The sequence below is a fragment of the Novosphingobium panipatense genome, from assembly GCF_900182875.1.
GTDB classification, from domain to species: domain Bacteria; phylum Pseudomonadota; class Alphaproteobacteria; order Sphingomonadales; family Sphingomonadaceae; genus Novosphingobium; species Novosphingobium panipatense.
In genome coordinates this window covers 1-223,811 of sequence record NZ_FXUI01000002.1, presented here as the reverse complement: position 1 = coordinate 223,811, position 223,811 = coordinate 1, and the positions used below count along the sequence as shown (strand labels likewise).

The following is a 223,811-nucleotide window of genomic DNA, read 5'->3' as shown; positions in this document are numbered from 1 at the left end:
CGCAGCGCCACAGCGCCTCTGGAGCGATCCACGCATCCACGACATCACCAGCTTCACGCCTGCGGCAGTGCTGATAGCGATCACGGACAGCGACCGACCGGGTATCCTGCTGCTGCACAGGCCATCCACGATGCGCGCACATCCCGGCCAGATCGCCTTCCCAGGTGGCCGCATCGATCCGGGGGAAAACGCCGTCGAGGCCGCTCTTCGAGAAGCCAACGAGGAGCTTGGCATCCGTGCGCAGGATGTCCGGGTGATCGGCACCAGCGACCTCTATCGTACCGGCAGCGGCTACGAGATCACTCCCGTTCTGGCGGTGGTGCCGGCCGACCTCCCGATCTATCCCAACCCGTCAGAAGTGGCCCAGTGGTTCGAAGCGCCAGCCGACTTCGTTCTCGACCCCGTGAATCAGGCCACGCGCACCATCGAGTATGAAGGGCGCCAGCACAGCTTCATTGAGATCATCTGGAACGATGGCCGGCAGGATCACGTGATCTGGGGCGTCACCGGAGCTATTCTCCATAACCTTGCGTACAGGCTTAAGTGGCACGAGCGCTGATCGCGCGCTCCTTGCCCTGCCGGACGCGATCCATTCCAAGGCACCGACCAATGACACGCCTAGAAGCTCCCTGGATGCACCGCGAGGACCTCGCCGCACTAATGCAAGCGCTGGGGCCCGACGCCGCTCGCTATGTCGGTGGGGCGGTGCGCGACACCCTACTGGGTCTTCCCGTCAAGGACATTGACGTTGCCACCACCCTTGTGCCTGCAGAAGTCATCAATCGCCTTGATGCTGCCGGAATCCGACATGTTCCCACCGGGATCGATCATGGCACCGTGACTGCCGTCTTGCCGGAAGGGCCGGTGGAGATCACGACCTTGCGGCAAGACGTCTCGACGGACGGACGCAGGGCGACGGTGGCCTTTACGAACGAATGGCGCGACGATGCCGCCCGCCGGGACTTCACGATCAACGCCCTTTTCGCCGACCCCGGGACTGGCGAAATCTTCGACTGGTTCAACGGCCTTGGCGACCTCAACATGCGTCTTGTCCGTTTCATAGGGGACGCCCGGCAGCGCATCCAGGAGGATCACCTGCGCATCCTGCGGTACTTCCGGTTCCAGGCCCGGTTCGGCTCCGTGCCTGCGGATGCCGAGGCGGAAAGCGCCTGCGCTGAACTGGCTGCCACGCTCAAGGGCTTGTCGCGCGAACGCGTGGGAATGGAGATGATGAACATCCTCGGCCTCGCCGATCCGGCGCCTACCTTGCGCCGCATGGCGGAGTTGGGTGTTCTCGCTGTTATCCTTCCCGAAGCGGACACGGTTGCGTTGAGCGCGCTGATTGCCGAAGAGGAGAAACAAGGAATCGCGCCCGACGCCATCCGGCACCTCGCCGCACTGCTGCCCTCGCAGGTCTCGCTCGCCGAGAACGTAGCGGCGCGCTTCCGCCTCTCCACGTCACAGAAAAAGCGGCTTTCCCTTGCCGCCGCGCGAAGCGCCTCTCCGGGTGATGCCCGGGCACTCGCGTATCGCCTGGGGCGAGAGCCGGCGATTGATCGCCTCCTGATCGCCGGTGCCGACGTTTCGCCGGTCACCGGATGGGACATTCCTCAGATGCCGCTGAAAGGCGGACAGATCGTTGCGCGCGGGGTCAGTGCCGGCCCGGCCGTCGCTCGTATCCTGCGCGAGGTGGAAGACAGATGGATCCTGGAAGGCTTCCCTCAAAGTTCTCGGGTGGAGGCGCTGCTGGACACCATCCTGTCGGAGCACGCCGAATGACCCGATCGCCTCCCGAGGGGGCATGCTCGATCGTGGTCCTCGACCTTAACTTAAAGCCGCGCTGGAGCACCTGTTCCGCGCTGGAAGGGCCTGTATGGACATCGCCCAGATCCTGAACTTCCTGGCAGGTCAGCCGCTTCTTGCCCTCGGCTTGGCAAGCATCTTCGTCAGCATCCTTGGCGGGTGGCTCCGCCGGCCCCTTCCGCTGCTGGGGGGATTTCTACGCGCGGTCGGCAACCTGGGGCTCTTCGGTGCGATGCTGCTGACGATCGCCCAGGTGACGCGGCTGACGACCGGCATGGATTTTTCGCTGCCGCAACTCGGCATCGAGCGGCAAACCGTCGAGGGCGGGGAGACGCGAGTACCCATGCAGCCCGACGGCCACTTCTGGATCAAGGCCACCGTGAACGGTGTGCAGCGCAACTTTCTGGTCGATACCGGCGCGACGCTCACCGCGATATCACCGGGAACGGCTCAGGAAGCTGGCCTTGAAGAGAACAATCTCAACCGTTCGGTTCTCATGCGCACAGCCAACGGCACAGTCGAAGCAAAGCTTGCCGTGATTGACGAACTGCGCATGGGCAATGTCGTCGCCCGGAAGGTGGACGCCGTCGTCGCCCCGGGCCTGGGCGACGCAAACGTGATTGGCATGAACCTGCTCTCACGCCTCGCGAGCTGGCGGGTCGAGGGCAGGACCCTGATCCTCGTCCCTCATCACCCGCAAGCTGTCGGCGAAGGCTGACCGGGTCAGCTCTGGAACTTGTTGTCGCGAGGGAAGCCAACCGGCGGAAGTCGGCCCGCCGCGCCGCGAGCCACCTTCCAGAGCTGCATGTCCTTTTCCGTCCGGGTACGGCCGCTTTCACCGCCCATGGTCCAGGACAAACCCTCCTCCAGCTTGAGCGTAATCGCATCCGCCATGCCGCCGTCCCGGTAGCGCTGCAACGTGACGCCCTGGCCTTTGCTCATGACAGGAAGCTCCTCGAGGCTGAAGATCACCAGCTTCCGGTTCTCACCCATAACCGCCACATGATCGTGTTCAGCGGGAATCTCGCGAACCACGGCAAGGCTGACGCCCGGCTTCGTGGACATGACGCTACGCCCCTTGCGCGTTTCCGCCAGCAGTTCGTCCGCTTCCGCCGCAAACCCGCGACCAATGCTCGAGACAAGCAGGAGCTGGGCTTTGGGCCTATACGGGAATGCCGCCACGACGTGGGCCTCGGCGTCGATGTCCACCATCGTGCGGATCGGCTCTCCGAACCCGCGGGCGCCAGGCAGCTTGTCCGCTCCGATCGTGTAGAAGCGCCCGTTGTCGAGCGCGATCAAGATCTTGTCGGTCGTCTGCGCGTGGAAGGCAAAGGCCGGGCCGTCGCCCTCCTTGAACTTGAAATCGCCATCGAGAGGCACATGCCCGCGCGCGGCCCTGATCCAGCCGCGTTGCGAGAGGATCACCGTGACGGGCTCCTTCTCGATCATGGCGTCGAGGCTGAACTCGACCGTCCTCGCCGCCTGTGCAATGGTCGTGCGGCGGCGTCCCAGCTCCGTATCCTCCGCGTAGTCCTTGCGCAGAGCGCCAAGATCGCGCTTGATACGAGTGCGCTGGCGAGCCGGGCTTTCCAACAGCTTCGACAAGTCGTCCTGCTCCTTCAGCAGGGCTTCGTGCTCACGGCGAAGTTCCATCTCCTCAAGGCGACGCAAGCTGCGCAGGCGCATGTTGAGGATCGCTTCAGCCTGCCGGTCAGTCAGTTCGAATTCCGCGATCATCACGGGCTTGGGCTCATCCTCGGTACGGATGATCTCGATGATGCGGTCCAGATTGAGGTACGCGATGATGTACCCGGCGACCAGTTCAAGCCTTGCGGCGATCTTGTCGAGCCGGTGACGGGTCCGTCGCAGCAGGATGTCGATCTGGCTGTACACCCACTCCGACAGCAACAGCTTGAGGCCGAGAACGCCCGGAGTTCGATGTGAATCCAGTACGTTCAGGTTCAGACTGAAGCGGGTTTCGAGCTCGGTCAGCTTATAAAGGCTTTGCTTCAGCAGTTCCGGATCGACGTTACGGCTCTTGGGCACGAGGACAATGCGGATCTCCTCGTCGCTTTCATCCCGAACATCTTCAAGGATCGGGAGCTTGCGATCGCCGATCAGCGCGGCGATCTGCTCGATCAGCTTGCCTTTGGGCAGCATGTAGGGAATTTCGCTGATAATCAGCTGCCATTGCCCTCCGCCGAGCTTCTCGACCCCGGTTTCCTCCCAGCTGCCATCGGGATGGCGGCCCGTGGAGAACCGGCCGCGGACACGGAATGCGCCCTTGCCGGTCTCGTAGGCGTGACTGATCGCTTCGGGGCTGTCCACGACCAGACCGCCCGTTGCGAAGTCCGGCCCCCTGAACACCTCCATGAGCTGGCTGTGCTCGGCCTGCGGATTGTCAATCAGCAACAAGGTGGCGTCGACTATCTCGGCAACATTGTGGCTGGGGATGGATGTTGCCATACCAACAGCGATACCCGTCGCACCATTGGCGAGCAGGTTGGGGAAGAGGCCCGGAAAAATTTCCGGCTCGGCCTCCTCGCCGTTGTAGGTCGGGATGAAGTCGACCGTGCCTTCATCCAGCCCGGCCATCAGCTGGATCGCGGTCTTGGTCAGGCGCGCTTCGGTGTAGCGGTAGGCCGCAGCGTTGTCGCCGTCGATGTTGCCGAAGTTGCCCTGGCCCTCAACCAGCGGGTACCGCAGCGAGAAGTCCTGCGCGAGACGCACCATCGCATCATAGACCGAAGCATCGCCATGCGGGTGATACTTACCGATGACGTCGCCCACCACGCGAGCGGACTTCTTGTAGGCGCTGGCAGGGTCAAGCTTGAGCTGGCGCATCGCCCAGAGAAGGCGCCGATGAACCGGCTTCAGGCCATCGCGAAGGTCGGGCAGAGACCGTGCCGTGATCGTGGACAGCGCATAAACCAGATAGCGCTCCGACAGCGCGGCATCGAACGGCGCGTCGATAATGGCGTCAAACGGATCGGCTTCTTCGTTGGTCGTGGTCACCATGGTCCGGAGACCCTAGCAGCGCCCTGTCCCCCGCCAAAGCACAATCCAGCCGTTTTCCATAGGTTGCCTTGCGCGCTGCGCCGGTCCCGCCGTGCGACAACGAGGCGGGAAGCGAGGAACTGCGCGGAGCCTCGCGGTCTTTCATGAACAGTATCACAGCGAACAGGAGGTCTGCATTGGCCCGCGTACTCATCATGGCCACGGACGGCTTCGAACAATCCGAACTCACCGGCCCCCGCGACGCGCTGAACGGAGCCGGCGTCGAAACAATCATCGCGAGCCCGGAAGGCGGCTCGATCAAGGGCTGGAAGGATGGAGACTGGGGCGAAAGCGTGTCGGTCGACCGCAGACTTGACGAGGTCGGCCCAGACGAGTTCGACGCGCTGGTCCTGCCGGGAGGCCAAATCAACCCGGACAAGCTGCGCATGAATGAAAGGGCTGTCGAAATCGTGCGCGCCTTCGCGGGAGCGAAAAAGCCCGTTGCGGCGATCTGCCACGGACCCTGGCTGCTTGCCGAGGCCGGTCTTGTCGAAGGTAAGACGGTGACCAGTTGGCCGTCCATCCGCACTGACCTGCGGAATGCAGGTGCTCAGGTCGTGGACAAGGAAGTCGTGGTGGACGGCAATCTCATCACCAGCCGCAACCCGGACGACATTCCGGCCTTTTCGAACGCCGTCATCGAGGCGGTCACCGGTCGAAAAGCGGCCTGAACCGGCGCGCCGGCGCGATCCTCGTCCCGCAGACCAGTAATATCACCCGATCTGCATATCGCGCGAGACACCCGGTATCCGGATAGCGATTCCGCTCAACGCGTCAGTGAGTTCGATCTGGCAGGAGAGCCGGCTGGTACGCGTCACTCCAGCGGCGAGGTCAAGCATGTCTTCCTCGTCGTCGGAGGCCGGCTCGAGCTTATCGAACCAGTCAGGCGAGACGATCACATGGCATGTGGAGCAGGCCATCTGGCCTTCGCATGTTCCTTCAAGAGGCATGCCTGCATCCTGCGCCACTTCCAGAAGGCGCGAGCCGGGTTCAGCTTGAGCCGTCACCCGGGAACCATCGGTATTCACAAACAGGACGTCAACCAAGTCACACTCCCTGCGCCGCAGCAGCGGCTTCTATTCTGGCGCAGGCATCCTCTATTTCCCGAATGTCACTATATCGTCCAAATCCGAGACGGATAGAGCTTTTGGCTTCGGCGTCCGTGAGGCCGATGGCGCGCAGCACGTGACTGGGCCGGCCGGATCCGCTGGCACAGGCCGATCCCGCAGAGAAGGCTACGTCCCGCAGATCCGACATCAGCCGCGCCACGTCGAGGCCGTCCAGTCGCAGATTGAGGTTGCCACGCCAGCGCTCCGTGGCCGACCCGTTGAGCGTCCAGCGGGCAAGGATTGCCCTGGCGCGCTGCCAGAGGCAATCCACATGCGCGGCGTCCTCGGCCATCCGCCTCTTCGCTAAGGCCGCTGCGGCGCCGAAACCTGCGCAGAGCATCGGGCTGAGGGTGCCCGAACGCAGCCCCCCCTCCTGCCCGCCGCCGCGGATCAGCGGGGCAAGATGAAGGCCCTGTCTGATCCACAAGGCTCCGATGCCCTTCGGTCCGTAGAGCTTGTGCGCACTGATGGCGATCAAGTCGGCATCGCGCGGCGCCGCCATCTTCCCCGCGCCTTGCACGGCATCGCACAGAAACAGGGCGCCGCCTGCTCGACACCGGGCCGCAACCTGCTCCACCGGCTGAATGGTGCCGATCTCGTTGTTGACCTGCATCACCGCAACAAGACCCGCTTCGGTTACGGCTAGCTGGTCTGGCGATATAACCCCATCGCGACCGACCGGTATAAAGGTACAGGGCGCTTCCAGCGATCGCGCGGTGTCCAGAATCGCCGCGTGCTCGACAGCGGAGGCGATCACGTGCCGGGCTCCGCTGCCCCGTATGGCGAGGTTGATTGCCTCCGTCGCGCCGGATGTGAAGATCACCGTGCCCCCGGGCGGCAACAGGGAAGCCACTTGCGCCCGGGCGACCTCCACGGCTGCGGCGGCCGCGCGGCCCGGGCGGTGGGAACTATGAGGATTGGCAAAGCCGGGAGCTTCGGGACCGCTCAGCCACGGCAGCATCGCATCCCGGGCTTCGGGAGCGAGCGGCGTAGTGGCCTGATAGTCGAGATAGATCATGCGTTCACGTCGACCCAGGCTGCCGCGAACGCGTCCAGATCAGCGGGTGACGTGTTCCACCCGATCGACACGCGCACCGCCCGGCGGGAGATGTCCGGATCCACGCCGAAGCCTTGCAGCACCCGGCTCTGCTTGAGCGTTCCGGATGAGCAGGCGCTTCCCGCGGAGATCGCAAAACCTCGCGCGTCCATCCGAATCAGCATCGCCGTGGCGGAAAGGCGCGGGGAAACCAGCGCGATGATGTGCGAGCAGGGCTTTCCCGGCTGAAGCACTTCCCCCCTCGCTTGAAGCTTGTGCCTGAACGCCTCTCTCTCGTCAGCGCTCGTACTCCAACTGGAAGGGCCTCCCTTTTCCAGAGCAGCCACGAAGGCGAGCGCGCCGGGGAGGTTCTCGGTCCCGGCGCGATAGCCTCGCTCCTGCCCGCCTGTGGGCTCCAGCATACCGAAATCCCGCACCAGCAGCGCACCAATGCCGACCGGTCCGCCGAGCTTGTGAGCGGAGAGAACAATCATGTCTGCCTCTGGCAGCGCATGTTTTCCCGCCGACTGGGAGCAATCCGCAAGGAACATCCCTCCGGCTTCGCGCACCCGCTGCGCAAGGGAAGCGTCTTGGGGCGAATGGAGGATCGTTCCCGTTTCCGAGTTGATCGACTGCACCGCCACCACTGCGCGCCCTTGTCGACCCAAGGCTTGCGCCAGCGCAGCCTCGTCGATGGCACCGTCGCTGACCAGAAGCCGCTCGGCATCCGGCGCGGCGCGGAGGACCGCGTCATGCTCCACGGACGAAACCACCCGTCGATCCACTCTTGCGTGACCGAGACCGATCGCCAGCGCCTCGGAGGCCCCTGACGTGAAAATGACCTCTCCTTCCCAGGACAGGGCTGCCTTAAAACGAGCCCGGGCGTCCTCAAGCGCGGCACGGGCCGCGCGTCCCGCCGCGTGAGGGCTGGAAGGGTTTGCCCAGATTGCTGCCCCTTCAAGCCAGGCGTCGCGTGCGGCGGGAAGCATCGGCGTCGTCGCCGCATGGTCGAGATAGATGTTAGGAACGGCCATTACCTGCGAAGTTGTCTTTGGGACTAAGATTTCTATATAGCGAACCGTCTCTTTTTCCACTCCCGCGACGGGTGGCGGCCTTTGCGCCGCTTCCGGACGGCGGGAGTTTCAACAGGTCAGGCCGCAAACAGACATGCCCGCAGTCATTTTTCCCGGTCCCGAAGGTCGTCTCGAAGGTCGTTTTCAGCCTGCAACGCGCCCGCGCGCACCGGTGGCAATGATCCTTCACCCGCACCCGCAAGCGGGCGGCACCATGAACGACCGCATCACGCAGCATCTGTACAAGACCTTCGTGAACCGCGGCTTCGCCACGCTGCGCTTCAACTTCCGCGGCGTGGGGCGTAGCCAGGGCAGCTTCGACAACGGCATCGGTGAACTCTCGGACGCTGCAGCCGCACTCGACTGGGTGCAGTCCATCCACCCCGAAGCGTCGACGACCTGGATCGCCGGCTACTCGTTCGGCGCGCTGATTGGCATGCAGTTGCTCATGCGCCGCCCCGAAATTCGCGGCTTCATTTCCGTGGCACCGCCGGCCAACATGTACGACTTCAGCTTCCTCGCCCCCTGCCCGGCATCCGGCATCATCATCCAGGGCACCGGCGATACCGTCGTGACGCCGAACGCCGTGCAAAAGCTGGTGGACAAGCTGCGGACGCAGAAGCACATCACCATCCATCACGACGAGATCCCCCGCGCCAATCACTTCTTCGAGCATGAAACGGATGACCTGATGCGCTCGGTCGACAATTACCTCGATATGCGGCTCGCACCGGACTGCCCGATCAAGTAATCCGGGCTGCACCTTTAAAATGCAGACAGGCGTCGGAGCTCACTCCGGCGCCTGTTTCTTTTTGACCTCGCCGGACAGAGTGGTGCCCTGCGGCGTCGGCAAGGTCCAGATGACCACGTTGGCAACCATGATTGCCGCCAGGATGAGCATCAGCACCGCCTGCCGCGTATACCCGCCACGCCGAAACAGCGCTATCGCTCCGAGCAGGAGGGCGACGACGGTGAGAACAAGAAGGGAGAGCGCGATGTCCATGCGCCATTCATTAGCGCAGCGTGCGACGGTTTGACAGGTGCGGACGCCAAGGCCATCGTCCGGCCATGATTGATACACCCTTCACCCTTTCGCGCCGCTCGGCTCTCAGCCTCCTTCTGGCTGGCACCGCCACCCTAGCCGCCCCTGTTCGCGCTCTTGCAGCCTCGCAGGAAGGCGGCGCTGCAGCGCTGCTTGACAAGATCGCCTGGGACATGCTCCAACATGTGCCGGAGAGCGCCACGGGCCTTGGCGTCGACGTCGGAGAACACGCCGCTCTTCGCGCCCGGCTTGAGGATCGCTCCAGGTCCGGTCGCGAGGCTTATGCCGCAACCCTGCGGCAGGCGCTGGCCAGCGTCGATGCTGTGGACGCCACGGGCCTGGATCACTCAACCCGAACAAGCCTGGCGGTGGTGAAGAGCGCGTTTGGTACAGCGCTGGAAGGGTTTGCCCTGCCGTACGGCGATGTCGCGGTGGGCGGTTGGCGCAACACGCCCTATGTCGTCATACAGAACGTGGGCGCCTACATCGACACGCCCCGCCTGCTCGATGCCGAGCACCCGGTCCGCAATCCCGGCGATGCCGACGCCTGGATCTCTCGGCTCAGCCAGTTTGCGCCACAACTGGAAGGCGAGCGCACCCGTGTGGAGGAAGCGGCCGCAAAGGGCCTTGTGCCACCGGACTTCCTTCTTGATCGCGCCATCGCCCAGATGACGAGCACGATCGCCGACGCCCGCAACGAAGGGGGCAGCCTCGTCACCTCCATCACGGGCAAGACGAAGGAAATGGGGAGCCGGTGGGCGGCGGACGCCAAGCGGATCGTGGCAGGCGACGTCGTCCCGGCGCTGGAGCGTCAACTCGCGGAATTGCAGCGGGAGAGATCGATGGCCCGCAGCGATCCCGGGATGCGTGAGAGGCCGCATGGCAGCGAGTTCTACGCATGGGCATTGCGCGCCAGCACCACCACGACGCTGTCGGCAGACGAGGTCCACCAGCGCGGACTTCAGGAACTCGCCGATCTTCATGCCCGTATGGAACCGATCCTCAGGTCACTGGGCTACACACAGGGTTCCGTTGGGGAGCGAATGGCCGCCCTCGGCGATGACAAGCGGTTCATGTTCGCGGAAGGGGATCCGGGGCGCGCTGAAATCTTCGCATTCATCCAGAAGCGCGTGGACTGGATCCGCCAGCAGATGCCGCGTGCTTTTCGCCAGGTCGTCCCCGGGAATCTGGAGGTCCGCCGCCTGCCGCTGTCGGAGGAACCCGGTGCGCCGACCGCCTATGGCGGCGCCGGATCCAAGGACGGGTCGATCCCGGGTAAGATGTGGATCAATCTTCGCTCCACCAGCCTTCACCGCACGTATGACCTGCCGACACTGGTTCACCATGAAGCTATTCCGGGTCACGTCTGGCAGGGCGAATACGCCAATCGCCTGCCGCTCATCCGCTCACTGCTCGCTTTCAACGCCTATTCCGAAGGCTGGGCGCTCTATGGGGAGCAGCTTGCCGACGAACTCGGTGCGTATGACGATGATCCCGTCGGCCGGCTCGGCTATCTCCAATCGCTCGCCTTCCGGGCCTGCCGCATGGTCGTTGACACCGGCCTTCACGCGAAAGGCTGGACGCGAGAGCAAGCCGTCCGCTTCTTCATGGAGAAGAACGGCAACAAGCAGGAGGAAGTCGTCAACGAGGTGGACCGCTACTGTTCCTGGCCGGGCCAGGCCTGCGGCTACAAGATGGGTCATTCCCAGATCGTGGCGCAAAGAACGCGCGCGATGCAGGCGCTGGGCAAATCCTACGACCTGCGCGACTACAATCAGGCTGTCGTCGATGGAGGCAACGTGCCGCTTGACGTGCTTGCCCGGAACGTGAGCGAATACATCGCCGCTCGGAAGGCATGAGCGTAACGGGCGCCCCGGACGGAGCCGGGGCGCCCGGGGCTCAGCTCTTTCCGGATAGCCCTCTGGCCATACCCGCAAGATCATCGATCACGCTGCCATCGCCGTCCTTATCGAAGAGGCGCGCCACCCGTGCAGGATCGGCGGCGACGGCAGCAGCGAACTGACCGAGCGATCCTTCGCCGCCGATCTGCGCAATGATCTCCTTCACGGTGTCGAGATCGAGACCACTGCGCTCCGCAGCCAGTTCAGCCGTATCTCCGTCCTGCTGATGCGCGATGCTCAAGGCAGCGATGGCCTTTTCCGCGACCCGGGGATCAAGCCCCATCTTGTTCGCCAAGTTGCCCACGTCTGAGTGATTGCTGACTTTTTCAAGAATACCGTCGAACAGTCCCATTCGCTTCACTCCGTTTGCAAGGCCATTATGCTCCCCCAAGCTCCTATTTGGGAAGGCGTGGCAGAGACGCCACGCGCCAGCATGAGGTCTTTATGAAAAAGGCCCCGGAACCGAGGTTCCGGAGCCTTTCGCATGATGCGATTGATCGCTTACGCTGCGACCGGAGCGGCCTTGCGAACGCCCTCGTCGACGTGCTCTTCGAACTGAGCGAAGTTGTCGATGAACTGCTTGACCAGGGTCTGTGCCGTCTTGTCGTACTCGGCTCCGTCGGCCCATGCGCCGCGCGGGTCCAGCAGCTTGCTGTCAACGCCCGGCACCGCGACGGGCACTTCGAAGCCAAAGTTCGGATCTTCCTTGAACTCGGCCGCATTCAGGCTGCCGTCAAGGGCGGCATTGAGCAGAGCGCGCGTCGCCTTGATCGGCATGCGCTTGATGCCTTCCATGGTGGCCATGCCGCCGGACCAGCCGGTGTTCACGAGCCAGCACTTCACGCCGCCCTTCGCGATCCGCTCCTTCAGGAGGTTGCCGTAGACCGAAGGGTGACGCGGCATGAAAGGTGCGCCGAAGCAAGTGGAGAAGGTCGCTTCCGGTTCGGTCACGCCAATTTCCGTACCTGCCACGCGAGCCGTGTAGCCCGAGAGGAAGTGGTACATCGCCTGATCGGGCGTAAGGCGGGCGATCGGAGGCAGCACGCCGTAGGCGTCGGCAGTGAGGAAGATGATGTTCTGCGGCACCGGCCCGAGGTTCTTCTCCGAGCAGTTCGGGATGAAGTCGATGGGATAGGAGCCGCGGCTATTTTCAGCCAGCGAGTTGTCATCGAGGTCGATCTTGCGGGTCACCGGATCGATGACCACGTTCTCCAGCACCGTGCCGAAACGCTTGGTGGTGGCGTAGATCTCCGGCTCGGCCTCTTCCGAGAGACGGATCATCTTCGCGTAGCAACCGCCTTCGAAGTTGAAGACTGCCGTGTCCGACCATCCATGCTCGTCGTCGCCGATCAGGGTTCGCGACGCATCGGCGGACAACGTGGTCTTGCCGGTGCCGGACAGGCCGAAGAACACGGCGGTGTCACCGTCCGGTCCGATATTGGCCGAACAGTGCATCGGCATCACGCCCTTGGCGGGAAGCAGATAGTTGAGGATGCCGAAGACTGACTTCTTCATCTCCCCGGCGTAGGCAGTACCGCCAATCAGGATCAGCTTCTCCGTGAAGTTGACCGCGATCACCGTTTCGCTGCGCGAACCGTGACGCGCCGGATCGGCACGGAAGCTCGGCAGGTCGATGATGGTGTATTCCGGTTCGAACCCGTCCAGCTCGTCGGCGGTCGGGCGGACCAGCAGCGTGCGGATGAACAGGTTGTGCCAGGCGAACTCGTTGATGACGCGAACGTTTACGCGGTGCTCAGGCTGTGAACCACCGAAGAGGTCCGCCACGTAGAGCTTGTCCTTGGTGCCAAGCGCCGCGAGGAAATCCTCCTTGAGGGCAGCGAAATGCTCCGGAGTCATCGGAACATTGGTCTTGCCCCACCACACGGTGTTCTCCGTTTCGGCATCCTTGACAATGAACTTGTCTTTTGCCGAACGTCCCGTGTGTTTGCCGGTGGCGACCACGAAGGGGCCGTCTGCCGAAAGCATGCCCTCCCCATTCTTCACGGCCTGCTCGACCAGGGGACCGGTGCCGAGGTTCGCGAAGATCTGCGCCTTCGTCTCTATGCCCTGTTTATCGAGCGGATAGCCAAGGGTGGTCAATGTCATCTCCTCCAAAAGATGGCGTTTCTGCGGATGTTCCGCGAACGCAAAGCCGATTCCTGCGCAAGAATCGTTCCGCCGATAGGCCGGGCTTTCTTTTCCGTCAAATCGACGACAAATGGAACATACAAGGGTTATACCTCTCCATAATTAATCCTCGCGGGGCTAGAATTGCCATGGCCGTGCAATACGGCTAGTCAAAAGCGCTCATGCAGGAAGAGAGCCTCGCCTCAGCAGCCATGGCCGACGCCGCCACTCAGAAGTACACGGCTGATGCCCGCCCGCAGACGATCGCCCTCGTCGATGACGATCGCAACATACTCGCAACCCTGTCGATCGGCCTCCACGCAGAAGGTTTCGCCACGCGTGTCTATGCCGATGGGGAGACGGCGCTGAAGGCATTGCTCGAAAATCCGCCCGATCTTGCCATCTTCGACATCAAGATGCCTCGCATGGATGGCCTCGAATTGTTGAAGGCTCTACGGGCGCAATCGAGGCTGCCGGTCATCTTCCTGACGTCCAAGGACGAAGAGCCGGATGAAGCGCTCGGCCTGGCGATGGGAGCAGACGATTACATTGCGAAGCCCTTCAGCCAACGCCTTCTGATTGCGCGAATCCGGGCCATTCTGCGGCGCAGCGAGCTTGCCAGGGCTCCCCTGGAAGACGCTGCCGCCCCCGACGTGCCGGATCCCATCGCACGTGGCCGGCTGACCCTGGATCCGGCCCGGCACCAGGTGTCCTGGGACGGCAAGGCCGTTTCCCTGACGGTGACCGAGTTCCTGATACTCGAAGCCCTCGCCGTCAGGCCGGGCGTGGTGAAAAGCCGCAACCAACTGATGGACGCGGCCTACAGTGAAGACGTCTATGTTGATGACCGCACCATCGACAGCCACATAAAGCGGCTGCGCCGGAAGTTCCGCGCCGTGGACGCCGAATTTTCCGCCATCGATACGCTGTACGGCGCGGGCTACTCATTTGCCGATGGATGAGCGGCCTTTCTCCGCTGGAAGGCTTCCCGTGCGACTGGCCATGCCCTGGCGGGTATCGCTCACCGTCCGAATCCTCGCGGTAAACATCATCGCCCTGGCTCTCCTGGCGGGCAGCCTCTTCTACATCGACAGCTATCGGAACGAACTGCTGGCGGAACGCTATCGCCTGGCTGAATCCGAAGTCGAGATAACGGCTATCGCCCTCGCCCATGAACCTCTGGCCGACCGCCTCGCCATGCTCGTTCGCATCGGCGCAGATCAGCGACTGCGACTGCGCCTTTTCGATCGCGACGGCAAACTGGTAGGCGACAGCTTCGCCCTGGCGGCCCCGTCCTATCGTCTTATCGACCCAGCCTCCGAGCCATGGCTGCAGGATGCGGCGAGACTACTTGATAGCGGCATGGACTTCCTGCTGGGCACCCCGCCCATTCCGGCCTATCGTGATCCCACAGACACCCGATCGAGGGCCTGGCCGGAAATCGCCGCCGCTCTTGAGCACCAACGAACCTGGATCAGCCACAAGGCCGCGCCCGACCGCACGCCAGTCATCATCGCCGCCACCCCTGTCGGAACGGAAGGCGAGGCACTGCTTGCCACCCGAAATGCCCGCGACATCACCGAGAATGTACGCATGGCCCGCCAGACCCTCGCCATCATCGTTGGCGGTGCCTTGGCGGTATCGATCCTGCTTTCGCTTTTCCTGGCCCGTACGATCGTCGAGCCCCTACGCAAACTCGTGCGGTCTGCCGTGCGCGTGCGGCTCGGCCGTGATCGCAGCGTGATCGTGCCGCGCCTTCCCGCCAGACGGGACGAAATCGGTCTGCTCGCCCGTGCAATCTCGGACATGAGTGGTGCCCTGCGACAGAGAATCGACGCGGTGGAGAGCTTCGCCGCCGACGTCGCTCACGAACTGAAAAACCCGCTCACCAGCCTGCGCAGCGCTCTGGAGACACTCGAGCGGGTGGAGGATCCGAACTTGCAGCAGCAGCTCGTCGGCATCGCGAAAGACGACGTACGGCGTATCGACTTCCTTGTCACCGAGATCGCGGATGCCAGCCGGATCGACGCCCAACTCAGTCGCACCACCTTCGAGCCCGTCGACATGGCGCGCCTCGTTCGCGCGCTCGTCGCGGAGCGGGAACAGCGGGGCGTCAACGGCACTTGCCCGATCACCATCGTGCAGGAGAACACGCGAACTCAAGGCGGCGCTTTGACCGTGCCCGGTGATGCGGCAAGGTTGGAGCGGGTGCTTCAGAACCTGCTCGACAACGCGGTCTCCTTCTCACCGCCGAAGGGACCGATCGAGATCACCCTTTCGCAAACCGACAAGCGCGTGAACATCGCCGTGGTCGATCATGGTCCCGGCATTCCCAGCGCCGCGAGGGAGCGCGTGTTCGAGCGCTTTCACTCGCTTCGCCCCTCCCGCGAGGAGTTCGGGACTCACAGCGGGCTCGGCCTCGCCATTGCACGTACGATAGTGGAGGCCCATTTCGGCCGACTGCAGGCCACCGACAGGCTTGATGGTGCCCCGGGCGCCCGCTTGCTCATCTCCCTTCCCCTGTGGGAGACGGCACCATGACGCCTTTTCCGAGGCAATCGACCTGCGTTGCGATAGCGGGGCGAGCGATCCTGATCGAAGGCCCGCCCGGCGTCGGCAAGTCGAGCCTGGCCCTTGCGCTGATGGACCGTGGTGCGCGCTTGATCGGCGACGACTCCGTACTGCTGGCGTGCAGCGAGGGAACGCTGGTGGCCAGTCCCCATCCTTCGACGAAGGGGCTGCTGGAGGTGCGCAACTTGGGCATCCTTCCCTTCCCTTGCCTGGACCAAGCTCCTGTCGCAATCGTCCTTGAGCTGCAGCCATCCGCTCCTCGCTATGTCGAGGGGCCGGGACGATCGGCCATTGCCGGTGTTTACCTGCCATTCCTCAGCCTGCACCCTGAGAGTCTCATCCTGCCGCTGAAGGCTGAACTGGCCCTGGCCCATTATGGCCTGCCGTTTCCGGAGAGAATGGCGAGCTAAGGCGTTGCCCCTCTTTCTTTTCCGCACGGCAAGGCGCAGATAGGACGGATGGGGAACGAAGCAGACGATCGGCGGGATAGGCAGCGGGTGCTGCTGGTCACCGGTATGTTGGGTGCCGGCAAGACGACTGCCTTGCGCGTGCTCGAGGATCTCGGCTGGGAGATCGTCGACAACTTCCCTATCCGCATGCTCGACGCCCTTGTCGAAGGCACCCCGGCAGGAGACAAGACTCCGCTCGCGATCGGGTTTGACTCGCGCACGCGCGGCTTCGATCCCGAGCGGATCATCGCTCAGGTAAAGGCTCTGGGCGACAGAAGCGGCATCGAACTGACGACGCTCTTCCTCGATTGCTCCAGCAAGGAACTGGAACGGCGCTACAATGAAACGCGCCGACGCCACGCCCTCGCCGCCGGAAGCCCGGTCGGCAGCGGCATTCGCGCCGAGCGCGAATTGCTTGCCCCATTGCGGCGCTGGGCGGACCTTTTGCTGGACACGACCGACTTCACGACGAACGATCTGCAGCGTGCCATGCGCGAACGCTTCGCGGACGGGACTTCGGATGCCCTCACGCTCACGGTATCCAGTTTCGGTTTCTCCCGCGGGATGCCGCCGATCGCCGATCTCGTGTTTGACATGCGTTTCCTCGACAATCCGCACTGGGATCCGGTGTTGCGTCCGCAAACAGGTCAGGACCCGGCCGTCGGCGCGTACATCCAGAAGGATCCCGCCTGGGACGAGGCCTACACGCGCATTCGCGATCTCCTCCTGATGCTGCTTCCTCGGTATCAGACGCAGGGCAAGGCCTATGTGCACGTCGCGTTTGGCTGTACCGGAGGGAGACACCGCTCCGTATTCACCGCTGAGCGGATTGCAGCGGCCTTGCGTCACGCAGGATTTTCGCCCACATTGCTGCATCGCAACCTGGGCTCGCGGGCGGCCGATCTTCTCGAAGGAGGTCTCCGGCGTGAGAAATAGAGAGACGATCCGGGGGCGATCGCAGGATTTTCGGAGCGCATTCCCGGCATGATCGGTATGATTCTGGTTACTCACGGCAATCTCGCCGAGGAGTTTGTACACGCGATGGAACACGTCGTCGGTGACCAAGCCGACGTGGAAACTGTATGCATTGGCCCGAACGACGATATGGAGCGCCGCCGCTCGGAAATTGCCGATGCCATCCTCAAGGTCGATAGCGGCGAAGGCGTCATCATCCTCACCGACCTGTTCGGCGGGACCCCGTCCAATCTTGCCATTTCGCTCATGCAGGCCGGCAAGGTCGAAGTGATTGCGGGCATCAATCTACCCATGTTGATTCGTCTGGCAAAAGCACGGGGCTGCATGCCGGTTCGCGAAGCGATCTCGGCGGCTCGCGATGCGGGCCGCAACTATATCACCGTGGCCAGTGAGTACCTGGGGCAGGATGCATGATTGACTGCCGGGAAGCGGTTCGTATCGTCAACAAGCGCGGCCTTCATGCCCGGGCGAGCGCGAAATTCGTGAGCCATGTCTCGGATCTGCCGGGGACCGTTTCCGTAACCGTCAGTAAGGATGGCATGTCCGCCGCCGGGGGATCCATCCTCGGCTTGATGATGCTCGGTGCGGCCAAAGGCGATACTATCGAGATCGCCTGCTCTGGCGATGGAGCCAATGACGCTCTTTCGACGTTGACCACCCTCGTGCGTGACGGCTTCGGCGAAGAGTGAACGGTTTTCCTTCACCGGACGGCTCGACGCGCCGCACGATCACCGGCTTCTCCAATCCCCTGGTCAAGTTTCTCCGTTCGCTGAGGGACAAGAAGCATCGTAAGCGGGAACGGCGCTTTCTGGCTGAAGGCCTGCGTCTGCTGACGGACGCGCGAGAGTGTGGCGTCGTTCCCGAAATGCTGGTCATGGCGATCGGCCGCGATCCTCATCCCCTGCTTGATGCTCTTGAGCAGGCCGTCGCAGCTGCCGGCGGCGAGATCGTGGAGATGGACGTGGATATCCTTGCCAAAGTGACGGGCAAGGACAATCCGCAGGCCGTCGCCGGCGTCTTCGCTGAGTTCGACACCCGGCTGTCCAACCTGGACCGGAGCGCCTCGCCGATCTGGCTTGTTGCACAAGCCCTGCGCGATCCGGGCAACCTCGGCACGATGTTGCGGACGGGGGATGCAGTCGGCGCCGGAGGTCTGATCCTCCTCGATGACTGCGCCGATCCCTTTTCGGTCGAGGCGGTACGCGCCAGCATGGGCGCGATCTTCACGCAGCGCCTGGCCGTGGCGCGATGGGACGAGTTCCAGGCTTGGCTACGGGAAGGCACAGGCCAGCTTGTTGCAGCGTCGCTGCGTGATCCTACGGATTACCGGCGGGCCCACTACACCGCGCCCTGCTTCCTCATGGTCGGGAACGAGTCACAGGGCTTGCCGAGCGCCTACGAAGAAGCCTGCGACCTTCGCGTCACGATACCGATGCTTGGCCGTGCCGACAGCCTCAATGCCGCCGTCGCAGGTGCAGTCCTTGCCTACGAGGCTCTGGCGCACTTGCGCCCAGCTTAGTCACGTTCATCCACCCCTCAGCCGGCGGCGTCTATGGGCGGGAAGTCATGCAACGACTCGCCCCTCTCCTCCTCTGGGCCCTGCTCGCAACTGGGTGCTCGGACACTGGCGAGCATTCCATCAGCAGCCATCGCGGCCCGGCGTCCGAATCCCTGGCGAGCGGAACCTGGCATTTTGTACGCATAGATGGGGAGCGTCCCGCCTCGAAGGCGGCGCGGCTTTCCTTCGAAGGGCCGGACATCGTGGTCCATGCGGGCTGCAATCGGTTCGAAGGGCCTTGGCGTCTGGAGCAGAATCGCCTGCTGGCCGGCCCGTTTGCACAAAGCGACGCGCCCTGTTCAAAGACTTCCTGGGAGCAGAGCAATGCGTTGGGCGCCCTGCTGGTCGCGGCACCCACAGTCACCGCAGAAGGTAGCCGGATCGTCCTCCGCTCCAGCGGACATACAGCTGAACTGGTGCGTGTCGACTGACCACACGATCAGCCGACATCTTCCGCCGTAACGCCTTCGATCTGCCGTGGTGCGTCCGCGAAACGCGGTGACACTTCGATCGAAGCGACATCATCCGAAATTGTACGCTTGCCGATCTTGATGTGCTTTTCACCGAGGCGTCGGCCGCGGCTCATCACGTTGGTTTCGTAGGTACGCGCGAAGTCGTTGAAGCTGTTGACCGCGCGACCGAGATGCACGCCCACCTTGCCAAGATCCTCCTGTGTCTTGGCAAGGCTGTCGTAGAGGTCCGAACCGAGCTTTCCGATCTCCCGCGCTTCCCGTGCCAACCCCTCCTGCTGCCAGACCTGCGCGATGGTTCGGGCGATCGCGACCAGGTTGGTTGGGCTGGCAAGAAGCACCTTGCGGTCGAATGCGAAGTCCCACAGCCCTGAATCGTGATCAAGGGCGGCGGCGATGAAATGTTCGCCGGGCACGAACATGATCACGTAATCCGGGGCATTCTCAAACTGACTCTGATAGCTCTTCGCGCCCAGAGCTTGAATGTGATTGCGCATTGATGTCGCATGCTGGGTCAGGAAAGCCGTGCGCGCAGCCTCGTCCTCGGCCTCGAACGCATCCTGGTAGGCGTTGAGCGACACCTTCGCGTCGATCACCAGTTGCTTGTTGCCCGGCACCCTGACGATGGCGTCCGGACGAAGGCGCCCCTCTTCGGTGTTGATCGATTGCTCCGTCTCGAAATCCGTGTGCTCAGTAAGTCCGCACTGTTCGAGCACGTTCTTCAGCTGCTGCTCACCCCACCGGCCGCGAGCCTTGGGAGCATTGCGCAAGGAATTGCCCAACCGCACCGCCTCGGCGCGCACCATCTCCTGGCCGACACGTAAAGCTTCGATCTGGCCGGTGAGTTGCCCGAAAGCGTCCACACGCTTCGCCTCAAGCGCCGAAACCTGTTCCTCATAGCTTTTCAGACGCTGCCCGACCGGTGCCAGAATAGCGCTAATGCGCTCCGCACTTGTCTTCTCGCTTTGCTCGAACCGTTCGCTGGCGCTCCGCAGGAAAGCCTCTTGCGCGCCTGCAAGCACCTTCGCGCCTGCATTTTCGAACTCCTTGCGCAGCCCTTCCTGTGCTTCCACCAAAAGACGCTTCTGCTCGTCGAAGTTTGCCGACTTTTCCCGAAGCGTGGCGAGTTCGTCCGACAGGGCCCGCTGTTCGCGCAGCAGGCCGTCAATGCGCCCCGCGTGCTCGACACGGGCCCTGTTCAGCAGGTCCGTAAGGTCGGTGCGAGTGCGCTCCACGGCGCAGGCGCCTTCGTGCCGCAGCCGTTCGGCCGCGGCTTCATGCTCGCGGCGAACGCGCTCCAGCGTCTGCTCCAAGGCGTCGATCCTGGCCGCACGCTCCCTCAGCGCCTCGACTTCGGCGAAGGCACGAAGATACTTCGCGTCACTTTCCCGTGCCTCCCGCTCTCGCAAAGCCGCCTGCGCTCGCCATTGTGCAGCAGGTCGGGCCCCGGCGAACCAGCCGCAGGCAAGGCCAATGACGAGCGCGAAAATCGAGATCAGAAGAGCGTCCATGATTCCAGCCTAGCCGGAACATTTCAAGAACGCCAGAGCGCCTTCGCGATGAGTCGCGAATTATTCGCGGGCTCAGGCCACCTTGCGCAGCTTTTCCAGCTTCTTCAGCGCCATCTGCCGCTTCAAACGCGAGAGATGATCGATGAACAGGATGCCTTCGAGATGATCCATCTCGTGCTGCAGACAGATCGCCAGCAGGCCTTCCATCTCTTCCTCGTGCGTCTTGCCGTCAAGATCCTGCCAGCGTGCGCGGATTCGCGTCGGGCGCTCCACATCGGCGTAGATCTCGGGGACGGACAGACAGCCCTCCTGGTAAACCGTATGGTCTTCCGAAGGATCCAGGATTTCCGGATTGATGAAGATCCGGGGCTCCTTCCGAGTCGGCCGATGGGTGTGGTGATGCCCACCATGCGCGGTGCAAACCTCCGGCTCGGCATCCTCATCCTCCGGCTGGAGGTCGATCACCAGCACGCGCAAAGGCACGCCGACCTGAATGGCAGCCAGGCCAATACCGGGAGCGTCGTACATCGTCTCGAACATGTCTCCGACGAGCGTCTTGAGCTCGTCGTCGAACTTTTCGACGGGAACGGAGACCTGCTTGAGGCGCGGGTCGGGAACTTCGAGGATTTCGCGAATAGCCATGGGCGCCAGATAATCCCGACCGCCCCTTTTCGCAAGGATGCGCCGGAAGGACTTATCGGATCATGCTACCGGCCGCCGCGCCCGGATGGCCTGGGCAAGGGTGCCTTCGTCAAGGTAATCCAGTTCACCTCCGACTGGCAGGCCGTGCGCGAGTTGAGTAACCCTTACCGGGAACCCTTCCAGGCGCTCGGCCAGGTAGTGGGCGGTCGTCTGGCCTTCCAGCGTGGCGTTCATGGCCAACAGCACTTCGTCGACTTTCCCCTGGCTCACTCGCGCGAGCAGTGTGTCGATCGCGAGATCCTCAGGGCGGATGCCATCCAGCGCCGAAAGCCGCCCACCAAGGACGTGGTACTTGCCCGTAAAAAGACGCGCCCTATCGAGCGCCCAAAGATCCGCCACCTCTTCGACCACGCAGATCGAGCGGGCGTCGCGGCGAACGTCCGCACAGATGCCGCAGGGATCCGTGGTATCCACATTGCCGCAGGTGCGGCATTCCACAAGCGCTTCGCGCACGGCGCCGAGCGCGTCCAGCAGTTGGACAAGGGCAGTTTCCCGCCGCTTGATAAGCCAAAGGACGGCGCGCCTCGCCGAGCGCGGGCCAAGGCCGGGCAGGCGTGACAGTGCGGCGGTCAGCGTCTCGATCTCTTGCGATGCCATGGTTCCGCAGATAGGGCCTGCGCCAGCCGTTAGAAACCCCGCTCACCTACACTTGCCTGGAGTTCCCCACATCATGCGCGTCATCTTCATGGGGACACCCGATTTCGCCGTGCCGGCACTCGTCGCACTGATCGAGGCAGGGCACCAAGTGGTGGCGGTCTACACCCAGCCACCCCGGCCGGGCGGCCGCCGCGGAAAGGAGCTGACACCCTCGGCCGTGCAGAGGGAGGCGGAAGCCCGTGGTATAGCCGTACGCCACCCCGTCTCGCTCAAACCGGCGGAGGAGCAGGCGGCCTTCAGCGCTCTTGAAGCGGATATCGCCGTCGTCGCCGCTTATGGCCTCATCCTGCCACAATCCGTCCTGAACGCGCCGCGCCTGGGCTGTCTGAACATTCACGCCTCGATCCTGCCCCGCTGGCGGGGCGCGGCGCCGATTCAGCGGGCGATCCTTGCCGGAGATCCTACGACGGGAATCACCATCATGCAGATGGAAGCGGGCCTGGACACCGGTCCGATGCTGGCTACCCTGCGGACCACGGTCGAGCGAAAAACGGCAGGCGAACTGACCGCTGAACTGGCGGAGAAAGGAGCCCAGCTGCTGATCGGCACCCTGCGCGATCTTGCCGTTCATCGACCGGTGGCGCAACCCGAAGACGGTGTCACCTACGCACGAAAGATCGACAAGGCCGAGGCGCGCCTGGACTTCGCGCAGCCTGCCGTGGCGGTGGAGCGTCAAGTCCGGGCCTTTGCTCCCGCCCCCGGGGCCTTCTTTGAAGTGGACGGTGAACGTTACAAAGTGTTGGCGGCCGACGTGACCGATCTCGAAGGTGAGCCTGGAAGCACGCTCGACGATCGGCTGACGGTCGGATGCGGCACGGGCGCCATACAGATCAGGCGCATCCAGCGCGCCGGCAAGCCTGCCATGGACGCGGCCGACCTTCTTCGTGGCAAGCCGATCCCCGCCGGCACGAAACTTGGTTGAACTCAGCGCTTCTGCGGCATTCTGCGCACCGGAGGCTGTTCCTCGCGCCAGCGGGAATGGCTTTCGCGCAGCACCGCAGCTGTCTTCTCCCACGCCGCCACCGGCTTGTCCCTGACCCGGATGTTGAAACGGTCAGTCCCACGAAACTCCAGCACCTCCGCGCCCTCAGGCCCGGCCGTATAGGAATAGGGCACCTCCGCAGCCACAAAGAAGCCATCGCCGGCACTCAGCGTTTCGGTGCCCATCCGGATTGAGCCTGCGACGATGTAGTAGAGACAGTCGCAATCGTGCGAATGCAGAGGCAGCGGAAAGCCGCTTTTCACCCAGAGCCGCGCAAGGCTCATGCCTTCGCGGCGATACGGCACGTCCGCGTACTCCCCCCGGACCTGCATGGCTTCGGCCAATTTCGGCTGTATCTGCATGAGGTTGGGAGTCTCTCCCTCATACGTCATGCAGCCGCATTCTTCGAGCGTCGGCGCGTCCGCTCCGCGGTAAATTGCGAATGGTGGGTCCTGGCTGTCGGTCATGTCAGATCCTTTCCCGTTCGCGCGATGGTGCCAGTGCGCCTTGCGCTCGCCAACCCTTCGAAGGCCTTTGCGTCCGGGCAAGCGTCCTGTATCGGCGTGGCGAAATGACCCGCTATGCGCTTACCATCGAATTTGACGGCGGCCCCTTCATGGGGCTGCAGCGTCAGGCTCACGGCCCCTCCATTCAGCAGGCCATCGAGGATGCGGCTTTCACCGTCACGGGGGAGCGTACCGTGATGCACGCCGCAGGCCGGACCGATGCAGGCGTTCACGGGCTGGGAATGCGAGCGCACCTCGACGTCACGAAGCCATTCGACGCGTTTCGACTGATGGAGGCGCTAAACGCACGGCTGCGTCCGGCACCGGTGGCGGTGCTGGCCTGCGACGTCGTGCCGGACGATTGGCACGCCCGCTTTTCCTGCACGGGTCGAGCTTATATCTATCGCATCGCCAATCGGCGTGCTCCGCTTACGCTGGAGCGGGGCAAGGCTTGGCAAGTCGCCAAGCCGCTGGACGCGCAGGCCATGCACCGGTCCGCGCAGGCGCTCGTCGGCCGCCACGACTTCACGACTTTCCGGTCCGTTCATTGCCAGTCAGCCTCGCCTCTGAAGACGCTGGATCGGCTCGCCGTCAGACGGGAGGGTGACATGGTGCTGATCGAAGCCGAAGCCCGCAGCTTCCTGCACCATCAGGTGCGTTCGATGGTCGGGTGCCTTGCGCTTGTCGGGATGGGCCGCTGGCGGGAGGAGCAGGTTGCCGAGGCACTTGCGGCAAGGGACCGGCAGACGCTTGGCTTGAACGCTCCACCTGACGGGCTGTACTTCGTCCGCGCGACCTATCCGGAAGACCGGCCCTGAAAAGGCGAAGCGCGCCCGTTCGGAAGACGGGCGCGCCTGCACGTTCCCGGAAGGTGCCGTCAGGCCTTAGCGACGACGCTTTCCGGCAGGTCCTGGCCGAACACGCGCTGGTAATATTCGGCGACCAGCATGCGCTCCGTCTCATCGCACTTGTTGAGGAACGAAAGCCGGAACGCGAAACCGACGTCGTTGAAGATCGCCGCATTCTGCGCCCAGGTGATGACGGTGCGGGGGCTCATGACCGTGGAGATGTCGCCCGTCATGAATCCCTGACGGGAGAAATCCGCCACCTTCACCATGTTGCTGATGACGTCGCGGCTGATCTGCGGCACCTTGGCCGCGACGATCCCGGTCTCGGTGTCAGCCGGCAGGTAGTTCAAGGCAACCACGAGATTCCAGCGGTCCATCTGGCCCTGGTTGATCTGCTGCGTGCCGTGGTAGAGCCCGGACGTATCGCCCAGGCCGACGGTGTTGGCCGTGGCGAACAGGCGGAAGTGCCTGTCCGGCCGGATAACGCGGTTCTGGTCCAGAAGCGTCAGCTTGCCTTCGGTTTCAAGGATTCGCTGGATCACGAACATGACGTCGGGACGGCCCGCGTCGTATTCGTCGAAGACGAGAGCGACCGGATGCTGAAGTGCCCAGGGAAGCAGGCCTTCCCGGAATTCCGTGACCTGCATTCCATTGCGCAGGACGATCGCATCGCGCCCGATCAGGTCGATGCGGCTGATGTGCGCATCGAGGTTGATGCGAATGCACGGCCATTTCAGGCGCGCGGCAACCTGTTCGATGTGCGTCGACTTACCCGTGCCGTGATAGCCCTGCACCATCACACGACGATTGTAAGCGAAACCCGCCAAGATCGCCAAAGTGGTGTCCGGATCGAAGACGTAGGTTTCATCAAGATCCGGCACGCGCTCGTCGGCGACGGAGAAGGCGGGCACCTTCATGTCGATGTCGATCCCGAACGTTTCTCGAACGTCGAGTTCAATGTCGGGAGCAGCCAGCACGGTGGCGTCGCGGTTCTCGGTCTTGTTCGTGGAGTCTGTCATCTCAAGGCAATCGCCTAAAGGACGTGACGCTGCATCGCAATAAGCTTTACGTCATCTCGGTTCATCCTGCCGGGCATCTGGCCGGAAGATCGAAAAGATCAACAAACCTTGTTGCCAGCGCCGGATCGCCTTCGATCTTAAGGGATTGTACGTCGGCCGGAGCACGCTTGCCGTAGAACAGCATCAGGAACGGCAAGCTCAAGGGCGCGGCGAAGCGCAGGTCAGCCGCCGGGTCACCATCGCCCGCGGGATCAATGCAGAGACCGGCTTCGTCCAGCCGGGCGACGAAGGATCTTTCACTCACCCGAAAAGCAACGGTCAGCCGCAGGTCACCGATCCGCTCCGGGTGAAGCAGCGCACGCAGAGAGAGCATGAGAGACACAGGGGTGAGCGGCAGGGTAGGGTTGTGCAACGGCGATTGCACGGACCACCGCAGCAGGGCCTGCATGGCGGGTTCCAGCGCTCGCCCCCACTCCGTCAGGCCATACACCTTTACTGAGGCCGGCGGCGCCAGGGTTTCGCGCCGGATAACACCATTGCGTTCCAGCGTCTGCAGACGTTCGGCAAGTGTCTTCGCGCTCAGGCCCGGCAGCTGCGTGCGGATCTCGGAAAACCGCTGCGGACCCAGCAGCAATTCGCGAACGATGAGGAACGACCACCGTTCGCCCACCAGTTCCATCGCAAAGGCGGCGCCGCAAGCGTCGCTGTACCAGCGTCCGTGAACCGGTTGCTCGTCTTGAGCCAGGGGGCTGCCGCAGGCGGGAGAGGAAACAGACTCACCCGAAATAGTTTCGTTTCGCAACTTCATGGTTGCTTTCAGTTACCGCACAGGTCCAGCATGACGCAAGCCACGAATCACATCATTCGAGGGAGACTGGACAATGACCCGCATGATCTTCGTGAATTTGCCTGTCGCGGACCTTGCAAAAGCCAGATCCTTCTACGCGGCGCTTGGCTTCGTGAACGAACCGCGATTCACGGATGAAACCGCCGCGTGCATGGTGTGGTCCGACACCATCTTCGTGATGATCCTCACTCATGAGAAATGGAAGACATTCACCGACCGGCCTATTGCGGCGCCAGACACCAGCGAAGTGATGCTCTGCCTCTCCTGCGACAGTCGGGAGGACGTCGACCGCCTCAGCAGCAAGGCGGGACAAGCGGGTGGTGTCTCGGACATCAACCCCTCCCAGGATCACGGCTTCATGGCCAGCCGGGCCTTCGCCGATCCGGACGGGCATGTCTGGGAAGTGATGTGGATGGACCCCGGCGCAGTGTCCGGAGACGTGGAAGCGCCCGCTTCAGCCTGAACCTTCAAGCAAGGAAAACCGATGCCCGAAAATCCCGCACCCTCGATCGAAATCACCGCGTTCGAATGGGTCCCCTCCTTCGCGCAGGGCCAGGTAAGGGATCTGCGCGCCCGCTGGGCATGCGAGGAGTTCGGCTTCCCCTACAAGGTTCGCCTCATCAGCGCGCTCGAACGGCCCGAATGGTACTACGACGATCAGCCGTGGGGGCAGGTTCCGTTTCTCCGTGACGGTGACGTCGATATCTTCGAAAGCGGTGCCATACTGCTTCACCTGGCAGAGAAGGCGCATGCCCTGCCCGCGCCCGGCACTCAGGAGCGCGGACGTATCCTGAGCTGGCTGTTTGCCGCCTTCAACTCCATTGAGCCCTTTCTCTTCGAGCTTGCCGCCGTCTCGATCTTTTCGCGCAACGAAGAGTGGGCGCCCTTGCGACGCCCTTCGCTGCTTGAGGCATGTCGCCTGCGACTGCAGCGGCTGGAGACTGCGCTTCGGGACAAGGAGTGGCTGGCTGGTGAGTTCTCCGTTGCCGACATCGCCATGGCGACGATCCTGCGATCGCTCGTGAAGGCCGGCGGCGATGATGATCTCCTGAAGAGTCACCCCACACTCTCATCCTATCTGGACCGTGCCACCAGCCGACCGGCCTTCGCCCGCGCGCTGGAAGCACAGCTTGCCCCTTTCGCGCAGCATGATCCGCGACAGAAGGATCCGGTATAGAGAACGACTGCAAGAGGAGCCTGAAAATGAACTACGTGGAAGGTTTCGTCCTCGCCGTTCCGAAGGCGAACAAGGACAAGTTCATCGCGCATGCACAGCAGGGCGATGCCGTCTTCATGGAGCACGGCGCGTTGCGCATCGTGGAATGCTGGCAGGACGATGTTCCGGAAGGCAAGCAGACCGATTTCTTCCGGTCCGTCGGTTGCAAGGACGACGAGGCCGTGGTCTTCTCGTGGATCGAATGGCCTGACAAGGCCACGCGCGACACGGGAATGGCCAGCGTGATGGATGCGGCAAAGATGGACCCGCGCCTCGATCCGAATACGAATCCGATGCCCTTCGACGGCGGGCGGATGATCTTCGGTGGCTTCACTCCTGTCGTGGAACTCGGAAGCTGACGAAGGGGAAGCATCGGAATGGCTGACTACACGTTCTTCACCAACCCGATGTCGCGTGGACAGATCGCACGCTGGGCCCTCCATGAGGCCGGCGCCGATTACGATCAGGTCCTGGTTGACTGGAAGAACAAGCCGGCCGCCCTGCTGAGCGCAAACGCCATGGCCAAGGTCCCGACGCTCGTCCACCACGCCGAGGATCGGGACAGGACCATCAGCGAAGCGGCCGCGATCTGCCTCTATCTTGCCGAAATGCACCCCGAGGCCAGGCTCCTGCCTAACGACGGGGAAATGGCCGACTACTACCGCTGGGTATTCTTCGCGGCGGGCCCCATCGAGCAGGCCATCACGTCCCGTGCCTTGAAATTTGAACCCGGTCCGGAACAGGAGATGATGGCCGGCTGGGGCAACTTCGACCGTGCAATAGGCGCCATCGAGGAGAAATTGGCCGAGGACGACTGGATTTGCGGCACCCGTTTCACCATGGGCGACGTTTACGTAGGCAGCCAGATCGACTGGGGGATGACCTTTGGCCTGATACCTCCTCTTCCCTCGCTCGTCGCCTATGCGGAGCGGTGCCAGCAGCGGCCGGCCTATCAGGCAGCCAAGGGGATCGACGCGCGCCTAATCGACGAGATGAAGAAGTAACGCACGCCCAATCGCGCCGGGCGCGGGCTCAGGCGGCGTTCACCACATTGCGGACGGCGCGCGGGCGGGTCTTGTCCCGGTACAACGCTGCGTCTGCAGAGCGGACGATATCGGCCAGCTCTGCGTCTTCCGTCACTTCGGCAACGCCGAGGCTGATGGATACGGGGGAGCCTGCGCCCGCCCGTTGAATACGGGAGGACGTTTCCACCGTCTTGCGCAAACCATCTCGCATCACTTGCGCACGCTCTTGATCGTAGCCGCGCAGCAGCAGCGCGAACTCATCACCTCCAAGGCGCCAGAACAGGTTCGGTTCGGGGAGCTGCTCTGCGATCACGTTCGCGATGGTCCTGAGCAGCTGATCGCCCGCATCGTGTCCCAGGCGGTCATTGACCTCCTTGAAATGGTCGAGGTCAAGAAGAACAAGGCTGGCGGGATCATGGCCTTTCGTATTGGAAAGAAATGCCGCCATCGCGGCTTCGAAGGCGCGGCGGCTTCCGATGCCTGTCAGGAAATCGGTGTAGGCGGCCTGCCTGTCCTCCAGACCACGACGCTCAAGCGTCGCGCCGAACACCAGGACGGCGAGCGCTGCAGCGAAGAGCACGATTTCCAGTGCAACAGCCGCTGCCCAATGGCCGATCGTCGCTTCCGTGCGCAAGAGGCCCAGCCCCAGAGCAGGGCCCAAGAAGCTGCGCACGAGGTAGAACAGCGCATGCGCGCCACACAGCCCGGCAGCGATGATGCGGCTGCGCTCTTCTCTTCGTGCGCCGCGCGCGAACTCGTAGGCGGTCGCGGCCGAATAGGCGCTGACGAGAAGCGAGCAGATCGAAACCCGGTCGTCAAAGCCCGGATCGAAGGTGAGGATCAGAAGCGGCCACACCATCAACCCACCCGCCACGGACCATCGCACCGGTCGCCGCCCCACCAATGCGCGCGCGCCGGCATGGCAGCAGGCGTAAGCGGTAAGGAACAGGGTGTTGGCCAGTATCCTGATGCCGCTGTCGCTTCCCGCCGGAACGACCATGAGGAAGAAACCGGAAGCACCGAGGAAGAAGGTCGTGACCCACCATCGCGCGCCGCTGCGCACCGAAAACCGCGCCAGCGTGATGAAGACAAGGCCGAACAACAGCAACGTGAGGAAGGCAATTGTCAGGAGGGTGGCGGAGTCGAATTTCATGCGGGCACCGAGCGGCTGTAGGCGCCCCACGTATAAGGACGGAGTTAACGCGGCGCTAAAGCCTTAATCTGCGGGGGCAATGTCGCACGGATGGCACCGCTCCCTCAATTTATCAGCTGATAGAAGGCCATTCAGGCGAAGGCTGTTGACTTGATCAACAGTTGATAAGCCTCGACGACACTCTGGAGCCGCGACGCGTAACTGTGATCGCCGCCGTTATGATCGGGATGGAACTGGCGCAGCAATCGGGTGTAGCGCAAACGCAGCGTCTTGCGATCCACGTCCGCAGCAAGGCCCAGCGCGTCCAGTGCTCGCCGCTCGTTCGGTGTGAAGCGCGCATTCTCAGGCCGCAGGTCAGCCTGACGGCGTTTCACATGCGCCCTGGCGCGGGCCTGTATCGCCTCGAGGGGATCGGCAAAGTCCGACCAGCGCGGGGAGTGGTCCACACCGGCATCGGGCCGGAACGCCCGCGTCTGCGTCTGCCAGCCGTGCAGGGGTGACTGCGCCCGAAGGATCTCTTCAGCGTCCATTCCGTCGAAGTAGTCGTAGCCGGAGTTGAATTCACGCACATGCTCAAGGCAGAACCAGCGGAAGTCCCCCGGCCCATCGAAACCTGAAGGCCGTCCACCCGGGGCCCGGAACTCCCCCGGCTCCCCGCATCCTGGCCAGGTGCATTCACGCCCTGTGGATTCGTACCGTCCATGAAATCTATGCTGTCTCACCATCTTTCAGATGGGGGATTGATCGCGTAAATGAAACCCCATGTCAGGACCTCTCGAACAGGAAATGCGGCAGTTGCTGACCGCCGCATTCGCTCCGACCGCGCTGGACGTGGTCAACGATTCCGCCTCCCACCGCGGCCATGCCGGTGACGATGGGAGCGGCGAATCGCACTTCACCATCATCATAGAAAGCGCGCAGTTCGCCGGGACGTCGCGACTTCAGCGCCAGCGCCTCGTCAATGCGGCACTCGGCGACATTCCCGGCAACCGCGTCCACGCCGTGGCGATCCGAGCCAGCGCGCCGGGCGAGTAGCGTTTCCACCGCCAAGCCCCTGCGCCTGTCCGCACTGCCGTGCGAGGCGAAGGGTGCTGGGTGAACTGATCGCATCATCACCGGTTGCCCTCAGGCGAATGCGCGCCTAAATGCGCGCACCATGCCGACACCCCTGACCTTCGCCGTGCCCAAAGGCCGAATCCTCGATGAGGCGCTGCCCCTCATGGCGCGCGCCGGTGTCATTCCCGAGGCGGAGTTTCACGACAAGAAGTCACGCGCTCTTTCGTTCGCGTGTGAAGGCAGCGACATGCGCCTCATCCGGGTCCGTGCCTTCGACGTGGCCACCTTCGTGGCTCACGGAGCGGCGCAGGTCGGCATTGTGGGATCGGACGTGGTGGAGGAATTCGCTTACCCGGATCTCTATGCGCCGGTGGATCTCGACATCGGTCACTGCCGCCTGTCCGTGGCCGAGCGCGAGGGCGAAACCGGCGGCGCCCTGCCGTCTCACTTGCGCATCGCCAGCAAGTACCCGAACCTGACCCGTCGCCATTTCGAGAAGCTCGGCGTGCAGGCGGAAGTCGTCAAGCTGAACGGCGCGATGGAACTGGCCCCGTCACTCGGCCTGTCGAGCCGGATCGTCGACCTTGTCTCCACCGGGCGCACGCTCAAGGAAAACGGCCTCGTGGAAACGAGCCGCATCCTCGACATTTCCGCACGGCTGATCGTCAACCGCGCCGCCCTCAAGACGGATGAGCGCGTCGGCGCTCTGGTGGAAGCCTTCCGCGCATTGGTTGCCCAGAAGGTCCCGGCAGAGGCAAGCGCCTGATGCTGCGTCTTTCCAGCAGGCAGCCCGGCTTTGCCGAGGCATTCGATCGTGTGGTCAGCGATCGCCGCGAAAGCGCCGTCGATGTAGCCGCAGACGTCGCGGCCATTCTCAAGGACGTGCGCCAGCGCGGCGACGCGGCTCTGACGGATTATACACGTCGCTTCGATGGCCATGACCTTGACAGGACCGGATGGCAGGTCAGCGCGGCAGACTGCAAGGCGGCCTTTGATACCCTGGAGCCCTCGTTGCGATCGGCGCTGGAGCTGGCTGCGGAGCGGATCCGCGCCTACCACGCTGCCCAGCTGCCCGAGAACCGGGACTATACCGACGCCCAGGGCGTCCGCCTTGGAGCGATCTGGAACGCGGTGGATGCAGCGGGCCTCTATGTGCCTGGCGGGCGTGCCGCCTATCCGTCTTCGCTGCTTATGAACGCTATCCCGGCAAAGGTGGCAGGCGTCCCGCGGCTCGTGGTCGTCACGCCTACGCCCGGTGGCGAGGTCAACCCGCTTGTCCTTGCCGCGGCTCACCTCGCGGGCGTTGATGAGGTCTGGCGTGTCGGCGGTGCCCACGCGGTCGCCGCCCTTGCCTACGGCACGGAACGCATCGCACCCGTCGACGTCGTCACTGGTCCCGGAAACGCCTGGGTCGCCGAAGCGAAGCGCCAACTCTACGGCGTCGTCGGCATCGACATGGTGGCAGGGCCGAGCGAGATCCTCGTCATAGCCGACGCCGCGAACGATCCCGTTCGGATCGCAGCCGATCTTCTCAGCCAGGCGGAACATGATCCGACCTCGCAGTCCATCCTCATCACGGACGATGCAGCCTTTGCCGACGACGTCGCGCGCGTGGTGGAGACGGAACTTTCGACACTCGCCACGCAGCGGACGGCGCGCGACAGCTGGTCGGTGAACGGCGTCATCATTGACGTGGACACGCTGGACGAGGCGCCCTCGCTTGCGAACGCCCTGGCGGCGGAACACGTAGAGATCGCTACCGATGATCCGGAAAGCCTGATGCGCCGCATCCGACACGCCGGTTCCATCTTCCTCGGCCGGATGACGCCCGAAGCCGTCGGCGACTATGTCGCTGGACCGAACCACGTACTCCCCACGGGACGCAGGGCGCGGTTCTCGTCGGGCCTGTCCGTTCTTGATTTCATGAAGCGCACCAGCTTCATCCAACTCGACCAGGCTGCGCTGGAGGCCATCGGCCCCGCTGCCGTCGCCCTCGCCAATGCGGAAGGGCTTCCCGCGCACGCACGCTCAATTTCCGTAAGGCTTTCCAGATGACCAATCCAAGCTCCAAGCAGAAGCGCGCCGCAGCGCGCCTCGCCGCCGTGCAGGCGCTCTACCAGTTCGACATGGAAGCGACACCGCTTCCTTCTCTTCTGGACGAATTTCACCGGCACCGGCTCGGGATGGAGATCGACGACGCTCAGTTCGCTCAGGCGGAGGTTGCCTTCTTCGACGACGTCGTGAAGGGCGTCATCGCGCGCCGCGACGAAATCGACGAACTGCTCGCCTCCAAGCTTACCGAAGGCTGGTCGCTCGCCCGCCTGGACAAGACGATGCTGCAGATCCTGCGCGCCGGAACCTACGAGCTCATGGCGCGCGCGGATGTGCCGACAGGCGCGGCGATCAGCGAATACCTCGACGTGGCGCACGCCTTCTTCGATGCCCGTGAAGCGAAATTTGCCAATGGCGTGCTCGATTCCGTCGCGAAGGTCGTCCGTTAAGGGCATGATCCCGGGATGACCGGCGAATCCGCCTTCATCCAGGCCCTGCGCGCCATCGCCACCGATCCGGCTGCTCGTCGCCTTGCCGACGATGCAGCCGTGCTGGCCATTGGCGATGCGTGCCTTGTGCTGACACTTGATACGGTGGTCGAGGGCGTCCACTATCTGGCTGACGATCCGCCGGCGGATGTCGCATGGAAGCTGGTGGCGGTCAACGTATCCGATCTTTCGGCCAAAGGAGCCACACCTGTAGGGTGCCTCTACTCCCATGCGCTCGGAAAGGACGACTGGGACCGAAGTTTTCTCGCAGGCCTTGATGAGGCTTGCCGCGCCTTCGCGATACCGCTGCTGGGAGGCGATACCGTCCGGATGCCCGATGGCTCCGCCCGAAGCTTCTCACTGACTGCGCTGGGCGCCGTGCCGAACGGCGTCACGGTGCCATCCCGCACGGCTGCGCGCCCGCGCGACGAGGTGTGGGTGAGCGGGCCCATCGGAGACGCGGGTCTGGGCCTGCAGGCTGCAATGGGCGCGCTGCAGGGGCCGCCGGACGCTCTGCTCGCGCTGGCGGAAAGCTACCGACGCCCTCGTCCCGACGCGCGGCTCGGGGCCGCGCTGGCGCCGCAGGTGAACGCCATGATGGACATTTCCGACGGTCTTCTTGTCGATGCACGGCGGATGGCGGAAGCAAGCGGGCTGGCGATCTCCGTCCGGATGGAAGCGGTTCCCCTGTCTCCTTCATACCTCGCCGTCGCGCAGGACACGGCGGCGACCCGCATGGCGGCGATGACCGCCGGCGACGATTACCAGCTGCTGTTCACGGCGCCTGCCGAACATGCGCGGCAGATCCAGGCAACTGGCGAGAGGCTCGGCCATCGTCTGACGAGGATTGGCACTGTAGAAACGGGCAGCGGGCTGGCGCTGACCTACCAAGGGAACGACGTACCGCTCCCGGAAAGACTCGGCTACGAGCACTGACACGCGGATGTCAGTGCAATCGTCACGGCTCCTTCTCTCTCGTTGTGCTCTACGCAACACTCTTGCTACTTCCGGGGCTTCACTATAGCCCTAGTTCCCGCGGACGGGAAAACCCGCCGATATCCTGAAAAATGGGAAGGGGACAGCTTCGTGAACTTGATCACGATTTCAATTGCCCTGGGTTTAGTGGCCATCATCTATGGCTTCGTGACCAGTCGTCAGGTGCTGAGTGCTCCCGCAGGCTCCGAAAAGATGCAGGAGATAGCCGCCGCGATACAGGAAGGCGCGCAAGCCTACCTAAAGCGGCAATATTCCACCATCGCCGTCGTCGGCGTGATCGTAGCGGCCATCATCGCGTTCGCTCTTGGCGCCGTGTCGGCCACGGGCTTCGCTATCGGTGCGGTCCTGTCGGGCGTCGCCGGGTTCATCGGGATGAACATATCGGTTCGATCGAACGTGCGCACGGCGGCGGCGGCGCAGACGGGGCTGCAGGCGGGTCTGACGCTCGCCTTTCGAGCGGGCGCCATCACCGGAATGCTGGTGGCGGGTCTCGCCCTTCTGGCGATTGCGGTCTTCTACTGGTACCTGACAGGGCCGGCCGGTCACTCTGTCGGCGGGGAAGACCGTACCGTGGTCGAAGCGCTGACGGCGCTGGCCTTCGGGGCCTCCCTCATTTCCATTTTCGCGCGGCTCGGCGGCGGCATCTTCACCAAGGCGGCGGACGTGGGGGCCGACCTGGTCGGGAAAGTCGAAGCCGGCATTCCCGAGGATGACCCCCGCAACCCTGCCGTCATCGCCGACAACGTGGGAGACAATGTGGGCGATTGTGCCGGCATGGCCGCAGACCTTTTCGAAACCTACGTGGTTACTGTTGGCGCCACGATGGTGCTGACGGCGCTGCTCCTCAGCGGCGCGGAAAACCTCGGCGCCATGATGGCCCTCCCCCTGCTGATCGGCGGCGTCTGCATCGTGACCTCCATCATCGGCACCTACTTCGTCCGCCTGGGCAGTTCGAAGAACATCATGGGCGCCATGTACAAGGGCTTCCTTGTGACGGCCCTGCTCTCGGTCCCGGCGATCTGGTGGGCCGTGAGCTATGCGCTTGGCGACATGAGCGCACCGATCGGGGCTGGCAATTTCAGCGGCACCACGCTGTTCTACTGCGCGCTGCTGGGCCTGGTCATCACCGGCCTCATCATATGGATTACCGAGTACTATACCGGCACCAGTTACCGCCCGGTCCGATCGATAGCGAAGGCTTCGGTCACGGGGCACGGCACCAACGTGATTCAGGGGCTGGCGATCAGCCTGGAAGCGACCGCCTTGCCGACGCTCGTCATCGTGGCCGGTATCGTCATCGCCTATCAGCTGGCCGGTCTTCTCGGCATCGCCTATGCCGCCACGGCAATGCTCGCCCTTGCCGGGATGGTGGTGGCGCTCGATGCCTACGGCCCCGTCACGGACAATGCCGGCGGCATCGCCGAGATGGCGGGTTTGGACGACGCCGTTCGCGAGAAGACCGACGCTCTCGATGCGGTTGGCAATACGACCAAGGCGGTCACCAAGGGGTATGCCATCGGCTCGGCGGGCCTTGCAGCGCTGGTGCTGTTCGCGGCCTACACCACCGACCTTCGGGAGTTCTTCCCCGGCCTCACCGTGAACTTCAGTCTCGAAAACCCCTACGTCATCGTCGGCCTGCTGCTCGGCGCCCTGCTGCCGTATCTTTTTGGCGCAATGGGCATGACCGCCGTCGGTCGCGCCGCCGGAGACGTGGTGGTCGACGTTCGCGAGCAGTTTCGGGAGAAACCCGGCATCATGACCTACGTCGAAAAGCCGGACTACGCACGCACGGTCGATCTCGTCACCAAGGCGGCAATCAAGGAGATGATCGTCCCCTCGCTTCTCCCGGTGCTGGCGCCGATCGCGGTCTACTTCGTCGTCGGCTGGGTGGCCGGCGCGGAGAACGGCTTCGCCGCGCTGGGCGCATTGCTCCTCGGCGTCATCGTCGGGGGGCTCTTCGTCGCGCTTTCGATGACCTCGGGCGGCGGTGCGTGGGATAACGCCAAGAAGTACATCGAAGACGGGAATCACGGCGGCAAAGGGTCCGAGGCCCACAAGGCCGCAGTGACCGGAGACACCGTGGGCGACCCTTACAAAGACACTGCAGGTCCGGCGGTGAACCCGATGATCAAGATCACCAACATCGTGGCCCTCCTGCTTCTGGCTGCCCTCGCCGGAGGATGAGATGCCCGCATCTCCGGGGGTGACCTCGGAGATGCCTCACCCCGTTATCCTTTTCTTGACCGGTCGGATCTAAGCCTCCGCCGGTGCACCGCACGCAGAGCAGGACGACGAGGGAAGTGGGCAGTAAGGTCAAAGCCGAGCACGACTGCGCGTCCAACGGCACAGGCCGAATGCACTGCGTCGAGTGGCGGGACATGGAAAAGTGCGCGGCCGAGTGGGACAGCCTTGCCGCCAGAGCGGCCGAGGCCAATCCCTTCTTCGAGAGCTGGTATCTTCTTGCCTCGCTGCGCCATTTGCCGCGCACGCGGATGGTGAAAATCCTCTGTTTCGAGCGTGACGGCGAACTGGCGGGATTGCTGCCGGTCGTCCGGTCGAGCCGCTACTATCGCTGGCCTCTGCCTCATATCTCCAGCTGGCTCCATGAGAACTGCTTCTGCGGCGTACCTCTCGTGGCGACGGGAGCCGAGCAGGCTTTCTGGCAGGCTCTGTTGCGCTGGACCGACCGGAATCCGGGCGGAGCGCTTTTCCTCCACATGCGTGGCATGGTTCTGGGCGGGCCTTTGCATGAGGCCCTTGGCGCCGTCGCAACCGAGACGCCCCGGCAGGTGGAGGTGGTCCATGCAGAGACGCGTGCGATGCTGGCGTCCACCCTATCGCCAGAAGCCTATCTGGAAACCTCCCTTTCCGGCAAGAAGCGCAAGGAACTGCGCAGGCAGACCTCAAGGCTCGCAGAGCAAGGCACGCTCCGGGTGGAGCGGCGCACGGATGCGGCGGACGTTGGGGAGTGGTGCACTCATTTCCTTCGGCTCGAGCGGTCGGGTTGGAAGGGGCGATCGGGCTCGGCACTCGCCTCCGCGGAATGCACCTCCGCGCTCTTTCGCGACAGCCTGGGCGCGGCCGCCGCGCGCGGGCGTTTGGAAAGGCTGTCCCTCACACTCGACGGCCGGCCGATCGCAATGCTGGCAACGTTTCTCACTCCGCCAGGCGCTTTCTCGTTCAAGACGGCGTTCGATGAAGACTTCTCCCGCTTCTCCCCCGGAGTGCTGCTGCAGCGAGAGAACCTGCAGATTCTCGCACGCCGAGACATAGAATGGAGCGACAGCTGTGCTGCGGCAAATCATCCCATGATCGATCGTCTCTGGCGGGAGCGGCGAAGGATCGGTTACGTGTCCATCGCGATCGGCAGTGCCCTGCGCCGCGCCGCCTTCCGGCGGTTGGTGCGCGCGGAAACGGGACGCAGCCCGGTGAAGGTCGTCTGATGCCACCACTCAGCGCTGAAAACGCCGCCGTCTTTCCGGTAGAAGAGCGGAAAACGTTCGCCGCCGGCTACCCGGAAAGGCCTCACAAGCTCCGCCACTGGCTCGGTTCGCATCCCCTTCTGGAACTTGAAGCCCTTGCACGGCTTGCGGAAGCCTTGCCCTCAGGTTCGGTCGAGTGGAACGCGAGCGATCAGCCGATCGGGGTTGACGGCAAGCCCGATCCCACAGGTATTCCAATAGGTGCGACGATCCGTCAAATTGACAGCGCAAGATCGTGGGCAGTCCTAAAGAACATCGAACAGGACTCCGCCTATGCCGAGCTTCTCGGGTCGCTTCTGGAGGAGCTTCGTCCCGTCATCGAGGCCCGGACGGGTCGGATGCTAAAGACGCAAGGGTTCGTATTCGTCACCAGTGCCGGCGGCGTCACCCCTTACCACTTCGATCCCGAGCACAATATCCTCATGCAGGTCCGGGGCTCAAAAACAATGACGCAGTTTCCGGCAGGAGCCAGCGTATTCGCACCTGATGAAGTGCATGAGGCATATCATACCGGTGGGGGGCGGGAGCTCCGGTGGCAGGATACCTTCCTCAGAAAGGGTCAGGAGTTCGAACTGACGGCTGGTGAAGCTGTCTACGTTCCGGTCATGGCGCCTCACTTCGTGCGGAACGGGCTGAAGCCTTCCATATCCCTCTCCATCACGTGGCGTTCCGAATGGAGTTTCGCAGAGGCGGATGCACGCGCCTTCAACAGAGTGCTTCGCCGGTTCGGAGCCGAACCCCGGCCGCCCGGGCGCTGGCCGGCCACCAATACGAGCAAGGCGTTTGCCTGGCGCGTGCTCCGCAAGCTGAACCTTGCTGATCGTTTGATCCGATAACTCTTAGCGGAACCACCGCGTTCCTTTTGCGATTAAGTCGCATTAGCTATGGCGTGAAAGGACCGCCGATGACTCGCGATCTGACAAAGACCCTTAGCTTCCTGGCGTTACACCTCATCGTGGGCTTCACCGTAGCTTACCTCATCACGGGCTCCGTCACCATGGCAGGAGGCATCGCTCTGATTGAACCGATGGTCAATGCCGTCGTGTTCTTCTTCCACGAACGCGCGTGGCGGCAAGACATGCCGCTGATCGACCTTCTCCTTCACCGGCACACGGCGACCACCTGACGATCACCACTGGGGGTCAAGGCCTGCGGGTTCCCTCGTTCCACATGGCGGGGCCCCCTTCGCCGCGATATTCCAGCACGGGACAGAAATCCTCCGGCTCGTTGACGAGATCGTCGAACAAGGCTCCGAAGTGAACCATCGCCCGCAGCAGTTCTCCTTCTGTCGCCTCATGCCGAACAGCCTTCTGCGCGATGCGGTGCCCTGTCGCGTAAAGGGTGCGCATCTCACCGCAAGGCGCTGACAGGTCCGGCCCGCGATCGGCTTCGACCACGGAATGGCCTCGCGCAGTGATTATTTCCGCCAGCAGCATATCGGCGCACTTCACGGCCCCCGCAGGATCCCTGTCGTAGCGAGCACGGATGTCCCGCCACGCCTGAACGAAGCGATCCCGGCGAAACGCCGTCAGCGGGCGGATATCCCGGTCTGCCGATGGCTTGCGACCACGAACAGGAGTACGCTCCTCCCCGGGCGCCGCCAAAGCGGCAGCCATCCACCTGTTATCCGGCCCGGCCTGCCGCCTCACAGAGTAGCGCGTCCGGAATGCGGCCACGGCGAGCCCCGCAAAAAGAGCAACAATCGCCACTCCAAGCACGATCTCGGTCGAACTAAGTGTTTGCACGGCGAGTCTCCCGGTGTGGCGCTTGCTTCCGAAAGATGAACCCGCGCAGTCCTGTATAGTTTCCCGCCTGCGTGGCCGATCAGCCGATCAGCCGCCGGGATGATAGAAGTCGTAGATCGCTTGCGCCACGGCGGCACTGACGCCGGGGGCACGCTGCAGGTCTTCGAGACTGGCTGCCCGCACCTTTCCGGCCGTGCCGAAATGCAGGAGCAAGGCGCGCTTCCGGGCCGGTCCGACGCCGGGGATCTCATCCAGCGGGCTCGCGGTGATGGCCCGGCTGCGCTTGGCCCGATGTGCGCCGATGGCGAACCGGTGAACTTCGTCCCGCAAGCGCTGGAGGTGAAACAGCACGGGTGAGTTCACCGGCAGCATCTTTTCGCGGCCGTCAGGGAAGTGGAACACCTCTCGTCCTTCACGTCCGTGATGCGGCCCCTTGGCGATGGCAATCAGGTTGAGGTCTTCAATGCCGAGTTCCTCCAGCGCTTCCCTTACGGAGCTCATCTGGCCCTTCCCGCCATCGATCAGCACCAGATCCGGCCATGTGCCGCTCTGCCGCTCCGGATCTTCCTCCTGAGCCCTTCCGAAGCGTCGCGTCATGACCTCGCGCATCATTGCATAGTCGTCGTCGGTCTGGGCGCTCTTGATGTTGAACTTCCGGTATTGGCTGGTGATGAACCCTTCGGGTCCCGCCACCACCATCGCGCCCAGGGCCTTCGTTCCAGAGATATGGCTGTTGTCGTAGATCTCGACCCGCTGCGGCAGTTCCGGGAGTTCGAGGAACTCGGCCATCTCCCGCCACACCTTTGCCTGTGTGCCCCGCTCCGCCAGGCGGCGGTCCAGCGCTTCCGAAGCGTTGCGAGCTGCCTGCGCGATCAGACGCTTGCGGCTTCCGCGCTGCGGGACGGATATGTCCACTTTGCCGCCGGCACCTTCGCGAAGCGCCTCGGAGATCAGTTCGGCCTCCGGCAATTCCCGATCGACCAGAATACAGCGAGCCGGCGGCACTTCCTCGTAGAACTGCGCGAGGAAGCTTTGCATGACTTCCTCTTCGCTCAAGCCTTCCGTATGCGTCGGGAAGAAGGCCCGATGGCCCCAGTTCTGTCCTCCACGGATGAAGAACGCCTGGACGCCGATCTGCCCGCCCTTGCTGGCCATCGCAAAGATGTCGGCGTTGTCCAGACCCTCCGCATTGATGGCCTGGCTTCCCTGGATGAAGGTCGCCGCGCGAAGGCGGTCGCGCAGCATGGCGGCCCTCTCGAAATCGAGGTTTGCCGCAGCCTCCGCCATCTGCCCTTCCATCTTACGCTGGACTGCGCTGGACTTGCCGCCAAGGAAATCCTTCGCCTCCTGCACGAGTTCCGCATAACCCGCCTCGTCGATACGTCCGACGCACGGGGCGGAGCAGCGCTTGATCTGATAGAGCAGACAGGGTCTGTCCCGCCGCGCGAAGAAGCTGTCGGTGCAGCTTCGGAGCAGAAACAGCTTCTGCAGCGCGTTGATCGTCGTGTTGACGGATCCGGCGCTGGCGAAGGGACCGTAGTAGTGGCCCTTCATCCGTCGGGCTCCGCGATGCTTCATGATGCGCGGAAACGAATGATCGGTGCGCAGGAGAATGAACGGAAACGATTTGTCGTCGCGAAGCAGCACGTTGTAGGCCGGGCGAAAGCGCTTGATCAGCTGCGCTTCGAGCAGCAAGGCCTCCGCTTCGGAATTGGTGGTGACGATGGTCATCGACCGCGTCTGGCTGACCATACGCTGCAGTCGGCTGGGCAAGCGTTCCCACTGCGTGTAATTGGCGACGCGGTTCTTGAGTGCACGCGCTTTTCCAACGTACAGCACATCGCCGCGCGCATCCTGCATGCGGTAGACGCCGGGCTTGGGGGGCAGTGTCCGAACGGTGTCGCGGATCACTTCAACGCCGGCCTGAAGGTCAGGCTGGTCTGATCCACGCACGATGGATGTCGCCCGCTCCTCGTTGAAGCGTTCGAGGCGGTTTGGTTGGTCGGGAGTGCCGGCAGGTGTTCGCGCCATGTTCGTGCAGATAGGGCATGGCGCGCCGGATCGGTAGACCCGATCCAGCGCTTTTCCTTAGAACATCTTGCGAAAATCGATGCCCACCACACGGCCCTGTGGTTCGCGGTAAGCCGGCTGGTAGGCGATCGGCACAAGGCCGTTCTGGTCCGTTACCCTCTGGCGCGAATCCAGCAGATTGTCGGCCGTCAGCGAAAGACGCGATCCTTTCAGGAAAGGAACCCGCTCGACGAGATCCTCATTGCGACCGAGGTCGGCGAAGATGCGTAGCGAGACATCGAACGTACTGCCGAACCGGAGGTCCTGACTACCGGGGGCGCCGGAGCCCAGCACCCTGGCAGGCGCTTCCCACTCCGCCTTGAGGCGCAGGCCGTAGCCGTTCTTGAACAGGCCGCCCTCGGCTTCGATGGCGTGGCGAGGCACGCCGCCCGCCGTTATGGAATCGCCGTCGAGCTGGTCGAGCACGGGTATTCCCGGAGCGATCCGAACCGTGTCGCTGAAGCGCCATGTGTGATAGATGGAGAGGTTCCAGCGACTGCCGCGCCCGCCGGGAGGGCCCATTCCCGGACCACCCGCGCTGCGTCCACCCGGTTCGTCCGAACGTCCGCCTTCAGGCCTGCCGCCCGGTTCCGCACCGGCCAGAGGTGGCGGTCCGCCGAACGCCTCCCGAGGAGCGCCGCTGCCGCTGCTGGAAGCGTCACCACCGCCCGGCGCCGCACCGCTGCTGCAGAACCGCTGCCGCAACTCCGAGAGCTTGGCAGGGTCCACCTTCCCGTCTTCGCCAAGCAGACGCTGACGCATCCGCTCCGGCAAGCTGGCGATGTCCGGCGGCCCACTGCCGCCGGAACACAGAGCGGTCCGCAAGCGCTCGAAGCGCTCCGTGTTCATCCGGCCTTCGCCAGGTGCGCCCGCTTCTCCGCCTGCGGCGCGTCCATCGGCCGAGCAGGCGCGCTGCTTGAACTGATCCAGCTTGGCCGGATCGATCCGGCCGTCGTCCCCCGACAACCGTGTACGAAGGCCCTCCGGCAGCGTGGCCGGATCGGGCGCGGCCGCCCCGGGCGCGCAGAGCTGTGCGCGGATTGCAGCAAAACGCGCAGGGTCGAAGCGCGATCGATCCGGCGCCGCTCCATCCGGCGTTTGACCATCGGGCGCCCGAGCTCCGGGCATCGGCCCGGCCGGACCCGTGACCGTCTGCGGCGGCGCATCCGCCATCCGTGCCCCCGAGCCACTGCTTCCGGCACGCGAACCCTGAGCTTCACCGGCCGAAGAGCCGCCGAGGCTGCCGGAGATGTTGAACCCCCAGCGCAGGGAGGACGTCTTGACCTCGTCGAAGGTCACGGCTCGCCGGTCAATGGCGATCAGGTTTCCTGCGGCGTCGCGTGTTACACGATCCGGGAAAGCCGCCTCGATAGCCGGGGTGAGCAGGGGAAACGCCTGGGTCACATCGCTCGACCGGTTGCGGAAGTATTCCACGATGAGGTTCGACCGCTCAAGGAACGGAAGCTTCCATTGTGCTGAGATCTTCCAGTCGCGCTGCGTTTCCTTGCGCAGATTTGGATTCCCGCCGGTGATGGTCGTGACCAGCGCGGTGCGCGAATTGGTGAAGTCGTAGACGGGCACATTGTAGGTTTCGATCAGCGGCGCGGCGAGTTGGTTCAGCTGGGGCGCCGCCTCATCGACGATGTAGCTGGCCTGGAGCATCAGGGTGTCCGTCGGGGACCAGGTAAGACCCGCACTCCAGTCCTTCAGCGTGCCGAAGTCGGAGAGATGATCAACCCCGCCGCTGAGGTTCAGCGTGATGTCCCCGACCGCTCCGAGGAAGTCTTCACCCTTGCTGGTAAGCGGGAGGGCCAGGTTGACGCCGCCCAGCAGGTCTCCCCGCTTCAGAGTCACGTCGTCCGCCGAGTTGCGGGTGTCGTCGCTCATCGACCGGTCGTAGTCGTACCCGGCCTTGACCGTCAGGTTCGCTTCACCGGCCGGAAGGCGGAACGGCATGCCCGAAAGCGTCACAAGGTTGCTCAAGGTGAGCTGGCGTGAGCGCGCGATGTCGACGTTGCTTCCGGTCACCGGCGGCAACGCTCCGGCTATATCGAGTTCCCCCGCTTCGGCAGCCGCCACCAGGCCGGACGTGTCGCGGCGCCGATCGACGCGGGTGTTGCTGTCGGTGTACGTGGCGTTGGACGTCGCGCTCATCTGCCAGTTGCCGATGAGCGTGCTGTAACCAAGGCCGCCCTCGAATGTGTCCGTCACGGAGCGGTTCGTCAGCGGATCGGGCAGCGTGCGCCGCAGGCTCTCGCCGTCATACTCCAGCGTGACAGTATCGAGGCCGGACAGGGAGGTCGTTTCCGAGCGGGTATAACCACCGGTTACGGTGATCGCACCGGCCAGCCCCTTTTCGCCCAGGCCCTGCGTCATGCTGCCTTCTAGGGTAAACTCGTGATCGCGCGCTGCAAGACTGCGGAAATCGGCCGGATCAGGATCACCCGCCACCTGGGACGTGCGGGATTCATCCTGGATGACGTCCCGCTCCGCTTCGGTGAGCATGCTGGTGTTGTCGATCTTGCCGTTGAAGTTGTAACGGCGCGGACCGGCAACCCGGAACAGCCCGCCCTCCAGTTCGTAGTTGTCGTAGCCGCCACGCGTCGGGAGGTTGTACTCGCCCGAAGTGGTGACAGCCGCGAACTGGTCCTTGAGGATGATGTTGACGACGCGCTGGTTCGCCGAATAGCCGAAACGCAGTGCCACTTCTTCGGGAAGCACTTCCACGCGGCGTATCGCCTCGGGCGGAATGCCGCGCATTTCGCGGAAGCTGGAGATGCGCTGCCCGTTGAGAAGCATCAGCGGCCGTCCGCTACCCCGCCCGCGACCGCTGCCCGTCTGCGGCGAAATCGCCTCCAGCAGTTCCTCGATCGAGGCAACGCCATAGGAGGCGATGTCGTCCTCGTCCAACACCTCGATCGGTTGCTGCGGCACGTCAATCTGCCCCGTGATCCGGGGAGAGGTAACGATAATCTCGTTCTCGTAGACCTCCAGGGGTTCATCGGCATCGGTGCTGCCCGTTATGGTAGGCGCACTGGCCGTTTGAGCCGAAGCGATCGTCGGCCAGGCAAGGCACGCGACCAGACTTAAAAGAGGTAGGGAACGCAAGTGCAATCTCCGCCAGGGTGCATCATGTAAGTACGTCAAATCTTCCCCGCGGCCGCGCTTTTGCATTTCGCACCGGGAGATCACAAGTCGCTGACGGGTATCATTTTGTCGCAAGCGCCTTGCGCCATCATGAACCCGCCGGCCATATGTCGGTGGTCGCTTCGATGCCGAAGAACCGTCCTGCGCGGCTCCCGTTCCGCCCTTACTTTGGTGCTGCCGGGCACCGACGGGCGAAAATCGGCTTTCCGGCTGGGGCAAATACGCTGCCAAGGCTTCCATTTTCGCGGAGTCGTGGCTATGTCGCGCCGCGATGACACACCAGAACAACGGATATTGATCGCCAATGGCGAAAGAAGAACTCCTGGAGATGCGCGGCCGTGTGGTCGAACTCCTCCCCAACGCCATGTTCCGCGTAGAGCTTGAGAACGGGCACGAAATCCTCGGCCATACGGCTGGCAAGATGCGCAAGAACCGCATCCGCGTGCTGGTAGGCGACGAGGTGCTGGTCGAACTGACCCCCTACGACCTTACCAAGGGGCGCATCACGTACCGCTTCATGCCCGGACGCGGCGGCCCCGGCCAGTTCGGATCCTGATCTGACCGCCGGAGATACGTCGGTGGATCCCTCTGGTCCCCGGCCCGTACCGCCCCGGTTGATCCTTGCTTCGGCAAGTCCGCGCCGTCGGGAACTGCTCGCTCGCCTGGGGTTGAGCGGCTTCACGATAGACGCTGCCGACATTGACGAGACGCCGCATACCCGCGAAATCCCGCGCGAATACGCGCGACGGATGGCGCGGGAAAAGGCCCTTGCCCTTTCGCGGACCGACGCCTTCGTGCTGGCGGGCGACACCGTCGTCGCATGCGGCCGCCGTATTTTGCCCAAGGCAGAGGACGAGCAGACCGCACGCGCCTGCCTCGAACTGTTGTCCGGGCAGCGGCATCGGGTTCTTTCGGCAGTAGCCCTTCGCGCTCCGGACGGCACCCTGCGCGAACGGCTCAGCGAAACGATCGTGCGCTTCAAACCGCTCTCCCATGAAGAGATCGAGGCATACGTGGCAGGCGGCGAATGGGAAGGAAAGGCTGGCGGCTACGCCATACAAGGCAGCGCGGAGGGACTGATTGCGTCCATATCCGGCAGCCACTCCGGTGTCGTGGGGCTGCCGCTGTTCGAAACCCGCGCACTTCTGCGCGCTGCAGGTTTCGACATTGGCTGAATGGCTGGTGGAAGAAGGGATCGGCGAGGACCGCGCGATCCTGGTAGAAAACGGCCGCGTAATCGCTGCACGGCTAGTCTGGCCTGGACGCCTTCAGGCCGGTGAAGTGGCCGACGCGGTCCTTCTTTCGCGTCGCGCTGGCTTTTCTCGAGGAACCGTCAGGTTCGATAGCGGCGAAGAGGCGCTGGTCGACGGCCTGCCGCCAGCTGCAAGCGAAGGCGCCCGGCAGCGCGTGGTCGTGACCCGTGCCGCGATGGCGGAAACAGGCCGCCTCAAGCTGGCGCAGGCGCGGATCAGTGATGATGCACCGCGCGCAGCTCCGGCTCTTGCGGCAGCCCTACGCTTCGAGGGCTACCCCGTACGGACAGTCCGTCGTTTCCCGAACGATCCGTGGCCCGACATCCTTGCCGATGCTTTCGACGGTGTCGTTCACTTCGAAGGGGGATCGCTGGTCGTCACGCCCACCCCGGCGATGACCCTCATCGACATAGACGGCGCGCTTCCGCCTCGCGCCCTCGCGCTCGCTGCGGTGCCTGCAATTGCCGAGGCCGTGGGCACGTTCGACCTCGCAGGATCCATAGGCATCGATTTTCCGTCGCTGGAACGCAAGGACGACCGGCGCACCGTCGACGAGGCCCTTGCGACCGCGCTCGACCACTGGCCGCACCAGCGTACGGCGATGAACGGGTTCGGTTTCGTTCAGCTCGTGGCCCGGCTTGAACGCCCTTCCATACCGCACCGGGTCCGTGCGGCGCCTGCGGCCGCCGCCGCCCGCCTGCTCCTCCGACAGGCAGAAGCGGTCACTGAGGCGGGAGCTCTTCTCCTGACCACCCACCCCGCCGTACGCACCGCCATGCAGGACGGATGGCTCGTTGAACTCGGGCGACGTTCGGGCAGGCAAATCCGGTGGCACGAAAACCGCGACCTTGCGCTTCTATCGGGATTCGCGCAGGCCGTGCCGCTATGACCCGCCCTGAACGCAAATGCCCGATCTGCGGCAATCCCCGTGACGCCGAATACACACCCTTCTGCTCGAAACGTTGCCGCGATCGCGATCTCCTGAACTGGCTGGACAACGGTTATGCCTTGCCCGGTCAGCCCTGCGATCCGGAGGACCTTCCAGAACCGCCGACAAACAATCCACAGGATGATTGAAGTTTATTGATCTTTTAGGGCTTGCCAAGAATCGCGGGGTTCGCCATAGGCCCGCCCACACCGCTCGCCGGTCTCTTCGAAGACCGCCGCCGATCGGATGCCCGAGTAGCTCAGTTGGTAGAGCATGCGACTGAAAATCGCAGTGTCGGTGGTTCGAATCCGCCCTCGGGCACCATTTTCCCTTTGGTGTCAGACCTGACAAGAATTGCCCGCTCGGCGGCACGAAGCGTCTTTGCACGGTGCGAACCGCGATCTGGTCGCAAATTGTCTCAGGAGCGAAATGGCGCTTGCGGGCGACCTGCTTTGCTGAATAGGACAAGGGCAAATTCCATTAAGGCATGCCACTTGATTAGCTTTTCTTCCCGAGCCCTCCACCGGTCCTCCGGTTGGCGCTGGGCGATCCTGCTCGGCGCAGCGACTTCCTTGACCGCATGTTCAAGCGAATCGTCCGACGATCCGCGTCAGCGCACGGCTGAAGTCGGCTACATCGTTGCGGGCACTTCCAATGTCCCGCTTCCGGTGACGCTCACCGGTCGCACCGTGGCATTCGAGACATCGGAAGTGCGGCCTCAGGTGACAGGCATCATCCGCAGGCGGCTCTTCACCGAAGGCAGCACGGTCAAGGCAGGCCAACCGCTGTTCGAGATCGACCCCAGCCTTTACCGGGCAGCAGTTAATCAGGCGCAGGCGAACCTTGCCAGCGCGCAAGCTTTGGCAGAAGCTGCAACCGTCAAGGCGGAGCGTTACCGTCCGCTGGTCGAAATGGAAGCGATCGCCAAGCAGGACTACACAAACGCCCTGGCCGAAGCCCGAACGGCCAAGGCCGCGATCGCACAGAATGCCGCCACGCTGGAAACGGCACGCATCAACCTGCGCTTTACGACGGTTCCGGCTCCCATCAGCGGCCGCATAGGGCGCTCCTTGGTGACGGTGGGCGCGCTGGCAAGTGCCAGCCAGACGGATCCTCTTGCAGTCATTCAGCGCATGGACCCGATCTTCGTCGACATGCAGCAATCTGCCGCTGACCTGACCAGCTTGCGCCGCCGCCTTGCTGAGGGAGGCGTCACGCCGGGCAGCACTCAGGTCCATCTGCAGCTCGAAGGCGGGCATCGCTATCCTCTGCCCGGCACCGTTCAGTTTTCGGAAGTCAATGTCGATCCGGCCACCGGCACGGTCACCCTGCGCGCGCGCTTTCCCAATCCGGACGGCGTTCTGCTCCCGGGCATGTTCGTCACCGCCATGTTCCAGCAGGCATCTGACCCTAACGCGATCCTGGTGCCCCAGACGGCAGTGCAACGCGACTTCGACGGCTCCGCCTTTGTCATGCTCGTGGGGGCCGACAACAAGGCCGTCCGTCGCAAGGTCGTGGCGGAGCGGACCTACAACGAATTCTCCGTCGTCACGTCCGGCCTGAAGAACGGCGACAAGGTCATCGTCCAGGGGTTGAACGGGCTGCGTCAGGGCGCAGCGATCAAGCCGGTTCCCGGATCGACGCCGCAGAGAGTTGCTCCGCCCCGGAAGGACGGGCGCGATGAAAAAGCCGCAGGCACTTCCGGCAAGGACGCCTGACCGGCATGTCACGCATCTTCATCGACCGGCCGATCTTCGCCTGGGTTCTTGCGATCATCGTCATGCTCGCTGGCCTGGGCGCCCTGAATTTTCTTCCCAACGAACAGTACCCCGACATCGCGCCGACGCAGGTGAACATCCGCGCCACCTATCAAGGCGCGTCGGCCCAGACGATCGAGAACTCGGTGACGCAGATCATCGAGCAGCAACTTACCGGTATCGACGGGCTGCTCTACTTCAGCTCGTCCTCTAGCAACCGCGGATCGGCAACGATCAACGCGGTCTTCGCCAAAGGGACCGATCCGGACATCGCGCAGGTTCAGGTCCAGAACAAGGTGCAGTCGGCCCTGCCGCGCCTGCCTCAGACGGTGCAGGCGCGGGGTGTGACCGTCACCAAGTCCAATCCGGACCAGCTTCTGCTCGTCGCCGTGTACGACGAGACGGACAGCCGTTCCAACCAGGACGTGTCGGACTATCTCGCCTCGAACATCCAGGATCCGCTCTCCCGCGTCGAGGGCGTGGGCGACGTCGATGTCTTCGGCGCGCCGCATGCCATGCGCATCTGGCTGGATCCGGCGAAGCTGGCAGCCGTGGCGCTCATGCCAAGCGACGTCACCGCAGCCATCCAGGCGCAGAACACCGAAATCGCAGCGGGCGAAATCGGCGGTGTGCCGGCGCTTGAGGGCCAGGCCATCAACGCGGTTGTCACCGCCGGCTCGCGGCTGCAGACCGAGGACCAGTTCCGCCAGATCGTCGTCAAGACGAACGCCGACGGCTCCGTCGTGACGGTGGGCGACGTCGGTCGCGTCGAGATCGGCGCCGACGATTACTCGACCGTCAGCCGCGTAAACGGCCATCCCGGCGCCGGCATCTCCATCTCCCTCGCGCCCGGAGCGGACGCCTTGCGCACCGCCGAAGCGGTCAAGGCGAAAGTGGAAGCCCTTGCCGGCGGGATGCCCGACGGTCTGGCTTACATCTACAGCAGCGACTCCACCCGGTTCATCAAGATCTCCGTGGACGAGGTGGAGAAGGCTCTGTTCGAAGCCATCATCCTCGTCGTCATCGTCATGTTCGTCTTCCTGCAGAGCTGGCGCGCCACATTGATTCCGGCCATCGCGGTCCCCGTCGTCCTTCTGGGTACCTTCGCGGTGTTCTATGTGGTCGGCTTCTCGATGAACACGCTGACACTCTTCGGGCTGGTGCTGGCGATCGGGCTTCTGGTGGACGATGCGATCGTCGTGGTCGAGAACGTGGAACGCCTGCTGGAGGAAAACCCCGGCATGACCCCGCGCGAGGCGACGATCCAGTCCATGGAGGAAATCCAGGTCGCGCTGGTCGCCATTGCCCTTGTGCTCTCAGCCGTATTCCTCCCCATGGCGTTCTTCGGCGGCTCCACCGGCGTCATCTACCGCCAGTTCTCGCTGACCATCGTGACGGCCATGGTGCTCTCGGTATTCGTGGCGCTCATTCTGAGCCCCGCGCTTACCGCCACGCTGCTCAAGCCCAAGTCGCACGACGGGCAGCATGAGCCCACGTGGGTGGACAAGCGCCTACCCTGGCTCAGCAGGGGATGGGAGCGGTTCCACGTGTGGTTCAATGGAACCTTCGAGCGAGGCACCAACGCCTATGTGCGCCAGGTCAGCACCGTCGTTGCGCACAAATGGCGCTGGCTTGCCCTCTTCGCGGTGGCCTGCGTGGGCACTTTCCTCCTGTTCCAGCGCCTGCCCACCGGATTTCTTCCGAACGAGGATCAGGGGACGGTGATGGTGCAGTGGCGTCTGCCGGCCGGCACGCCGCGCTCACGTACCGAAGAAGTGCAACGCCAGGTGGAGACTTATTTCCGGACGCATGAAGCCAGGAACGTCTCCGGCATGTTCTCGGTCGCGGGCGGCGGCCGGGGTGCAGCAGGTCAGAACAGCGGCCAGGCCTTCATCAACCTGACAGACTGGGAGGGGCGCACCGACGCCAAGGACAGCGCACAGGCCATCGTGCAACGCGCGAGCGCAGCTTTCCGGGGACTGCGCGACGCTCAGGTCTTCGTACTGGTGCCTGGCTCCGTCAGAGGGCTCGGCAGTTCATCCGGATTCACCCTGGAGCTTCAGAACGCCAGCGGACTCTCGTCCGAGAAGTTCGCGGCGGCACGCGACCAGCTTCTCGCCCTTGCGGAGAACAATGAGCAGCTGGAAGGCGTTCGCCTGAGCAATCTTCCGGACGTCTCTACCCTGAAGATCGACACCGACATCCGTGCGCTGACGGCCTTCGGACTCACCCCTGGTAACGTGAACTCGACGCTGTCGACCGCATGGGGCGGCACCTACGTCAATGACTTCATCGACAAAGGCCGCGTCAAGCGCGTCTATGTTCAGGGCGATGCCCAGTTCCGCTCCCGGCCGGAAGACCTGGCGCAGTGGTTCGTACGGGGGGCCGATGGCCAGATGGCCCCTTTCTCCGCCTTCTCGACGATCAGTTGGTCCACGGCGCCAAGCTCGACATCGCGCTTCAATGGCCTTCCCGCCTACGAGTTCTCAGGCGAGGCCGCGCCGGGCGTCAGTTCAGGCACGGCGATGAACGTGATGGAGCAACTCATCGCCGACATTCCGGGGGTCAGTGTCGCCTGGGCCGGTGCCTCCTACCAGGAACGGCTGTCCTCCGGTCAAGGCCCTGTTCTCTACGCCTTGTCGCTGCTCGTGGTGTTTCTCTGTCTGGCGGCACTCTATGAAAGCTGGTCCATCCCGGTTGCCGTCATCCTTGTCATTCCGCTCGGACTGCTTGGTGCAATCGCCTTCGTGACTCTTCGCGGGCTTGAAAACAACGTGTACCTCCAGATCGGCCTTCTCACGACGATGGGGCTCGCGGCCAAGAACGCGATCCTGATGATCGAGTTTGCCGAGCAGGCGGAGCGCAAAGGCAAGCGGGTTATCGATGCGGCTTTGGAGGCCGCGAAGATCAGGCTCCGCCCGATCCTCATGACAAGCTTCGCCTTCATCTTCGGCGTACTTCCGCTCGCGCTCGCCAGCGGCGCGGGCGCCAACAGCCGTATCGCCATCGGCACCGCCGTCGTCGGCGGCATGCTCACTGCAACGATCCTGGCGATCTTCTACATCCCGCTGTTCTTCGTGCTCGTGCGCCGCGGCGTCCGTGACGGGGTGGCGGCTTTGCGTGAAAAGCTCAGGGAACGCCGCCAGGATTCCGGAGAAGCAGCATGAAGCTTAACCTTCGGCTGACGGCGGCCGTCCTGCCTGCACTGGCGCTGGGTGCCTGTTCGCTAGCCCCGCGGTACGTTCAGCCCGTAGCTCCCGTGGCGCCTTCCTGGCCGGCAGGCAACGCCTATCTAGCGCAAAGCGAAGCTACGCTGCCAGTCGTGTCCTACAGGGACGTCTTTCGCGATCCCAGGCTTCAGGCACTGATCGAACAGGCGCTTGCGAACAATCGAGACCTGCGGGTCGCCGCCGCGAATGTGGCGGCTGCCCGCGCACAGGTCCGGGTGACGCGCGCGAACCAGTTTCCCGCCGTGGGGCTTTCCGCTGCGGCCAGCGAAAGCCAGACAGGAGGCGGGTTCGGTCGAAACGGCACGAACCTTTCGTTGCAGGGCGGCATCTCGTCCTTCGAACTGGATCTGTTCGGCAAACTTGCGAATGCCACGGAAGCCGACCGGAACATAGCGCTTGCCACCGAGGCCGCCGCGCGGACCGTCCGCCTTGCGCTTGTCGCCGATCTTGCACAAGCCTGGGCCAACTACGGCGCGGACCAGGACCTGCTGAAGATTGCAGAGGACACGGCCCAAAACGCCTCCGATAGCGTCAGGCTATCCTTTGCCCGATTGAGGGGCGGCGTTGCTGCCCGGACCGAATTGCGGCAGGCGGAGCAGGTCCTCGAGACCGCCAGGGGTGATGTTGCAGCGCAGCGCGCGCTTATTGCACAGGACGTCAACGCCATCCGGCTCCTCACCGGCGCCGAAGTCGACGAAAGCCTGCTTCCGACTGGCGTTGAGGAGGTGAACGCCAGCTTCGCCGAAGTACCTGCGGGAACAAGCACGCAGATCCTGCTGCGGCGCCCCGATGTAGTGCAGGCGGAATATCAGCTTCGCGCCGCCAATGCCGACATCGGCGTTGCCCGCGCACAGCTGTTCCCTTCAATTTCCCTGAGTGCGCTGATCGGCTTTGCAGGTCAGTCGCTCTCCTCCTTGTTTGAAGGCAGTTCGCGAACGACCTCCTTCGGTGGGGACGCGGCCTGGTCGATCTTCAATGCCGGCGGGCGAGTAGCCAATGTCGAGGTTACCCGGGCGCAGCGCGATGCCGCGCTTGCGAGCTACGAAGGAGCAATTCAGACTGCCTTCCAGGAGGTCGCTGACGCGCTCGCCGACCAGGGCACTCTCGCTGAGCGGCTCCGCGCGGCAAGTGCCTTCACGGAAGCCGCGCGGGACAATGCGGCGTTGGCGGAGGCCACCTACCAGCGCGGTATCGTCGGCTCGCTCGAAAACCTCGACGCGCAGCGCAGTCTCTACTTCGCGCGCCGATCCGACATCGCGGTGAGACTGCAACAGGCCCGAAACCGCGTCATCCTTTACCGGGTGCTCGGCGGCGACCAGGCGACGGCCGCCGTGGACGCGCGGCAGTCAACCCAGATGCCCTGATCCCATGATCAGCTGAAAAGCGGAACGATCTGCGGCAGATCCACCGTGGTGCGGATGCCGGGCTCCGCTGCACAAACGGCGGGGATGGCGTTAATCGGACGATGCGCCGTCAGTCCCGGTGTATAGGCGGCATAATCCTGCGGCGACACGGGAAAGTAGATGTCGACCTTCACGGGCGTATCCCCTTCCGTCGTCACCCGCCAGCCGGACTCGCGCAGGTCCCAATCATCCTCGATATCGGGGGTCACATACCAGTTGGCGCGAAAACGCAGAATGTCGCGTCCCTGGTGCCGACAAGTGATCGTCGTTCGCATTGCGCCCACTGTGCCGCCGGGCACCCTCCCCGCCGCGATCTCGATATCCTGCCGACTAGCGGACAGTTCTCCTACCGCGTCAACCTCATCGCACGGCAGGCCGATGGCTTCCGCAATCTGCGATAGAGAACTGCCGAAATCCCCCTTGAGATGCTCGGCCCGTCGCTGATCGAACGGTCCCATCGGAGCAGCGAAGCCCATGATGTGGAAGAGCATGTCAGGCGAATTGCGCGAGGACACATCGGCGTATTCGTCGATCGTGAGAAGACCATGCTCACGCTGGAGCGAAAGCAGAGGAATGGCGAGTGCCTCCGTCACGAAGCCGGGGCTGGATCCCGTGGAGTATATCGAAGTGTTCCCCTTCCGGCAGGCCTCTTCGATCCTCGACCGATTTTGCGGCTTCATCATTGCGGGATGATGAAAGTCTCCCCTGGTCGTGACGACGTTCTTCCCGGACGCGAGAAGCGTACAGAGCGCGTCCCAGTCTGTCCCCTGCGGCATGAAGAGCACGCAGTCGGCGTCCAGGGCGGCGATTTCCTCCAGAGAATTGGTGGCCGTCACGCCAGTCGGCCCGAGGCCGCAAAGTTCCCCCGCGTCCTTCCCGGCCTTCTCCGCCGAACTCACCCACAAGCCGGCGAGTTCCATCCGGGGGTGCTCGATGACCATGCGCAATGCACGGCTGCCCACGTTGCCGGTGGCCCATTGAATCACCCGCCACGTCCTGTCTGTCGACACGGCTCTCTCCCTAAGCCTTGGCCTTCTTCTTTGCCCGCAGGTGACCGCATGGCTTCGCTCCTCGCAATCCCCATACGGGAACGGGCAGATCAAAGCCGGACATGCTTTGGCTAGAACTTCACGCCGAATTCGAGCCCATAGGTCGCTGGTTGGCTCCAGTTCGCGCCCATGCCGTAACTGGAGTACTGTGCCTGTGTCCGGTAGCGGCTGTTCGTCACGTTGTCGCCGAAGAGGGCTACATGATAACGCGCGTCGGGCCCGCTCCATTGTGCGCGCAAGGCCAGCGTTTCATATCCACCCTGCCTGAACTGGATGCCTGACGGGCCGAAGAAGAGGCTGGATGAGTAGAACAGGTTGCCGGACAGCGCCAATTCGCCACCCGCCATTTCGGTTTCGTAGCGTGCGCCGAGGAAGCCGGTGAATTCCGGCGTCCGCTGCATGGTCACGTCTTCAAGCGTCGTCGGTACGACCACGAAGGTCACGCCCGCCCCGCAGGTGGCGGCGTACTCGGGCGGTGCCTCGGTGCAGCGCACGTATATGGGCGCGTTGTTGAAACGCTTGTAGCGGGCGTGGACGTAGGAGGCGCCGGCGTTGATCTGAAAACCGGGTGTGACCTCGTAACGAACCGAGCCGTCAAGGCCGTATATTTCAGAGGTGGCGGCATTGATCAGTTCTGCCGTCGCAGTCCGGAAGATCGATACCTGCAGGTTCTTGTAGTCGTAGTAGAAAGCAGCCGCCTCGAAAGAAAGGCCGCGATCCTCATACTTGAAGCCGAGTTCGTAGGCGTTGATGTCCTCGGGGCGAACATCGTTGCACACGAAGTTGGTTGCCGGGGTCTGGCACGAGCCTCCGACGTCGAGCAGCGCGGCCTTATACCCCTTGGTGAAGGAGGCATAGATACTGGTCTGGTCCGTGGGCTTATAACGCAGCACGGCGCGCGGCGTGAACTTGTCGTTCGAGATGCTCGGGACCGGCACCTCTGTGGCGACGAACTGCCGGTTCCAGTAGGCATCGACGACCTTATCACGAGAGTAGCGGCCGCCCAGCGTCAGGAAGAGCTGCGGCGTGAACTCGTACGTGGCATCCAGAAACGCCGCGTAGCTTTTGACCGTGGTGCTCGACCCGCCGAGGCGCACGCGGGAGTTCGGGTCGTTGCCGAAATTGTCGATAAAGGTGATGTAAGTATCCGTGTTCTCGAAATAGAACAGGCCGGCCGTCCACTGGAGTCTGGAGCCGGCCTTGGATGTAAGCAGAAACTCCTGGCTCCATGTCTCATTTCGGTTAGGAAGGCCCAACTGGAACAGGTCTAATCCCGAATAGTCGAGATCCTGAGACATGTCGGTGTTTTCACTGCGATACTGACTGTAGGAGGTCAGGTCCGCAAAACCCAGGTCGGCGCGGACGGTACCCTGCAGGACATCCGTGTTTGCCCGCATGAGTTCCGCGACGGAGCCGCTGGCGATGCGGTTCTTGGCTGTCGTATAGGTTCCGGGAATGCCGCCGAATGGCGCGCCAAGCCCGAAGTCCGACGTCTCCAGGGTCGACGCCAGCATCGTTGACGGGTCATCCACATCGCTGTGCTTGTAGCGCAGCAGGATCTCGATGGTGTCCGTCAGTTCCGCCTTCATCCCCAACCGGAACGACCAGTTCTCGTAATCGCCCACTCGCCGGTTGTTGTTCGTGATATCGCGGCGCCAACCATCTCCGCGTCTGTACTGAGCCTCCACGCTCAACGCGACGCGGTCCGAAATGACGCGGTTGGAGTAGGCCTCGGCCTTGGCCTCGTTATAGCGGCCGTACGTCACGCGCCCTTCGAAGGTGTTCCCGGCGGTGGACGGCTCGCGCGTGCTGACCAGAATCGCGCCACCGGTGGTGTTGCGGCCAAAAAGAGTACCTTGGGGGCCCTTCAGAACCTGGATGCTATCGACGCTGATAAGGTCGAAGTCCGCCGCCAAGGGGTTGGGCGAATAGAAACCGTCGATATAAATGCCGACGTTTCCGCCCCCGCCCGAGGTCGTAACGGCCGTGCCGATGCCGCGGATTGTGGGCTGGAAGAAACCGCCCGCGAAGTCGAAACGCAGGCCCGGGGTTACCTTGCCGATGTCGGCCAACTGTTGAACGCTCGCCGTTTCCAGCGCCGCGCCCGAGAGGTTGGTGATCGAGATCGGCACATCAACCTGGGCTTCGGCACGGCGCTGCGCCGTGACGATAATGGGACCTTCATCAACAGTGGCTACGTCGGCGGCATTCTGTGCAAGAGCAGGAAATGGGGCCAGGACGGCCAATGCCACAATGGACGCGCGTGTGCCTGCGTTTCTCATACATCCCTCCCTGTCGGCTTTTATGAGCAGCCTTGACCGTCCCCGGCGATACTATACCTGGACCAGCCGCGATACTGCGCACGTGAAGTGCCCTGCACAATATCGTGTCGGCAGTGCTCTAGAAGGTTAGGCGCCCGGCGGAATATACCCGATCGTTTCCTGCTGTGGATCGTAGGACTCGGCCTTCCAGCGAACTGACCCGAAGGGCCGCTCAAGCCGCCGCCGGACCCGTCGTCCCTGCTGGCTGCGGTTAAAGGCGTCGGCCTCCGCCTGGATGTCATAGTCCGATTGAGTATAGCGCCCGCGCATCCTGAGATAATCACCCCAGGTCGGGCAGTGATAGCGCTCCGTCCACAAGGCGGGATTCTCGATGTCGCGTGACAGCGTCCAGTCGAAACCGCCTATCCGCTTCCGCACCCGCTGCATCTTGATCATCACGGCGTAGAACTCACGGGCGAGCTTGGGGTCCACATCGTATTCCACCTCGATGACAACGGGTCCGGACCGCAGCGTCAGGGCGAGGTTCGGCGCTGGCTCGTAGCCGATCTCCACCGTGTCGACGTCGGTTTCGGTGTCCTTGCCGATCGGCAGCAAGGCACCCAGCATCGCCGTTGCCGCGACGGCGATGCCGGACGCAACCAGGGCGGAGGCCACGTCGAAGCGCGACGCGACCATCCCCCAACCCCAGGCACCTATGCCAACCCCGGCGGTGATCGCGGAGGAAAACAGCGACAGCGCCCGGGCCGTCACCCAGCGTGGGGCAGACATCTGGACGCTGACGTTCAGCATGGCAATGGTCAGGATGTTGCACGCGCCCACCAGCAGAAACGCAAGACAGCTCAGTAGCAGGGAGTGGCTGAAACCGATCCCTACCAAAGCGGCACCCGATCCCATGGCGAAGACCCGGATTGCCCATTCTGTCGGGACCCGGGCGCGAATCTGGCTAACGAAAAGCGCGCCCATGACGGCCCCTGCCCCCTGTGCCCCCAAAAGTATGCCGAAGGTCGCCGCGTCGCCGCCCAACATCTCTTTCGCGATCAGCGGAGCCAGTGCCGAAGCAGTAGCCGTGGTCAGCCCGAAGGCGAGCACCCGAAGCAGCGCCGTCCTCACCGCAGGGGCGTGAAGCGCATACCGGGCCCCGGTGACGATGGCGCGGTCAATGCGCTCGGGAGGAAGCCGGGAGGCTACGTGCTGACGTTTCCAGAAGAAGAAGGCGGCAAGCAGCGGGAGGTAGAGCAAAGCCGTCATCCCGAAGACGACCTTCACGCCATAAAGAACGACGATGAAGCCACCCAGCGCCGGGCCGAAACTCCGGGCGACATTGTAGCTTATAGTGCCCAGAGCCACGGCAGCCGGCAGATGGCGCCGACTGACCTGCTCCGGAATGGAGGCCTGCCAGGAGGGAGAGAACAGTGCCACGCCTGTTCCCGTCAGCACACAGAAGCCCAGCAGCAGCCAGGGAGTCGTGAGTCCAAGAAAGGTGATTGTTGCGAGAATGGCCGCACTGATCGCGCTGAAGGCAAGACCCGTCATGGCGATGCGACGCCGGTCGAACATGTCGGCGATCGCACCGGCCGGCAACGTCACCAGCATGAGCGGCAGCATCATTGCAGTTTGTACAAGGGCGACCATGCTTGCCGAATTGCTGAGGCGGGTCATCTCCCACTGAGCCCCGACCCCCAAAAACAGTTGCCCGAAGTTCGAGAACAGGCTGGCCGTCCAGATATTGCGGAACGTGCGCTCCCGAAGGGGAGCGAAGGCACCGCCTTCATCCGCGTCCTGCCGTGAAGCCATATTCCCGTCGCCCCTTGCTACCATTCGTCATCGATCATGGTGGCAGCCTTCTGCATCAACAAGTCGCCCATCGCGAAGACGATCCATTGAAGCAACTCTGCCCGATACCGATATGCTAACCATAGTCAGCAATCGCCGCAGCGATAGCGCTCCCGGTCGCGATTGCAAATGCCAAGGCACGCCCGCAAGACGCGGAAAACAGCGGTTCATCGCGCAGGGACACCAAGGAGATCTGTTTTGACCGAGGCTTACATCATCGATGCTGTCAGAACTCCGCGCGGGCTCGGCAAAATGGGCAAGGGCGCACTGTCGCAGATGCACCCGGAACATCTCTCGGCCACGGTCCTTGCCGCGATCAAGGAGCGCAACGCGCTCAAGACCGAGGATGTGGACGATGTGATCTGGGGTGTCTCCGCGGCCCTGGGCCTGCAAGCCGGTGACATCGGTCGCATGGCGGCACTGGATGCAGGCTACGATGTCCGCGCCGGTGGCGTCACGCTCAACCGGTTCTGCGGCTCCAGCCTCACCGCAACGAACCTTTCGGCAGCGATGATCAAGTCCGGCATGGCGGACGTGATGGTCGCCGGCGGCATGGACATGCTTTCATATGCCAACATGTATGGCATGAAGATGCGCGAAGCAGGCGTCGGGAGCAGCGGCATGGGTGCGGGCAACCCCCGCCTGCAGGCCAAGCACCCGCAGTCGAACCAGGGCGTCTGCGCCGATGCAATAGCCGCCATGGAAGGCATCACCCGGGAGGATCTTGAGGCGCTTGGCGTCGAAAGCCAGCGTCGTGCCGCCGTTGCCATGGCCGAAGGCCGTTTTGACAAGTCCACCATCGTCGTGAAGGACGAGGATGGCAACGTGATCCTCGACCATGAGGAATACCCGCGGCCCGAGACCACGGCGGAGAGCCTTGCGCAGCTCAAGCCTGCTTTCGAAATGTTCTACAACATGCCTTCTGCTCCCGGCGGAAAGACTTACGTGGAGCTGATCAACCAGGTCTATCCTGACGTCGAGATCAAGCCTGTCCACCACGTCGGCATCTCGTCAGGGGTTGTCGACGGCGCGTCCGCGATCCTGTTAGCCTCGAAGGAGTATGCCGAGGCGAACGGACTGACCCCGCGCGCCAGGATCGTGGCGATGGCGGAGACCGGCGATTGCCCCACCCTGATGCTGAACGGACCGGTCCCGGCCGCGCGCAAGGTTCTTGCGAAGGCGGGCCTCTCGGTAGAGGACATCGACGTCTTTGAGGTGAACGAAGCCTTTGCCGTCGTCGTCGAGAAGTTCATCCGCGATCTTGACCTCGATCGCTCCAGGGTCAATCCGAACGGCGGTTCCATCGCGCTGGGGCATCCGATCGGTGGAACAGGCGCCATGCTGATCGGCACGGCTCTTGATGAACTGGAGCGCACGGGCGGGCGTTATGGCCTCATCACGATGTGCGCGGCGGGCGGGATGGCTCCCGCGGTAATCATCGAACGCATCTGACGGTGCAAGGATAAGGAGTATTCGGTGGCGGCTGAGGCGGACGAGAAGCTGGCGGGAACTTTGAGCGACCCGTTCGCCATGCGCGAAGAGGCGCCCCGACGGCAGGTCGGTCTTCGCATGACTGTCATCGCAAGACTTCAGCGCAACAATTTCGACCGCAAGGTCGCGGCCCTCAATGTCACCCGCTCCCAATGGGCGATGATCGCCATCGTCGCCCGCTATCCGGGATCAACCCAGCGGACGATAGCCGAGTACCTGGAGATGTCGGAGGCCTCTGCAGGTCGGCTTATCGACCGGTTGTGTGCCGACGGCCTGCTTGAGAGACGCGATCGGCGGGACGATCGCCGCGCTCGCGCCGTATACCTGACGGACCAGGCACGGCCACTCCTTGACCAGCTCGGAGCGATTGCGGCGGAAAGCGAGCAGAAGATGTTCACTGGGTTCACCGACGAAGAGGTCGAAACGCTGCTCAGCTACATGACCCGCATCTACGAAAACGTCAGCCGCGGCTGAAACACGCGAGCGTGGCGCTCGGACGCGGCGATGCTCACTCCGCAGAACTGGCCCATAGCAAAAGGGCGGCGCCACAAGGACGCCGCCCCTTCTTCTTGAGAGACTTATCCGAACTCACTTCGCAGCTGCGAGTTCCTTCTTTGACAGCGACGTCGTCACCTTACCGCTGACTTCGCTGATGCTGTTGGCCGGCACCGTGACGAGGCGGCCGTTCAGGATCACCTGCGGGTTCCCTTCGGCGGTCACGCGATAAATCGGAGCGATGCGGTAGCCGTCAGCTGCGTAGAGCATCTTCCCGGCGTTCAGGACTACCGCGGCGCCGGCTGCTTCCTCCGTCGCTTCGCGAACCTGGGTCGTCTCGGCGAATGCGCTGGCGGGAATGGAACCGATCGTGGCAAGCGCAACAAACGTAGCAAACTTCTTCATGGTGTGTCTCCGTCGAACGGCCGCATGTGCGCAGCCACCGTAACTTACTAAGCTTAGTTAGTATTATTTGAACAGTCGGTCAATTGCGAAATCTGCATTTATCTTCGCGTTTGCAGCAACATTATCGCGGCAGCGGAGACAGTCGCACGGCGGCGTTCAAGAGTGTCTCGGAGCGCCCGAAATGGGCCTCGGCAGCCATGATCGTCCCTACGATGAGGGAGCCGGTTGATCCCCGGTCGCTTTGCGCGCACATCTCATCCTGTAGACGAAAACGATTGAAAAAGCAGGCGCCGGAAGTGGCGCGCGATAAGCACGACGGGGATTGGTAGACGATGTCGACAAAGGTCATGGAAGGCGTGCGAGTCCTTGAAGTCGCACAGTTCACCTTCACGCCCGCAGCGGGCGCGGTACTCGCCGACTGGGGGGCCGATGTCATCAAGATCGAGCATCCGGTGCGCGGCGACACCCAGCGCGGCTTCCTGAACATGGGCGGCGTGCAACTTGACCCGCTGCGACACACCTTGTTCGAACACCCCAACCGCGGCAAGCGCAGCGTCGGCATCGATCTCTCCACGAGCGAAGGGCAGGCCGTGCTCTACGAACTGGCAAAGCAATGCGACGTGTTCGTGACGAACTATCTCCCGCAGGTCCGCCAGAAGAACAAGTTCGACGTGGAGCACATCCGTGCAGCCAATCCGAACATCATCTATGCCCGTGGCTCGGCGCTCGGAAACAAGGGGCCGGAACGTGAAGTCGGTGGCTTTGATGGTACGTGCTTCTGGTCGCGCAGCGGCGTTGCCTATTCGATGACGCCCGAGGAGCTTGGTGCTCCGCTGTCCCAGGGCATCCCGGCCTTCGGAGATTCGATCGGGGGCATGTTCATCGCCGGGGGCATCTCGGCAGCTCTCTACCATCGGGAGAAGACGGGCGAAGCCGTCGAGCTTGACGTGTCGCTCCTGAGCACGGCCGCCTGGGCTTCCGGCGCGCTCATCGCGCAGGTTGCCGAGACAGGTGTCCTTACGCGCAATCCCATGCCGGGCTCCGGCGGCGCGGCACGCAATCCCTTCATGGGCAATTACCAGACCAGCGACAATGGCACGATCAACTTGTGCACGATCTCGCCCACCGGTCACATCCGCAGCCTGTTCGAACACCTCGGGGTTCCGGAAGCAGCGGAAGACCCCCGCTTCTCCGAACCGCGCGCACTTTTCGAGAACGCAGGGGCGGCAAGCGATGTGCTGGTCAAAGCCTTCGCCCAGAAGCCGTTCGAGTACTGGCGACAGCATCTCAAGACCTACACGGGCCAGTGGGCTCCGATCCAGAGCTTCCAGGATCTCCTGACGGACGAGCAGGCAATGGCTAACGACATGATCGTCGAGGTGGAAGGTGCCGACGGAGGTGCGCCGCTGAAGCTCGTGCGCGGCCCGGTTCAATGGAACGGAGAGCCGACCGATACCACCCGTTCTCCGCAGGCCTCGGAGCATACCGAGCTCGTCCTTATGGAAATGGGGATCGAGTGGGATCGGATTGAAGAACTCAAGGCCTGCGGAGCCATCGCTTAAGGAAATTCTTCGTTCCCCGTCCGTCCCTGCGGCGGGGCTCCATACGTCAAGATGCCTGGTCGGCGAAGCGCACATGCTCAGGCCGGGTGACCATATCGAGAACAAGGAAACGGACATGAAGCCTGGAACTCGCCTGAAAAGCGCTACCTGTGACACGGAGGTCATGGTGATCCGCGCGGCAGACGGGCAGATCGAGTGCGGAGGCGCGCCAATGGCAGAGAACAAGCCGGCCGAAGCGGCCCCACTGGCAGCGGACTTTTCGGCGGGAACCCTGATGGGCAAACGCTACGTCGACGGTGCGAATACCTACGAACTTCTCTGTGTAAAGCCTGGAAAGGGCTCTCTTTCCGTGGATGGTCAAGCCCTTGTGATCAAGGATGCCAAGCCCCTGCCCGCATCGGACTGACGTTCGCAATGAATATCGCTCTTCTACTCGAAATGGCGGCGGAAGCCGCCCCGGACCGCATCGCTCTTGTCTGCGAGGGGAAGCGGTGGACCTATGGTGATCTCCTCGACGCGGCGCGCGGCGCGTTCGAGCTCATCCAGGCGAGCGAGGTGGAATATGTCGCGCTGCTGGACGAAAGCAGCGAAGCCGCCATCATCGCCGTCTTTGGCGCAGCCTTGGCAGGCGTGCCTTATTGCCCGCTCAACTACCGCCTTCCGGACACCGATCTCGCGGCGCTGCTTAGTCGCATTGCGCCCGCCCTTGTCATTGGCGACGAAGAACGGGTGACCCGGATTGCAGCGACACAGGGCCACACCATTCTCTCGCGTGAGGAGTTCAGCCTCAAGGCTCAGGAAACCGTTCCCTCGGCTGACACACGCGAGTACGATCCGGGCGAAGGCATCGCGATCCAGCTCTTCACGAGTGGCACGACGGCGGCGCCGAAAGCGGCAATCCTGCGTCATTCCAACCTACTCGGGTATATACTGGGCACGGTGGAGTTCGGCAGCGCGGACGAGAGCGACGCCGCCTTGGTGGTGGTGCCGCCATACCACATCGCCGGCATCTCAGCCTTGCTCTCCTCCATCTATGCGCAGCGGCGGATCGTGATGCTGCCTTCGTTCTCTCCGGAGGACTGGCTCTCTCTCGTTGAGGCAGAGGCGATCACCAACGCTTTCGTCGTGCCAACCATGCTGGCGCGCATCGTTGAAGCCATGGACAAAGGTGCCACGGGGCGCACGCAGAGCCTCCGGGCGATCGCGTATGGTGGCGGCAAGATGCCGCTCGAGGTCATTCACAAGGCGCTGCTGCGCTTCCCCATGGCTGGCTTCACCAACGCCTACGGTTTGACCGAGACGAGTTCGACCGTCGCCCTGCTCGGCCCCGAAGATCACCGCGCGGCTCTCGCTTCCGATGATCCGAAGGTGCGCGCCCGCCTGACGTCGCTCGGCAAGCCGATCCCCACGGTGGAGATCGAGATCCGCGGCGAAAGCGGCGAGATCCTCCCAGCGGGTGAGCCGGGCGAGATCTTCGTACGTGGCGAGCAGGTGTCTGGTGAATACAAGGAGAAGAGCGCCCTTGATGCAGACGGCTGGTTCCCGACCCGGGATGCCGGCTACATGGACGAGGACGGCTACCTCTTCCTCTCCGGTCGCGCCGACGATGTGATCGTCCGAGGCGGAGAGAACATGTCTCCGGGTGAGATCGAGGACGTACTTCTCACGCACCCTGCTGTGGCCGATGCCTGCGCATGCGCCGTTCCTTCGGTGGAATGGGGCGAGGCCGTCGGCATTGCCGTCGTCACCCGGGACGGCCACGAGGCACCGCATGAGAACGAACTGAAAGACCTGATTCGTACCCGCTTGCGTTCATCGCGAGTGCCTGAGAAGATCGCCTTCGTTCGGGAGTTGCCATATAACGAGATGGGAAAGCTGCTCCGGCGCAAGGTGAAGGAAGTCCTTGCCAACTGATCTGCCGACCGCGGCCGCGCCAGCAATTCCCCTGGCGAGGTGGGCGGACCGCCAACTTGAAACGTTGTCGTCCCGCTTCGGCCTGCCACGACTGAGTGGTCAGCAATTGGTCGGAGAGCGTGGCTCCAACGGCCGATACACCATACGAGGCCGGGTTTCAGCCGGCCCGGGTAGCAGTCGTCTTCTTAAGACATGCGATGGCGGATGGTTTGCGTTGACGCTCATCCGGGATGTCGATCGGGAGCTGCTGCCAGCTCTGTTTGGCGATGCCGGCGTGAAAGCTTGCGATTGGAGAAGCATTGCCGCGGCCGCGGCACGACATAGCGCCCGCGCCCTGGTTTCCACCGGACGACTTCTGGGCCTTCCGGTGGCGCAGTGGAACGAACACCCGGTTTCTCCGGCGGTCGAGACCATGGTACTTGGTCGCCACCGGAAGCGTACCATCGGGCACCGCCCCCTCGTCGTCGATCTGTCGGCGATCTGGGCCGGCCCCCTTGTCGGTCATCTGCTATGGCAGGCCGGCATGGAGGTCGTAAAGGTCGAAAGCCGAAGCCGCCAGGATCTTATCCGCGCCGACGATCCGGCCACGTTCGCTCGGATCAATCAAGGCAAGGCCAGTTTGCTGGTCGACTTTTCCGATGACGAGGAGAAGGCCGCGTTAATCCGTCTGATCCGCCGCGCCGACGTGGTGATCGAATCCTCCCGGCCCAGAGCGCTCCAGCAACTGGGAATCGATGCCGAGGCGCTGGTCCGGGGAACGGCCGGTCTGGTCTGGCTGTCGGTCACCGGGCACGGCGCAAGAGGCGAAGCGGCAAACTGGACCGGCATCGGCAACGACTGCGGCGTCGCCGGTGGCCTCACCCGCGCCATGGCCGAGGCGGGCGGTGGTATCGGCTATGTCGGTGACGCGATCGCCGATCCGCTGACGGGGATCATCGGCGCGCGCGAGGTTTTGGCGGCGTATGGCGACGGCTTCGCCCGTAGAATTGGATTGTCGATGAGCGCGGTAGTAGCCATGGCGTTGGCTGAGGAACGCGCCTATGATCGGCAGAGGATCGATGCTGAACTTCGCGCGTGGGGCACGGCGGTCGGATCACCCTTTCCCCATGTCGAGCCACGTTCCCTCACGGCTGCCGTCCGAACCGTGGGCGCGGACAATGCACGCTATCTTGGGACTGAGGCGCCATGCTGATCCGCAACGCGCAGCTATGGCAAAGCTGTCTCAGTGACGTTCGTATCCAAAACGGGCGGGTAGCCGAGATCGGTACGCTTGAGCCACGCTGGGGCGAAAGGCTGATTGATGGCGGGGGCGGGCTGCTGATCCCTGGGCTGCACGACAATCACATCCATCTCGCCGCTCTTAGCGCCCAGCAAAGCTCCATCATGTGCGGTCCGCCAGCCGTGTCGAACGCGGCGGAGCTTGCCAGGGCGCTCGACAAGCCGGGGGACGGCTGGCTGCGGGGAACAGGCTTTCACGAATGCGTGATGGATGGGAAGCTGCCCGATGCGCGGGTTCTCGACGGCATGATCGCCCATCGTCCGTTTCGCATGCAGCATCGCACCGGACGAATGTGGTTCCTGAATACGCCGGCCTTGGCCGAATTGCTCGCGAAGGCAGCACCGCCCCCCGGCCTGGAGCACGACGGGGAGCGGTTTACCGGCCGCCTGTTCGACGAGGATGACTGGCTGCGCCGCGGCCTTCAGTCAGTCCCCCCCGATTTTGAAGAATCAAGCAAACGCCTGGCGCGGTTCGGCGTGACCGGCATTACAGATATGTCGCCTCGGAATGATCCGCAGATGGCCCGCCATTTCGCGGAACAGAAATCGGCAGGGCGCCTGCTTCAGTCCGTCATCCTAGCGGGAGCTCCTTCCCTTGCCGAGGGCGTTCTCGAGGCGTGCCAGCTAGGGCCACTCAAGCTCCACCTGCACGAGAACGCCCTGCCCGACTTTGATGATGCGGTCGCACTCGTCCAGACGGCAAGGGCACAAGGCAGATCGGTGGCCGTCCATTGCGTCACGGAAGTCGAACTGGTGTTCACGGCGGCATTGCTCGAAGTGGCTGGAAGTCGGCGCGGAGACCGCATAGAGCATGCTTCGGTGGTGCCGGAGGTCCTCATCCCTCGCCTTCGGCATCTGCAGCTCGACCTTTGCGTGCAGCCTCACTTCATCACTGAGCGGGGTGACAGCTATCTGGCGAACATGCCCCCCCGCCAGATGCCGGACATGTACCGTCTGCGCAGCCTGATGTCCGCTGCGATTCCTCTGTGCGGCGGAAGTGATGCTCCCTACGGGGACCCTGATCCCTGGAAATCCATGGCGGCGGCGGTTACCCGCACCACGCTTGCAGGCGCCATGATCGGGGAAGAGGAATGCCTGTCGCCCGAGGAAGCCCTCGCGCTCTATCTGGTGGATCCGCGCGAGATATCACGCCAACGCCAGATCGTGCCGGGTGCCGCAGCGGACCTGTGCCTCCTCGATCGCCCTTGGGCTGAGGTGCGCAGGCGTTTATGCAGCGACGACGTCCGGCTTACCATTGCAGCCGGAAAGATCATCCACGATCGAGTCGATCAATCCCCATGCGAGGGCCGTGCTTGCGCTGATACGCCGGCCTGACAGCACCATGAGGGCGGTTCGCTGCCTCCCGATCCGGCGGCTGATCGAGACGCAGCCGCCGGCGCCAGGGATGATCCCCATCGCCAGTTCAGGAAGCTGGAACCACGAGCGGCGCGTGGCAGTGATATGAGAGGCGCAAGCAGCCAGCTCCAACCCCGCTCCTACGCACGCTCCATCGACCTCCACGAAGAACCGGTCCGAACAACGAAGAGCCTCAGCTGCGGGCAAGGTGCTCTGCCGAATGGCATGGGCCGTAGCAGGGTCGCGTGTGGTGCCAAACTCATCGAGATCGGCGCCAAGGCTGAACGCCTTGCCTTTCGCCCGCAAGGTGATCGACGCGATGGTGAGGTCCATGTTCACGAGAGCAAAAGCTTCGCGCAGGCCGTCCCGCATGGGCTGATCGATGGCGTTGCCGCTGTCGGGTCGATTGAGAACGGCCAGCGCATGATCCCCTTCGCGCGTCAGCTCCACCACGCCCGCACCCGCCGTCGATGGAGACGATGCGCGGCCTTCAAGCCATTGCTCGTGCGAGGCGCTGCCTTGCAGCGTTGCGTAGGCGAGCGATTCGACAACTAGGGCCTGCTGGAGGGGCAGCGACGGAATGATTCGCAGCAACTGAATCAGTACCGCCGCCGCCGCAGGCTGGGCCATGACAGACTTGCGCAGGAGCTCGGGCGAAAAGCCCGGCTCCAGGAAGGTATCCAACCTGGGCGCGCACAAGTGATCACGATCACCCACGCCGACAACGACCCAAGGGGGAAGTTCACACGAGAACGAGTCGGGGAATCCGACGGTAAGATCGACGAAGGAAATCGGCGCCTCCCATTCCGCCCATCCTCCGCCCAAGAGCGCCGACGCAGCTCGAGACCGGCAGAAATCACTCGTAGACGCTTGATCCATGACGCCTCCCGCGCATCTTTCACCCCGCTGCCAGCATGCACTTGGGATGCCCGCAGGCAAGGGATTGAAACAGCCTTTTTTCTATACGCGCAAACACCTCTTCGTCGAGTTGGTAGGAAAAGCCACAACTCCTGAGTTGTATACGAATATGGCCCTTGATGAACATCGGTGTTGATGCTAACCAAAGTCAGCAAAAAACGAGAACGGCTCAGTTATCCCGGCAAACGACCTGGAGCTGACAGGCTCGGCAAGTGCGAGTTCATCAACCACTCAGAGGGAGGAGAGACCTCATGGCTGGCAAGACATCGTCATCGAACAAAGCAAAGATCGCACGTCGCGTGATCGAGGTACTGGAATACTTCGACGACGCGCACCGGGAGGCGACCGTCATGGACATCGTCCGTCGGTACAACCGTCCGCAGTCCAGCACCTCTGAACTGCTGTCGAGCCTGGTAGAGCTTGGCCTCCTTCACAAGGACCCCTACTCCCGCGCCTATAGCCTGACGCCCCGAGCCGCGCTGATCGGAACCTCGGGTCAGCCGGAACTCGTGCGTGACGGGCGCATCGTTCGCTTGATGGATCGCCTGGTGGCTCAGACCGGGCTTTCGGTTGCGCTGCATTCCATGGTGGGGCTCGATGCCCAGATCGTGAACTGGCGCCATGGCCCCCGCGCTCTTGCTGCCACACGCGACCTTGCCGGCGGTGTCAAGGAACCACTCGCACGAAGCGCTCCAGGTTGGCTCATGCTGTCGACTGTCGCCCGCCCGCGCTGCGAAGGCATGGTTCGCCGCCTCAACGCTGAAGCCGCCGAGCAGGACAAGTTTGCCTTCGCTGAGATGATGGCGCGCATCGATGCCTGTCGTGAAGCCCGGCACCTGTTCGGTCCGGCCGGCTTTGGTACCAGCGCGGACGCCCTCAGCGGGCTCGTGCCTCGCCAACCTGATGGACACCCGCTTATTGTCAGCGTGATCTACGGGAAGGACGACAAGGTCAATCCCGAGGCGCTGTTCCAGTGCCTGAGCGATGCGATGCGCGCCTGTCTGCCGGATCCGGTCGCTCAACACGCCCATTCGAATGTAGAGCAGCTTTCCTACGCCGCCTGAGGGATGAGGGTCCTGCGAGCCATCTCGCAGGACCCTTCCCATTCCCGCCGACGAGACTTACGCCTCCTGACTTGCCATTCGAATCAACCGGTCCGAATCCTCATGGCGCGTGAACATCTGCATAATGTCCCCTGAGGTCACCGGGCGAACTTCGCCGTGCGCCAGAGGACGTTCCCCAAGCGAGGATTTGGGCGTGACATCGACGCCTGCGGCCAGGGCCTTCTGTCGCAAGGCGCCTACGGTCAGATCTGCCTTGGTGTGGTGCCTGAACGGGTCGAAGCGGAACCAGCGCATCGCGTTGCGGTGCGTGATCTTGTCGATCTGCTCATCCGTGAGATGGTTGATAGTCGGCCATAAACGTTCCGGCACTTCCGGCCACAGGGTGTCCGAGTGCGGGTAATCGCACTCGTAGGCGATATTATCCTCTCCGATGAACTCGACGTTCTGCAGGCCGAACGCATCATCGATGAAGCAATTCAGGAAGTGCCGCCTGAACATTTCGCTCGGCTTCAGGTCCTGGAAGCGGGAGTGCGTCCAGTACTTGTGCCGCGAGTTCGAGAAGTCCGCTCGCTCCGTGAAGTAAGGCACCCAGCCGATCGAACCTTCCGAAAGTGCGATCCGCAGGTCAGGGTACCTGTGCAGGGCCTCGAGCTGGAGCCAGTCGGACGCCGCATAGGCAATCGTCATCGGCATGGTCGATATCCACGCCTCGATGGGCGTCTCCATCGAGGCATGAGGCGCGGGATTGCCTCCCCCGATGTGAAGACAAATCGTCATGTCGAGATCGTTGATCGCGCGATAGAAGGGATCCCAATACGCATTGTGGATGCTGGGCAGCCCCTGGCACGTGGGATTTTCGCTGATCGAGACGGTGTGGCAGCCCTTGTCCGACACCCGCTTCAATTCGGCAAGAGTAGCGTCCATGTTCCAGGTGGGAAGGATAGCACAGGGAATGAAACGGCCTGGATGAGCTCCGCACCACTCGTCGATGTGCCAGTCATTGTAGGCACTTACGTGCTTCACAGCCAGCTCACGGTCGGGAACGCGGTGAAGACGCCCGCCTGCAAAATCGAAAACAGATCCGAAATTGAGCGACGCCGCTATGCCGTTGACGTCCATATCCCGGACGCGATCGTCCACCTTGTAGACCCCGTCCCGGAGCTGGTCGAGCGACGTCGGCTCCATTCCGTACTCCTCGAAGGGCCGTCCGACGACGGCGTTCAAGGCCACCGACGCAAAGCTCTGGCCCTGATAGATCCAGACGTCCTTGCCGTTGTCGTCCTTCACCATTCTGGGCGCGCTTTCGAGCAAGGCGCCTGACAGGTGGTTCTTGAACATGTCAGGCGGTTCGCTGATGTGGTCATCGACGCTGATGATGACCATGTCATTCATTTCCATCTCTCGTCTCCCTTTGTTGTAGCTGCCGGAGCTTTCCCGTTTCATTATGATTGTTGGCTGAGAGCGCCGAAGCGCCTGTTCCTGTCCATCAGAGGCTCGCGATCGCCGACGCTGAAGTCGATGTCCGGTGCCAGGGGCGCTGCGTGGACGGCATGCTCTGGCTGCATGGTATAGCAGCTTGGCCGTTGAAGGAGCGCAGCGTGCCTCTCCTCCATCCCCATGGCGCGGCTGTGTCCGACAAGACCCGCCCACTGCAGCAATCTGGCTGCCTCCTGCGGCCTCCCTTGCAGGCGCGCTATCCAGTCGCGCAGCGTGAGAAGCGAAAGGCCCGCGAGCTCCGTCGGCGCGGCCAGAACCCCTTCCCGTTCACGCCACTGGTGGATGGTCTGGCCTTCATGCCTGATTTCCAGGAGCCGCTCTCCCTCGAGGAGATCGGTGACCGCGATGCGGTATTCGGTGGGACTTGCATCGCCGGCATGGGCCGCCGCAAGTACAGCAAGATCGTGTAGATGCGTGCAGTTCGCCTGTCGCTCGAAGCGCGCGCTCACCTGATGCAGCGGCAGGCCCGTAAAGGTGTCGATCAGAACGCGCTGAGCGCCTGGGCAGGGCGTCCACGGTGCTCTATCCATGACGGGAACCACATTCGTGACGACTCCGCGGGCATGCCACAGTTGGACTGCCATGGCGTGAAGGTCATCCTCCAGCATCGCGCGCACGCGGCCTTCGCCCGGTTCGATCCGGATAGTGCGCCTGTAACCGGGAAGCGCGAATACATCCTCAATCGCGATAGCAATCACGACGCTCCTTCACAAAGCAGAGCTCGCGGGGTGACGATCTTTCCATTCGCCTTCGCCCTGCCTGATCGAGAGTACGCCTCCAGGGCGCCCGTTGCCAGACGGCAAGCAGGCTTCGTCCAGCCATCGCTTCCGCGATCCGCACACGCGCTGCCCTGAACCCGCATCGTGCCTGCGATTGCCGACGCGCTCGGATTGAAGACCCTCGCAACCTGTGTTCAGGACTGGGAACGGCCGCCGCACGGTCCGACAACGATAAGCTCCGGGAAAGCCTGCCATGAACTTCGATCTGACCGACGAACAGGAAATGATGCGCGACACTTTCGCGCGCTTTCTGGACGAGCATTCAAGCACGGCCCGCGTTCGCAAGGCGCAGGAGACAGGTGGCTTCGACCGCGCTCTATGGCAGGGACTGGCACAGCTTGGCGCCTTTGCGATGCGCATCCCGGAAGACGCTGGCGGCATGGACCTTGGCCTGTTCGATGCCGCGCTGCTCATGGAAGAGGCGGGGCGGACGCTTGTCTCCGGTCCTCTGGCTGAAGCCCTGGTGGCGGCGCGGCTGCTTGGACAATTCGGTGGGCAGGACGCCTTGCTGGAGCAGGTGATCAGCGGCGAGGCGGTGGTCACCATCGCCATGTTCGATGCCGCGTCCAGGCCGAGACAGTGGATCGCCGGCGGGCCCGTTGCGGATGGGGTGGTCGCCCGGTGGGGCTCCGATATCGTGCTCGTGCGCCCGGCCGATGCAACGGCTGAGCCGAACCTGGCGACCACGCCGATCGGCGAAATCAATCTCATGCAGGGCGAGCGTGTCGTCCTGGGCTCCGGCGACGAGGCGCTTGGCCACTTCGCTGCCGCGATCGAGGAGTGGAAGCTCTACATGGCGGTCGCGCTATCCGGGATCGGTCGGCAGGCGCTCACGATGGCGGCCGTCTATGCGGGTGAGCGAAAGGCTTTCGGCCAGCTTATCGGCACGTTCCAAGGCATTTCGCACCCGCTGGCTGACCTCTTGTGCGATGTGGATGGAGCCAAGTTTCTCGCATGGAAAGCCATCCGCGATATATTCGATCACTCGGACGAGGCCGGCGCGACGGTCTCTCTTGCTTACTGGTACGCGTGCGATGCCGCCGCTCGCGCAGTCGCTCAGGGACTGCACACCTTCGGTGGGTACGGTCTTTCGAACGAGTACGACATTCACCTCTACAACCTACGGGCAAAGGCTTGGCCGCTGGTCGCCGGCGATCCGCAGCTCGCGTTGGAGGAAGCCGGCAGGCGGCTCTATGCAGGAGAACGCGCAGAGCTTCCCGCATCGGGCGAAGTACCTCTCGACTTCGATCTTGGCGAAGAAGCGCATCAGGTCTGCCAGGAGATCGCGGAACTGTTCGCGACCAAGGTGACCCCCGAGCAGAAGGCCAGGTTCCACTACTCCTGGGAGGGCTACGTACCCGAGGTTCACAAGATGCTGGCGCAGCACAGCCTGCTGTTCCCCGGGTTACCCCAGCACCTGTCGGGGCGTAACATCACGCCGTATGCGCGGATCGCTGCCATGGGCGAAATGGAGCGCCAGGGCTACAACACGCCAGGCGCGAACGTGGCGGCCATGGTCGCCATGATGATCGACAAGTACGGCTCCGATGAATTGAAGGCCGAAGTGCTCCCCCGGATTGTCGGTGGCGACGTGCTGTGCTCACTCGGCTACTCCGAACCATCCTGCGGATCGGACGTGTTCGCAGCGCAATGCAAGGCTACGCAGCTGGAGGATGGTTCCTGGCGCATCGACGGCACGAAGATGTGGACCAGCGGCGCCAATCTCGCGAGCTATGTCCTGATGCTCGCCCGCACGAACCCGGATGTGCCGAAGCACAAGGGCCTGACGATGTTCATCGTGCCTTTGAAGACGGAAGGCGTCACGGTTCAGGCCGTCCACACCTTTCAGGACGAGAGGACGAACATCACGTTCTACGATGGTGTGGTCATACCCGACAGCTGGCGCCTCGGGGAGATCGACGGCGGCGTAAAGACGATGAGCGCGGCGCTGGAACTCGAGCATGGAGGCGGCTTCTCCAAGGTCATGAAGGCCATGATCGAGGCGGCCGAGGAACTGTCCCGGGAAATGGGCCTTGCGCAGGAGGTGCGTACGCAGTGCCGTCTGGCGCGCAGCGTTGCCCATCTTTGGATTTCGGATATGCTCACCTACCGCTCTCAGTGGGCCAGCGTGGAGAAGAAACCGAACCATGGCTTCGGCCCGATGGCGAAAATGTATTCATCCGAGAAGTTCCTCAGCGACAGCCGGGATCTTCTCGACCTGACCGCCCCGCTATCGCTGTCGAAGCGCCAAGGACCTGCCGGCTTCCTCAACCAGTGCTATCGCCATGCAGCCGGAACCACGATCTACGGCGGCACCAGCGAAGTGCACCGCTCGATGGTGGCCGAGCGGGGACTTGGTCTGCCCCGGACCCGTGGTTGAGGAGAGAACAATGACTGACGAAGCGCCTCACCTCCTGACCGAGGAAACCGACGGCATCCTCATCGCCACACTCAACAGGCCGGATAAGCTCAATGCGATCAGCCGCCAGATGATGGATCTGCTGACAGCAGCCGTGCTTCGCTTTCGCGATACGCCCGAGCTGAAGGTCATGCTCATCCGCTCGACCGGTCGATATTTCAGCTCGGGGGCAGATCTTCGGGGCGGCAATCAGAACATCATCGCTCCCGTCTACAATTCCTCCAGCGCGCGCGGCATCCGCGAGAACCACCGGCTCAACCTCAACAACATGCAGCAGTTGTGGGACGAGATGGAGCACATCGAGAAGCCGATCGTCGTTGCCCATCACGCGATGTGCGTGGGTGGCGGGCTGGAGATGAGCCTCTCGTGCGATTTCAGGCTCGCCGCGAGGAGCGCCGCTTACGCTTTTCCGGAGGGGCTCTTTGGCGTCCTTCCGGCCTCCGGCGGCGTCTCGCGCCTCACCCGCCTGTGCGGCCCGCACTGGGCCCGATGGCTCATAATGGCCAACAAGCCAGCAAATGCGGAAATGGCGTTCACGATGGGCCTCGTCCATCAGGTGTACGAGGATGAAACGTTCGAGGCTGAAGTTACCGACTTCTGCCGCCATTTGGCGAAACAGAATGGCGAGCAGATGGGCGCGGCAAAGGTTGCGATAGACTTGTGCGCCGAAGTGGGTCGGGATTCCTCTCGCCACGTCGAGCGTATGGCCAACAGCGCCCTGATGCTGAACCCGGACTACATTCGAGGTATGGAGGAATATCTCAAGACTGTGGGCGGCAAGGCCAAGTAACCCGCACTGCGATGAAGCAGCAGGTCGCCAGCCGAGGTGCGGCCGCCTCCCGGTCAGGCGTTGCCTTCAAGGTCTGAACGGCTTTCGGATCGAGCATCGCTGATCGCCATCTGCACCAGACGAGCACCGGGAACCAGGTAGCGGTCCTCACTAAGCTCGGGCTCAATACCGACCAGCCTGCGCAGCTCCGGGTTGGTCACGATCGTAACGGACCGCTCGATGGCAATCATCAGGATGGTTGCCATCGATGTATGCGGGCCCAGCCCTATGGGCTCCTCGCTCATCTGCCGTACAAGCAGAGCGACGACAGGCCGGCTGCTCCTGATCCTGTGCGCCACCATCTGCACATCGTGCTGATCCGCCAGTGCGTTGCGCAGATGGAGCAATCGGGAATGGCGCAGCCAAAAGCCATGATAGGCCACCACGAATTTTTGACACCATTCGAACAGTTCGTCGTCGGGCCAAGGCTGGCGCAGAACACAAAGGTAATCATCCTCTGCCGTGGCCATTACGGGCTCGAGAACGGCCAGAAGCAGTTCGGTCATGCCAGGAAAGTAGTTGTAAACCGAAGTCATGCCCAGGGCAGCGTGACGAGCCACCCGGGCCAGTGTCACAGGCTGCTCATCGGCTTCTATCAGGTCCATAGCGGCCGCGAGGATCCGCTCTCTCGTGACACGTCCTTTGCGCCCCAGCCGCTGCCCGTTCAGATTGTGACTGATACCCGCGCATGCGCTGCTCACCGCCGCGGCAAGCGACGGTGGCAGGCAAGCCAAGTGGTCCGTCTCGACGGCCCCCTCGAGCATCAAGGTCAGGCGGGTTCAACCTGACCGACGGGCCACGCCAGCATCTTCACGTCGGTATATTCCTCAATGCCCTCAAGCCCCCACTCGCGGCCCATGCCGCTGGCCTTGAAGCCGCCGAACGGGATGTCGCCCGCGATGCACATGCCGTTGTTGACGCTCATCGAGCCGGTCCGCACGCGCCGTGCGATGTTGATGGCGCGGTCATGGCTGCCGGAGACGCCGCCCGACAGGCCGTAGGAACTTTCATTGGCGATGCGAATGGCGTCCTCATCGTCCTCGAAAGGTATGACGACCAGCACCGGACCGAAGATCTCTTCCTGTGCAATACGCATGTCGTTGGCGACATCAACGAAGCACGTCGGCTCCACAAAGAAACCGCCGCCCTTGTCGGAACGTATCTTGCCGCCCGCCAGCAACGTGGCACCTTCTTCCAGCCCGAGATCAATGTAGCTCTTGACCCGCTCCATCTGCCGCTTCGAGACGACGGGCCCCATGATGTGCGCCGGTTCTTCGACGTTGCCCCAATTGTCGCCGAAATTGGCGTAAGCGCCCTTGAGGATCGCCTTGGCTTCTTCGTACCGGCTCCTAGGCACCAGGAGGCGCGACTGCACCGCGCAGCCCTGGCCTGCGTGGAAGACCAGCATGGTCATGGCAACATCCATGGTGAAGTTCGGCGCATCATCGAGCACGATCTTCGCCGACTTGCCGCCGAGTTCGAGGAACACGCGCTTCAGGGTCGCGGCTCCCTGCTCCATGATCCGCTTGCCAACCCCGGTGGAGCCGGTGAAAGAGATCAGGTCGACCCGTGGGTCGGTGACCAGCATTTCTCCGGCCAAGGCCGGATCGGCGCCGAACACGACGTTGATCACGCCATCCGGGAAGCCGGCTTCCGCCGCCAGTTCACCAAAGATCGCACCCATTCCCGGCGTGTTCGGCGCCGGCTTAAGAATGACCGTGCAGCCCGCCAGCAGCGCGGCAACGATCTTGCCGATGTTGACGTAGAGGGGCACGTTCCAAGGCGTTATGGCGCCGACGACACCAACAGCCTCGCGCACACCGACGCGCTTGTGGACCATGCCGAAAGCGGCTTTCTCGCCGTAATCCTTCTCCCATTCGAGCTTGTCGAAGACGATCATGTAATCGTCCCAGCCGTCGAGAGCCATATCCACGTGAGCGCGGCCTACCGCGCCCTGCGCCGCCCCCGCCTCATGGATCGCGAGTTGGCCGAGACGTTGCCGTTCGCGCTCGAACAGTGCGCGGTACTTCTTCACCAGAGCGACCCGTTTTTCGATGTTCGTGGACCAGTCCGTCGTATCGAACGCGCGGCGGGCTGCGGCAATCGCCTCGTTCACGTCATCGGCCGAGGCGTCTGCCGCCTTTCCCACCGGCTCACCGGTCCAAGGGCTGATGACATCGAAGGTCGCGCCTCCGGCAGCGTCCCGCAGTTTGCCGTCGATGTAGAGCTGGGCGTCAGGAAGAGTAGTCATCGTTTCGTCCTTGGCGAGTAACAGAAGGTCAGGCGCGGCGAGCGCCGATCGAGACATGGCTCACGCGCACGTCTGCCGGCAGGTCGATGACAGCGCGGAAGATGCCCGTGGCCGATGCGGAATGGGACACGGGGCGCGCCTGAAGATCCAGGCCCTTCTTCGCGCATCCCACGTGAAAGCGCATGGCCGCATCGCGATCCCACCCCGGTGCTGACTTGGCCTCGTCGTACATGGGGCCTGCGCGAAGGAGCGCCACACGGATCCCCGCCTCCTCGAGCTCGGCTTCCAGCGCGGTCGTGAACATCTCGAGGCCGGCTTTGCTGGATTGGTAGAGCGAAAGCATCACGAAGGGCACGGCGATGGATTCGCTGCCAACATTGATGATGAGCCCGCCTTTTTCCATCATCGGAATGGCCGCGCGGCAGCAGTAGATCGGGCCCTTGAGATTCGTGTCGATGATGCCGGAAATCTGTTCGTCCGTGGCTTCCGCCACGGTGAACGGCTCATAAATACCGGCATTGTTGATGAGGATATCGATCTTCGGATGCGTTCCTGCAATCTGCGTGAAGGCGGTTCGGACGGAGGCCGGGTCGGACACGTCGCACTCGACCGCCATCGCAGGCGCGCCTAGCTCATCGGCAAGGGCCTGTACCTTGGACAGGGTGCGTCCCAGCAGAATGACCGTCTCACCCTCACTCGCGAAACGCTGCGCAAGCGCCCTGCCGAGGCCGGCACCTGCACCCGTAATGACGATGGTCTTGCCCACGCTTCCTCCACTCCCGCCGCCTGCTGGATGCAGGTCGGTTGCTTCGTCGTCATCATAGCGGCTTGCTGGAATACCGCCTATCGCGACCACGATGGATAAGGCCGACACTTCTGCCTGGCGCTCCGGCGATGAAGCACGATCCCGGGACGTAGCCTGCTGTCTTTACCGGTGAGCGGGAGGCCCTTTTCCTGAAACTAATTCCCAGGCCTGTCGATCTCCAGAATTAGGCGGGTCAGCGTCTGTTCGGCGATCTTCCACCCATCGGGAGTGCGGATGCAGACCTCATGGTAGTGGCCGTAGCCGGTGAGAGCGAAATCGTCCTTGATGACGCGGTCCTGCATCGCCCACACACCGACGGCCCTGTCGCCGTCGATCTCAATCTGTGGCGAGTGGACCTGATGCGCGGTCCTGGCCCCTGCCAGCGAGGTGCGGATCTGATCCACGAAGCGGTCGCGCCCCTGCTCCAGCGTGCCGCCGCTTGCCGTCGTGTCGAGGATGCAGTCATCTGTAAACAAATCGCGCCATCGCTCCCAGTCCTTGGTATCAAGGAATAGGCAGTAAGCGGCTCTCAGGTTGCAGATGGCAAGCCAGTCAGCGAAGTTCGCGGCCTCGGGCATGGTCAGGCGTCAGCCAGCCGCTCGGCCGCGAGCTTCCGCAGTTCTGCCGTCTTGATCTTGGAGCTTCCGGTCGTCTGCAGTTCCTCTTCGTCAACGAACAGGATGCGGCGCGGCAGCTTGTAGCTCGCAAGCTTTTGCCTGGCGAAATCGCGGATCGAGTCCGGATCAGGGCGCATGCCCTCTACAGGAACGATGCACGAGACGACGAGTTCTCCCAGCAGTTCATCGGGGACTCCGACGGTCTGCGACACCTTCACCTCCGGATGCGCTCTAATGACCTCGTCTATTTCCAGCGGAGAGACATTCGCGCCGCCAGTCTTGATGATGTCGTTGAGGCGGCCTTCCCAGAAAAGACGCCCCTGATCGTCAAGATACCCCCCATCCGCCGTGCGCAGGAAACCATCTTCGTCGAGCGTCTCGTCCAACGGGATGCCGAGGTAGCCCAGCATCAACGTGGGGCCTTTCACGGCGATCTCGCCCCGCTCTCCCAGAGGCATGGTCGCGCCGCTCAGCGGGTCAACGATCTTGATCGTCGAGCCTGCCGTTGGAATGCCGTGGGACTTGCCGGCGATTTCCTCGGGTGTTCCCGAAGCAAACACGGATATGAGCGTAAACGTCTCGGTGTTGCCGTAGGCCTGCCCGGGCTCGACCCATTCGCTGCGGACCGTCGGCTGTCGCGAGATCCGCTGGTTTCTGCAGACATAGACCAGTGACGACAGGTCCACGTCGCGGTAGTTATGCGCGGCTTCAAGCTGCGCCCACTGATGCGGCCATGCCAGCGCCATGTTGGCGCGCTCCTTCTCCATCAGGTCGAGCGCCTCGGCAGCATCAAACCAGCGCTGGAGCACCAGCGTCCCTCCACGAGACAGCGTGCCGCCAAGGGCCATCGTGAAGTTGCCGGACCAGAAGAAGCCGTTTGCAGACCAGGTCCGGGCCGGAAGATCGTCACGGATGGCATACCACTGCGGCCAGCGCCAAAGCTGAAGGCACACGCCGCGGTGAGCGCTAAGGATGCCCTTCGCCTTGCCTGTGGAGCCCGAAGAGAACAGAAGGATGCCGGGGTCCGATGGCGCGACGGCATCGCTAGCGGCCAGGACGAGGCTTTCGGCCACATGCGCGCCGCGTGCAAGAAAGGCTCCGTAACCCTCGATCATGCCAAGTGGCGTCTCGTAGTCGACCATCGCAGCATAACGGAGGAACGGGAACTTCGCCGAAGCCAGTTCGCCGGGCTGCGCCGCAAGCGCCTCTGGCTCGAGGTCGGCCAGCATTTGCGCGAAGTCCTTCTTGAGGACGGTCCGCTCCAACAGGAGCACGGAGACACCGGAGGCCTTGAGAACGACCTCAAGTTCGGTCGGTGTAAAGAAGGTGCTGATCGGCGTCGCGATGCAGCCGGCAAGCGCTGCGCCGAACACGGCGGACAAAAATTCATGCCGATTGGTCATGAGCACGCCAATGCGGGTCCCCTTGGCGGTGCCCAGAGCGATCAGAGATTTGGCTACCTCCATCGAACGCGCGTAGAGCTCATCATAGCTCCAACGAACGACCTTTTCCGGCAGGTGAATCACTGCCGCTTCGCGCGGGCCATACCGCTCGGCGATCTCACGAAGATAACCGCCCAGCGTCAGGGCCCCGATGCCCTGCTCTTCCGAAAGGGGAATGCCGTGGACCACGGACAGTCCGTCCACCACCTTGACCGAACCCGTCATGCCCATCCTCATACTCGAAAAGGGGGCGATCCTGCGCCGCCCCTGTCTTCAGGCGTTCACGTCTACGATGAAGCGGCCCTTGACCTCGCCCGACATGAACTTCCTGGCAGCGTCGACAGCATCGCTCAAACCGATGGTCTGGCCGATGGCTTCCAGGGCGGCAGGGTCGAGGTCCTTCGCCAGCCGCTCCCACGCCTTCAGACGCTTCTTCTTGGGTGCCATGACGCTGTCGATGCCGAGCAGAGCCACGCCGCGCAGAATGAACGGCATCACCGTGGCGGGAAAATCGGCACCCTGCGCGAGGCCACAGGCAGCAACCGCGCCGCCGTACTTCGTCTGGGCGCAAGCGTTCGCAAGCGTGAAGCTGCCGGCAGTGTCGATGACACCGGCCCAGCGTTCCTTTTGCAGGGGCTTGCCCTTCTCCGCCAGTTCGGCGCGATCCATGACAGTCTCGGCGCCAAGGCCCTTGAGGTAATCGACCTCCCCGGGTTTGCCAGTGAGAGCGACCACCGAATAACCAAGCTTCTTGAGGATCGCGATTGCGACGGAACCGACGCCGCCAGTCGCACCGGTCACCAGGATTTCGCCCTTGTCAGGGGTCACGCCCCAATCCACGAGTGCATCGACGCACAGCGCTGCGGTATAGCCGGCAGTGCCGATGGCCATAGCCTGTTCGGGTGTAAAGGCGGAGGGCAGAGGCACCAGCCAGTCACCCTTCAGACGCGCCTTCTGAGCAAGACCGCCCCAGTGGCCCTCCCCGACGCCCCAGCCGTTGAGGACGACCGTATCACCGACTTTCCAATCCGCATGACTGCTGTCCGTCACCGTTCCGACGAGATCGATACCCGGCACCATCGGGAACTTGCGCACCACGGGCGAGCTACCCGTGATCGCCAGGCCATCCTTGAAGTTCAGGGTCGAGTAGGCGACATCGACGGTGACATCACCTTCCGGCAGGGCACTTTCGTCCAACTGCTGAAGGCCGACGGACTGGCCATCCTCGGTCTTGTCGATCACGATAGCGGAAAACATGACTTGAGACTCCCTCATCGCCCGCAGGGGGCGAACACGCCTGCCCTGCTGCGGGTTTACCACCCCTTGCGTCAATGGTACGCGAGTATGGCATCGCGGAGGCGAATAAAGGAAGGAGTCAGGGCCGCCCGGCGTCCTCCCCGGCCGCCAGCCGCTCGGCGACCTCTGGGAAGCGCGATGCGTTCATCGAACCGTACATGGACAGCCGCAGGATTTCGCGGCTGAAGCGCTTCGACAGCGCCTGACGCTCGTCGTCGTCGGCCGCATGGGCCCGTGCGAAGATCGGCCAGAAGAACACGCCGGCAAGATTGAGGACCGAAAGCACCTCGGCGTCGACGCCGGGCATTGCCAGTCTGGTGTTGGCGAAGCGCTGCAAAGACCCGGAATATTCGCGCCAGAAAGGGTCTTGGCTCGGGTCCGGCGAGGCTAGGACCTGCTGCAGCCAAACACGGCAGATCTCCGGATTGTCCATGGCGAAGCCGCACAGGCGATCCGTGAGATCAGCGGTATCGACTTCCTCCACGCGCCGCTCCCCGACGGTGGCAGGGTCTCCGAAAACGGCGCGGAACAGCTTGTCCGACACCCACTCGATCGTGGCCTCAATCAGCTTCTCGCGCGTTTCGAAATGCTGGTAGGCCGTGCCGCGATTGACGCCCGCAAGATGTGCGACCGCCGAAAGGCTGACCCCCTCCAGACCGTCCTTGGCCAGGAGGTTGCTGGCGGCCTCCAGGATCGTCTCGCGCGTCGCGATCGGATCCCTCACCCGGCGCCTGGTCCTTGCTTCCATTACTGTCCCTTAATACCCGAAAGGCGTTGCCCTATAATGAGGGTAGCACTGAACAGCAATGTTGACCGGGCGCGTGAACCGCCGAGCCTTTCAAGATATCGTGCTCCCGACACCCCCGCCCCTGACGCGCCAAGGGCCGAAATGGGACGGTGATAGAGGTCAGGCCAGCACCGAAACCTCGCGCAGCACCATCTCGGCGTGCTCTTTTCGGCAGATCAGCAGGTCGGGCATGTAGACGTCCTGCTGGTTGTACACGAGCGGCGATCCATCGATCCGCGACACATGGAGCCCCCATCCAATCGCGACGGCGGCCGGCGCGCAACTATCCCACTCGTACTGACCGCCCGAATGCAGATAGATGTCCGCCTGCCCCAGCAGGATCGCCATCGCCTTGGCACCCGCCGATCCCATCGGCACCAGTTCTGCGTCAAGCGTTTGGGCAACGCTGGTCGCCTCTTTGGCGGGACGGGTGCGGCTGACCACCATGCGCAACTTTTCCGGGGCGGGGGGTATCTGGCCGGGCTGATCGGAGCGCAGCACGAGGTCCGCGCCCGGCAGCGCCACGGCGCCCAGAACCGGAACGCCGTCCACCGCAAGGCCGACATGAACCGCCCAGTCAGTCCGCTCCTCGCCATACTCACGCGTGCCATCCACCGGATCCACGATCCAGACGCGGCTCTTGTCCAGCCGCTCCGGGTTGTCCTTTTCCTCTTCGGAGAGGAGGCCGTCCTCGGGACGCTGCTCGCGCAGGGCATGGCACAGGAACTGGTTCGCCGTCTGGTCCCCGGCCTTGCCCAGCGCCTTCCCGCTGAACAGACCGGACTGGCGCACGTTCAGCAGTATCCTGCCCGCTTCTACTGCCAGCTTTGCGGCAAGATCCCCATCATCCAGCGGCATCAGGCGTCTCCCAGGAGTGTGTTGACGATGAGTTCCGCCGCTTCCTCGGGCGAAAGGACAGTCGTGTCGATGCGGACTTCCGGATTGCGCGGCGCCTCGTAGGGGCTGTCGATGCCGGTGAAGTTCTTAAGTTCGCCGGACCGCGCCTTCTTGTAGAGCCCCTTGACGTCGCGCGCTTCGGCAACCTTCAGCGGGGTGTCGATGAACACCTCTATGAACTCGCCGTCTGGCAGCATGCCACGCACCATCTCGCGATCGGCCTGGAACGGTGAGATGAACGCCGTGATGACGATGAGCCCGGCATCGGTCATCAGCTTCGAGACCTCGCCCACGCGGCGGATGTTCTCGATGCGGTCGGCCTCGGTGAACCCGAGATCCTTGTTCAGGCCATGACGTACGTTGTCGCCGTCGAGCAGGAACGTGTGCCGGTTCATCCGGTGCAGCTTCTTCTCGACGAGATTGGCGATCGTCGACTTGCCCGATCCCGAAAGCCCCGTGAACCACAACACGGCAGGCTTCTGGTTCTTCAGCTTGGCGTGCTGTGTCCGGTCAATGTCAACAGCCTGCCAGTGGACATTCTGCGAACGGCGCAGCGAGAAGTTGAGCATGCCGGCCGCCACGGTGGCGTTCGTCATCTTGTCGATCAGGATGAACCCGCCCAGCGCGCGGTTCTCAGCATAAGGTTCGAAGACGATCGGCTTGTCCGCAGTCACTTCCGCAACGCCGATGGCGTTAAGGTCGAGCGTCTTGGCTGCCATGTGCTCCATGGTGTTGACGTTGACCGTGTACTTGGGCTCTGCGACCGTGGCCGAGACCATCTGCGTGCCCAGCTTCAGCCAGTATGCCCGCCCCGGAATAAGGGCCTCGTCCGCCATCCACACGATGGTGGATTCGAACTGGTCGGCTGTCTGCGGCGGATTGTCCGCTATGGCGATGACGGAGCCGCGCGAGCAGTCGATCTCGTCTTCGAAGCAGACCGTGACCGACTGACCGGCGACCGCCTCCTCAAGGTCACCGTCGAACGTGACGATGCGGGTGATGCTGCTGGTCTTGCCCGAAGGAAGGACGCGGATCTTGTCCCCGGGCTTCACCGAGCCTGTGGAGATGAGCCCTGAAAACCCCCGAAAATCCAGATTCGGGCGGTTTACCCACTGAACGGGCAGACGGAACGGCTTGTCCGCATCGACGGAGGACAGGACCTCCACCGTCTCCAGATGCTCCACCAGCGTCGGCCCGGCGTACCAGGGCGTGTTGGCCGACAGCGAAGTTATGTTGTCGCCTTTGAAGCCGGAGATCGGCATCGCGGTGAAACTTTCGATGCCGATCGATTTCGCAAATTCGGCATAGTCCTTGACGATACCGTCGAACACGGCCTGATCGTAGTCGACAAGATCCATCTTGTTCACGGCCAGAACGATGTTCTTGATGCCGATCAGATGGCAGAGATACGAATGCCGTCGCGTCTGCACCAGGACACCTTTGCGGGCGTCGATCAGTATCACCGCGAGGTCTGCCGTCGATGCGCCGGTCACCATGTTGCGGGTGTACTGCTCGTGGCCAGGGCAGTCGGCGACGATGAACTTGCGCTTTTCGGTGTTGAAGAAGCGGTACGCAACATCGATGGTGATGCCCTGCTCGCGCTCGGCAGCCAAGCCATCGACCAGAAGCGCAAAGTCGATTTCCTGCCCCTGGGTGCCCACCTTCTTGGAGTCGGCCGTCAGCGCGTCGAGCTGATCCTCGAAGATCATTTTGGAATCGTAGAGCAGGCGTCCGATCAGGGTCGACTTGCCGTCATCCACGCTGCCGCAGGTGATGAAGCGCAGCATCGTCTTGTGTTCATGCTGGACAAGATATGCGTCAATGTCCTCAGCGATCAGCGTGTCTGTCACGTAGACCGCTTCCCTGGTATCGATGTCCGCCATCAGAAGTACCCCTGCTGCTTCTTGACTTCCATACCGGCCCCGCCGGCATCCTTGTCGATCGCCCGGCCCTGCCGCTCAGACGTTGTGGTGAGCAGCGTCTCCTGGATCACCTCGGGAAGCGTCTTCGCCTCGCTTTCGACCGCGCCTGTGAGTGGATAGCAGCCGAGGGTGCGGAAGCGGATGGACCGGAGCACGGGTCGCTCATCGGGTTGCAGCGGAAAGCGGTCGTCGTCGACCATGAGCAGCATCCCGTCGCGTTCCACCGTCGGCCGCTTATCGGCAAAGTAGAGCGGAACGATCGGAATGTCGTTGAGGTGAATGTACTGCCAGATATCGAGCTCGGTCCAGTTGGAGATCGGGAACACCCGGATCGATTCGCCGCGCGCCTTGCGGGCGTTGTAGAGATTCCAGAGTTCGGGCCGCTGGTTCTTGGGATCCCAGCCATGAGAAGAGGTCCGGAACGAGAAAATCCGCTCCTTCGCCCGGCTCTTCTCCTCGTCCCGGCGAGCGCCTCCAAAAGCGGCGTCGAAGCCGTACTTGTCGAGCGCCTGCTTCAAGCCCTCAGTCTTCCACATATCCGTGTGAAGCGCGCCATGTTCGAAGGGATTGATGCCCTGTTCGATCGCTTCCGGATTCTGGTAGACGAGCAGGTCCATCCCGCTCTCCCGCGCCATCTTGTCCCGCAGGTCGTACATCGCCTTGAACTTCCACGTCGTATCGACATGAAGAAGTGGGAACGGCGGTGGCGAAGGATAGAAGGCCTTCCGCGCAAGGTGCAGCATGACGGCACTGTCCTTGCCCACCGAATAGAGCATCACCGGCTTTTCCGCTTCGGCGACAACTTCTCGTATAATGTGGATGGATTCAGCCTCGAGCCGCTCGAGGTGTGTGAGGGTCTTCATCACAGCTCCCTTTGATCGCTCCCTGTACGGGACAGGCACCTTCATATCAGGCACGAATCACTCTTTGCAGGGATGACTCCGGGGGGAACCTCCCATATGGGAGTGAGACTATGCTGACCTCTTCCGATGAAACCGATCTGTTACTCCCGTTGATCCGGGGGATCGTCGATAGCGCGCAGCTTACCGAGTTCCTCCAGCGCCTGCGCCGCCGTACGGAAGCGGAGCATGTAAGTATCGTGTTGAGGAAGGGCGAAGGTCAGCACGGGGGGATCAAAGACTTTCATGCCGGCCAGGATCTGAGGACAGATCTACGCGGGAGCGATCCTTTCGCCATGCACGCTCTGGAGCGCATCCATTACGACCGGTTGAGGCCGGGCCGGGTCTACAGCGTGGGCGAATTCGTGGACCACGACCCGGTCTTCCGGGCCGAACGCATGGCCAAGATGGCGCGCCTCGGCATTACCGACGAACGCGTGGTGCGCCTTCCGCCCATCGACGGCACCGACGCGTGGCTCATTCTTGCGCGGGCACGCCCCTGCGAGGCCGCCGACAGCGCCATGCTCTCGTCGCTTGCTCCCTACGTCGAGGCGACGCTGCGCAGCTATGTCCAGCTTGAAGATCACCGCGTGCGGGCCAGCGTCAGCACGCAGGGTCTGGCGCGGAGCGCGACCGCGTGGATCATCTTCGACGCGGAGGCCCGGCTTCTGGCCATGGACCCTCGGCTCGATGCCTGGATACGGACCAATATTGGGTACGCCCCGCGTGTTGGCGAGCGGCTTCGCGATCTTGGAATTCAGGCGGAGCGAGACTTGGCGGCGGCAGCGGCGCTCTTCACCTCCGCTGCGGCACCGGCACCGCGCGCGGTCCTCCTGCATGAGCATCCGCGTCTGGAGGCGTTGCTCACCGCCACCACGGACATGCCCGAACCCTCCATGCTTGCTTTGTGTCGCCTGCCCAACGCGCGCACCCCAGCCAGCGTCGAGCGTCTTTCCAAGGTGTTCGACCTTCCGCCCCGGGAAGCGGAACTCGCGATCGCCCTTAACGAGGGGTTTTCCATCGCCGAAGCGGCCGAACGCATGGGCTTAACCGTGGAGACCGCGCGAAACTATTCCAAGCGGCTCTACACCAAGCTGGGCGTCCGGGGGCTGCCCGAACTGGTCCGTCTTGTCTGCGACAGCGTGGCAGTGATGGCCTGATCAGCCCCACAGGGCGTCCGCGGCGGCCAGCCCCTGTTCGCCTCGGCCACCGAGTTCCGCCGTCAGGAGCTTTAGGCGATAGGTCCACAGGTGAAGCGGGTGCTCCAGAGTCATGCCCATGCCACCCAGAAACTGGTGGTAATCGTAACAGACGCGCCGTGCCGCCTCCTGCGCGTGCAGCAACGCTAGCGCTGCGTCGCCCTGCTGGGCCGTGCCGGCCGCCCGAAGAGCCAGCCAGTAGACGCTGTTCGTCAGCACCTGATCTTCTGCGAGACGGTGGCGCATGCCCTGGAAGGTCGCGAGCGGGCGGCCAAACTGCTTGCGCTCGGACACATAGGTCACTGTACTTGCGAGCGCCGCGCCGAGCAGGCCCGCAGCCTCCGCTGCCATGGCCACTCGCCACAGTCGCAGCACTTCCGCCGCGTCCACTGTATGTGTCGTGAGCGTTTGGGGTGTCGTTTGAAGGAATGCCACCGGGTAGGCGTAGAGCGTATCCTCCTGTGCGGCGGCGATATGCTCCTCCTCCGCCGTGAAGCTGCGCACGCCGGACGGGCCGATGACGATGACGGTTGCACCGGGCCGCAGGAACCGCAAGGGCGCGCCCATGCGATCTTCCTCGACAAGGCAGATCGGCCGGGGGAGATCGGGGTCGACAAGCGGCCGAACGAAGGCCGACGCCGCCGCTTCCACCGCGAAAGGCAGGCGCGCCAGCTTTTCCACGACGAGCGCGGCTGTGACCGGCCCCAGTTCCTCCACGGCCATCACGTCAAGGAAGCCGTTCTCGATCAGCGCGGCGTCAAGTTCGGCATTTTCCAGCGCCAGGGAGACGTCGTGCAGCGGAACCCCGGCGTATGGCCGGGCGAGACTGTCAATGAAGTCCAGAACCTGCTGCTGGTCTTCGTTGAGCGAAAGCTGCATCAGCGCGATTCCCGTGGCAATTCCAGCACATCGCTGGCAATGATGTTGAGCTGGATTTCGGCGGAACCGGCAGCGACGCCGGCTACGATGCCGCGCTGGTGGTGCATCTTGAGGTACGACGATGCCCCTGCGAGCGCTTCGGGCAGGAATTCGATCACGAACTCGCACACCGCTCTTTCGGCCATGACCGTCGCGTAGCGGGCGGAACTGGATTCCGCCCCGATCGCCAGCCCGTCGACACGCTTCTGCACGACGGCGTAGTTCGCCGTCCCCGCGGCCTCGCAAAGGGCAGCGCACCGGGCAGCCTCGATCCGCACGGCTTCGCGGCGGAAACGCTCCTGCCCCTTCAGCATCTGCACCGCCCTGTCGAGAGCGGCCCGGGCGAGGGTGAAGCGCGGGATGCCCAGACGCTCATTGCGGAGCGAATAGGCGACGATCTCCCACGCCTGCCCTTCCCGGCCGAAGCGCGCGGTTTCGGGCACAGTCACATCGTCGAAGAAGACCTCGTGAATGTCCCCCTCTCCGATAAGGGAAGGGATCTGGCGCACCGTGATGCCAGGCGTATCCATCGGGACCAGAATGATGGTGATCCCCTTCTTCCGGTCGTCGCTGGTGCGCGTCAGAAGGAAGCAGGTGTCGGCCAGCCCGGCGTAGCTGGTCCAGATCTTCTGCCCATTGATGACATAGTGTCCGTCCGTCAGCACGGCGCGCGTGCGTAGCGAGGCGAGGTCGGACCCTGCGTCCGGTTCGGAAAAACCCTGGCACCACAGCGATTCCCCGCGCGTGATCGGCTCAAGGTAGCGGGCCTTCTGTTCCGGCGTCCCGTATCTCTCCAGCGTGGGACCGATCCAGTTGACGTTCATATACTGACCGCCGCGCGGCTCGCCGGCGATCCACATCTCCTCGGCGAGGATCTGCTGCTCCCATGGGCCCAGCCCCTCGCCTCCCATCTCGACCGGCCAATGAGGGAAGAGAATGCCTGCCTCGGCCAGCTTCACGCAAAACTCACGGGCGAAAGCGGTCAGCGCGGGAGACGCCGGCCCGTGTTCGGAGAACGTCTCCCAGTCATCCGGCAAGTTGGAAGCAAGGAAATCCCGGATCTTGTGCCGGAAAGCCTCCTGCTCGACAGTCCATTCGAATTGCATCGGGGCGGCGCCCTCCTCTTCTCAGCGCTTGGTTAGGCGCAGGAGGGGTGGCGCCACAACAGGCACCGGGACGCAATCGCGGGTGCGATTGCCGCTGGCCCTACTGGCGCAAAGCGTTGAGGGCAGCGGGTGCCACGTAGCGCGTGGTGGAAATGCCGCCGTCCACTGCAATCGTCTGTCCGGTCACGAAACCCGCTTCCTCGGAGGCGAGGAATGCAACCATGTTGCCGATGTCGGCAGCGGTGCAATCCCGTTGCAGCGGCGTCAGCTCATGGTTGCCACGTCGAAAGACATCGAGTTCCCAGAACGCGTCGGTCATTTCCGTGCGCACGACTGTCGGCGCGATGTAATTCGACCGTATTCCTCTTGCCCCATATTCCGCAGCAATCGTCTGCATGAGGCCGATCTGACCCGCTTTCACCATGGAGTAGGCGCCGCCACCCGGTGTTCCATAGATGCCCCAAGTGGATCCGATAAAGAGGATCGAGCTCCCCCCCTCCATCTTCGGCAACGCGGCGCGGCACAGACGAAACGGCGCGCGCAGTGAGATGCCGAGAACCTCGTCGAGCATCCCATCCGTGGTCTGGTCTACGGGACCGAAGTTGAAGGATCCTGCGTTGTTGACGAGCACATCCAGCCGTCCGAACCGGTCTATAGCGGCTTCCACGATACGGTCCGGCGCTTCGTCCGCGATGGCATCCGCCGCGATGAAATCGAAGGCGGCCGTTCCATCCAGTGCCGCCTTGAGGGTGGCCAGCTTCGCGGCATTGCGCCCGGTGCCCATCACCTTCACGCCGCGTGCTCCGAGCGCGCGCACGATCGCTTCTCCGATGCCGCCGGCCGCGCCGGTGACGACCGCTACTTTACCCTTCATGTCTCGCCCCTCCCCGTCATCCCAGAACGGGATGGCGTCCCTTGTCCTGTCAGATCGCGGCTTCCGCGCACGCTGTGTGAGGCGCCGTCCGCTGATTGAATGCCCGTTCGGCGATAGCATTGGCGGCCACATAACCAAAGGTCATCGCCGGCCCGATCGTGGCGCCGGCGCCGGGATAGGTGTCGCCGAAAGGAGAGGCGGCATTGTTGCCCGCTGCATAGAGGCCGGGGATCGCATTGCCGGCTCCATCCAGCACCCGCGCCTGCGCATCGCAGCGAAGCCCCCCCTTGGTGCCGAGATCGCCGTTGTTGATGGGCACGGCGTAGAAGGGAGCTGTATCGATCGGTCCCAGGTTCGGGTTCGGCGTTGAGGCCGGATCGCCGAACATCCGGTCATAGGCGTTCATCCCCCGTCCGAATTCGGGGTCGACGCCGGACGCCGCGTAGGCGTTCATGTTGGCGACGGTCCGTGCCACGGCGCCGACCGGCAGGCTTATCTTTCGCGCAAGGTCCTCGATTGTGTCTGACTTGAAGATATAGTGATCCCACCAATCGGCCGGGACCTTCCTTTCAGGCGTATGCACGGTCGGCATCAGGCCGCCTGCGCTGAACTTGCGGCGGAACTTCGCATCGAAGATCAGCCAGCACGGCATGTTGGCGCCGGTTTCGAGATGATCGCGCACCATCGCCTGCCCGAACTGGTCGTAGCCGCAGGCCTCGTCCACGAACCGGACGCCCCGGCGGTTGACGACGACACTCCACGGTCTGCCGACGTCGAAAGCGGCCTGATGTATCTCATGGAAGTTCGAAGCACCCTTCATCGGGAGCGTCATGGTCGGGATCCACCAGCCCTGCTCCGTATGCTCGGTGCTCGCACCGAGCTTCTCGGCGGCGATCAGCGCCTCTCCGCGGTTTCCGTCTTCCGGGGTGGAGGAGTGCCGGGTCAGCCCGGGAACGGGATAGAAGCGATCACGCAGTTCCTGGTTCCACTCGAACCCGCCTGCGGCCAGCACTACCCCATGGCGCGCTTCGAGGCTGTACCTTCGGCCGAAATTGGAGACTTCCAGCCCGGTCACCTCTCCCTGGTCGTTCACCAGCAAGCGCTCAAGCTTCGTCTCCAACCGGAGTTCGACCCCGCGTGCGAAGACCTGTTCATACGTTGCACCCATCAGCGCCGCCCCTTGCGTGAAGCGGCGATCCCGGTGCGAAATCCTGCGGGTTTGCCGGTCCAGCCAGTACCGACCGATCATCCTGCCCGCCACCGTGCGCCAGCCCTTCGATTGCATCATCAGGGCGAATGTCTCCGTCAGGTCCATGGCGTACCGTCCGAAGAGCTTGAAGCGGTTGTACTGCTCGCGCATCAGGGCGTAGCGCCTGTCGCCCAGCCGCCGGCCGTCGAAGGTGGGGACGAGCACCGAACGATCGGCACGCGCACCGGGGCAATCTGGAAAGTAATCCGGCCATGCCGCCGACAGGAACGACACGCCGGTCGATCTCAGGTACGCCAGCATCCTGGGCGCTTCGTCCACGTAGGCTTCCAGGCGATGCCGGTTCACCGGAACGCCGATCGTCGCGTCCAGGTACTGCAGCGCGCTGTCCCGCGTGTCATCGCCATTGCCGTCGAGGCCATGATTGGGGATCCACATGACGCCGCCCGATGTGGCGGATGTGCCGCCAAACTTCTGCGCCTGTTCCACGATCAGCACCTTCAGCCCGTGATCGGCGCTTCGCAGCGCTGCCATGGCGCCAGCAGCCCCGGATCCCACCACCACGACGTCGAAGCTCTCGGCAATGGTCACGCGCTGTCTCTCCCCGACCGATGATGCAGATCTTTCGTCGGGTTATCGCGCTCGCGGCTTGCGCTGGAAATGACCGCCGGGGTACTGCGGGTTGCTTGGCCCTGCTCTGGCAGAGGCGACGCGCTTGCGCGGCTCCGGCCGGCGACGCAGGCATGAAAGAAATGGGAGGATGAACGCGGTACCATGACCGACAAAGCATTCGCCGCGGTGGCAAGGCTCGAAGAGGTTCCCCAGGGAACCAAGAAGGTGGTCGAAGTGAACGGGATCAGCGTGATCCTCGTCGGCGCGAAGGATCGCATCTTCGCGATACGCAACTTGTGCAGCCACGCGTACGAAACGCTTGAGTGCGGCCGTGTGCGGGCCGGCTGGATATCCTGCCCAGTCCACGGAGCCCGCTTTGACTTGGAGACGGGCAATCCCATCAATCCGCCCGCTACGATGCCTATCGACACTTATGAGGTTCGGGTGACGGACGACGTCATCGAGGTGGCGGTCTAAGCCGCGATATCGCCTGCGCGTACCGCGGGTTCTGGACGAGTGTTCGGTCGGCATGCTTGGAGGTGTGCATGACTGACAAGCCCGATCTCGACGCGCTGCGCAGTGAAGTGCGCGCCTTCCTCGCCGCCGAGGCACCTGCCGACTGGCGCGATACCAGCCGCACCCAGGAGGACTTTGTCCGTACCCAGCGGGATTGGTTCGGCAAGCTGGTAAAGGCCGGTTACGCAATACCGCATTGGCCGGCCGCATTTCCCGGGGGCGGCCGGAGCCTTGCCGAACAGAAGGTGATCTACGAGGAACTGGCGAAAGCGGATTGCCCGCGCCTGCTGCTGTCGTTCGTCTCCACCTATCACGCCTTCGCGACCCTTCACGAGTGCGCGAGTACTGAACAGCAGGAGCGCTATCTCCCGCGCATCCTTGAAGGTGAGACCTGGTGCCAGGGTTTCTCGGAGCCGGGGGCCGGCTCGGATCTTGCGGCGATAAAGACGCGCGCGGAACGCAAGGGGGACATCTACGTCGTCAATGGCCAGAAGGTCTGGTCCACCATGGCCCAATTCGCGGACAAGTGCCTGCTCCTGGTCCGGACCTCCTCCGACGGCCCCAAGCAGGCCGGCATCACGTACCTGCTCATGGACATGCAGGCGCCCGGCGTCACTGTCCGTCCGATCCACCAGATCCAGGGCGACGAGGAGTTTGCCGAAATCTTCCTCGATAATGTGGAGATACCGGTTTCCGAGCGCGTGGGCGAAGAAGGCAAAGGGTGGGCCGTTGCGCAGGCCACCCTCGCCTCGGAACGCGGGCTGACACTGATGGAGCTTTCCTATCGCATGCGGGGCGCCTTGAGCCGTGTGGCGGAGCTGATCCGCGACCATGAGCATGAGGAAGACCGAGGCGTACTTCGCGACTTCGGGCATCTCGTGACGCAGGTGGACGCCGTCTGCGCCATAGCCGACCAGTTTCTCGACAACCGTATCAACGGTATCGAGCGTGTCGGCGACGCCTCCATCGTCAAGAACAGCTACAGCCGTGCGCTGAGGGCCTATTCCAAGCTTGGCCTGCGCCTTGGCGGGGTCGACGAGCAGTACATCGCGCCGATCACCTTCGGTGACCTCAACACCGGCAACTGGATGGCGGATTTCATGAACTCCTATGCGTGGACGATCGCCGGCGGCAGCGAGGAAGTGCAGCGCAACATCATCGCCGAACGCATGCTCGACATGCCCCGGGAACCCAAAGCCTGGGTGGCATAAGGACGTACTCTGGCATGATCGAACTGAACGAACTCACCGACGCCGCCCAGAAGGCCTTCCCGGCTGAAGCGCTCTCCCCCGGACGCGACGACAGCTGGCGGCTCGTAACGGAAATGGGCTGGCTGATCGTGCGCCTGCCCGAGGACGCCGGCGGCCTCGGCCTCGGGCGAGAGGCTTCAACGGCGATCCACTTCGAGATGGGCCGCGTACTGGCCACCACCCCTCTGATCCCCGCGCAACTGGGCCTTCAGGCTGTGCTGGCGAGCAGCATGGCGGGTCGCTCCGAGTGGGTCGAGCGGCTGGCAGGGGGCGCTTACGCTCCCTTGCACCTCCTTCCCGCAGCTCTGGAAGCCGCTGGCGACGGTACGCTTTCGGGCACGATCGGCGGCGTCTTCGATGCCGACATGGCGGCTGCCGTGGTGGCGAAGCTGCCGGGCGGCTACGCACTGGTGCCTGTGAATGCGGCCGGCGTGACGGTGCATGAACGGCCGATCTGGGATGCCAGCCGGCGCCTTTTCGATGTTGTGCTTGACGGCTACGAAGCCGATCCTGCGCTGATGCTCACCGATGCGGCGGGCGCGTCGGCGCTCCACGACACCCTTGCCTGCGAAGCGCATCTCGGCTTGGCGGCGGACTGTTTGGGAGCGGCGAACGCGGCCCTTGATCTGACGGTCGAGTACATGAAGATGCGCCGACAGTTCGATCGGCCGATCGCCATGTTCCAGGCCTTGAAGCACCGCGCCGCTGACATGAAAACCCAAGTGGCCGTGGCTGAGGCCCTGCTGTGGAGCGGGGTACGCGACGCGCAAGCCCCCGTCACCGCGTCCGCCGCGGCGAAGACGCTCGCTGCAGAAGTCTTCGCGTTTGTCACAGAGGAGGCGATCCAGCTGCACGGCGGCATTGGGCTGACGGAGGAACATCCCATCCACCGCTTCATGAAACGCGCCATGCTCAATCTGCAACTCTGCGGATCGCCGGACCTCTGGAACGAGAGGGTCGGACGCGAGGCTCTGGCTTTGCGCTAAGCCACCAGACCTGAGCTGGCTGAGCGACGATGTTGGCCCGCAACACAAAAGCGGGTCGAAACGTTGTGGGCATCATGGCCAAGACTCTGGGACACATCCGTGAGAACATCGTCCTCTATGGCGCATTCGCGGCTAATTTAGGCATAGCGATCGCCAAGTTCGCGGCGGCGGGAATAAGCGGCTCGTCCGCAATGGCGACCGAGGGGGTTCACTCCCTTGTGGACAGTGGCAACCAGGTGCTTCTTCTGTACGGACAGAAGCGCGGCAAGCGTGCACCTGACGCTGCCCACCCTTTCGGCTATGGACGAGAGCTGTATTTCTGGGCCTTTGTCGTTGCGATCCTGATCTTTGCGGGCGGTGCGGGGATCTCCGTTTACGAAGGCATCGTCCACATCCAGGATCCTCATCCTATCGACGACCCGACGCTCAGCTACATCGTGTTGGGAGCGGCCTTCCTGATGGAAGGCGCTTCATGGGCCATCGCCGTCAAGGAGTTCAGCGGCCGACTCGACGGTCAGGGCTGGTGGCAGGCGATACATCGTTCCAAGGATCCTGCCGGCTTCATCGTCCTTTTCGAAGACAGCGCCGCATTGCTCGGCCTGGTGATTGCTGCCGCCGGCATCTGGGCCAGCGGGTACTTCGCGGACGCCCGTCTTGACGGGGCGGCCTCCGTCGTGATCGGTCTGATCCTGGCCGCAGTCGCGGTACTCCTTGCACGTGAATCGAAAGGCCTTCTGATCGGCGAGGCGGCTGACCCGGCGCTCATCGCCAGTCTGCGGGCCCTGATGGATGACACCGCCTGCATCACCGCCGTCAATCATGTCCGCACGGTTCATACCGCGCCGAATTCCGTCTTCGTCGCCATCAGCGCCGATTTCGTCGACGAGCTTTCGATGGGCGAGGCCGAAACCGTGATCGAGGATCTGGAGGCGCGCATGAAAGCGCTCTCACCCAAAATCTCATCGATCTACATTCGTCCCGAGAAGCGGGAGCAGGCTGTCGTCGGCTGACTCCGCTGGCGCGGCAGCACACAACAGCGACAATGCGGCACCCCAGACCGCGCCGGAATGCCGCATGTCATGAACAAGGCCCGCAGGAACTGTGGCCTTGGGCTTTTACCCGATGGCGAGCAGGCGCTTCACTTCTGCCACAATCTCGGGCGGCTGGACCAGATAGGCGTCTTCCAGCTTCTTCGCGAAAGGCACGGCGCAGTAAGGCGCGCCCAGGCGGCCGACGGGCGTCTTCAGCTTGCCAAAGAGCTCCTCCTGCACGGTGGCGGCAATTTCCGCACCGGGGCCGAAGTTGCGACCCGCTTCGTGGACCACCAGCAGGCGCCCGGTCTTCTCTGCCGAGGCCAGGACCGTCTGTTTGTCCCAGGGCGAGATGGTCCGCAGGTCGACCACTTCGACGGACACGCCGGCCGCAGTCAGTTCCTCTACCGCCTGCATGACGGTAAACATCATCTGACCATACGATACGATTGTCAGGTCCGTTCCCGGCACCACAACGTTTGCCTTGCCGAGCGGAATGGCACCCTGATCGACCGGCACGTCCATCGGCACGAACAGCGTCTTGCCGCTTTCGACGATGATGACCGGATCGGGATCCTGGATGGCCGAAAGGTAAAGCCCCTTCATGTCGGCCGGCGTCCATGGGATGACGACCTTGATACCGGCCGTATGGGCAAACCATGCCTCGTAGAAGTCCGCATGCTGCCCGGCAGTCTGGTTGCCCGCACCGGTGAGGGTACGGATGACCAGTGGCACCTGGCTCTGGCCACCGGACATGAAGCGAAGCTTCGCGGCATGGTTCACGATCATGTCCATGGCAACGGTCGTGAAGTTCATCAGCATGATTTCGGCTACAGGCTTGTAGCCGGCCATGGCGGCGCCGATCGCGGCGCCCATGATCGCCTGCTCGGAAATCGGTGTCGAGCGAACCCGCATGGTCCCAAACCTGGTTGAAAGCCCGCGAGTGACGCCCACCACGCCGCCGCCTTCGTTGTCGGCGATGTCTTCACCCAGCACCAGCACCTTGGGATCGGCCTCCATGGCCTCCATCAGCGCGGCGTTGATGGCCTGCAGGCCATTCATCTTCACCGTCTCGACGACGGGAGCTTCAAGCGTTTCAGTGCTCATGCCGGTATCTCCTCGGCGAAGACGTCCCGACGCAGTTCGTCGTCGGACGGGTATTCACAGGCCATGGCGAACTCGATGGCGTCAGTGACCTCGGCTTCGATCCTGGTGGTCAGTTCATCAAGCTGCTCGGCGGTGGCGATGCCATCGTCGATAAGCTTCTGGCGAAAACGCGGGAGGGGGTCCGCGTCCATCGCCGCAGCCTTCTCCTCCTTCGACATGTAAGCGTCGTTGTCGCCAAAGACGTGACCCATGAAGCGGAAGGTCTTGCACTCCAGTAGGGTAGGCCCCTCACCCGCACGTGCGCGTTCGATGGCTGCGTGAGCATGAGCGTAGACGTCGAGCGGGTCGTTGCCGTCGACCGTGTAGCCCGGCATTCCGTACCCGATCGCCCGCTTCGAGATCAGATCGACGGCCGTACCGTTTTCGTAGCGCGTGTGTTCCGCGAAGCCGTTGTTCTGGCAGACGAAGATCACCGGCAGCTTCCACACGGAGGCGAGGTTCAGCGCTTCGTGGAACGCGCCGATGTTGCTGGCGCCATCGCCGAAGTAGGCGACCGTGACTTGCTTGGTACCGTCCAGAAGCGAAGCCCAGCCGAAACCATTCGCGATCGGCATCGATGAGCCGACGATGCCTGTGGTGACCATCACGCCCGTTTCCGGATGAGTGAGGTGCATGGGGCCGCCCTTGCCCTTGCACGTGCCGTCTACGCGGCCGCAAATCTCCGCCCAGAGAGGACGCAGCGGCATGTCTTTGGCGACCATGTCATGGATGCCGCGGTAGATCGTGCAGATCTTGTCGTCGTCGTTCAGAAGCACGGAAATGGCGGAAGGAATGCACTCCTGCCCGCGTGCGGAGTAGTACGGCGCCGTAATACGGCCGCGGCGGATCTGCTGCCGGGTGAAGTCATCGTTGCGTTCGATGCGGATCATCCGCCGGTAGATGTCGAGCTGGGTGGCGGCGTCGGGCTTGGCCCTGTTTTCTAAGGTCTGGCTCATGGTTCCTCTCCGAGCGACTGTCGGTGCTGGGCTGGCGAAACATTGGTTCAAGCGAAGGGCCGCTGGCAAGGACAAGTCGGACCGCCCCTGCGGTATCGCCCGTCCGGTTGCTTCCGCCCGATCACTGCGGCGGCTTGACTTCATCTCTTCACGTCACGCCGCGTCCCGAAACGCTTCAGGCACTCACACCGGCCCGCCTTATGCACCGGCACACGGCAGTCTCCGCGATTTACGGCATCTGGTTTCCCAGACCTGCGGCATGCTTCGCGGCGATCCAGCCGAAGGTCATGGATGGCCCGACGCTCGCCCCCGCACCCGGATACACGCGGCCCATCGGGGAAGCGGTCGTGACGCCGCAGGCGTATAGCCCCTCGATCACGGAGCCGTCTTCGCGCAGCACACGCGAGTCGCAGTCGCAGACCACGCCGCCGTATGTGCCGACGTCCCCTGGGTAGACCGGAAACGCGTAGAACGGACCCTTCTCGATCGTGCCCATCGACTTGTTTGGCCCGTCAGTGAAAAACGGATCTCCCAGGAAGTTGTCATAAGCACGCTCTCCGCGCTGGAAATCCTCATCCCTGCCGCCCCGGACGAAGCCATTCCAACGGGAGACTGTTCCCTCGAGCGCATCCGCCGGCACGCCGATCTGTTCCGCGAGCGCCCGGACATCGTCGGCCCGGCGCATCCATCCTGACGCCAACCATTTGTCCATGTTCTTCTTCGCCATGCCTTTTCCAGCAACGGCGTACTTGTCCATGTACTGCTGGTCGAGGATCGCCCAACTCGGGATCGCCGGCACCGTGTGGTTGCGCACGAGCATGGTCTCGCAGAACTCTTCGTAAGATCCGCCCTCGTTCATGTACCGCACGCCCGACTGGTCGACCTGGATGGCGTGAGGCTTGGCGGTCGTGCTCTGCGTGCCCGGCTTCACGTAGTCGGTGTCCCAGCCCGGAGCCTCGGTCATCTGGAAACCGACCATCTGGTCCATCTGGGCAAGCCTGGCGCCCTGGCGTTCAAGCTCCCGGTGCATGTCGCCGGTGTCGGTTTCAATCCCGTTTGACCACTTCGACTGCGTGCCCGGCATGTACCTGTCGCGCATTGCCTGATTCATGGAAAAGCCGCCCGCGTTCATCAGTATGCCCAGCCGGGCACCGACGCGCCAGGGCCGCCCGTCTCTTACTGTAACCACCCCCGCAGCACGGCCATCATCCATGATGACTTCGCTGACAGGTGAATTCACGCGGATGTCGGCGGCTTCCTTCTGCAGCACGGCCTGGAGCATCCGCCCCTGGAGCGCCGCGCCAGCCGTGACCCAGTGTTTCCCCGTCAGCTTGCCGGCCACGAGCTTGAGCGCGATCTTGACGAAAGTCTTCTTGATCTCCCAGGAATGCTTCATGAATGGCAGCTTCATGCCGTCATCGAGACGCGCCGGCACCTCGAGGAAACCCTTGCGCAGCTTTGCCGCCCACTCCTTGCCCAGTTCGTTCTTGTCGAACGGCACTGCGGTGACGGTGCGGCTGGTCTTCACCCCACCGGGAAGCTCATCATAGTAGTCAGGCCAGAAACGTGAGCCACGCTCCATCCGAACGCCCTGGGCGATGATGAAGTCCAGCATCCTGGGAGCCTCCACCGCATAGGCGCGGCGCCGCTGCGGACTGGTGCCAGGCGAATCCGGACCATCCGGCACGACGGCATCCAGATAGCGGCAAGCCTGCTCCAGGCTATCTTCGCCGGCATCCATGAACCGGTTGCCCGGTATCCACATTACACCGCCGGACTTGCAGGTCGTGCCACCGACCCATTCCGCCTTTTCCAGAATGACGACCGACTTGCCGGCCTGCTTCATGAGCAGGGCGGACGCCATCGAGCCGGCTCCGCTGCCCACGACTACCCAGTCGAATGTCTCGTCGAACAGCTGTGTCATCGGCCTTCCCTCTCCCACCAGCCGCGCTGTCGCGCGTGCGCCGGGCAAGGTAGATCGGACTTCCTCCCATTTGGCAACGCGCGCCGCGCAGGTTTCGCCGGAGCGAAGGGTTGTGCCCTGACGAAGGTTTCAAGTGCCCGAGCGCGCCGCACCTCCTAAGACACATGCAAGAGGAGAGACACGATGACTGACGCCGCGCCTGCCCTGCTCGATCTGCAGACTATCGGCATGGAACGTGAAGGGCGGCTGCTGCGCATCACACTGAACCGGGCCGAAGCGCTGAACGCGGTCAATCTCCAGCTTCACGACGATCTTGCCGAAGCCATGTGGTTCGCCCAGGTCGACACCGGATCAGATGTCATCGTGCTTACCGGCGCGGGCCGCGCCTTCTCTGCCGGTGGGGACCTCGAGCATATCGAGCACAACGCCAGGAACCCGCACCTGTTCGATCACGAGACGCGGGTGGCGAAGCGGATCGTGACCACTTTGCTTGACATCGACAAGCCGGTCGTCTGCCGCATGAACGGCCATGCCGTCGGCCTCGGGGCCACCCTGGCGCTGCTGTGCGATGTGATCTTCGCGGCGGAAGGGGCAAAGATCGGGGATCCGCACGTCGGCCTTGGGCTGGTGGCGGGAGACGGCGGCGCTGTGATCTGGGCGCAGCGCATCGGCCTCACCCGGGCCAAGCAATACCTGCTGACGGGCGAACTGCTTACCGCGGCAAAGGCGGCGGAGATCGGCCTGATCAACGAGTGCGTGCCCGCGGCTGAACTGGATGCGAGGGTCGATGCTTTCTGCAGCAGGCTTCTGGAGGGAGCGATGGTGGCGATCCGGGCCACCAAGATCCTGACCAATCTGGAACTGAAGCGTCTGGCGACAGCGGTGATGGACGCAGGAATTGCTTATGAAAGCGTGTCCGTCCGTACGGCCGACCACCGGGAAGGCATCCAGGCGCTGAAGGAAAAGCGCAAGCCCAGGTTCATTGGTCGATGAGGAGCAGCCTGCCAGCAACTTAATCCGTGCCCACGGGTTTGAGGCGAGTACACCCCACTCCCGGAGACCCGTTCATGCCGCTCAAGGCGCTCCCGCTTAACTGCACCCTCAAGGCGGATACCGCCGAAGTATCCTCGACGGACGCAATGATCGAGGTGCTGCGTGACGCGTTCGTGAAACGCGGCGTGGAGGTCAGCGACACCGTCAGAGTGGCCTCTCTGGACATCAAGCCCGGCGTGTCATCCGACGAAGGCGCCGGCGACGCCTGGCCGGACCTTCGGCGCGAAATCCTTGAACATGACATTCTGATCTTTGGCGGACCAATCTGGATGGGCCAGATCGGCAGCATAGCCAAGCGCGTGCTGGAGCGGATGGACGCATTCCTGTCGGAGACGGACGACGAAGGCCACATGCCCAGCTTTGGCAAAGTCGCCGTCGCCGCCATCGTGGGGAACGAGGACGGAGCGCACTTCTCCTCCGCCCAATTATTCCAGGCTCTCAATGACGTCGGCTGGACGATACCGGCCGTCGCCGCGTGCTACTGGGTCGGGGAGGCGATGGGATCCACCGACTTCAAGGATCTCGACACGACACCCGAGAAGGTCGCCGATACGGCCAGGAAGGTGGCGGCGAATGCGGCGCACCTTGCCAGTCTGTTGGCAGGCGCACCTTATCCGCCGCAGGCGTGATCCTCAGGCAGGAACCACGCGTTCGCCGTGCTCGGTGAACAGTGCCGTGTAGCACGTGCCGAAATCCTGCGCGTCGCTCTGCGTGAGTTCCCCCGCCTGCGAGGCCGCACCGATCGCCCCAAGCAGTGCCATCGGATCGTCGGCCTCGATGTCATAGATGGCGAGGTACTCGTTGGTGTCGTTGCCCATGAGGCGCGCGGCTAGCTTGTAACGCTGAGCGCCTGCCATCCCGAACTTGTTCACCAGTTCCGGAAGGTGCTTCGTATCGTACCATTCGTGATATTCCGCCTCGCGGCCGGGATTGGGGCGTGTCAGCGCCACGAGTTTCATCTTCATGCATCTCTCCGTCATTTGCCGGGCGAAAGGATTGGCCGTCATTCTGGCCGATGCAAGTGAGCACTATCTCTGGGCGCCAAAGCATCGCCCGGCCGTCCTCATTGCAGGAGGCTGCTGCTCCCCACGTAATCGAGGTAAGGTTCGGGCGCGGTCAGGTGCATCTGCTCCTCGGCTCCTGCGTCGCCCCGATACTCTCGGGGGTTGGCACCGAAAACCCGCTTGAACATACGACTGAAATGCGCTGGGCTCTTGAAGCCGACACCATACGCGATCTCGCTGATGGAAATATCGCGGGGATCGGAACTGGAAAGCCATGCCTTCGCCTTCGCCAAGCGCTGCTCCCAGACGAGTTCGGAAAAGGACGTTTCCCGCAGCCGCAGAAGAAACGAGAGGTAGCGTGGGCTGATACCGCAACCTTTCGCCACCATCGCGGTCGAGAGTTGGGGCTCGGAGAGGTGAATCTCGATGAAGCGAAGCACCTCCTCCAGTCGTCGATCAGCGATCGACCGCCGGACAGGCTGCATCTCCTCTGTTTCGCGGATCGCGTTGCCGATCAGGCCGAACGCTGTTTCGACCAGAAGGCGCGAGGACGTGTCCCCGATGCTGCCATTGTCGGAGAACACTTCCGTCAACAGGTTCTCGGCAAGCGCCAGTTCGGCACGTTCCATCGCCATGAACAGGCCGGTGCTGAAGTCCTGGCACACGAAGCCGCGCAGAATGTGAGTAGGTACTGTCACATGCAGCACTTCATGCGTGCCGTCCGCGCCTGGCCGGCACTCCATGAAGAACGGGGACATGGAGCGGGTGATGATGAAGTCACCCGGCCCGGCCACCTTGTTGCCGCACTGGTTGGAGAAGGCGAGTTCGCCACGCTTCACGAACCAGAGGACAGAAAGGTCCGTCGCGTCTTCGCGGATGTGCTGGCGCGTACGGCGGAAGAACAGCTTCGCTGCGGACCGCTGCCGTATGATGGAGATCGCCCCAACGCCTTTGCGCTCGGAGCGGACGTCAATGGACGATCCATCTTCGATCCAGAAGTCACCGAGGTAATACTCCTGATCCCGCTTGCCCCGGAACACCGCCTGGCAATCGCGATAGTTGCGCTTGTCTAGAGCGAACAGAGTCTCTGCCATGGTTCTCTCCCATTTGCGGAAATCAAGACGCTTTCCTTAACGGCGTGATCCCCGAACCTGACTTGGCCGACTCTTGTCGGTCCTATCGGACTACTTCGTAGCAACCGTTCACGAAGCTACCCTACATTGCGCGCAAATCGATCCGCATTGCGCGCGTTGTAGATGCCATCGCCCGGGCGTTATCCTTCCCGGCCCTTTTTCGACAGGCGCCACTCGGGAGGATAGTTCAGGTCGTGGTTCTTGACGACCTTGCCGATTCCCTGCCGGAAGGTTCCCTCCTTGCCGAGATTGACGTCGTCGGCGCCATCGTCCTTCATCAACGGCAGCATGCCCTCCAGCCATCCCGTGAGAAGGCTGCCCATGTATTCGCCACGGTACTGCTTATACGCCTCGATGAAGGTTTTCTGAGCGACCACAACATCGGTCGGCCGGGTGATCGAGCACGCGTGCGCGTACTTGGCTGTCTCGGCCTCAAGCTTGTCCCGCGGCACCACCGAGTTCACGAAGTTGCAGTTCAGCATCTCGTCAGCCGTAAAGGGGCGCCCGGTAAACAGCATCTCCGAGAAGCGGCGCAACCCCACCATCTCGAGCCACTGCCACATCCGTGGGCCCCAGCCGGCGTAGCGGAACGAGGGATGCCCGAACAGCGCGTCGTCTGACGAGACGATCAGGTCCGCATCGGCGCACTGGTAGAAATGCCAGCCGTAGCAATAGCCCTTCGCTTCCACGATCGAGATCTTCTTGAATTCCTGAAGCGGCCGGTTGCCTGATCGAGCCTTCGCGTAGAAATCCGTGAGGCCGTGAAGATAGCGAAAGGAACCCGGCGGCGGATACTTCACGGCCGCATCTTCGATTTCCATGTCCACGAGGAAACCGTCACCGGGCTTCGGATTGAGGTAAAGATCGCCGTGCTCGTCCAGGTCTCCACCGCTGCCCAGATTGTCGCCTTCGCCGCGAATGACCAGCACTTTGACGTCGTCGTCGATGTTGGCGCCGAACACCAGCTCTCCGAAGCGCGCCCGCATGCCGATGGTCGCGGTGTTGTGTTTGTCCAGACGGCTGAAGGTGATCGTGGCGATCTTTGTTTTCGGGTCCTTTTCGTAGCGGATGTGGTCTTCCGCCGCCTTCTTGTGATCGCCGATTGTCGTCATGAATAATCCTCCCCCGCTCATGGTCTGCGCCGTCGCGATTGGCAGCGCTGTGCTTTGTCTCCTGCTGCCACAGGCAAGCCGGGGGGTATTGGCATTACGCGCGACGCCCTCGATATTGAATGCGCGCGGTGCTGCCGTGCAGGCGCGACCGAGCGCGAGGCGGACAGCGCGCCGGCAGATTCGTCCGAATGATCAAGGGGAGGACCATGGATCAGGACAGCTTCTTCAGCCTGGATGGACCACTCGACGTAGCGCCCGCGGGTGGGCAGGTGCGGGCTGCAAACTTCTCGGGACTTGCAGGCTTTGTCCGCAGCCGGGGTCGGGACGCGCGTGGGATCGTCGAACGCCATGGGATGGAGGCGCGGGTACTCACCGATCCCGAAAGCCTCATCGCCCCACAGCAACTGGCCGACACGCTCGAGTACTGCAGCGTCCTGTTCGACGATCCGCTGTTCGGCCTCCACATCGCCGCCACACAGGATCCTGAAGTCTTCGGCTGCGTCACCGCCCTATGCCGCTCGGCCCCGACGGTGCGTGCCGGCATTCGGTGCCTGATCGACTTCCTTCCCGTCGTCCACGCACCGGACTGCGAGGTGGTCCTCATAGAAGGGCGCGAGACGGCTGAACTGACGTGGCTCGTAAACACCGATATCGGGGTCAACGAGCAGGCCAACTATCAAGCCGCCCTGCTCAACGCCAAGTTGCTGCAGTCGATGGGAGGTCCGGCGTTCAAGCCGAGCTGGGTGAGCCTGTCAGCCGATCCGCGCGCCACCGATCTTCCCGAGATCGAGAAGACACTTGGCTGCCGCATTCACAGACGCGCCAACCGCAACGCGATAGCCTTTCCGGTTCAGGCGCTCGAACAGCCGGTGCCAAGCGCCAACCGCCTGCTGTACCGCCTGCTGGGCTCCTATCTGCAACGGGTCAAATCCGCGCACAGCCCTTCGATCATCGAGAGGGTATGCAGCTACATTCGCGGGGCGCTTGCTACCGGATCCTGTTCGATCGAGCGCTGTGCCGAGAAAACCGGAATGTCGGTACGCACCCTCCAGTCGCGGCTTGCCGCCGAAGGGGCGAAGTTCTCCGAACTGGTCGAGAGCCAGCGGGAAAGTCTGGCGAAAAGCCACCTTGCCGAAAAGCGCCTGTCGCTCGATGAAATCGCCGACCGGCTGGGCTACGGGGAGCAGACCAGCTTCGGACGGGCGTTCAAGCGGTGGACCGGCCTCACCCCGCAGCAGTTCCGCGCCAGTGCCTGAACGCTCAGCACAGCGTTAGAACGGCGCGGTGTGACGCCGGGCTACCACCCTTGTCACTTCGGCAAGGCCGCTTGCTCATCCAGCATGGCTTTGGCCACGCGCAGGAATGCCAGGGTGTCAGCCTGTGCCGAGGGGATCACCTTGCGGAAGCTGGCGAAGCCGTGAATCAGCCCGTGCCCCTCATAATACGCGGTGGACACGCCGGCGTCGACGAGCTTGGCCGCGTAGGCCCTGCCCTGGTCGCGTAGCGGATCGAGCCCGGCCGTTACCAGCACGGTCGGGGGCAGGCCGGCAAGGTTTCCGCGAAGGGGAGACGCGCGCAAGCTTTCGGGATCCGCGGCGTAGTGCTTCCGGAAGTTTGTCATGCTGGCGTCATCCAGCAGGTAGCCCGATGCAAAGGTCGTCGCGGAAGGGTACGTCTTGGCGAAATCCGTTGCCGGATAGATGGGTATCTGCATGACCACCGGAAGAGCGGCGGGCTTGTCCCGCAGCGCGGCGGCCGTGACGAGCGTCAAATTCCCGCCCGCGCTGTCGCCGCTGAGGATCAGGCCGTTGAACTGCCTTCCGAATGCCGCGCCGTTGGCCGCGATCCACCGGGCAGCGGCCTCACCATCGTCCGGTGCTGCAGGCCAAGGGTTTTCGGGCGCGAGACGATATTCCACCGAAACGACCGGCAGGTCGAGCTGGCGCGCGATTTCGGCCGCAAGTCCCGCGTGGGTATCGATGCTGCCCAGCACATAGCCGCCGCCGTGATAGAATACGACCACAGGCCCCGGTTCGCGCTCCCCGCGGGGATCGAACATGCGCAGCGCCATCGGCCCCGCTGGCCCCGGCATGGTCACGTCCTTCGTGGTGATGTCCCCGACAGGGAGATCCTGCTGTGTCATTCCGGCAATCGCGGAGGGCGGCATCTTGTGTATCTGCATCAGCATTTCACGCGTCAGGGCTGGCTGGGGCTTTGCGTTGTAAGCCTTCAGGAATGCCTTCACGTCAGGCCGGACATAGGGTTCTGCCTGTGTGGCCCTGGCGGTCGCCGAGGCGGGTTCGGGAGCCGGTGCCTCCGCCCTCCCGACTGCGGCTGTCAACGCGAGCGTTGCCGCTCCCATTGCGAACAGCGACCGTGCAAGAGCTGTACTTGCGATCTGTCTCATGGACATCCTCCCCTTACTTTCCCAACTTGTGCAGCCAACCGCCCCGTTTGGCAATCACATGACAGCGACAGCGTTTCCGTAGAGCTTGCGTAGTTCGTGTTTCGCGAGCTTCCCCGAGGGTAACCGTGGCAATTCGCTGACGAACTCGTAGTCACGCGGAGCGGTCACCGGCGAAATGCGCTCGCGGCACCATGTGCGCAGGGACGCTTCGACATCCAGTCCCGGCCGAACATCCGGCTTGAGCTGGATAACGGCCTTCACTTTCTCGCCGAACTCGGGATCGGCCACGCCTATGACGGCGACGTCGAGGACGTGCGGATGCACGATCAGGCAGTCCTCGACCGCCTGCGGATAGATGTTCACCCCGCCGGAGATGATCATGAAGTCCTTGCGGTCGGTGAGGTAAAGATAGCCGTCTGCGTCAACTCGCCCGATATCCCCCACAGCGAACCATGCCTGATGCTGCGGATGAGCGGCTCGCCTCGTCTTGTCGCGATCGTTCAGATAGGTGACTCCGCGCCCCGGTGGCGCTTCGAAGTAGATAATGCCCTCCTGACCTGTCGGAAGTTCGCGGCCTTCCTCGTCGCAGATGTGGATCGGACCGAGCGAGGACCTGCCGACCGAGCCAGGCCGCTCGAGCCACTCGCGCGATGTGATGGCCGTGGCTCCCACGCCTTCGGTGCTGCCATAGTACTCGAACAGGATCGGCCCCCACCACTCGATCATCCGGCGCTTGATCTCCACGGGGCAAGGCGCTGCAGCATGAATGGCCATGCGCAGGGTGGAGATCGCGTACCGACTGCGTATGTCATCGGGAAGAGCCAGGAGGCGAACAAACATGGTGGGCACGAACTGCGCGACGGTCACCTTGTGTCGTTCGATCGCCGCAAGCACGCCTTCCGCATCGAACTTGCGCTGCGTCACAAACAAGCCCCCCAGCCGCTGAGCGGTCACCATACCGGACAGAGGCGCTCCATGGTACAAGGGCCCTGCATTGAGCGAGACCAGAGGCCTCAGTTCACGGTAGATCGGCAAGGCGCCTTCAAGGGCGTTGAACTCGTCGATCGGACCCGGCGTGAAAGGCAGCACGATGCCTTTCGGACGGCCGGTGGTGCCGCTTGAGTAGATCATGTGGAAGCCGGATATCTCGCCCTCCACAGGGCGAGCAGGCATCGCCTGCAGCGCCGAGCCCAGTGATGCAGCGCCTTCGAGGTTCTCGCCGTCCTCATCGCCCGCAGCAAAGACATGGTCGACTTCGGGGACGAGTGTGCGCCGATCAGCCGCCAGGATGCGCGGAGTGTCCCCGATCGAACCGGACAGGAACAACGCCCTCACCTGCGCGTCCCGCACGATGTAGGCAGCCTCCAGGGGCTTGAGATGATTGGACAGCAGGGTGACGAAGCAGCCGCACCGCGTTGCACCCCAGTAGATGCACGAGAAATCCGGCGAGTTGCGAAGCATCACGCCTATCCTGTCGCCCGGCCTCAGGCCAAGGGAGCGCAGGAGCTGCGCCACCCTGTTGGATCCTTCATCCAACTCGCGGTATGTCAGCGCCTCTCCCGTGTCGGCAACGATCAGAGCAAGCGCCTCGGGAGTGGCGCGCGCATGATGGGACGGGTGGTGGCCGGGCATCGTCCTGTCTCCCTCAAGGGGCGCGGCGTTATCGCCGTCGCCCGTCAAGAGATCAGTATACGCCGCCTTGCTGTTCAGCAAAGTTCCCGATGTCACCCGCAGTGCTGGCGCTGGCCGCCGCGCGAGCCTCCCGCGCATTGCGGATGGACGCCACCAGAGCATCGCGACGGCGGGTAAACTCGTCCTCCGCCGTGTACTGCCTTGGTTCCGTGTCCGGCTTGAAAGCCTCCCAGATCACCGCCGCCTTGGGCTCATCGGAAGGCTCGACGCCCATGACCCGTTTGCCGGATGCGCGGTCGATCCGGACCATACGTATGCCCTGCGGCGCAACGAAAGGCCTGCCGCTCCAGCGTTCGCGCGTGGCGAGGACGACATCCTTGAATATCGGTGCGGCGATGCGCCCACCCTGCGCGTAACCGCCAAGCGAGCGAGGTGAATCGTATCCCAAGTACACGCCGCCGACGTAGTCCTGATTGCCGCCCATGAACCAGACGTCGGTCGGGCCATTCGTCGTGCCCGTCTTGCCGAACAGCGGTATCTTGAGATCACGAAGGCGTTCGGCCGTACCCCGTGTCACCACGCCTTCGAGCATGTGGACCGTCTGGTAGGCTGTCGGCGCATCCATGACCTGCTTTCCGACGCGCTGGATGCGCGGCATCGGCTTGCCGTTCCAGTTCGGCATGTTGCAGCCGTTGCAGGTGCTCTTGTCCGCCCGCCAGATGACCTTGCCGTTCCGGTCCTGCACGTAGTCGATCACGGAACCGGAGAACTGCACACCGTTGTTTGCGAGAGCCGCGTAGGCGTTGATCATGCGTGCGACGGTCGTCTCCCCGGCGCCAAGGGCGAACGAGAGGTACTTCTGGTAATCCCCGATGCCCATGTTTCGGAAGGTGCGCGTCACCTTCCCCATGCCGACGTCGTTGGCGATGCGTACCGTCATGAGGTTGCGCGACTGCTCAAGGCCCCACCGCATGGTATGGGAGCCGGAACCACCCGCGCCGCCGAAATTGCGGAAGCACTTGTTGCCGAGGCCGGCGCCCTGGAACACGCAGAACGTCCCGTCGAGCACCTGGGTGGCAGGGGTCATGCCGTTCTGCAGCGCCGTCGCATAGACGAAGGGCTTGATCGTCGAGCCCGGCTGGCGCTCGGCCTGCACGGCGCGGTTGAACGAGTCGAGCCCGGCATCGAAGCCGCCCTGCATCGCCACGATGCGGCCCGACACCGGTTGCTCGATGATCATGCCTCCTGAGACTTCGGGAATGCCGCGCAAGGCCCAGGTCGTGCTGCCGACCGGCTGCGCTGCTACCAGATCGCCCACCTTGGCGCGCTCCGAAACTGCGCTAAGCGTTCCTTCCGTGCCGTCGGAGAAGCCGATGCGGCCCGTGCTGCCCGAAGCCTCAAGGATGACGCCGACACGCCAGTTCCTGTAGTCGATCGTCTTGTTCGCGACGACGAGCTGGCTCTGCCAGTTCTCGAGATCTTTAAGGTGCGCGATCGGTCGCACGAAACCCCGATTGCCATGGTAAAGCAGCAGCCCCTTGCGCAGGGCGTCTCGAACCGCGACCTGCATCTCGGGGTCCAGCGACGTGCGCACCCAGAGACCGCCGGCGTAGACGCTGTTGGGCCCATCTTCGGCCTTTTCGCCATACTGCCCGATCAGGCGGCGACGCACCTCTTCGAGGAAGTACCCGTTGGACGGATCGTACTTACTGGCGCGCTGAGTGACGAGACCAAGAGGCTCGGCCTTGGCAGCCGCCGCCTCTTGCGCGCTTGCCCAGCCATTACGAACCATCTGGTCCAGAACCCAGTTCCGGCGTTCGAGCGCACGCTCCTCGTGCTTCTTGCGGCCGTAAACTTCGGGGGCCCGGGGAAGGATTGCCAGGAAAGCGCTCTGGCTCAGCGTCAGGTTCTCGACGTCGCGGTCGAAATAGGCGCGAGCCGCAGCCTGAACCCCGAACGAGCGGCGCCCGAGCGGGATCTCGTTAAGATAAAGCTCAAGGATCTGCTGCTTCGAAAGAACACCTTCGATGCGGTGTGCGACGATCATTTCCTTGAGCTTGCGCGTCACGGAGTATTCGTCACCGATCAGGATGTTCTTTGCCACCTGCTGCGTGATCGTGGAGCCGCCCTTCGCGCGCTCTCCGCTTCCGTATTTGGAGGCATAATCTACCACGGCCCCGGCAAGACCACCGATGTCAACGCCACCGTGCGTCCAGAAGGTGCGATCCTCGGCGGAGAGGAATGCGTTCACGAGCGGCCGGGGAAAATCGACGTATCGCAACTGCACGCGCCGCTCACGAGCGTACGAATAGACGATCTCGCCGTCCATCGCGCGCACCATCGTCGGCAGCGGCGGTTGATACTCCAGCAGCCTGTTCGCATCGGGCAGGTCATGGGACAGGTACACGACAAACCCGGCAGCCCCAACCAGCCCGGCTGCGCCGACATAGCCGAAGCGGCGGAGCCACTTACGCTCGCGCCACGCCTTGCGGAGCGCGACAAAGCGTCCCGACCTTTCGCGGCGAATGCGGTAAGTCGCGTCTTCGGGCGGCTGTTCGCCGGGATCAATCGCGTCGTTCATTGCGGGCGCCCTCTAGCACGTCGTTTCCGCCCAAGGAAACCACCCTCGTCGCACGTCGCGCCCGGCCTGCATTCAGGCCCCCGCATTCCGGGCGAGATATGCGCGCACAGCCCTTGCCGCCACTTGCGCACGTGCATCCTGTCCCGCAGGCGAGGCGAGGATGGCGGCTTCCTCGGGATTGTTGATGTAGCCGGTTTCGAAAAGAATCGACGGTATGTCCGGTGCCTTGAGGACGACGAGAGAGGCCGTCTCCGGGTGCTCCCGGTGCATCGCAAGACCGGCCTCGCGCAGTTCCCGTAGCAGCAGGGTTGCAGCCTGGGCCGAGCGGGCCTGCGCTCCCCGCTGGGAAAGGTCGAGGAGGATCGCGCCCACCTCTGCGCTCGTCCGCGTCAGGGCCACGCCGTTGACACGTCCGGCCCCGTTCTCACGCGCGGCGAAGCGTTCGGCAGCCTGGCTCGAACCTTTTTCCGAAAGAACGTAGACGCTTGCGCCCCGGGCCGATTCGGCCTCGGCGCTATCCGCGTGAATGGAGATGAAGAGGTCGGCGTTCAGGCGCCGTGCAATGTCTGGCCGATCCTCGAGCGCGATGAAGCGATCCGTGTCCCTGGTCAGCGCGACGCGCAGCCCCCCTCCTGCAAGCAGGGCGTCCCGCAGCTTCAGGGCGATCTGCAACGCCACCGTCTTTTCCTTGAGCACACCCTGCCCGGCACCCGGATCGAACCCGCCATGACCGGGGTCGATCACCACCAGCGGACGACTTGCATCGGCCGGACCGTCCACGCGAGGAAGCCCTACAGGTGTGCCGACCGGGGGGAGGTCGAAGCGCACCACGTAGTCGTAGGCCCCGGCCCGAGCCATGAAGGTGCCACCAATCGCGATCGCCGCAGCAAGTAGCGCCAGCACCGCGACGAACGCGAAGATGATCTGCATGGACCGCGACATCGGCCCGCAGAACTAGGACCCTCCCGCCCTGCCTGCAATCCTGCACCCCGGCGCTTTCCCACAGTCTGATCGCACGGCGGCCGCCCCGGCCTGCCGTGAAAGTCCAGTCGGTCAAGCAACTTGCCGAGGTGCGCCATGGATGCTAGGCCCGGACAACCGGGGCGAGAAAACGCTTTCGGTCCTCGCAATCCGGCAACTCCATTCCCATATGGCGGCCGGGCAGGACCGATGAAGCAAAGAAAGCCCCGGCCCAAGGAGCCGGAGGAAATCGTTTTTCCGGAAAACCTTACAGGTTGATGCGAGCCATGAGAAGCCAGTTGCCGCCCTGCCAGTCGACGCCCGAAGGGGCGTGGGCGGCGTGGTCGCAACGTCATGCGCCTTTGGCGACGCCGCGCAGTTCCTCGCTCGCGACCTCGGCTTCTGTCTTGATGACGGACGGCCCCCTTACCGCTGCCGCAACGGCAGCCACTACTTTCGCCGCGCACGGAGCGCTGGATTGCTCCGAACCTGCGCAAGAACACGCCCCCGTGACATCACCGGGAACACACATCGCCGCCGTGAACGGCCGCGTCGTGATGATCCGGGGCGCATCCGCCTACATCGAAAACAATCGCGTCCTCCTGGCTGATCCGGTCGGGCGTCGACGCGTACGGAGAATACCAAATGGCAACGCGCATGCTGATCGATGCGCGCCACCCGGAAGAAACACGGGTGGCGGTACTCAAGGGCAACCGCATTGAAGAGTTCGACTTCGAGTCGACCGAACGCAAGCAGATCAAGGGTAACATCTATCTCGCGAAGGTGACGCGCGTGGAGCCTTCGCTCCAGGCCGCTTTCGTGGACTTCGGCGGCAACCGCCACGGGTTCCTTGCCTTCAGCGAAATCCATCCGGACTACTACCAGATCCCCAAGGAGGATCGTGAGGCCCTGCTGGCCGAAGAAGCCGCTCACGCCGAGGAAGAGGCCGCGCTGCGCGCCACCGAGGGCGAGGAGGAAGAGGACGAAAACGAGGACTTCAACGACGATGGCGGCCTGACGGAAGTCGACACATCCGAAAAGGACCACGTCGCCACGATCGAGGACGGCTCGGTCGAGAACCCGTTCCACGCCGACGACGAAGGTGAAGCGGGCGACGAGGAAGGCGAATCCAACGGCGGACGACGCGGTCGCGGCCGTCGCCGCCAGGGTCGCTCGTCGGGCCGTTCCAAGGAAGCGGATGAACTGCGCGCAAAGCGCATGGCCCTGCGCCGCCGCTACAAGATCCAGGACGTGATCCATCGCCGGCAGGTGCTGCTGGTTCAGGTCGTCAAGGAGGAGCGTGGAAACAAGGGCGCTGCCCTCACCACCTATCTCAGCCTCGCGGGCCGCTACTGTGTCCTGATGCCGAATTCGAGCCACGGCGGTGGCATTAGCCGCAAGATCAGTTCGGCGTCCGACCGCAAGCGGCTCAAGTCGATCATCGCTGAACTGGAGCTTCCGCGCTCCATGGGCTGCATCGTCCGCACTGCGGGCCTTCAGCGCACGAAGACTGAAATCAAGCGCGACTTCGACTATCTCGCACGCCTGTGGGACGAGCTTCGCGAGCAAACCTTGCGCTCGGCCGCCCCTGCGTTGATTCACTCGGATAGCGACCTCATCAAGCGCGCCATCCGCGACATATACAACCGCGACATCGAAGAAGTGATCGTCGAGGGTGAGGAAGGTTATCGCGCGGCGAAGGACTTCATGAAGCTCCTGATGCCAAGCCATGGCCGCAAGGTTAAGCCCTACGCCGATCCGGTGCCGCTGTTCCAGCGCTTCGGCGCGGAAGACCAGCTTACGGCCATGTACGACCCTGTCGTCCAGCTCAGGTCCGGCGGCTACATCGTCATCAACCCGACCGAGGCTCTCGTTTCGATCGACATCAACTCGGGCCGCGCCACCAAGGAGCACGGCATCGAGCAGACGGCGGTCGCCACCAATCTCGAAGCCGCCCAGGAGATCGCACGCCAGCTGCGCCTGCGTGACATGGCGGGCCTCGTCGTCATCGACTTCATCGACATGGAATACGGCTCCAATGTCCGCAAGGTCGAGAAGGCGATGAAGGAAGCGCTCAAGAACGACCGAGCGCGCATCCAGGTCGGCCGCATCTCCAGCTTCGGCCTCATGGAAATGAGCCGTCAGCGCCTGCGTACCGGCGTTCTCGAAGCGACAACCCGGTCCTGCCCGCACTGCGACGGGACCGGTCTGGTTCGCACCGCCAGCTCGGCCGGTCTTGCGGCTCTTCGCCTGATCGAAGACGAAGCCGCCAAGGGTAAGGGCATCGTGATCTCGCTGTTCGCCTCGACGGAAGCAGCGGTTTATCTGCTGAACGCGAAGCGGACCGACCTCGCCGACATCGAGGACCGCTACGGCGTCACGGTCGAAGTCATCCCGGAAGGTGAGAACGAAGGCGCGAAGATGCGCGTCATGTCCTCGGGACCGCGCAACGACTTTGTTCCCCGCTTCGAGCCAATTGCCGAAGACGTCGAAGACGACTTCGTCGAAGAGGATGAAGAGGACGAGATCGAGCGCGAGGAAGCGGCGGAACGTGGCGAAGCTGCGGATGCCGACGGCGAGAACGGCGAAGGAAACGGTCGCCGCAAGCGCCGCAAGCGCCGCCGGAGCCGCAACCGTGATCGTCGAGACGATCAGGCCGAGACCTCGGATAGCGAAGCGGATGATGCCGAAGCGGTCGAAGGCGATGAGCCCGAAGCCGAAGAGGCCGATGCCGCTGACGAAGCGGATGATGCCGAAACCTTTGCCGCCGACGCAGATGAGCCGGGTGCGCCGAAGAAGCGCCGCCGTCGTGGTGGTCGCCGCAGGCGGGGCCGTCGCGGCGACGAAGGCGATAATGGCACGGAAACCGCTGAAACCGAGAATGCGGTAGAAGCAGCCGAAGCCGAAACCGTCGCGCTGCCGGAATCGGAATCGCATCCGGCTCCGGAGCCTGTCGCCGAGGCGCCGGTCGAACTCGCGAGCGCGGAAGCGCCCGCCAAGCCGAAGCGTACGCGCCGCAAGAAGGCTGAAACCGTTGCTGCCGAGGCCCCGGCCGCGGAGCCCGTAACGGAAGCGGATCCGGCTGCCGAAGAAGCGCCCGCGAAGCCCAAGCGCACGCGTCGCAAGAAGGCGGACGAAGGCACCGATGTCGCACCTGCGGCAGAGGAAGCTCCGGCGAAGCCCAAGCGTACCCGTCGCAAGAAGGCCGACGACACTGCTGAATCCGCTGCGGCGGCAGAGGCACCGGCGGATGCGGCTGCCGCCAAGCCGAAGCGCACGACCCGTCGCAAGAAGGCTGAACCCGCGGCCGAAGCTCCGGCTCCTGCCGCCGAGCCGACAGACGAGCCGGCGAGTGAAGCAGGCGATGCGGTCGAAACGGCAGACGCCGGCACTCTGCAGGGTCCTCGCCGCGGATGGTGGCAGCGGACCTTCGGTAACTGATCACCGCACAAGACATGGGCGCCGCGCATGACGACAGGTCATGCGCGGCGCCTGCCGTTTGCAGCTCCCTTCTCTCCCTGTCCGACGGCGCAGCCCGGCACTCCTGCGCCTCCTGCCTCCGTCCAGTTGATTGCTTCCTGCGCACGAATGACATGCGTCCTTTCAGCGATGCTGCACCAGGACGCCGCACGATCTGCATGATGCGCCCCGCTCGCGCCTGCTCTCTCCGGGGTGGGACCGGCCGTGTTCGAGACAACTCTTGCCCTGCGCGGCCGAATCGTTAGAGGGGGACCACAAGGCGGTTCATGCCGCACTGCACGATCACGGGGATTCTTTCATGGCGACCTTCACCCTCCCGGCGAACAGCAAGATCAGCAAGCGTGGCAACGTCCACAAGGCCGAAGGCGCCACCCGGGTCAAAAAGTTCACCGTCTACCGCTACGATCCGGATTCGGGTGAAAACCCGCGCTACGACACGTTCGAGATTGATCTCGATAACTGCGGCCCGATGGTTCTCGACGCGATCATCAAGATCAAGAACGAAATGGACGCGACCCTGACGTTCCGGCGGTCCTGCCGCGAAGGCATCTGCGGCTCGTGCTCCATGAACATGAACGGCAAGAACGGTCTCGCCTGCACCACCGCGATCGAAGACCTGAAGGGCGACATTCGCATCACCCCGCTGCCGCACATGGACGTGATCAAGGATCTCGTTCCGGATTTCACGCATTTCTATGCCCAGTACGCCTCGATCCGGCCTTGGCTGCAGACGGTATCGACCACGCCCTCGGGCAAGGAGCGCCTGCAGAGCCCCGAGCAGCGCGAAAAGCTGGACGGTCTCTACGAATGCATCCTGTGTGCCTGCTGCTCGACCTCGTGCCCGAGCTACTGGTGGAACTCCGACAAGTTCCTCGGCCCGGCTATCCTGCTCCAGGCCTACCGCTGGCTGGCTGACAGCCGCGACGAGATGACCGGTGAGCGCCTCGACGAACTGGAAGACCCTTTCCGGCTGTATCGCTGCCACACGATCATGAACTGCGCCAACGTGTGCCCCAAGGGCCTTTCGCCCGCACGTGCCATCGCGGAAATCAAGAAGATGCAGGCCGAGCGCCAGGTCTGAGCGCAACCGGCTTCGACGAAGACGGCCCGTGGCAGACGCAGCAAGTTTCATCCACGCTCCCGACCCGGAGTTTCCGGGTTGGGCCTCGTGGCAGCTGCACGACGATTTGCGGTTCAATACGCAAGGCCTTGGCCGGATGCTCATCCGCTGCGAAGGAGAGCGTAGCGCTCGCCTTCGCCTCATCGAAGCGGAACAGCGTCATAGCAACATCCACAACAACGTGCATGGGGGCGTAACGCTCGCCCTGATTGATGTCGCCATGTTCGCGACCATCTATGCTGTGCTCGGCGCTGACGCGGCCGGCTCGGTGACGCTGGACCTTCAGAACCAGTTCATAGGGGCGGGCCGCATCGGTGAGCCGCTGGACGTCGTCTCCGAAGTGATGCAGGAAACCCGGCGCCTGGTGTTCCTCCGCGGCACAGTTGAGCAGGGCGATCATCTCGTTGCCAGCTTCATGGGCACCCTGCGCAAGCCGAGCGTCCGATGAGCGGGATGATGGAGCGCTATGAGGCGCTTGTCGCTACAGGCGAACTGCGCTCCGACCCTGAACAGGCGGCAGCGTCCGAGCGGCTGAGCCGTCTCCAGCGCGACCTGTACAAAGCGAACGCCTCCACCAGCCTTATCGGTAAGCTCCTGGGCAGGAAGGCACACGCACCCCGAGGCGTCTACATGTGGGGCGGAGTCGGTCGTGGCAAGTCCATGCTGATGGACCTCTTCATCCAGACCCTGGACATTCCGGCGAAACGTCGCGTCCATTTTCACGCCTTCATGCTGGAGGTGCATGCCCTGCTGCGGGAGGAGCGCAAGAAGGAGACGGGCGACCCGATTCCACCTGTTGCCGCCGCCCTGGCTCGCAACCTGCGCTGCCTTGCCTTCGACGAGATGGTCGTCAACAACTCCGCCGACGCCATGATCATGAGCCGCCTCTTCACGCACCTCATCGAGAGCGAAGGCGTCACCATCGTGACCACGTCCAATCGCGCTCCGAGGGACCTGTACAAGGATGGGCTCAACCGGGAACACTTCCTGCCCTTCATCGCGCTCATTGAGCAGCAGCTCGATGTTCTGACGCTGAACGGCCCTACCGATTACCGCATGCAACGCCTTGGCGGCATGGCGACGTGGCACACGCCCTTGGGGGACGCGGCGACGGCCGCCGCAAGAGAGGCGTTCTATCGCCTCACCGACTATCCTCCCGAAGACAGCGAACACGTTCCCTCAGCCGACATAGAACTGGGTGGCGGCCGTATCCTTCATGTGCCCAAGAGCTTGAAGGGCGTGGGCGTCTTCAGCTTCAAACGCCTCTGCGGTGAACCCCGAGGCGCGGCCGACTACCTGGCCTTGGCACGGGCTTACCATACGGTAATCCTCGTCGGCATCCCCAAGATGGGTCCTGACCGCCGCAATGAAGCGGCGCGTTTTGTCACGCTTATCGACGCTTTGTACGAAAACCGGGTAAAGCTGATTGCCGCAGCCGATGCGGCGCCCGAGGATCTCTATGAGGCGGGAAGCGGTCGCTTCGAATTCGACCGGACGATCAGCCGTCTCAATGAAATGCAAAGCGCAGACTACCTTGCACTTGGTCATGGCGAGGACTGAGAGCTAAAGGCTCAGCCGGAGAGTGCGTTCTCCAGCACTAGACCAAACATGGCGTACAGCGTTCGCTGATAGCGCATCAGAACAGAAACGCGACGGCCTCGTGCCGCCCGATTCTCATCATCCAGACAAAGAAAAAGCGCTTTCCAAAAGACAGGAGTTCTTCTGGAAAGCGCTTCATTTTACTTGCGGTGGTTCGGCCTAACAGCTCGAACTACGGCAGGCGCGGCAATTACATGCCGCCGTTGCCCCACCAGCCACCGCCCCAGATGCTCTTGGTCATGACAGTTTCCCATGTGAACAACCGCGTTTCTGCGGTCGCCCAGATGGTTAACATTTCGTTAAAATGGCTACAAGACTTTTCTAGCTAATCAATCGCGCCCTTCTTCCCGAGACAAAGCTCAAAAAATCCCGATATGGGACAGGTCTGCTGATATGGTAGCCTTGTACGAGATCGCAGCCGAGGCGCGTGAGTGCCTCCAGGTTCTTGAGCGTTTCAACGCCTTCCGCCACCACCACCCGGTCCAGAGAGTGAGCCATTTCGATAATAGACTGCACCAGACGCAGGTCCGCTTCGCTGCTGTCCATCGTGGAGATAAAGGACTTGTCGATTTTGACCTCGCTCGCAGGGAGATAGCGCAAGTAGTCGATCGTGGCGTTGCCGGTTCCAAAGTCGTCGATCGAAAGACGAAGGCCTGACTGGACCAGACGTTGAAGCATCTGGAAGGTCTTGGAACTGCGATCGAGGCGATCTGTCTCGGTGATCTCGAGGATAAGGCGATTGGGGGAAAGGCCGTGGGCGGCGAGTATCTCCGCGATCATGCCTGGCAGCGCGGGATTTCTAAGAAGCTGAGCTGCGATGTTGACTGACATCGTCATCTCGTAGCCCTCGCGCTCCAACTCCACTGCCGCTCGGACTGCGTCGTTGAGTACGAAGCGGGTAATGCGCTCGATTCGATGGAATTCTTCCGCAATTCGGATGAACTTGTCCGGGCCGATCGGGCCTCGCTCCGGATGCGTCCACCGCACCAGAGCCTCGGCGCCCGTGATCCTGTTCGACACGAGGTCAAGCTTCGGCTGATAGGCTACCCAGACCTCTCCATTGTCAATCGCGCGATCAAGCGAGGTCAGCAGGGATATCTCCCATTGCGCCTCATGTTTACGGGCATCGTGCTGAAAGACGAGTTCATCACTGCGGACAGCCTCTTCGGCCGCTTGCATGGCGCTTGCAACGCGTCCTGACAGCGGTCGGTCGAATTCGGAATCGATGCCGCAGTTGAAGGACAGGTCGATCTCTATGCCACCCACCTGAATACCGTTTTGAACGATCCGGTGCAGCCCCTCCAGGTTCTCGAACAAGTCGAAGGTGCTCCGTATGGACGAAAGCCAGACGAACATCCCCCCCTCATGGTAGATCAAGACGCTTTCGTCGCTGATCCGGATCCGGCGAACGATCTCCTTGGCGAGCTGAGCTTCGACATGCTCGGCAAAGCTGCCGATGATTCCGCCGTAATTGCGGATCTTCAAAGCCACCAGAATGCGGGTCGACAGGTCTGGCGAATTCCTCAGCGCCTGAACGCTCGGCAAGCCCGACCCTGCGTTTGTCTCGCTGGCCTCTTCGACCCGGTCCAGATGACGCGTACGCACAATTGCGACCAGCGCAAGACCCAAGGCCGGAGCGATGCTGACTTGAACACTGAAATAGCTCAGGACAAATGGCGCAACACCCAAGAGAACTACAAGCATCCACAGGCGTCGCGAATCCAGGACCTTCCCTCGGCGAAGTCCAGATGCAACCACGAGAAGCGTGATCAGGAGCGCACCCGACCAGCCCAGATCTCGCGGCATGACAGACTTTAAGGTCTGCGCGCCGACGATGTGAAAGATTCCTCCAGGAACAGCGACATTCTGGCCGGGAAGCCGGTGCTGATCGCTAAAGGCAGCGCCGACGGGAGCAATGACAACGGTCTTGCCACGTATTTGGTAAGGATCAGTATTGCCCCGCAGCACATCAATGTAGCTAAGTTGTGGGATACTCTTCGCGGAGATTGAAAAGTCGGGGTAGTACAACTCATCGCTGCCGCGGCGGACGCCTGCAATTTGAGCGGAGGCTGTAGGGATATGGCCGATCGGGCTATCGGAGGAAAAGGGGATTTGAACGCTTAGGTTAAGTGGGCGGTGACGCAGCAGCAGGGAAACAGGTTGAGCATACTCGCGGAACATCTTCAGCGGTAAAGCCCCGGCGAAGTTACCCCTGTTGCTGCTCTCTCCCAACGTCGCCCCGAGGTAAACCTTTCCGCGATGCCTCTTCAGCATCTCCAGAAAGCGCTGATCATCCTCTGGCAACCCGCGTTTCGAGAACGAGCGCGCGAAATAGACGTCCTTCGCTCCGGCCGCAAAAAGAGCCTTCAGGACATCGGCATCGTTCGATCTTGTGACGTCACTCCGGCCGAGTTCATCCAAGGTCCGATCGTCCTGGAGCACCGCGATGATCTGCTGGTCCGCCTGTCGCGTGTAGGCCCACCAGCGCACGTTGCGCAGACCTTCCTCAAGGGGCATCCCAAGATCGCTGAGCCCCATGACGATGCCGACGATCGTCGCCCAGAAGACGATCCGGGCACGGGGATTGTGCCAGAGCGAGCGGAGCTGGGCCCAGAATGGCGTCATGGCGCCCGCCCCGCTGAGCGTGCCATGGAAATCGGGACGGCGCGCGGCCGGTGTTGGGTCCCGTTATGAAGGCCGTGTCTGTTCATTCATGCCCTACGAAGGAGGCTTCGATAGGCACGGGCTAATCACAAGGTGCTAAGAAACTGTTTAGTTAATCCGGGGGTGGACGCAGATCAGCGTTTATACCTAAGCCCACGCCGATTGGCTCAGTGTGCATCCAGACCCGAGAGCGCCCTCTCCAGCATCAGCAGTTGCCACAGCAGGCGCGAATTGTCCGATGTGCCGGCGACATGCGCCTCCACCACGCCCAGCAGCTTGCGCTGGTCCAACCATCCGGTGCGGGCGAGAGCCGCGCTTCCTGCAATGTCGCGCGCGGCCTGGACGAGCGGGCCCCGGAACCATTGCGCAATCGGCGTCACAAACCCCTGCTTGGGGCGGTGCAGGATGTCGTCGGGGAGGTAGCGACGCATTGTGCGCTTCATCAACCACTTTCCCTGACCACGCTGGACGCGCATCGCTTCAGGCAACGTCGCGGCGAATTCGACGAGCCGGTGATCGAGCAGCGGTTCGCGCGCTTCAAGGCTCACCGCCATGCTGGTCCTGTCGACCTTGGTGAGAATATCGCCCGGCAGCCATGACTTCAGGTCAGCGTACTGCGCCCTGTCGAGCCCGGACCGCGCAGGAGCGCTCCTCATTAGATCGAGAACGGGTTCTTCGGCCCTGTAGTCTCCCCGCAGCCGGCGGAACTCGTCCGTGTAAAGCGCGTTCCGCAGTTCCGGCGGCAGGAACGCCATGGAGCGCGCGTAGCCCTCGGCCGAGTCCCCTGCGAGGGAAAGCAGAGTGGATTTGGCCCTCAACGGCCGTGGCGCCCAGTCCGCCTTTGGATAGAGACCGCCCAGAGCGCCGAACACCGGCCGACGCAGACCGGAAGGGATCAGCGCCCGGACCTTGTCTTCTGCGCTTTGGAATACATGCCGACGATAACCGGCCATTGCCTCGTCGGCACCGTCGCCCGAAAGCGCCACCGTCACCGATTCACGAGCGAGCTGGCAAACCCGCCAGGTCGGCAAAGCGGATGCATCGGCGAAAGGCTCATCGAACATCCCCGCAACGGCGTCTATCGCCGCAAAGTCATCCGGAGAGACAGTGCGCGATGCATGTTCCGTTCCGAACTGCCGCGCAATCCTTGTGGCGTAACCCGTTTCATCCAGGGCTGCGACATCGAAGCCGATCGAGCAGGTGCGCACGGGATCGACGCTCGTCTCCGCCATCAGAGCGACGACGCTCGAGCTGTCCACGCCGCCTGACAGGAAAGCTCCGAGCGGCACGTCGGACACCATGCGCGAAGTCACCGCCTGCCGCATCAGATGGAGAAGTTCCGCCTCCAGGTCGGCCGGCCTGGCGGTTCGCCGCTCCGCGAATGAGACATCCCACCACTGGACGGGCCGCGGCAGCGGCGCGCCGTGCCGCAGCAGGAGGAAATGCCCGGCCGGCAGCTTGCACACGCCCTTGAGGATGGACCGGTGATCAGGAACGTAGCCCCAAGCCAGATAGTCTTCGACGGCCAGCGGGTCGATCTCACGCCGCAGCAGCGGGTGGGCAGTAAGGGCCTTCAGTTCGGACCCAAATACAAGGCTGCCGTCGCTGAGCGGCGCATAGAACAGAGGCTTTACGCCCAGGCGATCGCGCGCAAGGAACAGAGTGCGTGCATCGAGATCATAGATCGCGAAGGCGAACATCCCGAACAGGCGGGATACGCATTGCGGCCCCCACCTGCGCCACGCGGCCAGTATGACCTCGCTGTCGCCGTCGGTGTGAAATACCTCGCCCAGCAGCTTCAGCTCCTGCCGCAGCTCACGGTAGTTGTATATCTCGCCATTGAAGACGAGCATCGCCCGGCCGTCCGAAGAGGCCATCGGCTGAGGAGAGCCGCCGAGATCTATGATGGACAGGCGGCGGTGGCCCAGCCCCACGCCCGGAGCCGTCCAGACGCCCTGCCCGTCCGGCCCCCGGTGCGCGATGGCGTCGCACATCGCTTCCACGCGGGTGGCATCGACGGGCTTGGGCGTTTCCAGATGATAGATACCGGCGATGCCGCACATGCCTGAAGACCTTAACGAACCCGCCCGATCCCGTCCATCCACGCGCCGAGCGGCCCGGTGGAGGATCGGAAGCGAGCGATGGACTTTACAGCCGGAACGGAAGCCGTATCCTCCGCCGAGAGAATGAGCATCATCGTAGGCCGGCGGCGGAACATGAGCCGGTCCGCCATGACCGCAAGCTTGAGCCGCGCATTGCTTCCGCTCAACCCTCCACCCAGCCGGTACCAGGTCATCGCCACGCGAACGACCTCACCATTCCCGAGAAGTCGCTCGCCCTTGCCGCCGTCCGGCGCCGCCACAGGTGACTGCCACGACCATGGGCTGGCGGGAACAAGGGCTCCCTGCCCGAAGCCGCCGGCTTCCTTCCCTTCGTCCTGACTGGCGTAGAGGGCAACGAATACATCAACCACCTGCCCTTCCGCATTGCGGTACCTTCCGAGCAGGCGATGATCGGCGCCTTGCGCCCGGGGCTCCCACCAGATCGAGGGGTTGTAATCCACACGGCGCCAGCCATTCACTTCCGGCAAGGCGATCCGCAAGGGCAAAGGCGCGGAAAGGCCGCCGGCGGCAGCCGCCCAGAGGTGGATACCGGCCACTATGGCGGCGAAGCCCATCATGGCTATTCTTGCGCTGCCGCCCGCCTCTTCCAGCCTTGCGAGGCGCCGGGACCCCTGGATTGCGGAGGCATCGATGACCGGCGCGTTCACGGGCCGGTCGAAGAAGCGCCAGGCACAGGCAATCACGATGGCCAGCACCAGAGCAAAGAATATCCAGCCGTAGACGATGTGATCGAAGCCCGCTGCCGCTTCCACCCCGAAGAACTGAGCGGCATAGATCGTGCCCCAGGCCCGCACGCCATTGGCGAGAATGGGCACGACGATGCAGGCCAGCAGCAGGATGGCCCGCCGCACAAGACCCAGGAAGCAGACGTTCGCGGTCAAGGCTCCGAACGCGGTCATCGCAATCAGGAACTTGACGCCTGAACAGGCTTCAGCGACCTCGAAAAGGCCGGCGGGGGTGTCGATGAACACTCCGTCGATCCTGGCCGGTATGCCGCTGAGGTGCGTCAGCCCGATGGTGATGTCGGCCGTTATCATCTGGAGCGCCGGCACCAGTTCCTCTCCGGCCGGGATCAGGAAGGCCAAATAGAACAGCGGAAAGGCGACACCTGCGGTGACCCGAACGCCGAGCATCAACGGCACGCAGGCGCCGGCCATGCCGACCACGCCTGCCTGTCTGGCAAGATCGAGACCCGAGACAGCACCCAGCAGCCACAGGAACGCCGCACCGAAGAGGAGGACCAATCCGGGCGCCCAGGCTCTTGGCGTCAGAAGCTGAAGGCTGGGCCAACGCTGCCACACGAGCCAGCCGACGATCGGCGGGACCAGCAGGATGTGGTTGTAGGTCGAGATATCCCACCACTGCCGGGCCATGGCGAGCCAGTCCCCGGCAAAGGAAGCCAGCAGGAGCAGCCAGGCAGCCCCCAGCCGCGCCGCCGCCGTTCGCCACGGCTGCGAAAGGGTGTGTCGGAGAGAGGGAGGCGACGCGCTCCCTGCCGCCTCAGGCCGCATCGAGAGGTCTCCGGGCATTCGTCCCGACGTGCGAAGGAAGTCCGGCAAGGGCGGCCTCCCAGCTGGCGTTACGTACGATCCAGTCCCGCGCGCAGTTGCCTACCCGCCGCGCCTCGTCGGGCGATTGCGCCAGGTCGATCACTGCTTTGGCTATCGACACATCGTCATCGCGGATGATGAAGTCCCTTCCGTCGACGGCATCGATGCCTGTCGCCGCACCTTTCGTAAGAACCACGGGGAGAGCCATCGACATGGCCTCCAAGACCTTGTTCTGGACGCCTCGCGCGATGTCGAGCGGAACGAGCGCGATATCGCTCCCAGCAAGCCAGGGACGGATGTCGTCGACACGGCCCCAGACTGTCACACCTTCGCGTCCTGAACGAGCGGTCAGCGCTTGGGGCGGGTTGCGGCCGACGACGTGCAGGGTGGCGGAGGGCAACGCCTCGCGCACCATCGGCAGGATGCGATCGATCGCGCGCATTGCCGCCTCGATGTTGGGCGCGTAGTCCATCTGACCCGTGAAGACGATGCGCGGACTTCCCTGCTCGAGCAGCCGCGGCTCCGGGTCCACACCGCCCGGATCGAACTCGAAAGCATCGATGCCATTGCCCATGGTGGCGATGGCGCCACTCACAGGCGCAACACGGGACCGCAGCAGGTCGGCTTCCGCATCGCTGATGAGCAGGGTCAACGCCGAGGCGGAGCATATGCGTGCCTCTTCCCGCCGCAGCAGGCGCCCTTCCCGACGCTCCAGCCAACCGCGCGCACTCCGCGGGCCGCGAGCAGCATAGGCCTCGAACTTCGCGGAATCCACGTCGACCAGATCGGCGACAACCCGGCCGCCGAAGTCGGTGGGTACGTACTGCGCCATCTGCCCGGAAAACACATAGATCGCCGTGACGTCATGCCGCGCCAGAACCTGCCGGACGTAAGAGTGAAGCCGCCGGTCGTCGAACGCTGCCAGGCTCAGCGCCCGTCCGGACCCGATTGCCTGCAGGCCTGCGATGGGCAGAGGCTTTCGGCGTCGCACCAGACAATAGGTGGCACTCACCTGCGCCAGTTGCCGCTCCCACTGCTGGTCACGGGCATCGTCATAGAAGGTGCCGACGTGAACCGGGCCCAGCTGTGCCAGCGCCTTCAGCACATGATGGGAGCGTATCTTGTCCCCGCGATCCGGCGGAAACGGGATGCGGTGCGACAGAAACAGAATATCGCCCATCAGCCGAGGCCACGCGCGATGAGCGGACCCAGCCGATTGGCGATCGGCAAAGGCAGCCGCTGCCAGAGCTTAATCTGCAACGCGAGCTTGCTGCTGGTGGGGTCTGCGTCACGAGGTGGGTGACCGGGCGCCGTCCAGCCTGCATAGGACAGCGGCTCGGGCTCGAACCCCCAGTTCCGCTTGAAGTGATAGGCACCGCTGCCGGTTTTGGAGCGGCCGAAGTCGAAGACCGAACAGCCGCGGCGCCGGGCATGGCACATCAGTTCGAAGTACATGCGATCGTTGGCTCTCAGGCGGCGAGCACCCCATGTTCCCCCGCCCCAATACGGCATCACCGCGCCGTCATGGTAGAGGCTGATGACGCTGGCGACAGGCAGACCAGCGTGACGCACCGTGAGGATATCCGCTCCCTCACCGAAGGCATCGACCACCGCGTCCAACAAGGCGCGAGAGAACACCGGAGTGCCGAGATTGCGGTAGCTTTCACGGAACACCGCATAATGGGCGGCCCGGTCGCGCTCCGATCTGCCGACCTCGATGGTCAGGTCCATGCCGAGCGAGCGGCGCACCTCGGCCCGTTGCTTGCGCGGGATCGCGGCGAGCTGCGCTTCATCGTCTCCGGCCAGACGGCGCGCGAAGTTGCAATGCGACTGGGTCTTCAGAACCCAGCCGGAACCGGTGGGAGGCAGGTCTCCCCCGCGCAACTCTATGGCAGGGCAGGACAAGCGGAGCGCCAGTTCCTCTACCGCCCTGAACACCGGTTCTCGGTCCGCCTCATCCGTAGTCAGCAACCCTCCCCCGACGGCAAATCCCGTAGAGGCCAGGATCCGTCCGAAAACGGGCGAATGGATGAGGTTGAGCGGTAGAAACGCCGCGATTTCGCCGCCGCGTTCCTGGACAAGCGCAATGGCCCGGTTGCCGGTTGATCGGGCAACAGCGAGGAACCAGGCGGGCCTGTGAAAGGGTGTGCCCAGCGGGTGCAGGGCGACGAAGTCTTCCAGTCGCGCGACCTCCTCAGGCGCATCCAGATCGACAAGCCGCACGCCGTCGCGCAGATGGCCCACATCGGGTTTCATGCCTCCACGGCCCGCTTCAACGGAGCGGCGCGCGCTGCTTCCCGAGCGGCCAGTTCGTCCATCCGGCCCCACGCGAATTCATCGACAAGGCGCCTGAGCTTCGCGGCCATGACGGAAAGATTGGTGTAGTGCCTGAACCGGGATCGCAGGGACGCCCCTTCGACCCGGGGCTGGTCCGGGTCCACCTCCCACGGATGGAAGTAGAACACCGCCGGGCGCCGATCGCTGCGGTTCACCTGGCTCACAGCCCAGCGGGTGAAGCCATAGGGCAGGACGCGGAAGAACCCGCCGCCGCCGGCCGCCAGCCGCCGCCCGAAGGCATGGGCGGTCGTCACCGGGATTTCGATCAGGGCGCTGTCTTCGAGCGGCCTGAATGCGAAACGCGGGGCTGCCCGCCAGCCGTAGTGGTCGTGCGCGATCGGCGCGACGCTGGAACTGTAGACATAGCCCTGCTCTGCCAGCACCTCGAACGCCCACGGTGTGCGGGCGTCTATGGAGAAGCTGGGCGCGCGGTAGCCGGTGACGGGCCGGCCCGAGGCATCTTCCAGCACCTTGCGGGTACGATCGATGTCGGATGCGAAAGCCTGCCGCCCCAGCCGGAACACGCGTTCGTGGTCCCAGCCATGGCTGGCGATCTCATGCCCCTCATCCGAAATCCTGCGAAGCATCGCGGGATAGCGCTCCGCTATCCAGCCGAGCGTGAAGAATGTCGCCTTGACCTCGGCCTCCGAGAAAAGGCGCAGGATCTCGTCGCAATTGCGTTCGAGGCGGCAGGGCAGCGAGGACCAGCTGTCCCGGTCGATCACCTTTTCAAAGGCGCCGACCTGGAACCAGTCCTCCACATCGACAGAGAGGCCGTTGATCGGCGCGGACATGGAACGTAGGCTTTCGCGTGAAGGGGACAGGGTCAGGCTACCTTGCGCTCTCTGTCGCCGCTCTCGATCCATTCGATCAGCATGGTGAGGGTATGACGAAGCGTGCGATCCGTTTCCGCCAGCCGCGCAGTAAGGCTTTCCGTCCGGGCATCGGCTTCGGCCAACCGGCTTTCCAAAGCCGTAACACGTTCCACAAGATCCTGCGAAGCCGCGCCGCCCTGCTCCTGCGTCGTTGCGGAAAGCTCGGTCAGCGCGTCGCGCAGGTCCGCAATTTGTGAATCGCGGTCGGCGAGCTCCGCCGCGAGGATCCGGCGTACGTGCGTAGCATCAAGCCCGGGTTCCGAGAAAGCAGGCCCCTGCGCCACACCGACAGGGATGTGCGGCCCGCCTAGCGCGTACCGCTCGTTGTCCTGTGAAGCCGCAGTCACCACGGACAGGGCGCCGTCTTCAGCCATCTCGTCAAGGACCTGCTTGAGCATGGCGACATCGATGCGTTCCTGCTGATCGACCGCTCCCAGAAGAAGCAAGCGGTTCACCAGCTGATTGATCCGACGGGGAATGCCTCCGGTCGCCTCGTGGATGGCGGGGAACAGATCGGGTTCGAAGCCGGGATTTCCATGCCAGCCGACCCGGGAGAGCCGATGCTCGATGTAGGGCTGCACCTCCCGGACTTCCATCGGGCCCAGATGATGCGTCGCGATCACGCGCTGGCGCAACTGCTCGAGCTGATTGCTCTCCAGCAGCGTCTGGCGAAATTCCGGCTGACCCAGCAGGAGGGTCTGCAGCAAGGGGTGCGAGCCGAGCTGGAAGTTGGAGAGCATGCGCAGCTCCTCCAGCGCGCCGATCGACAGGTTCTGCGCTTCGTCGACGATGAGCAGGCACCGGCGGCCCGCTCGCGCCTCGTCATGGAAGAAGGCTTCCAGTGTTCCGAGGGCGGACGCCTTGTCATGCCCCGCGACGGGCAGGCCGAACGACTGCGCCACGACGTGGACGATCTCCTCGCCGTCCAGCGCGCTCGTCACGACGTTGGCAGCCGTCATGCGGCTGGGGTCGATCGTCGCCATCAGGTGCGCGACAAGAGTGGACTTGCCGGCCCCGACCTCGCCGGTGATGACAACGAAGCCCTCTCCCTGCGCCAGGCCGTAGCCAAGATACGACAGCGCCTTTCGATGCGTGCTGCTTTCGAAGTAGAAGGCCGGGTCGGGGGTGAGCTGGAAAGGCCTTCCGTCGAGCCCGTAGAAATCATCGAACATCAGGTTGTCCTCTCAGAACGTGTAGCGCAGACCTGCGAGCGCCGAAGCGGTCCACAGATCGTCGATGGAGGGCGCGCCATAGCTTACCCCGTCGAGGCCGAGGGCGACCGTGCCACGCAGGCGCGGCGCCAACAACTTGTAGTAACCGGCCGACGCCCCATACCCGGCCAGATCGCCCGTGAAGGGATCGTTGCTGCTGATCCAGTTGGCGTAGAGGTTCGCTGACCAGCCTGCATCCGGTCCGAGGCTACCGCCCACGTAGGCCGCAAGCCACCAGTTTTCGTCGATCACCCCGTTCGCCGCGGCAAGGATGGTGCCAGCTGCGGCGATGTATCTGCGCCGGTCGTATCCCGCTCCAAGACCCGCCGAAAGCCGACCCAACTCAAGCGAGTAGCTGGCGGAGACACCCCGTGCGCGGAAAGTGGAAGAACGGACGGTGCCAAGGACACCGGAAAGGCAGTTCCCGCCTTCAAGAGAGGCAACGCAGCCGCGCAGTTCCCCGGTAATCGGATCGCGGACGACCTCGAAGTCGTCCGGCAGCTGCTCCAAAGCCCGCCCCAGCTGGCCGCCGAAGCCGGATATGTTGTCGTAGACCGTCACGTTGAACTGGTGCCGATCGCTTGGCGCGTAGGCCAGCGTACCGCCGAAGCTGGTGGAGCCATAACGCCGCCCGAAATGTGCCGAAAGCGAGGTCCGGCGACTTGGTCGCCACATGACGGCCACGTCCCAGGTCAGCCCGCTGACGTCGTAGGCGAGTTCGCGCGGCGCGGACTTGTCCGTGACGTAGCGGCCGTCGGAGCCGATGACAGGGAGGCCGTTCTCATCCAGCAGGACGTCCCGACTGGAAATCTCCACATCCTCATAGCCGACGCTGCCCACAAGGCGGACCGTTCGGCTGACAGGCACCGTCACCATGGCACGCACCTGCATGTCCTGCGTGCGCTGATCCAGATTCGAGATGTCTTCGCGGTTGAAGCTTCCCGCCACGCCCAGACCCACGGGCAGGACCGTGCCGGGAGCGAAGCCTGCCTGAGCGTCCGCCGATTGCGTCACGCTCTTGTCGAACACGTCTGCCGCAGCGGCTGTCTGTGCATCGCGCGCGCCATCCGACTGTTCGACCCTGGTGAAGCCGGCGCGATAGTTTGCAGACACGTCGAGATCTCCCGCGCGCGTCGCGAGCGATGGGCCGGCGTAGACAGAATAGATGGTCGACGTGCCATCACCCGAAAGCGGACCTGCGACCAGGGCCGATCCGCCATTCTCGACGTCGACCTGCGACGCCAGCGCTCCAGCCTCCAACGTGAGACCGCGCGTGACGGTGGCATAGCCGCGGGCGACGCCGCTCACCGCATCGCCGTCGCCCGCTTTCCGCCCCCAGCCGAACTGGCGCTGGTAGCGGATCGATGCGGACGCACCATTGTTGCGCCCCTGAACCGACGCATCCACGCCCGCGGCGATCTGCGTGTAAGTCAGCAGATCATCGCCCGGAGACAGCTCCGCCGTCACGATCTGGTCGATCTCGATATAGGGCGCCACTTCGAGCCGCTTCGTACCCTTCCCACGGCCCTTCCCCCGCTCGCTGCGACGAGAGGTCCCGTCCGACGAGGCGGAGGCGGAACTCGCGCTCGCGCCCATGCCGCTTTGGCCGCCGGCCTGCGCATGGCCGGCCGCAGGGACGAGCAGGAGCGCAAGTGTCGTCAGCACGGCAAAGCTGGTGGAAGCCTCCCTGACGCGCCTCATCCCTTATATCCGTAGTAGGAACCGAAACGCCGGCCGCTGGGGCTGAACTGCGCCGCGTTGAGCAGCAGCTGGACGTTGGGGCATGCATTCAGCAGCGTGATCGCATCATCGAGGGCGCCGCGTCCCGTCCTGTCCGCCCGTACGATCACGAGCACCTGCCCGACGTATTTCGCCAGCTCCGCGGCCGGCGATGCCGCGAGTGCGGGCGGCGAATCGAAAATCACGATACGGTGCGGCGCACCCTGCGTCAGCCTGTCCAGCACGCGCGACGTGCGCGAACTCGACAGATACTCGCTGTCCGTGCTGGTGGCTTCACCAGCAGGCAACACGTGCAGTCCCGGAATGTCTGTGCGAAGGACGCAGTCGGCAACGTCGATCGTGCTGTCGATCAGCGCGTCCATGAGCCCCGGTCCGCCCGGCAGCCCGAGAGCGGACAGGATCGACGGCTTGGCGAAATCCGCATCGACGAGAAGGACTTCGCTTTCCTTTTCCGCCGCGATCGAGAGCGCCAGGTTGAGCGCACAATAGGTCTTGCCTTCACCGGGATGAGGCGAGGAAATGAGCACGCGCTGCGCCATAGGCCCGGCGTTCTGACGCCGTAGGTCGGCCGCCTGCACGAGGAGTTGGCGCTTGACGATCCGGAACTCCTCCAGAAGCGTGGTGACGGCGCCTTCCGGCACGATCAGGCCTTGCTCGCGCAGGTGCTCCCTGTCGACGGCGTGGACCTCACCGGTGAAGGTGGCCACTGCCCCCTCCTCCTCGAGCGGCACTGACGGCGGGGTTGTTCCGGCCGCACTTCGTGCCTGTGCCGCGTCGGACACCGGCTGCCTCGCCCCCGCTGCCACGCGCTGGCCTTCCCGCCGGGAGGCTGCCGAAGCTGATGTTTCGGCTGCGGGGATTGGCCGCCCCATGAGGCTGTTGAAGTCAAAGCGGCCGTCCGCCCGCTCCAGGAGCGACTTCCCGTCCGGTGCATCCTCGTGCCCAGCCTGCGGTGTGCGGTGATGATCGGTCATGCCTGCCTCCTCACGCAACCATGCCGCGCTGGATGAACTCGGCGGCCAACAGCACCACGAATAAGCCGCCAAGCGCAGCCGTGCCTGCGAAAAAGTACTTCAGACGCTTGGCCTGCAAGGCGCGGGCCGCGTCCGTCAGGTTATGCGAAATGGCTCCCAGGACCGGCAACCCGGTGGCTTTCTCCAGGCCTGAGGTTGTCGCGAAGACAGAACGGACGCGGCTGAGGACGAAGGCTCCCGCGCAGCCACCCGCAACACCGGCCATCAGCACGCCCAGCAGCAGCAAAGGACGGTTGGGGGCGACGGGTGTGCGCGGAGTCGTCGGAGGGTCTACCACCTGGAACTTCACCGCTTCACGCTCCGTCTTCACTTCACCGCGCAGGCGCAATTCCTCGCGATCCTGCAGAAGCTTGTCGTATTGCTGGCGAAGAACATCGTAGTCGCGGTTGATGCGCTGCGCCTCCGTCGCCAGTTCGGGGTCGGAGATCGCGGACGCGGTGAGCGATGCGATATCGGACTGCGCGGCTGCCTTGCGGGATTGCAGGGCCTGCACGGAAGCCTGGCGTTCAGCCCGGATCGACTGGAGCGAAGTGTAAGCCGGGTTGGGTGTTCCCCCGCCGCTCGCCGCCTCCTGAGCAGCCGCAGCGCGCAAGGCTGCCGCCTGATTACGCGCCGCGATCACATCGGGATGGTTTTCGGTAAGGCCCCTGGCCCGCATGGCCGAAAGATCGGCCTGCGCGCGTGCGAACGCGGACTGAGCGCCGCCGTCCGCAGCGCCCCCCGAGATCGTGCGCGGCGTACCGGCAAGCTGCCCTTCGATGGCAGCAAGGGCGCTGCGCGCCGCCGAGAGATCCGCATCGATGTCCCGCAGGCTCGCACGCGACGTTTCCAGACGTTGCGCCAGGGCGGCACCGCCCAGAGCCATCTCGGGATGTTGGGCCTCGAAGGCCACCCGCTTGGTTTCCGCGGCCTCAAGCTCCCGCTCGCGCTGGCGCAGCTGCTGGTTCACGAACTCCAGCGTCTCCACCATGTCGCCACGGTTTCCGGAAAGGTTTTCTTCCCGGAACAGGTCAATCAGCTTCTGCGCCACGTTCTGCGCCAGCTTGGCATTCTCGGCATCGGAGAAGGACGAATCGTTAGCAGTTGCGGTGATCTCGAAGAGATTGTCCTCCTGTGTCACCACCTTGACGTTCTTGGCCAGTCTCAGCACCGCCGCTTCCATCGCCTTGGGGTTGTCGATCGTGTCGCCCAGACGGGTGGAGCGCACAACCTTCTCCAGATTGACGGCGCTGGTAAGGGTCTGACGGATACGTTCGATGTCGCGCTTCTTATCCGCCACCCCGATGCCGACCTGTTCCGCCAGGGCGTCATCCAGCTGGATGAAGATGCGCGCCCGCGATTCGTAACTGTTCGGAATGAGCGCGACGGCCAACCAGCCGACCAGACAGACTGCCCAGGCAATGCCGAGCGCTATCCAGCGACGATGCCATACGCTGTGCAACCCGGCCAGCAGCTCTTCGTAGAGCGACTCCATGTCAGAAGAAGCTTTCGGGAATGATTATCACGTCGCCGGGGCTGAGCATCACGTTGGCCTTGCTGTCGCCCTTGCGCAGGAGGTCGCCCAGCCGCAGCTTGTATTCCTGCTGCTTCCCAGTCGCCTTGTCGAAGCGGATCAGACGGGCGCTGTTGCCCGCAGCATACTCCGACAGCCCGCCCACCGCGATTATGGCGTCCAGCACGGTCATGTTGGCGCGGTAAGGCAGCGAGGCCGGCTTCTCCGTCGCGCCCACAATGCGGATCTGCTGGCTGAAGGTGCCGGAAAACCCGTCCACGATGACAGACACCAGCGGATCCTCAATGTACTTCGAAAGCTGCAGGCGGATGTCCTGTGCGAGCGCCGACGGAGTTTTGCCCACAGCCGGCATGTCGCTGATCAGCGGAGTGGTGATTCGACCGTCAGGCCGCACCTGCACCTTGGCGCCGAGCTCCGGGTTGCGCCAGACGAACACCGTCAGCTGGTCGAGAGGCCCGATGATGTACTCCTCGCCCGGGCCCTCTTCCATCGCCACGAACGATGCAGCCGGCAACTCCGCAGCGGGGCGAGCAGCGCCGCTGCACCCGGCCAGAGCAGTGCTCGCGAGCGCTGCCAGGGCGACGGATCGAGCGGGGAGTTGCGGCATGGAAAATATCCTCGTCTTGCGCCGGGTTTTCTCCCTCCGCCCGCAGGCGCACGGAACGACCGGCAAAATCAGCCCCGCTATCACCCGAAACGGTGAATTTTGCGTTAGCTGAACGAGACTAATCTCCTGCCGGTGCCATTTCGGGACGGACCTGAAAGCCGGCCGGCTCGGTCAGACCAGCACTTCCCTGGCCGGCCCCTGGCCCAGGAAGGTGGCAGGGCTTGCGCTCGCACCATAAGCGCCCGCGCAGAAGATGGCGACGAGATCACCAACATCGGCCCGCGGAAAGCCCCCCCTGTCCGCCAGCTTGTCAAGCGGTGTGCAGAGGCAGCCGACGATGGTCGCCTCTTCCTCGACGGGCGCGCCGAAGCGCGTGGCTATGGCCGAAGGATAGTTCCGCCGGACCACGGTGCCGAAGTTGCCCGAAGCGGCAAGCTGATGGTGAAGACCACCGTCCGTAACCAGGAAAACCTCTCCGTGGCTCACCTTGCGGTCGATCACCTCGGCAAGATAGACCCCGGCTTCACCCACCAGATAGCGTCCCAGTTCCACACAGAACTCGGTCTCGGCCAGCACGTCCGGCAGGTCGCGCAGACTAGCCGTCAGCTGCTCCCCCACGAACGCGAGGTCAAGCGGTGTGTCGCCGGGGAAGTAAGGAATGCCGAAGCCACCACCCAGGTTGCAGTGCGGCAGGTCCACGCCGCTTTCCTCGGCAAGTCGCCCGGCAAGAGCAATTGTCTGCCTTTGCGTATCGGCAACCGCTTCTGCGTCCAGCGCCTGACTGCCCGCGAAGATGTGGAAGCCGCGCCACGTCGCTCCACTGGCCACCACCTCGCGGACCAGGGCCGGAACGCGCTCCGCATCGATGCCGAATGGCTTAGCCCCGCCGCCCATCTTCATGCCCGACCCCTTGAGGTCGAAGTCGGGATTGACCCTGATGGCCATGCGCGGCGTGATCCCGAACTTTTCCGCTATGGCGAATGCCCGGCGCGCTTCGCCTTCGGATTCCAGGTTGAGCGTCACGCCGCCCCTGATCGCCGCTTCCAGTTCAGCGTTCCGCTTGCCGGGACCGGCGAAGCTGACGCGCTCAAGCGGGACACCGGTGGCACGCACGAGCTCGAGTTCGCCGCCCGAAGCGATATCGAAACCATCGACCAGGCTCGACATCAACTCAACAACAGGAAGGAAAGGATTGGCTTTCAAAGCATAATGTATTGCCACGCGCTCAGGCAGAGCGGCGCGCAGGGCAGCCACCCGCTGGCGAATGCGATCACCGCTGTAGACGAACAGCGGGGTCCCTCCCGCCTCCGCGATCAGTTCCGTGACGGACCGACCGTCGATCGCCAGAATACCGCCCGCCGCGTCGAAGCCTGCCGGTATGGGACCCAGCGCCTTCATGCCTTCAGCCCCCCATCCAGTTCTGCAGCAAGAACGACCCGGTCCAGCTTTCCGTTCGGACCTGTCGGCAGTCGCTCTCGCCAGTGAATAATCTTGGGCTGCATAAAGTTCGGTAAGTCCTGCATCAGTTTACGTGGAAGTTCTGAAACAGCGTCTGAAGCATCGGCAGCCGCGCGAACCACAAGGTGAACAGCCTGTCCCAGGCGGTCATCCGGAACGCCAAGAGCCACTGCCTCCGCGACCAGGCCCGTGGCGAGCGCAGCCTCCTCGATCTCCTGCGGCGAAATCCTGTTGCCCGCACTTTTGATCATCGCATCGCGCCGACCGACGAAGTAGAGCAGGCCATCGCGAGCCCGGCGAACACGGTCACCGGACCAGACGGCTGTCCCGCCATAGCGCGACGCCGCCGGGGCTGGCCTGTAGCGTTCTGCTGTGCGTTCGGGATCCTGCCAGTACCCTTGCGCGACAAGCGGCCCGCAGTGAACCAGTTCCCCTTCTTCATCATCCTCAGCGATGCGTCCCATGTCATTGATCACAAGCACTTCTGCATGCGGGATAGCTTTGCCCATCGATGTCGGATGCACGTCCACGAGCGCCGGATCAAGGTACGTGGAGCGGAAGGCTTCGGTCAGGCCGTACATGGGGAAGAGCCGGGCTGAAGGAAACGTCGATCGCAGCTTGCGCACGAGGTCCACTGTCAGCGCACCGCCACTGTTCGTCAGGCGCCTCAGCCTGCCGGCGACTTCTGGCGGCCAGTCGAGCTCCGTTACCTGCACCCACAAGGGGGGCACCGCGGCAAGCGTGGTGATGCCATGGCGCTCAACCGCCTTCAGCAGATCGCGCGGCACCAGATAGTCGATCGGAACAACGCACCCGCCTGCGTACCAGGTGGAAAGCAGCTGGTTCTGCCCGTAATCGAACGAAAGAGGCAGTGCCGCCAGGGTGCGGTCATCCGAAGCAAGGCCAAGATAATCCGCCACGCTTTCCGCGCCGAGCCACAGGTTGGCATGACTGAGCATGACGCCCTTTGGACGGCCCGTCGACCCGCTCGTGTAGAGAATGGCCGCAAGATCGTTCGGATCAGCCGTCGAAGCGCCTAAGTGTCCCTCGAACGCGGCCGCAGCCGTCATGGCGACATCCTCGGCGACAACCCGGCATTCGCGCGGCACATCCCGCACCGCTTCCAGGGTGGCAAGACGCGCCGGCGTGCCGAGCAGCAGGGCCGCCCCGCTGTCGCCAAGTATGTGCGCCACCTGCGCATGCTTGAGCAGGGGATTGATCGGAACGTGCACCAGCCCTGCCCGTGCCGCCGCCAACGGCATGACACAGGTCATCTCCCCCTTCGCTGCCCAGGTAGCGACACGCGCGCCTTTTTCCGGCACTTCTCGCGCAAGCCAGGCGGCGAGACGTGACACACGTGTTCTTAAGTCCTTCCAGGTAAGGGTCTCCTTGCGAAGCACCAGAGCCTCATCAGCATCGGCGCCGCGCAGAACAAGGTAGTCGAGCGGCAGGATCGTGTATTCGGGACGGCCCGGCATCTGGGGAAAGGCTCCGCGGGGGGAATGGACGAATTGCAGATCGACTATCACTCTGATCTTAACGAAGTGCAATCCGACGAGGCGCTTGGATCGCTTCTGTCCGCACCCCTTGCACAGGCGCCGTTTGACCGCCTCTCCTGGTGGCAGGGCCTGGCGATCCATTGCGGCATTTCCCCGTTGCTCGCCGTAGCACGGACGGAGAGCGGCCTTGCGGTTCTGCCTCTGACCGGAGGCCGGGGACATCTGTCCAGTCTCGCCAACTGGTACACGTTCCGCTTCCGTCCCGTCGTGACGGACGGCATGGCGCTGTCGGCGCTTGCCCGGGATCTCCGGAACCGCGCGCACCGGATCACCTTGCGCGGAGTGCCGGACGAGGATGGCAGCGCAACCCGGCTGCAGACCGCCTTCCACGACGCCGGATGGCGCGTCCATCGCTCGGTCTGCGATACCAACCATATCCTGCCGGTCTGCGGACGTTCTTACGAAGCGTACCTCGCAAGCCGTCCGGGAACCCTGCGCAGCACCATTCGGCGCAAGTCCGGCAAGCTTATCACGCGCGTGTTCGACTATTTCGATCCGCATGCCTGGGATCAGTACGAGGCCATCTACGCCCGGAGCTGGAAACCGGAGGAAGGGTCCCTGCCCTTCCTTCGCGCGTTCGCTCAGGCGGAAGGGTTGGCGGGACGCCTGCGGCTTGCCCTCGCTTTCCCCGCGCACGAGCCGGACGCTCCCGCCGTCGCGGCACAGTTCTGGACCGTGGAAGGGGGTACAGCCTTCATCCACAAGCTGGCTCATCGGGAAGATGCCAGGGCCCTCTCGCCCGGTTCCGTCCTTACAGCGCGATTGATGCAGCACGTGATTGGCCAGGACCGCGTGACGCTGGTCGACTTCGGCACCGGAGACGACCCTTACAAACGAGACTGGATGGAGCAGCAGCAGGATCGATGGCTACTTGAAATGTTCGTTCCCCACCATCCGAGGAACTGGCGCCCACTCCTTGGCAGACGCCTGCGGTCACTTGCCGCAAGTGCGAAGCGTCGCTAGAGGGCGGCCGTTGAAAACAGCGCGCCGAGGGGCCATGCCAGACGATACCGACCAGCTGCTCCGCCAGATCCTGACGGACGTGCTTGGCCTGAAGCCCGGTCAGGCGGAGGCCTTCGACAACGATACCGGCCTTTTTGGCCATCTTCCCGAACTTGATTCGATGGCTGTCGCTGGACTGCTGACCGAATTGGAAGATCGCCTGGACATCATTATCGAGGACGACGAACTGGAAGGCGAAATGCTGGAAACATACGGCGCCCTTCTGGCCTTCGTCCGGGCCAAGCGCGGCTGATGGAAGTCCGGGGCGTCGTCACCCCGGCAAGCTGGTCCTACCCGCTTCCCGCAGGCGGGATCAGAGAGGAATTCGCGATCTGCTGCGATGCGTCGGGCCCGGTACGACTGCTCATCGTGCCGGCGCTGTTCGAAGAGGGAAACAAGCTGCGCCGCCTGACGGTTCGCGTGATGCGCAACCTTGCCGACGCTGGCATCGACACGTTCCTTCCCGATCTTCCCGGCTGCAACGAAAGCCTTCAGGATCTGGCGCAGCAGGAGCCGGCTGACTGGCTCGACGCCGCGATGGCCGCAGCCCGCCACTTCGGAGCAACGCACACACTGGGCATTCGCGGCGGCTGCATGTTCACGCCCCGCAACCTGCCTGCCCTCCACTACGCGCCTGTCAAGGCGGAGACCATCATGCGCCAGATGTATCGCGCACGGGTTCTCTCCGCTCGCGAGGCAGGGCGTGACGAAACGCGTGAGGCGCTTGCCGAGATCGCGATGACGCAGGGGATCACCCTCTCCGGCTATTCCCTCGGCGCGGACTTCTGCCGCCACTTCGGCACGATGGCACCTACGCCCGGTGCAGCACGGATCCCTCAGGAGGACATCGGCGGCAGCGGATTGTGGTTGCGGGCAGAGCCTGACGACAGCCCTGCGCAGGCTGCCACTCTCGCGAGCCGGATCGTACAGGCGCTCAGCCAGTGACGAGGCGCCACATCACGTTCACCTGTGCAGGCGATCGACTGATCGGCACCCTCGACAGCGCCCCTGGACGAACCGCACTCCTCATCGTCTCCGGCGGCAACGAGGTGCGCGCCGGCGCGTGGAACGGACAGGCCCTGTTCGCCGCCCGTGTCGCCGCACGAGGGTATCCCGTGTTCCGGTACGACCGTCGCGGTGTTGGCGACAGTGAAGGCCATAACAGTGGTTTTCGTGGCAGTGCGCCCGATATCGCGGCCGCATGCGCCGCGCTTCGTGCGGACTGCCCTCAGGTCGACCGCGTCGTCGGCTTCGGCAACTGCGATGCCGCCAGCGCACTGATGCTTGCCCGAGGCGGAGGTCTGGACGACCTGATTCTCTCGAACCCGTGGACGTTTGACGAAGAAAGCGTCTCCTCGCCGCCCGAAGTCGTGCGCGCTCACTATCTGAAACGGCTGAAGGATTTCTCTGCGTTTCGACGGCTGCTTACCGGCAAGGTGTCGATGCCAGAGCTTGCGCGAAGCCTTCTGCTCTCGATTCGTCGTGTCCCGGTTCCGGCGGGCGGCCTGACGGCCGAGCTACAGCAAGGGCTTGCCGCCTTTCCGGGCCTTGTCCGCATCCTCGTTGCCGAGCGGGATCGGACCGGGCTTGCGTTCCTTGCGCGCTGGAGCCGAACAGACGAACGAATCCGCATCTGTTCCCAGGCATCCCACAGCTACGTGGAGCCCGAAGCCCAGCAATGGCTGCTGAATGAAGTCCTGCAGGTCCTCGATCACCTGCCGCGGTGAGGGATCAGGCCCGTTCCAGGGCCTCGGCGAGTTCCCTCCGAATGACGGCCAGCTGGTCGAAGATCCAGGGCTCGATAGGGCCGGGGCCGGTCATCGTCTCCGCCGTCGGCGCCGAAGCCTCAGTACCGCTCGGTGCGGGCAGAGCCGGCCTGTCCTGAATGGCCTTTGCGGCCCCCTTGAGCGTGTACCCTTCGCGATGAACCAGTCGGTTGATCTCGACGATCAGCGCCACATCTTCAGGACGGTAATAGCGGCGGTTGCCGCTGCGCTTGATGGGTTTCAGCGCCGGAAACTGCTCTTCCCAGTAGCGCAGCACATGCGTTCGGATGCCGAGCGCACTGGCAACTTCGCCAATGGTGCGCAGCGCCTGGGGATCCTTCCCATCCGAAAACGGGCTTTGCTCGCCGGTCTGGACCGCCGTTTCTAGAGCCGCTTCTGAGAAAACCATACCTGCCCCTTTAGAATGGACGATACCGTCATTCTGCGGCGATACGGTCCTTCAGCATCTGACTGGCGCGAAACGTCATGACCCGGCGCGGCGTGATCGGTACCTCAACCCCGGTCTTGGGATTACGGCCGATCCGCTCACCTTTGTCCCGCAAAAGGAACGTGCCGAAGCCGGAAATCTTGACGTTCTCGCCATCGCCAAGAGCCGTACACATGTGCTGGAGGATCGATTCCACCATTGCAAGGGACTCGGCACGCGATATGCCCAGTTTGCGATGAATGGCCTCAGCGATTTCGGCCCTGGTCAAAGTATCCGTAGAGCGCATCAAAGCCCGCATCCCCATACTGCGCCGACAGCCCGATAATATTACAAACACGGGGAAAAGCAACGGTACGCCCAATATTGAAGGCAGTTTGACCGTTATTGCAGAAAGTCAGATCCGAATGAGGCTGGCACCCCAGGTGAACCCGCCGCCCATAGCTTCTAGCATGACGAGATCGCCCGGCTTGATCCGACCGTCACGCACCGCCTGATCCAGCGCAAGAGGCACCGAAGCGGCAGAGGTATTGGCGTGCTGGCCGACGGTCATGACGACCTTCTCCCGCGGAAGATCGAGCTTCTTGGCCGTGGCTTCCAGAATGCGCGCGTTAGCCTGATGAGGCACAAGCCAATCGATGTCGGAGGCAGTTATCCCTGCATCTTCAACCACTTCGCGTAGAACATCCGACAGGTTCACTACGGCGTGGCGGAAGACTTCCCGCCCCTTCATCCGAAGCTTGCCGACGGTCCCGGTGGTCGAAGGGCCGCCATCGACGTAGAGCAACTGGTTGTGCGCACCGTCGGAATGCAGCCGGGTCGAAAGGATACCGCGCGGGCTGTCGCCGTCCTGCTCCTGCGCTTCAAGCACGACGGCGCCCGCTCCGTCGCCGAAGAGGACGCAGGTCGTGCGGTCTTCCCAGTCGAGGATACGGCTGAAGGTCTCAGAGCCGATGACCAGCGCGCGCTTCGCCATGCCCGCCCGCAGCATCGAATCGGCCACGCCCACCGCATAGAGGAAGCCGGAGCAGACCGCTGCCACATCGAAGGCGATCCCGCCGGGACGGCATCCCAGGCGGCTCTGCACGATCGTCGCGCTTGCGGGGAAGGTCTGGTCGGGGGTGGCGGTGGCAAGCACGATGAGGTCTATGGAGGACGCATCGATGCCGGCGGCATCCAGCGCTCTCCGGCCGGCGTCCGTCGCCAGACTGGATGTCGTCTCGTCCGGCTCGGCCACATGACGATTCGAGATTCCGGTCCGCTCGACGATCCACTCGTCGCTGGTATCGACTCGCTCTGCAAGCTGGGCGTTGCTGACGGCCGTGCGCGGAAGCGCAGACCCAGTGCCGAGAAGAACGGACCGAAGCATCAGGCGCGCTCTTCCTGGACGCCGGGAACGCCCTTCGGCATACGCCAGGCCGACCCGCCAAGACGGGCGAGATCCGCAGAGATACGCTCGGTCACGTTTTCCTCCAGAAGCCGCGCGGTAACCGCCACCGCATTGGCCACGCCTGCAGCATTGGCGCTGCCGTGGCTCTTCACGACGATACCGTTCAGCCCAAGAAAGACGGCGCCGTTGTGGTTGTTGGGGTCAAGATGATGCTTGAGCAGCTCAGTCGCGGGTCGCGAGATCAGGAACCCGATCTTCGACCTGAGCGAGCTGGTGAAGCCGCGGCGCAGCAGATCGGCGACAAAGCGCGCCGTGCCTTCCACCGCCTTCAGGGCGACGTTTCCTGAAAAACCATCGGTCACTACAACGTCGACATCGCCGCGGCAGATCTTGTCCGCCTCGGTAAAGCCGTCGAATGACATGGACAGGTGTTCGGCCGCTCCCTTGAGCACGGCGGCTGCATCGCGCAGTTCCTCCGTCCCCTTGGTCTCTTCCGTACCGATGTTAAGAAGGCGAACGCGCGGCTCATCGCGATTGGTGGCGACTCGCGCATAAGCGGCGCCCATGATCGCGAATTGCACGAGATTGCGGCTGTCGCACTCGGTATTCGCGCCAAGATCGAGCATGATGACGTCGTTGTCACCCAGCGTCGGCAGCAGAGCTGCCAGCGCAGGGCGATCGATGCCCGGCATCGTACGAAGGGTCAGCTTGGCAATAGCCATCAGCGCACCGGTGTTGCCGCCACTGACGGCAGCCCCGGCATGCCCAAGCTTCACAGCTTCAATGGCACGCCCCATCGACGTACCCTTGGCACGACGAAGAGCCTGGCTGGGCTTGTCCTCGCCGCTGATGATGCCTTCGGTATGAAGAATCTCGGAGCTTGCCCGCAGGTTGGGATGCTTTTCGAGCGCAGCCTTGATTCGCGCCTCATCACCCACAAGCAGGAACTTGAAACGGTCATGCTGACGGCGCGCAAGCGCGGCGCCTTCGATCATGACGCGCACGCCCTCGTCGCCGCCCATCGCATCTATGGCGATACGCGGCAAACTCATGGGGCTTTCTCCGAAACTCGCCAGAGTATCTTAGGCTTCAACCGCAACGATTTCACGGCCGTTGTAGTGGCCGCAGGACGTGCACAGGTTGTGCGGACGCTTCAGTTCGCCGCAGTTTCCACATTCATGGAATGCATCGACCTTCAGCGCGTCATGGCTGCGGCGCATGCCCCGGCGGGAGGGAGTCGTCTTTCTTTTAGGGACAGCCATTTCGGCACCTGTTCCTGCAAATACGTTTCTGTCAAAAAGGCCGCCGGTGACCGTCTCGGGACACGGCGGCTTGCGAAGGCGCGCCTATAACCGATTTGACGCGAGTTGCAACCCGTTACTCGGGATGCATACGCCGTCGCCAACCGCCACCTCAGGCGGGCGCACGCTGCTTTACCGCCTGATCGCTGACATAGGGGTTTGTCCGCCGCTCCTGGCCGAAAGTGCTTACAGGCCCGTGGCCCGGCACGAAGGTGACATCGTCGCCCCACCGCCAGAGCTTCTGCGTGATGGAATGGAGCAGGTCGTCCAGATTGCCGCGCGGGAAGTCCCAGCGGCCGATACCGTTCTGGAACAGAACATCGCCCACCATGGCGAAGCGGCTGGGCTCATGCACGAACACAACGTGCCCCGGTGTATGGCCCGGACAGTGCACCACATCGAGCTCCAGATTTCCCACGGTAACCTTGCCCCCGTCCTGCAGCCAACGGTCAGGTTCAAAGGTGTGCGCCTCCATGTTCCAGCGCGGACCGTCATCGCTCAGCTGCGCGATCCAGAAGCGGTCCTCCTCATGAGGCCCCTCGATCGGAATATCGAGTTCCCGCGCGAGCACACCCGCCTGGCCGCAATGGTCCAGATGGCCATGGGTGATCAGGATCTTTTCCAGCGCTACCCCGGCCTTCGCGACAGCGCCCTTGAGCTTGTCGAGGTCCCCGCCCGGATCAACGAGCGCGCCCTTCATCGTGGCCGTGCACCAGAGGAGCGAGCAGTTCTGCTGCAGGGGAGTCACGGGAATGATGGCCACACGCATGGGCGGCGTGCGCGGCTGCTCTGGGGCTTGCGTCATGCGTGTGGAATGGCGACTGCGCCGCCGGAATGCAACCGTGCAGAGGCGCCTAGATGGGACCGCCCTTCCACACCACGCGGCCGACGAGTTCGACATCCTTGAGCTTGCATTCGAGAGGCGGATAGGCCGGGTTGTCGCTGAGGAGCACCAGAACTCCGGACCGGGATGTATCGACGCGCTTTACCAGCAGGGTGTCATCCAGTCGCAAAACATGGATGCCGTCGCGCAGGCTCCGCAGCGTGCGGTCGACAAGTATTTCATCGCCATGACGCAATGTCGGTTCCATCGAATCGCCTCTGACCGCGATCGTGGAGAGATTGCCGGGCTGCAGGCCGAGTGAACGCAGCCAGCGGTCTGAAAAGCGCATCGTATCGAAAACAAGCTCTCCATTCGCCATGGCGCCGGGTCCGGCCGAAGCGCCGATGCTGAGGCGCGGCACAAGCACCCATTCGCCGCCAGAGCGCCCGTCCCCGCCGTAGGAATTTTCCTTCGAACGGCCGAGCTCCTCCTCCTCGACGCCGAAGAACCGCGCGAGCATGCCGCGATCCTCCTCTTCCAGTTTCCGCGGGCTCCCCTTTCGGACGAACTGCTGGAGGTAGCTCGGGTTCTTGCCGAGCATGAGCGACAACTTCGACAGGCTGATCTGCCTGCGATCGGCGAGTTCCAGCAAGCGCGCGCGGGCATCATCGTTCGAAACCATGGAATTCGCACCCGTAGGAAATTTCCTAGACATGTTGGATTTTAAGAGGAACAAATAAGGAACAGCAAGAAGAATCCTACAGGAAAGGACAAGACCGGATGCTACTGCGCCAGATTGAGCGCTTCCTACGCCAGACCGACATGCCTTGGACGAAGTTCGGCCGACTGGCGGCGCAGGATCCGCGATTCGTAGCCGACCTGCGGAACGGCCGCGCCCCCCGGGAGGAGCTCGCCGCGCGCGTGCAGCAGTTCATGGCCACCTATGACGCCCAGACCAGGGAGAACGCCCGTGTCCGCTGAGCCGTTCCAGCAAACATTCCGCCGCCCGACTCGCCATCGGCATTCCACGAACGAACCGTGGGCGCGTTTGCTGTCCGACGTACTTCGGCTGGCGGGGCGGGGAGCGGAGCTGCTGCACCAGGCCGAACGGCTCTGGGCCAGCGCCACCTTCTCCGGCGCGCGTCACACGATCGCTCTGGCGTTCGAAGGTGAAGCCATCGAGCGTGGAGAGGCGTTTATCGCCGCCCTGCCCGATCACGAATTCACCATACCACGCCACCTTGTGGCCGATGCCGCCGTCGTCGCGGTCGAACATCGGCAAGCCCCATCCCGCCTCGCGATCGAGGTGGAACTTCTGCTCCTCGAGGACTGCTAATGACGCCATCCCCTCCTGTCCTTCAAACGACCGGAGGGGCCTTACAGCGCCCGGGAAAGCTCCTTGATCTCCGTATTCAGGATAAGGTCGTTTTCCGAGTAGTCCACCGGGCAATCGATCAGGTGGACACCGGGCGTGTCGCGGCAGTGCGCAAGCAGCTCCTTCAGGTGCGCCGCGCTTTCCACCCGGTATCCATTCGCGCCGTAGCTCTGGGCATATTTGACGAAATCAGGGTTGCCGTAGGAGAGCCCGAAGTCCGCAAAACCCATGTTCGCCTGCTTCCAGCGGATCATGCCGTAGGCATTGTCGTTGAGGATCAGTACCGTCAGGTTCAACCCCAGGCGCACTGCCGTCTCGAGTTCCTGGCTGTTCATCATGAATCCACCGTCACCACACACGGCCAGGATCTTGCGGTTGGGATAAACCATTGCACTGGCCATGGCGGAGGGAAGTCCGGCGCCCATCGTGGCGAGCGCATTGTCCAGAAGAACCGTGTTCGGCTTCGTCGCACAGTAGCCGCGCGCGAACCACAGCTTGTAGATGCCGTTATCGAGGCAGACGATCGCATCGTCCGGCAGACAATCGCGGATCTGCTGAACCGCGTGTGGCGGGAAGATCGGAAAGCGCTCGTCTGCCGCAAGCCGCGCCGTGTGCGCGATTTCCGCCGCGCGATACCGCAGCATCGCCTCGAAATTCCATTTCGGCGAGGGGGCGATGGCTTCCTTGATCTGCCACACGGCATTGGCGATATCGCCTATCACCTCGATGTGCGGGAAATAGACCGGGTCCACTTCCGCCGTCTTGGTCGACACGTGAATGACGACCCGGCTGTCCCGCGTGCCGTCGTTGTGCATGAAGAACGGCGGTTTTTCGATCACGTCGTGACCGATGTTGACGATGCAGTCGGCATCTTCGATCGCGCGGTGGACAAAGTCACCGGCCGAAAGCGCGGCGCAGCCGATAAACTTCGGGTGACGCTCGTCGATAACGCCCTTGCCGAGCTGAGTCGTGAGAAACGGAATGCCCGTCTTCGCCACGAACTCGCCGAGCATCTTGCTGGTCATCTTGCGGTTTGCGCCGGCACCGATGACAAGCAGGGGTCGCCGGGCGTTCTGCAAAGCCTCCACGGCCTGAGCGATCGACTTCTCATCCGCAGTCGGCCGCCGCACGATGGAGCGGGGGACCGGACGAGAATCGGTGTGCTCGTCGGCGATGTCCTCAGGAAGCTCGATGTGCGTTGCGCCCGGCTTTTCTTCCTCGGCGATCCGGAACGCTTCGCGCACACGGCTCGGGATGTTGTCGGAAGAGGCTACCTGGTGGGCATACTTGGTGATCGGTTGCATCATCGACACGACGTCGAGGATCTGAAACCGCCCCTGCTTTGACTTCTTGATCGGCTTCTGGCCGGTGATCATCAGCATCGGCATGCCGCCGAGCGTGGCGTAGGCGGCGGCCGTCACGAAGTTCGTGGCGCCCGGCCCGAGCGTGGAAAGGCAGACCCCCGCCTTGCCGGTATGACGACCATATGTGGCCGCCATGAAACCGGCGCCCTGCTCGTGCCGGGTGAGGATCAGCTTGATCTGCCTGGATCGCGACAGGGAATCGAGGAGATCCAGGTTTTCTTCACCCGGAACGCCGAAGATGTACTCGACGCCTTCCTGCTCAAGGCATTCCACGAACAGATCCGATGCCTTGCGCTTGTCACCTTCAGCCATGATGCTCTGATCCCCTCTGCACCGGATGCGGGCTGTGGCGTCCGCTTTTGCCGGACTGGCTGGATACCCGTGTTACATCGCCCTCGTCTCTGACGATTCCGCCAGCCCGTCCGAAGAAATTATCACCACGGCAAAAGGACAGCTAGTCCGGCAGCAATCGCGGACCACGCTCAACCGAGCTTCCATTCCCAGCCGAGCGGATCGCCGTCCATGACTTCGACCCCCTTGGCGGCAAGTTCGTCGCGCAGCGCATCGGAGGTCGCGAAGTCCTTCTGCGCCCGCGCATCCTTGCGCCGCAGCAGCACATCCTCGATTTCCGCTTCGGTGATCACCGCCGCCTTCGGGAGCAGGCGCAACGTGGTGCGGCTGGTTGCGAACAGGCCCAGACCGAGCACCGCATCCATGCGTTCGACGACGGCGCGCTTGGCACCAGCGTCTACCTTCTTGGCAGCCAGCGCATCTTCCAGCGCCGTCAGCGCGACGGCAGTGTTCAGGTCTTCGCCGATAGCCGTGTCGAACGCCTCCAGCATCGGAGCGAGCTTGGGGTGTCCTGCATCGCCTGCCTCCACGCCCGCGAGACGTTCGGCCGCCATGATCATGCGCTTGAGACGCACGAGAGCTGCGGCGAGCCCCTCCCATGAAAACTCGAGCTCGCTTCGGTAGTGCGCCTGGAGGCACATCATACGATAGCCGAGCGGGTGGTAGCCCTTGTCGATGAGCAGTTGCAACCGCAGGAATTCACCCGAGGACTTGCTCATCTTGCCGGATCGCTCAACCAGAAAATTGTTGTGCATCCACACCTTGACTCCGGAGTTTGCCGGTATGTCGAGCCCGTTGGTGCAGCAGAATGCCTGGTTCTGCGCAATCTCGTTGGGATGATGGATCTCACGATGATCGATGCCGCCGGTGTGAATGTCGAACGGGAAGCCCAGGAGGTCACCGCTCATGACGGAGCATTCAAGATGCCACCCCGGAGCCCCTCGGCCCCAGGGCGAATCCCACTCCATCTGGCGCTTCTCACCAGACGGAGTCTTGCGCCAGATGGCGAAGTCGGCCGCGTTGCGCTTGCCCTCGACCGCCTCGATCCGGCTCTCACCCTCTTCCGTCACCGCACGCGCAAGCCGGCCGTAATCCGCCACGGTGGAGACATCGAAGTAGAGACCGCTTTCCAGTTCGTAGCAGTGCCGGTCGGCGATCTTCTCCGCGAAGGCGATCATCTGCGGGACGTAGTCGGTGGCGATCGACCACTTCGCGGGCTGGCGGATGTTGAGGGCGGCGATATCGGCCCAGTACGCCTGCGTATAGTGCGCGGCGATATCCCAGATGGACTGCGCCTGTGCACGCGCCATCTTCTCCATCTTGTCCTCGCCCGCGTCGGCGTCGTCGGTCAGATGGCCGACATCGGTGATGTTGATCACGTGGGTGAGCCGGTACCCCTTGTAGCTCAGCGTCCGGCCGAGCACGTCAGCGAAGACGTAGGCACGCATGTTGCCGATGTGCGGGTAGTTGTAGACCGTCGGACCGCAGGTGTAGACACGCGCCTCGCCCGGGTGGACAGGCACGAACGGCTCGAGCTTGCGGGTCAGGCTGTTGAAGAGCGTGAGTGTGGGTGCGTCGGTCATGCGCGGGGGCATAAGCGGCATGCCGGCGCAGTCAAGCCACGCCGGCGAAGGCGGCTCAGTCGAAACCGATGAACCGGACCTGCTCGTCAAGCGGCACGCGCGGCCGTTCGAACGTGTTCACCGCCGCGTCGGGATCACGATATCCGATGGCGATACCACAGAAGAGAATGTGGGTTTCGTCGGATACACCAATGTGTTCCTTGATCAGCCGGGCGTAGAGCGACATCCACTCCTGTGGGCAGGAATCCAGCCCCTCCTCCCGAAGCAGAAGCATGATCGTCTGCAGCCACATACCAACATCCGACCACTGCGGCGGCCCCATGAAACGCTCGAAATGGCAGAGCAGGAGAGCCGGCGCGCCGAACGACACGATGTTAGCGTTCGAGAAGTCGCTGCGCGCGTCCGCGTCATCGCGCCGGATACCCATCGCCCCGTACATCGTCGCGCCCAGGTCCTTCAGGCGAGCGAGGTGGCGCGGGGATTGTTCGGGTTCGGAAAAGCTGTACTCGAGAGGATCCTGCGGCGCCGCCCGGCGCATCTTTTCCTGCAAGGCCGCCAGAGGCTCGCCCGTCAGGACCGTCGCTTCCCATGGCTGGAAATTGCATCCCGAAGGCGCCATCCGCGCCCGGTCCAGAACCCGCCGCAGCGTTTCCAGACTAACCGGATCGGACTTGAAGGCCCGGATGGAGCGGCGGGTGGCAACGGCTTCTGCTACGTTCATGAATTACCTCGAAAGACGTTCCTGGCGGGATGCCTAAGCTGTCGCTTCAATCGGGAAATTCAATGCCGCCGGTTACGACACTGATCATTCTTCTTCGAACAGCCCTGCCAGTTGCTCGATCATTGTGCCGCCAAGCTGCTCCGCGTCCATGATTGTGACCGCACGGCGGTAGTAACGGGTCACGTCGTGGCCGATACCGATCGCCACCAGTTGCACCGGACTCTTGCCTTCGATCCATTCGATCACGCGCCGCAGATGCGCTTCGAGGTATCCCGCCGAGTTCACCGAAAGGGTGGAATCGTCGACCGGGGCTCCATCGGAAATGACCATCAAGATACGACGGTCCTCCTGCCTCGCCAGAAGGCGATTGTGCGCCCAGAGCAGGGCCTCGCCGTCGATGTTTTCCTTCAGAAGCCCTTCGCGCATCATCAGGCCGAGGTTCTTCTTGGCGCGGCGCCAGGGTTCGTCCGCCTTCTTGTACACGATATGCCGCAGATCGTTCAAACGTCCCGGGTGCTGCGGCTTCCCGTTCGCCAGCCACGCCTCCCGGCTCTGCCCCCCCTTCCAGGCCCGGGTGGTGAAGCCCAGAATCTCCACCTTTACGCCGCATCGCTCCAGAGTGCGTGCGAGAACGTCGGCGCTGATTGCTGCGATGGAGATCGGGCGTCCGCGCATCGAGCCGGAATTGTCGAGGAGAAGGGTGACGACGGTGTCCTTGAACTCCACGTCGCGTTCGATCTTGTAGGATAGCGATTGTCCCGGCGAGACGACCACCCGGGCGAGACGGGCCGCATCCAGCAGACCCTCCTCCTGATCGAAGTCCCACGAACGGTTCTGCTGCGCCATTAGGCGGCGCTGCAGCCTGTTTGCAAGACGCGTGACGACGCCTTGCAATCCCTTGAGCTGCGCGTCGAGATAGGCGCGAAGGCGAGTCAGTTCCTCTTCGTCGCACAAGTCGGATGCACCGACCACCTCGTCGAAGGCCTCGGTGAACACCTTGTAGTCGAAGCTCTCGGGTATGTCCGTCCAAGGGCGGTTCGGGCGGACGGGAAGCATGCCCTCGTCGCCCTCCTGGCCCTCGTCGCCTTCCTCCATGTCGTCGGAGGTATCGCCTTCGGCCTCGCTTTCCCCCTCGTCATCGCCCTGCGACGGTTCGGAAGCCATTTCGGCGGGTTGCTGGTCCTGCCCCTGCTCGCCTCCTTCTTCCTGTTCCTCGGTCTCCTCCTCGCCGTCCATATCGTCGGCTTCGTTGGGTTCCTGGGGGATTTCTTCGGCGCGCGTCAGTTCGAGATGCTGAAGCATGTCCAGCGAAAGGGACTGGAAGGCTTTCTGATCCGCCAGAGACCCGGCAAGTGCGTCGAAATCGGCGCCGGCCTTTTGCTCGATCCAGTTACGCACCATCTCCACGCCGGCGCGAGCCGCTTCAGGGATTTCCTGTCCCGTCAGGCGCTCACGCAGGAGAAGCGCAAGAGCCGCCGGCACCGGCACGGCATCCGGCGTTTCGGCGCGGGTGATCGGATCGGAGCCGATGCGGGTCAGCAGGGCGGCGTCGAGATTATCGCGCATGCCTTCGTAGGAGTTCGCGCCAAGCGCTTCATAACGAACGGTTTCCACTGCGTCGAAGGCAGCCCGCGCCGTTGGCTCTGACGGCGCGTTGCGCAAGTGCAGCTTGTCGTCGTGGTGCCTCAGCTTGAGTGCGAAGCTATCGGCGAAGCCCCGCGCCTGCATGGCTGCGGCCCGCGGGAGACTGCGCCCCGGCATCGGCACGCGGAATGTTCCACCGGTTGAACTGGGGGCGTCGGCGGTCCAGTTCACCTCGATTTCCGCCTCCTGGGCGATGGCGCGGGAGGCGCCTGCGAGGACGGACTTGAAGCGGTCTGCGGGAGATTCGTCGGACATCGTGAGAACGCGTAGCGCATCGCCGCTGCCGGCTCAAACAGGATGCGCAATCGGGCACGCCTGACGTGGAACAGGCCCAGCGCGGCTCGGAGCAAGCGGAACCTGCACCGAGCCCCCCGGACCTGTCCAAGGCGTGGAAGAGAGAGCCTTAGATCGACTGGCCGGTCTTGGCCCAGTCAGCCAGGAAGCCTTCGATGCCCTTTTCGGTCAGGACATGCTTGAACAGGCCCTTGATCACTGCGGGAGGCGCGGTCATCACGTCCGCGCCGATCCGCGCCGCTTCAAGGACGTGGACGCCGTGACGCACCGAAGCGACGAGGATTTCCGTCTCGAACGCATAATTGTCGTAGATCAGGCGGATGTCGCTGATGAGGCCCATGCCGTCGAAGCCGTTGTCGTCGTGGCGCCCGACGAAGGGCGATACAAACGTGGCGCCCGCCTTCGCGGCAAGCAGGGCCTGGTTGGCCGAGAAGCACAGCGTCACGTTGACCATTGTGCCTTCGCCGGTGAGGGCCTTGCAGGTCTTGAGCCCGTCGATGGTCAGCGGAACCTTGATGCACACGTTGTCCGCGATCTTACGCAGGATTTCCGCCTCACGCATCATGCCGGCATGATCGAGCGCGACGACCTCGGCGCTTACGGGGCCGTCGGTCAGCTTGCATATCTCGGCGGTGACTTCCATGAAGTTGCGGCCGGACTTGGCGATCAAGGAAGGGTTGGTCGTTACGCCGTCCAGCAGACCGGTCTCGGCCAGTTCCTTGATGTCGGCGATTTCTGCGGTGTCTGCGAAGAATTTCATGGCGATGTCCTACTTGGGCGGGCGATTCTGGCCGCGCCTATAGGGGATGGTGTACCGGGGGGCCAGCGCCGGTTGCCACTACGTGCCTAGGGCGAGCCCGTTCGCCGCAGGGCCGCGATCAAGCCGGGGTTATGCGTCGCCTCCGGGTTATCCCGTATCTCGGCTTCCTGAGCGCCGATTTCATACCAGATGGCATTGTCCGCCTCCAGCGCCAGAGCGTGAGCGGCATCGGCAAGATCGACGCCTGCAAGAGCGTTCACGGCGGTGTTGAGGATGGGATCCTCGGCGACGCGCATGACCTGTTCCAGTTCGGGGATCATCACGTTGACCAGTGCGGACCCCATGGACTGCCTCAGGAACGTGGTAGCGGCCGTACTGCCGCCGCGTAGCAGAGCCAGCGCATCCGGTACGGAAAGAGTGCGTATGGCGTTGTAGACGACCGGCGCAGCAACGCGAGCGCCATCCTCGGCGATGCGGTTCAGCTCTTGCTGCAGCTTGTCCTTGAAGTACGGGGAATTGAGCACCTTCTGAGTGACGCTGCCGGGGCGCCCGAACAGCACCGGCAGATTGATCCGCGCGACCGAACTGTCCCAAAAGCCTCCGGGCTGCGTGAGGCGGGCGAAGGCGCGGCGGCTGGAAAGCACGAGCAAGTCTTCGATCTGATCGGTGTATTCCACCCGCCTCATGGTCGCACAGCCCGAGACCGCGAAACCGGCAGCGAGGAGTCCCCCAAGAATAACCCTGCGCGAGTAGCCGGATGGTGCCGCGACCTGATCCTGCCCCTGATAATCCATCCGCACCTCCTTCACGACACAGACTACCCGCGCCTATATGGGCGCAGATGCAACGTGTCCGACTCCTCGTCTTCAACGCCGCACTGGGCGTCCTTGACTATCGCGTGCCGCAAGGAGTGACGATCCCATTCGGATCGATCGTCGCGGCCCCTCTTGGTCCCCGTCAGATACTGGGCATCGTATGGGAGGCGGAACGCCTGAGCGCGCAGGAAGTGCCGGACGCCAAATTGCGCCCGCTGCTTGAGGTCATGCCCGTGCCTCCCATGTCGGAGCGGTTGCGACGGCTTATCGAATGGACTGCGGATTATTATTGCGCGCCCTTGTCCGCTGTGGCTCGGATGGCGCTCGGCAGCACGGCGGCGCTGCGGGGCGGCGGGACGAGCACCGAGTACCGTCTCACGGGGGCCGAGCCGGCCCGCCTCACACCGCAGCGCGCCGCAGCTCTGGACGCACTTCAGGGCGAGCAGGCCTCGATCCGCGAACTTGCGGAGCTTGCCGGAGTGTCCGAGGGCGTGCTGCGCGGGATGGTTGGAGCAGGCCTGCTGGAGGCGGTCACGGTCGATCTGGACCGGCCCTATCCCCCGGCGGCGCCCGACTTCGCCCAGCCGGTGCTCAGCGACTTGCAGCGCAGCGCCGCGGACGTCTTCGTCCACGCCGTGCAAGACGCCAGGTTCGCTCCGTTCCTGTTGGACGGAGTGACCGGATCTGGCAAGACAGAGTGCTACTTCGAAGCCGTGGCCGAGGCCCTGCGGCTGGACCGGCAGGTTCTGATCCTACTGCCGGAAATCGCGCTGACGGAGAACTTCCTGCGGCGCTTCGAGCACCGTTTCGGCGTTACACCGATCCTCTGGCATTCCTCCCTGAAGTCAAGCGAGCGAAGGCGCGCCTGGCGCGCGATCGTGCAGGGCAATGCGCAGGTGATCGTCGGCGCCAGAAGCGCCCTTTTCCTGCCTTACGCGAACCTCGGCCTCATCGTGGTCGACGAAGCGCACGAGATTTCCTTCAAGCAGGATGACGGCGTGCGCTACAACGCACGCGACGTTGCGGTCATGCGCGCGAAGTTCGAGGGCCTGCCGATCATCCTGGCCAGCGCCACCCCCGCGCTGGAAACGATGCAACTGGCCGAAGCGGGCGTCTATCGCAAGATCGACCTTCCTTCTCGCTTCGGCGGCGCGCAGTTGCCGGATATCCAGGTACTCGACCTGCGCGAGCAGGCGCCCGAACGGGGGCGATGGCTCGCTCCGCCCCTCGTGGAGGCCTTGCGGGATCGACTGGCCAAGGGCGAACAGTCGCTGCTGTTCCTCAACCGCCGGGGCTATGCTCCGCTGACGCTCTGCCGAAACTGCGGCTATCGCTTTCAGTGCCCGAACTGCACCGCGTGGCTGGTCGAGCATCGCTTCAGCCGCCGGCTGGCTTGCCACCACTGCGGGCACGAGGCGCCTGTTCCCGATGCCTGCCCCGAGTGCGGCACCGGCGACTGCCTCGTCGCGTGCGGCCCGGGAGTCGAGCGAATTGCCGACGAGGTGGCGGAGATCCTGCCGGAGGCCCGCACCGCGCTGGTCACATCGGACACGATGAACAACCCGCAAGCCATCGGCGAATTCGTGGCGATGGCCGAAAGCAAAGCCATCGACGTCATCATCGGCACGCAGCTCGTCACAAAGGGCTACCACTTTCCCGACCTCACGCTGGTAGGGGTCGTGGATGCCGACCTCGGTCTTGAAGGCGGCGACCTTCGGGCAGGCGAGCGCACGTACCAGCAGATCGCCCAGGTCGCCGGGCGCGCGGGGCGCGGTGAAAAGCCGGGCGAGGTGCTCATCCAGACGCGCCATCCCGAAGCCTCCGTCATCGCGGCCCTCGCCAACGGCGACCGCGACGCCTTCTATGCTGCGGAAACAGAAGCACGCCGGGATGCGGGAGCGCCCCCGTTCGGACGCTGGGCGGCGATCATTGTCAGCTCCGAGGATCAGGCCGAAGCCCTGTCCGCCGCCCGCGCGATCGGCGGCACGGCGCCAGACCTGCCGGACATGCTGGTACTTGGCCCGGCCCCTGCTCCACTCGCCCTGCTGAGGGGCCGCCATCGCTTCCGCCTTCTCATCAACGCGCGGCGTTCGGCCGAACTGCAGAAGACGCTGCGCTCCTGGCTGGACCCGCTCGACTTCCCCAAAGGCGTACGCGTCAACATTGACATCGACCCGTACTCCTTCGTGTAGGCTACTCCGCCTTCCTCTCGCAGTCTGCCCGCTCGCGTTCAAGCAGTTCACGCTTGATCCGGTCGCCATAGGCATAGCCTCCCAGCGAGCCGTCCGACCGGATCACCCGGTGGCACGGGATGAGCACGGCGACGGTGTTCGCCCCGTTCGCCGAGCCCGCAGCACGGACCGCGCCCGGACTGCCGACGGCTGCTGCAATCTGCGCGTACGTCCGGGTCTCTCCGGGCGGGATTCGCTGCAATTCACGCCAGACCGCCTCCTGGAAAGCGGTACCGCGGACGTCCAGCGGGATCGCCCTGGACCGTCCAGGCTGTTCGACCGCACCCACGACGTCTGCAAGCAGCGCGGCAAGCGCCTCGCCTCCCTCGACGAGCGTGGCGCGCGGAAAGCGCGAGGCCAGATCATCCCGGCCTTCGCCGAAGGACACGCGACAAACACCCTTTTCGGTTGCCGCCACCAGCATATCGCCCAAGGACGTCGAGACGACCGCCCAGTGGACGATGACTCCGAGGCCCCCGTTTCGCCACGCGGACGGTGTCATTCCCAGGCGACCGTTGCTCGCTTCATAGAAACGGGATGCCGCACCAAAACCAGCCTCAAAAATCGCGTCGGTGACCCTTTCGCCTTCGCTCAACAGCGAGCCGGCGCGCTCTATCCGGCGTGCGCGCACGTAAGCGGCGGGTGAAAGCCCCACTGCGCGCTTGAACACCTTCTGGAAGTGAGTCGGACTGTACTCCACTCTGGCCGCCAGCTCTGCTAATGAGGGGCTGCGCTCAATCTCGCCCAGCCATTCCAGAGCCTGGCGCACCGCCACCTCTTCCCGGCTGACGTCATTCGGGCGGCAGCGAAGGCAGGCGCGCAAGCCCGCCGCTTCCGCGTCCTCGATGGCAGTGAAGAACCGCACGTTCTCTCGTCGTGGATGCCGCGCGGAGCACGAGGGACGGCAGTATATGCCCGTGGACAGGACCCCGGTGACGAACCGTCCGTCATAGGCGCCGTCACGCTCCCGCACCGCCCGCCATGCGCGCTCATCATCTATGGCTTCCGAATTCATGACCTTGCCCTCATGGAAGGTGAGCACCGCGCCGAGCTTCCGCCATTCGCCATTCCCCATTTGAAAGGCACGGCCTTTTTCCTGCGGCGGCTCAAGGCCTCGAATTGCGTCACATATCGCATCAGCGGTTCGCTCCAGTTCTCCACTCGCGTTGGCGCGCGGTGCCTCAGCCCGGCCGCCTCCCAGCGCAACGCCCTGAGGTGTGTTCACCCCAGGCACAAACCCTTGCCCGCGACAGGGCCGACGCAAGGTTTTCCGCCGATGCCGGGGCACGGAAACCTCCGCCGCCATCCTCACGCTCCCTGCCCGCGAAGCGATTCGCCGCCAGCCTGGATGCCGTTGGACCGACCTTGAAGCGACGCTGTACTTTGCGCATCCCGTTCCTTGCTTTCAAAGCGCTTAGCCACCCATTGGCCACAGACCCCAAGGCGCACCTTGCACTGCATCCCTATCATCGCTATGCGCGCCCCGTCTGCGGGCCGGGGGAGCACGCTGCCGCGTTATGCCCCCAGTGCCCCAGCCCACCCGATGTAAGGATAGGACAGGCGTGGAGAATTCCGGAGGCATCAAGGCCAGCTTGCAGGGACGCTACGCTTCGGCGTTGTTCGATCTCGCCAGCGAACACGGTACGGTTTCGGCCGTGGAGACCGACCTCGAAAACCTCGGCCAGGCCATCCGCGAGAGCGATGAGCTCGCCGCGCTGATTCGCAATCCGCAGATCAGCCGCGACGCGGCCGGCAAGGCGATCGACGCAGTCGGAAGCGTGCTGGGCACTTCGCAACTGACGAAGAACTTCCTGGGCGTTCTGGCGGGCAACCGCCGCCTCTCCGCCCTCCCCAAGATCATCCGCGCTTTCGCCGCGATCGCAGCCGCCCAGCGCGGCGAGGCGACCGCCGAAGTCACTTCGGCTCATGCACTGTCCGACGAGCAGGTCGAGCAGCTGCGCCAGAAGCTGGAAGTGCGTGAAGGCCGCAAGGTAAAGATCAGGACCAGCGTTGATCCCGAGCTTCTCGGCGGCCTCGTGGTCACCATCGGCTCCAAGCGCATCGACAGCTCGATCCGCACTCGTCTCAATTCGCTCGCCCAGGCCATGAAGGGCTAAGAAAGGCAGAACAATGGATATCCGCGCAGCAGAAATCTCGAAGGTCATCAAGGACCAGATCGCCAGCTTCGGCACCGAAGCCCAGGTTTCCGAAGTCGGCTCGGTTCTGTCGGTCGGTGACGGCATCGCCCGTATCCACGGTCTCGACAAGGTTCAGGCCGGTGAAATGGTCGAGTTCGCCAACGGCGTTCAGGGCATGGCGCTCAACCTCGAAGCCGACAACGTCGGTGTCGTGATCTTCGGCTCGGACGCCGAGATCAAGGAAGGTGACAGCGTCAAGCGCACCAACACCATCGTGGACGTTCCCGTCGGCAAGGGCCTTCTCGGCCGCGTCGTCGACGCGCTCGGCAACCCGATCGACGGCAAGGGCCCGATCGTTGCTGACAAGCGCGCCCGCGTCGAAGCCAAGGCTCCGGGCATCATCCCGCGCAAGTCGGTGCACGAACCCGTGCAGACCGGCCTCAAGGCGATTGACGCCCTGGTCCCCGTCGGCCGCGGCCAGCGCGAGCTGATCATTGGCGATCGCCAGACCGGCAAGACCGCCGTTGCCATCGACACCTTCATCAACCAGAAGGAAGCGAACAAGGGCGACGACGAGAGCAAGAAGCTGTACTGCATCTACGTCGCCGTCGGCCAGAAGCGCTCGACCGTGGCTCAGATCGTCCGCCAGCTCGAAGAGAACGGCGCGATGGAATACTCCATCGTCATCGCCGCCACCGCTTCGGAGCCCGCTCCGCTGCAGTACCTCGCGCCTTACACCGGCGCCGCGATGGGTGAATTCTTCCGCGACAACGGCATGCACGCCGTCATCGTGTACGACGACCTTTCGAAGCAGGCCGTGGCTTATCGCCAGATGTCGCTGCTGCTGCGTCGCCCGCCGGGCCGCGAAGCCTACCCCGGCGACGTTTTCTACCTCCACAGCCGCCTCCTCGAGCGCGCTGCGAAGATGAACGATGAGAACGGCGCCGGCTCGCTGACCGCCCTCCCCGTCATCGAGACTCAGGCCGGCGACGTTTCGGCCTACATTCCGACCAACGTGATCTCGATCACGGACGGCCAGATCTTCCTTGAAACCGGCCTGTTCTACCAGGGTATTCGTCCGGCCATCAACGTCGGTCTGTCGGTGTCGCGCGTCGGCGGTTCGGCCCAGACCAAGGCGATGAAGAAGGTTGCCGGCTCAATCAAGCTGGAGCTCGCGCAGTACCGCGAAATGGCGGCTTTCGCGCAGTTCGGTTCGGACCTCGACGCTTCGACCCAGAAGCTGCTCAACCGCGGCGCGCGTCTCACCGAACTGCTGAAGCAGAAGCAGTTCTCGCCGCTTTCGTTCGAAGAGCAGACCGTGTCCATCTTCGCCGGCACCAACGGCTATCTTGACGGTCTGCCGGTCTCGAAGGTCACCGAGTACGAGGCCGAGATGCTCAGCTTCATGCACTCCGAATACCAGGACGTGCTGGACCTGATCCGCTCGACCAAGGACTTCGGCGACGAAGCGAAGAGCAAGACCAAGGCCGCACTCGACGCTTTCGCCAAGCAGTTCGCCTGATGAGCTATACGGTCTTCGCGACCATCCCGGTGAAGCCCGAGCATCTTGAAGATGCTCGGGAAGCGGTGGCGGGCATCGTGCCCCGGACCCGCGCCGAGGATGGCTGCGAACACTTTGAGCCCTATCGGGCGGCTGATGGATCGTCGAACCTCTATATCTTCGAGCGCTGGGCCGACCGCGCAGCGTTCGATTTCCACCATGCGCAGGAATACACCAAGGACGTCTTCGCCAAGTACGAAGGCTGGCTGCGGGGCGCTCCGACGCTGGTGGAAGTGACGGAACTGAAGGACTGACATGGCCAGCCTTAAAGAACTCAAGGGCCGCATCAACTCGGTCAAGTCGACCCAGAAGATCACCAAGGCCAAGCAGATGGTCGCTGCGGCCAAGCTGCGCAAGGCGCAGGCTGCCGCCGAGGCTGCGCGCCCCTATGCCGCACGCCTCGCCGAAGTGATGGGCTCGCTGGCCTCGAAGATCACGGTCTCCGAGAACAGCCCCAAGCTCCTCGCCGGCACCGGCAGCGACAAGATTCACCTCCTGGTCGTCGCAAACTCGGACAAGGGTCTGGCGGGCGCCTTCAACTCGAACATCGTCAAGGCCGCCCGCGTCAAGGCGCAGGAACTGGAAGCACAGGGCAAGACTGTCCTGTTCTACCTGATCGGCCGCAAGGGTCGCGCGGTCATTCGCCGCGAATACCCCAACCAGATCGCGCACATGTTCGACACCACCGACGTGCGGGATCCGGGTTTCAACGAAGCGGAGCGGATCGCAGACGAACTCGTCGCCATGTACGAGGCGGGCAAGTTCGACGTCGCGCACCTGTTCTATTCGAAATTCCGCTCTGCCCTGCTGCAGGAACCGACCGATCAGCAGATCATCCCGGTTCCCGCTCCCAAGGCAGCCGCCATCACCGCGGATGCCGTCACTGAATACGAGCCCGACGAGGAGGAAATCCTCGCCGCGCTGCTGCCGCGCTACCTGAAGACACAGCTCTTCGGCGCGCTGCTGGAGAACGCCGCGTCTGAACAGGGCGCCTCGATGACCGCGATGGACAACGCCACCCGCAACGCCGGTGAACTCATCCAGAAGCTGACCATCCAGTACAACCGCAGCCGCCAGGCCGCGATTACCACCGAACTCGTCGAAATCATCGCGGGCGCGGAAGCGCTCTAAGAACCGCAGGCAAGGAAACCATAATGGCCACCGCACCCGTGCTTAACCTCACCACTACCGGCAAGATCAGCCAGGTCATCGGCGCCGTCGTCGACGTGACCTTCGAAGGCGAACTGCCCGCAATTCTTTCCGCTCTCGAAACTGACAACAACGGCCAGAAGCTGGTTCTCGAAGTTGCGCAGCACCTTGGCGAGAACACCGTCCGCACCATCGCGATGGACGGCACGGATGGCCTGACCCGTGGCCAGGCCGTGACCAACACCGGCAAGCAGATCTCTGTTCCGGTCGGTCCCAAGACCCTGGGCCGCATCATGAACGTCGTTGGCGATCCCATCGACGAGCGTGGCCCCGTCGGTTCGGACATGTTCGCCCCGATCCACGCCAAGGCTCCCGAGTTCATCGACCAGTCAACCGAGGCTTCGATCCTCGTCACGGGCATCAAGGTCATCGACCTTCTCGCGCCCTACGCCAAGGGCGGCAAGATCGGCCTGTTCGGCGGCGCCGGCGTCGGCAAGACCGTGCTCATCCAGGAGCTGATCAACAACATCGCGAAGGGCCATGGCGGCGTGTCGGTGTTTGCTGGCGTGGGTGAGCGTACCCGCGAGGGCAACGACCTCTACCACGAATTCCTCGACGCCGGTGTCATCGCCAAGGACGCCGAAGGCAACCCGACCTCGGACGGTTCCAAGGTGGCCCTCGTGTTCGGCCAGATGAACGAGCCCCCGGGCGCCCGCGCTCGCGTTGCTCTTTCGGGTCTGACCATGGCCGAGTACTTCCGCGACCAGGAAGGTCAGGACGTTCTGTTCTTCGTGGACAACATCTTCCGCTTCACTCAGGCGGGCGCGGAAGTGTCGGCTCTTCTCGGCCGTATTCCTTCCGCCGTGGGTTATCAGCCGACCCTGTCGACGGACATGGGCGCGCTGCAGGAGCGCATCACCTCGACCACCAAGGGCTCGATCACCTCGGTCCAGGCGATCTACGTTCCCGCGGACGACCTTACCGACCCGGCGCCGGCAACCTCGTTCGCGCACCTTGATGCGACGACCACGCTGAACCGCGCGATCTCGGAGCTGGGCATCTACCCGGCCGTCGATCCGCTCGACTCGACGTCGCGCGTTCTCGAGCCCCGTATCGTCGGTGCCGAGCACTACGAAACGGCACGCCGCGTTCAGGAAACCCTGCAGAAGTACAAGTCGTTGCAGGACATCATCGCGATCCTCGGCATGGACGAGCTCTCGGAAGAGGACAAGATCACGGTCGCCCGCGCCCGCAAGATCCAGCGCTTCCTCTCGCAGCCGTTCCACGTGGCGGAAGTCTTCACCGGCATTCCGGGCAAGTTCGTGCAGATCGAAGACACTGTGAAGTCGTTCAAGGCCGTTGTGGACGGTGAGTACGACCACCTTCCGGAAGCGGCGTTCTACATGGTCGGCGGCATCGACGAAGCTGTCGAGAAGGCCAAGAAGCTGGCCGCGGAGGCCTGATTAGATGGCCCTGCACTTCGAACTCGTCACGCCTGCAAAGCTGGTCCGCTCCGAGGACGTCCACATGGTGGTCGTCCCCGGCACGGAAGGCGAGTTCGGCGTACTGGCGGGCCACGCGCCCTTCATGTCGACGATCGCCGACGGTGCGCTGAAGGTCTACCGGACCGAGAACGGCGCGCCTGAGGAAATCCGCATCACCGGCGGCTTCGCGGAAGTCGGCGATGCGGGCCTCACCGTGCTTGCCGAGCACGTCGAAGGCTGATCGTAAGACGCAAAGAAACAAGAGGCGTCGCCGGCATCTGTCGGCGGCGCCTCTTTTGTATGTGCATTGGCGAAGGTTTCCATCGGCCGGGATCGCTCCGAGGGAGCGATGGCAAAATCAGGCCGAGCGTTAGTTCCTGTTCAGCTTTCAAGCGTTAGCGTCAGGGAAGGAGATTACAGATGGTTTTGAAGTCGATCGGCCCCTCGGTTTTTCTTGTCGCCTCGCTTGCGGCATGCTCGACGCAGGCGGATAGCCCGCCCGCAACTCTGCCGCCAGCAGCCGGGTCTGAGGCGGACTGCGGCGCCGGCCGTTTTGCCAACTATGTGGGAAGCAAGGCCACGCCCGAGTTAATCGCCACCGTTCAGGCATCGCGCAGCAACGCTCCTTTGCGCGTCATAAAGCCGGGGATGGCCGTCACCATGGATTTCCGGGGCGATCGCCTGAATATCGAAGTCGACGAGAGCGAAACGATCAAGCGTTTCTACTGCTCCTGATCGTCCTTGCGGCTGTGCCGATCGGCGCTGATTTCTACGAGGCTCCAGGTGACGGTTTTCGCCCCTGGCGCTTTGCCTCTTTACATCGGTGCCACACGTGCGCATAGGCACTCCATGACCCTTCGTCTCGGCCTTACCCTGCGACTTACCCGCCCTTGGGCGTGAGGTGACGCGTCGGCCTGCGGCGCGCTCGGCGCTCAAGGGACCCTGACCCGACCATAGCTGCAGACCAGATATCCGAGCGAGATTACCCATGACCATGCTGAAAGACCCCTCGGTCAAGTATCGCCCTTTCCCGCAGATCGATCTGCCGAACCGGCAGTGGCCGTCGCAGGTCATCACCAAGGCGCCGCGGTGGCTGTCGACGGACCTGCGCGATGGAAATCAGGCTCTCATCGATCCGATGGGCGCGGAGAAGAAGAACCGGTTTTTCGATCTTCTGGTGAAAGTCGGACTGAAGGAGATCGAGGTCGGATTCCCCAGCGCGGGTGCGACCGAGTTCGATTTCATCCGTGGTCTGGTCGATCACGATCGCATTCCGGATGACGTGCTGGTTCAAGTGCTCACCCAGTCGCGCCAGGATCTGATCGAGCGGTCATTCGAAAGCCTCGCCGGCGCACACAGTGCCATCGTTCACCTGTACAACGCTGTTTCGCCGCTGTGGCGCAACGTGGTGTTCGGAATGGAACGCCATGAAATCCGCGCCATCGCTGAAGCGGGCGCCAAGGTCCTGCGCGATCAGGCGGCTCGCCACCCGCAGACGAAATGGCACTTCGAGTACTCGCCCGAAACCTTCTCGACGGCAGAACTCGATTTCTCGATCGAGTGCTGCGAAGCGGTGATGGAGATCCTCAAGCCTACGCCTGAGAACCCCATTATCCTCAACCTGCCGGCTACGGTGGAAGCCGCAACGCCGAACATCTACGCCGACCAGATCGAGTATTTCTGCCGTAACCTGCCCAACCGCGATGCGGCGGTGATTTCGCTGCACACACACAACGACCGGGGCACCGGCGTTGCGGCGGCCGAGCTGGGCCTGATGGCGGGTGCCGACCGCGTGGAAGGTTGCCTGTTCGGCAACGGCGAGCGCACCGGCAACTGCTGTCTCGTGACGGTGGCGATGAACATGTACACGCAGGGGGTCGCACCCGGCCTCGATTTCTCGGACATCGACGAGGTGATCCAGACCGTCGAGTACTGCAACCAGCTCAAGGTCGCCGAGCGTCATCCCTATGGCGGCGAACTGGTGTTCACCGCGTTTTCCGGGTCGCACCAGGACGCCATCAAGAAGGGCTTCGCGGCTCAGGAGAAGCGGAACGACCAGATCTGGTCCGTGCCGTATCTGCCGATCGACCCGGCGGACCTCGGCCGCAGCTACGAAGCGGTCATTCGTGTCAATTCCCAGTCCGGCAAGGGCGGCTTCGCCTGGGTGATCGAGCAGGATCAGGGACTTAAACTGCCCAAGCGGATGCAGGCGCACTTCTCCAAGCATGTGCAGGAACTGGCTGACGAACTGGGCCGCGAACTGCAGGCGACCGACATCTGGGATGTGTTCCGCAAGGCCTACCGCCTCGAAGACGGGCAGCGCTTCCAGCTGATCGATTGGGACGAAGCGAAGGGTGCGGACAACACGCGCATCTTCGCAGGCAAGATCGGCGTCGATGGTGAGGAACGATCCGTTTCCGGCCGTGGCAACGGCCTGATCTCGTCCGTTACCGCCACATTGGCGGACAGCTTTGGCGTCCAGCTCGAAGTGCGCGACTATGCCGAGCATTCGATGGGGCAGAGCAGCGATGCGCGCGCTGCCGCCTATGTGGAATGTGTCCTCGCCGATGGCCGCACCGTCTGGGGCGTGGGCATCGATGAGGATGTGGCTACCGCAGGCGTTCGTGCCGTACTGAGCGCGGCGAACGCCGCCTGACCGACGCCCGCTGCCGGGAAATAGAAAAGGGCCCGATCGACAGATCGGACCCTTTTTCGTTGCGCGGCGGCCGGACGCGCCGACTTGGTGCAGATCAGCCCTTCTTTTTGGGCAGTTCGATCTCCGCGACGCCAACACACATCTTCACGCCCTTCTGGTTCTCCATCAGGTGCTTGACCTGCACGAGATGACGGCCCTCCTCGTCCACCATCTTGTCGACGACCTCAGCCGTCTGGATCGTGATGTCGCCCGAAAGCGCCGGCCCGCGGTAGTTGGCGGTGGAATGAACGACCATTCCCCACTCACCGGCCCAGCCTGCGAGATAGTCCGTCACCCATGCACCCATCGATGCGCCGTAGCCGTAGGCGCGCGGCATCCCGATCTTGCGGGCGTATTTCGGGAACAGATGACCGCGTGAAGGGCCAAAGTAAGCGCCATCGGTCAGCTCCGGATTGATCCGTTCCATGTGCGGATCGTTCTCGTGGCCCGCCATTTCTTTGGTGAAGCCGAGCGCTTCCAGGTTCAGTTCACGGCGGTCGAGCGTCCCCCAGGTGGTAAACAGGAACGAGCGCCATTCCGTCGTGAAGCTGGCCACCGTGTGCGGGCCGAAAACACGCTCCGGCAGCTGGTCGCCCACGTTGACGTCATCCCACCAGCGCTCGTCATGACCCAGGTCATGCAGCATCTGAATCCATGCGAACTTGCGTTCCTCCAGCTGCTCCAGTTCTGCGTCCGTCCATTCCGGCTCCTCGAATTCGGCCGAGTTGACCGTGTCGCCACCTGCCGAAGCCCGGTAACGAATGGCCGTGGAACGCTGCTTTGCGATCAACTCGCCGTTCTGGTTGCGGTAGAAGTTGTCGCCACGCTGGAAGCACGTCGGTCCAAAGCCGGTGTTCTTGACGACGTAATCGAACGGCACCCGCTCGTTGGTGACGACATCTCCGCCGAAGATGCGAGGGCCGTAGTGCCAGAACTCGTCTCCACCGAAGAGCAGGTGCGAGTTCTCGATCTTGCCCACGCATGAAGGCGCCGTCCCGTGCCCATCGTCCATCACGATCGGAAAGCTTTGCGGTGCGACGAGGCGACCCCAGCGGCTGTTGGCGGCGTACGCGGGGTCGAAGTGAGCGAGATTTGGGTAATGCATCGCCTGAACCCAGCGCCGTATGTCATTGTTTCCCAACGGTTCCCGCAAGGGTGAGGAATCAATGACTTTGCCCAGATACTGATCGATATCCGAGCAATCGAACGTTTGCTCCGCAACCTCTGTCATGACGATAACTTCTCCCACAGCACTTAATCGACAATGGTGTCTATTAGTGCAGAGAGGAAACGTCATCCCTGTTGGCTGCTTCGCCAAGCGGGAAACGCGGGGGCGGTATGCCCATCCTCCCTCGACAGTTTTCGCGAGGCGGCTTATGCGAAACGCTTAAGCGTTCGATTAAACGGAGACATGATGCCCCTGCCCGCGCTGTTCCAGTCGCTGCGCCTTCCGGTGATCGCGGCGCCGATGTTCATCGTGTCTAATCCGGAGCTGGTCATCGCGCAGGTTCGCAGCGGGATCGTCGGCAGTTTCCCCGCGCTGAACGCGCGCCCCGCCAGCCAGCTGGACGAATGGCTTCACCGCATCCATGAGGAGACCGCCGGGAGCGGCGTGCCGTTCGCCGTAAACCTCATCGTTCACAAAACCAATTCACGCCTTCAGGAGGATCTCGCGATCCTTGAAAAGTGGAAGGTTTCTCTTGTCATCACGTCGCTGGGCGCGAACGTGGAGGTGAACGCCGCTGTCCACGGCTGGGGCGGAATCGTCCTGCATGATGTGATCGACAACACCTTTGCCCGCAAGGCCGTAGAAAAGGGCGCCGACGGCCTGATTGCCGTTGCCGCCGGCGCGGGCGGCCACGCCGGTCCGCAGTCGCCTTTCGCGCTGGTGCAGGAAATCCGGGAGTGGTTCGACGGTCCGCTCGCTCTCTCGGGCTCCATCGCGAATGGCCGGTCGATATTGGCAGCCCAGGCGATGGGCGCGGATTTCGCCTATATCGGAACGCCGTGGATCGCCACGACGGAGGCCAACGCCGCTGAAGGCTACAAGCAGGCGATCGTCGACGGTCACGCCTCGGACATCATCTATTCCAACCTCTTCACAGGCGTTCACGGCAACTATCTTCGTGCCTCTATCGTGGCGGCCGGGATGGACCCGTACAATCTTCCTCAAGGCGACAAGAGCCAGATGGATTTCGGCTCCGGCGGCAGCAGCGCAGCCAAGGCCTGGAAGGACATCTGGGGCGCGGGACAGGGCATCGGGGCCATTCACCGGGTCGAGCCTGTTGCGGACCGGGTGGCCACTCTGGAGGCTCAGTACGAGGCTGCGAAAGCCGAACTGCAAGCCCGCGCTCCTATAGCGTGATCCCACGGTGAAAGGGCGGCATCAGTCGTCCTGGCCCCAGATATGCAGGCGCTTTCCGAAGCGGGAGGGCTCGACAAGGAATTTACGCGCACCGACGCTGAGCGAGCCCGGTGCGTTCATGCCGCCACGCTTCACCAGATCATCGATCACAAGTTCCGCGACCTGCACGATGTCGGCGGAGGCGCCTTCCATCTGAATCTCCTGCCCGATGAAGGCGGACAGGCCACGACTGGTCAGTCCGCCGTCCGGCGCCGGCACGAGTGCGACGAGGCCGCGCGCCGGGAACAGGCCACCGCCAAGCCAGCCAAGCACCATGCGGCAGAAATATCCCGGCTCCATCAGGATGCCCGATGGTCCCCATCCGACAGCGCGAACTGGAAGATCAAGTGCGAGAGCAGCCACAAGGCTGGTCATCACTTTCATCACGGGGTGCAGGGAAGCCCCGGCGCGGATGTGATTTCCCGCCCGCACTTCCACCCGCTCGATCAATGAGCGGTCCGGTGAGCCTTCGAAGCCGAGCCATTGCAGCGGCTGGAAAGCGGGTAGAGCCGCTCCTGGAGCCAGTCCACCAAGGTCGAACGTCAAACCGGCAGCCGTGACTTCAAGCATGCCTCCCGACAACTCCGCTTCTTCACTGGCGCGTACCCGAAACCCCGCCTTCCGAGCGCGTGCGAGGCATCGGACCATCGCCGCCGCATCCGGCCTCTCGCCACGCCTGAACAGCAAGGTGAATGCGTCCGGACTACCGGTCATCATCTGCCCGTCCGCTGGCTCCGACAGTGCTGACACATCATTCCCCACGTCCGTCATCCTCTCAGAATATGCCCAGGGCCAATCCCTCTGCGATCGCCGCGCCAAGTTGGTGGCACTGGTCCAGAGCTTCGGACGGTACCCGTTTTTCGGCAAGTATGGCCTCAGGAGATTGCACGCCAAGGTTCACGATGAGCGGGTCTGCCACTCTCCGCAGCCGCCAGCCCGTGACGATGCGATCGATCTGCGCCTGCGCGCCGCGTCCGTCCGAACCCGCCGCTATCGCCGTAGCATAGGGGCGCCCTTCGACCCGGCCAAGCAGCGGATAATAGCAGCGATCGAATAGGTCCTTCATCATGCCCGTCATAGAGCCGAGGTTTTCGGGGCAGACAAAGACGTAGCCGGAGGCGGAGAACAGATCCGCAGGCTGCGCCTCCTCGGCAGCCAGCAGCCGGCCGCGACCTTCTGCGCCGGCGCAAATAGCCGACGCCATCGCGCGGGCAGCTCCTGTGCGGCTATGCCAGATTATGACGAACACAGAATCGTCTCCCCTCCCGCCGGCTGATCATACCGACGGCACTTCCCGTGGGAAGGACCGTACGGTAACGCTGCCGGCATGGAATCACGATCCGCTTGTGTTTTCGGGATCGACCGTTCGCTGACAGGCAAGGCCTGGCACTGGCGCGGCGGCAATATGGACCTGAGCGAAGGTCCGTCTGGCCTCGAAGATGATATCGTCACGCAACTCCTCCTCTCGCGCGGCGTCGCCCGCGACGATCTGGACCGCCATCGCAACCCTTCGCTTCGAGCGTTCCTGCCCGACCCTTCCGCGTTCCGCGACATGGACGCTGCCGCCGAGAGGCTGGCGCAGGCGGTGATGACGAATGAGACCGTCACCATCTATGGCGACTACGACGTCGACGGTGCGACCAGCGCCGCGTTGCTGATCCTGCTGCTGAGGGGACTGGGCCACACGGCCGGCTACTACATACCCGACCGCCTTCTGGAAGGCTACGGCCCCAGCGGTGAGGCGCTCGTGCGGCTATCCGCAGAGGGCTCCAGCCTGATCGTCACGGTGGACTGCGGAGCAATGGCGCACGAAGCGCTGGAGATGGCGCATGAGGCCGGCGTAGACGTCATCGTGGTGGACCACCACAAGTGCTCTCCAGAGCTTCCGCGAGCCGCCGCCCTCGTCAATCCCAACCGGCTTGACGAGGATGTTCTCGCCGCCTCCCACGGGCATCTAGCGGCCGTCGGCGTTGCCTTTCTCCTCGCTGTCGCGACCGTACGGGCGCTGCGCCGCCACGGCTACTTCGAGAGCCGCCGGGAACCGGACCTCTTCGCTCTTCTCGATCTCGTGGCCCTCGGCACCGTGGCGGACGTTGCCGCCCTGCATGGCCTGAACCGCGCGCTGGTGGCGCAAGGGCTGAAGATCATGGCACGGCGCGACAACATCGGCATGTCCGCCCTGATCGACGCGAGTCGCCTCGGACGCGCGCCCACCTGCAGCGACCTCGGATTCGCGCTGGGGCCTCGCATCAACGCGGGCGGACGTGTCGGGGAATCGACGCTGGGCGTGCGCCTCCTCACCACCACCGACGCGGAAGAGGCCCGGACGATCGCTGCGCAGCTATCCCGTCTCAACGACGAGCGGCGGGCCATCGAACAAGCGGTGCAGGAGATGGCCGAAGCGCAGATCGAGCGGCAGCACAACCGCTCCGTGCTCGTGCTGGCGGGAGCCGGATGGCACCCCGGCGTGATCGGCATCGTTGCGGGCCGGATCAAGGAGAAGACGGGAAAGCCCGCTCTGGTCATCGCGCAGGAGGCCGACGAGGCCGGCAACGGAAAGGGTTCGGGGCGCTCGATCGCAGGCGTGGATCTGGGCGCCGCCATCATCGCCGCGCGTGAGGCAGGCCTCCTCGTGGCTGGCGGCGGTCATGCCATGGCCTGCGGCCTCACCGTGGCCCCCGGCAAGCTGGAGGCGTTGTCGGAATGGCTGAACGATCGCCTTGCCGCCGACGTCACCCGCGCCAGCGCCAACCGCCACATGCTGCTGGACCTCGCGGTGTCGCCGGGCGGACTGACCCCGTCCCTCGTCGAGACACTCGAAAGCGCCGGTCCTTACGGCATGGGCTGGCCTGGCCCGCGTGTGGCGGTCGGCCCGGTGCGGATCGTCAAGGCTGACGTGGTCGGCGCAGACCACCTGCGCCTGATCGTGTCCGGGCCCGACGGCGGCCGCTTCAAGGCCATGGCTTTCCGATCTGCGGAAACGGACATGGGACAGGCTCTGCTCCACGCCTCTCAGGGTCGCAAGCTATGGCTGGCGGGCCGCGCAAAGATCGACGACTGGGGCAGCCGCCCCGCAGCCGAACTCCACCTCGACGACGCAGCGTTCTGCGATTGAAAAGAAAATCCACAAATTCGCATCGGCAGGGTTGACCACCCCGGGACCGGCCGCTAGAGGGCCGGTCCTGCCTCCGGCGCAACCCGGCTGGCCCCTTCGTCTAGCGGTCTAGGACGCGGCCCTTTCACGGCTGAAACACGGGTTCGAGTCCCGTAGGGGTCACCATCGGTTGCGCGGGAGGCAGCGTTAAATTGCCTTTATGGCCCCTTCGTCTAGCGGTCTAGGACGCGGCCCTCTCACGGCTGAAACACGGGTTCGAGTCCCGTAGGGGTCACCACCAGATCTTGGCGGAACAACAAGGCCCCTTCGTCTAGCGGTCTAGGACGCGGCCCTTTCACGGCTGAAACACGGGTTCGAGTCCCGTAGGGGTCACCACCAAGCTTCGGTCGCCGGGATCGTCCGGCCGAGCCGCAGGGCTCATCCTCACCTCCTTTCTAGAAAAACCCGTGAAGGCCCAATGCCTTCGCTGCGGTGTTGCGAGCACCTGGCGCGAGTCTGTGTGCATCGGCGGGGCTCTCGCGCCGTGGCTTCGGGCAGGCGCCATCCGGCGTGCATGCCTGTGCCCAACCCTGTGGATAAGCGAGGGACAATGCGGCATAAAAAAGGGGAGCCAAGGCTCCCCTTTCTCGTGCGACGATACCTGCTCGCTTCAGGAGATCGGCGGCACCGGCTGCGGCGGAGCGTCGCTGTCGTCCTCGTGCACTTCGACCACGCCGTGTGCAACATGGCTCTTGCGGAAGCCGTACGCGAAGTAGAACGCGAGCCCGATCGCGCCCCAGACCGGCAGCACCAGCATGGCTTCGATCGGAAGGTTGAAGAACAGCATGACGCAGCCGATGATGGCGATGGGTGCGACAACCCAGACCAGCGGTGTGCGGAACGGGCGATGGCGGTGCGGATCGCGCACGCGCAGGATCAGGACGGCCACGGAGACCATCAGAAAGGCGAACAGCGTGCCCGAGTTCGAGATATCGGCGAGTTGGCCGACCGGCAAAAGGGCCGCTGCAATCGCAACGAAGAGGCCGGTGATCAGCGTGACGACGTGCGGCGTCTTCCACTTGGGGTGGATCGACGCCAGCTTCTCCGGCAGCAGGCCATCGCGAGCCATCACGAAGAAGATGCGGGTCTGGCCGTAGAGCATCATCAGGATGACCGAGGGCAGCGCCAGGTTCGCGGCAAGACCGATGAGATCGCCGGCCCGGGTATAGTTGATCGCGCGCAGAACGTGCGCCAGCGCTTCCTGCGAGCAGACCAGCGGCTCCTGCCCCTGGCGGGCGAGCGCGGAACACTGCGCCGCGAATTCCGCCGAGCCGGGCTGAACGCCCAGTGCCGTGGGCTGCGCACCGATGGCACCGATAGCGCCGGCGGCGACGAGCAGATAGAACACGGTGCAAAGCGCCAGGCTTCCCAGCAGTCCGATCGGGACGTTGCGCTGCGGGTTCTTGGTTTCTTCCGCTGCCGTTGAGACGGCGTCGAAGCCCACATAGGCGAAGAAGATCGACGATGCCGCACCGACGATGCCGAGACCGCTCGTACCCTCGGGGCCGAACCAGCCATTCGGAGCGAACGGCGCGAAGTGCTCGCCCTCCATGACCGGGAGCGCGAGGATGACGAACATGGCAAGCGCCGCGACCTTGATGGCCACCAGCACGGCGTTGAACGTGGCGCTCTCCTTCGTGCCGCGCATCAGCAGCAAGGTCACTGCAAGGGCGACCACGACGGCAGGCACATTGATGATGCCGCTGGAGAAATCGACGCCGCCAAGGGACCAGGTCGGTCCGGCCGCCAGAGCTGGAGGCAATTCAAAACCCGTGAGGCTTTTCAGCAGCCCCATGAAATAGCCCGACCAGCCCACTGAAACGGCGGAGGCTGCGACGGCATATTCCAGGATCAAGGCCCACCCCACCATCCAGGCGAGCAATTCGCCGACGACAGCGTAGGAATAGGTGTATGCCGAACCGGACACAGGCACCATCGACGCCAGTTCCGAGTAGCACAGCGCAGCGACGGCACAGACGCAGCCCGCGATGACGAAGCTCCACATCATGCCCGGCCCGGCCTTCTGCGCCGCTGCAGCCGTGAGCACGAAAATGCCCGTGCCAATGATCGCCCCGACGCCGAGAAGCGTAAGCTGAACAGGACCCAGTGATCGGTGAAGAGATTTCTTTTCCGCTGTCGCCAGAATAGCGTCGAGCGGCTTTACGCGTCCGAACATGTGGACCCCCGAATTGCGAATGGCAGGACGCTAACGAGAACGTACCACTTGGCAAGAGGCCTGGGACGGAAATTCCCCAGACTTGTAACGATATTGCAGCATTGTGATAGATGCCGCCACCGATTCTCCACCGGTGCATGGCTGCATGTTTGCCGAGGGCCTTTGCTCTCGCTAAAAGGCCGCGCATGTCCACGACCTTTCAGATCGACACCGCCACCAGTCGCGCCACTCCCACGCCGGCTCCGATGAAGCGCCTTACCGTCCCGGCGATCCGCCGCCGCAAGAAGGACGGGGTCACACAGGAGCCCATCGTCATGCTGACGGCCTACACGGCGCGCCAGGCACAACTCCTCGACGCCCATTGCGACATGCTTCTGGTCGGGGACAGCCTCGGTCAGGTCATCTATGGCCTTCCTTCTAGTGTTCCTGTCACTCTCGATATGATGATCGCTCACGGCGCCGCCGTCGTGCGTGGCAGCTATCACGCTGCCGTCATCGTCGACATGCCCTTCGGATCCTACGAGCAGTCTCCGCAACAGGCGTTCGAGAGCGCCGCGCGGATACTGAAGGAAACCGGGTGTGCCGGCGTCAAGCTTGAAGGCGGGGCCACGATGGCGGAAACCGTCCGCTTCCTCAACGAACGGGGCATTCCCGTTATGGGTCACATCGGCCTCACACCGCAGGCGGTGAACGTGCTGGGCGGCTACAACGCACGCGGCCGCAGCGAAGCGGAAGCCGCAAAGATCGTAGCCGATGCCGTGGCCCTTAACGAGGCGGGCGCCTTCTCCATCGTGATCGAAGGTGTGGTGGAACCGATTGCAATAGAAGCAACCCGCGCGATTGCCTGCCCGAGCATCGGCATCGGCGGTTCGGCCCAGTGCGATGGGCAGGTGCTCGTCGCGGAAGACATGCTGGGCATGTTCGAGCGCGTTCCGCGCTTCGTGAAGCGCTATGCCGATATGGCGACGCTTATTTCGGAGGCGGCGGCACATTACGCAGCCGAAGTCCGGGATCGCACCTTCCCGGGCATAGAACAGACCTACCAGCCCAGATAACCGTGAGCTCCGTTCAGGGCGGAAGCGCTCCGGGCGGTGAGGCCGCCGCTGGCTTGTTTCCGACCAGACCGGCCTTGGCGCGCAGGGCGCGGACCATGGCGGCATGGCGAGGCGAAGCGGCATAGGCCATCGCCAGCGCTTCGGCTGCCACCGGACTGGACCGTTGCAACCGATAAGCCCGCCACGCGGCTTCCCGTGCGGCGCCGGGGTTCTCCATTGCGGTTTCCGCCGCTGCCAGGTTCGACAGGAGAGTCACGTCCTGCTCGCGCCCGTCGGCACGCAGTCGCAGAAGAGCTGCACGCGCGCTGTCAGGATCTCCCGACCGGGAGGCCAGTTCCGCCGCAAGGCGCATGGCGGCGCGGCTGGTGGGATTCTGCCTGAGGTACGCCTGCAGCAAAGCCTCCGCCCCGCTGCGATCGCCGGCCATGGCGTAAGCGGCCAGACGCCGTTCCAGCAGGCTGTCGGGCATCCGGATTTCCGAGGCCAGCGCATACCGGGCCTGAGCCTTCTTCCCATGACCGAGCGCAAGCTGAACGTCGCCCGCCACGGACCGGGCATCGTAGGAACCCGGAGCCCGACGAAGCGCCGCCTCGGCCAGAGCGAGTGCCGCCTGCCCCCGCCCTGCGCGCAGCATCCCGCCCAGCCGTCCGGCCGAGGCCTGGACGCGCAGGCTGAAGGCCGGCGGCCGCGCCGCACGCTCCAGCAACTCCCCCGCCGCTTTCCGATCGCCGAGAGCCTCGAAGGCGCGGGCAACAGCTGTCATCATGTAAGGAGAAGCGCCGCCGCCGGCGATCTCGTCGGCAAAGCGCATCGTGGCGTAGCGGTGACGCCCGCTCATGGCGATGGCACGCAGGAGCATCTCCTTGGCCGCCCGATGATCCGGTCTCGCCCGCAAAACGGCTTCTAGAGCCTCCTCGGCGGCACCCGGATTTCCGGACGCGAGTTCAAGGCTACCTTTCAGGAGTTGCACACCGGGCCGGTCGTCCAACCTGCCGCCGGTGCGGATCAGCAACGCCCGGGCGAGCGGATAGCGCCCTGCCCGCGCGGCGATCAGCGCCTGCAGATAGTAGGCGCGCGGGTTGCCCGAACCGAGTTCCAGCGCGCGGCGCGTTATTTGAAGGCATTCGCTCGCCCGCCCCAACTCGCCCAGCGTCGCCGCGTATTCGAGGAGCGCGGATACATCGGACGGCGCAGCCGCGATGGCGCGTTCAAACCACGGAAGCGCTGCCGTCAGACCGGAGCGGTCGCGCACCAGTTGCCCCTGGAACTCCAGCCCGCGAACATCGTCGGGTTGCAGCGTTATAGCCCGTTCCGCAGCGGCGATCGCCCTGCCGTGATCCCCCGCGACATAGCGCAGACGGCCGAGTTCAACCCACAGACTCGCGTCGTCCGGGCGGATGGTCAGCGCCTTGTCGTAGGCCCGGGCGGAGGCCTCAAGGTTCCCGTCGATTCTCTCGAGAAAGCCCAGTGCGCGCCACCCCTCTCCCGCAGTCGACGGTGCGAAGGCACCTGTCTGAAGCCACTGGCGCGCGCGGCTGCGATCCCCCTGCGCAAGATAGGCCTGGCCCATGAACGGAGCGATTTCCGCCCGTGCAGCGCCTTGCAGAAGAGCGGCGCGCAGCTTGACTTCCGCGTCGATCCCGTCGCCCCTCAGCAGAGACCGGCGCGCCTGCTCGATCAGTGAGGTCTCGGGATGCGCCTCTCCGCGCGTAAGGCGAAGCGCAAGGGCGCTGCCCATGACGAGCATCAGCAGAGGCGGCACAATCAGCGCCGCCCAGCGCCACTTCCGTTTTGCCACCCCCCGATGACCTTCAGGCCGGCTGCAGATCGTACTGCTTGAGCAGGTCGTACAGCGTCGGCCGGCTGATGCCGAGCAGCTTGGCCGTGTTGGAGATGTTGCCCTCGCTGCGCGCCAGGGCATGGCGAATGACGCGGCGGTCAGCCTGTTCGCGCGCCATCTTGAGGTTAAGCGCCGTCGCGGCCTCTTCTCCGGGATGGTTCAGATCCAGATCCGCGGTGGAAACGAGTTTCTCATCGGCCATGATGACAGCCCGCTTCACGCGGTTTTCCAACTCGCGCACGTTGCCCGGCCAGTGCCAGGCGTCGATCGCGGCAAGCGCATCAGCCGAAAGGCCCCGCACGCGCGTGTTCATCTCCTTGGCGTACCGCGTCAGGAAAGCCTTGGCGAGGAGGATGGCATCACCGGGACGTTCGGCAAGGCTGGGTATGCGCACGACGATCTCGGCCAGACGATAATACAGGTCCTCCCGGAAACGACCCTCGGCAATCATGGCGTCCAGGTTCTGGTGCGTCGCGCAGACGACGCGGGTGTCTACAGGGATAGATTCCCGACTGCCGACACGTTCGATGACCCGCTCCTGAAGGAAGCGCAAAAGCTTGACCTGCAGATGCAGCGGGATGTCGCCTACTTCGTCCAGGAAGAGCGTTCCCCCAGCCGCCTGTTCTATCTTCCCCGGCGTCGTCTTCACCGCCCCGGTAAAGGCGCCCTTCTCATGTCCGAACAGCTCGCTTTCCAGCAGGTTCTCCGGGATCGCGGCGCAATTGATCGCCACGAACCCGCGCTTCGAGCGTGCACTTGCCTCATGAAGTCCGCGTGCCAGAAGCTCCTTTCCGGTGCCGCTCGCGCCGAGCAGCATGACGGAAACATTGGTATTGGCCACCCGCTCGATCGTGCGGGCCACCTTCACCATTTCCGGCGCGGCCGTTATGATGCCGCCCAGAACACGCTCGTCCTTCACCACCCTGCTGGCGAGCCGCCGGTTTTCCTCTTCCAGCCGGTGCAGCTGAAGCGCGCGCCGGACGATGTGGCCAAGCGTCTCGATCTCGATCGGCTTCTGGTAGAAATCGTAGGCACCGCGGGCGATTGCCTGCAGCGCGCTTTCCCGCGCTCCATGGCCAGAGGCGACGATGACTTTGGTATCGGGCTTCAGCGCCATGATCTCATCGAGAATTGCAAAGCCTTCGGTCGTTCCATCGGGATCGGGGGGCAGGCCAAGATCGAGAGTGACGACATCCGGCATTTCCGACCGCAGCAGCGCAATGGCGCTGAGTCGATCGCCGGCAACGAATACCTCGAAGTCTTCATATGCCCATTTGAGCTGCGCCTGGAGCCCGGCGTCGTCCTCGACGACGAGCAATTTGGGCAGAGGATCAGTCATCAGGCCACCTTTTCGGCGTTGTACAGGTAATCTCGGGATGGCGTGGCAAGCGGCAGGCGCACGGTGAAGCGGGAACCCAGACCTTCGCGCGATTCAACCTCAAGCCGCCCCCGCATGGCCTTGACCAGTTCGCGCGCCTCGAAGGCGCCGATGCCGAACCCGCCGGACTTGGTCGAGACGAAAGGCTTGAACAGGCGGTTGCGAACGAAGTCGGCGCTCATCCCGCTGCCGCTGTCGAGCACCTCGAAGTACGCGTCCGCTCCATCGGCGGTGAGTGAAACGATTACCGGCATTCCCGCCTCGCTGGCCTCGACGGCGTTCTGGATCAGGTGCACCAGCACTTGCTCCAGCGGGTGACGGCTCGCCAGGATCGACACCTGGCTGGACGTGCCCGCGACCACTTGCGGGTTGCCCGCGAACCGCTCCATGGCGTGCGCCAGGACCTCGGCCGCATTCACCGGCTCGATCCTGTCGATGGCACCCGACCCGTACCGCGAAAGCCGCGCCAGCAAAGCGTTCAGCTTATCCGACGCGTTGCGCAGAGTGATCAGCATGTCGGCACGAAATGCCGGCTTTTCAGCGTGAAGCTCTGCGTTTCGGGCAAGAAGACTGAACTGACTGGCGAGGTTCTTGATGTCATGCATGACAAAGGCGATGCGCCGGTGGAAGTCCTCGAAGCGTGCAGACTCGGCGAGCGCAAGCTGGCTGGCATTCTCGGACAGATAGCTGGCCACCTGCTGGCCAATCACCCGCAAAAGGTCCAGGTCTTCCCAGTCGAACCCCCGCGCCACCTGTGGGCGGGTGAGCACCACCATGCCCACGAGCCGGTCGAAATGCACGAGCGGGATCAGGGCCCAGGCGCGGGCATCCTCCAGGAGCCACGACGGAACCTCGCACCCGGTCACGCGACCGGCCCGGATATCGTCAAGGTCCGCGATGTACCCAGTCCGTTCGAAATAGGAGACGGCGGAAAGAGGCATCGCAACGCCCGGTACGTCGATTTGCGGCCAGTTCCACCGCCCCGCGAGAGTCATCTCGCCCCCGTCTCCCGGCGCCAGCAGCAGGCCGGAGGAGCAATCAAAAATATCAGCCATAGAACGCACCGCCCGCTCCCCCAGGGGAATGGACTGGTCCGATCCGATCGTGCGGGTGAAGCGCAGCCACTCTTCCCGATAGTCGTACCGGTGCTGGAAGAAGTGCTTCGCCAGCATCACCTTCAGCCAGCCACGGACGCGGCGCGACGGCAGGATGACAAGTGCGCCGGCACTCCCCATGGTGAGGAACACCAGTTCGACAAGCCGCGCGAAGTCACCGCCTGCATAGGAGAGCCACTGGGCCACTGCGACCATGGCGATGAGGTAGACGCCGATCACCAGAAGCGAAAACGTCTGGAAGGTGACCGCCCTTGATGGCCGCAGCCTGAAGTCCACCCGATCTCCGACCGCGCCAAGGACGATGCACGCGGCCAGCGCCGTCGTGGTCAGGCCCCGCAGCGCCGCCAGTTCGCCGGGCCAGGTCCCGGCAAGATAAGCGATGGTGTACAGATTGAGGTCGAACGCCCAGAGGACGGCCAGACCCACCGCCGGCCAGCGTAGCGAGGAGCGGGATTCGCGGGGTGCTCCCGCGTAGAGGTTATGAGCGAGAACCAAGCCTCCTACGGTGATCAGCAGGCGCAACATCACGCCCACTTCGAACCCGGTGGCGACTACCTCTCCCGCGAGTACCAGCCGCGAGAAGCCATAGTCGACGACGAGGTGCAGCATCTCGACGAAGGCAAGGGAAAAGATGACGGAGCGTATCGGCGAAAGGCTGGCGTGCCGCCCGTCGCTGGCGAAGAAACGATAGACGACCAGAAGCCACGCCAGGTTGCGGCCACTTTCCGCCAGCGACGGCAGCAGGTCTGCCACCGGCGATGCTGACGCTAATGAAGCCGCCTCGGTCAGCCGGCACAGGCCCGTCATGAGAAGAGCGAAGATGATCGACAGACCGGCAGCCCCATACCGGTTCCGGCGCGGCAGCAACCAGAAGGCCGCACTCACCAGCGCTATCGCGCCGGTGAGGTCCAGCCCCACGCCAAGGGTGGTGAAGGGGGACGAGCCACTCGTCACCGCGCGCCCTCGCTCCAGAGGATTACGCGCAGGGTCTGAAGAATGATGAGAAAATCCAGAAAAAGCGTATAGTTCTTGGCATAATAGAGGTCGTATTCGAGCTTGTGCCGCGAATCTTCTATGGACGCGCCGTAGGGATAGTTGATCTGCGCCCAGCCGGTGATGCCGGGCTTCACCATGTGCCTTTCGGCGTAATAGCGGAGCTGCTGCTCCAGGTCGGCCACGAACTCCGGACGCTCGGGCCGAGGGCCTACGAAGCTCATCTCGCCTTTAAGGACAGTCCAGGCCTGAGGCAGCTCGTCTATCCGCACCTTGCGAATGAAGCGGCCCATGCGAGTGACGCGCGGATCGTCCTTGGACGCCCACTGCGCGCCCGCAGCCTCGGCATCGACTCGCATGGACCGCAGCTTGATAACATCGAACGGTTCACCGAACCGCCCGACGCGGGGCTGGCGGTAGAAGGCCGGCCCCCGGCTGTCGATCTTCACCAGCAGCGCGAACAGCAGGATCACGGGTGCGCTGACGACCAACAGGATGAGGCTGACGGTGATGTCGAACAGCCGCTTGGCCGCCCCGGAGATGGCCCGGCCTGACGAGAAGCCGTCCGAAAAGATCAGCCAGCTGGGATTGACCGTATCCAGGTCCACGCGGCCGGTCTCGCGTTCCAGGAAGCTGGAGAATTCATTGACGTGAACGCCGGTGGTCTTCACCCTCAGCAGGTCCTTCAGCGGCAGGGCATTTCGCCGCTCCTCCAGCGCGAGGACCACCTCGCTTACGCCCAGATTCTCCACGTAGCGTGTGAGATTGCTGATGGCGCCGCGCGGGATCGCTTCCTCGATCACCGGCACGCCGTCGCTCATCGCGATGTAACCGACGATCGCGAAGCCGCTTTCAGGCCGTTCACCCAGCAGCCGCAAGCGCGCTGCGCGCTCCCCTGCGCCGAGCACCAGCACGCGCCGGCGAAAGGCGCTTGTTCCCAGGAACATGCCCAGGATCAGGCGGTTCCCGATCATCAGGACGACAGCCAGCGCCATCGAATAGGCCAGCGTCGAGCGCCAGAAGGTATGGCCGCTGAGGAGGAAGTCCGCGAAGGAAAGGGCGATGACGCCCAGCGAGATGGCGACCAGAAGACGCGCTGCCGCAAACCGCATGGAACGCAGCGCTTCGGCGCCATAGACGCCGACTGCGACCATCGACATGGAAATGACGGCAGCGAAGGCGAAATGAGGAAGCAGCCGGTCTGCAGCCGGAGCAAGCTCCATCCCGATCTGGCCCGCGCGCAGCCGCCAGGACGTTTCGTTGGCAGCCACGAGCAGCAGGATATCGACCAGCCAGAGCAACACCACAGCATGGGGTATGTAGTGTTTGAACAGCCGAATCATCGTCGCTTGTGCATCCTTCGCGCCCCAAAGGGCGGCTCTGCCGAAGCCATTAGGTTAAAGGCGTAAAATGTCGGTTACCACGATCCACCAGAGCACGTCTTCGAAGCGCTGCGGCCCGAGGAGCGCGCAGCATGGCGGATCGGTAACAAACGGGACGAGAGCCTGCCCCACGGGAAAGCGTCCATCCGCAGCGGGCGAAGAGCAGGCCTACCGCGGCATCAGGCGCAACGCGGTGAGAGTCAGGGCTTTGGCGCCGGACGCGATCACCTTGTCTGCCTGTGGAGCCCAGAAGGGACTGTGTAGCGAAGGCATGGCCGTACCGTTTGCCTTGGCCGCAGCCAGCTTCTGCGGATCCGTTCCCCCGACCCAGAAAATGACCGACTTGATCCTGCCTTCGTCGGCACGGCGGAATTCCCCGAAGTCCTCGCCGCCCATCACCGAGGGCGTGATGACCACCTTGTCGGCTCCCATCTTTGACTTGAGGTCGGCCACGGCTTCTTCGGCGAACTCAGGCGAATTCCATGTGGCCCGGGTATGGGGTTCCTTCACCGTGACTTGCGGCATCCGGTCGTCCGGCATGCCCGAGGCAATCGCCTCCCCCTTTGCCACGCGCGCGATGCCGTCGAGAAGACGCGTCCGCGTCTCGTCCGAGTAGCTGCGCACAGTCAGTTCCAGCTTCGCCTCGTCGGAGATGATGTTGTGCTTGGTTCCCGCGTGGAACGATCCGACGGTCACGACCACCGGGTCCAGCGGGTTGTTCTCCCGGCTGACCAGCGTCTGCAGTTTGGTAACGATGGACGCTGCCAGCACGATGGGATCGCGGGTGGTCTGCGGATAGGCCCCGTGGCCGCCCACCCCCCGTACCAGGAAATCCACGCTGTCGACGTTGGCGAGCGCCCAACCCTTCGCTGCCCCGACCGTCCCGGCGGGCAGTTCGGGCGTATCATGGAACGCCAGAGTGTAATCAGGCTTGGGGAAGCGCGTGTAGAGCCCGTCCTTGAGCATCTCCAATGCACCGAGGCCGATCTCCTCTGCCGGCTGGCCGATCATCACCAGCGTACCGGACCACTCGTCCTTGCGGGCCGCCATGAGCCGCGCGGTTTCGATCCACGCGGTCATGTGCGTGTCGTGACCGCAGGCGTGCATGATACCGCTTTCCACGCCTGCGGTGGAAGTGCCACGCTTGGTCGAAGCGAAGGGCAGGCCCGTCTGCTCGACCACGGGAAGGCCGTCCATGTCCGCCCGGATCAGCACGGTCGGCCCCGCGCCGTTCTTCAGCACGGCCACTACGCCCGTCTTCCCGACCTTTTCCGTGACGGTGAAGCCGACCTTCCGGGCAGCGTCCGCCATGATCCTGGCACTGCGGACTTCCTGAAAACTCAGTTCCGGATTGCTGTGAAGATCGCGGTAGATCTCCAGCAGTCCCGGCATATCCCGGGAGACGGTATCGGCAACGGTTTCGGCGTGAGCGGTCAGCGGAAGGCTCGTCAGGACGAAGGCGGAAGCAAGGAGAATGGCGCGCATCCATCAAGGCTAAGCGAGGCGCCGCCGCCGCGCAATCGGCTTTGAAGGTATGGATCCGATCCGGTGAAGTTTTTCTGATAAGACCCATAGAAACGGCAAATGGACAACGCCTGCCATGGAAGTACAGTCATCTTCGAAGGTTGAGGTTCGCTCGGTCTTCCGCGGCATTTGATGCTTGTCAGCTTGCTCCGCGTCACCAACCGCTAAAGCGCTCGAAGTAAGGCGACCACGCCACCTTCGTGCCTCCTTCGGAGATACGAATGCCAATCTCGACACCACCCATCAGATCACAGGTGCTCCGGGCCAGCCGCCGCTCCGACGGCCGGCTGCCGCATCCGTCATGGCGGGCCGCAACGCGTGAACACAACGAGGATGGCGCCCGCATCCAAACGGCGGACGACTTCTGGTCCCGCCTCGGTCTTTGACGTTGATGACATCGGCGCTCTGGTCCCCGGACCGCCGATGTCACAGCGGATCGAGCCCCAATGACACGGCCTAGGACAGAACGCGGAAAGATGGTGCCCCTGGCCCGACTCGAACGGGCACGCCTTGCGGCAAACGATTTTGAGTCGTTCGCGTCTACCATTCCGCCACAGGGGCACGAAGAGGCGGACGCTTAGACGGCGCTGCGCTCTCGTTCAAGTGTGTTCATGCGTAGGACGACATTTACATGAAGAAAGAGGGTCAGGGCTCTCTCACCCCGCTCTTCGCCACCAAAGCGAAAGGGGCAGGTTTCCCCGCCCCTCCTGCTGAACCGTTCCGGATTTGCAGCGACGGCCGATCAGGCCTTCAGCGCTCCGGCGACGATCTTGTGCAGCCGCGAGTGCAGCACATCGTTGCCTGCCAGGACCTCGGTGTCGCAAATTGGCGAGGAGCGACCCTTCCAGTCCGACACGAAGCCGCCGGCTTCCCGGACCAGAAGGCACCCTGCCGCCGTGTCCCACGGCTTGAGGTCGGCTTCCCAGAACCCTTCGTAGCGGCCCGAAGCGACCCAGGCGAGATCAAGCGCCGCCGACCCGAAGCGGCGAATGCCCGCAACCTGCGGTGCCAGCGCATGGTAGATCTTGGTCCACTGCCCGGCGTCTCCGTGTCCGGCGAAAGGAATGCCGGTAGCGATCAAGCTTTCGTCGAGATGGCGGCGCGAGGATACGCGCAGGCGGCGATCCTGCAGCCACGCCCCGCGTGCCTTTTCAGCCCAGTAGCTCTCGTCCGTGACCGGGTTGTAGATGAGGCCGGCAGTGACTTCACCCCAGCCCTTCCCGTCCAGACGCGGCTCCTGCACGGCGATCGAGATCGCGAAGTGCGGAATGCCGTGCAGGAAGTTCGTCGTGCCGTCGAGCGGATCGACGATGAAGCGCGGCAGCGTCGGGTCGCCTTCGATTTCACCGGCTTCCTCGAACAGGAATCCCCAGTCCGGCCGCGCAGCCCGCAGTTCGTCCCAGATGGTGCGCTCCGAAGCCTGGTCGGCCTTCGAGACGAAGTCCGCCGGGCCCTTGCGGCTGACCTGCAGGTGCTCGATTTCGCCGAAGTCGCGACGCAGCCGGTTGCCGGCCTTGCGTGCGGCCTTTTCGATGACGCGGATAAGACCGGAAATGGCGGCCATGACTTTACTTCACTCCTGTGGGCCGCAGCCAGAGCTGGCCCGATGATGGTGTCAGCGACCCTTGGGCACGCTGCTGGTTGCCGCGTTGCGGGGGTCGCCCTCGAAGCCGCAGACGCTCGTGAGCACGAACAGCACCTGGGCCGGCTTATCCCGGTTCACCTTCCCGGCTGCCTTGGTGAAAACTTCATCCGCCGCCGTCGTGATTTCCTGCAGCGTGTGGCTGTAGAGGCACGCGACGAGGCTGGCCTTCGCCTCTTCCTTCACCTCGTCTGACTGCAAGGCGTTGATCAGGACCTTGAGGTACAACACGGCATGCGCCGATTGCGTTTGCTCCGAAGGTTTGGCCGCAGACGCCTTGGGAGAGGCCTTTTTGGCGGGCGCAGCCAAGGCCGGCGCCGCGCCGGACGCACCGGCCACAAGGCCGAGGCATGCGAGCGAGAGCGCCAGCGCCCTCATCAGTCAGCCTTCTTCACGTAAGTCTTCTCGTAGACGTCCACGATGATGCGCGTGCCGCTTTCAATGTGCGGCGGCACCATCACGCGCACGCCGTTATCGAGCACGGCCGGCTTGTAGCTGGACGAGGCGGTCTGACCCTTCACGACCGCATCGGCTTCCACGATAGTGGCTTCGACCTGCTCGGGAAGCTGGACCGAGATCGGACGCTCTTCCCACATTTCGAGAAGCACCTGCATGCCATCCTGCAGGAACGCGGCAGCGTCACCCAGCAGGTCAGCAGGAAGCGTGATCTGCTCGTAGGTCTCGATGTCCATGAACACCAGATCGTCGCCTTCGGCGTACAGGAACTGGAAATCCTTGGTGTCGAGACGGACGCGCTCGACGGTGTCGGCGCTGCGGAAACGCACGTTGGTCTTGCGGCCATCGATGAGGTTCTTCATCTCGACCTGCATGAAGGCACCGCCCTTGCCGGGCTGGGTGTGCTGCGTCTTGGCGACCTTCCAGATGCCCTTTTCGTATTCAAGAATATTACCTGGACGGATATCGACGCCGCTGATCTTCATGGTGTTGGCCTCAGGATGGGAAAGAGCTTCATCGGAATCGCGGAACCTGGTGCTGGTTGCGCAACCTTCGAAAGGATGCGCCCTTAGACGAGGCAGCGAGGCATGGCAATTGCTTCAAGGCGATGCTAGCTGAATGCCATGAAGCGTGCTGCCAAACCTGCCGTCCTGCTGGCTCTTCTCGCCGGCGCCGTCATTTCCGGCTGCGCGGCGAGCGAGCCGCCGCCGATGGTCCCCGGCGGTCCGATTTCCGCGCTCCCGCTCGGCACCTACACCTGCGAACTTGCGGGCGATGCCGGCGGCCCCGTGAGCAAGCCTCTTCCCGAATACGAATTTCGCGTCACCAACGCCTCGACGTACAAGGCCGGCGGTGTCCGCGGAAGCTATCTCCTGACCGGTGAGCATGTCAGCATGACCGGCGGCAATCTCAGGGGGCTCCGCCTGCACCGGATCTCCTCGAACGTGTTGCGCAAGGTCGAGGAAGACGGAACGGACGGCGAGATGCGGTGCGTGCGCAGTTCGCACCACTGACGCCACTCCTCCCCCAGTCTTCATCGCCAGCGCGGTTTGCCCCGAGACCCGCGCCCCGGTAGCTCCCGTAGACCATTCGGGAGCGGACCTATGGACTTTCAGCTGCGGGAAAAAGTGGCGATCGTCACCGGCGCGACGGCCAACATCGGGCGTGCCATCGCGCTGGACCTGGCAAGCGAAGGCGCGATCCCCATCCTCGTCGGTCGCGACGGAGCGGCCGGAGCCAGGCTGGAGGCAGACTGCAGGGTCCGCGGCGCACCCGAAACGCTGTTCATCGCCGCCGACATGCTCGACCCTGCCTCACCGGCACGGGTGCTCCGGGCCGCCGAATCGTTCGGGCCCGTCGCCATTCTGATCAACAATGTCGGCGGCAACGTCGATCAGGGTCTTTTCGTCGAATCCGACCCGTCGAAGTGGATGGCCGACGTGGATCTCAATTTCGGCACCGTCCTGCGCATGACACACGCGGTGCTGCCGGGGATGATCGCCGGCAGGCACGGAGCCATCGTCAACATCGGCTCCACCGCCGCCCTCGTCGGGGACTACATGCTCCCGGTCTATTCGGCAGCGAAGGGCGCCGTGCACAGCTTCACGATCGCACTGGCCAAGGAAGTCGGCGCACACGGCATCCGCGTGAACGCCGTTGCGCCTTACGCTACCATCCCGACCGATGCGGCCAGCCTGAGTACCGGAAGCCGCTTCCATCCGGAAACCGGCGTGTTCTCTAGAGGAATGGGGAACCTCACCGAAGACGAACGCGCCCTCCGGCAGCGCCGCACCTTCACGGGCAGCCCGTTCGCCCGACCGGAGGAGATCGCCGCCATGGCCGTGTTCCTGGCCTCTTCCCGGGCAAGTTTCATAACCGGGCAGGTCTACTCCGTGGACGGCGGCGCCCTGCTCTAGACGACGACGGAAGGGGATGAACATGACGATTGATCAGGCGGCGCTGCAAACGCTGGTGGACAAGGACGCCATCCGCGAGTTGGTGCTTCTCTACTCGCGCGCGATCGACCGGCAGGACATCGCGCTCCTGCGCGATCTCTACACCGATGACGCGACGGACACCCACGGTGACAGCTTTGATGGCCCGGCGCCCGCTTACTGCCACTTTATCGAAGGATCGTTCCCGTACATGCCCTATTCGGGACATCACGTGTGCAATCACCTGATCGCGGTCGATGGAAATGTCGCCAACGGTGAGGTCTACGCCCTGGCCTATCACCTGATCCCGACGCGGGACGGCGGCCGGGAAGAGGATTTCATGGCCGTGCGCTACATCGACAACTACCGACGGTGCGGGGATGGTCGCTGGCGGTTCTCCAAGCGCGTGGTGACATACGACCTCAAGCTGAGGCGACCGTTCACGGGTGGCGGCGATCTGGGACAGGGCGAGCGCGATCCCAGCTATGCCGAGTGCCTTCTGCCCCTCTTCCGCCGCGGCGCCCGCAGCTGAGGACATTTCTTCCGGCCATTCGTGCAGCCTTTTGGCGACTGACTCATTGCTAGGCCCGACAGGGGCGCGTCCGCCCCTTGGAGGACATTGATGCCAGCACGTTTGAAGGTCGGCATTCTCAACGACATGGCTGATCTTTCAGCGCTGGACGATGACGTTCCCGTGCCGGGCGACATTACCGGCTGGATCGAACGCGAGGTCGCTGCCGTCCAGTCCGCCGGCCGTCTGAACGCGGAAGTAGAGTTTATTCACGCTTACGCGCTCGGTCTGCCTACAGGGACGGCGGAAGCGGTCGAACAGGCGTACAGACAGTTGGCGGAAAGTGGCGTCAGTCTCATCGTGGGACCGGCCATCGGGGACAACGCCCTCGTCGCCACGCCCCTTGCGGAGCAACTGCGTGTGCCCACGATCAACTGGGCTGGCGCTGAGCGTGCGCGCGGGCGCTGGATGTTCCACCACCAGGTGGGCAGCCACGAGGACGAGTCGATCGTCATGGCCCGCCACATTGCCCGGCTGGGCTGTACACAGCTGGCCGTCGTCCATGACCTTTCACCCATCGGTACACGCCACCTCAAGTTCCTCGAACTGGAGGCGAAGGCTCTCGGCATGGAGATCGTTGCGGAGGCCGGCATCTCCCCTCTCGCGGACGATGCCGAGGCCGTCATCTCCACGCTGCTGCCGTCCCGGCCGGGGGCCGTGGTCTACCTCGGCCTCGGACTTTCGGCTCCCGCTGTGGCGCGCGCACTCGGGAAAGCGGGCTGGGATGGTCCGAGAATCATGAACACGGCCGGCCTGCGCGGCTACCACGGCACCTTTGCGGAAGCATGCGACGGCTGGTTCTACATCGACATGCACTCGGACGCGAACCTGACGCTGCGCGAGGTGATGGAACGGCTCCGCGCGTCCCCCCGTCAGGCCCTTTCCGTGGCCCGAGGGCACGACATCGGCCGACTGATAGCCGAAGCGCTCGCCCGCTCCAGCGACTTCACGCGGGAGGGCGTGAGGCTCGGACTGGAGCAGGTCAAATGGTTGCCCGCCGCTGAAGGGCATGAAGGTACCCTTCTCGGCTTCGGCGTCCATGACCGCGGTGCGCTGCACGGGCGCTACCTCGTGGTGCGCCAGTGGCTGTCGGGCGAAACCCGCGAGGTCGCCTAGCCGAAGCTCAGGCGCCGACGAGCCCGCGAATGGCGCTCTCGAAAAGGCCGCGGCCGTCCGTACCGCCATGCGTCGTCTCGACCGCACGCTCCGGGTGCGGCATCATGCCGAGCACATTGCCCGTGTCATTGAGCACGCCCGCGATCGCACGGGCCGAGCCGTTGACCTCCTCGGCATAGCGGAACGCCACGCGCCCCTCCCCTTCGAGACGGTTGAGCGTTTCCTCGTCCGCGAAGTAGTTGCCGTCGTGGTGGGCAACGGGAATGCGCAGGACCTGGCCCGCTTCATAGCCCGACGTGAACAGCGACTGGGCGTTGACCACCTCGAGCCCCACTTCGCGGCAGACGAAGTTAAGCCCCGCGTTGCGGAGCAAGGCGCCGGGCAGCAATCCGCTCTCGGTCAGGACCTGGAACCCGTTGCAGACGCCAAGGACAGGAACGCCTTTTCCGGCAGCGGCGATGACAGCCTGCATGATCGGCGAACGCGAGGCGATCGCGCCGCAGCGCAGGTAATCGCCGTAAGAGAAACCACCCGGGACCGCGATGAAGTCCAGCCCGGCCGGCAATTCGCTGTCGCCATGCCATACGCGGTGCGGGGCCGTGCCCGCAACCTTCTCCAGCGCCACCGCCATGTCGCGGTCGCAGTTCGATCCGGGGAAGGTGATGACGGCGGAGTTGAAGGGCATCAGGCGGCCACCTTCTCGATACGGTAGTTCTCGATCACCATGTTGGCGAGGAGCTTGCGGCACATGTCGTCCAGCGCCTCGTCGGTAACGCTGTCCTCGACGTCGAGTTCGAACAGCCGTCCGGCGCGAACATCGTTCACGCCCGAGAAGCCCAGGCCCTCCAGCGAGTGATGGATCGCGCGGCCCTGCGGATCGAGGACGCCGGGCTTGAGGCTGACGTGGACGCGGATTTTCATCTCGGGGCCTTTCGGTGGAGGGCAGGCAGATTCGTTGGAAGCGCCTATGGCTGTTCGGCGCCGCCGGGGCAAGGTTGAACGCGAAGCGGGGACCTGCCAACGACGACCCTCGAATCTGGAGTTCCCCCATGTCCATTTCCTTCAAAGATCAGGTCGCAATCGTCACTGGCGCCGGCCAGGGCCTCGGCCGTGCCTACGCACTCGAACTTGCCCGGCGGGGCGCGCGGGTCGTGGTCAACGACCCCGGTCCGGCGCGGGACGGTTCCGGCCACTCCGATGCAGCGGCGTCGGTGGTGGAGGAGATCCGGCAAGCTGGCGGCGAAGGAATGGCCGATGCCGGGGATGTCTCGCAATACGACCAGATGGAAGCGATGGTCGCACGGGCGAAGGAGGCCTGGGGCGGTGTCCACGTGCTGGTGAACAACGCCGGCGTCCTGCGGGACCGCACCTTCGCCAGAATGGACCCTGCCGACTTCGAGTTCGTCGTCCGCGTGAATCTTCTCGGAAGCGCCTTTGCCACCAAGGCCGCCTGGGAGACGATGCGGGAGCAGAACTACGGCCGCATCCTCATGACTTCCTCCTCCACCGGGCTTGGCGGCAACTTCGGGCAGGCCAACTACGGCGCGGCCAAGGCCGGTGTCTGGGGTCTGGCGCGGACCCTGCGGCTGGAAGGCGCCAAGTACGGCATCCGGGTGAACACACTCATGCCTACCGCCGGAACCCGGATGACCGCAGACATCTTCCCGGAAGACGCGTACCGCGCGTTCAACCCCGCCAAGGTCGTCCCCGCCGCCATTTTCCTCGTGTCGAAAGACGCTCCGACGGACGCGGTTCTGGCCGCCGGCGGCGGGCTTTTCCAGCGGGCGTGGGTCACGATGAACGATGGCCTCCTGCTGCCGGGCGATGCGCCGACGGCAGAAGATGTGGCCGCTGCCTGGCAGGAAATCAGCGAGCGAGAGCCGGACCACCCGTTCGACACCGGCATGGATCAGGCGCACAACGCGCTTTCCGTTCTAGCCAAAGCCCGGGAGCAATCGTGATGGAAGCCGAACGGGCCGGCGCCGAACGGATGGCTAATCCTCGACAACCTTGAGGAGCTTGCGTTCAAGCGGGCTCAGCACGTTGGAAAGCTCATGACCGCGCTTGAGGATCTGCCCCATCTCGCCAAAGAGCGTCCACATGCCCTGCCGGCTGCGCAGTGACGGACGCTTTTCGATGCGGGCCTGCGGTCGCTCCGCAGCGCGACGGAACGCACTGAAGCTGGCCGCCTCCCGGGCGAAGTCCATGGCGTAGTCGCGCCAGATACCCGCCGCGACCATTCGGCCATAAAGATCGAGAATGCGCTGCAGTTCGAGCCGGTCGAAACCCACCTGCAGCGTCTGATTACCCGGAAACGCCACGACGGTGCCGGAAGTGCCGCCGGAGGAAATGCCGCCTGTCGCCATTCAGGCCATCACCAACGCTCGTTCTCGCGCGCGGTCTGCGAGCCGTCCGACCTGGCGGCCAGAAGTTCCTCCACCTGCGCCCGCAAGCTGGCGACCTGCCGTTCCAGATCCTCTACCCGCTGGGTGCCGCCAGTCGGCTCGCACGGCTCCTTGCATGGCGTGCCGTAAGGCATGAACTCCTTCGCCCAGGTCTCCGCCTTGACGAGAGTGGACCGGGCCTTGAGGCCGATCATCGTGGCCCCTTCCGGCACGTCTTCGGTCACGACGGCGCTAGCGCCGATCCGCGCCCGGCGACCGATGGTCACGGGACCGATGATCTGCGCCCCCGATCCCACGATCACGTTGTCGAGCAAGGTCGGGTGACGCTTGCCGCCGACACCGTTCGTCGGGTTTGAGCCACCAAGCGTAACGCACTGATAGATCGTGACATTGTCCCCGATCACAGCCGTTTCGCCAATGACGGTGAACCCGTGATCGATAAAGAAGTTTTTTCCGATCTGCGCGCCGGGGTGAATATCAATCGCGGTGAGGAACCGCGACAGGTGATTCACCAGGCGGGCGAGGAAAAACAGGTCCGCCATGAAGAGGGCGTGGGCCACGCGGTGCCAGAAAAGCGCCCAGACGCCCGGGTAAAGCAGGACTTCCCAGCGCGAACGCGGCGCCGGATCGCGCGCGACGACAGCATCAAGGTAGCGGACAATCTTACGCAGCATTGCCCGAAACTCCCATCGATTGAACCGCTTTGCAACGGCTCGCGTTGAACTCCCGCTTCTCGGACTCAGGCCGCAAAACAGCCGTCATCCCTGCAACGGGTTGCCCGCCCTGGTTTCATCCAGCGCCTCGCGCAGGATGGCCAGAGTGGGTGGTGATTTGCGCTCGAGACTCAACCGGTCAATGGCAGCAACGAGCTCTTCGACGCCCACATGGCTACGGGTACAACGTCCCGCAAGATATTGCGTTGCCGAATGATCAAGAACGAGGCCGCGCATTTCGGCGTGAACCTCCATCAAAGCGATCAGCATCGCGTCGTCGGGTTCGCTCAATGTCAGGTCAAGGGCGGCGCCGAGGCGCGAGGACAGATCCGGAAGCTGGACCCGCCAGCACTTCGCGTCGCTTTCCCCTACGCCGGGAACGAACGGCCTGTTCGAGACGAGCAGCAGCGGCCGCCCGTCCTCCTGCGCGCGGTTCCAGCGATGGAAGAGTTCGTCCTGCGGCATGTCCTGCGCATCGTCCACGGCATTCCCGGCACCCGATTCAACAAACCACCGCGCCAGGAGAGACTTGCCGGATCGGGGTGGTCCAGACAGGATCGCTGTGTGGAACGGCCACTTGTCCGCTTCCATGAGCGCGTCGATGACAGGCGCATTGGCGTCGCCGACGACAATGCGCGGCGGGCTGTCGCTCGCGGCGGACAGTGGGAGAGCGATCTGCCTCATCGGGAAGCCTAGCGACTGATCCTCAGGGCGGAACCGCCGCCCGAAACCTTCCAGCCCTGCGCCCGCAACGCGGCGGCAAGGCGTTCACCGCCACCGACCATCATGACCCGCATCACGGAAGTTCCGCCGATCGCAAGGCTGACCGCTGCGGCCCCTTGCGCGCCGGGTACGCCGCGAACCGCAGCCAGAGCGCTGTCGACCGACGCGGCATCCGGGCTCGCGAACTGGACCGACACGGCCTCCGCGATAACGGGCGCCGCGCTTTCGGTCTGCTCCGTCGCCGGCTGCGGGGCAGCGGCAGGCGGGCTGACGTCGCCCTTCGGCATGAGCTTTTCGCGCAGTTCGGCAAAGGCACGGTCCAGCGCCACGCCGCCCGCATTGATGGACGGATCGGGATCCAGAGCACCGGAGGACAAGGCGTCGCGGTACATGCCATCGACGCGGACCACGGCCTGCTCGAGCATGCGCGGGAGTTCTTCCTCGGTCGCCGCCTGCATGGTGAAGCTGCCGAGAAACGTGTTGTCGGGCCCATGGCGCGCCGTAAACGTGGCCTTGATGGGACCGCCCGGCCATTGCCGCTCAAGGCGCGCGACCGGCATCACCACGTCCGAGGCATTGAACTGCCCGAGAACGCTTCGCCACCAAAGGCGGCTGCGCCGGGACGCCTGCCCTGCGGTCAGAATCAGCGATTCGCCGCCCGAGCCGGTTGGTCGCACATAGTCGACGGGGCTGGAGGAGGCCTGGAACTCCGCCCAGGCGCGTTGCCACGGGCCGCGAACCTCGAACACCTGCCGCACACCACCGGAATCCAGGACGGGTATCAGCAGCAGGGGCGCTGACCGCGGACCGGTTCCGGCTCCTGCCCCGACGTATTGTCCTGCCTTCGCCTTGTCGAAGATGACCCCCACCGTCGCGATGTACCGCTTTGGCCCGATCTGCTCCCGCCCGATAACGACGGAAGAGACCATCGCATCGATCGATTCGATTGGCATGTCCGGCCCGCCGAGCTTCTTCCAGGCTTCCTTCTGAGCCTGTTTCCAGCCCGCGATGCGCGCCTCAGCGCCCGTCTTGGCCGTTACATCCACCGTGATGCCGTTGACCTGGATGTCCTGAGAGTTGGCGAGCGGCGCTATGCCGCGATCACCCTCGATCTGCGCGAGGATCTGGCCCCCGGTTATGGCGCCGACGGCAAGGCACGCAGCCCCGCACCACCAGAGCGCAGCCTTGCCCGCAGACCTCTTCAAGGCCAGGCCCATGCGGGCAGGCCGCGGGTTTTTTGATGAGATTGTGATCGCCATTGTCGAAACCGCTGGCCTTTTGCCTAAACGAAGATGGAAATCCAAGCCACAAACGGCTACGCGGCCGCAATGTCCGACGATAACTCCCCCAAGAGCTATAGCTACGAGCAGGCCGGCGTCTCCATCGCGGCCGGAAACGCGCTGGTGAAAGCCATTGCCCCGCTCGCCAGGTCCACCGCGCGTCCGGGTGCCGACGCGGAGCTGGGAGGCTTTGGCGGCTTCTTCGATCCGCGCGCTGCTGGCTACAAGGATCCGCTGCTCGTCGCCGCAAACGACGGGGTGGGCACCAAGGTCAAACTGGCCATCGATCATGACCGTCATGACCGCATCGGCATCGACCTTGTCGCCATGTGCGTGAACGACCTCATCGTGCAGGGCGCCGAGCCGCTTTTCTTCCTTGACTACTTCGCGACCGGCAAGCTGGAGAATGGCGTAGCCGAGCGGGTCGTGGCGGGCATCGCCGAAGGGTGCCGGATCTCCGGCTGCGCTCTCATCGGCGGCGAGACCGCCGAGATGCCGGGCATGTATGCCGCTGGCGACTATGACCTTGCCGGCTTCTGCGTGGGCGCCGTTGAACGCGGCGAGCAGCTTACCGGCGACAAGGTTGCCGCAGGCGACGTGCTGCTGGGCCTTGCCTCCTCAGGCGTCCACTCCAACGGCTACTCGCTCGTCCGCCGGCTTGCAGAGGACAAGGGCTGGAAGCTCGACCGCCCATCCCTGTTCGACCAGGACACCCTGCTGATCGACGCGCTGATCGCGCCGACCCGCATCTACGTGAAAAGCCTCCTGCCCTTCATCCGGACCGGCCGCATCCATGCCCTTGCCCATATCACCGGCGGCGGCCTGCTTGAAAACATTCCGCGCGTCCTGCCCAAGGGCCTTCATGCCCGCATCGATGCCGATGCCTGGCCCCAGCCGCGACTGATGGCCTTCCTGCAGGCGCAGGGGCACATCGAACCTGCCGAGATGGCGCGCACCTTCAACTGCGGCATCGGCATGGTGCTGGCCGTGGCGGCCGACGAGGCAGCGGCCCTCAAGACCGAGCTTGAAGCGGCCGGCGAAACGGTCTTCGTGATCGGCGCCATCGAACCGGGCGACAAGGGCTGCACCGTGCAGGGATCGGCGGAAGCCTGGTCGGCACGTGAGCAGTGGGAGGCGGTCCACCTTGGCTAAGGCCAGAGTCGCCGTTCTGATCTCGGGGAGCGGCACCAACATGGCTGCCCTCCTCTACGCCAGCCGCGCGAACGACTGCCCTTACGAGATCGTTTTGGTCGCAGCCAACGACCCTGATGCGAAGGGCCTGCGCCTGGCGCAGGCCGAGGGGGTGGAGACCTTCGCCCTCAGCCACAAGGGCATGAAGCGCGCCGAGCATGACGCCGCGATGGACGCGGCCATTCGTGCTGCAGGGGCCGAGTGGGTCGCTCTCGCCGGCTACATGCGCATCCTCACCGGCCAGTTCGTGGCGAAGTGGGAAGGCCGGATGGTGAACATCCACCCCTCTCTCCTGCCCAAGTACACTGGGCTCCACACGCACGAACGGGCGATCGAGGCGGGGGACAGCCATGGCGGCGTCACCGTCCACCTTGTGACCGCCGAACTCGACGACGGTCCCATCCTCGGCCAGACGCAAGTTGCCATCATGCCGGACGACACGGCGGACCGTCTGGCGGCTCGCGTGCTGATCGCGGAGCACCAGCTCTATTCACGGTGCCTCGCCAGGCTCGTCACGCAGGCGACGCCGGGGGCCTAGACCCGCAGCGGACGGTTGGCCGTGCCTCCTCAGATCTGCTCGTAATCGACCATCGGCCGGCTCTCGCGCGTGCCGCGATACCGCTTGTCCGGGTCCTGAGGATCTCCGGCGATCAGCACGTAATCCTCATGAACTTCGACGAGCGTGCCAACGAAGGGAAAACCTTCGAGGCTGCCGTTCACGCGGTAGCTTACCGTGTCCCCGACCTTGAAGCTCTTTTCATCGAAGTTGAATTCGAAGGGACAGGCCTCTCCTGTCTCACCCATGCCTTGCATAGCGCGTCTCCTATCGCGCAGACGCTACAGCAGCGAGACAGGCTCGATCAAATCGAAACTGCGAGCCGTCAAGCGCCATGCCGATATGGGCGAAATCAGCGCGTTTCCACTTCGGCGGCGTAGGCCTGCATCGCTCCGCCGGACGCCACCGCCTTCGTGCTGGCGACGTGCGACATCAGGACCGCCGCAAGGAACGACACGGATGCCGCTGCCAGAATTGTCTTTGCCATCCTACCCTCCAGAATCGCCTTGGTAGCGTTCAAGAACGGGATAAGACCGTGATTGGAATCAGACAAAGAAAAAGGCCGCCAGAACCGGCGGCCTTCGTCTTTCTTAACGAAAATTAACCGTCTTCTTAGCCGACGATCTCTTCCGGCTTGAAGAAGTACGCGATCTCGATGGCCGCGTTCTCGTCGGAGTCCGAACCGTGAACCGAATTGGCTTCGATGGATTCGGCCAGCTCCTTGCGGATCGTGCCTGCATCGGCGTTCTCGGGGTTGGTCGCGCCCATGATGTCGCGGTTGCGCTTCACGGCGTCTTCGCCTTCAAGCACCTGAACGACCACCGGACCCGAGATCATGAACGAAACGAGGTCGTTGAAGAACGGGCGTTCGGCGTGAACGGCGTAGAAGCCTTCAGCCTGTTCCTTCGTCATCTGGATGCGCTTCGAAGCGACAACCCGCAGGCCGGCTTCTTCAAGCATCTTCGTGACGGCGCCGGTCAGGTTACGGCGGGTGGCGTCGGGCTTGATGATCGAGAAGGTGCGAGTGACCGCCATGGGGTGTTCCTTGCGAATGTAAGCGTGATTGTTGCGCGCGCCCCTAGCCGGGATTTGCGGCAGTCGCAAGGCTATCCGGCCTGCACCCAGCGGCCGTTCTCCTGCTTCCAGTAGAAGTGCTCGACACCCTCTCGGGCGCGCAGGTCCCTCCAGACCTGACGGGCATGCTGGACGGTATTTTCGTCGAACATGAAGAAGGTGCGCGCGAACGTAGCCTCCCCTTCCCGCCAGCGGCCATCGGCCAGAGCCAGAAAAGTGGCGTCATTCACGGGCGCCACGTTCTCCGACAGGAGGATGGGCTGGCGCTCATCCTCCCCCTCGCCCGAATGACCGTTCGCCAGGAACGTCTCGGGCCCGAGCGACCATAGGCTGCGCGATATGCGTTCCCGCTGGTCGCGGTCTGCGGAAACGACGAGCAGCCGCCCGCCGTCCGCCAGCACCTTGCGTGCGATCAGGGGAAGCGCCGCTTCGACAGGGTCGCGGCTGAGCTGGTAGAAGTCCACGCGCATCAGCCGCGTTCCTCCGCTCAGGCTTCCAGCGTATCGCGCACGAAGCGATCAAGCAGGCGCACGCCGAAGCCCGTGGCGCCCTTGTCCCAGGTCGCCCCTGCCTTGTCGGTCCAGACAGTGCCGGCGATGTCGAGATGCGCCCAGGGCGTATCGTTCTCGATGAAGCGCTGCAGGAACTGCGCCGCAGTGATCGAGCCGCCGAAGCGCGGACCGACATTCTTCATATCGGCAATCGGGCTGTCGATCATCTTGTCGTAAGCCGGACCCATCGGCATGCGCCACAGACGCTCGCCCGAGGCATCGCCGGCTGCGTTGAGGGCTGCTGCCAGATCGTCGTTGTTGGAGAACAAGCCGGCATATTCGTGCGAGAGGCTGAGGATGATCGCACCCGTCAGCGTTGCCAGGTCGACGATCTTGGCCGGAGCGTACTCACGCTGTACCCAGGTCAGGGCGTCACAGAGCACCAGGCGACCCTCGGCGTCCGTGTTGATCACCTCGATCGTCTGGCCCGACAGCGAGGTGACGACGTCACCCGGACGCTGGGCGTTGCCGTCGGGCATGTTCTCGACGAGACCGCACACGCCGATGATGTTCGCATTGGCCTTGCGCAGCGCCAGTGCGAGCATGGTCCCGGCGACGGCACCGGCGCCGCCCATGTCCCACTTCATGTCTTCCATGCCGGCGGCAGGCTTGATCGAGATACCGCCGGTGTCGAAGCAGACACCCTTGCCGACGAAGGCCACGGGCTTGGCACCCTCTTCGCCGCCCAGCCACTCCATGACCAGCAGGCGGGCCGGCTTGACCGACCCCTGCGCCACGCCAAGCAGCGAGCCCATGCCAAGCTCCGCCATCTCCTTCTCGTCGAGAACGCGAATCGTGAGACCGGAAGATTCCATGCGCGCCTTGCAGCGCTCCACGAAGCTTTCCGGATAGATGATGTTCGCAGGCTCGGTCACCAGTTCGCGCGTGAATGCCACGCCCTGGGCGATGGCCTGCTCGATCTCCCACACCGCCTCGGTGCCGTCTGGCGCGCCCACGAGTGCGATTTGCGCGAGAGAGGGCTTCGCGTCATCCGCCAGCTTGGTGCGGTATACGTCATGACGCCAGGAGCGCAGAACCGCGCCGAGCAACGCACCGGCCGCTTCCTCGGCCGAAAGACCCGCGCCCGTCACATCGAGCACGAGTGCGGTCTCTCCGCTCGTCAGGTACTTCGCGACGACCGCGGCGCCTGCCCGTTCGATCGCGCTCTTGCGATCCTTCGCGGACGGCTCGCCCAAACCGGCGAGCGCAACGCGGACCACCTTACCCCCGCGATCGACGAAGCTTTCGAATATCTGCCCTGCCTTGCCGGTGAAGCGAGCCCGGCGGGCCCCCTCGGCAAGAACGGGCTCCAGGTCGGCAGGCACGGCGTCCTGGTTGACGAGGCGTGCAGCGACGGTGGCTCCGTTGAGGGCATTCGGCCCTTCAGCCGCGCCAAGGAACTGGATCTTCATGGATTCTCCTGGATTTCCCCGATGAAACGCTGAACTTTTGCGCTTCACCGCATGACTGGATTGCAGTTAGGCACAGGCGATGCGATAGGCAACCCATGCTCCCAGCCGCGCAGCCCAACCTGCAAGCCCGTTTTCCCCTTTCGGACCGCTGCTTGCCTTCCCTTCCCCTCTGTGCACTGGCGATGGGAATTTCTGCTTTCGTTCTGCCCCATGCAGCGTTTGCACAGGACGTCGCGCGGCCCGTCGATGCAGCACCGATCGAAGGTGCGCCCCCCGCTCCGCCTCCTTCGACCGGTGACACCGAACCGGTCGCATTCGAAGCGGACGACGTGCAGTACGAGCAGGACAGCGAGGTCGTCACCGCAAGCGGCAACGTCGTTCTACGACGGCGGGACGACCAGGGCCGCGTCCAGTCGGTTCGGGCAGACACTGTCCGCTGGGACCGGGACAGCGGCAGGATCGTCGCGGACGGCAACGTGCGCATGGTCGACGACGACGGCAACCAGCTCTACACCGAACAGGTCGAGCTTACCGACGAGTTAAAGACGGGGATGATGGAGAACCTCCTTCTCGTACTGCGCGAAGGAGGCCGCCTCGCGGCGCTCAAAGGGGAACGCATCCCCAACGGGGACGTCATCCTTACCCGTGCCGCCTATACCGGGTGCGACGTGGTCGATGACGATGGTTGCCCCAAGAACCCCAGCTGGCGCGTCGTTGCAAAGCAGGTCATTTATTCGGACGCTGACAAGCGGGTTCGCTTCAAGGGAGCCCGGATCGAGCTGTTCGGACTGGTGCAGCTTCCGCTGCTCGGCCTCACGGTTAGCACCGACGGCCATGCGGTGTCCGGCTTCCTTATGCCCGACATCAAGTCGAGCCCGTCGAACGGGTTTGAAGTCGCTCAGGCGTACTACTGGAAGATAGCGGAAAACCGGGACCTCACCGGGACGTTCTCCGTGTTCACCGAGGCGGCGCCCATGGGGCGCCTGGAGTACCGGGCCCTTACGGAAAATGGGGCCTACCAGATCACCGGCTACGCCACCGCAAGCCAGAAGATACCGATCTCGGACGGGCGCGAGGATGTCGATGGCCAACGTGCGTTTCGTGGCTACATCTTTGCGAACGGCCGCTTTCAGCTCAATGACAACTGGAGCGTGACCGGATCGATCCGCCGCGCCACGGACCGCACTTTCCTGCGCCGCTACGACATCAACCGCGATGACCGGCTGCGCTCCATGGTCGAGTTGGAGCGGATCGATCAGGACAGCTACTTCTCCCTTGCCGGCTATGCGACGCAGACGCTTGTCGCGGATCGCAAGCAGGGCTTGATTCCGATCGCCTTGCCGGTTGTCGAATACCGCCGCCGGCTCGAGGATCCGCTGCTGGGTGGACGGTTCGAACTGCGGGCAAATTCGCTCGCGATCACCCGCCCGGACGGGCAGGATACGCAGCGCGCCTTCGCCTACGGTGAGTGGTCACTACGCCGCCTGACCGGAATGGGCCAGGAAATCACCCTCACCGGCCTCGTGCGCGGAGACGTCTATCATTCGCGGCAGAACGAACTGACGAGCGAGGATCTCTACCGCGGCATGTCCGGGTGGCAGGGCCGCGGCGTGGCGACGGCCGCTATCGACGTGAAGTGGCCCCTGGTCGGCCAGGCATTCGGCGGGACCCAGGTGCTCACCCCACGCGTACAGCTGGTTGCCAGCCCGAAGATCCGAAACCTCGACATTCCCAATGAAGATTCCCGCGCCATCGAACTCGATACCGGCAATCTTTTCGCCATCAACCGCTTCCCCGGCTACGATCGGATCGAAGACGGCGTGCGCTTCACCTATGGACTCGACTGGCAGTTCGAGCGCTCGCGCTGGCGCATCAAGACGACGGTTGGCCAGTCGGTCCGGCTGAACAACCGCGCCACGGTCCTGCCGGACGGCACGGGGCTGGCGAACAAGACGTCCGACATCGTCGGGCGCACTGAAATCCGATACCGCGACTTCATCAACTTCATCCACCGCTTCCGCGTGGACAAGGACACGTTCGCCGTGCGCCGCAACGAGTTCGACGCGGTCATCGGCAATACCCGCACATATCTCGAGGTCGGCTACACCAAGCTGAACCGGGACATCTCAGTCGACATCGAGGATCTGCAGGATCGCGAGGAGCTGCGCGCCGCCGGTCGCCTGGCCTTCGCGCGCTACTGGTCCGTGTTCGGCTCCGCCGTGGTCAACATGACCGACAGGCAGGAAGACCCCCTCAACGGCTCCGATGGTTTCCAGCCTCTCCGGACGCGCATCGGCGCGGCCTACGAGGACGACTGTATCCAGCTTTCGCTGACGTGGCGCCGCGACTACGTGGCGTTAGGGGACGTGCGCCGCGGCGATTCGTTCCAGCTTGGTTTCACGCTTAAGAACATCGGCGGGGGGTGACGCCCTGCCGTTTGATTTCGGACCATTGGCACTGCCGGCCAAAGCCGCTATCGGGTGTGCTCATTTTCGGTTAAGCCGCCGCGCGGCAAGTGCGACGTACTATGCGGCAGACAGCTTCGGTGAAGCGCTGCCGCGGATGAACCGGCTTACGGCCGGTCAGAAACGGGATTGATATCACGGTGCAAGCAGTCAATCGCAGCAGATTCCTGAAGCGCGCATTTCAATGTTTCGGCAGCCTCGTCGCCGTGTCCGCCGCCCTCGGCGCCGCGCAGGGCGTGTCTGCGCAGTCGGCCCCCCAGGGCCAGATCGTGATTCCCGACAATGTGAAGATCTTCGGGGACGACAACCCGAACATGCGCCGCGCGACGGCGGTAGTTAATGGCGACGTGATCACCGGTACGGACGTCGACCAGCGTCTGGCGCTGATCGTCGCGGCCAACCAGGGCAAGATTGACGCCGAGGAAATGAAGCGTCTGCGCCTGCAGATCTTGCGCAACCTGATCGACGAAACGCTGCAGATCCAGGAAGCCAAGGCTGCCGACGTGTCCGTGGAAGACGCCGAGGTGAACCAGTCCTACGCGCGCGTCGCACAGCAGAACTTCGGCCAGAACACCGCCGCGATGGACGCGTACCTCAAGCGCGTGGGCTCCTCGCCCGAATCGCTCAAGCGCCAGATCAGGGGCGAACTGTCGTGGCAGCGACTGCTCCAGCGTAACGTTCAACCCTTCATCAACGTCTCCGACGATGAAGTGAACGACGTGCTCGCCCGCCTGAAGGCGGCCAAGGGTACGGACGAATACCGCCTGGGCGAGATCTATCTCGCCGCCACGCCCGAAACGCGTGAGCAGGTGTACAAGAACGCCAGCCAGATCGTCCAGCAACTGCGGCAGGGCGGCAGCTTCGTCGCCTACGCACGCCAGTATTCGCAGGCAAGCACGGCGTCCGTCGGTGGCGATCTGGGCTGGGTCCGCCTGGCACAGCTTCCCGCCGAGCTCCAGACCGTCGCGCGTGACCTGGACACCGGTCAGCTCGCCGGTCCGATCGAAGTCCCCGGCGGCTTCGACATTCTTTACCTCATCGACAAGCGGCAAGTTCTGACGGCCGACCCCCGCGACGCGATCCTCTCGCTCAAGCAGATCTCGCTTCCCTTCCCCAAAGGCGTCAGCGAGGCGGAAGCAAGCCGGCGCGCCGAGGCATTCGCCAAGGCGATGAAGGCGGCCAAGGGCTGCGGCGATGTCGACGGCGTTGCCAAGACCCTCGGAGCACAGGTCGTGACCAACGACCAGGTCAAGGCCCGCGACCTTCCGGGCCAGCTTCAGAACGCGGTCCTGCAGCTTTCCCCCGGTGAAACCCTGCCGCCCTTCGGCTCGCTTGAGGACGGCGTGCGCATCCTCATGCTGTGCGGCCGCGACGACGCGCAGTCCGAAAGCGGACCCAGCTTCGAACAGTTGCAGGCACAGCTCGAGGACGATCGCGTGAACAAACGCGCGCAGACGTACCTGCGCGATCTGCGTCGTGACGCAGTCATCGAATACAACTGAGATCGGGCGGGGCAGCTGACATGAACCCTGGCAAGGCTGGGGCTGCCCCGCAGGCCGACCTGCCGCTTGCCGTCTCCCTTGGCGACCCTGCCGGCATCGCTCCGGAAGTGATCGCTGAAAGCTGGGCCCGGCGAGAGGAAAGCGCTCTTCCCCCGTTCGTTGTGGTTGGCGGCGCCGATGTTCTGCAAAGCGCGGCCCGGACGCGCGGAATCAGCCTTCCCATCATCCGCATCGGCGATCCTGCGGAGGCTGCGGACGCTTTCGCTGCAGGCCTGCCTGTGCTCGGGGAAGAGGATTGCGGTGCTTCTCCCGGGCAGCCGACGCTGGACGGCGCAAGGCTCGCGCTGCACTCCCTCACCCGTGCAACGGAACTGACGCTTTCCGGCAGGGCGGGCGCGGTGGTCACGGGGCCTATTGCGAAGTCGCGGCTGGCCATGGTCGGCTTCTCGCAGCCCGGTCAGACGGAGTTTCTGGCGGACGCTTCCGGCCTTCCCCATGATGCCGCGGTGATGATGCTGGCCGGCCCTTCGCTGCGAACGGTGCCTCTCACTGTCCACGAAGCTCTGGCCGAAGTTCCCCGGCTGATCACCCGACAGCTCATCGAGGGGAAGGCGCGCATTGTTGCCCGTGCGCTCTCCCGCGATTTCGGCCTGCCGAACCCCCGCATCGCCATCACCGGCCTCAACCCTCATGCCGGCGAAGACGGCCGCATGGGGACGGAGGACCGCGACATAATCCTACCGGCCATCCAGGCGCTGGCCGCCGAAGGTCTGGACGTGACGGGCCCCCACCCAGCCGACGCCCTGTTCACGCCTCACGCGCGCGCCGCATACGACGTGGCGCTCTGCATGTACCACGATCAGGCACTCGTCCCCATCAAGACGCTCGACTTCGACCAGGGTGTGAATGTCACGCTGGGCCTGCCGATCGTCCGCACCTCCCCTGACCATGGAACGGCCTTCGGCATCGCTGGCAAGGGGCTGGCCAACGCCGGCGCCATGATTGCGGCGCTGAGAATGGCCGGCGAATGCGCCGCGAGAAGAAGATGACCTCCCTCCCCCCCCTTCGTGAAGTCATCGCTCGCCATGGGCTTTCGGCGTCCAAGGCCCTCGGCCAGAACTTCCTTTTCGACGAACAGCTTCTTGACCGCATAGCCGCCATCCCGGGCTCACTCGAAGGCCGTGACGTTCTGGAAATCGGCCCCGGCCCCGGCGGCCTGACGCGCGCGCTCCTGCGCGCCGGGGCTAACGTCACGGGCATCGAGATGGACCGGCGCTGCCTGCCGGCGCTGGCTGAGGTGGAAGCCGCCTATCCGGGCAAGCTGAAGGTGATCGAGGGGGATGCTCTCAAGATCAGCCCGAAGAGCCTGTTTGCGGGGCCTTACCACATCGTCGCGAACCTGCCTTACAACGTGGGTACGGCGCTATTTACCGGCTGGCTGTCCGGAGAGACCTGGCCGCCGCAATGGGCATCGCTGACGCTGATGTTCCAGGAAGAGGTCGCCCGTCGCATCGTCGCGGAGCCTGATACGTCCGCCTATGGCCGTCTGGCGGTGCTGGCCCAGTGGCGATCCCGATCGAAGCTGGCGATGAAGGTGCACCGGAGCGCGTTCACGCCGCCGCCGAAGATCATGTCGGCGATCGTGCATGTCGTGCCCGGCGCCGCGCCCCCGGGTGTTTCCATGCGGGTGCTGGAGCGCGTGACCGAAGCGGCCTTCGGGCAGCGCCGCAAGATGCTGCGCCAGAGCCTGAAGGGCGTACCCGGCGCTCTGGCCGCTCTGGAGGCGCTGGGGATAGATCCGCAACGCCGCGCTGAGACTCTGACGGTTGCGGAGTTTGTCAGCGTCGCCCGGGTTCTGACGCCCGCTATCTGAATACCGGCCGCCAGCTCAAACAAGGCTGCACACGAAAAAGCCCGTCCCGCATTGGCGGAACGGGCTTTTTTCCTGCCAGGCTCCGGTGATCAGACCTGCGGCGAGCCCTGCTCGCGCGCGAGGCGCTCCTGTCGGTCGATGGCGGACTCCGTCGTTACGAAGCTGTCCGACTTCACGCCCAGCCAAATCAGGATCGGCGCCGACATGAAGATCGAGCTGTAGGTGCCGATGAAGATACCCAGCGTGATGGCAGCGGTGAACCCGAAGATCACGTCCGGCCCGAGAAGGAGCAGCGCGAGCAAGGTGATGAGCATCGAGAGCGACGTCACCACGGTACGCGAAAGCGTCTCGTTCACTGACAGGTCGAGAAGTTCGGCCATCGGCATTCGGCGGTGCTTCTTCAGGTTTTCACGGATACGATCGTAGACCACGATCTTGTCGTTCAGCGAATAGCCGAGCAACGTCAGCAGAGCGGCGACGATGTTGAGGTCGAACTCCATCTGCGTCCAGGAGAACATCCCCACCGTCAGGAGAATGTCCTGAAGAAGGGCGAACAGGGCACCGACGCCGAACTGCCATTCGAAGCGGACCCAGATGTAGATCGAGATGCCGATCATCGCCAGACCGAGCGCAATCATGCCGGTCTTGAACAACTCACCCGAAACCTTGCCGGACACCGAATCAACACCGTCGATGCGGGCGTCGGGAAAGCTCTGCTTGATGGATTCGGTGATCTTGCGCGCCATGGCATCGGCCAGCTGCGGCTGGGCCTCCGTGCCTTCGGGCAGCTTCATGCGCAGCGAGATCTCGTTGGGCTTGCCGAAAGTCTGCACGACCGGCTCGCCGTAGCCGAGCTTGCCGACCGCGTTCTCCAGCTGCTGGACAGGCGCGGTGGCGCTGCGCTCGAACGTGACCCGGATCATCTGGCCGCCGACGAAATCCACGCCCAGGTTGAGCCCGTGCGTGAACAGCAACACGACGGACGCCAGCATCAGCGCGATGTTGCTGATGAAGAACGGCCACTGCCACTTGAGGAAGCGGATGTTCGTGTTGTCAGGAATAAGCTTCAGGAGCTTCATGATCTTTGTCCGAGCTTACAGATTGAGGGTCGCAGGCCGCGCCTTGCGCAACCAGCCGGCGATCCACATGCGGGTGAGAGTCACGGCCGTGAACACCGAGGTGGCGATGCCGATCATCAGCACGACGGCGAAACCGCGAACCGGGCCAGAGCCGAAGGCAAACATCAGAACCGCCGCGATGGAGTTGGTGATGTTCGCATCGAAGATGGCGCGGCTTGCTTCGCGGTAACCCAGTTCCACCGACTGGACGACGCGCCGCCCCCTCGCCAGTTCTTCGCGGATGCGCTCGTTGATGAGCACGTTCGCATCGACGGTGGCGCCGATGGTCAAGACGAAGCCAGCAATGCCTGGCAGCGTCAGGGTCGTTCCGAAAAGAGCCATGACACCAAGGATCATGAGCACGTTCAGCACCAGCGCGACGCAGGCATAGATACCGAAACGGCCGTAGGTCAGCACGATGAAGAGCATCAGTGCGATCGTGCCCACGGCCATGGCGATGGCGCCCTTGTCGATGGCTTCAGCACCGAGATCGGGCCCGACGGTGCGTTCCTCGACGACCTTGAGATCGACGGGGAGAGCGCCCGAACGAAGGGCGATCGCCAGCTGGGTCGCCGACTTGGTCGTGAAGCTGCCGGAAATTTGAGCGCTGCCGCCGAGGATCGGTTCATTGATCGCAGGCGCCGAGAGCACCTTGCCGTCGAGGATGATGGCAAAGCGCTTGCCGACATTTTGACTCGTCAGCTGAGCGAAGCGTTCGCCGCCCTGCTGGTTGAACGTGATATCGACGACCGGCTGGTTGGTCTGCTGCTCGAAGCTCTGCTTGGCATTGGTGAGCTGATCGCCCTTGATCCCGCCCAGACGCTTCACGGCGATCACGGGAGCACCGCCAGCGGCGTCGGCAGCATCGGCGTAGGGTACCACTTCGGAACCGGGCGGCACGACGCCTTGTGCCAGGTCAGCCGGCGAGGCTGTTTCGTCGACCATCTTGAATTCGAGCTTGGCCGTCTGGCCGAGCAGCGCCTTCAGCGCGGCGGGATCCTGAAGCCCCGGAACCTGGACGTCGATGCGGGTTCCACCGAGGCGACGAATGTCGGGCTCCTTGGTCCCCAGCGCGTCGATGCGCTTGCGCACGACCTCGACCGCGGTTTCCATGGCGTTGCTGACTTCCAGATCGATGCCGGCCGCCGTGGGCGCCAGCACGAACTGGTTGCCGTTCACGACCTGGATGTCCCAGTCGCGCTGTCCGGAAAGACCGGCGCCATTGGTCAGCGGCAGCAAGGCTTCGCGCGCGGCATCCACCTGCGCGGCATCGCGTACCGTGAATGTAAGACGTCCGCCGCGGCTGGACACGTCGCCGATGGCGATGCGCGGCTGAGCCTGGTTGAGCTTGGTACGGACCGATTCCTCCATGCCTTCCAGGCGTTGCTGGATGACCTGGTTGCGGTCGGCCTCAAGCAGAAGGCGCGAACCGCCCGCCAGGTCCAGACCGAGGTTGACCTTCGGAGCGGGTACGCCTTCCGGCAGGTGAACGGTGGTAAAGGAAAGCAGCGTCGGTACCGCAAGAAGGCAGAGCACCAGCGCCACCCCCCAGTACCAGACCTTCTTCCAGATGGAAAATTCAAGCATCGCCTATCGCTTTCCCCAAGAAGCGTCCGCTCAATCGTTCGCGGGCTTTGCGCCGGCAGGCGGAATCACATCGACGATGGTCGACTTGAGCGCCTTGACCTTGAGACCCTGCGCAAGCTCAACCTCGGCGTAAGTGTCATCCACTTTCACGATCCGGCCAATGAAGCCGCCGCCGGTCAGCACTTCGTCGCCCTTCTTGAGACCGGAAAGTTTCGCCTTGTGTTCCTTCTGCTGCTTCATCTGCGGACGCAGGATGAGAAACCAGAAGATCAGCGCCATGGCCACGAATGGCATATACGTGATCCAGGCCGGTGGAGCACCGGCAGGAGCGGCTGCGGCAAGTTGGGCAAGGATCGAGGTCTGCATGGAAATGATGGGCCTTCTCGTGTCGCGGATCGACCGGCGATTCGTACAGCGGTCGATTCCTGCACGCGTGGTGGAGAATATCCGCCCCAACGTGCAGTCGGATGCGGGCGGTTAGCAATAAAGGCGAGCGGTGGCAACGCGAACGCCTTCGCACACCCCTCGCCCGCGTGAGGCAGATAGGTCCTGACCTTTAAGGTTCAAGCGAGCGCGGGCTGCGACGAAAAACTGTTACAGAGACGCTTGCGCATCCCGACGGACCTGCCTATAGGCCGCGCTCCGGTCGGGACGTAGCGCAGCCTGGTAGCGCATCACACTGGGGGTGTGGGGGTCGGAGGTTCGAATCCTCTCGTCCCGACCAATCAAAAACAGCCGTTTGCTGCCTTGTGCAACAGACGGCTGTTTTTGTTTCTTCAGACCGGGCCTTCCTTGCTTTGACTGTCGCCACCCTCGGCTGGTCGCCGCGGCACGGTCTCTCCTGGCGCACCGTGCTGAAGCTGGAAGAGCAGCGGAAAGCCTTTTCCGTTTTCCTACACGAACCAGATCGGTTAAAGATCGGCAAGTCTACCTTCCAGCGAGGACTTGTCATGGCGCTGCCCGAATCGTTGTTCGCACCCCTCGTCCGCATCATCGACAGGGTCGTTCCCGACACCGAGGCGCGTGATCGGGCGAAGCTGGAGCTTCTCAAACTCGAAAGCCTGCAGGAAATCGCACGGGTGGAATCCAGCGTCTCGGCCATCATTGCCGAAGGCAGCAGTGCGGACCCGTGGACCAGCCGGGCGCGGCCGACCTTTCTCTACGTCATGTACATCGTGATCCTGTGGGCTCTGCCGATGGGGCTGATTTCAGCGTTCGACCCCACGCTCGCGAAGGCGATCGGTGATGGTATGAACAGCTATCTCGCCGGGCTTCCTGAACCGCTGTACGTACTGTTTGGCACGGGTTACCTCGGCTATTCGGCTATGCGCCAGTGGGGGAAAGGCAAGGGCTCGGACCGTTGAACGAAACGCTAACTTTTTCTGCTACGTGATGCCCATGGCCCGTTCCGCTCCTTCCTACGCCGTGCGCGCAGCTCTTCTGTCCCTTGCTCTTGTTCCGGCCCTTGCTGCCTGCGGACAATCAGGTTCACCCGAGGCTCTCGAGAGCACAGCCCCGTCGGAGGAGCAGGCGGCACAGGAGGCCGCCCGCCTCAAGGCCGAGGCCAAGGCGAAGCGGGAGGCCGATCTGGCGCGCTTCTATGCAGGGGCGGGCGAACAGGCCGAAGGTGCGGAGACCACGCGAGACGAGGACATCAAGGAGCAGCCGCGGTTCCCCATGGCGCCGGATGGCGCGCCGCCGCCACCACCCCTGCCCGGCAATGCTCCTGCACCGGACCCCGGTATACCGCCGGTCGGATAATGCCAAAGGCTGCTCTGCGCTGACCGCAGGTTGCGCCTGTGGGTGCCTCCGCTAAAGCGGAGTCTTCGCCCCCTTTGAGCAGCGGAGTTATCAAGAGAAATGGCGGAAAAGCTCGTCTACGTGCTGAACGGCCCTAACCTCAACCGGCTGGGCAAGCGCGAGCCCTCGATCTACGGCTCGCAGAGCCTGGACGACATCGCCGCTCTCCTCACGGACCGGGGACGTGAACTGGGGATCTCGGTGGTCATGCACCAGTCCAATCACGAGGGAGCGCTCGTAGACTGGTTGCACGAAGCCGAAGACAGTGGAGCCCAAGCCGTTCTGCTCAACGCCGGAGCCTATACGCACACGTCGATCGCGCTGCTCGATGCGATCCGGTCGATTTCGGTGCCCGTGATCGAGGTACACCTTTCAAACCCTCATACTCGCGAGGAATTCCGCCACACTTCCTGGGTGGGTCAAGCCGCGAAGGGAACCGTCGCGGGATTCGGCGCCCAAAGCTACGTGCTGGCGCTCGAAGCGGCCGCACGGCTCTGACGATATCGGTATCAGGCGGCGCGGCAGCTCTGCCGGCCGCCGTCCTCATCGCGCACAAGAACGATGCGCTGAACAAACGCCTTCAACGAGGTCCCAGTGGCACGCTTCTCGTCCATCTGCACGACAGCGACGGCGCACAGGTCCTCCCGGACGAGCGAGAGCAGCATCGCCTGCATCGTTTCAGCATCCGCCCTGGCAGGCAGCGCTACAAGCACGTAAGGCTGTGACGCTCCCCCTGTCTTCGACTGCGGGTCATCAGGCTGACGCACATAGCCCCGCAGGGACGACAGCGGGCGCCCCTGCACAGTCCAGCCGCTTTTCCCCTCGAACATTGGAAGGCTGCCAAGCTCAGAACTGTCGACGGTGATGGCGGTGGAACTGCCGCCAAGCACGAAAGCAGGCTCCGTATCCCCGGCTCGCCGTGTCAGCCACCAGATGTTGGCCCCCAGCAACAGCAACGCCACGACAGCGAGCAGCAGGGTGCGTCGTGATCGAACGTTCATCTCAGAATTCGGCCTCAGCCCAGCGGAACACCCGGAATGTTCTTCGCGGTGCGAATGGTGAGCGAGGTCTTGACGCTGTCCACGTTCGGGGCGGGCGTCAGCTTGCTCGTCAGGAATTCCTGAAAGCTCTGCAGGTCGCGGCTGACGATTTTGAGGATGAAGTCGATTTCGCCATTCAGCATGTGGCATTCCCGGACTTCCGGGAGCCCCTTCATGTGGTCTTCGAAGGCGCGCAGGGATTCCTCCGCCTGGCTCTTGAGGCTGACAAGAGCGAAGACCGTGATGGTGAAACCGAGCTTTGATGCATCCAGGTCAGCGTGATACCCCTGGATGACGCCGGCTTCCTCCAGGCTGCGCACGCGGCGCAAGCACGGCGGCGCGGTGAGGCCCACGCGCTGCGCAAGTTCGACATTGGTGATCCGGCCTTCCGCCTGCAGTTCCGCAAGCAAGCGGCGGTCGATTTCATCAAGATTGATCATTTGCTTTCCCCGGGCAGACGTCTTCCGTGCCCCATAGCAACATACACTTCAAAAAAGCTAGAACGCCGTAATATAATTATGCCATAGCGTAATCGTGCCAGTTTGCAACGCCGCAAAACGCACTCTTTCGTCTAAAAGCGGCGCTGCTACAAAGTTCTTCCCGGCGGTTTCCTTATCGTAAACCTAAACGGTCCATAGAACGAGCCTGTCACCCGAATCGGCGCGGCCAACGGTCGCACTCCTGGAGTTGGAATGCACTTCGACGATCGCCTTGCCACTGTCCTGCGCCTGCCCTCCTCGGGAGAGGGCATGGCGCGGATCCAGTTTCGGCAACTCGTCGATATACTCGGGAGCGCGCCGGACCGCGCCGGCAGGAGCGAAACGGTGGAAGCGGCCTTCGCGCAGCTTGAGCGGCTGGCCCGTCGTCTCCCCGCTGGTGAGCGGGCGCGGCTGCTGCGCCATCCGCTGCAACCGCTTTCGAACGCGCGCCTTCTCGGCTGGCTGGCCGAGGCCGAACCCGACGTCGCCAGCGCGGCAATTGCGTCCGCAAGACTGAGAGATGAAGAGTGGCTGGCGCTCGTGCCGCGCCTGCCTGTCCGGGCACGTGGCATTCTGCGCCACCGGCGTGATCTTCCCGCAGGCGTCGATCACCTGCTTGAGCAGCTTGGCGTGCATGACCGGGGATTGCCGGCGGCGCCTTCCGCCGAGCCCCTGCCAGAAGACCCGATCCCCGAGAGCGTACAACCCGGCCCCAGGCTCCCGACAGGAGACATCGCCGCCGATCAGGATATCTCGGCCGATGTGATGAAGCTGCTGGAGTTCGACGATCAGCCGCCACCGCCCACCTCGTTGAGCGACTGGGCGCGAGCCCGGGCGGTGCAGCAGCAAAAGGAACTTCAGCACAAGGTCGCGGCCGATCCGGCCGCCAGCCCACGCGAGGGCATCGGGGCCATCGTCCGCAGGATCGAGGAGTTCCGCAAGGCCCGGGAGAAAAAGGCGCTGGCCCAGGCGCCGGCGGACCTTACGGGCATCGGCCCGGAAAGCGCTTCCGCGCCCGCTCAACGCACGGCCAGCGCAATCGACTTCACAACGGATGTCGAAGGCAGAATCGACTGGGCGGATGGCCCTCACGCGCCCTCCGTGACCGGGCTTGACCTGGCGTTGGCTGCCGAGGAAGCCGATTGCGTCAGCGATCTTGCTCACAGCCTACGGCAGCGTTTTGCGATCCAGGGCGCCCATATCGTCGTCACTGGTGCTCCGGCCGTGAGCGGTCCGTGGCGCGTGGATGCCGTGGCACGTTTCCGCCATGGCCGCTTCGAAGGGTACTGCGGCCGCCTTCGTCGGCCAGCCTCCGCGGCTGAAACGGCAGGACGGTCCGGCCCCCATGCGGAAGCCGAGCGCATGCGGGAGGTGCTTCACGAACTGCGGACGCCCGCAAACGCGATCCAGGTCGCCGCCGAGATCATCCAGCAGCAGCTCTATGGGCCCGCCCCTCATGAATATCGGGCTCTTGCTGCCGCGATCGCGGGCGATTGCGCGCATATCCTCGCCGGGTTCGAGGAGCTTGACCGGCTGGTGAAGCTCGAATCGGGGGTTCAGGCGATGGAGGCTGGCAAGTGCGACCTTGCCCATGTCCTCGCCCAGACGATTGTCCAGCTGCGGGCCTGGACGGAGCCGCGAAACAGTGGCTTCTCTCTTGCTGCGGATCTTGCGGCCACCCGCCTCCCCGTCCGCTTGGCAAAGGTCGAGGCCGAGCGCCTGATCTGGCGCCTGCTCGCCGCGCTTGCAGGCTCGGCCGCTCCGGGCGAAATGCTGAGGATCGGATGGCTCGTGCGTCCGGAAGCCGTCGAACTGTCCATCGCCCTGCCCGCCGCACTTGTGGAGAGGGAGCCCGACGCGCTTTTCGATGCGATCGCCGGCGACCGGGAACAATCTCTGGCTGCAGGCATGTTCGGCATCGGCTTCACCCTGCGCCTTGCCACGGCCGAAGCGACCGCTGCGGGCGGTAGTCTTCATCGCGTGGGTGACGTCCTGCGGCTCTCGCTACCCGCGCTCGCTGCCGATGCCCCGGACGGCCCGGCCATGTCTTCGCACCGCTCCTGAACGGAAACCAGTTGCCCACCCCCAATCTGCTGTTGCCGCCGTCCCGGCAGGCCTTTGCGACCTTTGATCAAGGCTTCGGACAACGCTTCATCGTCACGGTGGACACGGAAGAGGAATTCGACTGGTCCTCACCGCTGGACCGGACGACGCATGGCACCGCCACGGTGCCGGCACTTCGCCACTTCCAGCAGTTCTGCGAGGGCTTTGGGGTCGTTCCGACGTACCTGATCGACTGGCCGGTCGCCGTTTCGCCGCTCGCCCGCGATGCACTCGGCGACGCGGTGGCACGGGGCGCGGCGGAAATCGGTGTGCAGCTCCATCCCTGGGTCAGCCCGCCTTTTCGCGAGGAGGTGAACGAGCGAAACAGCTACGCCGGCAACCTGCCCTTCGCGCTGGAACGGGAAAAGCTTCTGACGCTTCGGGATCGGCTGGAGGAGGTCTTCGAAGTCGCACCGCAGACCTACCGCGCCGGCCGCTACGGTCTTGGCCCGAAGACGGCCGAAATCCTTCTCGAATGCGGCATTCGGATCGACACGTCGGTGCGGGCCCGGTTCGACTACAGCGGTGGAGGCGGCCCCAACTTTCGAGAGCACCCCGTTCACCCCTATTGGGCTGATCCGGCACGCCGGCTGCTCGAACTGCCCCTGACCACGGTGTACTGGGGACCGCTGCGCCAGATCGGCAACATTCTCTATCCTCACCTGTGGCGTGCGCCTTCGCTCCGTGGTGCCCTCGCACGAGCCGGGCTGCTTGAACGCATACCGCTGACCCCGGAAGGCGTCACCGCCGAAGAAGCCCTGCGCGGCGTCGACATCGCCCTCGACGAAGGGTTGCCCGTTCTCGTCTTCTCCTTCCACAGCCCCTCGCTGGCACCAGGCCACACACCCTACGTGCGCAGCGCAGCCGATTTGGACACTCTCTATGCCTGGTGGAGCAGGCTTTTCACGCACCTGATGATGCGCGGTGTGAAGCCGACCACTGCGAAGGAAATCCTGGAGGCGGTGTAAAACCGTCAGAAGGCCGCTTGCCTGATTCATAAAGCCAAGCTAACGCGCTTCAGGCCGGCTTCGTCGATGGAGCCGGAACGGCAAGGCGGGGCCTGTAGCTCAGCGGTTAGAGCTGGCCGCTCATAACGGCTAGGTCGCGGGTTCGAATCCTGCCGGGCCCACCAACGCCGAACGGCATCTCGTGATGCCGGACATCGACACCCCAGGTCGGGGAGTGGCGCAGCCCGGTAGCGCGCCTGCTTTGGGAGCAGGATGTCGCAGGTTCGAATCCTGTCTCCCCGACCATTTTCCAAAAATTCTTCGTTTAAAACGGCTTAGGATGTATGCTGTAGCAACCGGTGCCCCCGAAGCTAACGATGGGGCGCGACGGAGCAGTAGCGTGTGCGAAACCACACACGCTTAGCAACGTAGATCCACACAAACGATCCAGCATAGTTCCTCATCCAAGCCGATTCGTTCCGCCAATGTGTGAGCGGCCGTAGCGTGCGCGCACCTGTGGAGACGTGAGGGAGGCGTGCAACCTCCTGCAAGATGCCGCTGTCATCGCCCTCTCGTGCGAGTTCCTGCCCCGCGGCGCTTGCCGTGCCGCCGTGGAACGATCGAGAGACGGGGAGCATAGATCGCCGCCACACACGTCAACGCCAGGAAGACCAATGCGACCACCATAGCGATAACCCAATATCGCGGATCTTCACGCGATACGAACCAACCGGCCACGATCGCCGGAACCAGCAGAAGCAATCTCGCCAACCATGCCATGGGTCGATCCTCGTGTTAATTGTTGTGTCACGCTACTCGGCTTGACAACGAAAAGCCGGCATCTCGGACTTTGCCGAGCTCAGTGCGACGCTCCTTACACCTCCGCTTCCAATGGATCTCGTCCTCGCCTTAGCCGGAAGGCGAACATTGCAAGGAATAGCCCGCCGAATATAAAGCTGACCCACGATTGCCACCAGCGCAAAGAGGACGGTGGTTGAGTCCGCCAGCATCAGGGCGGTTGGATTTGTGATCCACCTTCTTCTGCAGGATCTGCAGGATCTGCCGCGTCATGCCATCGTCCCGATCGTCCTGCGAAACCGCGCAAGCGCGATGCCAAAGAATGCAGCGCCAATGGCGATGAGCGCCATGAATTGAGGCCAAACCACGTCGAAGCCGGCTCCGCGATAGAGGACGGCCTGTGCCATCTTCACGAAATGGGTCGTGGGTGCGAGCAGCATGATCCACTGGACGAATTCGGGCATGCTTTCGCGCGGCGTCGAGCCCCCCGAAAGCATTTGGAGCGGCAGCAGGATGAGCATCAGCAGCAGGCCGAACTGCGGCATGGAGCGCGCGATCGTGCCCATGAAGATGCCGATGGAGGTCGTCGCGAACAGGTGGAGTCCCGCACCCAACAGGAACAGGGACACCGACCCGTCGATCGGCACCTTGAGGATCCCCTGGATGACGACGATCAATGCGAAGGCGCAGGCTAGGAGCACCACGAGACCCATCGCCCAGACCTTGCTCGCCATGATCTCGAACGGCGTCACCGGCATGACCAGGAGATGCTCGATCGTGCCATGCTCACGCTCGCGGATCAGCGCGGCACCGGTGAGCACGATGGAGAGCAACGTCACATTGTTGATGATCTCCATGACCGATCCGAACCAGCTCTGAGCAAGCGTGGGATTGAAGCGGGCACGCAAGGCGAGATCGACCGGCGGTGCCGTCGAAGCTCGCGTGCCTTTCATGAACTCGGAAACCTCGCCTTGCACGATCTGCTGGATATAGCCGCCGCCAATGAAGGCCTGGCTCATGCGGGTAGCGTCGATGTTGAGCTGGACCGCAGGCTGGCGGCCGGCCATCACGTCGCGCTGGAAGTCGGGCGGGATGTCGAGCGCGAAAGTGAAGCGGCCGGCGTCCAGGCCCTTGTCCACCTCTCGCAGGCCGATCAGCGAGGGCGCGGTGAAATGCGGCGGGTAAAACGCGCCGATGATGCGCGTCGAAAGAGGCGACTGATCCTCGTCGACGATCGCGATCGGAGCCTTGTGCAGGGTCTCGGGCATTGCCGTCGCGGCAACGTAGATGCCAAAGGAGAAGGCATAGACGATCAGCACCAGCATCATTGGATCTCGCCACAGGCTGCGCAGTTCCTTGATGCCGAGCCGGTAGATGTTGGAGACATGGCTCATGGCTCAGCTCTCCTGCTTCTTCAGCAACAGGACGCATGCCGCCAGGATCACCGGAAAAGCGATGGTGAGCGCCAGAAGCGGTTGTACGAGGTCTCCAAAGCCCAACCCTTTCGAGAAGACGCCACGGCAGATCGTGACGAAATGGCTGGCGGGAAATATGGCACCGACGACCGCTCCCACTCCTTCGAGCGACGAGACGGGGTTGATGAGTCCGGAGAACTGGACAGCGGGCAGGATCGTGCCGATCGCGGTGGCGAACAAGGCCGCGATCTGGCTGCGCATGAAAATCGAGAATAGCAGGCCGATAGCGGTCGCCGAAAGCGTGTAGAGAAAGGCTCCCAGCGTCATCGCCAGGATATTACCGGTAATGGGGACGCGGAAGATCGCCACTGCGAGGAATACCAGCAGCACATAGTTCGACATGGCGAGGACGACATAGGGGAGCTGTTTGCCGAGCAGAAACTCGAATCGGCTGATTGGCGTCACATAGAAGTTGATGATTGAGCCCAGTTCCTTCTCCCGCACGACACTGAGCGCGGTCAGGATTGCGGGAAACAGCAGCAGGAGCATGGGGATGACTGCCGGGGCGATCGCCACCAGGCTCTTCACGTCGGGATTGTAGCGATAGCGCGTCTCGATATCGATGAGACCGCTGGCGAGCCGCGTGCCCGACTCCTGCAAAGCCATTTCGCTTAGCCAATGTGCGTGCATCGCCTGAACATAGCCCTGCACGGTCTCGGCTCTTTGCGGCATTGCGCCATCGATCCAGACACCGATTACGACCGGATCGGCCCGCCGGACATTGCGCGCGAAGTTGGGCGGGATCTCGATAGCCAGACTGAGCTCGCCCGAGCGCATTCGGCGATCGAGGTCGGCATAGTCGGTAACTTGCGGACGCTCGATGAAATAGCGGGAGCCGGCGAGATTGAGCGCGTAATTCTGGCTGGTGGTGGTGGCGTCGCGATCGAGGACGGCGAACGGCAGGTCCTCGACATCCATGCTGATGCCATAGCCCATGATGAACATCAGGAGAACGCTGCCGAGCAGCGCCAGCGTCGCCCGGATGGGGTCGCGCCGGAGCTCGAGCGCCTCGCGCCGCGCATAACTCATAACCCTGCGACGGCTGAAGAAGGGCGAGGAGGAGCCCTGCTCATCCGCCTCGCCGCTGTTCGGCTCGACGGGTCTCGCGGAGGCGCCCGCCTGGCCATCCGTGCCCGATGCCTCTTCAAGATAGGCGATGAACGCCTCTTCCAGGGTGGCGCTGCCGCGCTTCTCCTCGATCGCTGCTGGAGTGTCGCTCACCAGCACCTTGCCGGCGTGCATGAGCGAGATGCGGTCGCAGCGCTCCGCCTCGTTCATGAAGTGGGTCGAGATGAAGATCGTCACCCTGTCGTTACGGGAGAGGTCGATCATCATCTGCCAGAACTGGTCCCGTGCGATCGGATCGACGCCGGAGGTCGGCTCGTCGAGGATCAGCATCTCAGGTTTGTGGACCATCGCGACCGCGAGGCTGAGGCGCTGGCGCTGACCGAGCGGCAGGGCGTCGGGCAGCGCCTCCATGATGTCCCGGAGGCCGAAACGCTCCGCCATCTCGTCGATGCGGCCCGAAATGTCGCCGGCCGGGACATGGAAGAGCTGCGCATGAAGCTCAAGATTTTGCCGGACCGTCAGTTCGGAATAGAGCGAGAAGGCCTGGGACATGTAACCGACCCGTTGGCGGGTGACCATGTCGTCATTCTCGACCTCGCGCCCGAACAGCCACGCCTGCCCCTCGCTTGCCTTCAAGAGGCCGGTCAACATCTTCATCGTCGTCGACTTGCCGCAGCCATTGGAGCCGAGGAAGCCGAAAATCTCCCCGCGCGCGATACGGAAATCGACATGATCCACAGCGGTGAAGTCGCCGAAGCGCATAGTGAGGCCCTTCGCCTCGATCACGATATCATCGCCGTCCGCCGATCGTGGCGGGATCGTCACCGGCTTATGGCCGCGGCGGCGCTCCTCGGGCAGCAGGGCTATGAACGCCTGCTCCAGCGTCTTCGTGCCCGACCGCTCGTAAAAATCCGATGGCGTGCCGGTGGCGAGGATTCGCCCCGCGTCCATCGCGACCAGCCAGTCGAACCGGGCCGCCTCCTCCATATAGGCGGTTGCCACCAGCACGCTCATCTGCGGACGGTCGGCCCTGATCCGATCGATCAGGTCCCAGAACTGTGCGCGAGACAGGGGATCGACCCCCGTGGTGGGTTCGTCGAGCAGCAGGAAGTCCGGATCGTGGATGAGAGCGCAGCACAGACCGAGCTTCTGCTTCATGCCCCCGGAGAGCTTGCCGGCCTGCCGCTGGCGGAACGGCGCCAGACCCGTGCTCTGCGTAAGCTCGGCGATACGCCGCTCCCGCTCACCGGCTCCCTGGCCGAACAGCTGACCGAAGAACTCGAGATTTTCGTCGATCGTGAGCGTGGGATAGAGGTTCTTGCCCAGGCCCTGCGGCATATAGGCGATGCGCGGGCAGATGGCATCGCGATGCGCACGCTCGGCCATGCTCCCACCCAGGACCTCGATTGTCCCGTCCTGAATTCTGCGTGCTCCGGAGATCAGTGAGAACAGCGTCGACTTGCCCACGCCGTCCGGGCCGACGAGCGCGACCATCTTACCGGCGGGGATTTCCAGGTCGATCGCGTCAAGCGCCAGCGTGTCGCCGTAACGGATGCTGACGCCCGTCAGCCGTATAGCAGCAGGCATGTCCGACCAGGCTGAGCTTTCCGCCACCCGACTGGTCACCGACCGTTCCGGATCGCGAGCTTCTCAGGCCATGCGATATTCCGATCGATGCGCACATAGGCCATGCCGGGAAGGCCGGTCTTTACCTGAGTGACATGCCGTTCCAGGAGCCTGCGATCGATCTGCGCCTTGACGCGGAACATGAGTTTCTGCCGTTCGCTCTCCGTCTCCACAGTCTTGGGCGTGAACTGGGCCACGTCCGCGACGAATGAGACCCTGGCAGGTATGACGAAGTCGGGCGCCGCGTCGAGCACGATCCGGACTTCCGACCCCAGCGCCACCTTGCCCGCCACCGTTTCGGGCAGGAAGAAGGTCATATAAACGTCGCCCAGATTGACAAGATTGAGCACCCGGCCGCCGCCCGCCACCACTTCGCCCGGTTGAGCCACTCTGTATTGGATCCGTCCCGCTGTCGGTGCGCGCAGGTCGCTGTCACGCAGGTCCGCTTCGATCCGCTCTATGGTGGCCTTCGCGGCATCGACGTTCGATCGTGCGCCGATGACCTGGCTACGCGCCGTCCCGATTGCCGCATCAACGGCGGCAAGCTGCGCCTTGGCCGCTTCGACCGCCGCGCTCGCGCCCTCGACCTGCCCCTGATCGTCGTCGCGTTCCTGAACCGCAGTCGCCCCTTCGAGCGCCAGCGTCTCGGACCGTCGCAGCCGCTTGCGCGCGGCATTGAGCTCGGCCTCGCGCTGCCGCACCGCTGCGAGAGCTGCCGCGCGGTTGCTCTGCTGCTGGGCGACCTGGCTCTGCGCGATGGAGATCGCGTTTTGCGCCTGAGCCAGCTGCGCCTGCGCCTCCCTCTTTTGGGCGGCAAGCACGTCGGTATCCATGTGCGCGACAACTTGGCCGGCTTTCACGAAATCGCCTTCGTCGGCCACGATGTCGCGGATGCGCCCGGATGATCTGGCCGAGACGTCGATCTCCACCGCCTCGATGCGACCGTTCCCGCCAACAATGCCTTCGGGAAGATCACGGGGCCTCAGCAGTAGCCACAGCAGCAGGATTACCGTGACGACAGCCACGGCCACGCCGCCTCGGATAATCCATTTGTTCTGCGGCAGCTTCATCGTGCCTGTCCCCCGGTGTTCGCTGTATTGGTATCGAATGCGGAATTGACGAGTCCGCCGCCCAACGCAGCGTAGAGCGCGACGCCGCTCGCCAGATGGGCGCGGCGTAGCTGGACAAGCCCCTGTTCGGTGTCGAACAGATCACGCTGCGCATCGAGCACCTCAAGATAGGCCGATCGGCCGTTATCGAAGCGCAACTGCGCCAGGCGCGCGCGCTCACGTAGCGCGTCGAGCACGGTACGTGTCGTTTCGATCTGTCGTGCCAGTTGCCGGCGGCGGACCAGCGCATCCGAGACATCGCGGAACGCCGCCTGCACCGACCTTTCATAATCCGCCACGGCTTCCACCTGGCGCGCCTTCGCCAGGTCGAGATTGGCGGCAAGACGCCCGGCGTTGAACAGCGGCAGGCTGATCGTGGGCGCGAAGCTCCAGGAGCGGCTCCCGTTTCCGAACAAGCCATCAAGGTCGTCGCTGCTGGTTCCAAACGCGCCGGTCAGCGTGATGTTTGGAAAGAAAGCGGCCCGCGCGGCGCCGATATTCGCATCGGCGGCGCGCAGCCGATATTCGGCAGCCATGATATCGGCGCGGTTGGCGAGCAGTTCCGATGGTAAGCCGGCCGGCAGGACGATGTCGGGCGCCGTCTCCGCAAGTCCTAGCGGCCCCACCGGTATGTCGATCGGTTGGCCCACCAGCAGCGCCAGCGCATTTCGGTTGACGGCGCGGTCCTGCTCGAGCGCTTCAAGCGTTGTCTGTGCCTGCCCAAGCAGCATTTGCGCCTCGGCCATCTCCAGCTTGGAACCTGAACCCACCTCATAACGTCGACGCAGGATTCGCAGAGCTTGCTGGCGCGTGGAGATCGTGCGGGCGGCGAGCGCCACACGTTCCTCGTATTCGCGCTCAAGCAGATAGCCGTTCGCGACCTGTGCGATGAGATCCGTCGCGACCGAACGCCTGGCCTCCTCCGTCGCGAGATACTGATTCCGGGCCGCGTCGTTGAAGTTGCGCAGCCGGCCCCAGAAGTCGATTTCCCAGCCGGCGCTCAACTGCGCCGTGACCTGCTTGATATCGTAGCTCTGCGTGCCCGCGCCCGGCAGGTTGATGATCGATCGGGCCCGGGTGCCCGAAGCTACCGCTTCGAGCTCGGGATAGAGCGCCGATCCCTCGATACGCCATGTAGCCCGCGCCTCGGCGACCCGGGCGGTGGCAATGCGGATGTCGCGATTATTCTCTAGAGCGGTGGCTATCAGCGTGCGCAAATGCTCCTCGCGGAAGAAGTCGTGCCAGCCAACGTGTGCGATGGAAGGACCGGTAGCCTCTGCCTGCGCATAGCTTTGAGGCACCGGCTGTGCGGGACGCACATGCTGGGGCGCAAACGAACATGCGGCAAGACACACCGGCAGCATGGCGGTCGTGCTCGCAAGAGCGCCCCTCTTGCGTCTGATCCTATAGGGCTCGCGATCGGTCATGCCCCCGCCGTTCTCGCTGGTAGTGCCTGAGAAGGCCGATCCGACAGGTCGGCTTTCCTCAAAGTTGCGCCTTATGCGCCTTTAAGCGGCGTCGCAGGTGCCGGGTTCAGGGCTGGCTTCAGCGCCGATTGTCGATTGGCCTTGGTGAGCGCGATGATCTGATCGGTTGGAGTGGTCATGGGTTTGTTCCTTTGAGGACGGAGACAGACCATATTGTATTTTCCCATGCACCGCCGGGACATCGGGGTTTATCGGGAGGACACGGCCATTCGAAGGAAGCCTTCAGCCGTTCGCGATATAGGAAACGGCTACCTGGCCCTTTTGTCCCTTGATGGACAATATGTCGATGATCCGGCCGAAGCACCGCTCACTGATGCCTCCGATGAGGGCGCGTGCCATGGTGCACATCGTATCGGGTTCGATCTCCGCCACGCCTTCCCGGCAGGTCCTCTCGGCTCCGTGTTTATGAATTTACGGCCTAGCACTACTTCGCAGAACTTTGTTTTTTGGGAATTCCCATGGCGCTGATTGCGTGATTCATGGAGAGCCAGCTTTGACGGAGGCTGACGATGAAGAGGGCTGGCAGCGCGATCTGGAACGGTGGCTTGAGCTTTATCTGGAGACACCGGGCAACAAGACGCGGCGGCTGATGTGGCGTGCCTATATCGCGGGTCTGATCGGGCCCGGTGATCGCAAGAGCATCCAACCCATGGCAGCCCGTCCGGAGGCGATAGCCGACATTATCAGTCGTAGTTTGATATCCGCTGCCGATTTGGAGCAGCGTTCACAACAGTCTCCTTGAACAGACAGCCCCGGCGATATCTTCGCCAGAACTCTGTTGAACATAAGTGCTAAACCCACTGTAAGGGCTTGCAAACTGCCGCATTGACCGTCCTTCGTCCGCGACGCCGACGATTAACGATTTCCTTCTTGCACAATCTTCATTCTGTGCCCGTGCAGAAAGAATAAGGGTTACGTTCGCATTATTCGGGGAAAACCCCGATACCTGCGTGTTATTTCAATGTTTAGAACATATTCCATGTACGGGTCATGCTCTTCGCGGTTTTTCCGCCTCATGTTTTGGTCGTGCAGCACCTTCGGGCTGGGCCTGTCGGCAGCGCCGGGCCAGTCCCAGGAATTCGCCGATCAGGACACCACCAGCCAAGCCGCGGCTCCGGCCGCCGGCCAGTCGGCATCGCCGGCCGATGCAGCGACCCCGGCGCCAGCCGCTGACCCGAACGCGGCGAACAATCCGCTGACGCCGAAGATCACGCTTAACTTCCACGAATACTACATACCGCAGCTGGAAGGCGTTCCGGACCGCGAGGCGAACTCCTTCCTTTTCCGCGGAGTCATCCCTCACAAGACTTTCGGTGTCGGGCAGCTGTTTCGCTATACCCTGCCAGTGGTGACGACACCCACCTTCCCGGGGGGCTCGAAAACGGGAGTGGGCGACCTCACCCTCATCGACCTGGTCGCCATGCCGTTCAGCACGAAGACGGCCGAGTTCGTGGTCGGCCCGGTCCTGGTGCTTCCGACCGCCCGGGATGACCTGGGTGCCGGCAAGTGGCAGGCCGGCGTGTCAGCGGTTGCCATATTCCCACGCAAGTGGGGCCTTATGGGGGCCGTAGCGACCTATCAGCACTCGTTCGCGGGCGATGACGATCGGCCGACCGCCCAGTCGATGACCTTCCAACCGCTGGTGATCTACAACCTGCCCGACGCTTTCTACCTGCGTTCCTCCGGGACGTGGAGCTTCGATTTGGAACGGGCGAACGACTACGTGCCGGTGGGCTTTGGCTTCGGGAAGGTCTGGCAGGCAAGCGAGGTAACGACGGTCAACGCCTTCATCGAGCCCCAGTATACCGTGTGGAGCAACGGGATCGGTATGCCGAAGTGGCAGATCCTCGCCGGGATCAACCTGCAATTTGCGCTCAACCGATGACCTCTCAGCAAACTTCAAAAGGGAGTGTGCAATGCGAGAGACTCACCAGCTTTCGATGGCAGCCGCGTTGATGATGACAACTTCGAGCGCCTTTGCCGCGCCGCCGGTCACTCCTACGGAAGCACGGGCCATCGCGAAGCAGGCGTACATCTACGCTTATGCTCCCATGGAAAGCTATCAGACCTGGCGCGGCCAGGCCGTGGACCCGAACTCGCCCACTTATGTGGGCGGTTTCGGCAAGTTCAGGCATTACTCCGAGGTCTATACGCCCGAGAACAAGGATATTGTCACTCCAAACAACGACACCCCCTATTCCTGGCCATGGCTCGACCTGCGCGCGGAGCCATGGGTCGTCAGCGTGCCGGAGGTGCCGAAAGACCGCTACTACGTGATGCAGTGGATCGACCTGTTCACACAGAATTTCGGCTATGTCGGCGTTCGGGCTACGGGGAACAAGGCCGGCAGCTATCTGATCGCCGGGCCCCAATGGAATGGCGGGACGCCCGAAGGCATCACGGCGGTGCTCAAATCCGAGACGGACATCGTAGGAACGCTGACGAGGACGTCTCTAGCGGGACCCGAAGATGTTGCCAACGTGAAGGCAATTCAGGCCAAGTACAAGCTTCAGCCCCTGCATCAGTTCCTTGGCACCAAGGCGCCCAAGCCAGCGGCGCCGATCTCCTCCCCGAGTATAGCAAGGCGAAGGCGGAGTCGCGGGATTTCATCACCTATCTCAACTTCTTTCTTCAGTTCGCCGAGCCTCCCATCAAGGAAGAGGCCGCTCTGCGCGAGAGCTTCAGGCGCATCGGTATCGAGCCGGGAAAACCGTGGAACCCGACGCAATTTGATGCCCAGCAGCTTGCCGCCATCGACGCCGGCGTGGCCGACGGGAAAAAGGCGATCGCGGAAAAGCTGGCAACCACCTACAGTTCGAACGGACTCTTCGGCTCAAGGGCCCAGCTCGGCACGGATTATCTGACGCGGGATGCAGGAGCGGCCAAGGGCCTCTATGGCAACTCGCTTGAGGAAGCTTGGTATGGTGGCTTTGTCGGCGATGGGACCAAGCCCTCGGTGCTTCATTTCAGCAAGTCCGAACTGCCGCAGGCGAAGTTCTTCTGGTCGGCGACGCTCTACACGCTGCCTGATCGCTTCCTCTATGCCAACCCGATCAAGCGTTACTCGATCGGGGACCGGACCAAGGGACTTGTCTACGATCCGGATGGCGGACTGACGATCTATCTGTCGCATGAATCACCGGGTCGTTCCAAGGAGAGCAACTGGCTTCCGACGCCTGCGGGCAAGTACAGTCTGGTTGTTCGGGTCTACGGCCCTGGTCCGGATCTTATCTCCGGCAAGTGGCAGCTACCCCCGCCCAGGCCACTTTAACCGCCGGATCGAAGCCCGATCGTGTTTCCTTTGTCCGGTAACAATGGAGTGACCGGCAGCCCTCGCTCAGGCACTTAGCCCCTGCCCTGCCGAAGCATTCATCTGGAGGTACTTCCCCATGAAGACGGTCAACGGCTTACAGGTCGCAATCCTGTCCCTTTTTGCTGCGCAAGCCGCCGCTCAGCCGGCAAACTCCGAACATCAAGGCGCTGTCCCGGTCACTCCCGACAACTTCGTAAGGGCAGAGACTGATCTCTACTTCAGCAACATCGTCAAGGATGGCGGGTTGGGCAAGTTCGTTCACCGACGCGAGCCCGCTGGGATCGACAACCAGACGGTCATCCGGCTCAACCGCGACACACTGTATTCGGCGGCGGTTTTCGACCTTGATGCCGGCCCTGTGACGATCACCGTCCCGGAAGTGGGCAAGCGCTTCCTCTCGATGCAGGTCATCGACGAGGACCAGTACACACCGCAGGTCAGCTACGGCGGCGGCGTGCGCACCCTGACAAAGGAGCGGATCGGCACGCGTTACGTCGTCGTGGCCGTCCGCACGCTGGTCGATCCATCCGACCCTAAGGATGTGCAGCAGGTTCACGCGCTGCAGGACGCGATCAAGGTGTCGCAAAGGGCACCCGGGAAATTTGAAGCACCCACATGGGATCAGGCCAGCCAGAAGAAGGTGCGCGACGCCTTGCTCGTGCTGGCCTCGACATTGCCCGACGCAAATCGCATGTTCGGGACCAAGGAGCAGGTCGATCCCGTACGGCGCCTGATCGGCGCGGCGTCCGCCTGGGGCGGCAACCCGGATAAAGAGGCGATGTACCTCAACGTCACGCCAGCCAGAAACGATGGCACGACGGTCTACAGGCTCAATGTCGGTTCCGTTCCAGTCGATGGCTTCTGGTCGATCAGTGTCTACAACGCTGAGGGATATTACGAGAAGAATGCCCTGAATGCCTACGCGCTCAATAACATAACAGCGAAGAAGAGCAGCAACGGAACGATCACGGTGCAGTTTGGGGGGTGCGACGGCAAGATCCCGAACTGCCTGCCAACCACCAAAGGCTGGAACTACATGGTACGTCTCTATCGGCCACGCGCCGAGATCTTGAGCGGCCAATGGAAGTTCCCAGAGGCTCAACCTATGAACTGATCGCGATGCGAGGCATACCTTGAGTTCCGCTTTTCCTAGCCGACAAGTTCTAGGCTCAGCCCCCTTTGCAAAAGCGTATCCAGCCTTGCGCTCCGAGCCGGAAATCACGTTCCTTGCCTGTCACATACGACAAGAGGCGATACAAACCGCAACCGTACGAGATCCTGATCAGCCGTCTGTAGGAGCGGCGGCGCGGGGTCGCGGTACGCTACGTCCGGTGCTGCACCGTTTTTCGTCTCCGCACTCGCTTCCGCCGCGACAGTCCTCTTCCGGCTATAATCCGCAAGTCCTAACCCTGGCGTTTGCTGATCAGCGCTGGTTCTATCGCAGAAACGCTCTGGCGCGGAACGATGGCGGTTAGCACGGTTCCCTCCGGTCTTCGGCGGATGGAGAAGCGACCTGATAATCCCTCCATCCGAGCGTTCATACCTGCTAGCCCGACACCTGCCTCCGGCTTTCGAATCCGAGCGGGGGCACTCGCTTGCATGCCGCACCCATCGTCCCGAACACGTAAAACGATCCAGTTGCGGCGCGATGTAAGCCGCAGGTCCGCACAACAGGCTTGGCTATGTTTGAAAACATTCATCAATGCTGCCTGGGCTACACGGAAGATCGCGAGTTCTGCCTCCCTGCATTCACTACCTTCGTATTGATCGCTCACGAAGGTAATGTCGATTCCGGTACGTGCCGACATCCCGGTTGCGAGAGCATTGAGAGCAAGCGGAAGCCCAAGCCTTTCCAGTTCTGGAGGGTGAAGAAGGTAGCTGAATGAGCGGACCTGCCGTTGAAGCGCAGCCACTATCTGCCTTGCGCTTTCGTGAGCGGCCTCGTTGGCTTCCTCCGCTCCCTCTCGCATGGTTTTCAGATCACATTCGAGAATGAATAGGAGCTGGGAGATGACGTCATGAAGATCGCGCGCAATCCTTCGCGCTTCATCATCACGGGCACGTAGTATTGCGAGCCGAAAGCTCTCCGCTGAACAGTCCTCGGGAGAAAAAGCACTAGCACATATATCGTTAGATAAGTTTTCAACGAGCCGTAACAATTCTCTCATAGGCATGAAAAATCTGCCTTCCTCATGGTTCCTGCCGCCAGGCGGACCCTTTTAGGCCGGACAATCCTACCATTAACAATATAAATGAATATCCCCTAAGTGCAAACCCGTATTTTTGCCAAAAGCTAAGCTTGGCGGAAGAGGTGCAACCTCAATCTAGATGACTGGACACTTGACAAAAAATCAGAAGCAAGTTCAGGCCACGATGAATGTAACACTTTATTTCTTGCTTACTGCATTTTCCGCATAATAGGCACAACATTTGTTTCAAGATAATGCACAATAAGGGCGATAACAACGTTAATCCTCATTTACCATTATGCTGCCCGGCACAGACTGGTCTCGCTACCATCGCGCTCATCTTCAAACGCTTCCTCTAATGGGAGAGTTGATCAGCAGAGGCGGATAGCTTCTGACCTGCCCCCCGAAAGGTCCCTCATTCTGATGTAGAGTCTGCCCACGAGGAAGGAGCAGACGCATGAGGAAGAGCCGTTTCACCGAGGCGCAG

At 63.5% G+C, this 223,811-nt stretch carries 206 protein-coding genes, 8 tRNA genes and 2 pseudogenes (1 of these 216 running past the window's edge); 105 read left to right on the top strand and 111 right to left on the bottom strand.

Translation table 11 applies throughout. The features are described from left to right. The 3 genes from QOL62_RS03970 to QOL62_RS03960 all read left to right on the top strand — a co-directional run. On the top strand, positions 1-559 hold the 3' portion of the coding sequence (locus QOL62_RS03970) for an NUDIX hydrolase (RefSeq protein WP_283405269.1). Its footprint begins 50 nt before the window's first position; only the last 559 of its 609 coding nucleotides appear in the window; its start codon lies off the left edge, out of view; it ends in the stop codon at positions 557-559. Positions 560-609: 50 nt separating this feature from the next. Next, entirely contained in the window at positions 610-1,779 is a 1,170-nt protein-coding gene (locus QOL62_RS03965) for a CCA tRNA nucleotidyltransferase (RefSeq protein ID WP_283405268.1), read from the top strand. A 94-nt stretch (positions 1,780-1,873) separates the two neighbouring features. After that, positions 1,874-2,521 (top strand): retropepsin-like aspartic protease family protein, encoded by a 648-nt coding sequence (locus QOL62_RS03960; protein ID WP_283405267.1) that lies wholly within the window; start codon positions 1,874-1,876, stop codon positions 2,519-2,521. A 5-nt stretch (positions 2,522-2,526) separates the two neighbouring features. Here QOL62_RS03960 and parC read toward each other — a convergent pair whose 3' ends face one another. Further along, entirely contained in the window at positions 2,527-4,821 is a 2,295-nt protein-coding gene (gene parC / locus QOL62_RS03955) for a DNA topoisomerase IV subunit A (protein WP_283405266.1), read from the bottom strand. 176 nt (positions 4,822-4,997) lie between these two features. Between parC and QOL62_RS03950 the strand changes: the two genes are divergently transcribed. Continuing rightward, the gene (locus QOL62_RS03950; RefSeq protein ID WP_283405265.1) at positions 4,998-5,531 is read left to right on the top strand and encodes a type 1 glutamine amidotransferase domain-containing protein; all 534 of its coding nucleotides are present in this window, start codon (positions 4,998-5,000) and stop codon (positions 5,529-5,531) included. 42 nt (positions 5,532-5,573) lie between these two features. Here the strand turns inward: QOL62_RS03950 and QOL62_RS03945 are convergent, their stop codons facing one another. From QOL62_RS03945 to QOL62_RS03935, 3 genes are read right to left on the bottom strand one after another with little or no spacing between them, the layout of a single operon-like run. After that, positions 5,574-5,906 (bottom strand): 2Fe-2S iron-sulfur cluster-binding protein, encoded by a 333-nt coding sequence (locus QOL62_RS03945; RefSeq protein ID WP_283405264.1) that lies wholly within the window; start codon positions 5,904-5,906, stop codon positions 5,574-5,576. A gap of 1 nt (position 5,907) precedes the next feature. Beyond that, complete coding sequence (locus QOL62_RS03940) at positions 5,908-6,987, bottom strand: cysteine desulfurase family protein (protein WP_103729656.1); 1,080 nt, start codon at positions 6,985-6,987, stop codon at positions 5,908-5,910. Beyond that, complete coding sequence (locus QOL62_RS03935) at positions 6,984-8,039, bottom strand: cysteine desulfurase family protein (RefSeq protein WP_283405263.1); 1,056 nt, start codon at positions 8,037-8,039, stop codon at positions 6,984-6,986. Before QOL62_RS03935 ends, QOL62_RS03940 begins: the two co-directional genes overlap by 4 nt. Before the next feature lie 133 nt (positions 8,040-8,172). On the opposite strand from QOL62_RS03935, the gene QOL62_RS03930 reads away from it, so the two are divergent. Further along, positions 8,173-8,829, top strand: coding sequence for an alpha/beta hydrolase (locus QOL62_RS03930; protein ID WP_103729654.1), 657 nt, complete (start codon positions 8,173-8,175; stop codon positions 8,827-8,829). A gap of 39 nt (positions 8,830-8,868) precedes the next feature. Here QOL62_RS03930 and QOL62_RS03925 read toward each other — a convergent pair whose 3' ends face one another. Continuing rightward, positions 8,869-9,081, bottom strand: a complete 213-nt coding sequence (locus tag QOL62_RS03925) for a hypothetical protein (RefSeq protein ID WP_283405262.1) — start codon at positions 9,079-9,081, stop codon at positions 8,869-8,871. 65 nt (positions 9,082-9,146) lie between these two features. On the opposite strand from QOL62_RS03925, the gene QOL62_RS03920 reads away from it, so the two are divergent. Next, positions 9,147-10,979, top strand: a complete 1,833-nt coding sequence (locus tag QOL62_RS03920) for a DUF885 domain-containing protein (RefSeq protein WP_283405261.1) — start codon at positions 9,147-9,149, stop codon at positions 10,977-10,979. Positions 10,980-11,019: 40 nt separating this feature from the next. On the opposite strand, the gene QOL62_RS03915 is transcribed toward QOL62_RS03920, so the two are convergent. Continuing rightward, positions 11,020-11,373, bottom strand: a complete 354-nt coding sequence (locus tag QOL62_RS03915; protein WP_283405260.1) for a hypothetical protein — start codon at positions 11,371-11,373, stop codon at positions 11,020-11,022. 149 nt (positions 11,374-11,522) lie between these two features. Further along, a complete protein-coding gene (locus QOL62_RS03910) occupies positions 11,523-13,127 on the bottom strand; it encodes a phosphoenolpyruvate carboxykinase (protein ID WP_103729650.1) in 1,605 nt (534 codons plus the stop codon). A gap of 233 nt (positions 13,128-13,360) precedes the next feature. On the opposite strand from QOL62_RS03910, the gene QOL62_RS03905 reads away from it, so the two are divergent. The 8 genes from QOL62_RS03905 to QOL62_RS03870 are packed head-to-tail and all read left to right on the top strand — an operon-like array spanning position 13,361 to position 19,132. Further along, on the top strand, positions 13,361-14,110 hold the full coding sequence (locus QOL62_RS03905) for a response regulator transcription factor (RefSeq protein ID WP_283405471.1): 750 nt from the start codon (positions 13,361-13,363) through the stop codon (positions 14,108-14,110). Continuing rightward, a complete protein-coding gene (locus tag QOL62_RS03900; RefSeq protein ID WP_283405259.1) occupies positions 14,103-15,689 on the top strand; it encodes a sensor histidine kinase in 1,587 nt (528 codons plus the stop codon). The genes QOL62_RS03905 and QOL62_RS03900 overlap by 8 nt, the downstream gene beginning before the upstream one ends. Next, positions 15,686-16,129: an HPr kinase/phosphorylase gene (locus QOL62_RS03895; RefSeq protein ID WP_283405258.1), complete on the top strand. Its 444-nt coding sequence runs from the start codon at positions 15,686-15,688 to the stop codon at positions 16,127-16,129. The genes QOL62_RS03900 and QOL62_RS03895 overlap by 4 nt, the downstream gene beginning before the upstream one ends. A gap of 48 nt (positions 16,130-16,177) precedes the next feature. Next, complete coding sequence (gene rapZ / locus QOL62_RS03890; RefSeq protein WP_283405257.1) at positions 16,178-17,104, top strand: RNase adapter RapZ; 927 nt, start codon at positions 16,178-16,180, stop codon at positions 17,102-17,104. A 48-nt stretch (positions 17,105-17,152) separates the two neighbouring features. Further along, on the top strand, positions 17,153-17,557 hold the full coding sequence (locus tag QOL62_RS03885) for a PTS sugar transporter subunit IIA (protein ID WP_103729645.1): 405 nt from the start codon (positions 17,153-17,155) through the stop codon (positions 17,555-17,557). Beyond that, complete coding sequence (locus QOL62_RS03880) at positions 17,554-17,832, top strand: HPr family phosphocarrier protein (protein ID WP_103729644.1); 279 nt, start codon at positions 17,554-17,556, stop codon at positions 17,830-17,832. Before QOL62_RS03885 ends, QOL62_RS03880 begins: the two co-directional genes overlap by 4 nt. Then, positions 17,829-18,662, top strand: a complete 834-nt coding sequence (locus tag QOL62_RS03875) for a TrmH family RNA methyltransferase (protein ID WP_283405256.1) — start codon at positions 17,829-17,831, stop codon at positions 18,660-18,662. Before QOL62_RS03880 ends, QOL62_RS03875 begins: the two co-directional genes overlap by 4 nt. A gap of 47 nt (positions 18,663-18,709) precedes the next feature. Next, positions 18,710-19,132, top strand: coding sequence for an META domain-containing protein (locus tag QOL62_RS03870; protein WP_283405255.1), 423 nt, complete (start codon positions 18,710-18,712; stop codon positions 19,130-19,132). Positions 19,133-19,140: 8 nt separating this feature from the next. On the opposite strand, the gene QOL62_RS03865 is transcribed toward QOL62_RS03870, so the two are convergent. The 3 genes from QOL62_RS03865 to recR all read right to left on the bottom strand — a co-directional run bounded on the left by QOL62_RS03865 (position 19,141) and on the right by recR (position 21,981). Further along, entirely contained in the window at positions 19,141-20,682 is a 1,542-nt protein-coding gene (locus QOL62_RS03865) for a DNA recombination protein RmuC (RefSeq protein WP_283405254.1), read from the bottom strand. Between the two features lie 72 nt (positions 20,683-20,754). Further along, the gene (def, locus tag QOL62_RS03860) at positions 20,755-21,324 is read right to left on the bottom strand and encodes a peptide deformylase (protein ID WP_103729640.1); all 570 of its coding nucleotides are present in this window, start codon (positions 21,322-21,324) and stop codon (positions 20,755-20,757) included. A gap of 60 nt (positions 21,325-21,384) precedes the next feature. Continuing rightward, positions 21,385-21,981: a recombination mediator RecR gene (gene recR, locus QOL62_RS03855; RefSeq protein ID WP_103729639.1), complete on the bottom strand. Its 597-nt coding sequence runs from the start codon at positions 21,979-21,981 to the stop codon at positions 21,385-21,387. Between recR and fmt the strand changes: the two genes are divergently transcribed. After that, the gene (gene fmt / locus QOL62_RS03850; RefSeq protein ID WP_379502306.1) at positions 21,980-22,963 is read left to right on the top strand and encodes a methionyl-tRNA formyltransferase; all 984 of its coding nucleotides are present in this window, start codon (positions 21,980-21,982) and stop codon (positions 22,961-22,963) included. The genes recR and fmt overlap by 2 nt on opposite strands. Positions 22,964-22,965: 2 nt before the next feature. Here fmt and QOL62_RS03845 read toward each other — a convergent pair whose 3' ends face one another. Next, a complete protein-coding gene (locus QOL62_RS03845) occupies positions 22,966-23,490 on the bottom strand; it encodes a cupin domain-containing protein (protein WP_283405252.1) in 525 nt (174 codons plus the stop codon). 104 nt (positions 23,491-23,594) lie between these two features. Between QOL62_RS03845 and truA the strand changes: the two genes are divergently transcribed. Further along, positions 23,595-24,347, top strand: coding sequence for a tRNA pseudouridine(38-40) synthase TruA (gene truA, locus QOL62_RS03840; RefSeq protein ID WP_283405251.1), 753 nt, complete (start codon positions 23,595-23,597; stop codon positions 24,345-24,347). Between the two features lie 59 nt (positions 24,348-24,406). Here the strand turns inward: truA and cobS are convergent, their stop codons facing one another. Continuing rightward, positions 24,407-25,396, bottom strand: coding sequence for a cobaltochelatase subunit CobS (gene cobS, locus QOL62_RS03835; RefSeq protein WP_103729635.1), 990 nt, complete (start codon positions 25,394-25,396; stop codon positions 24,407-24,409). 61 nt (positions 25,397-25,457) lie between these two features. Then, on the bottom strand, positions 25,458-26,204 hold the full coding sequence (locus QOL62_RS03830; protein WP_283405250.1) for a winged helix-turn-helix transcriptional regulator: 747 nt from the start codon (positions 26,202-26,204) through the stop codon (positions 25,458-25,460). 73 nt (positions 26,205-26,277) lie between these two features. On the opposite strand from QOL62_RS03830, the gene QOL62_RS03825 reads away from it, so the two are divergent. The 4 genes from QOL62_RS03825 to QOL62_RS03810 are packed head-to-tail and all read left to right on the top strand — an operon-like array spanning position 26,278 to position 28,463. Next, on the top strand, positions 26,278-26,706 hold the full coding sequence (locus QOL62_RS03825; RefSeq protein ID WP_283405249.1) for a VOC family protein: 429 nt from the start codon (positions 26,278-26,280) through the stop codon (positions 26,704-26,706). Positions 26,707-26,727: 21 nt separating this feature from the next. After that, on the top strand, positions 26,728-27,420 hold the full coding sequence (locus tag QOL62_RS03820; RefSeq protein WP_283405248.1) for a glutathione S-transferase family protein: 693 nt from the start codon (positions 26,728-26,730) through the stop codon (positions 27,418-27,420). Between the two features lie 26 nt (positions 27,421-27,446). After that, positions 27,447-27,818, top strand: coding sequence for a DUF1428 domain-containing protein (locus tag QOL62_RS03815; RefSeq protein WP_283405247.1), 372 nt, complete (start codon positions 27,447-27,449; stop codon positions 27,816-27,818). 18 nt (positions 27,819-27,836) lie between these two features. After that, entirely contained in the window at positions 27,837-28,463 is a 627-nt protein-coding gene (locus QOL62_RS03810) for a glutathione S-transferase family protein (RefSeq protein WP_283405246.1), read from the top strand. Positions 28,464-28,491: 28 nt separating this feature from the next. Here QOL62_RS03810 and QOL62_RS03805 read toward each other — a convergent pair whose 3' ends face one another. Together QOL62_RS03805 and QOL62_RS03800 are read right to left on the bottom strand one after the other, a co-directional pair. After that, entirely contained in the window at positions 28,492-29,637 is a 1,146-nt protein-coding gene (locus QOL62_RS03805; RefSeq protein WP_283405245.1) for a GGDEF domain-containing protein, read from the bottom strand. Between the two features lie 131 nt (positions 29,638-29,768). Beyond that, positions 29,769-30,206, bottom strand: coding sequence for a DnaJ domain-containing protein (locus QOL62_RS03800; protein WP_346770660.1), 438 nt, complete (start codon positions 30,204-30,206; stop codon positions 29,769-29,771). A 193-nt stretch (positions 30,207-30,399) separates the two neighbouring features. On the opposite strand from QOL62_RS03800, the gene QOL62_RS03795 reads away from it, so the two are divergent. The 9 genes from QOL62_RS03795 (at position 30,400) to QOL62_RS03755 (ending at position 38,837) form a co-directional block, all read left to right on the top strand. Then, positions 30,400-30,672, top strand: a complete 273-nt coding sequence (locus QOL62_RS03795) for a BolA family protein (protein WP_103729627.1) — start codon at positions 30,400-30,402, stop codon at positions 30,670-30,672. A gap of 121 nt (positions 30,673-30,793) precedes the next feature. Then, complete coding sequence (gene hisG / locus QOL62_RS03790) at positions 30,794-31,459, top strand: ATP phosphoribosyltransferase (protein ID WP_283405243.1); 666 nt, start codon at positions 30,794-30,796, stop codon at positions 31,457-31,459. Next, complete coding sequence (gene hisD, locus QOL62_RS03785; RefSeq protein ID WP_283405242.1) at positions 31,459-32,748, top strand: histidinol dehydrogenase; 1,290 nt, start codon at positions 31,459-31,461, stop codon at positions 32,746-32,748. The genes hisG and hisD overlap by 1 nt, the downstream gene beginning before the upstream one ends. After that, positions 32,745-33,194: a transcription antitermination factor NusB gene (nusB, locus tag QOL62_RS03780; protein ID WP_103729624.1), complete on the top strand. Its 450-nt coding sequence runs from the start codon at positions 32,745-32,747 to the stop codon at positions 33,192-33,194. Before hisD ends, nusB begins: the two co-directional genes overlap by 4 nt. 15 nt (positions 33,195-33,209) lie before the next feature. Continuing rightward, positions 33,210-34,169, top strand: coding sequence for a thiamine-phosphate kinase (thiL, locus tag QOL62_RS03775; protein ID WP_283405241.1), 960 nt, complete (start codon positions 33,210-33,212; stop codon positions 34,167-34,169). A 150-nt stretch (positions 34,170-34,319) separates the two neighbouring features. After that, positions 34,320-36,413, top strand: coding sequence for a sodium-translocating pyrophosphatase (locus QOL62_RS03770; protein WP_283405240.1), 2,094 nt, complete (start codon positions 34,320-34,322; stop codon positions 36,411-36,413). Between the two features lie 116 nt (positions 36,414-36,529). After that, positions 36,530-37,672: a GNAT family N-acetyltransferase gene (locus QOL62_RS03765; RefSeq protein ID WP_283405239.1), complete on the top strand. Its 1,143-nt coding sequence runs from the start codon at positions 36,530-36,532 to the stop codon at positions 37,670-37,672. Next, complete coding sequence (locus QOL62_RS03760) at positions 37,672-38,547, top strand: cupin-like domain-containing protein (protein ID WP_283405238.1); 876 nt, start codon at positions 37,672-37,674, stop codon at positions 38,545-38,547. The genes QOL62_RS03765 and QOL62_RS03760 overlap by 1 nt, the downstream gene beginning before the upstream one ends. Positions 38,548-38,615: 68 nt before the next feature. Further along, a complete protein-coding gene (locus QOL62_RS03755; protein ID WP_103729619.1) occupies positions 38,616-38,837 on the top strand; it encodes a DUF2061 domain-containing protein in 222 nt (73 codons plus the stop codon). Positions 38,838-38,853: 16 nt separating this feature from the next. Here QOL62_RS03755 and QOL62_RS03750 read toward each other — a convergent pair whose 3' ends face one another. The 3 genes from QOL62_RS03750 to QOL62_RS03740 all read right to left on the bottom strand — a co-directional run bounded on the left by QOL62_RS03750 (position 38,854) and on the right by QOL62_RS03740 (position 44,634). Further along, positions 38,854-39,456 (bottom strand): hypothetical protein, encoded by a 603-nt coding sequence (locus tag QOL62_RS03750; RefSeq protein WP_283405237.1) that lies wholly within the window; start codon positions 39,454-39,456, stop codon positions 38,854-38,856. An 87-nt stretch (positions 39,457-39,543) separates the two neighbouring features. Beyond that, positions 39,544-41,487: an excinuclease ABC subunit UvrC gene (gene uvrC, locus QOL62_RS03745; protein ID WP_283405236.1), complete on the bottom strand. Its 1,944-nt coding sequence runs from the start codon at positions 41,485-41,487 to the stop codon at positions 39,544-39,546. A gap of 57 nt (positions 41,488-41,544) precedes the next feature. Then, positions 41,545-44,634 (bottom strand): TonB-dependent receptor plug domain-containing protein, encoded by a 3,090-nt coding sequence (locus QOL62_RS03740; RefSeq protein WP_283405235.1) that lies wholly within the window; start codon positions 44,632-44,634, stop codon positions 41,545-41,547. A gap of 343 nt (positions 44,635-44,977) precedes the next feature. On the opposite strand from QOL62_RS03740, the gene infA reads away from it, so the two are divergent. The 8 genes from infA (at position 44,978) to QOL62_RS03700 (ending at position 53,205) form a co-directional block, all read left to right on the top strand. After that, entirely contained in the window at positions 44,978-45,229 is a 252-nt protein-coding gene (infA, locus tag QOL62_RS03735; protein ID WP_103729615.1) for a translation initiation factor IF-1, read from the top strand. Positions 45,230-45,251: 22 nt separating this feature from the next. Continuing rightward, entirely contained in the window at positions 45,252-45,848 is a 597-nt protein-coding gene (locus QOL62_RS03730; protein WP_283405234.1) for a Maf family protein, read from the top strand. After that, positions 45,841-46,815 carry a ribonuclease E/G family protein gene (locus QOL62_RS03725; protein ID WP_283405233.1) on the top strand — a complete coding sequence of 325 codons (975 nt, stop codon included), beginning with the start codon at positions 45,841-45,843 and terminating at the stop codon, positions 46,813-46,815. Before QOL62_RS03730 ends, QOL62_RS03725 begins: the two co-directional genes overlap by 8 nt. Next, a complete protein-coding gene (locus tag QOL62_RS03720; protein ID WP_283405232.1) occupies positions 46,812-47,003 on the top strand; it encodes a DNA gyrase inhibitor YacG in 192 nt (63 codons plus the stop codon). The genes QOL62_RS03725 and QOL62_RS03720 overlap by 4 nt, the downstream gene beginning before the upstream one ends. Positions 47,004-47,102: 99 nt before the next feature. Then, positions 47,103-47,178: transfer RNA gene (locus tag QOL62_RS03715), tRNA-Phe, on the top strand. Between the two features lie 248 nt (positions 47,179-47,426). Continuing rightward, positions 47,427-48,572, top strand: a complete 1,146-nt coding sequence (locus tag QOL62_RS03710) for an efflux RND transporter periplasmic adaptor subunit (protein WP_158250670.1) — start codon at positions 47,427-47,429, stop codon at positions 48,570-48,572. A 5-nt stretch (positions 48,573-48,577) separates the two neighbouring features. Beyond that, the gene (locus tag QOL62_RS03705) at positions 48,578-51,778 is read left to right on the top strand and encodes a multidrug efflux RND transporter permease subunit (protein WP_283405231.1); all 3,201 of its coding nucleotides are present in this window, start codon (positions 48,578-48,580) and stop codon (positions 51,776-51,778) included. Next, on the top strand, positions 51,775-53,205 hold the full coding sequence (locus tag QOL62_RS03700; protein WP_283405230.1) for an efflux transporter outer membrane subunit: 1,431 nt from the start codon (positions 51,775-51,777) through the stop codon (positions 53,203-53,205). Before QOL62_RS03705 ends, QOL62_RS03700 begins: the two co-directional genes overlap by 4 nt. 8 nt (positions 53,206-53,213) lie before the next feature. Here the strand turns inward: QOL62_RS03700 and QOL62_RS03695 are convergent, their stop codons facing one another. The 3 genes from QOL62_RS03695 to QOL62_RS03685 all read right to left on the bottom strand — a co-directional run bounded on the left by QOL62_RS03695 (position 53,214) and on the right by QOL62_RS03685 (position 58,369). Continuing rightward, the gene (locus tag QOL62_RS03695; RefSeq protein ID WP_283405229.1) at positions 53,214-54,254 is read right to left on the bottom strand and encodes an NAD(P)H-dependent amine dehydrogenase family protein; all 1,041 of its coding nucleotides are present in this window, start codon (positions 54,252-54,254) and stop codon (positions 53,214-53,216) included. Positions 54,255-54,364: 110 nt separating this feature from the next. Then, positions 54,365-56,575: a TonB-dependent receptor gene (locus tag QOL62_RS03690; protein ID WP_283405228.1), complete on the bottom strand. Its 2,211-nt coding sequence runs from the start codon at positions 56,573-56,575 to the stop codon at positions 54,365-54,367. 126 nt (positions 56,576-56,701) lie between these two features. After that, on the bottom strand, positions 56,702-58,369 hold the full coding sequence (locus QOL62_RS03685; RefSeq protein WP_283405227.1) for an MFS transporter: 1,668 nt from the start codon (positions 58,367-58,369) through the stop codon (positions 56,702-56,704). A gap of 237 nt (positions 58,370-58,606) precedes the next feature. Here QOL62_RS03685 and QOL62_RS03680 point away from each other — a divergent pair, with 237 nt between their 5' ends. Both QOL62_RS03680 and QOL62_RS03675 read left to right on the top strand, forming a co-directional pair. Continuing rightward, the gene (locus QOL62_RS03680; protein ID WP_283405226.1) at positions 58,607-59,860 is read left to right on the top strand and encodes an acetyl-CoA C-acetyltransferase; all 1,254 of its coding nucleotides are present in this window, start codon (positions 58,607-58,609) and stop codon (positions 59,858-59,860) included. A gap of 24 nt (positions 59,861-59,884) precedes the next feature. Continuing rightward, positions 59,885-60,373, top strand: coding sequence for a MarR family winged helix-turn-helix transcriptional regulator (locus tag QOL62_RS03675; RefSeq protein ID WP_283405225.1), 489 nt, complete (start codon positions 59,885-59,887; stop codon positions 60,371-60,373). Positions 60,374-60,487: 114 nt separating this feature from the next. Here QOL62_RS03675 and QOL62_RS03670 read toward each other — a convergent pair whose 3' ends face one another. After that, positions 60,488-60,799 (bottom strand): hypothetical protein, encoded by a 312-nt coding sequence (locus QOL62_RS03670; protein WP_283405224.1) that lies wholly within the window; start codon positions 60,797-60,799, stop codon positions 60,488-60,490. A gap of 332 nt (positions 60,800-61,131) precedes the next feature. Here QOL62_RS03670 and QOL62_RS03665 point away from each other — a divergent pair, with 332 nt between their 5' ends. From QOL62_RS03665 to QOL62_RS03645, 5 genes are all read left to right on the top strand, one after another. After that, entirely contained in the window at positions 61,132-62,361 is a 1,230-nt protein-coding gene (locus QOL62_RS03665) for a CaiB/BaiF CoA transferase family protein (RefSeq protein WP_283405223.1), read from the top strand. A 115-nt stretch (positions 62,362-62,476) separates the two neighbouring features. Further along, on the top strand, positions 62,477-62,767 hold the full coding sequence (locus QOL62_RS03660) for a hypothetical protein (RefSeq protein ID WP_283405222.1): 291 nt from the start codon (positions 62,477-62,479) through the stop codon (positions 62,765-62,767). An 8-nt stretch (positions 62,768-62,775) separates the two neighbouring features. Continuing rightward, entirely contained in the window at positions 62,776-64,275 is a 1,500-nt protein-coding gene (locus QOL62_RS03655) for a class I adenylate-forming enzyme family protein (protein WP_283405221.1), read from the top strand. A 214-nt stretch (positions 64,276-64,489) separates the two neighbouring features. Then, on the top strand, positions 64,490-65,467 hold the full coding sequence (locus QOL62_RS03650) for a CoA transferase (protein WP_283405220.1): 978 nt from the start codon (positions 64,490-64,492) through the stop codon (positions 65,465-65,467). Continuing rightward, the gene (locus tag QOL62_RS03645) at positions 65,461-66,888 is read left to right on the top strand and encodes an amidohydrolase family protein (protein WP_283405219.1); all 1,428 of its coding nucleotides are present in this window, start codon (positions 65,461-65,463) and stop codon (positions 66,886-66,888) included. Before QOL62_RS03650 ends, QOL62_RS03645 begins: the two co-directional genes overlap by 7 nt. On the opposite strand, the gene QOL62_RS03640 is transcribed toward QOL62_RS03645, so the two are convergent. Continuing rightward, the gene (locus QOL62_RS03640) at positions 66,781-67,626 is read right to left on the bottom strand and encodes an enoyl-CoA hydratase/isomerase family protein (protein WP_283405218.1); all 846 of its coding nucleotides are present in this window, start codon (positions 67,624-67,626) and stop codon (positions 66,781-66,783) included. The two genes, QOL62_RS03645 and QOL62_RS03640, sit on opposite strands and share 108 nt — an antisense overlap. Before the next feature lie 452 nt (positions 67,627-68,078). Here QOL62_RS03640 and QOL62_RS03635 point away from each other — a divergent pair, with 452 nt between their 5' ends. Then, positions 68,079-68,891 (top strand): helix-turn-helix domain-containing protein, encoded by an 813-nt coding sequence (locus QOL62_RS03635; RefSeq protein ID WP_283405217.1) that lies wholly within the window; start codon positions 68,079-68,081, stop codon positions 68,889-68,891. A 57-nt stretch (positions 68,892-68,948) separates the two neighbouring features. On the opposite strand, the gene QOL62_RS03630 is transcribed toward QOL62_RS03635, so the two are convergent. Beyond that, the gene (locus tag QOL62_RS03630) at positions 68,949-70,289 is read right to left on the bottom strand and encodes an amidohydrolase family protein (protein WP_283405216.1); all 1,341 of its coding nucleotides are present in this window, start codon (positions 70,287-70,289) and stop codon (positions 68,949-68,951) included. 44 nt (positions 70,290-70,333) lie between these two features. Further along, the gene (locus QOL62_RS03625) at positions 70,334-71,086 is read right to left on the bottom strand and encodes a DUF2889 domain-containing protein (protein WP_283405215.1); all 753 of its coding nucleotides are present in this window, start codon (positions 71,084-71,086) and stop codon (positions 70,334-70,336) included. A gap of 274 nt (positions 71,087-71,360) precedes the next feature. On the opposite strand from QOL62_RS03625, the gene QOL62_RS03620 reads away from it, so the two are divergent. Both QOL62_RS03620 and QOL62_RS03615 read left to right on the top strand, forming a co-directional pair. Next, the gene (locus QOL62_RS03620) at positions 71,361-73,547 is read left to right on the top strand and encodes an acyl-CoA dehydrogenase family protein (RefSeq protein WP_283405214.1); all 2,187 of its coding nucleotides are present in this window, start codon (positions 71,361-71,363) and stop codon (positions 73,545-73,547) included. Positions 73,548-73,557: 10 nt separating this feature from the next. After that, the gene (locus QOL62_RS03615) at positions 73,558-74,376 is read left to right on the top strand and encodes an enoyl-CoA hydratase/isomerase family protein (RefSeq protein ID WP_283405213.1); all 819 of its coding nucleotides are present in this window, start codon (positions 73,558-73,560) and stop codon (positions 74,374-74,376) included. 53 nt (positions 74,377-74,429) lie between these two features. On the opposite strand, the gene QOL62_RS03610 is transcribed toward QOL62_RS03615, so the two are convergent. From QOL62_RS03610 to cysD, 10 genes are all read right to left on the bottom strand, one after another. Next, the gene (locus QOL62_RS03610; protein ID WP_283405212.1) at positions 74,430-75,179 is read right to left on the bottom strand and encodes a TetR/AcrR family transcriptional regulator; all 750 of its coding nucleotides are present in this window, start codon (positions 75,177-75,179) and stop codon (positions 74,430-74,432) included. 5 nt (positions 75,180-75,184) lie between these two features. After that, the gene (locus tag QOL62_RS03605) at positions 75,185-76,666 is read right to left on the bottom strand and encodes an aldehyde dehydrogenase family protein (RefSeq protein WP_283405211.1); all 1,482 of its coding nucleotides are present in this window, start codon (positions 76,664-76,666) and stop codon (positions 75,185-75,187) included. A gap of 28 nt (positions 76,667-76,694) precedes the next feature. Then, on the bottom strand, positions 76,695-77,540 hold the full coding sequence (locus QOL62_RS03600; RefSeq protein ID WP_283405210.1) for an SDR family oxidoreductase: 846 nt from the start codon (positions 77,538-77,540) through the stop codon (positions 76,695-76,697). Between the two features lie 86 nt (positions 77,541-77,626). Next, entirely contained in the window at positions 77,627-78,049 is a 423-nt protein-coding gene (locus tag QOL62_RS03595) for a nuclear transport factor 2 family protein (protein ID WP_283405209.1), read from the bottom strand. Between the two features lie 2 nt (positions 78,050-78,051). Beyond that, the gene (locus QOL62_RS03590; protein ID WP_283405208.1) at positions 78,052-79,755 is read right to left on the bottom strand and encodes a class I adenylate-forming enzyme family protein; all 1,704 of its coding nucleotides are present in this window, start codon (positions 79,753-79,755) and stop codon (positions 78,052-78,054) included. 48 nt (positions 79,756-79,803) lie between these two features. Then, entirely contained in the window at positions 79,804-80,787 is a 984-nt protein-coding gene (gene acuI / locus QOL62_RS03585; RefSeq protein ID WP_283405207.1) for an acrylyl-CoA reductase (NADPH), read from the bottom strand. A 118-nt stretch (positions 80,788-80,905) separates the two neighbouring features. Continuing rightward, a complete protein-coding gene (locus QOL62_RS03580) occupies positions 80,906-81,574 on the bottom strand; it encodes a TetR/AcrR family transcriptional regulator (protein WP_103730491.1) in 669 nt (222 codons plus the stop codon). A 159-nt stretch (positions 81,575-81,733) separates the two neighbouring features. Further along, on the bottom strand, positions 81,734-82,471 hold the full coding sequence (locus tag QOL62_RS03575) for a 3'(2'),5'-bisphosphate nucleotidase CysQ (RefSeq protein ID WP_283405206.1): 738 nt from the start codon (positions 82,469-82,471) through the stop codon (positions 81,734-81,736). Further along, complete coding sequence (cysN, locus tag QOL62_RS03570) at positions 82,471-84,393, bottom strand: sulfate adenylyltransferase subunit CysN (protein ID WP_283405205.1); 1,923 nt, start codon at positions 84,391-84,393, stop codon at positions 82,471-82,473. The genes QOL62_RS03575 and cysN overlap by 1 nt, the downstream gene beginning before the upstream one ends. Then, positions 84,393-85,340 carry a sulfate adenylyltransferase subunit CysD gene (gene cysD, locus QOL62_RS03565; protein WP_283405204.1) on the bottom strand — a complete coding sequence of 316 codons (948 nt, stop codon included), beginning with the start codon at positions 85,338-85,340 and terminating at the stop codon, positions 84,393-84,395. The genes cysN and cysD overlap by 1 nt, the downstream gene beginning before the upstream one ends. Positions 85,341-85,405: 65 nt before the next feature. Here cysD and QOL62_RS03560 point away from each other — a divergent pair, with 65 nt between their 5' ends. Beyond that, positions 85,406-86,491 (top strand): helix-turn-helix transcriptional regulator, encoded by a 1,086-nt coding sequence (locus QOL62_RS03560; RefSeq protein ID WP_283405203.1) that lies wholly within the window; start codon positions 85,406-85,408, stop codon positions 86,489-86,491. On the opposite strand, the gene QOL62_RS03555 is transcribed toward QOL62_RS03560, so the two are convergent. The 4 genes from QOL62_RS03555 to QOL62_RS03540 form a co-directional block, all read right to left on the bottom strand. After that, positions 86,492-87,409 carry an acyl-CoA dehydrogenase family protein gene (locus QOL62_RS03555; RefSeq protein WP_283405202.1) on the bottom strand — a complete coding sequence of 306 codons (918 nt, stop codon included), beginning with the start codon at positions 87,407-87,409 and terminating at the stop codon, positions 86,492-86,494. It lies immediately after the preceding gene. Next, complete coding sequence (locus QOL62_RS03550; RefSeq protein WP_283405201.1) at positions 87,409-88,554, bottom strand: acyl-CoA dehydrogenase family protein; 1,146 nt, start codon at positions 88,552-88,554, stop codon at positions 87,409-87,411. The genes QOL62_RS03555 and QOL62_RS03550 overlap by 1 nt, the downstream gene beginning before the upstream one ends. A gap of 100 nt (positions 88,555-88,654) precedes the next feature. Next, positions 88,655-89,428, bottom strand: a complete 774-nt coding sequence (locus tag QOL62_RS03545; RefSeq protein WP_283405200.1) for an SDR family NAD(P)-dependent oxidoreductase — start codon at positions 89,426-89,428, stop codon at positions 88,655-88,657. A gap of 49 nt (positions 89,429-89,477) precedes the next feature. After that, positions 89,478-91,226: an FAD-dependent oxidoreductase gene (locus QOL62_RS03540; protein WP_283405199.1), complete on the bottom strand. Its 1,749-nt coding sequence runs from the start codon at positions 91,224-91,226 to the stop codon at positions 89,478-89,480. A 183-nt stretch (positions 91,227-91,409) separates the two neighbouring features. Between QOL62_RS03540 and QOL62_RS03535 the strand changes: the two genes are divergently transcribed. From QOL62_RS03535 to QOL62_RS03520, 4 genes are all read left to right on the top strand, one after another. Beyond that, positions 91,410-91,724 carry a Rieske (2Fe-2S) protein gene (locus QOL62_RS03535; RefSeq protein WP_103730483.1) on the top strand — a complete coding sequence of 105 codons (315 nt, stop codon included), beginning with the start codon at positions 91,410-91,412 and terminating at the stop codon, positions 91,722-91,724. Between the two features lie 68 nt (positions 91,725-91,792). After that, positions 91,793-92,974, top strand: coding sequence for an acyl-CoA dehydrogenase family protein (locus QOL62_RS03530; protein ID WP_283405198.1), 1,182 nt, complete (start codon positions 91,793-91,795; stop codon positions 92,972-92,974). Positions 92,975-92,988: 14 nt separating this feature from the next. Further along, positions 92,989-93,999, top strand: coding sequence for an acyl-CoA dehydrogenase family protein (locus tag QOL62_RS03525; RefSeq protein ID WP_283405197.1), 1,011 nt, complete (start codon positions 92,989-92,991; stop codon positions 93,997-93,999). A 74-nt stretch (positions 94,000-94,073) separates the two neighbouring features. Further along, positions 94,074-95,009 carry a cation diffusion facilitator family transporter gene (locus QOL62_RS03520; protein ID WP_103730506.1) on the top strand — a complete coding sequence of 312 codons (936 nt, stop codon included), beginning with the start codon at positions 94,074-94,076 and terminating at the stop codon, positions 95,007-95,009. A gap of 105 nt (positions 95,010-95,114) precedes the next feature. On the opposite strand, the gene QOL62_RS03515 is transcribed toward QOL62_RS03520, so the two are convergent. The 3 genes from QOL62_RS03515 to QOL62_RS03505 all read right to left on the bottom strand — a co-directional run bounded on the left by QOL62_RS03515 (position 95,115) and on the right by QOL62_RS03505 (position 99,056). Beyond that, positions 95,115-96,137: an alpha-ketoacid dehydrogenase subunit beta gene (locus tag QOL62_RS03515; protein WP_283405196.1), complete on the bottom strand. Its 1,023-nt coding sequence runs from the start codon at positions 96,135-96,137 to the stop codon at positions 95,115-95,117. Next, positions 96,134-97,132: a thiamine pyrophosphate-dependent dehydrogenase E1 component subunit alpha gene (locus tag QOL62_RS03510; RefSeq protein WP_103730479.1), complete on the bottom strand. Its 999-nt coding sequence runs from the start codon at positions 97,130-97,132 to the stop codon at positions 96,134-96,136. Before QOL62_RS03510 ends, QOL62_RS03515 begins: the two co-directional genes overlap by 4 nt. A 229-nt stretch (positions 97,133-97,361) precedes the next feature. Next, a complete protein-coding gene (locus QOL62_RS03505; protein ID WP_283405195.1) occupies positions 97,362-99,056 on the bottom strand; it encodes an FAD-binding protein in 1,695 nt (564 codons plus the stop codon). Between the two features lie 183 nt (positions 99,057-99,239). Here QOL62_RS03505 and QOL62_RS03500 point away from each other — a divergent pair, with 183 nt between their 5' ends. Together QOL62_RS03500 and QOL62_RS03495 are read left to right on the top strand one after the other, a co-directional pair. Beyond that, positions 99,240-100,049 carry an enoyl-CoA hydratase/isomerase family protein gene (locus QOL62_RS03500; protein WP_283405194.1) on the top strand — a complete coding sequence of 270 codons (810 nt, stop codon included), beginning with the start codon at positions 99,240-99,242 and terminating at the stop codon, positions 100,047-100,049. Positions 100,050-100,123: 74 nt separating this feature from the next. Beyond that, positions 100,124-100,738: a flavodoxin family protein gene (locus QOL62_RS03495; protein WP_283405193.1), complete on the top strand. Its 615-nt coding sequence runs from the start codon at positions 100,124-100,126 to the stop codon at positions 100,736-100,738. Between the two features lie 3 nt (positions 100,739-100,741). Here the strand turns inward: QOL62_RS03495 and QOL62_RS03490 are convergent, their stop codons facing one another. The 3 genes from QOL62_RS03490 to QOL62_RS03480 all read right to left on the bottom strand — a co-directional run bounded on the left by QOL62_RS03490 (position 100,742) and on the right by QOL62_RS03480 (position 103,358). Continuing rightward, positions 100,742-101,074, bottom strand: coding sequence for a DUF4286 family protein (locus QOL62_RS03490; protein ID WP_283405192.1), 333 nt, complete (start codon positions 101,072-101,074; stop codon positions 100,742-100,744). 98 nt (positions 101,075-101,172) lie between these two features. Beyond that, a complete protein-coding gene (locus QOL62_RS03485) occupies positions 101,173-102,207 on the bottom strand; it encodes an AraC family transcriptional regulator (protein WP_283405191.1) in 1,035 nt (344 codons plus the stop codon). A gap of 179 nt (positions 102,208-102,386) precedes the next feature. After that, positions 102,387-103,358 (bottom strand): enoyl-CoA hydratase/isomerase family protein, encoded by a 972-nt coding sequence (locus QOL62_RS03480; RefSeq protein ID WP_103730473.1) that lies wholly within the window; start codon positions 103,356-103,358, stop codon positions 102,387-102,389. A 206-nt stretch (positions 103,359-103,564) separates the two neighbouring features. On the opposite strand from QOL62_RS03480, the gene QOL62_RS03475 reads away from it, so the two are divergent. Continuing rightward, positions 103,565-104,614 (top strand): AraC family transcriptional regulator, encoded by a 1,050-nt coding sequence (locus QOL62_RS03475; RefSeq protein WP_283405190.1) that lies wholly within the window; start codon positions 103,565-103,567, stop codon positions 104,612-104,614. Between the two features lie 53 nt (positions 104,615-104,667). Here the strand turns inward: QOL62_RS03475 and QOL62_RS03470 are convergent, their stop codons facing one another. The 4 genes from QOL62_RS03470 to QOL62_RS03455 all read right to left on the bottom strand — a co-directional run bounded on the left by QOL62_RS03470 (position 104,668) and on the right by QOL62_RS03455 (position 110,920). Then, positions 104,668-105,765 (bottom strand): alpha/beta hydrolase, encoded by a 1,098-nt coding sequence (locus QOL62_RS03470; RefSeq protein WP_283405189.1) that lies wholly within the window; start codon positions 105,763-105,765, stop codon positions 104,668-104,670. Positions 105,766-105,819: 54 nt separating this feature from the next. Beyond that, positions 105,820-107,397 carry an AMP-binding protein gene (locus tag QOL62_RS03465; RefSeq protein WP_283405188.1) on the bottom strand — a complete coding sequence of 526 codons (1,578 nt, stop codon included), beginning with the start codon at positions 107,395-107,397 and terminating at the stop codon, positions 105,820-105,822. A 52-nt stretch (positions 107,398-107,449) separates the two neighbouring features. After that, entirely contained in the window at positions 107,450-109,978 is a 2,529-nt protein-coding gene (locus QOL62_RS03460; RefSeq protein ID WP_283405187.1) for a penicillin-binding protein 1A, read from the bottom strand. Between the two features lie 72 nt (positions 109,979-110,050). Further along, on the bottom strand, positions 110,051-110,920 hold the full coding sequence (locus QOL62_RS03455) for an N-acetylmuramoyl-L-alanine amidase family protein (RefSeq protein ID WP_283405186.1): 870 nt from the start codon (positions 110,918-110,920) through the stop codon (positions 110,051-110,053). Positions 110,921-111,583: 663 nt separating this feature from the next. Between QOL62_RS03455 and QOL62_RS03450 the strand changes: the two genes are divergently transcribed. The 4 genes from QOL62_RS03450 to zapE all read left to right on the top strand — a co-directional run bounded on the left by QOL62_RS03450 (position 111,584) and on the right by zapE (position 117,098). Next, positions 111,584-114,379 (top strand): Rne/Rng family ribonuclease, encoded by a 2,796-nt coding sequence (locus QOL62_RS03450; RefSeq protein ID WP_283405185.1) that lies wholly within the window; start codon positions 111,584-111,586, stop codon positions 114,377-114,379. Positions 114,380-114,716: 337 nt separating this feature from the next. Then, entirely contained in the window at positions 114,717-115,499 is a 783-nt protein-coding gene (locus QOL62_RS03445; protein WP_103730468.1) for a succinate dehydrogenase iron-sulfur subunit, read from the top strand. A gap of 28 nt (positions 115,500-115,527) precedes the next feature. Beyond that, complete coding sequence (locus QOL62_RS03440; protein WP_283405184.1) at positions 115,528-115,986, top strand: PaaI family thioesterase; 459 nt, start codon at positions 115,528-115,530, stop codon at positions 115,984-115,986. After that, positions 115,983-117,098: a cell division protein ZapE gene (gene zapE, locus QOL62_RS03435; protein WP_103730466.1), complete on the top strand. Its 1,116-nt coding sequence runs from the start codon at positions 115,983-115,985 to the stop codon at positions 117,096-117,098. Before QOL62_RS03440 ends, zapE begins: the two co-directional genes overlap by 4 nt. Positions 117,099-117,458: 360 nt before the next feature. Here zapE and QOL62_RS03430 read toward each other — a convergent pair whose 3' ends face one another. The 13 genes from QOL62_RS03430 to QOL62_RS03370 all read right to left on the bottom strand — a co-directional run bounded on the left by QOL62_RS03430 (position 117,459) and on the right by QOL62_RS03370 (position 135,727). Next, positions 117,459-119,762: an EAL domain-containing protein gene (locus QOL62_RS03430; protein ID WP_283405183.1), complete on the bottom strand. Its 2,304-nt coding sequence runs from the start codon at positions 119,760-119,762 to the stop codon at positions 117,459-117,461. A gap of 206 nt (positions 119,763-119,968) precedes the next feature. Next, positions 119,969-121,864, bottom strand: coding sequence for an XrtA/PEP-CTERM system amidotransferase (locus tag QOL62_RS03425; RefSeq protein ID WP_283405182.1), 1,896 nt, complete (start codon positions 121,862-121,864; stop codon positions 119,969-119,971). Positions 121,865-121,875: 11 nt separating this feature from the next. Continuing rightward, positions 121,876-123,435 carry an exosortase A gene (gene xrtA, locus QOL62_RS03420; protein ID WP_283405181.1) on the bottom strand — a complete coding sequence of 520 codons (1,560 nt, stop codon included), beginning with the start codon at positions 123,433-123,435 and terminating at the stop codon, positions 121,876-121,878. Next, positions 123,425-124,654 carry a TIGR03087 family PEP-CTERM/XrtA system glycosyltransferase gene (locus QOL62_RS03415; protein WP_283405180.1) on the bottom strand — a complete coding sequence of 410 codons (1,230 nt, stop codon included), beginning with the start codon at positions 124,652-124,654 and terminating at the stop codon, positions 123,425-123,427. The genes xrtA and QOL62_RS03415 overlap by 11 nt, the downstream gene beginning before the upstream one ends. Further along, a complete protein-coding gene (locus QOL62_RS03410) occupies positions 124,654-125,730 on the bottom strand; it encodes a FemAB family XrtA/PEP-CTERM system-associated protein (RefSeq protein ID WP_283405179.1) in 1,077 nt (358 codons plus the stop codon). The genes QOL62_RS03415 and QOL62_RS03410 overlap by 1 nt, the downstream gene beginning before the upstream one ends. Next, complete coding sequence (locus tag QOL62_RS03405) at positions 125,727-126,605, bottom strand: XrtA system polysaccharide deacetylase (protein WP_283405178.1); 879 nt, start codon at positions 126,603-126,605, stop codon at positions 125,727-125,729. Before QOL62_RS03405 ends, QOL62_RS03410 begins: the two co-directional genes overlap by 4 nt. A gap of 32 nt (positions 126,606-126,637) precedes the next feature. Then, the gene (locus QOL62_RS03400) at positions 126,638-127,858 is read right to left on the bottom strand and encodes an XrtA/PEP-CTERM system-associated ATPase (RefSeq protein ID WP_283405177.1); all 1,221 of its coding nucleotides are present in this window, start codon (positions 127,856-127,858) and stop codon (positions 126,638-126,640) included. A gap of 12 nt (positions 127,859-127,870) precedes the next feature. Further along, positions 127,871-129,598 (bottom strand): preprotein translocase subunit YajC, encoded by a 1,728-nt coding sequence (locus QOL62_RS03395; protein ID WP_283405176.1) that lies wholly within the window; start codon positions 129,596-129,598, stop codon positions 127,871-127,873. After that, complete coding sequence (locus tag QOL62_RS03390; protein ID WP_283405175.1) at positions 129,595-130,611, bottom strand: P-loop NTPase family protein; 1,017 nt, start codon at positions 130,609-130,611, stop codon at positions 129,595-129,597. The genes QOL62_RS03395 and QOL62_RS03390 overlap by 4 nt, the downstream gene beginning before the upstream one ends. Positions 130,612-130,621: 10 nt before the next feature. Beyond that, positions 130,622-132,145 (bottom strand): XrtA system polysaccharide chain length determinant, encoded by a 1,524-nt coding sequence (locus QOL62_RS03385; RefSeq protein WP_283405174.1) that lies wholly within the window; start codon positions 132,143-132,145, stop codon positions 130,622-130,624. Position 132,146: 1 nt separating this feature from the next. Further along, positions 132,147-132,791 carry an XrtA/PEP-CTERM system exopolysaccharide export protein gene (locus tag QOL62_RS03380; protein ID WP_103730455.1) on the bottom strand — a complete coding sequence of 215 codons (645 nt, stop codon included), beginning with the start codon at positions 132,789-132,791 and terminating at the stop codon, positions 132,147-132,149. Positions 132,792-132,962: 171 nt separating this feature from the next. Then, positions 132,963-134,189, bottom strand: a complete 1,227-nt coding sequence (locus tag QOL62_RS03375) for a pyridoxal-dependent decarboxylase, exosortase A system-associated (protein WP_283405173.1) — start codon at positions 134,187-134,189, stop codon at positions 132,963-132,965. After that, positions 134,186-135,727, bottom strand: a complete 1,542-nt coding sequence (locus QOL62_RS03370; protein WP_283405470.1) for an acyl-CoA ligase (AMP-forming), exosortase A system-associated — start codon at positions 135,725-135,727, stop codon at positions 134,186-134,188. The genes QOL62_RS03375 and QOL62_RS03370 overlap by 4 nt, the downstream gene beginning before the upstream one ends. A 24-nt stretch (positions 135,728-135,751) precedes the next feature. On the opposite strand from QOL62_RS03370, the gene QOL62_RS03365 reads away from it, so the two are divergent. The 4 genes from QOL62_RS03365 to QOL62_RS03350 are packed head-to-tail and all read left to right on the top strand — an operon-like array spanning position 135,752 to position 138,537. Beyond that, positions 135,752-136,771, top strand: a complete 1,020-nt coding sequence (locus QOL62_RS03365) for a GNAT family N-acetyltransferase (protein WP_283405172.1) — start codon at positions 135,752-135,754, stop codon at positions 136,769-136,771. 34 nt (positions 136,772-136,805) lie between these two features. Beyond that, positions 136,806-137,063: an acyl carrier protein gene (locus QOL62_RS03360; RefSeq protein WP_283405171.1), complete on the top strand. Its 258-nt coding sequence runs from the start codon at positions 136,806-136,808 to the stop codon at positions 137,061-137,063. Next, a complete protein-coding gene (locus QOL62_RS03355; RefSeq protein ID WP_283405170.1) occupies positions 137,063-137,755 on the top strand; it encodes an alpha/beta hydrolase family protein in 693 nt (230 codons plus the stop codon). Before QOL62_RS03360 ends, QOL62_RS03355 begins: the two co-directional genes overlap by 1 nt. Next, the gene (locus QOL62_RS03350; RefSeq protein ID WP_283405169.1) at positions 137,752-138,537 is read left to right on the top strand and encodes a hydrolase 1, exosortase A system-associated; all 786 of its coding nucleotides are present in this window, start codon (positions 137,752-137,754) and stop codon (positions 138,535-138,537) included. Before QOL62_RS03355 ends, QOL62_RS03350 begins: the two co-directional genes overlap by 4 nt. A gap of 4 nt (positions 138,538-138,541) precedes the next feature. Here the strand turns inward: QOL62_RS03350 and QOL62_RS03345 are convergent, their stop codons facing one another. From QOL62_RS03345 to QOL62_RS03315, 7 genes are all read right to left on the bottom strand, one after another. Further along, entirely contained in the window at positions 138,542-138,985 is a 444-nt protein-coding gene (locus tag QOL62_RS03345; protein WP_283405168.1) for a MerR family transcriptional regulator, read from the bottom strand. Positions 138,986-139,013: 28 nt separating this feature from the next. Next, complete coding sequence (locus QOL62_RS03340; RefSeq protein WP_103730502.1) at positions 139,014-139,310, bottom strand: integration host factor subunit alpha; 297 nt, start codon at positions 139,308-139,310, stop codon at positions 139,014-139,016. Between the two features lie 108 nt (positions 139,311-139,418). Beyond that, the gene (locus QOL62_RS03335) at positions 139,419-140,390 is read right to left on the bottom strand and encodes a beta-ketoacyl-ACP synthase III (protein ID WP_103730448.1); all 972 of its coding nucleotides are present in this window, start codon (positions 140,388-140,390) and stop codon (positions 139,419-139,421) included. Then, entirely contained in the window at positions 140,390-141,463 is a 1,074-nt protein-coding gene (plsX, locus tag QOL62_RS03330; RefSeq protein WP_283405167.1) for a phosphate acyltransferase PlsX, read from the bottom strand. The genes QOL62_RS03335 and plsX overlap by 1 nt, the downstream gene beginning before the upstream one ends. A 30-nt stretch (positions 141,464-141,493) precedes the next feature. Continuing rightward, positions 141,494-141,673 carry a 50S ribosomal protein L32 gene (rpmF, locus tag QOL62_RS03325; protein ID WP_103730446.1) on the bottom strand — a complete coding sequence of 60 codons (180 nt, stop codon included), beginning with the start codon at positions 141,671-141,673 and terminating at the stop codon, positions 141,494-141,496. A gap of 151 nt (positions 141,674-141,824) precedes the next feature. Next, the gene (locus tag QOL62_RS03320) at positions 141,825-142,481 is read right to left on the bottom strand and encodes an MBL fold metallo-hydrolase (protein ID WP_379511659.1); all 657 of its coding nucleotides are present in this window, start codon (positions 142,479-142,481) and stop codon (positions 141,825-141,827) included. A gap of 85 nt (positions 142,482-142,566) precedes the next feature. Then, positions 142,567-143,250 carry a S24 family peptidase gene (locus QOL62_RS03315; protein WP_283405165.1) on the bottom strand — a complete coding sequence of 228 codons (684 nt, stop codon included), beginning with the start codon at positions 143,248-143,250 and terminating at the stop codon, positions 142,567-142,569. A gap of 65 nt (positions 143,251-143,315) precedes the next feature. Here QOL62_RS03315 and QOL62_RS03310 point away from each other — a divergent pair, with 65 nt between their 5' ends. Then, the gene (locus tag QOL62_RS03310) at positions 143,316-143,516 is read left to right on the top strand and encodes a hypothetical protein (RefSeq protein ID WP_103730444.1); all 201 of its coding nucleotides are present in this window, start codon (positions 143,316-143,318) and stop codon (positions 143,514-143,516) included. Beyond that, on the top strand, positions 143,506-143,871 hold the full coding sequence (locus QOL62_RS03305) for a hypothetical protein (RefSeq protein ID WP_346770659.1): 366 nt from the start codon (positions 143,506-143,508) through the stop codon (positions 143,869-143,871). Before QOL62_RS03310 ends, QOL62_RS03305 begins: the two co-directional genes overlap by 11 nt. Positions 143,872-143,912: 41 nt before the next feature. Here the strand turns inward: QOL62_RS03305 and QOL62_RS03300 are convergent, their stop codons facing one another. The 6 genes from QOL62_RS03300 to QOL62_RS03275 form a co-directional block, all read right to left on the bottom strand. Next, positions 143,913-145,586, bottom strand: a complete 1,674-nt coding sequence (locus QOL62_RS03300) for an acetolactate synthase large subunit (protein ID WP_283405164.1) — start codon at positions 145,584-145,586, stop codon at positions 143,913-143,915. A gap of 170 nt (positions 145,587-145,756) precedes the next feature. Beyond that, positions 145,757-147,208 (bottom strand): cysteine--tRNA ligase, encoded by a 1,452-nt coding sequence (cysS, locus tag QOL62_RS03295; protein ID WP_283405163.1) that lies wholly within the window; start codon positions 147,206-147,208, stop codon positions 145,757-145,759. A gap of 55 nt (positions 147,209-147,263) precedes the next feature. Continuing rightward, on the bottom strand, positions 147,264-147,929 hold the full coding sequence (locus tag QOL62_RS03290) for a nitroreductase (RefSeq protein WP_283405162.1): 666 nt from the start codon (positions 147,927-147,929) through the stop codon (positions 147,264-147,266). Positions 147,930-148,013: 84 nt separating this feature from the next. Beyond that, positions 148,014-149,828, bottom strand: a complete 1,815-nt coding sequence (cobT, locus tag QOL62_RS03285; RefSeq protein ID WP_283405161.1) for a cobaltochelatase subunit CobT — start codon at positions 149,826-149,828, stop codon at positions 148,014-148,016. Positions 149,829-149,976: 148 nt separating this feature from the next. Continuing rightward, positions 149,977-150,627, bottom strand: coding sequence for a fructose-6-phosphate aldolase (fsa, locus tag QOL62_RS03280; protein WP_103730440.1), 651 nt, complete (start codon positions 150,625-150,627; stop codon positions 149,977-149,979). 86 nt (positions 150,628-150,713) lie between these two features. Further along, positions 150,714-151,421 (bottom strand): DUF4197 domain-containing protein, encoded by a 708-nt coding sequence (locus tag QOL62_RS03275; protein WP_283405160.1) that lies wholly within the window; start codon positions 151,419-151,421, stop codon positions 150,714-150,716. Positions 151,422-151,468: 47 nt separating this feature from the next. Here QOL62_RS03275 and QOL62_RS03270 point away from each other — a divergent pair, with 47 nt between their 5' ends. Further along, complete coding sequence (locus QOL62_RS03270) at positions 151,469-153,634, top strand: primosomal protein N' (protein WP_283405159.1); 2,166 nt, start codon at positions 151,469-151,471, stop codon at positions 153,632-153,634. A 1-nt stretch (position 153,635) separates the two neighbouring features. Here QOL62_RS03270 and QOL62_RS03265 read toward each other — a convergent pair whose 3' ends face one another. Next, positions 153,636-154,688 (bottom strand): bifunctional transcriptional activator/DNA repair enzyme AdaA, encoded by a 1,053-nt coding sequence (locus QOL62_RS03265; protein WP_283405468.1) that lies wholly within the window; start codon positions 154,686-154,688, stop codon positions 153,636-153,638. A gap of 547 nt (positions 154,689-155,235) precedes the next feature. Here QOL62_RS03265 and QOL62_RS03260 point away from each other — a divergent pair. The 8 genes from QOL62_RS03260 to leuA all read left to right on the top strand — a co-directional run bounded on the left by QOL62_RS03260 (position 155,236) and on the right by leuA (position 162,661). Then, positions 155,236-155,790 (top strand): F0F1 ATP synthase subunit delta, encoded by a 555-nt coding sequence (locus QOL62_RS03260; protein ID WP_283405158.1) that lies wholly within the window; start codon positions 155,236-155,238, stop codon positions 155,788-155,790. Positions 155,791-155,803: 13 nt separating this feature from the next. Continuing rightward, positions 155,804-157,333, top strand: a complete 1,530-nt coding sequence (gene atpA, locus QOL62_RS03255; protein WP_103730436.1) for a F0F1 ATP synthase subunit alpha — start codon at positions 155,804-155,806, stop codon at positions 157,331-157,333. Then, entirely contained in the window at positions 157,333-157,626 is a 294-nt protein-coding gene (locus QOL62_RS03250; RefSeq protein ID WP_103730435.1) for a putative quinol monooxygenase, read from the top strand. Before atpA ends, QOL62_RS03250 begins: the two co-directional genes overlap by 1 nt. A gap of 1 nt (position 157,627) precedes the next feature. Then, a complete protein-coding gene (locus tag QOL62_RS03245) occupies positions 157,628-158,503 on the top strand; it encodes a F0F1 ATP synthase subunit gamma (protein WP_103730434.1) in 876 nt (291 codons plus the stop codon). 23 nt (positions 158,504-158,526) lie between these two features. Next, positions 158,527-159,984 (top strand): F0F1 ATP synthase subunit beta, encoded by a 1,458-nt coding sequence (atpD, locus tag QOL62_RS03240; RefSeq protein ID WP_103730433.1) that lies wholly within the window; start codon positions 158,527-158,529, stop codon positions 159,982-159,984. A gap of 4 nt (positions 159,985-159,988) precedes the next feature. Next, positions 159,989-160,246 carry an ATP synthase F1 subunit epsilon gene (locus tag QOL62_RS03235; protein WP_283405157.1) on the top strand — a complete coding sequence of 86 codons (258 nt, stop codon included), beginning with the start codon at positions 159,989-159,991 and terminating at the stop codon, positions 160,244-160,246. Positions 160,247-160,425: 179 nt separating this feature from the next. Next, complete coding sequence (locus QOL62_RS03230; RefSeq protein ID WP_379502258.1) at positions 160,426-160,740, top strand: I78 family peptidase inhibitor; 315 nt, start codon at positions 160,426-160,428, stop codon at positions 160,738-160,740. Positions 160,741-160,993: 253 nt separating this feature from the next. Further along, on the top strand, positions 160,994-162,661 hold the full coding sequence (leuA, locus tag QOL62_RS03225; protein WP_283405155.1) for a 2-isopropylmalate synthase: 1,668 nt from the start codon (positions 160,994-160,996) through the stop codon (positions 162,659-162,661). A 94-nt stretch (positions 162,662-162,755) separates the two neighbouring features. On the opposite strand, the gene QOL62_RS03220 is transcribed toward leuA, so the two are convergent. Continuing rightward, positions 162,756-163,931, bottom strand: a complete 1,176-nt coding sequence (locus tag QOL62_RS03220; protein ID WP_103730429.1) for an FAS1-like dehydratase domain-containing protein — start codon at positions 163,929-163,931, stop codon at positions 162,756-162,758. A gap of 183 nt (positions 163,932-164,114) precedes the next feature. Here QOL62_RS03220 and QOL62_RS03215 point away from each other — a divergent pair, with 183 nt between their 5' ends. Continuing rightward, a complete protein-coding gene (locus QOL62_RS03215) occupies positions 164,115-165,065 on the top strand; it encodes an NAD(P)H-dependent flavin oxidoreductase (RefSeq protein WP_283405467.1) in 951 nt (316 codons plus the stop codon). Positions 165,066-165,086: 21 nt separating this feature from the next. Here the strand turns inward: QOL62_RS03215 and QOL62_RS03210 are convergent, their stop codons facing one another. Together QOL62_RS03210 and QOL62_RS03205 are read right to left on the bottom strand one after the other, a co-directional pair. Further along, complete coding sequence (locus QOL62_RS03210) at positions 165,087-165,674, bottom strand: hypothetical protein (protein ID WP_283405154.1); 588 nt, start codon at positions 165,672-165,674, stop codon at positions 165,087-165,089. A gap of 205 nt (positions 165,675-165,879) precedes the next feature. After that, entirely contained in the window at positions 165,880-166,308 is a 429-nt protein-coding gene (locus QOL62_RS03205; protein ID WP_283405153.1) for a flavodoxin family protein, read from the bottom strand. A gap of 123 nt (positions 166,309-166,431) precedes the next feature. Between QOL62_RS03205 and recJ the strand changes: the two genes are divergently transcribed. The 4 genes from recJ (at position 166,432) to QOL62_RS03185 (ending at position 168,594) form a co-directional block, all read left to right on the top strand. After that, complete coding sequence (gene recJ, locus QOL62_RS03200) at positions 166,432-168,219, top strand: single-stranded-DNA-specific exonuclease RecJ (RefSeq protein WP_283405152.1); 1,788 nt, start codon at positions 166,432-166,434, stop codon at positions 168,217-168,219. A gap of 89 nt (positions 168,220-168,308) precedes the next feature. After that, a tRNA-Glu gene (locus QOL62_RS03195) sits at positions 168,309-168,384 on the top strand. A gap of 36 nt (positions 168,385-168,420) precedes the next feature. Next, positions 168,421-168,496: transfer RNA gene (locus tag QOL62_RS03190), tRNA-Glu, on the top strand. A gap of 22 nt (positions 168,497-168,518) precedes the next feature. Beyond that, a tRNA-Glu gene (locus QOL62_RS03185) sits at positions 168,519-168,594 on the top strand. 274 nt (positions 168,595-168,868) lie between these two features. Here the strand turns inward: QOL62_RS03185 and QOL62_RS03180 are convergent. Further along, positions 168,869-170,434, bottom strand: a complete 1,566-nt coding sequence (locus QOL62_RS03180; RefSeq protein WP_283405151.1) for an amino acid permease — start codon at positions 170,432-170,434, stop codon at positions 168,869-168,871. Between the two features lie 185 nt (positions 170,435-170,619). Between QOL62_RS03180 and panB the strand changes: the two genes are divergently transcribed. Next, complete coding sequence (panB, locus tag QOL62_RS03175; RefSeq protein WP_283405150.1) at positions 170,620-171,489, top strand: 3-methyl-2-oxobutanoate hydroxymethyltransferase; 870 nt, start codon at positions 170,620-170,622, stop codon at positions 171,487-171,489. Positions 171,490-171,502: 13 nt separating this feature from the next. On the opposite strand, the gene QOL62_RS03170 is transcribed toward panB, so the two are convergent. The 9 genes from QOL62_RS03170 to efp form a co-directional block, all read right to left on the bottom strand. Beyond that, positions 171,503-173,287, bottom strand: a complete 1,785-nt coding sequence (locus tag QOL62_RS03170) for a tetratricopeptide repeat protein (RefSeq protein WP_283405149.1) — start codon at positions 173,285-173,287, stop codon at positions 171,503-171,505. Between the two features lie 13 nt (positions 173,288-173,300). Continuing rightward, positions 173,301-174,668: a PEP-CTERM-box response regulator transcription factor gene (gene prsR / locus QOL62_RS03165; protein WP_283405148.1), complete on the bottom strand. Its 1,368-nt coding sequence runs from the start codon at positions 174,666-174,668 to the stop codon at positions 173,301-173,303. After that, on the bottom strand, positions 174,668-176,776 hold the full coding sequence (gene prsK, locus QOL62_RS03160; RefSeq protein ID WP_283405147.1) for an XrtA/PEP-CTERM system histidine kinase PrsK: 2,109 nt from the start codon (positions 176,774-176,776) through the stop codon (positions 174,668-174,670). The genes prsR and prsK overlap by 1 nt, the downstream gene beginning before the upstream one ends. Beyond that, positions 176,773-178,158: a TIGR03013 family XrtA/PEP-CTERM system glycosyltransferase gene (locus tag QOL62_RS03155; protein WP_103728889.1), complete on the bottom strand. Its 1,386-nt coding sequence runs from the start codon at positions 178,156-178,158 to the stop codon at positions 176,773-176,775. Before QOL62_RS03155 ends, prsK begins: the two co-directional genes overlap by 4 nt. Before the next feature lie 207 nt (positions 178,159-178,365). Further along, positions 178,366-179,682, bottom strand: a complete 1,317-nt coding sequence (locus QOL62_RS03150) for an amidohydrolase (RefSeq protein ID WP_283405146.1) — start codon at positions 179,680-179,682, stop codon at positions 178,366-178,368. Between the two features lie 516 nt (positions 179,683-180,198). Next, positions 180,199-180,282 (bottom strand) — tRNA-Leu (locus QOL62_RS03145). A gap of 181 nt (positions 180,283-180,463) precedes the next feature. Then, positions 180,464-181,285 carry an inositol monophosphatase family protein gene (locus QOL62_RS03140; protein ID WP_103728887.1) on the bottom strand — a complete coding sequence of 274 codons (822 nt, stop codon included), beginning with the start codon at positions 181,283-181,285 and terminating at the stop codon, positions 180,464-180,466. A gap of 51 nt (positions 181,286-181,336) precedes the next feature. Next, the gene (locus tag QOL62_RS03135; RefSeq protein ID WP_103728886.1) at positions 181,337-181,741 is read right to left on the bottom strand and encodes a hypothetical protein; all 405 of its coding nucleotides are present in this window, start codon (positions 181,739-181,741) and stop codon (positions 181,337-181,339) included. Then, positions 181,741-182,304, bottom strand: coding sequence for an elongation factor P (gene efp, locus QOL62_RS03130; protein WP_103095827.1), 564 nt, complete (start codon positions 182,302-182,304; stop codon positions 181,741-181,743). The genes QOL62_RS03135 and efp overlap by 1 nt, the downstream gene beginning before the upstream one ends. A gap of 138 nt (positions 182,305-182,442) precedes the next feature. On the opposite strand from efp, the gene QOL62_RS03125 reads away from it, so the two are divergent. The 4 genes from QOL62_RS03125 (at position 182,443) to QOL62_RS03110 (ending at position 185,440) form a co-directional block, all read left to right on the top strand. Further along, positions 182,443-182,832: a hypothetical protein gene (locus QOL62_RS03125; RefSeq protein WP_283405145.1), complete on the top strand. Its 390-nt coding sequence runs from the start codon at positions 182,443-182,445 to the stop codon at positions 182,830-182,832. Positions 182,833-182,922: 90 nt separating this feature from the next. Next, positions 182,923-183,735 carry an SDR family NAD(P)-dependent oxidoreductase gene (locus QOL62_RS03120; RefSeq protein ID WP_283405144.1) on the top strand — a complete coding sequence of 271 codons (813 nt, stop codon included), beginning with the start codon at positions 182,923-182,925 and terminating at the stop codon, positions 183,733-183,735. Positions 183,736-183,757: 22 nt separating this feature from the next. Beyond that, the gene (locus QOL62_RS03115) at positions 183,758-184,285 is read left to right on the top strand and encodes a nuclear transport factor 2 family protein (protein ID WP_103728897.1); all 528 of its coding nucleotides are present in this window, start codon (positions 183,758-183,760) and stop codon (positions 184,283-184,285) included. A 90-nt stretch (positions 184,286-184,375) separates the two neighbouring features. Further along, positions 184,376-185,440, top strand: coding sequence for an ABC transporter substrate-binding protein (locus QOL62_RS03110; protein WP_103728883.1), 1,065 nt, complete (start codon positions 184,376-184,378; stop codon positions 185,438-185,440). A 7-nt stretch (positions 185,441-185,447) separates the two neighbouring features. On the opposite strand, the gene purQ is transcribed toward QOL62_RS03110, so the two are convergent. Next, positions 185,448-186,125, bottom strand: a complete 678-nt coding sequence (purQ, locus tag QOL62_RS03105; protein ID WP_103728882.1) for a phosphoribosylformylglycinamidine synthase subunit PurQ — start codon at positions 186,123-186,125, stop codon at positions 185,448-185,450. Next, complete coding sequence (gene purS / locus QOL62_RS03100; protein WP_103728881.1) at positions 186,125-186,361, bottom strand: phosphoribosylformylglycinamidine synthase subunit PurS; 237 nt, start codon at positions 186,359-186,361, stop codon at positions 186,125-186,127. Before purS ends, purQ begins: the two co-directional genes overlap by 1 nt. Positions 186,362-186,489: 128 nt before the next feature. Between purS and QOL62_RS03095 the strand changes: the two genes are divergently transcribed. Next, positions 186,490-187,401, top strand: a complete 912-nt coding sequence (locus QOL62_RS03095; protein WP_283405143.1) for an SDR family NAD(P)-dependent oxidoreductase — start codon at positions 186,490-186,492, stop codon at positions 187,399-187,401. 33 nt (positions 187,402-187,434) lie between these two features. Here the strand turns inward: QOL62_RS03095 and QOL62_RS03090 are convergent, their stop codons facing one another. The 4 genes from QOL62_RS03090 to QOL62_RS03075 all read right to left on the bottom strand — a co-directional run bounded on the left by QOL62_RS03090 (position 187,435) and on the right by QOL62_RS03075 (position 190,540). Beyond that, positions 187,435-187,806 (bottom strand): DUF2794 domain-containing protein, encoded by a 372-nt coding sequence (locus QOL62_RS03090; protein ID WP_103728879.1) that lies wholly within the window; start codon positions 187,804-187,806, stop codon positions 187,435-187,437. An 8-nt stretch (positions 187,807-187,814) separates the two neighbouring features. After that, a complete protein-coding gene (gene epsC, locus QOL62_RS03085; protein ID WP_103728878.1) occupies positions 187,815-188,519 on the bottom strand; it encodes a serine O-acetyltransferase EpsC in 705 nt (234 codons plus the stop codon). An 84-nt stretch (positions 188,520-188,603) separates the two neighbouring features. Next, positions 188,604-189,242 carry a P-loop NTPase family protein gene (locus tag QOL62_RS03080; protein WP_103728877.1) on the bottom strand — a complete coding sequence of 213 codons (639 nt, stop codon included), beginning with the start codon at positions 189,240-189,242 and terminating at the stop codon, positions 188,604-188,606. An 8-nt stretch (positions 189,243-189,250) separates the two neighbouring features. Further along, a complete protein-coding gene (locus QOL62_RS03075; RefSeq protein ID WP_283405142.1) occupies positions 189,251-190,540 on the bottom strand; it encodes a heavy-metal-associated domain-containing protein in 1,290 nt (429 codons plus the stop codon). 69 nt (positions 190,541-190,609) lie between these two features. Between QOL62_RS03075 and purM the strand changes: the two genes are divergently transcribed. Beyond that, on the top strand, positions 190,610-191,713 hold the full coding sequence (gene purM, locus QOL62_RS03070) for a phosphoribosylformylglycinamidine cyclo-ligase (protein ID WP_283405141.1): 1,104 nt from the start codon (positions 190,610-190,612) through the stop codon (positions 191,711-191,713). Then, a pseudogene (purN, locus tag QOL62_RS03065) lies at positions 191,706-192,272 on the top strand (phosphoribosylglycinamide formyltransferase); the annotation flags it as partial. The gene purM and the pseudogene purN, both read left to right, overlap by 8 nt. A gap of 47 nt (positions 192,273-192,319) precedes the next feature. On the opposite strand, the gene QOL62_RS03060 reads toward purN, so the two are convergent. The 5 genes from QOL62_RS03060 to QOL62_RS03040 all read right to left on the bottom strand — a co-directional run bounded on the left by QOL62_RS03060 (position 192,320) and on the right by QOL62_RS03040 (position 195,345). Next, positions 192,320-192,565 (bottom strand): hypothetical protein, encoded by a 246-nt coding sequence (locus QOL62_RS03060; RefSeq protein WP_103728874.1) that lies wholly within the window; start codon positions 192,563-192,565, stop codon positions 192,320-192,322. A 95-nt stretch (positions 192,566-192,660) separates the two neighbouring features. Further along, positions 192,661-192,795: a hypothetical protein gene (locus QOL62_RS03055; protein ID WP_283405140.1), complete on the bottom strand. Its 135-nt coding sequence runs from the start codon at positions 192,793-192,795 to the stop codon at positions 192,661-192,663. 125 nt (positions 192,796-192,920) lie between these two features. Then, entirely contained in the window at positions 192,921-193,343 is a 423-nt protein-coding gene (ndk, locus tag QOL62_RS03050) for a nucleoside-diphosphate kinase (protein WP_103728873.1), read from the bottom strand. Between the two features lie 71 nt (positions 193,344-193,414). Beyond that, positions 193,415-193,852 carry a DNA polymerase III subunit chi gene (locus QOL62_RS03045; protein ID WP_103728872.1) on the bottom strand — a complete coding sequence of 146 codons (438 nt, stop codon included), beginning with the start codon at positions 193,850-193,852 and terminating at the stop codon, positions 193,415-193,417. A 17-nt stretch (positions 193,853-193,869) separates the two neighbouring features. After that, complete coding sequence (locus QOL62_RS03040; RefSeq protein WP_283405139.1) at positions 193,870-195,345, bottom strand: leucyl aminopeptidase; 1,476 nt, start codon at positions 195,343-195,345, stop codon at positions 193,870-193,872. Between the two features lie 95 nt (positions 195,346-195,440). Here QOL62_RS03040 and QOL62_RS03035 point away from each other — a divergent pair, with 95 nt between their 5' ends. From QOL62_RS03035 to rsmA, 4 genes are all read left to right on the top strand, one after another. Further along, positions 195,441-197,771, top strand: a complete 2,331-nt coding sequence (locus QOL62_RS03035) for an LPS-assembly protein LptD (RefSeq protein ID WP_283405138.1) — start codon at positions 195,441-195,443, stop codon at positions 197,769-197,771. Positions 197,772-197,950: 179 nt separating this feature from the next. Then, positions 197,951-199,312: a peptidylprolyl isomerase gene (locus tag QOL62_RS03030; RefSeq protein ID WP_103728869.1), complete on the top strand. Its 1,362-nt coding sequence runs from the start codon at positions 197,951-197,953 to the stop codon at positions 199,310-199,312. A 20-nt stretch (positions 199,313-199,332) separates the two neighbouring features. Next, on the top strand, positions 199,333-200,361 hold the full coding sequence (gene pdxA / locus QOL62_RS03025; protein ID WP_283405137.1) for a 4-hydroxythreonine-4-phosphate dehydrogenase PdxA: 1,029 nt from the start codon (positions 199,333-199,335) through the stop codon (positions 200,359-200,361). After that, positions 200,358-201,185: a 16S rRNA (adenine(1518)-N(6)/adenine(1519)-N(6))-dimethyltransferase RsmA gene (gene rsmA / locus QOL62_RS03020; RefSeq protein WP_283405136.1), complete on the top strand. Its 828-nt coding sequence runs from the start codon at positions 200,358-200,360 to the stop codon at positions 201,183-201,185. Before pdxA ends, rsmA begins: the two co-directional genes overlap by 4 nt. Positions 201,186-201,274: 89 nt before the next feature. Here rsmA and secF read toward each other — a convergent pair whose 3' ends face one another. Genes secF through yajC form a run of 3 tightly spaced genes read right to left on the bottom strand, consistent with a single transcriptional unit; the run spans position 201,275 to position 204,256 of the window. Then, positions 201,275-202,264, bottom strand: a complete 990-nt coding sequence (gene secF, locus QOL62_RS03015) for a protein translocase subunit SecF (RefSeq protein ID WP_283405135.1) — start codon at positions 202,262-202,264, stop codon at positions 201,275-201,277. A gap of 15 nt (positions 202,265-202,279) precedes the next feature. After that, positions 202,280-203,890 carry a protein translocase subunit SecD gene (secD, locus tag QOL62_RS03010; protein WP_283405134.1) on the bottom strand — a complete coding sequence of 537 codons (1,611 nt, stop codon included), beginning with the start codon at positions 203,888-203,890 and terminating at the stop codon, positions 202,280-202,282. A gap of 30 nt (positions 203,891-203,920) precedes the next feature. Then, positions 203,921-204,256 carry a preprotein translocase subunit YajC gene (yajC, locus tag QOL62_RS03005; protein WP_103728865.1) on the bottom strand — a complete coding sequence of 112 codons (336 nt, stop codon included), beginning with the start codon at positions 204,254-204,256 and terminating at the stop codon, positions 203,921-203,923. On the opposite strand from yajC, the gene QOL62_RS03000 reads away from it, so the two are divergent. From QOL62_RS03000 to aroQ, 5 genes are all read left to right on the top strand, one after another. Further along, positions 204,168-204,371: a hypothetical protein gene (locus QOL62_RS03000; protein ID WP_283405480.1), complete on the top strand. Its 204-nt coding sequence runs from the start codon at positions 204,168-204,170 to the stop codon at positions 204,369-204,371. The two genes, yajC and QOL62_RS03000, sit on opposite strands and share 89 nt — an antisense overlap. A 166-nt stretch (positions 204,372-204,537) precedes the next feature. After that, positions 204,538-204,614, top strand: a tRNA-Pro gene (locus QOL62_RS02995). 25 nt (positions 204,615-204,639) lie between these two features. Continuing rightward, positions 204,640-205,254, top strand: a complete 615-nt coding sequence (locus QOL62_RS02990) for a holin family protein (RefSeq protein ID WP_283405133.1) — start codon at positions 204,640-204,642, stop codon at positions 205,252-205,254. Positions 205,255-205,288: 34 nt separating this feature from the next. After that, complete coding sequence (locus QOL62_RS02985) at positions 205,289-205,651, top strand: hypothetical protein (protein ID WP_283405132.1); 363 nt, start codon at positions 205,289-205,291, stop codon at positions 205,649-205,651. Positions 205,652-205,750: 99 nt separating this feature from the next. Then, positions 205,751-206,188 carry a type II 3-dehydroquinate dehydratase gene (aroQ, locus tag QOL62_RS02980; protein ID WP_103728862.1) on the top strand — a complete coding sequence of 146 codons (438 nt, stop codon included), beginning with the start codon at positions 205,751-205,753 and terminating at the stop codon, positions 206,186-206,188. A gap of 11 nt (positions 206,189-206,199) precedes the next feature. Here aroQ and QOL62_RS02975 read toward each other — a convergent pair whose 3' ends face one another. Together QOL62_RS02975 and QOL62_RS02970 are read right to left on the bottom strand one after the other, a co-directional pair. Continuing rightward, entirely contained in the window at positions 206,200-206,691 is a 492-nt protein-coding gene (locus QOL62_RS02975; RefSeq protein WP_283405131.1) for a hypothetical protein, read from the bottom strand. A 14-nt stretch (positions 206,692-206,705) separates the two neighbouring features. Continuing rightward, positions 206,706-207,170 (bottom strand): Lrp/AsnC family transcriptional regulator, encoded by a 465-nt coding sequence (locus QOL62_RS02970; RefSeq protein ID WP_043975394.1) that lies wholly within the window; start codon positions 207,168-207,170, stop codon positions 206,706-206,708. Positions 207,171-207,422: 252 nt separating this feature from the next. On the opposite strand from QOL62_RS02970, the gene QOL62_RS02965 reads away from it, so the two are divergent. The 4 genes from QOL62_RS02965 (at position 207,423) to QOL62_RS02950 (ending at position 210,565) form a co-directional block, all read left to right on the top strand. Next, a complete protein-coding gene (locus QOL62_RS02965; RefSeq protein ID WP_283405130.1) occupies positions 207,423-209,273 on the top strand; it encodes an ATP-binding protein in 1,851 nt (616 codons plus the stop codon). An 11-nt stretch (positions 209,274-209,284) separates the two neighbouring features. After that, entirely contained in the window at positions 209,285-210,280 is a 996-nt protein-coding gene (locus QOL62_RS02960) for a polysaccharide deacetylase family protein (RefSeq protein ID WP_283405129.1), read from the top strand. Between the two features lie 88 nt (positions 210,281-210,368). Next, positions 210,369-210,444, top strand: a tRNA-Ile gene (locus QOL62_RS02955). Between the two features lie 44 nt (positions 210,445-210,488). After that, positions 210,489-210,565 (top strand) — tRNA-Pro (locus QOL62_RS02950). A 761-nt stretch (positions 210,566-211,326) separates the two neighbouring features. On the opposite strand, the gene QOL62_RS02945 is transcribed toward QOL62_RS02950, so the two are convergent. The 5 genes from QOL62_RS02945 to QOL62_RS02925 all read right to left on the bottom strand — a co-directional run bounded on the left by QOL62_RS02945 (position 211,327) and on the right by QOL62_RS02925 (position 218,194). Continuing rightward, entirely contained in the window at positions 211,327-212,451 is a 1,125-nt protein-coding gene (locus QOL62_RS02945) for an ABC transporter permease (RefSeq protein ID WP_283405128.1), read from the bottom strand. 3 nt (positions 212,452-212,454) lie between these two features. Continuing rightward, positions 212,455-215,187: a ribosome-associated ATPase/putative transporter RbbA gene (gene rbbA, locus QOL62_RS02940; RefSeq protein WP_283405127.1), complete on the bottom strand. Its 2,733-nt coding sequence runs from the start codon at positions 215,185-215,187 to the stop codon at positions 212,455-212,457. A 35-nt stretch (positions 215,188-215,222) separates the two neighbouring features. Next, a complete protein-coding gene (locus QOL62_RS02935; RefSeq protein WP_283405126.1) occupies positions 215,223-216,296 on the bottom strand; it encodes an HlyD family secretion protein in 1,074 nt (357 codons plus the stop codon). After that, a complete protein-coding gene (locus QOL62_RS02930; protein ID WP_283405125.1) occupies positions 216,293-217,762 on the bottom strand; it encodes an efflux transporter outer membrane subunit in 1,470 nt (489 codons plus the stop codon). The genes QOL62_RS02935 and QOL62_RS02930 overlap by 4 nt, the downstream gene beginning before the upstream one ends. 282 nt (positions 217,763-218,044) lie before the next feature. Next, positions 218,045-218,194, bottom strand: a complete 150-nt coding sequence (locus tag QOL62_RS02925) for a hypothetical protein (RefSeq protein WP_283405124.1) — start codon at positions 218,192-218,194, stop codon at positions 218,045-218,047. Between the two features lie 103 nt (positions 218,195-218,297). Here QOL62_RS02925 and QOL62_RS02920 point away from each other — a divergent pair. From QOL62_RS02920 to QOL62_RS02905, 5 genes and pseudogenes are all read left to right on the top strand, one after another. Beyond that, positions 218,298-218,483, top strand: a pseudogene (locus QOL62_RS02920) (hypothetical protein); the annotation flags it as partial. A 354-nt stretch (positions 218,484-218,837) separates the two neighbouring features. Next, on the top strand, positions 218,838-219,707 hold the full coding sequence (locus tag QOL62_RS02915) for a hypothetical protein (protein ID WP_283405123.1): 870 nt from the start codon (positions 218,838-218,840) through the stop codon (positions 219,705-219,707). A gap of 166 nt (positions 219,708-219,873) precedes the next feature. After that, a complete protein-coding gene (locus QOL62_RS19890; RefSeq protein WP_379511658.1) occupies positions 219,874-220,686 on the top strand; it encodes a DUF1254 domain-containing protein in 813 nt (270 codons plus the stop codon). Then, positions 220,587-221,093: a DUF1214 domain-containing protein gene (locus QOL62_RS19885; RefSeq protein ID WP_379502238.1), complete on the top strand. Its 507-nt coding sequence runs from the start codon at positions 220,587-220,589 to the stop codon at positions 221,091-221,093. Before QOL62_RS19890 ends, QOL62_RS19885 begins: the two co-directional genes overlap by 100 nt. Positions 221,094-221,211: 118 nt before the next feature. After that, a complete protein-coding gene (locus tag QOL62_RS02905) occupies positions 221,212-222,249 on the top strand; it encodes a DUF1254 domain-containing protein (protein WP_283405121.1) in 1,038 nt (345 codons plus the stop codon). 289 nt (positions 222,250-222,538) lie between these two features. Here the strand turns inward: QOL62_RS02905 and QOL62_RS02895 are convergent, their stop codons facing one another. Then, positions 222,539-223,303 (bottom strand): sensor histidine kinase, encoded by a 765-nt coding sequence (locus tag QOL62_RS02895; protein ID WP_283405120.1) that lies wholly within the window; start codon positions 223,301-223,303, stop codon positions 222,539-222,541. Positions 223,304-223,811 lie beyond the last annotated feature (508 nt).

What these genes read in the sequence shown, in the direction of transcription:
- QOL62_RS03520 (WP_103730506.1), top strand. Translation starts at nt 94,074, where the DNA reads ATGGCCAAGACTCTGGGACACATCCGTGAGAACATCGTCCTCTATGGC.
- QOL62_RS03220 (WP_103730429.1), bottom strand. Translation starts at nt 163,931, where the DNA reads ATGACAGAGGTTGCGGAGCAAACGTTCGATTGCTCGGATATCGATCAG.
- cysD (WP_283405204.1), bottom strand. Translation starts at nt 85,340, where the DNA reads ATGAAGGTGCCTGTCCCGTACAGGGAGCGATCAAAGGGAGCTGTGATG.
- QOL62_RS03320 (WP_379511659.1), bottom strand. Translation starts at nt 142,481, where the DNA reads ATGCGTGTGGCCATCATTCCCGTGACTCCCCTGCAGCAGAACTGCTCG.
- QOL62_RS03605 (WP_283405211.1), bottom strand. Translation starts at nt 76,666, where the DNA reads ATGACTACTCTTCCTGACGCCCAGCTCTACATCGACGGCAAACTGCGG.
- purM (WP_283405141.1), top strand. Translation starts at nt 190,610, where the DNA reads ATGTCCGACGATAACTCCCCCAAGAGCTATAGCTACGAGCAGGCCGGC.
- QOL62_RS03180 (WP_283405151.1), bottom strand. Translation starts at nt 170,434, where the DNA reads ATGTTCGGACGCGTAAAGCCGCTCGACGCTATTCTGGCGACAGCGGAA.
- QOL62_RS03965 (WP_283405268.1), top strand. Translation starts at nt 610, where the DNA reads ATGACACGCCTAGAAGCTCCCTGGATGCACCGCGAGGACCTCGCCGCA.
- QOL62_RS03830 (WP_283405250.1), bottom strand. Translation starts at nt 26,204, where the DNA reads ATGAAGTTGCGAAACGAAACTATTTCGGGTGAGTCTGTTTCCTCTCCC.
- QOL62_RS03845 (WP_283405252.1), bottom strand. Translation starts at nt 23,490, where the DNA reads ATGACCGACAGCCAGGACCCACCATTCGCAATTTACCGCGGAGCGGAC.
- QOL62_RS03505 (WP_283405195.1), bottom strand. Translation starts at nt 99,056, where the DNA reads ATGACACAGCTGTTCGACGAGACATTCGACTGGGTAGTCGTGGGCAGC.
- cobT (WP_283405161.1), bottom strand. Translation starts at nt 149,828, where the DNA reads ATGTCCGACGAATCTCCCGCAGACCGCTTCAAGTCCGTCCTCGCAGGC.
- QOL62_RS03635 (WP_283405217.1), top strand. Translation starts at nt 68,079, where the DNA reads ATGGCTGGCAAGACATCGTCATCGAACAAAGCAAAGATCGCACGTCGC.
- QOL62_RS03450 (WP_283405185.1), top strand. Translation starts at nt 111,584, where the DNA reads ATGGCAACGCGCATGCTGATCGATGCGCGCCACCCGGAAGAAACACGG.
- QOL62_RS03660 (WP_283405222.1), top strand. Translation starts at nt 62,477, where the DNA reads ATGAAGCCTGGAACTCGCCTGAAAAGCGCTACCTGTGACACGGAGGTC.
- QOL62_RS03475 (WP_283405190.1), top strand. Translation starts at nt 103,565, where the DNA reads ATGGATCAGGACAGCTTCTTCAGCCTGGATGGACCACTCGACGTAGCG.
- QOL62_RS03560 (WP_283405203.1), top strand. Translation starts at nt 85,406, where the DNA reads ATGCTGACCTCTTCCGATGAAACCGATCTGTTACTCCCGTTGATCCGG.
- QOL62_RS03230 (WP_379502258.1), top strand. Translation starts at nt 160,426, where the DNA reads ATGGTTTTGAAGTCGATCGGCCCCTCGGTTTTTCTTGTCGCCTCGCTT.
- yajC (WP_103728865.1), bottom strand. Translation starts at nt 204,256, where the DNA reads ATGCAGACCTCGATCCTTGCCCAACTTGCCGCAGCCGCTCCTGCCGGT.
- xrtA (WP_283405181.1), bottom strand. Translation starts at nt 123,435, where the DNA reads ATGCGGCCTGAGGCGGCAGGGAGCGCGTCGCCTCCCTCTCTCCGACAC.
- QOL62_RS03760 (WP_283405238.1), top strand. Translation starts at nt 37,672, where the DNA reads ATGCCACCACTCAGCGCTGAAAACGCCGCCGTCTTTCCGGTAGAAGAG.
- QOL62_RS03110 (WP_103728883.1), top strand. Translation starts at nt 184,376, where the DNA reads ATGCCAGCACGTTTGAAGGTCGGCATTCTCAACGACATGGCTGATCTT.
- QOL62_RS02965 (WP_283405130.1), top strand. Translation starts at nt 207,423, where the DNA reads ATGCACTTCGACGATCGCCTTGCCACTGTCCTGCGCCTGCCCTCCTCG.
- epsC (WP_103728878.1), bottom strand. Translation starts at nt 188,519, where the DNA reads ATGCTGCGTAAGATTGTCCGCTACCTTGATGCTGTCGTCGCGCGCGAT.
- QOL62_RS03805 (WP_283405245.1), bottom strand. Translation starts at nt 29,637, where the DNA reads ATGAAATTCGACTCCGCCACCCTCCTGACAATTGCCTTCCTCACGTTG.
- QOL62_RS03405 (WP_283405178.1), bottom strand. Translation starts at nt 126,605, where the DNA reads ATGTCCGCGCCGATCAACGGCCTCTCTGTCGATGTGGAGGACTGGTTC.
- QOL62_RS03645 (WP_283405219.1), top strand. Translation starts at nt 65,461, where the DNA reads ATGCTGATCCGCAACGCGCAGCTATGGCAAAGCTGTCTCAGTGACGTT.
- QOL62_RS03455 (WP_283405186.1), bottom strand. Translation starts at nt 110,920, where the DNA reads ATGTCGCGGTCCATGCAGATCATCTTCGCGTTCGTCGCGGTGCTGGCG.
- QOL62_RS03655 (WP_283405221.1), top strand. Translation starts at nt 62,776, where the DNA reads ATGAATATCGCTCTTCTACTCGAAATGGCGGCGGAAGCCGCCCCGGAC.
- QOL62_RS03380 (WP_103730455.1), bottom strand. Translation starts at nt 132,791, where the DNA reads ATGCCGCAACTCCCCGCTCGATCCGTCGCCCTGGCAGCGCTCGCGAGC.
- QOL62_RS03915 (WP_283405260.1), bottom strand. Translation starts at nt 11,373, where the DNA reads ATGGGACTGTTCGACGGTATTCTTGAAAAAGTCAGCAATCACTCAGAC.
- QOL62_RS03880 (WP_103729644.1), top strand. Translation starts at nt 17,554, where the DNA reads ATGATTGACTGCCGGGAAGCGGTTCGTATCGTCAACAAGCGCGGCCTT.
- QOL62_RS03525 (WP_283405197.1), top strand. Translation starts at nt 92,989, where the DNA reads ATGATCGAACTGAACGAACTCACCGACGCCGCCCAGAAGGCCTTCCCG.
- QOL62_RS03550 (WP_283405201.1), bottom strand. Translation starts at nt 88,554, where the DNA reads ATGCAATTCGAATGGACTGTCGAGCAGGAGGCTTTCCGGCACAAGATC.
- QOL62_RS03755 (WP_103729619.1), top strand. Translation starts at nt 38,616, where the DNA reads ATGACTCGCGATCTGACAAAGACCCTTAGCTTCCTGGCGTTACACCTC.
- QOL62_RS03080 (WP_103728877.1), bottom strand. Translation starts at nt 189,242, where the DNA reads ATGAGGCAGATCGCTCTCCCACTGTCCGCCGCGAGCGACAGCCCGCCG.
- rsmA (WP_283405136.1), top strand. Translation starts at nt 200,358, where the DNA reads ATGACCTCCCTCCCCCCCCTTCGTGAAGTCATCGCTCGCCATGGGCTT.
- QOL62_RS03250 (WP_103730435.1), top strand. Translation starts at nt 157,333, where the DNA reads ATGAGCTATACGGTCTTCGCGACCATCCCGGTGAAGCCCGAGCATCTT.
- QOL62_RS03545 (WP_283405200.1), bottom strand. Translation starts at nt 89,428, where the DNA reads ATGAAGGGTAAAGTAGCGGTCGTCACCGGCGCGGCCGGCGGCATCGGA.
- atpA (WP_103730436.1), top strand. Translation starts at nt 155,804, where the DNA reads ATGGATATCCGCGCAGCAGAAATCTCGAAGGTCATCAAGGACCAGATC.
- QOL62_RS03590 (WP_283405208.1), bottom strand. Translation starts at nt 79,755, where the DNA reads ATGACGGGTTCGGTCAAGGTGGTGGACGGACTGTCCGTGGTCCACGGC.
- rapZ (WP_283405257.1), top strand. Translation starts at nt 16,178, where the DNA reads ATGGGGAACGAAGCAGACGATCGGCGGGATAGGCAGCGGGTGCTGCTG.
- cobS (WP_103729635.1), bottom strand. Translation starts at nt 25,396, where the DNA reads ATGACAGACTCCACGAACAAGACCGAGAACCGCGACGCCACCGTGCTG.
- atpD (WP_103730433.1), top strand. Translation starts at nt 158,527, where the DNA reads ATGGCCACCGCACCCGTGCTTAACCTCACCACTACCGGCAAGATCAGC.
- QOL62_RS03510 (WP_103730479.1), bottom strand. Translation starts at nt 97,132, where the DNA reads ATGAGCCAGACCTTAGAAAACAGGGCCAAGCCCGACGCCGCCACCCAG.
- QOL62_RS03920 (WP_283405261.1), top strand. Translation starts at nt 9,147, where the DNA reads ATGATTGATACACCCTTCACCCTTTCGCGCCGCTCGGCTCTCAGCCTC.
- prsR (WP_283405148.1), bottom strand. Translation starts at nt 174,668, where the DNA reads ATGACTGATCCTCTGCCCAAATTGCTCGTCGTCGAGGACGACGCCGGG.
- pdxA (WP_283405137.1), top strand. Translation starts at nt 199,333, where the DNA reads ATGAACCCTGGCAAGGCTGGGGCTGCCCCGCAGGCCGACCTGCCGCTT.
- QOL62_RS03495 (WP_283405193.1), top strand. Translation starts at nt 100,124, where the DNA reads ATGCCGCTCAAGGCGCTCCCGCTTAACTGCACCCTCAAGGCGGATACC.
- uvrC (WP_283405236.1), bottom strand. Translation starts at nt 41,487, where the DNA reads ATGGCGCGAACACCTGCCGGCACTCCCGACCAACCAAACCGCCTCGAA.
- QOL62_RS03670 (WP_283405224.1), bottom strand. Translation starts at nt 60,799, where the DNA reads ATGAAGAAGTTTGCTACGTTTGTTGCGCTTGCCACGATCGGTTCCATT.
- QOL62_RS03300 (WP_283405164.1), bottom strand. Translation starts at nt 145,586, where the DNA reads ATGGCTGAAGGTGACAAGCGCAAGGCATCGGATCTGTTCGTGGAATGC.
- QOL62_RS03275 (WP_283405160.1), bottom strand. Translation starts at nt 151,421, where the DNA reads ATGGATTATCAGGGGCAGGATCAGGTCGCGGCACCATCCGGCTACTCG.
- QOL62_RS03045 (WP_103728872.1), bottom strand. Translation starts at nt 193,852, where the DNA reads ATGCGCGTGGACTTCTACCAGCTCAGCCGCGACCCTGTCGAAGCGGCG.
- QOL62_RS03900 (WP_283405259.1), top strand. Translation starts at nt 14,103, where the DNA reads ATGGATGAGCGGCCTTTCTCCGCTGGAAGGCTTCCCGTGCGACTGGCC.
- QOL62_RS03935 (WP_283405263.1), bottom strand. Translation starts at nt 8,039, where the DNA reads ATGGCCGTTCCTAACATCTATCTCGACCATGCGGCGACGACGCCGATG.
- QOL62_RS03705 (WP_283405231.1), top strand. Translation starts at nt 48,578, where the DNA reads ATGTCACGCATCTTCATCGACCGGCCGATCTTCGCCTGGGTTCTTGCG.
- QOL62_RS02915 (WP_283405123.1), top strand. Translation starts at nt 218,838, where the DNA reads ATGTTTTGGTCGTGCAGCACCTTCGGGCTGGGCCTGTCGGCAGCGCCG.
- acuI (WP_283405207.1), bottom strand. Translation starts at nt 80,787, where the DNA reads ATGTTTTCCGCTATCGTGATCGACAAGACCGAGGATGGCCAGTCCGTC.
- QOL62_RS03345 (WP_283405168.1), bottom strand. Translation starts at nt 138,985, where the DNA reads ATGGTTTTCTCAGAAGCGGCTCTAGAAACGGCGGTCCAGACCGGCGAG.
- QOL62_RS03870 (WP_283405255.1), top strand. Translation starts at nt 18,710, where the DNA reads ATGCAACGACTCGCCCCTCTCCTCCTCTGGGCCCTGCTCGCAACTGGG.
- QOL62_RS03235 (WP_283405157.1), top strand. Translation starts at nt 159,989, where the DNA reads ATGGCCCTGCACTTCGAACTCGTCACGCCTGCAAAGCTGGTCCGCTCC.
- QOL62_RS03210 (WP_283405154.1), bottom strand. Translation starts at nt 165,674, where the DNA reads ATGCTTGAAGTCACGGCTGCCGGTTTGACGTTCGACCTTGGTGGACTG.
- QOL62_RS03530 (WP_283405198.1), top strand. Translation starts at nt 91,793, where the DNA reads ATGACTGACAAGCCCGATCTCGACGCGCTGCGCAGTGAAGTGCGCGCC.
- QOL62_RS03795 (WP_103729627.1), top strand. Translation starts at nt 30,400, where the DNA reads ATGTCAGGACCTCTCGAACAGGAAATGCGGCAGTTGCTGACCGCCGCA.
- QOL62_RS03470 (WP_283405189.1), bottom strand. Translation starts at nt 105,765, where the DNA reads ATGAGACAGATCGCAAGTACAGCTCTTGCACGGTCGCTGTTCGCAATG.
- QOL62_RS03060 (WP_103728874.1), bottom strand. Translation starts at nt 192,565, where the DNA reads ATGCAAGGCATGGGTGAGACAGGAGAGGCCTGTCCCTTCGAATTCAAC.
- QOL62_RS03465 (WP_283405188.1), bottom strand. Translation starts at nt 107,397, where the DNA reads ATGCCCGGCCACCACCCGTCCCATCATGCGCGCGCCACTCCCGAGGCG.
- QOL62_RS03555 (WP_283405202.1), bottom strand. Translation starts at nt 87,409, where the DNA reads ATGCAGCTTTCGCTCAACGAAGACCAGCAGCAGGTTCTGGACTTCATT.
- rbbA (WP_283405127.1), bottom strand. Translation starts at nt 215,187, where the DNA reads ATGCCTGCTGCTATACGGCTGACGGGCGTCAGCATCCGTTACGGCGAC.
- QOL62_RS03000 (WP_283405480.1), top strand. Translation starts at nt 204,168, where the DNA reads ATGGCCACGAATGGCATATACGTGATCCAGGCCGGTGGAGCACCGGCA.
- QOL62_RS03120 (WP_283405144.1), top strand. Translation starts at nt 182,923, where the DNA reads ATGGACTTTCAGCTGCGGGAAAAAGTGGCGATCGTCACCGGCGCGACG.
- cysN (WP_283405205.1), bottom strand. Translation starts at nt 84,393, where the DNA reads ATGGCGGACATCGATACCAGGGAAGCGGTCTACGTGACAGACACGCTG.
- recJ (WP_283405152.1), top strand. Translation starts at nt 166,432, where the DNA reads ATGGAATCACGATCCGCTTGTGTTTTCGGGATCGACCGTTCGCTGACA.
- QOL62_RS02975 (WP_283405131.1), bottom strand. Translation starts at nt 206,691, where the DNA reads ATGAACGTTCGATCACGACGCACCCTGCTGCTCGCTGTCGTGGCGTTG.
- QOL62_RS03575 (WP_283405206.1), bottom strand. Translation starts at nt 82,471, where the DNA reads ATGCCGCTGGATGATGGGGATCTTGCCGCAAAGCTGGCAGTAGAAGCG.
- QOL62_RS03580 (WP_103730491.1), bottom strand. Translation starts at nt 81,574, where the DNA reads ATGGAAGCAAGGACCAGGCGCCGGGTGAGGGATCCGATCGCGACGCGC.
- QOL62_RS03150 (WP_283405146.1), bottom strand. Translation starts at nt 179,682, where the DNA reads ATGCGCGCCATTCTCCTTGCTTCCGCCTTCGTCCTGACGAGCCTTCCG.
- QOL62_RS03315 (WP_283405165.1), bottom strand. Translation starts at nt 143,250, where the DNA reads ATGTCTAGGAAATTTCCTACGGGTGCGAATTCCATGGTTTCGAACGAT.
- QOL62_RS03385 (WP_283405174.1), bottom strand. Translation starts at nt 132,145, where the DNA reads ATGGAGTCGCTCTACGAAGAGCTGCTGGCCGGGTTGCACAGCGTATGG.
- QOL62_RS03620 (WP_283405214.1), top strand. Translation starts at nt 71,361, where the DNA reads ATGAACTTCGATCTGACCGACGAACAGGAAATGATGCGCGACACTTTC.
- QOL62_RS03820 (WP_283405248.1), top strand. Translation starts at nt 26,728, where the DNA reads ATGCCCGAAAATCCCGCACCCTCGATCGAAATCACCGCGTTCGAATGG.
- def (WP_103729640.1), bottom strand. Translation starts at nt 21,324, where the DNA reads ATGGCTATTCGCGAAATCCTCGAAGTTCCCGACCCGCGCCTCAAGCAG.
- QOL62_RS03265 (WP_283405468.1), bottom strand. Translation starts at nt 154,688, where the DNA reads ATGAATTCGGAAGCCATAGATGATGAGCGCGCATGGCGGGCGGTGCGG.
- QOL62_RS03685 (WP_283405227.1), bottom strand. Translation starts at nt 58,369, where the DNA reads ATGGCTTCACGGCAGGACGCGGATGAAGGCGGTGCCTTCGCTCCCCTT.
- QOL62_RS03400 (WP_283405177.1), bottom strand. Translation starts at nt 127,858, where the DNA reads ATGTTCGATGATTTCTACGGGCTCGACGGAAGGCCTTTCCAGCTCACC.
- aroQ (WP_103728862.1), top strand. Translation starts at nt 205,751, where the DNA reads ATGGCGGAAAAGCTCGTCTACGTGCTGAACGGCCCTAACCTCAACCGG.
- QOL62_RS03135 (WP_103728886.1), bottom strand. Translation starts at nt 181,741, where the DNA reads ATGAGGGCGCTGGCGCTCTCGCTCGCATGCCTCGGCCTTGTGGCCGGT.
- QOL62_RS03415 (WP_283405180.1), bottom strand. Translation starts at nt 124,654, where the DNA reads ATGGGCGATATTCTGTTTCTGTCGCACCGCATCCCGTTTCCGCCGGAT.
- QOL62_RS03270 (WP_283405159.1), top strand. Translation starts at nt 151,469, where the DNA reads ATGCAACGTGTCCGACTCCTCGTCTTCAACGCCGCACTGGGCGTCCTT.
- QOL62_RS03205 (WP_283405153.1), bottom strand. Translation starts at nt 166,308, where the DNA reads ATGGCGTCGGCTATTTGCGCCGGCGCAGAAGGTCGCGGCCGGCTGCTG.
- fsa (WP_103730440.1), bottom strand. Translation starts at nt 150,627, where the DNA reads ATGAAATTCTTCGCAGACACCGCAGAAATCGCCGACATCAAGGAACTG.
- QOL62_RS03425 (WP_283405182.1), bottom strand. Translation starts at nt 121,864, where the DNA reads ATGTGCGGCATCGCCGGTATCTATCATCTGGAAACGCCCAAGCCCGTC.
- QOL62_RS03910 (WP_103729650.1), bottom strand. Translation starts at nt 13,127, where the DNA reads ATGACATTGACCACCCTTGGCTATCCGCTCGATAAACAGGGCATAGAG.
- nusB (WP_103729624.1), top strand. Translation starts at nt 32,745, where the DNA reads ATGACCAATCCAAGCTCCAAGCAGAAGCGCGCCGCAGCGCGCCTCGCC.
- QOL62_RS03040 (WP_283405139.1), bottom strand. Translation starts at nt 195,345, where the DNA reads ATGAAGATCCAGTTCCTTGGCGCGGCTGAAGGGCCGAATGCCCTCAAC.
- QOL62_RS03355 (WP_283405170.1), top strand. Translation starts at nt 137,063, where the DNA reads ATGGAAGTCCGGGGCGTCGTCACCCCGGCAAGCTGGTCCTACCCGCTT.
- rpmF (WP_103730446.1), bottom strand. Translation starts at nt 141,673, where the DNA reads ATGGCTGTCCCTAAAAGAAAGACGACTCCCTCCCGCCGGGGCATGCGC.
- hisD (WP_283405242.1), top strand. Translation starts at nt 31,459, where the DNA reads ATGCTGCGTCTTTCCAGCAGGCAGCCCGGCTTTGCCGAGGCATTCGAT.
- QOL62_RS02935 (WP_283405126.1), bottom strand. Translation starts at nt 216,296, where the DNA reads ATGAAGCTGCCGCAGAACAAATGGATTATCCGAGGCGGCGTGGCCGTG.
- secF (WP_283405135.1), bottom strand. Translation starts at nt 202,264, where the DNA reads ATGAAGCTCCTGAAGCTTATTCCTGACAACACGAACATCCGCTTCCTC.
- QOL62_RS03815 (WP_283405247.1), top strand. Translation starts at nt 27,447, where the DNA reads ATGAACTACGTGGAAGGTTTCGTCCTCGCCGTTCCGAAGGCGAACAAG.
- purQ (WP_103728882.1), bottom strand. Translation starts at nt 186,125, where the DNA reads ATGCCCTTCAACTCCGCCGTCATCACCTTCCCCGGATCGAACTGCGAC.
- QOL62_RS03340 (WP_103730502.1), bottom strand. Translation starts at nt 139,310, where the DNA reads ATGCGCTCTACGGATACTTTGACCAGGGCCGAAATCGCTGAGGCCATT.
- efp (WP_103095827.1), bottom strand. Translation starts at nt 182,304, where the DNA reads ATGAAGATCAGCGGCGTCGATATCCGTCCAGGTAATATTCTTGAATAC.
- QOL62_RS03615 (WP_283405213.1), top strand. Translation starts at nt 73,558, where the DNA reads ATGACTGACGAAGCGCCTCACCTCCTGACCGAGGAAACCGACGGCATC.
- QOL62_RS03410 (WP_283405179.1), bottom strand. Translation starts at nt 125,730, where the DNA reads ATGAAACCCGATGTGGGCCATCTGCGCGACGGCGTGCGGCTTGTCGAT.
- QOL62_RS03925 (WP_283405262.1), bottom strand. Translation starts at nt 9,081, where the DNA reads ATGGACATCGCGCTCTCCCTTCTTGTTCTCACCGTCGTCGCCCTCCTG.
- QOL62_RS03810 (WP_283405246.1), top strand. Translation starts at nt 27,837, where the DNA reads ATGGCTGACTACACGTTCTTCACCAACCCGATGTCGCGTGGACAGATC.
- QOL62_RS03155 (WP_103728889.1), bottom strand. Translation starts at nt 178,158, where the DNA reads ATGATTCGGCTGTTCAAACACTACATACCCCATGCTGTGGTGTTGCTC.
- QOL62_RS03395 (WP_283405176.1), bottom strand. Translation starts at nt 129,598, where the DNA reads ATGAGGCGCGTCAGGGAGGCTTCCACCAGCTTTGCCGTGCTGACGACA.
- QOL62_RS03360 (WP_283405171.1), top strand. Translation starts at nt 136,806, where the DNA reads ATGCCAGACGATACCGACCAGCTGCTCCGCCAGATCCTGACGGACGTG.
- fmt (WP_379502306.1), top strand. Translation starts at nt 21,980, where the DNA reads ATGGTTCCGCAGATAGGGCCTGCGCCAGCCGTTAGAAACCCCGCTCAC.
- parC (WP_283405266.1), bottom strand. Translation starts at nt 4,821, where the DNA reads ATGGTGACCACGACCAACGAAGAAGCCGATCCGTTTGACGCCATTATC.
- QOL62_RS03720 (WP_283405232.1), top strand. Translation starts at nt 46,812, where the DNA reads ATGACCCGCCCTGAACGCAAATGCCCGATCTGCGGCAATCCCCGTGAC.
- zapE (WP_103730466.1), top strand. Translation starts at nt 115,983, where the DNA reads ATGAGCGGGATGATGGAGCGCTATGAGGCGCTTGTCGCTACAGGCGAA.
- QOL62_RS03535 (WP_103730483.1), top strand. Translation starts at nt 91,410, where the DNA reads ATGACCGACAAAGCATTCGCCGCGGTGGCAAGGCTCGAAGAGGTTCCC.
- QOL62_RS03035 (WP_283405138.1), top strand. Translation starts at nt 195,441, where the DNA reads ATGCTCCCAGCCGCGCAGCCCAACCTGCAAGCCCGTTTTCCCCTTTCG.
- QOL62_RS03610 (WP_283405212.1), bottom strand. Translation starts at nt 75,179, where the DNA reads ATGCTCGAGGGGGCCGTCGAGACGGACCACTTGGCTTGCCTGCCACCG.
- QOL62_RS19890 (WP_379511658.1), top strand. Translation starts at nt 219,874, where the DNA reads ATGGAAAGCTATCAGACCTGGCGCGGCCAGGCCGTGGACCCGAACTCG.
- QOL62_RS03500 (WP_283405194.1), top strand. Translation starts at nt 99,240, where the DNA reads ATGACTGACGCCGCGCCTGCCCTGCTCGATCTGCAGACTATCGGCATG.
- hisG (WP_283405243.1), top strand. Translation starts at nt 30,794, where the DNA reads ATGCCGACACCCCTGACCTTCGCCGTGCCCAAAGGCCGAATCCTCGAT.
- QOL62_RS03665 (WP_283405223.1), top strand. Translation starts at nt 61,132, where the DNA reads ATGTCGACAAAGGTCATGGAAGGCGTGCGAGTCCTTGAAGTCGCACAG.
- QOL62_RS03515 (WP_283405196.1), bottom strand. Translation starts at nt 96,137, where the DNA reads ATGAGCACTGAAACGCTTGAAGCTCCCGTCGTCGAGACGGTGAAGATG.
- panB (WP_283405150.1), top strand. Translation starts at nt 170,620, where the DNA reads ATGTCCACGACCTTTCAGATCGACACCGCCACCAGTCGCGCCACTCCC.
- QOL62_RS02970 (WP_043975394.1), bottom strand. Translation starts at nt 207,170, where the DNA reads ATGATCAATCTTGATGAAATCGACCGCCGCTTGCTTGCGGAACTGCAG.
- QOL62_RS03490 (WP_283405192.1), bottom strand. Translation starts at nt 101,074, where the DNA reads ATGAAGATGAAACTCGTGGCGCTGACACGCCCCAATCCCGGCCGCGAG.
- QOL62_RS03335 (WP_103730448.1), bottom strand. Translation starts at nt 140,390, where the DNA reads ATGCTTCGGTCCGTTCTTCTCGGCACTGGGTCTGCGCTTCCGCGCACG.
- QOL62_RS03375 (WP_283405173.1), bottom strand. Translation starts at nt 134,189, where the DNA reads ATGAAGGCGCTGGGTCCCATACCGGCAGGCTTCGACGCGGCGGGCGGT.
- QOL62_RS03930 (WP_103729654.1), top strand. Translation starts at nt 8,173, where the DNA reads ATGCCCGCAGTCATTTTTCCCGGTCCCGAAGGTCGTCTCGAAGGTCGT.
- QOL62_RS03700 (WP_283405230.1), top strand. Translation starts at nt 51,775, where the DNA reads ATGAAGCTTAACCTTCGGCTGACGGCGGCCGTCCTGCCTGCACTGGCG.
- ndk (WP_103728873.1), bottom strand. Translation starts at nt 193,343, where the DNA reads ATGGCGGTCACTCGCACCTTCTCGATCATCAAGCCCGACGCCACCCGC.
- QOL62_RS03140 (WP_103728887.1), bottom strand. Translation starts at nt 181,285, where the DNA reads ATGGCCGCCATTTCCGGTCTTATCCGCGTCATCGAAAAGGCCGCACGC.
- QOL62_RS03095 (WP_283405143.1), top strand. Translation starts at nt 186,490, where the DNA reads ATGTCCATTTCCTTCAAAGATCAGGTCGCAATCGTCACTGGCGCCGGC.
- QOL62_RS02905 (WP_283405121.1), top strand. Translation starts at nt 221,212, where the DNA reads ATGAAGACGGTCAACGGCTTACAGGTCGCAATCCTGTCCCTTTTTGCT.
- QOL62_RS03365 (WP_283405172.1), top strand. Translation starts at nt 135,752, where the DNA reads ATGGACGAATTGCAGATCGACTATCACTCTGATCTTAACGAAGTGCAA.
- QOL62_RS03960 (WP_283405267.1), top strand. Translation starts at nt 1,874, where the DNA reads ATGGACATCGCCCAGATCCTGAACTTCCTGGCAGGTCAGCCGCTTCTT.
- QOL62_RS03310 (WP_103730444.1), top strand. Translation starts at nt 143,316, where the DNA reads ATGCTACTGCGCCAGATTGAGCGCTTCCTACGCCAGACCGACATGCCT.
- recR (WP_103729639.1), bottom strand. Translation starts at nt 21,981, where the DNA reads ATGGCATCGCAAGAGATCGAGACGCTGACCGCCGCACTGTCACGCCTG.
- QOL62_RS03245 (WP_103730434.1), top strand. Translation starts at nt 157,628, where the DNA reads ATGGCCAGCCTTAAAGAACTCAAGGGCCGCATCAACTCGGTCAAGTCG.
- QOL62_RS02930 (WP_283405125.1), bottom strand. Translation starts at nt 217,762, where the DNA reads ATGACCGATCGCGAGCCCTATAGGATCAGACGCAAGAGGGGCGCTCTT.
- QOL62_RS03905 (WP_283405471.1), top strand. Translation starts at nt 13,361, where the DNA reads ATGGCCGACGCCGCCACTCAGAAGTACACGGCTGATGCCCGCCCGCAG.
- QOL62_RS03125 (WP_283405145.1), top strand. Translation starts at nt 182,443, where the DNA reads ATGAAGCGTGCTGCCAAACCTGCCGTCCTGCTGGCTCTTCTCGCCGGC.
- QOL62_RS03460 (WP_283405187.1), bottom strand. Translation starts at nt 109,978, where the DNA reads ATGAACGACGCGATTGATCCCGGCGAACAGCCGCCCGAAGACGCGACT.
- QOL62_RS03290 (WP_283405162.1), bottom strand. Translation starts at nt 147,929, where the DNA reads ATGAACGTAGCAGAAGCCGTTGCCACCCGCCGCTCCATCCGGGCCTTC.
- thiL (WP_283405241.1), top strand. Translation starts at nt 33,210, where the DNA reads ATGACCGGCGAATCCGCCTTCATCCAGGCCCTGCGCGCCATCGCCACC.
- plsX (WP_283405167.1), bottom strand. Translation starts at nt 141,463, where the DNA reads ATGAGTTTGCCGCGTATCGCCATAGATGCGATGGGCGGCGACGAGGGC.
- QOL62_RS03480 (WP_103730473.1), bottom strand. Translation starts at nt 103,358, where the DNA reads ATGACGACAATCGGCGATCACAAGAAGGCGGCGGAAGACCACATCCGC.
- QOL62_RS03055 (WP_283405140.1), bottom strand. Translation starts at nt 192,795, where the DNA reads ATGGCAAAGACAATTCTGGCAGCGGCATCCGTGTCGTTCCTTGCGGCG.
- truA (WP_283405251.1), top strand. Translation starts at nt 23,595, where the DNA reads ATGACCCGCTATGCGCTTACCATCGAATTTGACGGCGGCCCCTTCATG.
- QOL62_RS03825 (WP_283405249.1), top strand. Translation starts at nt 26,278, where the DNA reads ATGACCCGCATGATCTTCGTGAATTTGCCTGTCGCGGACCTTGCAAAA.
- QOL62_RS03630 (WP_283405216.1), bottom strand. Translation starts at nt 70,289, where the DNA reads ATGGAAATGAATGACATGGTCATCATCAGCGTCGATGACCACATCAGC.
- infA (WP_103729615.1), top strand. Translation starts at nt 44,978, where the DNA reads ATGGCGAAAGAAGAACTCCTGGAGATGCGCGGCCGTGTGGTCGAACTC.
- QOL62_RS03215 (WP_283405467.1), top strand. Translation starts at nt 164,115, where the DNA reads ATGCCCCTGCCCGCGCTGTTCCAGTCGCTGCGCCTTCCGGTGATCGCG.
- leuA (WP_283405155.1), top strand. Translation starts at nt 160,994, where the DNA reads ATGACCATGCTGAAAGACCCCTCGGTCAAGTATCGCCCTTTCCCGCAG.
- QOL62_RS03390 (WP_283405175.1), bottom strand. Translation starts at nt 130,611, where the DNA reads ATGACCGATCATCACCGCACACCGCAGGCTGGGCACGAGGATGCACCG.
- QOL62_RS03865 (WP_283405254.1), bottom strand. Translation starts at nt 20,682, where the DNA reads ATGGACGCTCTTCTGATCTCGATTTTCGCGCTCGTCATTGGCCTTGCC.
- cysS (WP_283405163.1), bottom strand. Translation starts at nt 147,208, where the DNA reads ATGACCGACGCACCCACACTCACGCTCTTCAACAGCCTGACCCGCAAG.
- QOL62_RS03940 (WP_103729656.1), bottom strand. Translation starts at nt 6,987, where the DNA reads ATGATCTATCTCGACTATCAGGCCACTACGCCGCTCGCTCCCGAAGCC.
- QOL62_RS02985 (WP_283405132.1), top strand. Translation starts at nt 205,289, where the DNA reads ATGGCCCGTTCCGCTCCTTCCTACGCCGTGCGCGCAGCTCTTCTGTCC.
- QOL62_RS02945 (WP_283405128.1), bottom strand. Translation starts at nt 212,451, where the DNA reads ATGAGCCATGTCTCCAACATCTACCGGCTCGGCATCAAGGAACTGCGC.
- QOL62_RS03690 (WP_283405228.1), bottom strand. Translation starts at nt 56,575, where the DNA reads ATGAGAAACGCAGGCACACGCGCGTCCATTGTGGCATTGGCCGTCCTG.
- QOL62_RS03485 (WP_283405191.1), bottom strand. Translation starts at nt 102,207, where the DNA reads ATGGCAGAGACTCTGTTCGCTCTAGACAAGCGCAACTATCGCGATTGC.
- QOL62_RS03370 (WP_283405470.1), bottom strand. Translation starts at nt 135,727, where the DNA reads ATGCCGGGCCGTCCCGAATACACGATCCTGCCGCTCGACTACCTTGTT.
- QOL62_RS03090 (WP_103728879.1), bottom strand. Translation starts at nt 187,806, where the DNA reads ATGGCGACAGGCGGCATTTCCTCCGGCGGCACTTCCGGCACCGTCGTG.
- QOL62_RS03595 (WP_283405209.1), bottom strand. Translation starts at nt 78,049, where the DNA reads ATGCCCGAGGCCGCGAACTTCGCTGACTGGCTTGCCATCTGCAACCTG.
- QOL62_RS03075 (WP_283405142.1), bottom strand. Translation starts at nt 190,540, where the DNA reads ATGGCGATCACAATCTCATCAAAAAACCCGCGGCCTGCCCGCATGGGC.
- QOL62_RS03445 (WP_103730468.1), top strand. Translation starts at nt 114,717, where the DNA reads ATGGCGACCTTCACCCTCCCGGCGAACAGCAAGATCAGCAAGCGTGGC.
- QOL62_RS03430 (WP_283405183.1), bottom strand. Translation starts at nt 119,762, where the DNA reads ATGACGCCATTCTGGGCCCAGCTCCGCTCGCTCTGGCACAATCCCCGT.
- QOL62_RS02895 (WP_283405120.1), bottom strand. Translation starts at nt 223,303, where the DNA reads ATGAGAGAATTGTTACGGCTCGTTGAAAACTTATCTAACGATATATGT.
- QOL62_RS03885 (WP_103729645.1), top strand. Translation starts at nt 17,153, where the DNA reads ATGATCGGTATGATTCTGGTTACTCACGGCAATCTCGCCGAGGAGTTT.
- purS (WP_103728881.1), bottom strand. Translation starts at nt 186,361, where the DNA reads ATGAAAATCCGCGTCCACGTCAGCCTCAAGCCCGGCGTCCTCGATCCG.
- secD (WP_283405134.1), bottom strand. Translation starts at nt 203,890, where the DNA reads ATGCTTGAATTTTCCATCTGGAAGAAGGTCTGGTACTGGGGGGTGGCG.
- QOL62_RS03115 (WP_103728897.1), top strand. Translation starts at nt 183,758, where the DNA reads ATGACGATTGATCAGGCGGCGCTGCAAACGCTGGTGGACAAGGACGCC.
- QOL62_RS03895 (WP_283405258.1), top strand. Translation starts at nt 15,686, where the DNA reads ATGACGCCTTTTCCGAGGCAATCGACCTGCGTTGCGATAGCGGGGCGA.